The 227,390-nt window shown below is 69.7% G+C and carries 200 protein-coding genes, 7 tRNA genes, 1 other RNA gene, 1 pseudogene and 1 riboswitch (1 of these 210 running past the window's edge); of the genes and pseudogenes, 77 read left to right on the top strand and 132 right to left on the bottom strand.

Going from position 1 to position 227,390, the window contains the following annotated elements; all coding sequences use genetic code 11:
* Positions 1 to 26 precede the first annotated feature (26 nt).
* Positions 27 to 956, bottom strand: a complete 930-nt coding sequence (locus J2847_RS01620; protein ID WP_209776515.1) for a cation diffusion facilitator family transporter — start codon at positions 954 to 956, stop codon at positions 27 to 29.
* Positions 957 to 987: 31 nt separating this feature from the next.
* Complete coding sequence (pdxH, locus tag J2847_RS01615; RefSeq protein ID WP_209776514.1) at positions 988 to 1,599, bottom strand: pyridoxamine 5'-phosphate oxidase; 612 nt, start codon at positions 1,597 to 1,599, stop codon at positions 988 to 990.
* Positions 1,600 to 1,781: 182 nt separating this feature from the next.
* Here pdxH and J2847_RS01610 point away from each other — a divergent pair, with 182 nt between their 5' ends.
* Both J2847_RS01610 and J2847_RS01605 read left to right on the top strand, forming a co-directional pair.
* Positions 1,782 to 2,255, top strand: a complete 474-nt coding sequence (locus J2847_RS01610; protein ID WP_209776512.1) for an RT0821/Lpp0805 family surface protein — start codon at positions 1,782 to 1,784, stop codon at positions 2,253 to 2,255.
* Between the two features lie 41 nt (positions 2,256 to 2,296).
* A complete protein-coding gene (locus tag J2847_RS01605; RefSeq protein ID WP_209776510.1) occupies positions 2,297 to 3,241 on the top strand; it encodes a DnaJ C-terminal domain-containing protein in 945 nt (314 codons plus the stop codon).
* Positions 3,242 to 3,299: 58 nt separating this feature from the next.
* Here the strand turns inward: J2847_RS01605 and J2847_RS01600 are convergent, their stop codons facing one another.
* Positions 3,300 to 4,640, bottom strand: coding sequence for a YihY family inner membrane protein (locus J2847_RS01600; protein ID WP_209776509.1), 1,341 nt, complete (start codon positions 4,638 to 4,640; stop codon positions 3,300 to 3,302).
* 106 nt (positions 4,641 to 4,746) lie between these two features.
* Here J2847_RS01600 and fabI point away from each other — a divergent pair, with 106 nt between their 5' ends.
* Both fabI and J2847_RS01590 read left to right on the top strand, forming a co-directional pair.
* Positions 4,747 to 5,595, top strand: coding sequence for an enoyl-ACP reductase FabI (fabI, locus tag J2847_RS01595; RefSeq protein ID WP_325169300.1), 849 nt, complete (start codon positions 4,747 to 4,749; stop codon positions 5,593 to 5,595).
* Between the two features lie 114 nt (positions 5,596 to 5,709).
* Entirely contained in the window at positions 5,710 to 6,876 is a 1,167-nt protein-coding gene (locus J2847_RS01590; RefSeq protein WP_209776507.1) for a hypothetical protein, read from the top strand.
* Positions 6,877 to 7,156: 280 nt separating this feature from the next.
* Here J2847_RS01590 and ftsH read toward each other — a convergent pair whose 3' ends face one another.
* The 20 genes and pseudogenes from ftsH to J2847_RS01495 all read right to left on the bottom strand — a co-directional run bounded on the left by ftsH (position 7,157) and on the right by J2847_RS01495 (position 22,992).
* Complete coding sequence (gene ftsH / locus J2847_RS01585) at positions 7,157 to 9,091, bottom strand: ATP-dependent zinc metalloprotease FtsH (RefSeq protein WP_085556351.1); 1,935 nt, start codon at positions 9,089 to 9,091, stop codon at positions 7,157 to 7,159.
* Between the two features lie 81 nt (positions 9,092 to 9,172).
* Positions 9,173 to 10,531 carry a tRNA lysidine(34) synthetase TilS gene (gene tilS, locus J2847_RS01580; RefSeq protein WP_233474214.1) on the bottom strand — a complete coding sequence of 453 codons (1,359 nt, stop codon included), beginning with the start codon at positions 10,529 to 10,531 and terminating at the stop codon, positions 9,173 to 9,175.
* Positions 10,519 to 11,379 (bottom strand): tol-pal system protein YbgF, encoded by an 861-nt coding sequence (gene ybgF, locus J2847_RS01575; protein ID WP_209776506.1) that lies wholly within the window; start codon positions 11,377 to 11,379, stop codon positions 10,519 to 10,521. Before ybgF ends, tilS begins: the two co-directional genes overlap by 13 nt.
* 218 nt (positions 11,380 to 11,597) lie before the next feature.
* Positions 11,598 to 12,065 (bottom strand): peptidoglycan-associated lipoprotein Pal, encoded by a 468-nt coding sequence (gene pal, locus J2847_RS01570; RefSeq protein WP_085556349.1) that lies wholly within the window; start codon positions 12,063 to 12,065, stop codon positions 11,598 to 11,600.
* A gap of 171 nt (positions 12,066 to 12,236) precedes the next feature.
* Complete coding sequence (gene tolB / locus J2847_RS01565; RefSeq protein ID WP_209776504.1) at positions 12,237 to 13,589, bottom strand: Tol-Pal system beta propeller repeat protein TolB; 1,353 nt, start codon at positions 13,587 to 13,589, stop codon at positions 12,237 to 12,239.
* Position 13,590: 1 nt separating this feature from the next.
* Positions 13,591 to 14,811, bottom strand: a complete 1,221-nt coding sequence (locus J2847_RS01560; RefSeq protein ID WP_209776503.1) for a hypothetical protein — start codon at positions 14,809 to 14,811, stop codon at positions 13,591 to 13,593.
* A 15-nt stretch (positions 14,812 to 14,826) separates the two neighbouring features.
* Entirely contained in the window at positions 14,827 to 15,306 is a 480-nt protein-coding gene (tolR, locus tag J2847_RS01555; protein ID WP_209776501.1) for a protein TolR, read from the bottom strand.
* A gap of 3 nt (positions 15,307 to 15,309) precedes the next feature.
* Positions 15,310 to 16,041 carry a protein TolQ gene (gene tolQ / locus J2847_RS01550; protein WP_085556345.1) on the bottom strand — a complete coding sequence of 244 codons (732 nt, stop codon included), beginning with the start codon at positions 16,039 to 16,041 and terminating at the stop codon, positions 15,310 to 15,312.
* Between the two features lie 5 nt (positions 16,042 to 16,046).
* Entirely contained in the window at positions 16,047 to 16,559 is a 513-nt protein-coding gene (locus J2847_RS01545) for a YbgC/FadM family acyl-CoA thioesterase (RefSeq protein ID WP_209776500.1), read from the bottom strand.
* Positions 16,552 to 17,628 carry a Holliday junction branch migration DNA helicase RuvB gene (gene ruvB, locus J2847_RS01540; RefSeq protein ID WP_209776498.1) on the bottom strand — a complete coding sequence of 359 codons (1,077 nt, stop codon included), beginning with the start codon at positions 17,626 to 17,628 and terminating at the stop codon, positions 16,552 to 16,554. The genes J2847_RS01545 and ruvB overlap by 8 nt, the downstream gene beginning before the upstream one ends.
* The gene (ruvA, locus tag J2847_RS01535; protein WP_209776496.1) at positions 17,625 to 18,248 is read right to left on the bottom strand and encodes a Holliday junction branch migration protein RuvA; all 624 of its coding nucleotides are present in this window, start codon (positions 18,246 to 18,248) and stop codon (positions 17,625 to 17,627) included. Before ruvA ends, ruvB begins: the two co-directional genes overlap by 4 nt.
* A complete protein-coding gene (locus J2847_RS33965; RefSeq protein WP_411800556.1) occupies positions 18,245 to 18,709 on the bottom strand; it encodes an endonuclease domain-containing protein in 465 nt (154 codons plus the stop codon). Before J2847_RS33965 ends, ruvA begins: the two co-directional genes overlap by 4 nt.
* A 48-nt stretch (positions 18,710 to 18,757) precedes the next feature.
* A pseudogene (gene ruvC / locus J2847_RS33960) lies at positions 18,758 to 19,300 on the bottom strand (crossover junction endodeoxyribonuclease RuvC); the annotation flags it as partial.
* Between the two features lie 64 nt (positions 19,301 to 19,364).
* On the bottom strand, positions 19,365 to 20,117 hold the full coding sequence (locus tag J2847_RS01525) for a YebC/PmpR family DNA-binding transcriptional regulator (protein WP_085556341.1): 753 nt from the start codon (positions 20,115 to 20,117) through the stop codon (positions 19,365 to 19,367).
* 197 nt (positions 20,118 to 20,314) lie between these two features.
* On the bottom strand, positions 20,315 to 20,797 hold the full coding sequence (locus J2847_RS01520) for a DUF29 domain-containing protein (RefSeq protein ID WP_209776493.1): 483 nt from the start codon (positions 20,795 to 20,797) through the stop codon (positions 20,315 to 20,317).
* Between the two features lie 19 nt (positions 20,798 to 20,816).
* Positions 20,817 to 21,641 (bottom strand): TIGR00282 family metallophosphoesterase, encoded by an 825-nt coding sequence (locus J2847_RS01515; RefSeq protein ID WP_209776491.1) that lies wholly within the window; start codon positions 21,639 to 21,641, stop codon positions 20,817 to 20,819.
* 13 nt (positions 21,642 to 21,654) lie between these two features.
* Positions 21,655 to 22,233, bottom strand: coding sequence for a 5-formyltetrahydrofolate cyclo-ligase (locus tag J2847_RS01510; protein WP_209776489.1), 579 nt, complete (start codon positions 22,231 to 22,233; stop codon positions 21,655 to 21,657).
* A 38-nt stretch (positions 22,234 to 22,271) separates the two neighbouring features.
* A non-coding RNA gene (ssrS, locus tag J2847_RS01505) (6S RNA) lies at positions 22,272 to 22,435 on the bottom strand.
* 13 nt (positions 22,436 to 22,448) lie between these two features.
* Positions 22,449 to 22,763 carry a cell division protein ZapA gene (locus tag J2847_RS01500; protein ID WP_209776487.1) on the bottom strand — a complete coding sequence of 105 codons (315 nt, stop codon included), beginning with the start codon at positions 22,761 to 22,763 and terminating at the stop codon, positions 22,449 to 22,451.
* Between the two features lie 4 nt (positions 22,764 to 22,767).
* The gene (locus J2847_RS01495) at positions 22,768 to 22,992 is read right to left on the bottom strand and encodes a hypothetical protein (RefSeq protein ID WP_085556338.1); all 225 of its coding nucleotides are present in this window, start codon (positions 22,990 to 22,992) and stop codon (positions 22,768 to 22,770) included.
* Positions 22,993 to 23,325: 333 nt separating this feature from the next.
* Between J2847_RS01495 and tkt the strand changes: the two genes are divergently transcribed.
* Entirely contained in the window at positions 23,326 to 25,323 is a 1,998-nt protein-coding gene (gene tkt, locus J2847_RS01490) for a transketolase (RefSeq protein ID WP_209776486.1), read from the top strand.
* Positions 25,324 to 25,380: 57 nt separating this feature from the next.
* A complete protein-coding gene (gene gap, locus J2847_RS01485; RefSeq protein WP_209776484.1) occupies positions 25,381 to 26,388 on the top strand; it encodes a type I glyceraldehyde-3-phosphate dehydrogenase in 1,008 nt (335 codons plus the stop codon).
* A gap of 86 nt (positions 26,389 to 26,474) precedes the next feature.
* On the opposite strand, the gene J2847_RS01480 is transcribed toward gap, so the two are convergent.
* Complete coding sequence (locus J2847_RS01480) at positions 26,475 to 28,142, bottom strand: methyl-accepting chemotaxis protein (RefSeq protein WP_325169298.1); 1,668 nt, start codon at positions 28,140 to 28,142, stop codon at positions 26,475 to 26,477.
* 420 nt (positions 28,143 to 28,562) lie between these two features.
* Between J2847_RS01480 and J2847_RS01475 the strand changes: the two genes are divergently transcribed.
* Both J2847_RS01475 and J2847_RS01470 read left to right on the top strand, forming a co-directional pair.
* Positions 28,563 to 30,821 (top strand): tetratricopeptide repeat protein, encoded by a 2,259-nt coding sequence (locus tag J2847_RS01475; protein WP_209776481.1) that lies wholly within the window; start codon positions 28,563 to 28,565, stop codon positions 30,819 to 30,821.
* 31 nt (positions 30,822 to 30,852) lie between these two features.
* The gene (locus tag J2847_RS01470) at positions 30,853 to 33,213 is read left to right on the top strand and encodes a tetratricopeptide repeat protein (RefSeq protein ID WP_209776479.1); all 2,361 of its coding nucleotides are present in this window, start codon (positions 30,853 to 30,855) and stop codon (positions 33,211 to 33,213) included.
* 33 nt (positions 33,214 to 33,246) lie between these two features.
* Here the strand turns inward: J2847_RS01470 and J2847_RS01465 are convergent, their stop codons facing one another.
* The gene (locus tag J2847_RS01465; protein WP_085556332.1) at positions 33,247 to 33,594 is read right to left on the bottom strand and encodes a type II toxin-antitoxin system HicB family antitoxin; all 348 of its coding nucleotides are present in this window, start codon (positions 33,592 to 33,594) and stop codon (positions 33,247 to 33,249) included.
* Positions 33,595 to 33,837: 243 nt separating this feature from the next.
* Between J2847_RS01465 and J2847_RS01460 the strand changes: the two genes are divergently transcribed.
* The 6 genes from J2847_RS01460 (at position 33,838) to J2847_RS01435 (ending at position 38,865) form a co-directional block, all read left to right on the top strand.
* On the top strand, positions 33,838 to 34,245 hold the full coding sequence (locus tag J2847_RS01460; RefSeq protein ID WP_209776478.1) for a hypothetical protein: 408 nt from the start codon (positions 33,838 to 33,840) through the stop codon (positions 34,243 to 34,245).
* Between the two features lie 119 nt (positions 34,246 to 34,364).
* Complete coding sequence (locus J2847_RS01455; RefSeq protein ID WP_209776476.1) at positions 34,365 to 34,610, top strand: hypothetical protein; 246 nt, start codon at positions 34,365 to 34,367, stop codon at positions 34,608 to 34,610.
* Between the two features lie 177 nt (positions 34,611 to 34,787).
* Positions 34,788 to 35,717 (top strand): class I fructose-bisphosphate aldolase, encoded by a 930-nt coding sequence (locus tag J2847_RS01450; RefSeq protein ID WP_085556329.1) that lies wholly within the window; start codon positions 34,788 to 34,790, stop codon positions 35,715 to 35,717.
* Positions 35,718 to 35,720: 3 nt separating this feature from the next.
* Positions 35,721 to 36,473, top strand: coding sequence for a thiamine phosphate synthase (thiE, locus tag J2847_RS01445; protein ID WP_209776475.1), 753 nt, complete (start codon positions 35,721 to 35,723; stop codon positions 36,471 to 36,473).
* 27 nt (positions 36,474 to 36,500) lie between these two features.
* Complete coding sequence (locus J2847_RS01440; RefSeq protein ID WP_209776473.1) at positions 36,501 to 37,307, top strand: TSUP family transporter; 807 nt, start codon at positions 36,501 to 36,503, stop codon at positions 37,305 to 37,307.
* 223 nt (positions 37,308 to 37,530) lie between these two features.
* Positions 37,531 to 38,865, top strand: a complete 1,335-nt coding sequence (locus J2847_RS01435; RefSeq protein WP_209776472.1) for an OmpP1/FadL family transporter — start codon at positions 37,531 to 37,533, stop codon at positions 38,863 to 38,865.
* Between the two features lie 69 nt (positions 38,866 to 38,934).
* On the opposite strand, the gene epmA is transcribed toward J2847_RS01435, so the two are convergent.
* The gene (gene epmA, locus J2847_RS01430; protein ID WP_209776470.1) at positions 38,935 to 39,999 is read right to left on the bottom strand and encodes an EF-P lysine aminoacylase EpmA; all 1,065 of its coding nucleotides are present in this window, start codon (positions 39,997 to 39,999) and stop codon (positions 38,935 to 38,937) included.
* A gap of 250 nt (positions 40,000 to 40,249) precedes the next feature.
* Between epmA and J2847_RS01425 the strand changes: the two genes are divergently transcribed.
* The 7 genes from J2847_RS01425 to J2847_RS01395 all read left to right on the top strand — a co-directional run bounded on the left by J2847_RS01425 (position 40,250) and on the right by J2847_RS01395 (position 46,477).
* Positions 40,250 to 41,032: a calcium-binding protein gene (locus J2847_RS01425; RefSeq protein WP_209776468.1), complete on the top strand. Its 783-nt coding sequence runs from the start codon at positions 40,250 to 40,252 to the stop codon at positions 41,030 to 41,032.
* Between the two features lie 123 nt (positions 41,033 to 41,155).
* Positions 41,156 to 41,722: an elongation factor P gene (gene efp / locus J2847_RS01420; RefSeq protein WP_209776467.1), complete on the top strand. Its 567-nt coding sequence runs from the start codon at positions 41,156 to 41,158 to the stop codon at positions 41,720 to 41,722.
* Between the two features lie 96 nt (positions 41,723 to 41,818).
* Positions 41,819 to 42,640, top strand: coding sequence for an inositol monophosphatase family protein (locus tag J2847_RS01415; RefSeq protein ID WP_209776465.1), 822 nt, complete (start codon positions 41,819 to 41,821; stop codon positions 42,638 to 42,640).
* A gap of 111 nt (positions 42,641 to 42,751) precedes the next feature.
* Positions 42,752 to 43,510, top strand: a complete 759-nt coding sequence (locus tag J2847_RS01410) for an OmpA family protein (RefSeq protein WP_209776464.1) — start codon at positions 42,752 to 42,754, stop codon at positions 43,508 to 43,510.
* A 22-nt stretch (positions 43,511 to 43,532) separates the two neighbouring features.
* The gene (locus J2847_RS01405; protein WP_233474212.1) at positions 43,533 to 44,726 is read left to right on the top strand and encodes a DNA repair protein RecN; all 1,194 of its coding nucleotides are present in this window, start codon (positions 43,533 to 43,535) and stop codon (positions 44,724 to 44,726) included.
* Positions 44,727 to 44,747: 21 nt separating this feature from the next.
* Positions 44,748 to 46,067 (top strand): peptidoglycan -binding protein, encoded by a 1,320-nt coding sequence (locus J2847_RS01400; protein WP_209776462.1) that lies wholly within the window; start codon positions 44,748 to 44,750, stop codon positions 46,065 to 46,067.
* A 134-nt stretch (positions 46,068 to 46,201) separates the two neighbouring features.
* A complete protein-coding gene (locus J2847_RS01395; protein WP_233474211.1) occupies positions 46,202 to 46,477 on the top strand; it encodes a hypothetical protein in 276 nt (91 codons plus the stop codon).
* Positions 46,478 to 46,556: 79 nt separating this feature from the next.
* On the opposite strand, the gene J2847_RS01390 is transcribed toward J2847_RS01395, so the two are convergent.
* From J2847_RS01390 to J2847_RS01320, 15 genes are all read right to left on the bottom strand, one after another.
* The gene (locus J2847_RS01390; RefSeq protein WP_209776461.1) at positions 46,557 to 46,760 is read right to left on the bottom strand and encodes a hypothetical protein; all 204 of its coding nucleotides are present in this window, start codon (positions 46,758 to 46,760) and stop codon (positions 46,557 to 46,559) included.
* A gap of 124 nt (positions 46,761 to 46,884) precedes the next feature.
* Positions 46,885 to 47,475 (bottom strand): GNAT family N-acetyltransferase, encoded by a 591-nt coding sequence (locus J2847_RS01385; RefSeq protein WP_209776724.1) that lies wholly within the window; start codon positions 47,473 to 47,475, stop codon positions 46,885 to 46,887.
* A gap of 121 nt (positions 47,476 to 47,596) precedes the next feature.
* Positions 47,597 to 48,853 carry a M16 family metallopeptidase gene (locus J2847_RS01380; RefSeq protein ID WP_209776459.1) on the bottom strand — a complete coding sequence of 419 codons (1,257 nt, stop codon included), beginning with the start codon at positions 48,851 to 48,853 and terminating at the stop codon, positions 47,597 to 47,599.
* The gene (gene thrC / locus J2847_RS01375) at positions 48,850 to 50,259 is read right to left on the bottom strand and encodes a threonine synthase (protein WP_209776457.1); all 1,410 of its coding nucleotides are present in this window, start codon (positions 50,257 to 50,259) and stop codon (positions 48,850 to 48,852) included. The genes J2847_RS01380 and thrC overlap by 4 nt, the downstream gene beginning before the upstream one ends.
* A 180-nt stretch (positions 50,260 to 50,439) precedes the next feature.
* The gene (locus J2847_RS01370) at positions 50,440 to 51,768 is read right to left on the bottom strand and encodes a glycoside hydrolase family 5 protein (protein ID WP_209776456.1); all 1,329 of its coding nucleotides are present in this window, start codon (positions 51,766 to 51,768) and stop codon (positions 50,440 to 50,442) included.
* A gap of 527 nt (positions 51,769 to 52,295) precedes the next feature.
* Positions 52,296 to 53,786 carry a carboxypeptidase M32 gene (locus tag J2847_RS01365; protein WP_209776454.1) on the bottom strand — a complete coding sequence of 497 codons (1,491 nt, stop codon included), beginning with the start codon at positions 53,784 to 53,786 and terminating at the stop codon, positions 52,296 to 52,298.
* On the bottom strand, positions 53,764 to 54,534 hold the full coding sequence (locus tag J2847_RS01360; RefSeq protein WP_209776452.1) for an SURF1 family protein: 771 nt from the start codon (positions 54,532 to 54,534) through the stop codon (positions 53,764 to 53,766). The genes J2847_RS01365 and J2847_RS01360 overlap by 23 nt, the downstream gene beginning before the upstream one ends.
* A 4-nt stretch (positions 54,535 to 54,538) precedes the next feature.
* Positions 54,539 to 54,859, bottom strand: coding sequence for a DUF983 domain-containing protein (locus tag J2847_RS01355; RefSeq protein ID WP_209776451.1), 321 nt, complete (start codon positions 54,857 to 54,859; stop codon positions 54,539 to 54,541).
* A gap of 53 nt (positions 54,860 to 54,912) precedes the next feature.
* Positions 54,913 to 55,788 (bottom strand): cytochrome c oxidase subunit 3, encoded by an 876-nt coding sequence (locus J2847_RS01350; RefSeq protein WP_209776449.1) that lies wholly within the window; start codon positions 55,786 to 55,788, stop codon positions 54,913 to 54,915.
* Positions 55,789 to 55,808: 20 nt separating this feature from the next.
* Complete coding sequence (locus J2847_RS01345; RefSeq protein ID WP_209776447.1) at positions 55,809 to 56,420, bottom strand: cytochrome c oxidase assembly protein; 612 nt, start codon at positions 56,418 to 56,420, stop codon at positions 55,809 to 55,811.
* Positions 56,421 to 56,483: 63 nt separating this feature from the next.
* Positions 56,484 to 56,648, bottom strand: coding sequence for a hypothetical protein (locus J2847_RS01340; RefSeq protein WP_209776745.1), 165 nt, complete (start codon positions 56,646 to 56,648; stop codon positions 56,484 to 56,486).
* Complete coding sequence (gene cyoE, locus J2847_RS01335; RefSeq protein ID WP_209776446.1) at positions 56,645 to 57,544, bottom strand: heme o synthase; 900 nt, start codon at positions 57,542 to 57,544, stop codon at positions 56,645 to 56,647. Before cyoE ends, J2847_RS01340 begins: the two co-directional genes overlap by 4 nt.
* An 80-nt stretch (positions 57,545 to 57,624) precedes the next feature.
* The gene (gene ctaD / locus J2847_RS01330; protein WP_209776444.1) at positions 57,625 to 59,235 is read right to left on the bottom strand and encodes a cytochrome c oxidase subunit I; all 1,611 of its coding nucleotides are present in this window, start codon (positions 59,233 to 59,235) and stop codon (positions 57,625 to 57,627) included.
* 132 nt (positions 59,236 to 59,367) lie between these two features.
* Positions 59,368 to 60,231, bottom strand: coding sequence for a cytochrome c oxidase subunit II (coxB, locus tag J2847_RS01325; protein ID WP_209776443.1), 864 nt, complete (start codon positions 60,229 to 60,231; stop codon positions 59,368 to 59,370).
* A gap of 530 nt (positions 60,232 to 60,761) precedes the next feature.
* Complete coding sequence (locus J2847_RS01320) at positions 60,762 to 62,111, bottom strand: DUF3422 family protein (protein WP_209776441.1); 1,350 nt, start codon at positions 62,109 to 62,111, stop codon at positions 60,762 to 60,764.
* Between the two features lie 199 nt (positions 62,112 to 62,310).
* Here J2847_RS01320 and tldD point away from each other — a divergent pair, with 199 nt between their 5' ends.
* From tldD to J2847_RS01305, 3 genes are all read left to right on the top strand, one after another.
* Complete coding sequence (tldD, locus tag J2847_RS01315; RefSeq protein WP_209776439.1) at positions 62,311 to 63,744, top strand: metalloprotease TldD; 1,434 nt, start codon at positions 62,311 to 62,313, stop codon at positions 63,742 to 63,744.
* A gap of 185 nt (positions 63,745 to 63,929) precedes the next feature.
* Entirely contained in the window at positions 63,930 to 64,454 is a 525-nt protein-coding gene (locus tag J2847_RS01310; protein WP_325169295.1) for a glycine cleavage system transcriptional repressor, read from the top strand.
* 74 nt (positions 64,455 to 64,528) lie between these two features.
* Positions 64,529 to 66,601 carry a YjbH domain-containing protein gene (locus J2847_RS01305; RefSeq protein ID WP_325169294.1) on the top strand — a complete coding sequence of 691 codons (2,073 nt, stop codon included), beginning with the start codon at positions 64,529 to 64,531 and terminating at the stop codon, positions 66,599 to 66,601.
* On the opposite strand, the gene J2847_RS01300 is transcribed toward J2847_RS01305, so the two are convergent.
* Complete coding sequence (locus J2847_RS01300; RefSeq protein WP_209776436.1) at positions 66,598 to 67,218, bottom strand: hypothetical protein; 621 nt, start codon at positions 67,216 to 67,218, stop codon at positions 66,598 to 66,600. The two genes, J2847_RS01305 and J2847_RS01300, sit on opposite strands and share 4 nt — an antisense overlap.
* Positions 67,219 to 67,514: 296 nt before the next feature.
* On the opposite strand from J2847_RS01300, the gene J2847_RS01295 reads away from it, so the two are divergent.
* Complete coding sequence (locus tag J2847_RS01295; protein ID WP_085556300.1) at positions 67,515 to 67,679, top strand: DUF1328 domain-containing protein; 165 nt, start codon at positions 67,515 to 67,517, stop codon at positions 67,677 to 67,679.
* A gap of 73 nt (positions 67,680 to 67,752) precedes the next feature.
* Here J2847_RS01295 and J2847_RS33955 read toward each other — a convergent pair whose 3' ends face one another.
* Positions 67,753 to 68,319, bottom strand: a complete 567-nt coding sequence (locus J2847_RS33955) for an RNA polymerase sigma factor (RefSeq protein WP_267912482.1) — start codon at positions 68,317 to 68,319, stop codon at positions 67,753 to 67,755.
* Positions 68,320 to 69,063: 744 nt separating this feature from the next.
* On the opposite strand from J2847_RS33955, the gene J2847_RS01285 reads away from it, so the two are divergent.
* The 4 genes from J2847_RS01285 to J2847_RS01270 all read left to right on the top strand — a co-directional run bounded on the left by J2847_RS01285 (position 69,064) and on the right by J2847_RS01270 (position 71,791).
* On the top strand, positions 69,064 to 70,023 hold the full coding sequence (locus J2847_RS01285) for a transglycosylase SLT domain-containing protein (RefSeq protein WP_325169293.1): 960 nt from the start codon (positions 69,064 to 69,066) through the stop codon (positions 70,021 to 70,023).
* Between the two features lie 137 nt (positions 70,024 to 70,160).
* Positions 70,161 to 70,496 carry a hypothetical protein gene (locus J2847_RS01280; protein WP_085556297.1) on the top strand — a complete coding sequence of 112 codons (336 nt, stop codon included), beginning with the start codon at positions 70,161 to 70,163 and terminating at the stop codon, positions 70,494 to 70,496.
* A gap of 138 nt (positions 70,497 to 70,634) precedes the next feature.
* Positions 70,635 to 70,946: a hypothetical protein gene (locus tag J2847_RS01275; protein ID WP_209776434.1), complete on the top strand. Its 312-nt coding sequence runs from the start codon at positions 70,635 to 70,637 to the stop codon at positions 70,944 to 70,946.
* Positions 70,946 to 71,791 carry a class I SAM-dependent methyltransferase gene (locus J2847_RS01270; RefSeq protein ID WP_233474209.1) on the top strand — a complete coding sequence of 282 codons (846 nt, stop codon included), beginning with the start codon at positions 70,946 to 70,948 and terminating at the stop codon, positions 71,789 to 71,791. Before J2847_RS01275 ends, J2847_RS01270 begins: the two co-directional genes overlap by 1 nt.
* A 6-nt stretch (positions 71,792 to 71,797) precedes the next feature.
* On the opposite strand, the gene J2847_RS01265 is transcribed toward J2847_RS01270, so the two are convergent.
* Both J2847_RS01265 and J2847_RS01260 read right to left on the bottom strand, forming a co-directional pair.
* On the bottom strand, positions 71,798 to 76,126 hold the full coding sequence (locus J2847_RS01265) for a translocation/assembly module TamB domain-containing protein (RefSeq protein ID WP_325169308.1): 4,329 nt from the start codon (positions 76,124 to 76,126) through the stop codon (positions 71,798 to 71,800).
* 97 nt (positions 76,127 to 76,223) lie between these two features.
* Positions 76,224 to 78,122 carry an autotransporter assembly complex protein TamA gene (locus tag J2847_RS01260; protein WP_209776431.1) on the bottom strand — a complete coding sequence of 633 codons (1,899 nt, stop codon included), beginning with the start codon at positions 78,120 to 78,122 and terminating at the stop codon, positions 76,224 to 76,226.
* 211 nt (positions 78,123 to 78,333) lie between these two features.
* On the opposite strand from J2847_RS01260, the gene typA reads away from it, so the two are divergent.
* From typA to J2847_RS01240, 4 genes are all read left to right on the top strand, one after another.
* Positions 78,334 to 80,160, top strand: a complete 1,827-nt coding sequence (gene typA / locus J2847_RS01255; RefSeq protein WP_209776430.1) for a translational GTPase TypA — start codon at positions 78,334 to 78,336, stop codon at positions 80,158 to 80,160.
* A gap of 264 nt (positions 80,161 to 80,424) precedes the next feature.
* Positions 80,425 to 82,098, top strand: coding sequence for an ABC transporter permease (locus J2847_RS01250; RefSeq protein ID WP_209776428.1), 1,674 nt, complete (start codon positions 80,425 to 80,427; stop codon positions 82,096 to 82,098).
* Positions 82,099 to 82,361: 263 nt separating this feature from the next.
* Positions 82,362 to 83,384 (top strand): Fe(3+) ABC transporter substrate-binding protein, encoded by a 1,023-nt coding sequence (locus J2847_RS01245; protein ID WP_209776423.1) that lies wholly within the window; start codon positions 82,362 to 82,364, stop codon positions 83,382 to 83,384.
* A 75-nt stretch (positions 83,385 to 83,459) separates the two neighbouring features.
* Positions 83,460 to 84,527 carry an ABC transporter ATP-binding protein gene (locus J2847_RS01240; RefSeq protein WP_209776422.1) on the top strand — a complete coding sequence of 356 codons (1,068 nt, stop codon included), beginning with the start codon at positions 83,460 to 83,462 and terminating at the stop codon, positions 84,525 to 84,527.
* A gap of 12 nt (positions 84,528 to 84,539) precedes the next feature.
* Here J2847_RS01240 and J2847_RS01235 read toward each other — a convergent pair whose 3' ends face one another.
* Positions 84,540 to 84,719: a hypothetical protein gene (locus tag J2847_RS01235; RefSeq protein ID WP_209776420.1), complete on the bottom strand. Its 180-nt coding sequence runs from the start codon at positions 84,717 to 84,719 to the stop codon at positions 84,540 to 84,542.
* Between the two features lie 56 nt (positions 84,720 to 84,775).
* Positions 84,776 to 85,189, bottom strand: a complete 414-nt coding sequence (locus J2847_RS01230; RefSeq protein ID WP_209776419.1) for an HIT domain-containing protein — start codon at positions 85,187 to 85,189, stop codon at positions 84,776 to 84,778.
* Positions 85,190 to 85,541: 352 nt separating this feature from the next.
* Between J2847_RS01230 and J2847_RS01225 the strand changes: the two genes are divergently transcribed.
* Positions 85,542 to 88,157 carry a glycosyltransferase gene (locus J2847_RS01225; RefSeq protein WP_209776418.1) on the top strand — a complete coding sequence of 872 codons (2,616 nt, stop codon included), beginning with the start codon at positions 85,542 to 85,544 and terminating at the stop codon, positions 88,155 to 88,157.
* 141 nt (positions 88,158 to 88,298) lie between these two features.
* Positions 88,299 to 88,859, top strand: a complete 561-nt coding sequence (locus J2847_RS01220; RefSeq protein ID WP_209776416.1) for a hypothetical protein — start codon at positions 88,299 to 88,301, stop codon at positions 88,857 to 88,859.
* Between the two features lie 30 nt (positions 88,860 to 88,889).
* Here J2847_RS01220 and uvrB read toward each other — a convergent pair whose 3' ends face one another.
* The 5 genes from uvrB to J2847_RS01195 form a co-directional block, all read right to left on the bottom strand.
* On the bottom strand, positions 88,890 to 91,037 hold the full coding sequence (uvrB, locus tag J2847_RS01215; protein WP_209776414.1) for an excinuclease ABC subunit UvrB: 2,148 nt from the start codon (positions 91,035 to 91,037) through the stop codon (positions 88,890 to 88,892).
* 138 nt (positions 91,038 to 91,175) lie between these two features.
* Positions 91,176 to 91,559 carry a DUF6285 domain-containing protein gene (locus J2847_RS01210; RefSeq protein ID WP_209776413.1) on the bottom strand — a complete coding sequence of 128 codons (384 nt, stop codon included), beginning with the start codon at positions 91,557 to 91,559 and terminating at the stop codon, positions 91,176 to 91,178.
* Positions 91,559 to 92,698: a phosphotransferase family protein gene (locus J2847_RS01205; RefSeq protein ID WP_325169292.1), complete on the bottom strand. Its 1,140-nt coding sequence runs from the start codon at positions 92,696 to 92,698 to the stop codon at positions 91,559 to 91,561. Before J2847_RS01205 ends, J2847_RS01210 begins: the two co-directional genes overlap by 1 nt.
* Positions 92,699 to 92,849: 151 nt before the next feature.
* Positions 92,850 to 94,577 carry a solute carrier family 23 protein gene (locus J2847_RS01200; RefSeq protein ID WP_209776412.1) on the bottom strand — a complete coding sequence of 576 codons (1,728 nt, stop codon included), beginning with the start codon at positions 94,575 to 94,577 and terminating at the stop codon, positions 92,850 to 92,852.
* Between the two features lie 228 nt (positions 94,578 to 94,805).
* Positions 94,806 to 97,451, bottom strand: a complete 2,646-nt coding sequence (locus J2847_RS01195) for a glycosyltransferase (RefSeq protein WP_209776411.1) — start codon at positions 97,449 to 97,451, stop codon at positions 94,806 to 94,808.
* 188 nt (positions 97,452 to 97,639) lie between these two features.
* Between J2847_RS01195 and J2847_RS01190 the strand changes: the two genes are divergently transcribed.
* Together J2847_RS01190 and J2847_RS01185 are read left to right on the top strand one after the other, a co-directional pair.
* Positions 97,640 to 97,933, top strand: coding sequence for a hypothetical protein (locus tag J2847_RS01190; RefSeq protein ID WP_209776410.1), 294 nt, complete (start codon positions 97,640 to 97,642; stop codon positions 97,931 to 97,933).
* A 41-nt stretch (positions 97,934 to 97,974) separates the two neighbouring features.
* A complete protein-coding gene (locus J2847_RS01185; RefSeq protein WP_209776409.1) occupies positions 97,975 to 98,196 on the top strand; it encodes a hypothetical protein in 222 nt (73 codons plus the stop codon).
* A gap of 31 nt (positions 98,197 to 98,227) precedes the next feature.
* Here J2847_RS01185 and J2847_RS01180 read toward each other — a convergent pair whose 3' ends face one another.
* The 3 genes from J2847_RS01180 to J2847_RS01170 are packed head-to-tail and all read right to left on the bottom strand — an operon-like array spanning position 98,228 to position 100,153.
* Entirely contained in the window at positions 98,228 to 98,530 is a 303-nt protein-coding gene (locus J2847_RS01180; protein ID WP_085556279.1) for an AzlD domain-containing protein, read from the bottom strand.
* Positions 98,530 to 99,234: an AzlC family ABC transporter permease gene (locus J2847_RS01175; RefSeq protein ID WP_211114562.1), complete on the bottom strand. Its 705-nt coding sequence runs from the start codon at positions 99,232 to 99,234 to the stop codon at positions 98,530 to 98,532. Before J2847_RS01175 ends, J2847_RS01180 begins: the two co-directional genes overlap by 1 nt.
* Positions 99,235 to 99,244: 10 nt before the next feature.
* The gene (locus J2847_RS01170; RefSeq protein ID WP_209776407.1) at positions 99,245 to 100,153 is read right to left on the bottom strand and encodes an AraC family transcriptional regulator; all 909 of its coding nucleotides are present in this window, start codon (positions 100,151 to 100,153) and stop codon (positions 99,245 to 99,247) included.
* Between the two features lie 101 nt (positions 100,154 to 100,254).
* Here J2847_RS01170 and J2847_RS01165 point away from each other — a divergent pair, with 101 nt between their 5' ends.
* Positions 100,255 to 100,941, top strand: coding sequence for a phosphatase PAP2 family protein (locus J2847_RS01165; RefSeq protein ID WP_209776406.1), 687 nt, complete (start codon positions 100,255 to 100,257; stop codon positions 100,939 to 100,941).
* A 155-nt stretch (positions 100,942 to 101,096) separates the two neighbouring features.
* Positions 101,097 to 104,660, top strand: a complete 3,564-nt coding sequence (locus J2847_RS01160; RefSeq protein WP_209776405.1) for an SNF2-related protein — start codon at positions 101,097 to 101,099, stop codon at positions 104,658 to 104,660.
* 33 nt (positions 104,661 to 104,693) lie between these two features.
* Here the strand turns inward: J2847_RS01160 and J2847_RS01155 are convergent, their stop codons facing one another.
* The 4 genes from J2847_RS01155 to J2847_RS01140 form a co-directional block, all read right to left on the bottom strand.
* Positions 104,694 to 106,088: a PleD family two-component system response regulator gene (locus J2847_RS01155; RefSeq protein ID WP_209776404.1), complete on the bottom strand. Its 1,395-nt coding sequence runs from the start codon at positions 106,086 to 106,088 to the stop codon at positions 104,694 to 104,696.
* A gap of 39 nt (positions 106,089 to 106,127) precedes the next feature.
* The gene (locus tag J2847_RS01150; RefSeq protein WP_085556273.1) at positions 106,128 to 106,535 is read right to left on the bottom strand and encodes a response regulator; all 408 of its coding nucleotides are present in this window, start codon (positions 106,533 to 106,535) and stop codon (positions 106,128 to 106,130) included.
* Between the two features lie 293 nt (positions 106,536 to 106,828).
* The gene (locus tag J2847_RS01145) at positions 106,829 to 107,545 is read right to left on the bottom strand and encodes a GGDEF domain-containing protein (protein ID WP_209776402.1); all 717 of its coding nucleotides are present in this window, start codon (positions 107,543 to 107,545) and stop codon (positions 106,829 to 106,831) included.
* 369 nt (positions 107,546 to 107,914) lie between these two features.
* Entirely contained in the window at positions 107,915 to 108,913 is a 999-nt protein-coding gene (locus J2847_RS01140) for a 2-hydroxyacid dehydrogenase (protein ID WP_209776401.1), read from the bottom strand.
* Positions 108,914 to 109,021: 108 nt separating this feature from the next.
* Between J2847_RS01140 and J2847_RS01135 the strand changes: the two genes are divergently transcribed.
* From J2847_RS01135 to J2847_RS01120, 4 genes are all read left to right on the top strand, one after another.
* Entirely contained in the window at positions 109,022 to 109,930 is a 909-nt protein-coding gene (locus J2847_RS01135; protein WP_233474207.1) for a cell envelope integrity EipB family protein, read from the top strand.
* A gap of 150 nt (positions 109,931 to 110,080) precedes the next feature.
* Positions 110,081 to 110,308 carry a hypothetical protein gene (locus tag J2847_RS01130; RefSeq protein ID WP_209776393.1) on the top strand — a complete coding sequence of 76 codons (228 nt, stop codon included), beginning with the start codon at positions 110,081 to 110,083 and terminating at the stop codon, positions 110,306 to 110,308.
* Positions 110,309 to 110,393: 85 nt separating this feature from the next.
* The gene (locus J2847_RS01125; RefSeq protein WP_209776391.1) at positions 110,394 to 111,698 is read left to right on the top strand and encodes a replication-associated recombination protein A; all 1,305 of its coding nucleotides are present in this window, start codon (positions 110,394 to 110,396) and stop codon (positions 111,696 to 111,698) included.
* 359 nt (positions 111,699 to 112,057) lie between these two features.
* Positions 112,058 to 112,273 (top strand): hypothetical protein, encoded by a 216-nt coding sequence (locus J2847_RS01120; protein WP_085556267.1) that lies wholly within the window; start codon positions 112,058 to 112,060, stop codon positions 112,271 to 112,273.
* Positions 112,274 to 112,412: 139 nt separating this feature from the next.
* Here J2847_RS01120 and J2847_RS01115 read toward each other — a convergent pair whose 3' ends face one another.
* Positions 112,413 to 112,898, bottom strand: coding sequence for a GNAT family N-acetyltransferase (locus J2847_RS01115; protein ID WP_209776389.1), 486 nt, complete (start codon positions 112,896 to 112,898; stop codon positions 112,413 to 112,415).
* Between the two features lie 118 nt (positions 112,899 to 113,016).
* Positions 113,017 to 114,087: a glycosyltransferase family protein gene (locus tag J2847_RS01110; RefSeq protein WP_209776387.1), complete on the bottom strand. Its 1,071-nt coding sequence runs from the start codon at positions 114,085 to 114,087 to the stop codon at positions 113,017 to 113,019.
* A 401-nt stretch (positions 114,088 to 114,488) separates the two neighbouring features.
* On the opposite strand from J2847_RS01110, the gene J2847_RS01105 reads away from it, so the two are divergent.
* Positions 114,489 to 115,784, top strand: coding sequence for a lytic murein transglycosylase (locus J2847_RS01105; RefSeq protein ID WP_209776385.1), 1,296 nt, complete (start codon positions 114,489 to 114,491; stop codon positions 115,782 to 115,784).
* 108 nt (positions 115,785 to 115,892) lie between these two features.
* Here the strand turns inward: J2847_RS01105 and phoU are convergent, their stop codons facing one another.
* The gene (phoU, locus tag J2847_RS01100; RefSeq protein ID WP_209776383.1) at positions 115,893 to 116,615 is read right to left on the bottom strand and encodes a phosphate signaling complex protein PhoU; all 723 of its coding nucleotides are present in this window, start codon (positions 116,613 to 116,615) and stop codon (positions 115,893 to 115,895) included.
* Between the two features lie 207 nt (positions 116,616 to 116,822).
* Between phoU and J2847_RS01095 the strand changes: the two genes are divergently transcribed.
* Positions 116,823 to 118,139 carry a pentapeptide repeat-containing protein gene (locus J2847_RS01095; RefSeq protein ID WP_209776381.1) on the top strand — a complete coding sequence of 439 codons (1,317 nt, stop codon included), beginning with the start codon at positions 116,823 to 116,825 and terminating at the stop codon, positions 118,137 to 118,139.
* Positions 118,140 to 118,198: 59 nt separating this feature from the next.
* On the opposite strand, the gene J2847_RS01090 is transcribed toward J2847_RS01095, so the two are convergent.
* Positions 118,199 to 118,762 (bottom strand): MarR family winged helix-turn-helix transcriptional regulator, encoded by a 564-nt coding sequence (locus J2847_RS01090; protein ID WP_085556262.1) that lies wholly within the window; start codon positions 118,760 to 118,762, stop codon positions 118,199 to 118,201.
* A 514-nt stretch (positions 118,763 to 119,276) separates the two neighbouring features.
* On the opposite strand from J2847_RS01090, the gene aguB reads away from it, so the two are divergent.
* Positions 119,277 to 120,176 (top strand): N-carbamoylputrescine amidase, encoded by a 900-nt coding sequence (gene aguB, locus J2847_RS01085; RefSeq protein ID WP_209776380.1) that lies wholly within the window; start codon positions 119,277 to 119,279, stop codon positions 120,174 to 120,176.
* Between the two features lie 49 nt (positions 120,177 to 120,225).
* Here aguB and J2847_RS01080 read toward each other — a convergent pair whose 3' ends face one another.
* Both J2847_RS01080 and J2847_RS01075 read right to left on the bottom strand, forming a co-directional pair.
* Positions 120,226 to 120,855, bottom strand: coding sequence for a putative metalloprotease CJM1_0395 family protein (locus J2847_RS01080; RefSeq protein WP_209776378.1), 630 nt, complete (start codon positions 120,853 to 120,855; stop codon positions 120,226 to 120,228).
* 116 nt (positions 120,856 to 120,971) lie between these two features.
* The gene (locus J2847_RS01075; RefSeq protein WP_209776376.1) at positions 120,972 to 122,003 is read right to left on the bottom strand and encodes a histone deacetylase family protein; all 1,032 of its coding nucleotides are present in this window, start codon (positions 122,001 to 122,003) and stop codon (positions 120,972 to 120,974) included.
* 197 nt (positions 122,004 to 122,200) lie between these two features.
* Between J2847_RS01075 and J2847_RS01070 the strand changes: the two genes are divergently transcribed.
* From J2847_RS01070 to J2847_RS01060, 3 genes are all read left to right on the top strand, one after another.
* Positions 122,201 to 125,212 (top strand): SLBB domain-containing protein, encoded by a 3,012-nt coding sequence (locus tag J2847_RS01070; RefSeq protein WP_233474206.1) that lies wholly within the window; start codon positions 122,201 to 122,203, stop codon positions 125,210 to 125,212.
* Positions 125,209 to 126,024, top strand: a complete 816-nt coding sequence (locus J2847_RS01065; protein ID WP_209776374.1) for a glycosyltransferase family protein — start codon at positions 125,209 to 125,211, stop codon at positions 126,022 to 126,024. Before J2847_RS01070 ends, J2847_RS01065 begins: the two co-directional genes overlap by 4 nt.
* Before the next feature lie 125 nt (positions 126,025 to 126,149).
* Complete coding sequence (locus J2847_RS01060; protein WP_209776373.1) at positions 126,150 to 126,617, top strand: helix-turn-helix domain-containing protein; 468 nt, start codon at positions 126,150 to 126,152, stop codon at positions 126,615 to 126,617.
* Between the two features lie 22 nt (positions 126,618 to 126,639).
* Here J2847_RS01060 and J2847_RS01055 read toward each other — a convergent pair whose 3' ends face one another.
* The 4 genes from J2847_RS01055 to J2847_RS01040 are packed head-to-tail and all read right to left on the bottom strand — an operon-like array spanning position 126,640 to position 130,960.
* Complete coding sequence (locus tag J2847_RS01055; RefSeq protein ID WP_209776371.1) at positions 126,640 to 127,473, bottom strand: glycosyltransferase family 2 protein; 834 nt, start codon at positions 127,471 to 127,473, stop codon at positions 126,640 to 126,642.
* Positions 127,470 to 128,414, bottom strand: a complete 945-nt coding sequence (locus J2847_RS01050; protein WP_233474205.1) for a hypothetical protein — start codon at positions 128,412 to 128,414, stop codon at positions 127,470 to 127,472. Before J2847_RS01050 ends, J2847_RS01055 begins: the two co-directional genes overlap by 4 nt.
* Before the next feature lie 22 nt (positions 128,415 to 128,436).
* Complete coding sequence (locus J2847_RS01045; protein WP_209776368.1) at positions 128,437 to 129,660, bottom strand: glycosyltransferase family 4 protein; 1,224 nt, start codon at positions 129,658 to 129,660, stop codon at positions 128,437 to 128,439.
* 55 nt (positions 129,661 to 129,715) lie between these two features.
* Positions 129,716 to 130,960, bottom strand: coding sequence for a hypothetical protein (locus tag J2847_RS01040; RefSeq protein WP_325169291.1), 1,245 nt, complete (start codon positions 130,958 to 130,960; stop codon positions 129,716 to 129,718).
* Positions 130,961 to 131,112: 152 nt separating this feature from the next.
* Between J2847_RS01040 and J2847_RS01035 the strand changes: the two genes are divergently transcribed.
* Positions 131,113 to 132,273: a succinylglutamate desuccinylase/aspartoacylase family protein gene (locus tag J2847_RS01035; RefSeq protein ID WP_209776367.1), complete on the top strand. Its 1,161-nt coding sequence runs from the start codon at positions 131,113 to 131,115 to the stop codon at positions 132,271 to 132,273.
* 25 nt (positions 132,274 to 132,298) lie between these two features.
* On the opposite strand, the gene J2847_RS01030 is transcribed toward J2847_RS01035, so the two are convergent.
* The gene (locus tag J2847_RS01030; RefSeq protein ID WP_209776365.1) at positions 132,299 to 132,772 is read right to left on the bottom strand and encodes a hypothetical protein; all 474 of its coding nucleotides are present in this window, start codon (positions 132,770 to 132,772) and stop codon (positions 132,299 to 132,301) included.
* Positions 132,773 to 133,092: 320 nt separating this feature from the next.
* On the opposite strand from J2847_RS01030, the gene hutG reads away from it, so the two are divergent.
* Positions 133,093 to 133,917 (top strand): N-formylglutamate deformylase, encoded by an 825-nt coding sequence (gene hutG / locus J2847_RS01025; protein ID WP_209776363.1) that lies wholly within the window; start codon positions 133,093 to 133,095, stop codon positions 133,915 to 133,917.
* Positions 133,918 to 133,953: 36 nt separating this feature from the next.
* Here hutG and J2847_RS01020 read toward each other — a convergent pair whose 3' ends face one another.
* From J2847_RS01020 to J2847_RS01005, 4 genes are all read right to left on the bottom strand, one after another.
* Positions 133,954 to 134,289, bottom strand: coding sequence for a hypothetical protein (locus J2847_RS01020; RefSeq protein WP_209776362.1), 336 nt, complete (start codon positions 134,287 to 134,289; stop codon positions 133,954 to 133,956).
* Between the two features lie 206 nt (positions 134,290 to 134,495).
* A tRNA-Arg gene (locus J2847_RS01015) sits at positions 134,496 to 134,572 on the bottom strand.
* Between the two features lie 39 nt (positions 134,573 to 134,611).
* Positions 134,612 to 134,908 (bottom strand): ETC complex I subunit, encoded by a 297-nt coding sequence (locus J2847_RS01010; RefSeq protein ID WP_085556248.1) that lies wholly within the window; start codon positions 134,906 to 134,908, stop codon positions 134,612 to 134,614.
* 70 nt (positions 134,909 to 134,978) lie between these two features.
* Positions 134,979 to 135,055 (bottom strand) — tRNA-Pro (locus J2847_RS01005).
* 120 nt (positions 135,056 to 135,175) lie between these two features.
* Between J2847_RS01005 and J2847_RS01000 the strand changes: the two genes are divergently transcribed.
* Positions 135,176 to 135,583, top strand: a complete 408-nt coding sequence (locus J2847_RS01000; protein WP_209776360.1) for a hypothetical protein — start codon at positions 135,176 to 135,178, stop codon at positions 135,581 to 135,583.
* On the opposite strand, the gene J2847_RS00995 is transcribed toward J2847_RS01000, so the two are convergent.
* From J2847_RS00995 to glgX, 15 genes are all read right to left on the bottom strand, one after another.
* Positions 135,552 to 136,784: an ABC transporter permease gene (locus J2847_RS00995; RefSeq protein ID WP_209776359.1), complete on the bottom strand. Its 1,233-nt coding sequence runs from the start codon at positions 136,782 to 136,784 to the stop codon at positions 135,552 to 135,554. The genes J2847_RS01000 and J2847_RS00995 overlap by 32 nt on opposite strands.
* On the bottom strand, positions 136,781 to 137,443 hold the full coding sequence (locus tag J2847_RS00990; protein ID WP_325169290.1) for an ABC transporter ATP-binding protein: 663 nt from the start codon (positions 137,441 to 137,443) through the stop codon (positions 136,781 to 136,783). Before J2847_RS00990 ends, J2847_RS00995 begins: the two co-directional genes overlap by 4 nt.
* 133 nt (positions 137,444 to 137,576) lie before the next feature.
* The gene (locus tag J2847_RS00985; protein WP_209776355.1) at positions 137,577 to 139,220 is read right to left on the bottom strand and encodes an efflux RND transporter periplasmic adaptor subunit; all 1,644 of its coding nucleotides are present in this window, start codon (positions 139,218 to 139,220) and stop codon (positions 137,577 to 137,579) included.
* Between the two features lie 84 nt (positions 139,221 to 139,304).
* The gene (locus tag J2847_RS00980) at positions 139,305 to 139,772 is read right to left on the bottom strand and encodes a DUF192 domain-containing protein (protein WP_209776354.1); all 468 of its coding nucleotides are present in this window, start codon (positions 139,770 to 139,772) and stop codon (positions 139,305 to 139,307) included.
* Positions 139,773 to 139,833: 61 nt separating this feature from the next.
* Positions 139,834 to 140,661, bottom strand: a complete 828-nt coding sequence (gene kdsA / locus J2847_RS00975) for a 3-deoxy-8-phosphooctulonate synthase (RefSeq protein WP_209776352.1) — start codon at positions 140,659 to 140,661, stop codon at positions 139,834 to 139,836.
* Between the two features lie 103 nt (positions 140,662 to 140,764).
* The gene (locus tag J2847_RS00970; RefSeq protein WP_209776350.1) at positions 140,765 to 141,460 is read right to left on the bottom strand and encodes a dienelactone hydrolase family protein; all 696 of its coding nucleotides are present in this window, start codon (positions 141,458 to 141,460) and stop codon (positions 140,765 to 140,767) included.
* 102 nt (positions 141,461 to 141,562) lie between these two features.
* Positions 141,563 to 143,383, bottom strand: coding sequence for an autotransporter domain-containing protein (locus J2847_RS00965; RefSeq protein ID WP_209776348.1), 1,821 nt, complete (start codon positions 143,381 to 143,383; stop codon positions 141,563 to 141,565).
* Between the two features lie 194 nt (positions 143,384 to 143,577).
* Positions 143,578 to 145,209 carry a CTP synthase gene (locus tag J2847_RS00960; RefSeq protein WP_209776347.1) on the bottom strand — a complete coding sequence of 544 codons (1,632 nt, stop codon included), beginning with the start codon at positions 145,207 to 145,209 and terminating at the stop codon, positions 143,578 to 143,580.
* Positions 145,210 to 145,363: 154 nt separating this feature from the next.
* On the bottom strand, positions 145,364 to 145,699 hold the full coding sequence (gene secG / locus J2847_RS00955) for a preprotein translocase subunit SecG (RefSeq protein ID WP_085556240.1): 336 nt from the start codon (positions 145,697 to 145,699) through the stop codon (positions 145,364 to 145,366).
* A 142-nt stretch (positions 145,700 to 145,841) separates the two neighbouring features.
* Entirely contained in the window at positions 145,842 to 146,597 is a 756-nt protein-coding gene (tpiA, locus tag J2847_RS00950; RefSeq protein WP_209776345.1) for a triose-phosphate isomerase, read from the bottom strand.
* Between the two features lie 115 nt (positions 146,598 to 146,712).
* Positions 146,713 to 147,807: a hypothetical protein gene (locus J2847_RS00945; protein ID WP_209776344.1), complete on the bottom strand. Its 1,095-nt coding sequence runs from the start codon at positions 147,805 to 147,807 to the stop codon at positions 146,713 to 146,715.
* 341 nt (positions 147,808 to 148,148) lie between these two features.
* Positions 148,149 to 148,222 (bottom strand) — tRNA-Gln (locus J2847_RS00940).
* A gap of 127 nt (positions 148,223 to 148,349) precedes the next feature.
* The gene (gene malQ, locus J2847_RS00935) at positions 148,350 to 150,587 is read right to left on the bottom strand and encodes a 4-alpha-glucanotransferase (protein WP_209776342.1); all 2,238 of its coding nucleotides are present in this window, start codon (positions 150,585 to 150,587) and stop codon (positions 148,350 to 148,352) included.
* Between the two features lie 103 nt (positions 150,588 to 150,690).
* Positions 150,691 to 151,746 (bottom strand): response regulator, encoded by a 1,056-nt coding sequence (locus J2847_RS00930; RefSeq protein WP_209776340.1) that lies wholly within the window; start codon positions 151,744 to 151,746, stop codon positions 150,691 to 150,693.
* Between the two features lie 140 nt (positions 151,747 to 151,886).
* Entirely contained in the window at positions 151,887 to 154,025 is a 2,139-nt protein-coding gene (gene glgX / locus J2847_RS00925; RefSeq protein ID WP_209776339.1) for a glycogen debranching protein GlgX, read from the bottom strand.
* A 195-nt stretch (positions 154,026 to 154,220) separates the two neighbouring features.
* Between glgX and J2847_RS00920 the strand changes: the two genes are divergently transcribed.
* Positions 154,221 to 155,168, top strand: a complete 948-nt coding sequence (locus J2847_RS00920) for a hypothetical protein (protein ID WP_209776337.1) — start codon at positions 154,221 to 154,223, stop codon at positions 155,166 to 155,168.
* A gap of 77 nt (positions 155,169 to 155,245) precedes the next feature.
* A complete protein-coding gene (locus J2847_RS00915) occupies positions 155,246 to 157,555 on the top strand; it encodes a tetratricopeptide repeat protein (RefSeq protein WP_209776335.1) in 2,310 nt (769 codons plus the stop codon).
* A 14-nt stretch (positions 157,556 to 157,569) separates the two neighbouring features.
* Here J2847_RS00915 and glgB read toward each other — a convergent pair whose 3' ends face one another.
* From glgB to J2847_RS00900, 3 genes are all read right to left on the bottom strand, one after another.
* Positions 157,570 to 159,795, bottom strand: a complete 2,226-nt coding sequence (gene glgB / locus J2847_RS00910) for a 1,4-alpha-glucan branching protein GlgB (protein ID WP_233474230.1) — start codon at positions 159,793 to 159,795, stop codon at positions 157,570 to 157,572.
* Between the two features lie 273 nt (positions 159,796 to 160,068).
* The gene (gene treS / locus J2847_RS00905; RefSeq protein WP_209776331.1) at positions 160,069 to 163,386 is read right to left on the bottom strand and encodes a maltose alpha-D-glucosyltransferase; all 3,318 of its coding nucleotides are present in this window, start codon (positions 163,384 to 163,386) and stop codon (positions 160,069 to 160,071) included.
* Positions 163,387 to 163,526: 140 nt separating this feature from the next.
* Positions 163,527 to 163,820: a hypothetical protein gene (locus tag J2847_RS00900; RefSeq protein WP_209776330.1), complete on the bottom strand. Its 294-nt coding sequence runs from the start codon at positions 163,818 to 163,820 to the stop codon at positions 163,527 to 163,529.
* A 177-nt stretch (positions 163,821 to 163,997) separates the two neighbouring features.
* On the opposite strand from J2847_RS00900, the gene J2847_RS00895 reads away from it, so the two are divergent.
* Positions 163,998 to 164,945: a glycosyltransferase gene (locus J2847_RS00895; RefSeq protein WP_209776328.1), complete on the top strand. Its 948-nt coding sequence runs from the start codon at positions 163,998 to 164,000 to the stop codon at positions 164,943 to 164,945.
* On the opposite strand, the gene pdxR is transcribed toward J2847_RS00895, so the two are convergent.
* A complete protein-coding gene (gene pdxR, locus J2847_RS00890; protein ID WP_233474204.1) occupies positions 164,872 to 166,440 on the bottom strand; it encodes a MocR-like pyridoxine biosynthesis transcription factor PdxR in 1,569 nt (522 codons plus the stop codon). The two genes, J2847_RS00895 and pdxR, sit on opposite strands and share 74 nt — an antisense overlap.
* A 110-nt stretch (positions 166,441 to 166,550) precedes the next feature.
* Here pdxR and J2847_RS00885 point away from each other — a divergent pair, with 110 nt between their 5' ends.
* Entirely contained in the window at positions 166,551 to 167,201 is a 651-nt protein-coding gene (locus tag J2847_RS00885; RefSeq protein WP_209776327.1) for a pyridoxamine 5'-phosphate oxidase family protein, read from the top strand.
* Between the two features lie 124 nt (positions 167,202 to 167,325).
* Here J2847_RS00885 and J2847_RS00880 read toward each other — a convergent pair whose 3' ends face one another.
* The 20 genes from J2847_RS00880 to J2847_RS00785 form a co-directional block, all read right to left on the bottom strand.
* Complete coding sequence (locus tag J2847_RS00880) at positions 167,326 to 167,937, bottom strand: OmpA family protein (protein ID WP_085556226.1); 612 nt, start codon at positions 167,935 to 167,937, stop codon at positions 167,326 to 167,328.
* Positions 167,938 to 168,124: 187 nt separating this feature from the next.
* Positions 168,125 to 168,643, bottom strand: a complete 519-nt coding sequence (locus tag J2847_RS00875; RefSeq protein ID WP_085556225.1) for a gamma carbonic anhydrase family protein — start codon at positions 168,641 to 168,643, stop codon at positions 168,125 to 168,127.
* 206 nt (positions 168,644 to 168,849) lie between these two features.
* Complete coding sequence (argC, locus tag J2847_RS00870) at positions 168,850 to 169,926, bottom strand: N-acetyl-gamma-glutamyl-phosphate reductase (RefSeq protein ID WP_209776325.1); 1,077 nt, start codon at positions 169,924 to 169,926, stop codon at positions 168,850 to 168,852.
* Between the two features lie 109 nt (positions 169,927 to 170,035).
* Positions 170,036 to 170,524, bottom strand: a complete 489-nt coding sequence (gene rpsI, locus J2847_RS00865; protein ID WP_085556223.1) for a 30S ribosomal protein S9 — start codon at positions 170,522 to 170,524, stop codon at positions 170,036 to 170,038.
* A 5-nt stretch (positions 170,525 to 170,529) separates the two neighbouring features.
* Positions 170,530 to 170,994, bottom strand: a complete 465-nt coding sequence (gene rplM / locus J2847_RS00860; RefSeq protein WP_085556222.1) for a 50S ribosomal protein L13 — start codon at positions 170,992 to 170,994, stop codon at positions 170,530 to 170,532.
* Between the two features lie 180 nt (positions 170,995 to 171,174).
* The gene (locus J2847_RS00855; protein WP_085556221.1) at positions 171,175 to 171,663 is read right to left on the bottom strand and encodes a PaaI family thioesterase; all 489 of its coding nucleotides are present in this window, start codon (positions 171,661 to 171,663) and stop codon (positions 171,175 to 171,177) included.
* Positions 171,664 to 171,762: 99 nt separating this feature from the next.
* Complete coding sequence (locus J2847_RS00850; RefSeq protein ID WP_325169289.1) at positions 171,763 to 172,509, bottom strand: outer membrane lipoprotein; 747 nt, start codon at positions 172,507 to 172,509, stop codon at positions 171,763 to 171,765.
* A 100-nt stretch (positions 172,510 to 172,609) separates the two neighbouring features.
* Positions 172,610 to 173,266, bottom strand: a complete 657-nt coding sequence (locus tag J2847_RS00845; protein ID WP_209776321.1) for a TerC family protein — start codon at positions 173,264 to 173,266, stop codon at positions 172,610 to 172,612.
* A gap of 299 nt (positions 173,267 to 173,565) precedes the next feature.
* The gene (locus tag J2847_RS00840) at positions 173,566 to 173,862 is read right to left on the bottom strand and encodes a RebB family R body protein (protein WP_209776319.1); all 297 of its coding nucleotides are present in this window, start codon (positions 173,860 to 173,862) and stop codon (positions 173,566 to 173,568) included.
* A gap of 242 nt (positions 173,863 to 174,104) precedes the next feature.
* Positions 174,105 to 174,179 (bottom strand) — tRNA-Val (locus tag J2847_RS00835).
* Between the two features lie 98 nt (positions 174,180 to 174,277).
* Complete coding sequence (locus tag J2847_RS00830) at positions 174,278 to 174,550, bottom strand: HU family DNA-binding protein (RefSeq protein ID WP_085556217.1); 273 nt, start codon at positions 174,548 to 174,550, stop codon at positions 174,278 to 174,280.
* Positions 174,551 to 174,711: 161 nt separating this feature from the next.
* Positions 174,712 to 177,138, bottom strand: coding sequence for an endopeptidase La (gene lon, locus J2847_RS00825; protein WP_085556216.1), 2,427 nt, complete (start codon positions 177,136 to 177,138; stop codon positions 174,712 to 174,714).
* Between the two features lie 220 nt (positions 177,139 to 177,358).
* Positions 177,359 to 179,353, bottom strand: a complete 1,995-nt coding sequence (locus J2847_RS34750; RefSeq protein WP_209776317.1) for a methyl-accepting chemotaxis protein — start codon at positions 179,351 to 179,353, stop codon at positions 177,359 to 177,361.
* A 322-nt stretch (positions 179,354 to 179,675) separates the two neighbouring features.
* Positions 179,676 to 180,938, bottom strand: coding sequence for an ATP-dependent Clp protease ATP-binding subunit ClpX (gene clpX / locus J2847_RS00815; RefSeq protein ID WP_085556214.1), 1,263 nt, complete (start codon positions 180,936 to 180,938; stop codon positions 179,676 to 179,678).
* A 208-nt stretch (positions 180,939 to 181,146) separates the two neighbouring features.
* Entirely contained in the window at positions 181,147 to 181,776 is a 630-nt protein-coding gene (clpP, locus tag J2847_RS00810; RefSeq protein ID WP_085556213.1) for an ATP-dependent Clp endopeptidase proteolytic subunit ClpP, read from the bottom strand.
* A gap of 115 nt (positions 181,777 to 181,891) precedes the next feature.
* Positions 181,892 to 183,226: a trigger factor gene (gene tig, locus J2847_RS00805; RefSeq protein WP_209776315.1), complete on the bottom strand. Its 1,335-nt coding sequence runs from the start codon at positions 183,224 to 183,226 to the stop codon at positions 181,892 to 181,894.
* 92 nt (positions 183,227 to 183,318) lie between these two features.
* Positions 183,319 to 183,403 (bottom strand) — tRNA-Leu (locus J2847_RS00800).
* 159 nt (positions 183,404 to 183,562) lie between these two features.
* Positions 183,563 to 185,104: a malonyl-CoA decarboxylase gene (locus J2847_RS00795; RefSeq protein WP_209776313.1), complete on the bottom strand. Its 1,542-nt coding sequence runs from the start codon at positions 185,102 to 185,104 to the stop codon at positions 183,563 to 183,565.
* Between the two features lie 259 nt (positions 185,105 to 185,363).
* Complete coding sequence (locus J2847_RS00790; protein WP_209776311.1) at positions 185,364 to 186,821, bottom strand: NAD(P)H-hydrate dehydratase; 1,458 nt, start codon at positions 186,819 to 186,821, stop codon at positions 185,364 to 185,366.
* A 175-nt stretch (positions 186,822 to 186,996) separates the two neighbouring features.
* Positions 186,997 to 187,072, bottom strand: a tRNA-His gene (locus J2847_RS00785).
* Positions 187,073 to 187,401: 329 nt separating this feature from the next.
* Here J2847_RS00785 and J2847_RS00780 point away from each other — a divergent pair.
* Positions 187,402 to 187,740: a P-II family nitrogen regulator gene (locus J2847_RS00780; protein WP_085556209.1), complete on the top strand. Its 339-nt coding sequence runs from the start codon at positions 187,402 to 187,404 to the stop codon at positions 187,738 to 187,740.
* Between the two features lie 261 nt (positions 187,741 to 188,001).
* The gene (gene glnA / locus J2847_RS00775) at positions 188,002 to 189,411 is read left to right on the top strand and encodes a type I glutamate--ammonia ligase (RefSeq protein ID WP_209776310.1); all 1,410 of its coding nucleotides are present in this window, start codon (positions 188,002 to 188,004) and stop codon (positions 189,409 to 189,411) included.
* A 114-nt stretch (positions 189,412 to 189,525) separates the two neighbouring features.
* Here the strand turns inward: glnA and J2847_RS00770 are convergent, their stop codons facing one another.
* On the bottom strand, positions 189,526 to 189,768 hold the full coding sequence (locus tag J2847_RS00770) for a hypothetical protein (protein ID WP_209776308.1): 243 nt from the start codon (positions 189,766 to 189,768) through the stop codon (positions 189,526 to 189,528).
* 177 nt (positions 189,769 to 189,945) lie between these two features.
* Here J2847_RS00770 and J2847_RS00765 point away from each other — a divergent pair, with 177 nt between their 5' ends.
* Positions 189,946 to 190,149 carry a hypothetical protein gene (locus J2847_RS00765; RefSeq protein ID WP_209776306.1) on the top strand — a complete coding sequence of 68 codons (204 nt, stop codon included), beginning with the start codon at positions 189,946 to 189,948 and terminating at the stop codon, positions 190,147 to 190,149.
* Positions 190,150 to 190,189: 40 nt separating this feature from the next.
* Here J2847_RS00765 and J2847_RS00760 read toward each other — a convergent pair whose 3' ends face one another.
* Positions 190,190 to 190,663: a hypothetical protein gene (locus J2847_RS00760; RefSeq protein WP_209776304.1), complete on the bottom strand. Its 474-nt coding sequence runs from the start codon at positions 190,661 to 190,663 to the stop codon at positions 190,190 to 190,192.
* Between the two features lie 181 nt (positions 190,664 to 190,844).
* Between J2847_RS00760 and J2847_RS00755 the strand changes: the two genes are divergently transcribed.
* Entirely contained in the window at positions 190,845 to 191,999 is a 1,155-nt protein-coding gene (locus J2847_RS00755) for an alpha/beta hydrolase (protein WP_209776303.1), read from the top strand.
* A 72-nt stretch (positions 192,000 to 192,071) separates the two neighbouring features.
* Here J2847_RS00755 and gcvPB read toward each other — a convergent pair whose 3' ends face one another.
* The 4 genes from gcvPB to gcvT are packed head-to-tail and all read right to left on the bottom strand — an operon-like array spanning position 192,072 to position 196,535.
* Entirely contained in the window at positions 192,072 to 193,640 is a 1,569-nt protein-coding gene (gcvPB, locus tag J2847_RS00750; protein ID WP_209776301.1) for an aminomethyl-transferring glycine dehydrogenase subunit GcvPB, read from the bottom strand.
* On the bottom strand, positions 193,637 to 194,992 hold the full coding sequence (gcvPA, locus tag J2847_RS00745; RefSeq protein WP_209776299.1) for an aminomethyl-transferring glycine dehydrogenase subunit GcvPA: 1,356 nt from the start codon (positions 194,990 to 194,992) through the stop codon (positions 193,637 to 193,639). The genes gcvPB and gcvPA overlap by 4 nt, the downstream gene beginning before the upstream one ends.
* 1 nt (position 194,993) lies before the next feature.
* Positions 194,994 to 195,368: a glycine cleavage system protein GcvH gene (gene gcvH / locus J2847_RS00740; RefSeq protein WP_211114561.1), complete on the bottom strand. Its 375-nt coding sequence runs from the start codon at positions 195,366 to 195,368 to the stop codon at positions 194,994 to 194,996.
* A 54-nt stretch (positions 195,369 to 195,422) separates the two neighbouring features.
* Positions 195,423 to 196,535, bottom strand: a complete 1,113-nt coding sequence (gene gcvT, locus J2847_RS00735) for a glycine cleavage system aminomethyltransferase GcvT (RefSeq protein WP_209776298.1) — start codon at positions 196,533 to 196,535, stop codon at positions 195,423 to 195,425.
* A gap of 172 nt (positions 196,536 to 196,707) precedes the next feature.
* A riboswitch (glycine riboswitch) is annotated at positions 196,708 to 196,824 on the bottom strand.
* A 228-nt stretch (positions 196,825 to 197,052) separates the two neighbouring features.
* On the opposite strand from gcvT, the gene J2847_RS00730 reads away from it, so the two are divergent.
* Positions 197,053 to 197,886: a hypothetical protein gene (locus J2847_RS00730; protein ID WP_209776296.1), complete on the top strand. Its 834-nt coding sequence runs from the start codon at positions 197,053 to 197,055 to the stop codon at positions 197,884 to 197,886.
* Positions 197,887 to 197,956: 70 nt separating this feature from the next.
* Here J2847_RS00730 and J2847_RS00725 read toward each other — a convergent pair whose 3' ends face one another.
* Positions 197,957 to 198,535, bottom strand: coding sequence for a hypothetical protein (locus tag J2847_RS00725; RefSeq protein WP_209776295.1), 579 nt, complete (start codon positions 198,533 to 198,535; stop codon positions 197,957 to 197,959).
* Between the two features lie 126 nt (positions 198,536 to 198,661).
* Between J2847_RS00725 and ispH the strand changes: the two genes are divergently transcribed.
* From ispH to J2847_RS00710, 3 genes are all read left to right on the top strand, one after another.
* Positions 198,662 to 199,642, top strand: coding sequence for a 4-hydroxy-3-methylbut-2-enyl diphosphate reductase (gene ispH / locus J2847_RS00720; protein ID WP_209776293.1), 981 nt, complete (start codon positions 198,662 to 198,664; stop codon positions 199,640 to 199,642).
* 149 nt (positions 199,643 to 199,791) lie between these two features.
* A complete protein-coding gene (egtB, locus tag J2847_RS00715) occupies positions 199,792 to 201,108 on the top strand; it encodes an ergothioneine biosynthesis protein EgtB (protein WP_209776292.1) in 1,317 nt (438 codons plus the stop codon).
* 99 nt (positions 201,109 to 201,207) lie between these two features.
* Positions 201,208 to 201,540: a (2Fe-2S) ferredoxin domain-containing protein gene (locus tag J2847_RS00710; RefSeq protein WP_209776290.1), complete on the top strand. Its 333-nt coding sequence runs from the start codon at positions 201,208 to 201,210 to the stop codon at positions 201,538 to 201,540.
* A gap of 36 nt (positions 201,541 to 201,576) precedes the next feature.
* Here J2847_RS00710 and J2847_RS00705 read toward each other — a convergent pair whose 3' ends face one another.
* Positions 201,577 to 202,725: a nicotinate phosphoribosyltransferase gene (locus J2847_RS00705; protein WP_209776289.1), complete on the bottom strand. Its 1,149-nt coding sequence runs from the start codon at positions 202,723 to 202,725 to the stop codon at positions 201,577 to 201,579.
* 311 nt (positions 202,726 to 203,036) lie between these two features.
* Between J2847_RS00705 and J2847_RS00700 the strand changes: the two genes are divergently transcribed.
* The 3 genes from J2847_RS00700 (at position 203,037) to J2847_RS00690 (ending at position 206,152) form a co-directional block, all read left to right on the top strand.
* Complete coding sequence (locus J2847_RS00700; protein ID WP_209776287.1) at positions 203,037 to 203,531, top strand: flagellar basal body-associated FliL family protein; 495 nt, start codon at positions 203,037 to 203,039, stop codon at positions 203,529 to 203,531.
* A gap of 143 nt (positions 203,532 to 203,674) precedes the next feature.
* Complete coding sequence (gene gor, locus J2847_RS00695; RefSeq protein WP_209776285.1) at positions 203,675 to 205,042, top strand: glutathione-disulfide reductase; 1,368 nt, start codon at positions 203,675 to 203,677, stop codon at positions 205,040 to 205,042.
* A 201-nt stretch (positions 205,043 to 205,243) separates the two neighbouring features.
* Positions 205,244 to 206,152, top strand: coding sequence for a manganese catalase family protein (locus tag J2847_RS00690; RefSeq protein WP_085556188.1), 909 nt, complete (start codon positions 205,244 to 205,246; stop codon positions 206,150 to 206,152).
* 22 nt (positions 206,153 to 206,174) lie between these two features.
* On the opposite strand, the gene J2847_RS00685 is transcribed toward J2847_RS00690, so the two are convergent.
* From J2847_RS00685 to J2847_RS00675, 3 genes are all read right to left on the bottom strand, one after another.
* Positions 206,175 to 207,518, bottom strand: a complete 1,344-nt coding sequence (locus tag J2847_RS00685; RefSeq protein ID WP_209776283.1) for an AmpG family muropeptide MFS transporter — start codon at positions 207,516 to 207,518, stop codon at positions 206,175 to 206,177.
* A 91-nt stretch (positions 207,519 to 207,609) separates the two neighbouring features.
* Positions 207,610 to 208,578 (bottom strand): tetratricopeptide repeat protein, encoded by a 969-nt coding sequence (locus J2847_RS00680; protein WP_209776282.1) that lies wholly within the window; start codon positions 208,576 to 208,578, stop codon positions 207,610 to 207,612.
* Positions 208,579 to 208,689: 111 nt separating this feature from the next.
* Positions 208,690 to 209,493, bottom strand: coding sequence for a hypothetical protein (locus tag J2847_RS00675; RefSeq protein ID WP_209776280.1), 804 nt, complete (start codon positions 209,491 to 209,493; stop codon positions 208,690 to 208,692).
* 293 nt (positions 209,494 to 209,786) lie between these two features.
* Between J2847_RS00675 and J2847_RS00670 the strand changes: the two genes are divergently transcribed.
* Positions 209,787 to 211,178, top strand: coding sequence for a class II 3-deoxy-7-phosphoheptulonate synthase (locus J2847_RS00670; RefSeq protein ID WP_209776278.1), 1,392 nt, complete (start codon positions 209,787 to 209,789; stop codon positions 211,176 to 211,178).
* 149 nt (positions 211,179 to 211,327) lie between these two features.
* Here J2847_RS00670 and J2847_RS00665 read toward each other — a convergent pair whose 3' ends face one another.
* The 4 genes from J2847_RS00665 to J2847_RS00650 all read right to left on the bottom strand — a co-directional run bounded on the left by J2847_RS00665 (position 211,328) and on the right by J2847_RS00650 (position 213,481).
* Positions 211,328 to 211,789, bottom strand: a complete 462-nt coding sequence (locus tag J2847_RS00665; RefSeq protein ID WP_233474203.1) for a flagellar basal body-associated FliL family protein — start codon at positions 211,787 to 211,789, stop codon at positions 211,328 to 211,330.
* Between the two features lie 112 nt (positions 211,790 to 211,901).
* A complete protein-coding gene (gene panC / locus J2847_RS00660) occupies positions 211,902 to 212,804 on the bottom strand; it encodes a pantoate--beta-alanine ligase (RefSeq protein ID WP_209776276.1) in 903 nt (300 codons plus the stop codon).
* Positions 212,805 to 212,988: 184 nt separating this feature from the next.
* Entirely contained in the window at positions 212,989 to 213,153 is a 165-nt protein-coding gene (locus J2847_RS00655) for a sugar tyrosine-protein kinase (protein ID WP_209776275.1), read from the bottom strand.
* Between the two features lie 253 nt (positions 213,154 to 213,406).
* Positions 213,407 to 213,481, bottom strand: a tRNA-Val gene (locus tag J2847_RS00650).
* 180 nt (positions 213,482 to 213,661) lie between these two features.
* Here J2847_RS00650 and J2847_RS00645 point away from each other — a divergent pair.
* Positions 213,662 to 214,597, top strand: a complete 936-nt coding sequence (locus tag J2847_RS00645; protein WP_209776273.1) for a DUF3108 domain-containing protein — start codon at positions 213,662 to 213,664, stop codon at positions 214,595 to 214,597.
* Here the strand turns inward: J2847_RS00645 and J2847_RS00640 are convergent.
* Both J2847_RS00640 and gph read right to left on the bottom strand, forming a co-directional pair.
* Positions 214,494 to 214,778, bottom strand: a complete 285-nt coding sequence (locus J2847_RS00640) for a hypothetical protein (protein WP_209776271.1) — start codon at positions 214,776 to 214,778, stop codon at positions 214,494 to 214,496. The two genes, J2847_RS00645 and J2847_RS00640, sit on opposite strands and share 104 nt — an antisense overlap.
* 344 nt (positions 214,779 to 215,122) lie before the next feature.
* On the bottom strand, positions 215,123 to 215,818 hold the full coding sequence (gph, locus tag J2847_RS00635; protein WP_209776270.1) for a phosphoglycolate phosphatase: 696 nt from the start codon (positions 215,816 to 215,818) through the stop codon (positions 215,123 to 215,125).
* 307 nt (positions 215,819 to 216,125) lie between these two features.
* On the opposite strand from gph, the gene glmU reads away from it, so the two are divergent.
* The 5 genes from glmU (at position 216,126) to J2847_RS00610 (ending at position 223,291) form a co-directional block, all read left to right on the top strand.
* Positions 216,126 to 217,478: a bifunctional UDP-N-acetylglucosamine diphosphorylase/glucosamine-1-phosphate N-acetyltransferase GlmU gene (glmU, locus tag J2847_RS00630; protein WP_209776268.1), complete on the top strand. Its 1,353-nt coding sequence runs from the start codon at positions 216,126 to 216,128 to the stop codon at positions 217,476 to 217,478.
* A gap of 93 nt (positions 217,479 to 217,571) precedes the next feature.
* Positions 217,572 to 219,395: a glutamine--fructose-6-phosphate transaminase (isomerizing) gene (gene glmS, locus J2847_RS00625; RefSeq protein WP_209776266.1), complete on the top strand. Its 1,824-nt coding sequence runs from the start codon at positions 217,572 to 217,574 to the stop codon at positions 219,393 to 219,395.
* Positions 219,396 to 219,825: 430 nt separating this feature from the next.
* Positions 219,826 to 222,312, top strand: coding sequence for a methyl-accepting chemotaxis protein (locus J2847_RS00620; RefSeq protein WP_209776264.1), 2,487 nt, complete (start codon positions 219,826 to 219,828; stop codon positions 222,310 to 222,312).
* 212 nt (positions 222,313 to 222,524) lie between these two features.
* A complete protein-coding gene (locus J2847_RS00615) occupies positions 222,525 to 222,929 on the top strand; it encodes a response regulator (protein WP_209776263.1) in 405 nt (134 codons plus the stop codon).
* A 5-nt stretch (positions 222,930 to 222,934) separates the two neighbouring features.
* Positions 222,935 to 223,291 (top strand): hypothetical protein, encoded by a 357-nt coding sequence (locus tag J2847_RS00610; RefSeq protein WP_325169288.1) that lies wholly within the window; start codon positions 222,935 to 222,937, stop codon positions 223,289 to 223,291.
* A gap of 28 nt (positions 223,292 to 223,319) precedes the next feature.
* Here the strand turns inward: J2847_RS00610 and J2847_RS00605 are convergent, their stop codons facing one another.
* Both J2847_RS00605 and J2847_RS00600 read right to left on the bottom strand, forming a co-directional pair.
* Positions 223,320 to 223,925 (bottom strand): nitrogen fixation protein NifQ, encoded by a 606-nt coding sequence (locus J2847_RS00605; protein WP_209776261.1) that lies wholly within the window; start codon positions 223,923 to 223,925, stop codon positions 223,320 to 223,322.
* A gap of 76 nt (positions 223,926 to 224,001) precedes the next feature.
* A complete protein-coding gene (locus J2847_RS00600; RefSeq protein ID WP_209776260.1) occupies positions 224,002 to 224,469 on the bottom strand; it encodes a CoxG family protein in 468 nt (155 codons plus the stop codon).
* An 82-nt stretch (positions 224,470 to 224,551) separates the two neighbouring features.
* Between J2847_RS00600 and J2847_RS00595 the strand changes: the two genes are divergently transcribed.
* From J2847_RS00595 to J2847_RS00585, 3 genes are all read left to right on the top strand, one after another.
* Complete coding sequence (locus tag J2847_RS00595) at positions 224,552 to 224,971, top strand: secondary thiamine-phosphate synthase enzyme YjbQ (RefSeq protein ID WP_209776258.1); 420 nt, start codon at positions 224,552 to 224,554, stop codon at positions 224,969 to 224,971.
* 169 nt (positions 224,972 to 225,140) lie between these two features.
* Entirely contained in the window at positions 225,141 to 226,724 is a 1,584-nt protein-coding gene (locus J2847_RS00590; protein WP_209776257.1) for a DegQ family serine endoprotease, read from the top strand.
* Positions 226,725 to 226,798: 74 nt separating this feature from the next.
* Positions 226,799 to 227,390: the 5' portion of a winged helix-turn-helix domain-containing protein gene (locus J2847_RS00585; RefSeq protein ID WP_085557314.1), read on the top strand. 86 nt of this gene lie beyond the right edge of the window; only the first 592 of its 678 coding nucleotides appear in the window; the start codon lies at positions 226,799 to 226,801; its stop codon lies beyond the right edge, outside the window.

Here is a 227,390-nt window from a genome sequence, read left to right as displayed (position 1 = left end):
GCCGAAATGACACAGGCTGGGGTTTTTCAACCGGAAGCGACGCCGCCGGCACCCTTGATCCGATGGTCGAGCCGCTCGTCGACCAGCCCGGCCGGCTCCTGGTGGACGAGCACCTCGGCGTTGTCGAAGGCGGCGCTGAGGCGCCGCTCCACCCGATCGGTGATGTCGTGCGCCGCGGTCAAGGTCAGGTCGCCGTCCAGTTCCAGATGCAGCTCGATGAAGCTGCCGGTCCCGGAGCTGCGGGTGCGCAGGTCGTGCAGCCCCCGCGCGCCGGGTTCCTCCATCACCAGCGCCGCGATGCGGGCGCGGTCCTCGTCGGGAAACTCGCGGTCCATCAGGACGCTCAGGGCGTCCCGCGCCACTCCCCTGGCCCCGTTCAGCAGGAAGGCGGCGATCCCCAGGCCGAACAGCGGGTCGAAGGCGGCGACGCCGGTCCAGCCCGTCAGCAGGATGGCGACGATGACCGCGACGTTCATCAGCAGGTCGCCGGAGTAATGCAGCCGGTCGGCGCCGATGGCGACCGAGCCGGTGGCCGCCTGGACATGGCGCTGGAAGGTGATCAGCCCGGCGGTCAGGGCGATGGACAGAAGCATCACCGCGATGCCGATTCCGCCCTCGGCGACCGGCTCCGGATGGATCAGCCGCCGCACCGCCTCGACGGTCAGCAGCACGGCCGATCCGCCGATGAAGGCGGCCTGGGCCAGGGCGGCCAGCGCCTCCGCCTTGCCGTGGCCGAAGCGGTGGTCGGCGTCGGGCGGCCGCAGCGCCCGCCGCACCCCCAGCAGGGTGACGATCGAGGCCAGCAGGTCGGTGCTGGAATCGATCAGCGAGGACAGGATGCTGACCGACTCCGTCGCCATGTAGGCGGCGAGCTTCGCCGCGATCAGGGTGGAGGACACCGTCACGCTGGCGTAGGTCGCGTAGCGGCGCAGCCGGTCGGGGGGGATGCGGGGCATGGTCATCGCGGTCGTGCGGAGGCGACCTCGTTCAGGGATACAGCCGCTCGGTCGTCCAGGACGCCGAGTCGCCCTGGGAGGCCGGATCGGCCGGCCGGTAGACCACCCGCTCGTGCAGGCGGAAGGGGCGGTCCTGCCAGAACTCGATGCGCGCCGGCAGCACGCGGAAGCCGGTCCAGTGCGGCGGGCGCGGCACCGTGCCGATGGCGAATTTGGCGGCGTACTGGGCGACCCGCTTCTCCAGCTCCCAACGGCCCTCCAGCGGGCGCGACTGCTGGGACGCCCAGGCGCCGATGCGGCTCTCGCGCGGGCGGCTCTCGAAATAGGCGTCGGCCTCGGCGTCGGTGACCTGCTCGATCCGCCCCTCGACCCGCACCGAGCGGCGCAGCGTCTTCCAGTGGAAGCAGAGGGCGGCGTGGCGGTTCGCCAGAAGCTGTTCGCCCTTGCGGCTTTCCGTGTTGGTGTAGAAGACGAAGCCGCGCGCATCGACCCCCTTGAGCAGCACCATCCGCACCGAGGGCACGCCGGCGGCGTCGGCGGTGGCGAGCGCCATGGCGTTCGGGTCGTTCGGCTCGCTCCGGCCGGCCTCCTCCAGCCAGTCGGCGAACAGCGCGTAGGGGTCGCGGTCGTTGGCGTCGGTCATGAATCCTGGTCCTGTTCCGTCGATCCTATGGGCAGCCCCGCTGTGGCGGGGCATCCCCGGTGAAAAGGATGCCGCGGCAGCGTCATCGCAATTCACAGCAAGGATAGGCTCGCTTATATCACTGTCCACCGCGACGCCACCGGTTTAGGCATCGCGGCACACAAACCTATTCGAGGCACACGATGGTCGTGAAGAAACTCGTCCCGTTCGCGCTGGCGGCGTCCCTGCTGGCCGGCTGCACCACCGGCGGCACCAAGGAGACGGTCGGCACCGTCGGCGGCGCCGTGGCCGGTGGCCTGATCGGGTCGCAGATCGGCGGCGGCACCGGCAAGCTGGTCGCCACCGGCGTCGGCACCCTGCTGGGCGCCTTCGTCGGCAGGGAGATCGGCTCCTCGCTCGACAGGGCGGATTCCGAATACGCCGCCGGCGCCGCGCGCCGCGCCTACGCCGCCCCGGTCGGCGAGCGGATCGCCTGGAACAACCCGCAGTCGGGCAATTCCGGCACCATCACGACGACCCGCGACGGCTACAGCAACGCCGGCACCTATTGCCGCGAGTACCAGCAGACGGTCGTGGTCGGCGGCAAGACGGAGATGGCCTACGGAACCGCTTGCAAACAACCCGACGGAACGTGGAAGATCGTCGCCAATCAGTAACCTTTTGATCCCCGTTCTTCGGGGTTGGGAATGCCAGCACCGTGGCCACGCGTGACCCCTACAGCGTTCTCGGCGTCAGCCGTTCCTCCAGCGCCGAGGATATCAAGAAGGCGTACCGCAAGCTCGCGAAGCAGCATCACCCCGACCTGAAGCCGGGGGACGCCGCGAACGAGGAACGCTTCAAGGAAATCTCGGCGGCCTACACGCTGCTGTCGGATCCGGACAAGCGCGCCAAGTTCGACCGTGGCGAGATCGATTCGTCGGGCCAGGAGCGGCACGCCGGCTTCGGGTCGCGCACCCACGCCGGGCGCGGCCGCGCCTACAGCGGCGCCGACGACTCCTTCTTCAGCAGCGGCGGCGACGACTGGTTCTCCGACCTGTTCGGCGGCGGCCGGCGGCGTGGCGCCGCCGGTGCCGGCGGGGGGGCGTCCTCCGGCCCCAAGGTGCGCGGCAGCGACATCTCCTACTCCATCACCGTCCCCTTCCTGGAGGCGGCGCAGGGCACCAAGCGGCGCGTCAACCTGTCGAGCGGCAAGAGCATCGACGTCACCGTCCCGCCCGGCACCGAGAACGAGCAGAAGCTGCGCCTCAAGGGCCAGGGCCTGCCGGGCATGGGCGGGATGCCCAACGGCGACGCCATCATCGAGGTGCATGTCGAGCCGCACCCCTACTTCACCCGGCAGGACGGCGACATCCACGTCGAGGTGCCGATCACGCTGAACGAGGCGGTGCTCGGCGCCACCATCCATGTGCCGACGATCAGCGGCAAGGTCGCCCTGAAGATCCCGGCCGGCGCCAACACCGGCTCGACGCTGCGCCTGCGCGGCAAGGGCGTGGTCAACCAGTCGACCAAGCAGGCCGGCGACCAGTATGTGAAGCTGAAGGTGGTCCTGCCCGACCCGCCCGACGCCGAGCTGGTGAAGTTCATGGAGCAGTGGGCCAAGACCCGCAGCTACGACGTCCGCAAGAAGGCGGGGCTGGAGTAAGCGCTCCGCCCGCCCGTCATGCCCGTGCTGGGCACGGGCATGACGAAAAAGGCGGGCCTCATTTCTTGATCGCCCGGATGGGCACCGCCGGATTGCCGGCCGGGTTGCCCTCCCCCGTCGGGCTGTCGTCCGACAGCAGCGCCTTGATCGGCACGTTCAGCAGGTCGCCCTGCCGCGCCTCGGCCTGCTCCAGCAGATGCGCGGTGCGCTCCTGCCAGGGCAGCTCCAGACCGCCCAGCCCATGCACCGAGCCGCGCAGGCCGATGCCCAGCGCCTTCATCAGGTCGAGCAGCGTCGCCTCGCCCAGGTCGCGCGTCACCACCCAGGCGTCGCGCGTGGTGTGGGCGACCCAATGGGCGTCGCGGAGCTGCTCCAGGATGCCGTCGATCAGCAGCGTCCCCACCGGCACCCGCGCCACCATGGTCCGCCTCCGCATGCCGACGCCGAGCCGGCTGGCGTCCATCAGCTCGTGCAGCACGGCGAGCGCCAGGGCCAGCCGCTGCGCCGGCAGCAACCCTTCCGGCCCGCCGCGGGTGATCTTGCCGGCCCGCCATTCCGGCAGCGAGGCGGCGACGACCGCGCCGAACAGCACGGTGGACCAGGCGATGTAGAGCCAGAACAGGAAGATCGGCACCGTCGACAGGGCGCCGTAGATGGTCTGGTAGGCCGGGTATTCGCGCATGTACCAGGCGAACACCGCCTTCGACCCCTCCAGCAGGATCGAGCCCACCGCCCCGCCGCACAGCGCGTCCATCCACAGAACGTCGCGGTTGGGGATGATCAGGTAGAGGAGCGTGCAGCCGATCAGTTGCAGCACGAAGGGCAGGATCATGCCGAAGCCGACCAGCGGGTGGACGACGCCCTCCAGATGGGCGAACTCCAGGGCGCTCCACAGGGTGCTGGACAGCGACAGGCTGGCTCCGGCGAACAGCGGGGTCAGCGACACCACCGCCCAGAAGGACAGGATGCGGGTGACGTAGGAGCGTGGCTCCCGCACCCGCCAGACGGTGGCGAAGGATCCCTCGATCGTCCAGATCAGCAGCACCGCCGACACCGCCAGCCCGACCACCCCGAAGATCGGCATCTGGCCGGCGTTGGCCATGAAGGTGCCGAGATACTCCAGGATGGCGTCGCCGATCTCAGGCACCAGATTCTTGATGACCGCCGTCTGGATGCGCATCTGCAACGCGCTGAAAGCCGGAAAGGCGGAGAAGATGGCGAAGCCGATGGTCATCATCGGCACGATGGCGAGCAGCGACGTGTAGGTCAGCGCCGCCGCCGTCTGGAAGCAGTTGTCGTTGTAGAAGCGCAGCATCGAATGGCCGACGAAGCCCGCCAGCTCGCGCCCGTGGGCCAAGGCGCGCGCCGGTTTCCGTTCCCCTTCCTCAATGCCCGGCATGCCGATTCTCCTGTCCGGCGTCCGCCTGCGCCGGTTTGACCACGCACCGCTTTCGTGTAGGATGCGCCCCACTTTTCGCGGCAACAGCCCAGTTTACGAGGTTCAGATGTCCAATCCGATGCCGCTGATGCACGGCAAGCGTGGCCTTATCATGGGCGTGGCGAACGACCGTTCGATCGCCTGGGGTATCGCGTCCACCCTGGCCCAGCATGGGGCGGAACTGGCCTTCACCTACCAGGGCGACGCGCTGCTCAAGCGCGTCAAGCCTTTGGCCGAACAGGTCGGGGCGACGCTCGTCCTGCCCTGCGACGTGACCGACGAGGCCAGCATCGACGCGACCTTCGCCGCCATCGAGGCCGAGTGGGGCAAGCTGGATTTCGTGGTTCATGCGATCGCGTTTTCCGACAAGAACGAGTTGGACGGCCTGTATCTCGACACCACGCGGAGCAACTTCCTCCGCACCATGGACATCTCCTGCTACTCCTTCACCGCGGTGGCGCAGCGCGCCGTGCCGCTGATGACCGAGGGCGGCAGCCTGCTCACCCTATCCTATTATGGGGCCGAGCGCGTCATGCCGCATTACAACGTCATGGGCGTCGCCAAGGCCGCGCTGGAGGCGAGCGTGCGCTACCTCGCCGTCGATCTGGGTGGGCGGAACATCCGTGTCAACGCCATCTCGGCCGGCCCGATCAAGACGCTGGCCGCCAGCGGCATCGGCGACTTCCGCTACATCCTGAAATGGAACGAGCTGAACGCGCCGCTGAAGCGCAACGTCACCATCCAGGAGGTCGGCGGCGCCGGCCTGTTCCTGCTGTCCGGCCTCGGCACCGGCGTGACCGGCGAGGTCATGCACGTCGACAGCGGCTACCACACGGTCGGCATGGTCGCGGTGGACGAGGCGGCCGAGGTGGCGCAGCTCCTGGGATCGCTGGGCGGCGCGCCGAAGGCGGGCTGAACCACGCTGGTGCCAGGGCAGATTGCAAAGAGGGATCGGTCGTCCGATCCCTCTTTGCGTTTGCGAAGGCGCCGTCTATCCTCTTCGCAATATTCCTAAGGCCGGGTAATTTTGATGCGCGCTCGCAAGAAGATGGATTCGGTTTCTCCGATCCTTGAGCAGATTCTGTACGGCGGCTCCAGCGTCTCGATGAACCTCATCGCGATCACGCGCGACATCCCCGAAGAGCAGCGCATGTTCAAGGCCCAGGGCCTGAACAACGCCATCCTGTTCAAGTACCCGAGCTTCAACGGTCTCGACGAGGGCGGCGAGCCGATGGAGGAGGGCGACGAGGACACGGAGGGCGGCGGCCGTCCGGTCGAAACCGGCATCTATGTGCCGCACAACGTGAAGTCGCCGGAGGCCGGCGGCATCGCCGTCTATCTGCGCGGCCACAACAGCGACACGCTGCTGGAGGAACAGTTCGGCATCAAGAACGGCCCGGCCGAGAATGGCATCATCGGCGACATGAAGATGCTGTCGATGATCGACGAGGTGCCGTCGCTCGACGCCTTCCTTCTGAAGACCTGCTTCGAGGCCGAGAAGGTCAACGTCGATCCGCGCCACTGGCTGATCAGCGCCGACGAGGACCACCAGCTCCGCCGCCTGATTCGCGCCCGCATCGAGCCGATCGTCCGCAAGGCGCTGTCCGGCGGCGCCGGCGGCAGCGCCCAGAGCATCGAGCGCTTCCTGGAAGCCATCTGGAATCCGAACCTGGAGGAAGCCGGCCTGTTCGTGTCGGCCTTCGGCATCGAACGCTCGGAAGCCGACACCATCTTCAGCGCCTGGAAGGGCACGACCTTCTACGAATACCAGCTGCGCCGCATCGCGCCCCGCGCCCGCGTCATCCTGACCTGGCTGAAGTCGAAGGACTGCGTGCCGGTCGACATCCGCATGCACAAGCCCTACGAGACCCAGCTGCTGATGCACATCGAGAAGGTCGGCAAGCTGCTGGAGACCACGCTGATGGACATCCGCGGCATCCTGTCGGACTACGAGACCGCCTTCAGCTCCTTCATGGCCGGCAAGCCCGAGCCCTTCCGCGACTATCTGCGGACCATCCGCTCGCGCTACTGGCTGCTCGGCTACTGCGTCTCGGCGCTGACCAGCGTGGCGCATCTCGACGCCCGCTGCATGAAGAACACGCCGTCGCGCAAACTCTATTTCGAGGGCACCCAGAAGCTGCTGCGCCAGTTCGACATCGCGCTGGATCGCCGCCGCGAGCAGAAGGGGTCTTTCTGAAGCATTCCGGCGCCCCCACCGCCCGAACGATCAAGGCCCGCCGCTCCTGCCCACAGGATGGCGGGCTTTTCCTTGCGCGTCGTTCTCGGGTTGCGAACCTCTCACACCATCGAGCGAAAATCCCGACACAGTCGTGCCCGTCATGCGTGGCCTTGAGCCGGGCATCCACGGCTGCAAACGATTGGAGGTCACGGTTGGCGGTGTCACGGAAAGACCCGCGCAAAGAAAAGGCCGGCGCCCCTCGGGACGCCGGCCTTTTCCCATTCACCGGAAAGGTGGATCAGGTGCCCTGCGGTTCCGGCCCGATCCCGCCGCTCTCCTTGCCGGTCGGCGGCACCGAGGAGCGGCGGCCCGAGCTCGGCTGACGCGGCGGCGTCGCCGAATAGCTCTCGCGGTCGTCGTCGCGGATGATCGGATCGCCGCGCAGCAGGCGGTTGATGTCCTCGCCGCTCAGCGTCTCGTACTCCAGCAGGCCCTTGGCCAGCGCGTGCAGCTGATCGATGTTCTCGGTCAGGATGCGGCGTGCCTTCTCATAGCTTTCGTCGACGATGCGGCGGATTTCCTCGTCCACCGTCTGCGCCGTGCGGTCGGACATGTTCTTGTGCTGGGTCACCGAATGGCCCAGGAACACCTCCTGCGTCGGCTCGCCGTAGAGCAGCGGGCCGAGCTTGTCGCTCATGCCCCATTCAGTGACCATGCGGCGCGCCATTTCGGTCGCCATCTTGATGTCGCCCGAGGCGCCGGTGGTGACGCGCTCCTTGCCGAAGATCAGCTCTTCCGCGATGCGGCCGCCCATGGCGACGCAGAGGTCGGCCAGCAGCTTGGCCTGCGACAGAGAGATGCGGTCGCCTTCCGGCAGGCGCATCACCATGCCCAGCGCGCGGCCGCGCGGGATGATGGTGGCCTTGTGGACCGGGTCGCTGTCGGGGCTGTGGACGGCGCAGATCGCGTGACCGGCCTCGTGGTAGGCGGTCAGCTTCTTCTCGTCCTCGGACATGACCATCGACCGGCGCTCGGCGCCCATCATGACCTTGTCCTTGGCGGCCTCGAACTCGCCCATGCCGACCACGCGCTTGCCGATGCGGGCCGCCAGCAGCGCCGCCTCGTTGACGAGGTTGGCGAGGTCGGCGCCCGAGAAGCCCGGGGTGCCGCGCGCGATGATCTTGGCGTCGACGTCCGGCGACAGCGGGACCTTGCGCATGTGGACCTTGAGGATCTTCTCGCGGCCCAGCACGTCGGGGTTCGGCACCACGACCTGACGGTCGAAGCGACCGGGACGCAGCAGCGCCGGGTCGAGCACGTCGGGGCGGTTGGTCGCGGCGATGAGGATGACGCCCTCGTTCGCCTCGAAGCCGTCCATCTCGACCAGCAGCTGGTTGAGGGTCTGCTCGCGCTCGTCGTTGCCGCCGCCCAGGCCGGCGCCGCGATGGCGGCCGACCGCGTCGATCTCGTCGATGAAGATGATGCAGGGGGCGTTCTTCTTGCCCTGCTCGAACATGTCGCGGACACGGCTGGCGCCGACGCCGACGAACATCTCGACGAAGTCCGAACCGGAGATGGTGAAGAAGGGCACGTTGGCCTCGCCGGCGACGGCGCGCGCGGTCAGCGTCTTGCCGGTGCCGGGGGGGCCGACGAGCAGGCAGCCCTTCGGGATCTTGCCGCCCAGCCGCTGGAACTTCTGCGGGTCCTTCAGGAACTCGACGATCTCCGTCAGCTCCTGCTTGGCCTCGTCGATGCCGGCGACGTCGTCGAAGGTGACGCGCCCGACCTTCTCGGTCAGCAGCCGCGCCCGCGACTTGCCGAAGCCCATCGCCTTGCCGCCCCCCGACTGCATCTGGCGCATGAAGAAGATCCAGACGCCGATCAGCAGCAGCATCGGGAACCAGGACAGCAGCACCGAGAACAGCGACGGGACGTTGCTGTCGTCGGGCACCGCGCTGATCCGCACGTTCTTGTTGGTCAGCCGCTCCACCAGCCCGGCCTCGGGCGGGATGAAGGTGCTGAACGAGCGGCCGTCGGTGAAATGGCCGGAGACCTGGTTGCCCTTGATGGTCACATCGGCAACCTGACCCCGATCCACTTCGGCGAGAAGCTCGCTGAACGGAACGGTCGTTTGCGGGCTGCGGGTCGAAGAGCTCTGGAACAGGTTGAACAGGGCCACAAGCAGCAGCCCTATGATGATCCAGAGCGCGAGATTCTTGCCGAAATTGTTCACGTCACACGCCTTTCTGCGAACCCATCGCCATGCGGTGCGCCGACAAGGCCGCACCCCGGTCTCCACGGGCACGTTCCCAGATTAAATAATGCTGTCCCCGCGCGAAACAACCGGAAAAGCTGGTCTGCCCAACGGCGAAACCGGGGAGAATGTGGCGGCATCCGTCGGGGGTTGTCCACCCGCGCCGAACCCACATGGGAATCCCAGGTGCGGAACGGCGACCAAACACCCGCCGGACCAAAGGCTTGGAAGCGATTCGCGCACCGCCGGATGCAGGTCCAGGCCACGCGCGGCGGGCATGGCGGCGACCACCTCCCGCCATCCGCCCTCCCCCAGCCTCGCAACGGTCACGGGCGAGTCGCGCCCGGCGGCGGGAACGACGGCGAAACGGCGGTCCCACAGCACGCGCCGCCCGGGCGCCGCGACCAGCCGGTCGGCCGCCGCCTCCGGCTCGCGCGCGATCATAACTTGGCCGCGACGGCACAGCACCCGGCACCCCGCCAGGGTCCGCCCCCGGAGCCGTCCGGCGGCGACCTCGGCGTGAAGCCGCTCGACCGCCTCGTCGCGCACCGGATGGGCGCCGCCTCCGACCACGGCAAGGCAGCGGCCCAGGGCGCGCAGGGCGATCTCTTCCGGCGCGGAGCACAGCGCGGCCGGGTCAAGCGCGATCCAGCCCTCTGGATAGACAGCGGCGGCCTCGGCCAGCAGCGACGCGGTGACCGCCTCCAGGGCCGCCCGCGCCCGCCCGGCGCGGCGCGCGGTCTCGCCCAGCCGCCCGGCGTCCAGCCCTTCCGCCGCCAGCAGGCCACGCGCCGCCCGCAGGCGGGCACGGGCGTAGCGCGGGTTCTCGTTCGACGGATCCTCGATCCAGGCCGCGCCGGCAGCCCGGCAGGTCGCCAGCAGCCGTCCATGCGGCACTTCCAACAGAGGGCGCAGCACGCGGACGTATCCCTCGGCGCGGATCGCCGTCATTCCGGCCAAACCATCCACCCCGGAGCCGCGCGCCAGCCTCAGCAGCACGGTTTCCGCCTGATCGTCGCGGTGATGGGCGAGCGCCAGATGCAGGATGCCCTCGGCCGCGCAGGCGTCCGCCAGCAGGCGGTGCCGCGCCGCCCGCGCCGCCGCCTGGATGCCGCCGGCCGGCTTGCCGCCGTCCCAGCGCAGGATCCGGTGGGCGATGCCGAGCGCGGCCATGCTCCGCCCGACGGCCTCCGCCTCCGCCGCCGACTCGGGACGCAGCCCATGATCGACGGTCAGCGCCAGCAGTTCACCACCCTGCCCGGCAACCCAGCGGTTCAGGAGCAGGGCCAGCGCCACGCTGTCGCCGCCCCCCGACAGCCCGACCACGACGCGCGGAGCCGGTTCGAAACCGCCCAGCCGATCCATCAGCCGGGCGAACTCCGAACCGGTCAGCGGCGCCTCGGCCGTTACGCCGGGCAATTGATGCGCTTGCGCTCCGTGTCGGCGCGGCGCTTCACGCTGGCCGAGGCTTCGGGGAACTTGGTCATCAACTGGTTGAAAGCGGTGCAGGCGTCCGATTTCTTATTGAGCTGTTGCAGGGTCATGCCGAGCTTGAGCAGCGCGTCGGGAGCCTTCGGGTTCTTCGGGTACTTCTGCAAGGTCTCGGCGAAGGCCTGGGCCGCGTCGGGGAACCTGTTGCGGACGTAATAGCTCTCGCCCAGCCAGTATTGCGCGTTGCCGGCGTAGGCGTGGCTCTTGTTCTTGACGATGAACTCCTGCAACGCCTTCTCCGCCTTGTCGTAGTCCGACTGGCGCAGCAGTTCGAAGGCGCGCTCATACTGCTTTTCCGGCGTCGCGTTGGCCGGCAACGGCGGCACGGCGGCGGCCGTCTGCGCCGGCTTCTCGGGGGCCTTGTCCGCCGTCTTCTCCGGCTGCCTGGCCGGGGTCTTCGCCGGCCCCAAGGCGCTGTCGGCCATCGCCCCGCCGCCCATGGCGCCGCCACTCTTGGACTCCAGCTCCTTGAAGCGGAAATCGAAGTCGGCGTTCATCTTCTCCAGCCGGTCGCGCATCTGCGAGACCTGATAGGTCGATTCCTCGTACTTGCCGGTCAGCTCGGAGATCGCCCGCTCCAGCGCCTGGAGCCGGATTTCGAAATCGGCGGCGAGCGAGGGATTCACCTGCGCCACCTCGACCGTGCCGCCCAGCGCCGCGACCTGGGTCTCCAGCCGCTGCGCGCGGTCGATCTGGGACGCCGTCTGGGCGAGAGCGGAGGTTCCGCACAACAGACCGCCCAGCAGCAGAGCGGTGAAGGAAGACGCTTTGGTCATGCGCTGAATATCCTGTCCGGGCCCTGTCCGGGCGGGGTGACCCAAAGTGACGGTACCGGGTCATTGGGGCGACGCGATGGCGCGTGTGTAGCAGAAGATCGCACGGCACGCATCGGGTGGATGCTGCGCCGAAGGTCTTAAAACCGCGCAAAGAAAAGGGCGCCGCCCCGGTGTCCCGGATGCGGCGCCCTTTTCACGGACCCGGACGGGTGCCGTCGTCAGTCGACGACGGTCACGCCGCGGCGGTTCTGCGACCAGGCGGCCTCGGTCGAACCGACGACGGCCGGCTTCTCCTTGCCGTAGGACACGACCTTGACGCGGTTCGGGCTGATGCCCTTGGCGGCCAGGTAGTTCTTCACCGAGTTGGCGCGGCGCTCACCCAGGGCGAGGTTGTACTCGCGGGTGCCGCGCTCGTCGGCGTGGCCTTCGATGGTGACGGTGACCGAGCCGTAGGTCTGGAGCCAGGTGGCCTGACGGTCCAGCGTGGCGCGGGCTTCCGGCGACAGGTCGATGCGGTCGAGGCCGAAGAAGACGCGGTCGCCGACGTTGACGGCCAGATCTTCCTGCGAGCCCGGACGGATCGAGGACTGGGTGCCCGTGGCGGCGCCGGTGTTGGCGTCCTTCGGAGCGGTTTCGCAGGCGGCGAGCAGCGCCACGGCGGCGAGAGCGAGGAACTTCATGCGCATGTTCAGGGACCCCTTAAACGACACTCGTTGATTTGGCCGGTTCTGGAACACGAGAGCCGCCGACTTCCGCCAGACCCCGACGGAAATCCCGACTTCCGACCCTTGTCTTGAGCATTGCTCCCGCGCCGCCGCAAAATAGGGCTACTCCCCTAGGGAATCAAGGGGCGACCTTTATGGAATCAGGGGCGACCAGGCCGGGTCCGAGGCGTCGAGCGGCGTGCTCACGCGGCGCTCGTTGGCGCCCGTGATGTCGATCGAATACAGCTTGGCGTTGCGGCCGCGCCCGTCACCCGACGGCAAGTCCTTGAAAAACATGATGACGCGGCCGTTGGGCGCCCAGGTCGGGCCTTCGACGTGGTACCCCTCGCTGAGGATACGCTCACCGGTCCCATCCGGACGGATTACGCCGATTGCAAAGCTGCTCCCCCGCTGGCGCGTGAAGGCGATCAGGTCGCCGCGCGGCGACCACACCGGCGTGCCGTAGCGGCCCTCGCCGAAGCTCAGCCGCTTCACGCCCGAACCGTCGGCGCCCATGATGTAGAGCTGCTGAGTGCCGCCACGGTCCGACTCGAAGACGATCTTCTGGCCGTCCGGCGAGTAGCTGGGGCCGGTGTCGATGCCGGGGGAGTCGGTCAGCTGGGTCTGGCGGCGGGTGCGCAGGTCCAGCGTGTAGATGTCGGTGTTGCCGTTCCGCGCCATGCTCATGACGACGCGGTTGCCGTCCGGCGAGAAGCGCGGCGCGAAGGTCATGCCGGGGAAGTCGCCCAGCACCTCCTGGCGGCCGGTGTCGATGTTGAACAGGTACACGCGCGGCTTCTTGTTGAAGTACGACATGTACGTGATTTCCTGGGTCGTCGGCGAGAAGCGCGGCGTCAGGACCAGGGTCTGCCCGTCGGTCAGGAACTGGTGGTTCTCACTGTCCTGATCCATGATGGCGAGCTGCTTCTTGCGCACGTTGGCCGGGCCGGATTCGGCCACATAGACGACGCGCGTGTCGAAATAGCCGTCCTCGCCGGTCAGCCGCTTGTAGATGGCGTCGGCGACGATGTGGGCGATGCGGCGCCATTCCTGCGGCGAGGCGGTGTAGCTCAGCCCGTGCATGTACTGGCCGGCGGCGACGTCCCACAGGCGGAAATCGACCTTCATGCGGCCGTCGCCGCCGGTCGTCGTGTTGCCGGCGACCAGCGCCTGGGCGCCCAGCGCCTTCCAGTCCTGGTAGCGCGGGTCGCCGCTGCGCAGCTGGTCGGGGGTCTGGAGGAAGCCGCGCGGGTCGAGCGGCCGGAACAGGCCCGAACGCTCCAGGTCGGCCGAGATCACCTTGGAGATGTCCGCGCCGAGCTGGGCGTCGCGGCCGCCGGAGCCGGCGAAGCTGGTGATGGCGATGGGCAGCGGTTCGACCACGCCCCGCGTGATGTCGATGCGCAACTCGGCGCGCGCCTCCTGCGGAGCGGCAACGCCGAGGGAGAGGAAAAGCGCGCCGGTCAGACCGGCGAACTTCAGCAGAAGCCTCGTCTTCGTCGTCATGTCAGAACATGTCCCTCGGGTCGAAATTGAACACGATGTAGCGCCAGCTTTCATAGGTCTCGGGCGTGAACTCGCTGGTCAGCAGCTCCAGCGGGCTGGAACGCTTGACCGCGCGCACCGCGGCGTCGGCCGACGCGCGGAAGGCGGCGTCGGTCATGTAGCGCGAGCGGTACTTCTCGTCGATGTAGGCCTGGATCACCGAGCGGTCGCGGCCGACCTCGACATGGATCTCGATCTGCATCGAGCCTGCGTCCTTGCGGCCGCTGTCGAAGTTCCAGTTCTTGCTGAGCTGTCCGCGGATGGCGTCCAGCGCCCGGCCCGACGGCTTGAACGGCTTGTCGGGACCGTTCACCGCCTTGGCAGCACCCGCCGGAGCCGCCGAGGCGGTCTTCTGGCTGGTCGGCTTGGCCGTGCTGTCCGATCTGGCCGAGGCCTTGCCGTCCGCCTTCGGGTCGTCCGAGGGCTTGATCTTGCCCACGTTGGCCAGAAGGTCGGACAGCGGATCGGTCTTGGCCGGCGCCTTTTCGGGCGGCTTGGCCGGCGCGTCCTTCTTCGGCTCGGCCTTCGCCACCTCCGGCTTGGCCGGTTCGGGCTTGGCCGGCTGCTTCGGCGGCTCCGGCTTGGCGGGCTCCGGTTTCGGCGGCTCGGGCTTCTTCGGTTCCGGCTTCGGGGGTTCGGGCTTGGGCGGCTCGGGCTTGGGCGGTTCCGGTTTGGGCGGCTCGGGCTTCGGGGGCTCGGGCGGCTTGGGCGGTTCCGGCTTCGGCTCCGGCTTGGGTTCCGGCGGCTTGGGCGTGGGGACGGGCGACGGCTCCGGCGTGGGAGGCGGCGGCGGTGGGGGCGGAGGTGGTGGCGGCGGAGGAGTCGGCGCCGGCTTGGGCGGCGTCGGCTCGCGCGGCGGCGGCGGCACCTGGGCGACCTTCGGCGGCTCCGGCGCCCGGGTGGGCGGCGGGGGCGGCGGCGGCGGTTCGTCCTCGTCGTCGGGCGGCGTCGGGGCGGGCGGCGCCGGCTTGGCCTCCGGCACCGGCGGGCGCGGCGCGGCGTTGGCCGGCTTCGGCTCGCCCTTCTCGACGCGGGCGGCCTGGGTGACCTCCCCCATCTCGACGATCTCGATGGGGATCGACGCGGCGATTTCGAGCTTGCGATCGCTGGGCGGCATGCCGAGCACCATCAGCGCGACAAGCGCGACGTGCAGCACGGCCGAGGCGATCAGGGGCTTGCGCATGGGTGGTCCGCCGCCTCAACGCACCGGCTTGGCGCCGACGCGCGCCGTGGACGCGGTCGGGCCGTTCGGCATCTCGGCGACCAGACCGACCTTCTTGAAGCCGGCGGCGCTCATCGTGCCCATGACCTCCAGCATCTTGCCGTAGGCGATGGTCCGGTCGCCGCGCACCAGGATGCGGGCCTCCGGGTTGTTCTCGGTCACGGCGATCAGCAGCGGCACCATGTTGGCCAGCTCGACCGGGGTCTCCTGGACGAAGACGCGCCCGTCGGTCTGCACCGTGACGAAAAGCGGATCCTTCTGCTGCTCCAGCGGCGCCGCGTTGGTCTTGGGCAGGTCGACCGGCACGCCGACGGTCAGCATCGGGGCGGCGACCATGAAGACGATCAGCAGAACCAGCATGACGTCGATGAAGGGCGTCATGTTGATCTCGGCCATCGCCCGGTAGCCGCGACGCTTGCCGCGGCCGTGGGATTTGCCTGCGAGTTGTCCGGCCATGGTTCAGGCGGCTCCCCGCTCCTCGAGGTGGCGGGACAGGATCGCCGAGAACTCGCCCGAGAAGGTGTCGAGCCGGTCGGCGTAGCGCCCCAGGTCGGTCGAGAACTTGTTGTAGGACAGCACCGCGGGAATGGCGGCCAGCAGGCCCATGGCGGTGGCGAACAGCGCCTCGGCGATGCCCGGCGCCACCACGGCGAGGCTGGTGTTGCCCGAGCCGGCGATCGAGGTGAAGCTGTTCATGATGCCCCAGACCGTGCCGAACAGCCCGATGAAGGGCGCCGTCGAGCCGACCGAGGCGAGAAAGGTCATGTAGCGCTCGGCCCGCGCCATCTCGCGGCCGATGGTGACGGCCATCACCCGCTCGACGCGCTGCTGGAGCGAGCCCTTCATGGTGCCGGCGATGCCGCGGTCGGCGGCGTGGCGCCATTCGCGCATGCCGGCGGCGAAGGTCGCCGCCATCGGGTCGGCCGGGTTCTGGCCAATGCGGTCGTACAGCGCGTCCAGCGAGCCGCCCGACCAGAAGCTCTCCTCGAAGGCGTCCGCCTGGGCGTTCAGCCGGCGGATGCGCATCAGCTTCTCGATGATGATCGCCCAGCACCAGACCGAGGCGACGACAAGCATCATCATCACGATCTTGACGACCGCGTCCGCCTGCCAGAACAGGCCAAGGATCGTGATCTCGTGCGCCGTCGCGGCGGCGTTGCCGGCCAGCTGGGCGGTTTGCAGGGCATCCATCGCAGTCAGTCTCGCGTTTGCGCTGTGGTTGTCGTATCGGGATGGGAAAGCTGGCGCCGGTGCAGGGCATCCATCGCCGCGCGCACCGCCTCCGGCAGGCGAACCGCCCGGCCGGCCGGGTTGATCGTCACCAGCTGGAGGTCGGCGCGCACGAGCGTCCGCCCGTCGCGCCGGATGGTTTGTGCAACTGCGAAGGAGGCACCGCGGATATCGGCGATTCGGGTGTCCACTTCAAGCGTGTCCTCAAGCTTGGCCGGGGCGGTAAAATCGATCGTCGCGCGCCGTACCGCAAATGACACACCTGTGACAACGCCCGACTCCGTTGTCACGCTTTTCGCCATCTCGGTCTGGCGGAAGCCGAGCAGGGTCAGCATCTCCGACCGCGCCCGCTCGGCGAAGCGCAGGTAGTTGGCGTGGTAGACGATGCCGCCGGCGTCGGTGTCCTCGTAATAGACCCGCAGCGGGAAGCGGTGCGACCCGTCCGCCGCGAACCAGCCGGAAAGCATGGGCTCATTCATCGCCGCCCTCCTCCGGCTCGGGCAGGCGGTCGAGCATGTCGAGCTGGCGCGCCGGGACGCTCGGCGGGTTGAGGCCGAGGTAGCGGAAGCCCTGGTCGGTCAGCATGCGGCCGCGCGGCGTCCGTTGCAGGAAGCCCTGCTGGATCAGGTAGGGCTCGACCACCTCCTCCAGCACGTCGCGCTGCTCGCCGAGCGCGGCCCCCAGCGTCTCGACGCCGACCGGGCCGCCGCCGTAGTTGGTGGCGACGAGGCCGAGATAGCGGCGGTCCATGCTGTCGAGGCCGAGCCGGTCGACCTCCAGCCGGGTGAGCGCCGCGTCGGCGACGCGCTTGTCGACCTCCGGCACGCCGGCGACGGCGGCGAAGTCGCGCACCCGGCGCAGCAGCCGTCCCGACACGCGCGGCGTCCCGCGCGCCCGGTTGGCGATCTCGCGCGCGCCCTCCGGCGTGATGCCCATGCCGAGCACCCCGGCGGCGCGCCGCACGATCAGCTCCAGCTCGTCCGGCTCGTAGAATTGCAGCCGCACCGGGATGCCGAAGCGCTCGCGCAAGGGGCGCGTGATCAGGCCGCTGCGGGTGGTGGCGCCGACCAGGGTGAAGGGCGGCAGGTCGATGCGGATCGACCGCGCCGACGGGCCTTCGCCAATGATGAGGTCGAGCTGGAAATCTTCCATGGCGGGATACAGCACCTCTTCCACGGCGGGATTAAGGCGGTGAATCTCGTCGATGAACAAAACGTCGTGGGGTTGCAGATTGGTCAGCAGGGCGGCGAGGTCGCCGGCCCGCGCGATCACCGGGCCGGAGGTGGCGCGGAAGCCGACCCCAAGCTCGCGGGCGACGATCTGCGCCAGCGTCGTCTTGCCCAGCCCCGGCGGACCGAACAGCAGCACATGATCGAGCGCCTCGTTGCGGGAGCGCGCGGCCTGGATGAAGATCGACAGGTTCTCGCGCGCCTGCCGCTGGCCGATGAACTCGGCGAGCGTCAACGGGCGGATCGAGGATTCGCCGCCGTCGCCGCTGCCTTGTCCCGGCTGGACCAGCCGGTCTGGGCCACCGGTGGGACCGGTCATTGGCTAAGCTCCTTCAAGCCTTGGCGGATCAGGTCGGACACCCCGGCATCGTCGCCCAGCACGCGCCCGGCGGCGACCACCGCGCCGAAGGCTTCCGAGCGGCCGTAGCCGAGATTGACCAGCGCCGACACCGCGTCGGCCAGCGCCGGGCTGGCGCCGGGAACCCCGGCGGGCGCGCCCTTGCCGGCGGGGGCCGACGTCGCGGCGGGGCCGAGCGCCAGATTGCCGACCTTGTCCTTGAGTTCGTTGAGGATACGGGCCGCCACCTTCGGCCCGACGCCGTCGGCGCGGATCAGCGCGGTCTTGTCCTGCGACGCGATGGCGCGGGTGAGCTGGTCGGGATCGAGGATGCCGAGGATCGACAGCGCCAGCCGGGCGCCGACGCCCTGGATGGTGGTCAGCAGCTTGAACCACTCGCGCTCGCCCTGGTCGGCGAAGCCGTGCAGGACGATGCGCTCCTCGCGGATGAAGGTCTCGACGACCAGCGAGGCGCGCTCGCCGACCGCGAGGCGCGACAAGGTGCGGTTGGAGCAGGACAGCAGGTAGCCGACCCCGTTCACGTCGAGGATGAGCCAGTCGGTCCCGGTGGAATCGACGATGCCGGTCAGTTTGGCGATCATGCGCGCTCGTCCTCCAAATCCCTCTCCCGCCCCGGGAGAGGGTGGCCCGCAGGGCCGGGTGAGGGGCTATCGGTGGCGACCGGCCGCCGCAGAACCGAGGTTTCGTCGAGCCGCGCCTTGATGGCGGTGAGCACGCCTTCGAGATTGTCAGCCACGTCGTTGTTCCAGAAGCGGAGAATGCGGAAGCCCGCCTGTTCCAGAAGCTTGGCGCGTCGCGCGTCGTGCGCGGCGGTCTGCTCGGCGTGCTGGCCGCCGTCGAGTTCGACGATCAGCCGGTGATCGTGCGACACGAAATCGACGGTGAAACCAAAGATCGGCTCTTGGCGGCGGAATTTGGCGCCGAGCTGGGTGTTGCGCAGCCGTTGCCACAGGAGCTTTTCCACATCGGTGGAGTCGCGGCGCAGGACTCGGGCGCGTTCAGTTTCCCACGGGGTGGGGTAGCGCTTGGCCTGGGTGGGCAGGCGTGCAGCGGCCGATAGCCCCTCACCCTCCCCGCCTTCGGCGGGTCCCCTCCCTCTCCCGGGACGGGAGAGGGCATCGTTCCGCCGCCACATCGCCCAGCTCGACCTATGGTGGGCGTGGCAGATCGCCACGGCCAGGGCGTCGGCGGCGTCGGGGGTGGTGATCTCGCAGCCGGGAAGCAGCAGGCGGACCATCGTCTGCACCTGCGCCTTCTCGGCCCGGCCCTGCCCGACCACCGCCTTCTTCACCATGTTGTTGGCGTATTCCGCCACCGCCAGACCGGCCAGCGCCGGCACCAGCAGAGCCACCGCGCGGGCCTGCCCCAGCTTGAGCGTCGAGACGGCGTTGGCGTTGACGAAGGTCTCCTCGACCGCCGCCTCGTCGGGGCCGTAGCGCTCCAGCACCGCCGTCAGGGCGTCGTGAAGCTGCACCAGCCGCTCGGCGAGCGAACAATTGGCGTCGGAATGAACGGCGCCGTCGGCGACATGGCTCAGGCGGTTGCCCGCCACGTCGATGATTCCCCAGCCGGTGTGTCGCAGGCCGGGATCGAGCCCCAGCAGGCGGACCCGCGATGAAGTGGGCGAAGGCATCGCCATTCCGTCCCGTCCGGCCTGCGCAAACACAGCCCCGATCTCCCGCCGCTCGGCCCGGTCGTCAGGCCGTCAGCTTCTGCATCAGCTCGTCGGAGATGTCGAAGTTGCCCTCGACCACCTGGACGTCGTCGTTGTCCTCCAGCACGTCGATCAGCTTCAGCAGGCTGGCGGCGGCGTCCTCGGACGGGGCCACCGTGTTGAGCGGACGCCAGGTCAGCCGCGCGCTCTCCGGCGCGCCGAACTTGGCCTCCAGCGCGTCGCGGACCGTGCCGAAGCTCTCCACCGCGGTGGTCACCTCATGGCCGTTCTCGTCGGATTCGACGTTGTCGGCGCCGGCCTCAAGCGCGACCTCGAACATCGCGTCGGCGTCCGCCGACGCGGCCGGGTAGTAGATGGCGCCGATGCGGTTGAACATGAAGTTGACCGAACCGGTCTCGCCCAGGCTGCCACCATGCTTGGTGAAGGCGGAGCGCACTTCGGACGCGGTGCGGTTGCGGTTGTCGGTCAGCGCCTCGACGATCAGCGCGGTGCCGCCGGGACCGTAGCCCTCGTACCGCACCTCCTCGTAGTTGGTGTCGTCGCCGCCGCCGGGCGTGCCCTGCTTGATGGCGCGGTCGATGCGGTCACGCGGCATGTTCTGCTGGCGACCGGCCAGGATGGCGGCGCGCAGGCGCGGGTTGGCCGCCGGGTCGGGAAGCCCCGACTTGGCCGCCACGGTGATCTCGCGGGCGAGCTTGTTGAAGATCTTGGACCGCTTGGCGTCCTGCGCGCCCTTGCGGTGCATGATGTTCTTGAACTGGGAATGACCGGCCATGGGTCGAACGAGCCTCGGACAAAGAGCGGGTTAAATCGGCGGGTGGCCGCACGACACATGTAACAGGTCCGCAACGCCACCGCACGCGTTCGGCGCGGAGACGACACCCACCGGATTAGAAAGTCAATATGGCGAGATTGCGGCGTGACCCGGGCCGTTCGGCGCAACAGGCGGCGGACGTTGCCCCGGCGCCACGACTACCGGGGCAGCCCGTGCTGGTTGGCGGGCCAGAAACCGTCGTCCAGGAGTTCGGCGAGCGCGTAGGGGCACTCGCGCGGCAATTCCCTCTCGAAGATGCCGTCGGCCTCCAGCCCATCGGCCGCGTCCCGCCGACCATCCGCCCAGGCATCGGCAAGGAAGCCGTCGCCCCCGGCCTTCAGGCTCGGGCTCTCCCGAAACACACGCGCCAAACCCTTTCGCTGCTGGATCACGGACCGCCGGCATCCCGCACGCGGCGCCTCGGCCGGGGACAGCTCCAGCTTCAGCAGATGCTCGATGATGCGAGCCAGCCGGCTGACGACCTCGCGCTTGTCGCTGCGCCCCATGCTCTCGATTTCCTCGGCGAGGTTCTCCCAATCCAGCGGCAGGTTGGTTCCCGACGCGGCGGCCTCGCGCAGACGAGCGGCCTGCTCCATGGCCCAGGCGTGGAAATCATCGTCGTACTTGGCTTGGAAACCCATTGGATGGCCCTCCTCCCCGTTACTGATTCCGCTCCGGCACCGTCTGGCTCAGGCGACCGCCCAACCGCAGCGGCTCGATGCGCAGCGCCAGCCCGGTGCGGTCGTCGGTCTCCACGTAGCAGCCGCAGACGGTGCCCTCGCCCTCGGCCGGCGACAGGCGCTCGGTCGGCAGCTTGCGCACCATCTTGGCCATGGCGATCTCCTTCTTCATGCCGATGGCGCTGTCGTAGTCGCCGCACATGCCGGCGTCGGTCTGGTAGGCGGTGCCCTTGGGCAGGACGACATGGTCGGCGGTCGGCACATGGCTGTGCGTGCCGACCACCAGCGAGGCGCGGCCGTCGCAGAAATGGCCCATGATCATCTTCTCGCTGGTCGCCTCGCCATGGACGTCGATCAGGATCGCGTCCACGCCGCCAGCCCCCAGCCGGTGCGCCTTCAGCACGCGGTCGACCGCCGCGAAGGGGTCGTCCATCGGCTCCATGAACAGGCGCAGCAGCACGTTGACCACCAGCACCTTGCGCCCGCCGCGCGCCTGGAGCAGCACGAAGCCGCGCCCCGGCGTGCCCTCCGGGTAGTTGACCGGCCGGACGATGCGCGGCTGCTGCTCGATGGTGCCGACCAGCTCCTTCTGGTCCCAGGTGTGGTTTCCCAGCGTCACCACGTCGATGCCGGCGGCGAAGAACTCCTCGGCGATCTTGACGGTGACGCCGTAGCCGCCGGCGGCGTTCTCGCCGTTGACCACGGTCAGGTCGGGGTCGAGCCGCTCGCGCAGCGCCGGCATGTGCGCGATCACCGCGTCGCGCCCGGCCCGCCCAACCACATCGCCGAAAAAGAGAATACGCATCGTCCCGTCCGCCTCATCCACCAATGCGGAGCGTCTCGCGCTCCGTCACGATCCAATCCAGCCGCTCGTCGTGATCGGCGCTCGGCACCGTCGCGACCTCCTGCGCGGCGAAGGCGACCCCCACCGCCAGCACCGGCCCCGCCGCCCGCAGCACGTCCAGCGTCCGGTCGTAATAACCGGCGCCGTAGCCCAGCCGATGCCCGCCGCGGTCGAAGGCCAGCAGCGGCACCAGCAGCACCGACGGGTGCGGCACGACCGCCCGCCCCTCCCCCGGCTCCAGGATGCCGTAGCGACCGGCCACCGCCGGCTCGTCCGGGTCCCAGTCGCGGAACAGAAGCGCCGTGCCGCGCGGTCCGGAGACCGGCAGCGCCACGCCGTGCCCAAGGGTCCTAAGATGGATCAAAGCCGGCCGCGCGTCGAGTTCCGAACCGAGCGGCCAGTAGCCCCCGACCACGCCCGGCGGCAGGCCGAGCCCGGCCACGCGGTCGCGCACCGCCAGCGCGGCCCGCTCGCGGAAAGACCCGTCGGCGATGGCGTCGCGCACGGCGCGCGCCTGTCTGCGGGCGGCGTCCTTGCCTTGCGGATCGGTCATCGTCGGATGATGCGGGGATGATCGGGAAAAGGAGGGCGGAAGGCGCCGCCTCGGCCGGTGGCCATGTGCCTATCCTCCATGGCCTGCATGAGCAGGTGGGCGCCGTGTACCCGGACCAAGGGTTCGGACAGGGACAGCTCCCTAGAGATCAAGGTTATCGGCCCTGGGGATTATTGCAGCCTGTCGAACCAGGCAGCGACCTTCCGTTTACCAATCTAGGCGCGTTCGAGCCGCGCGGCAACCTCTTCGATGCGTTTCGCGACGTGATCGATGCCGGAGGCGACCTCCGCCTCGTCGATCGCCGATTTGGCGGTGATGCCGCGCCCGGCCATCACGTCCTGCAACTCGTCGGCCAGCACGAGGCAGGTCATCAGCATCATCTGCGCCTCCGACCCGCTCTTGCCGCCGCCGGTCAGCTGCTTCAGCCGGCCGTCCACATAGTCGGCGAGCTCCCTCAGGCGGCGCTCCTGCCCGTCCTCGCACAGCATGCGGTAGGCGCGTCCGTTCACCTCGATGTCGACCTGGGCCATGGGGTCAGCTCTCCAGCACCTGTTCCAGACGACCGATGGCGACCTCCAGCCGCTGCGACACGGTTTCGGCGGTGGCCTGGGCGGTCGCCCGATCGGCGCGCGCCGTCTCCAGCGCGCGGGTCAGCTCCTGGTCGCGCCGGGCGACGCGCTCCTCGCGGGCCGCCGCCGCGTGTTCCAGCCGATCGACGGCCTTGCCCAAGCGCTCCAGCGCCGCTTTCAGCGTATCCATACAGCGAAGACCTTCGAACCGGATTGGGCGTCCCGCACGCGCCGTTCTGGCGCGGAAGTGGTAAAGGTGGGGTGGGCGGACGGACCCGTCAACGGCAAATCCGGTGCGGCCGATCGGCCCACCCCCGCCCCCTGCCCCACCCCTGCCCCCACCCCTCCCCCCGGCCCCGCTCCTGCTGACGCCCCTGTCCGAGCCGAAACCCTCCCATTCGCATGTTGACCTTGGGCCTAGGCTTCTGCATGGTGCGCGCGTTTCACGGAGCCTTGACAGGCGCCCGTGCATCTGCCGTTGCCCTTCCCTGCTTCGCGCGCCCGACTCCAGGAAAACGCCCCGATGTCCGCTGAGACCTCCGCCCAGCCCTCCCTCCACACGATGGCCAGCGCAATCCGCGCCCTCGCCATGGACGCGGTCGAGGCCGCGAAGTCCGGCCATCCGGGCATGCCGATGGGCATGGCCGACGTCGCGACGGTGCTGTTCACCAAGTTCCTGAAGTTCGACCCGAAGAACCCGACCTGGGCCGACCGCGACCGCTTCGTGCTGTCGGCCGGCCATGGCTCGATGCTGATCTACGCGCTGGCCTACCTGACCGGCTATGAGCGGATGACCATCGACCAGCTGAGGAACTTCCGCCAGCTCGGCAGCCTGACCCCCGGCCACCCGGAGGTCGATCCGACCCTGGGCATCGAGATGACCACCGGCCCGCTCGGCCAGGGCGTCTCGACCGCCGTCGGCATGGCGCTGGCCGAGCGGATCACCAACGCCCGCTTCGGCGACGCCCTGGTCGACCACTTCACCTACGTCATCGCGTCCGACGGCGACCTGATGGAGGGCGTCAGCCACGAGGCCTGCTCGCTGGCCGGCCATCTCGGGCTGAACCGCCTGATCGTGCTGTGGGACGACAACCACATCTCGATCGACGGCTCGACCGACCTCAGCTTCACCGACGACACCCCGGCGCGCTTCCGCTCCTACGGCTGGAACACGATTTCGGTCGACGGCCACGACACCGACGCCGTCGCCAAGGCGATCGCCGCCGCGCAGACCTCGACCGACAAGCCGACGCTGATCGCCTGCCGCACCATCATCGGCAAGGGCGCGCCGAACAAGGCCAACACCCACGGCTGCCACGGCTCGCCGCTGGGCGCCGACGAGGTCGCCGCGACCCGCGAGGCGATCGGCTGGACCCACGAGCCCTTCGTGATCCCCGACGACGTGCTGTCCGCCTGGCGCGCCGCCGGCACCCGCAGCGCCGGCGCCTTCCAGGGCTGGAGCGAGCGCTTCGCCGCCCTCGACGCGGCCGTCGCCAAGCAGTTCACGCAGGCCGTCGACCGCGGCGTTCCCGCCGGCCTCGCCGACACCATCGTCGCGCTGAAGGAGAAGATCAGCGCCGACAAGCCGAGCTGGGCGACCCGCGTCGCCTCGGGCAACGTGCTCGACGCGCTGGTCCCAGCCATCCCCGAGATGATCGGTGGCTCGGCCGACCTGACGCCGTCGAACAACACCAAGGCGAAGAACACCGCCGACGTGACGGGCCGTGGGGAGTTCAACGGCCGCTACGTCCGCTACGGCGTGCGCGAGCACGGCATGGCGACCGTCATGAACGGCATGGCGCTGCACGGCGGCGTCATCCCCTACGGCGGCACCTTCATGCAGTTCGCCGACTACTGCCGCCCGGCGATCCGCCTCGCCGCGCTGATGAAGCAGCGCACGGTCTTCGTGATGACCCACGACTCGATCGGTCTCGGCGAGGACGGCCCGACCCACCAGCCGGTCGAGCATCTGGCGGCCCTGCGCGCCATCCCCAACCTGCTGGTGCTGCGCCCCGGCGACGCGGTCGAGACCGCCGAGTGCTGGCAGATCGCCCTTGAGGCGACCGGCACCCCGTCGGTGCTGGCGCTGACCCGCCAGAACGTGCCGACGCTGCGCACCGAGCACACCGCCGAGAACCGCAGCGCCCGCGGCGCCTATGTCCTGGCCGAGGCCGAGGGCGAGCGCAAGGCGACCATCCTCGCCACCGGCTCCGAGGTCTCGCTCGCCATGGAGGCCCGCAAGGCGCTTCAGGCCGAAGGCGTAGGCACCGCCGTCGTGTCTATGCCGAGTTGGGAGCTGTTCGCCGCCCAGGACGACGCGTACAAGGCCTCCGTGCTCGGCACCGGCGTCCGCGTCGGCGTCGAGGCGGCGATCCGTCTGGGCTGGGACCGCTGGCTGGGCGACAAGGGCGCCTTCGTCGGCATGACCGGCTTCGGCGAATCGGCGCCCTACCAGGAACTCTACAAGCATTTCGGCATCACCGCCGAAGCCGTCGTCGCCGCCGTCAAGGCGCGTCTCTGAGAGAAGCGGGGCGTACTGCCTGACTTGGGCGCCCCACAGTTCAAACTGGAGGAAGAAATGGCTGTTCGGGTAGCGATCAACGGTTTTGGCCGCATCGGCCGTCTGGTTCTGCGCGCCATCTACGAGAGCGGCCGCAAGGACGTGGAGGTCGTGGCGATCAACGACCTCGCCGACCTCAAGGCCAACGCGCATCTGCTGAAGTACGACAGCGTCCACGGCCGCTTCCCCGGCACCATCGAGACCCGCGACGGCGTCCTGGTCGTCAACGGCCACGAGATCAAGGTCGTGCAGGAGCGTGATCCGGCCAAGCTGCCCTGGAAGGATCTGAACGTCCAGATCGCCCTGGAATGCTCGGGCATCTTCACCAAGCGCGCCGACGCCGCCAAGCACCTGGAAGCGGGCGCCGAGAAGGTCCTGATCTCCGCCCCGGCGACCGACGAGGACATCACGGTCGTCTACGGCGTGAACCACGACCAGCTCAAGGCCGAGCACCGCATCGTCTCGAACGCGTCGTGCACCACCAACTGCCTGGCGCCGGTGGCGCACGTGCTCCACAACCTCGTGGGCATCGAGAAGGGCTTCATGACGACGATCCACTCCTACACGGGTGACCAGCGCATCGTCGACACCAACCACAAGGACCTGCACCGCGCCCGCGCGGCGGCCCTGAACATGATCCCGACCTCGACCGGCGCGGCCAAGGCCGTCGGCAAGGTCCTGCCGGAACTGAAGGGCAAGCTGGACGGCACCGCCATGCGCGTCCCGACCCCGAACGTCTCGGTCGTCGACTTCAAGTTCACCGCCAAGCGCGCCACCTCGGTGGAGGAGATCAATAAGGCGATCTCCGAGGCGTCGAACGGCGCGCTGAAGAATGTGCTGGGCGCCTACACGGAAGAGCTGGTCTCGACCGACTTCAACCACGACCCGCACAGCTCGATCTTCGCGCTGAACGAGACCAAGGTCATCGACGGCAACTTCGTCCGCATCATGACCTGGTACGACAACGAGTGGGGCTTCTCGAACCGCATGAGCGACACCGCCGTCGCCATGGCGAACGCGAAGTAAGCGTCTCCGGTCCGCCGGAAACGAAAAGGGCGCCCTCCTCGCGGGGGGCGCCCTTTCCGTTTGTCCGTCCGGAGGAACCGGCGCGCCTACGCCGCGCGGACGGTGTCGAGGAAGCTGGCCACCTGGGTCTTCAGGCTGTCCGCCTGCCCCGACAGCGTGCCGAGCGCGTCCACCAGTTCGCGCGCGGTGCGGCCGCTCTGGTCCGACGCCACGGTGACGCCGGCGATGCTCGACGACACCTCGCCGGTGCCGGCGGCGGCCTGCTGGACACTGCGCGAGATCTCGGCGGTCGCCGCGTTCTGCTCCTCGACGGCGGCGGAAATCGCGGTGGCGATGCCGCTCAACCGGTCGATGACCGACGCGACGCTCTGGATCTCCGCCACCGCCTGGCCGGTCACCGCCTGGATGCCGCTCATCTGGCCGCCGATCTCGTCGGTGGCCTTCGCCGTCTGGTTGGCCAGCGCCTTCACCTCGCTCGCCACGACGGCGAAGCCCTTGCCGGCCTCCCCGGCACGGGCCGCTTCGATCGTCGCGTTCAGCGCCAGCAGGTTGGTCTGGCCGGCGATCGAGTTGATCAGACCGACCACGGTGCCGATCCGGCCCACCGCGTCGGCGAGGCTGCCGATGCGGCTGTTGGCCTGCTGCGCCAGCCCGACCGCCTCGGCCGCCACGCGGCTGGCCTCGGACACCTGCTGGCCGATCTCGACGATGGAGCTTGAGAGCTGCTGCGAGGCCGAGGCGACGGTCTGCACGTTGGCCGCCGTGGTGTCGCTGGCCGAGGCGACCACGGTCGCCAGACGGTTCGTCTGGTCGGCCGCCTGCGACATGGCGCGGACCTTGCGGTCCAGTTCCTCGGTGGTCGCGGCGACCGTCCGGATCATGCCGCCGACGGATCCCTCGAAACCGTTCGCCAGCCGGTCCATCGCCTGGCGCTTGTCCTGCTCGGCGCGGCGGGCGTGCTCGGCCTGAGCGGCCTCCAGCCGCTGGCGGGCCGCGGCGTTCTCCTTGAACACCTGGACGGCGCGCCCCATGTCGCCCAGCTCGTCGGGGCGGTCGGCTTCCGGAACGGCGACCGACAGGTCGCCCTGCGACAGCGCGTTCATCGCGCCGGACAGGCGGCGGATGCGGACGCTGATACCGTGGCCGACCAGCGCGATCAACCCGACCACCGGCAGCGCCAGACCGCCGACGATGCCGAGCACCGTCCACAGCGTCCCCCGGAAGCGGGTGTCGAGATCGTCGATGTAGACGCCGGTGCCGATCAGCAGTTGCCAGGGTTCGAACATCCTGACGTAGCTCAGCTTCGGCAGGGGAAGGTCGCTGTTCGCCTTCGGGTACATATACTCGACGAAGCCCTCGCCCTTCGTCCGCGCGGTGTCGACCAGTTCGCGGATGAAGTGGACCCCGTTGGAATCCTTGTTCTCGCGCTGGTCCTTGCCGACCATGTCCGGGCGGATCGGATGGACGACGGCCTGGTAATCCAGGTTGTAGACGAAGATGTAGTCCTTGCCGTTGTAGAACATGCTGTCGAGGTTGGCCTTGAAGCGTTGAAGCGCCTCCGCACGCGTCAGCTTTCCGGCCTTGATCTCGGCCTCGTAGCTGCCGGCAAGCCCATGGGCGGTCTGCACGACGAAACGCAGCGCCTCCTTCCGGTCCTCTTGGAGGCTTTGCTTGTTCATCCACAGCGCCGCTCCGGCGATGCCGATCGACGCGATGGCGGCCAGAACGACGAGCGCCCAGAGCTTCGCCCGCAATGTAAGTCTCAATCCGCCCACGGCGCACCCCAACGGTCACGATTTCGCAGGTGCCGCACGCAAGGGCGATGCCAGCGCCCCATGCGGTGCGGCATGAAAGCGGCGGTCGCGGAAAACCGTCAAAGCCCCGGCCAGGCAACCGATCAAAGGCAATAGGACTTTCGCACGATGCGAAAGTCCCGATTCCGCACTGCAAACAGCGTCGCAAAATGCAAAGGGGCAGCCGGCCCGAATTGCCGACCGGCGGTGCGGTCGCGGCATGGGCGACCTTACTGCCGAGCACGGGCTTCCCATGGCTGGCGAAACGCCGCATCGGTCCACATCCCCCTGCAAGGAGAACTCTCGGCATTTCCCAATACCCGGAGGTTTTCATTCGTTTATATTATTGAAATCATCCGACCGGAGCGTCCGTCCATCACCATGGCCACCATCAGCGAAGCCCTTAGGACCGCCCTGGAGTTCCATGGCGCTGGACGGCAGGACGAGGCGATGGCGCTGTGCGACCGCATCCTGGCCGTCGATCCGAACCACGGGCCCACGCTCTACTTCGCCGGCACGCTGCTGTGCCAGCTTGCCCGCTTCGACGAAGCCCGGAGCCTGCTGGTGCGGGCGGTGGCGCAGGACCCCGGCCTGATCCCGGCGCACGACAATCTGGCGAAGATCGACGCCGGCGCCGGCGACTGGGCCAATGCCCTGGCATCCTCGCGCCGTGTCATCGCGCTCGCTCCCGCCGACGCCGCAGCCTGGGACCTGCTGGGGACGGCGGCGCATCGTGGTGGACGGAGCGACGCCGCCATCGCCGCCCTGCAACGCGCCCATCGTCTGGCCCCCGGCACGAACCACCAGAAGCTCGGCGTTCTTCTCTTCGAACGTGGCCGTTCTCACCTTGAGGCCCGGAGAAACGAGCGGGCGTTGTCCGACCTGACAGCGGCGGCCTCCCTGCTCCCGTTCGACGCCGATTTGGGCTTCGCGCGGGCCGTGGCGCTGACTGAGCTTGGCCGAACCGCCGACGGAATCGCCCTATGCCGACGCCTGACGGCCTGGAATCCGGCAACCGCCCCTCTCCTGCACGTCCTCGGTCTCGCCCTGACGAAGACCGGGCGCGTCGACGACGGCAAGAGCATCCTACGGCGCGCCAGCGTTCTCGACCCCGACAACCCGGACCCGTGCGAGGCGCTGGCGATGGCGTTCGACGGCGATGATCCGGAAGAGGCGCTCTCCTGGTCGACCCGCGCCCTGTCGCTCAAGCTGCGCGCCATTCCGCCAGCGCCCTCCGAACCTTTGCCGGAATCGGCGGCCGGCCGCACGCTCGACGTGGTCAGCTTCAGCCTGTGGGGATCGCTGGAAATCTACTGCGGCGGCGCGATCGACAACGCGCGGCGCATCGCGCGCGACCTGCCGGACTGGCGCTGCCGCTTCTACCACGACGATTCGGTGCCCGCCCACATCCTGGCCGAACTGGCGTCCCTGGGCGCCGAACTCGTCGGGATGCCGCGCAACGCCGTCTCCGGGCAAGGGTTGTTCTGGCGCTTCCTCGCCGCCGACGATCCGAAGGTGCGGCGCTTCCTGTGCCGGGACTGCGATTCACGGATCACCGCGCGCGAACGCGCGGCCTTGCGGGAATGGCTGGAATCCGGGCTGCCCTTCCACGCCATGCGCGACCACGTCATGCACATGGAGCCGATCCAGGGAGGGCTGTGGGGCGGCACCGCCGGGCTGCTGCCACCGGTCGGCTCCACCATCGACGCCTTCACGGCCAACCGTTCGAGCCGGTGGAACGATCAGCATTTTCTGGCGGAGTGGCTGTGGCCGCGCGTCGTCGACCGGATCCTGGTGCATGACGGCGTGCATGGAGCCCTGGGCCGCCCTTTCCCGGAACCGGTGGCGCCCGGCGAGTCCCACGTCGGCGCCAAGCTGGTCCATGTGGTCCGCCTGCCGGAAATGGACGCCGCCGGAACCGATTCCTGGATGGAGGCCACCGGGCGGCACGGTCGTCTCGCCTTCCCGGAACACGCCCCGCACATCGGCCTTTCCCTCGACACGCTGGGTGAATGGCTGGAGATCGAGGCCGCGCTGTGCGCCCGCTACCTGAAGCCGGGCGGCGTGGCGCTGGACACCGGCGCGGGGACCGGTGCCCACGCCCTGGCCTTCGCGCGCGCCGCCGGGCCGCAGGGCCATGTCGTGGCGATCGAGCCATCCCCTTCCCTGTTCGCCGGACTGGAGCGCAGCCTCGCGCTGAATCCGGACGTTTCCGTCACGGCTCGCCGGACCCTGCCCGATGGGCTGGGCGACGACGGGTTGGCCGGACGTCCGGCCGGCCGACGCATCGCTCTGGTGCGGGCCACGCTGACCGGCCCGCCGCTGGATCCGCTCGTCCTGGAGGGCCTCGCCTCCCATCGGCCGGTCTTCTATTTCCGGGTCGCCGCCGACGCCGCGCTGCCCAACGCCATGGCCCGGCTCAAGCCGCTGGGGTATCGTCTGTGGTGGCACATCGCGCCGGTCTTCAATCCGGCCAACCGGAACGGGCGGACGGGCAACCCGTTCCCGGGGCTGGTGACCGTCAACGCGCTGGCCCTGCCGGACGGACACGGCGACGTTCCGTCGCGTCTCGTGCCGATCGGCACGGACGGCGCGTCCTGGCGGGATGCGGTCTGGCGGCTTGCCTGCGACGGAGGGTGACGATGGCGGGGATGATGGCGGAGACGACCGCGTGGCCAGCATAAGGGAAGCGCTGCTGGCGGCGCTGGACCATCTGGAGGCCGGCCGGCTGGCCGAGGCCGAAACCCTGTGCGACCGCATCCTGGGCGCCGATCCCACGCAGGCCGACGCCTGGCGCCTCGCCGGGCTGGCCGCCGCCAGGGCCGGGCGGATGGGGGACGCGCGCCACCGCCTCGCGGTCGCGATCCGCCACGCGCCCAACCGCAACGACCTGCGCCTCAACCATGCGGCGACGCTCGCCGCGTCCGGGCTGCCGCAGGCCGGCGCGCTGCGCCTGACCCTGGCGCTGGAGCCGGCGCGCGACGATCTGTGGAAGAGCTTGGCCGATGCCGCCGCGCGCGAGGAATCAGCCCCGGCGACCATCGGTCCGTGGCGGGCGCTGGCCGGGTTGCGGCCGGACGAGGCCGCGCTGCGCTACAATCTGGGCGTCGCCCTCCAGGACAGCGGGCGCCCGCGCGAGGCCGCCGCCGCCTACGCCGGGGCGACACGGCTGGCCCCGCTTCTGGAGGAGGCGCATTTCAACCGAGCCAACGCCCTGCGCGACATCGGCGACCGGCCGGCCGCCGCCCGCTGCTACCGCGCCGCGCTGGCGGCGGCTCCCGCCATGCTGGGCGCGGCCCGCAACCTCGGCCTGCTGCTGATGCCGGCCGATCCTCCGGCCGCCGCCGCCGCCTTCCGCATCGCCGCCCGAGCCGAACCGGAACAGCCGGAGGGCACGCTCGACCTCGCGGCGGCCCTGCTGGCGGCGGGCCGTCCGGCCGAGGCGCTGGCGGCGTTCGACGAGGCGCTGGAGCGCGATCCCGGACGGGCGGCCGGGCATGACGGCCGCGCCCTCGCGCTCCGCGAACTGGGGCGGGCGGGCGACGGACACCGGGCACGGACGCGCGCGCTGGCCCTCGACCCCGGCCTGGCCGAAGCCTGGGTCAACCAGGCGCAGGGCTGGATCGACCGTGGACGGCCGAGCGCCGCCGTCATCGACAGCCGCCGGGCCTTGCGCCTGCGGCCCGGCTATCCGGCGGCGCTGGACGCCCTGGCCCGGTCGCTCCACGCCGCCGGCCGTCCCGAACGGGCGATGACCGTCCTGCGCCGCCTGATCGCCCTGACTCCGGCCCCGGCCCGCGCCCTCCACAGCAACCTGCTGCTGATCCGCCAGAGCGACCCGTCCGCCGGGCCGGCCGCCCTGCTGGCGGAGCACCGGCGCTGGGCGCGGCTGCACGCCCCCCCGCCCGGCGCGTCGCCTCCGCCGGTCCCGCGCGGGGAAACCGCCGGGCCGCTGCGCATCGGCTACCTGTCCGCCGATTTCCGCACCCATTCGGTGGGGACCTTCTTCGCGCCGCTTCTCGCCGCCCATGACCGGGGAACGGTCCGCACCGTCTGCTACGACGCCGCGCTCAGCCGGCCCGACGCGACGACCGCCCGGCTGCGCGAACGGGCGGACGACTGGCGCGAGGTGGCGGGACTCGGCGACGCGGCGCTGGCCGACCGCATCCGCGCCGACCGGATCGACGCGCTGATCGATCTGGGCGGGCACACCGCCGACAGCCGGCTCGGCGTGCTGGCCCTGGCGCCGGCTCCGGTGCGGCTAACGGCGCTTGGCTACCCCGGCACGACCGGGCTCGCGCTCGAAGGGCGGCTGACCGACCCGATCATCGAGCCGCCGGACCATGCCCCCTGGAGCTCGGAGCCGCCGATTCCCCTGCCCGACGGCTTCCTGCGCTACCAGCCGCCGGACGACGCGCCCGAGCCACGCCCACGGGATGGACGGGAGCCGGTCACCTTCGGATCCTTCAACACACTGGGCAAGCTGACCCCGGCCGTGATCGCCGCCTGGACGGACATCCTGTCGACGCTGCCGGAGTCCCGGCTGCTGCTGAAGGCGCCGGGGCTGACCGACCCGGCGGTGCGCGATGACCTGCGCGCGCGCTTCGTCGATGGCGGAATCGCCGCCGACCGTCTCGAACTGATCGGCTGGGTCGCCAGCCGGGCGGGGCATCTGGCGCTGTACCAGCGGATCGACGTCGGGCTCGACCCGTTCCCCTACAACGGCACCACCACCACCTGCGAGGCGCTGTGGATGGGCGTTCCCGTGGTGACGCTGGCCGGCGACCGGCACGCCGCGCGGGTGGGGGCGGCCCTGCTCACACGGGTCGGCCTGCCGGACCTGATCGCCGCGACCCTGGAGGATTATGGACGGATCGCCGCGACGCTCGCCGCCGATTCGACCCGGCTGGCCCGGCTGCGGCTGGAGTTGCGCGACCGCATGCGCGACGGTCCGCTGGGCGATGCCGCCGGGCTCGCCCGTGCGGTGGAGGCCGCCTGTCGTGACCTGCTGGCGGCGGCGCGGCGCCGGTGACGCGATCCGCCCGCCGGCCGCGCGCCTTTCCCGTCACCCTCCCGTCTTGACGCTGCTCACCCCCGCCGCGCGGCCGAGGCAGTCGGCGATCCAGGCGGCGACGCTCTTGCCTTCGCGCTCCGCGCAGTCGGCGATGGCGCGGTGCAGGATCGGGTTGAGGCGGATCGCCAGCCGCCCGGAGAAGGGCTGCTCGCCATCCCCGCCGAGATCGCACGACAGTTCGAGATACTCGTCGACGGCGCGGCGAAAGGAATCGCGCAACTCGTCCACCGACCGGCCCGAGAAGGTGATGCCATCATGCGTGTTGATGACCTCACCGACGAACAGCCCCTCGTCGTTGTCGAAGTCGATCTGGGCCTTGTAGCCCTTGTATTCCATCATCGCGGTGTTCCCGAGGGAGGATATCCCGAAAATCGGCCGGGCCGGCGTTCTCGCCACCCGATGCGGTCGACCATACCTCCGGACCGATCCGGTGCGGTTTGACCTGCCTCAATTTTCTCAACCGGCCCCGTTGAACCCTGTCGGGGATCCGGGGCGAAGGAGGAAGCCGGCGGGGGCGGCGGGCTGGCGCCCCCGCCCCCGCCGCGGCTATACCCGACGGGTGTTCCCATCGAAAGCCGCGCCGTGACGCCACCTTCCCGCCCCATCCGCATCCACGGGCTTGACGACGCGCTGGCCGCCGCCGCCGCCGCCAGGGCGCTGGGCCTGCCGCTGACGCTGGTCGCCGGCGGCTACGGCGGCGCGCTCTGGCTGCTTGGCATCGCCGCCGCCGTGGAGCGCCGATGCCCCGGCGTCGCCGTCACCGCCGTGCTGGACTGCGGCGACCGCGCCGGCGAGGCGCAAGGCGCGCTGGCCGCCGGAATCCGCCACGCGCTGTTCACCGGCCCGCCCGAGACCGCGGTCCGGCTGGCGGCGATCGCCGCCGGCCACGGCGCCACGCTGCTCACCGCCCTGCCCCCGGCCCTCGACCCACGGGGTATCCGGAACCGGGAAGCCGCCTGCCGGGCATGGCTTTCGTCGCAGGATGCCTGAGCGGAGGCGATACCGCTTTTTCGCCCCATGACGCCGCGCAAAGGTGGTGTAGGATTTGGCAACACGAGCATGCGGTACCCACGCCCGGCCCGTCTCACCCCCTTCGATGGCCAAGCCCGATGCCCAGCACGATCGCCCTGCCGCCGGAGCCCGACACCGGCGAGACCGCCGCGCTTTCCGCCGAATCCCGCCTGCTGCACGGACGGCAGGGCGGGCGCGGCACGCCCTTCCCCGATCCGAAGGTGGAGAAGCTGCGCGGGCTGCGGCTGATCGCCCTATGGACGCTGCTGACCGCCGGCGCCTGGGCGGTGCTGGGCGGGGCCGGCTACGGCCTTTATGTCCTCGTGCATTCGATGCTTCTGTAATCTTTCCGTGATGCGCCCGCCATCCGGCCGATCCATCTCTTCGGCAGCCCCTTCGGCCGGGTGAACTAGGCTCTTCGGCGAGGCGAAAGGCCGCTTTACGACCCTCCCGCCGTTGCAAAGCGGGCCGCTCTGGGCTAAGACGGCGCCATTCCAGAAAAGCCCAGGGGAAGAGCCACAATGAAGCTCACTCGCCGCGTCAAAGACATTCTCGCCAACTACGAGAGCGACAATCCCGGCACCAAGGCGAACCTCGCCCGCATCCTGATGGAAGGCAAGCTGGGCGGCACCGGCAAGCTGGTGATCCTGCCCGTCGACCAGGGCTTCGAGCATGGCCCGGCCCGCAGCTTCGGCCCCAACGACGCCGGCTACGACCCGCACTATCACTACCAGCTCGCCATCGACGCCGGCTGCAACGCCTACGCCGCCCCCCTGGGCTCGCTGGAAGCCGGCGCCGGCACCTTCGCCGGCTCGATCCCGCTGATCCTGAAGATGAACAGCGCCAACAGCCTGTCCACCCAGAAGGAAGCCGCCGACCAGGCCGTCACCGCCTCGGTGCAGGACGCGCTGCGCATCGGCGCCTCGGCCATCGGCTTCACCATCTACCCCGGCTCCGACGCCATGTACTCCCAGTACGAGGAGTTCCGCGAGCTGTCGAAGGAGGCGAAGTCCTACGGCCTCGCCACCGTGCTGTGGTCCTACCCGCGCGGCGGCGCCGTCACCAAGGACGGCGAGCTGGCGATCGACGTGATCGGCTACGCCGCCCACATGGCGGCCCTGCTCGGCGCCCACATCATCAAGGTGAAGCTGCCCTCGGCCCACCTTGAGCAGGCCGAGGCCAAGAAGGTCTACGAGTCCAAGCAGATCGCCATCGGCACCCAGGCCGAGCGCGTGAAGCACATCATGCAGTGCGCCTTCAACGGCCGCCGCATCGTGGTCTTCTCCGGCGGCGCCACCAAGGGCGAGGACGCGGTGTTCGAGGACGCCCGCGCCATCCGCGACGGCGGCGGCAACGGCTCGATCATCGGCCGCAACGCCTTCCAGCGCCCGCGCGAGGACGCCCTCAAGCTGCTCGACCGGATCATGAAGATCTACCAGGGCCGGGAGTAAGACTTGGCCAAGGGAAAGACGACGCGGGCGGAACCCTCCGCCTGCCGCCTGTACCTCGTGACGCCGCCGGCCCTGGAGCCGGCGGCGTTCGCGCCGCTTCTGGCCGAGGCTCTCGACGCCGGCGACGTCGCCTGCGTCCAGCTTCGCCTGAAGGACTGTTCCGACGACGCGATCCGCCGCGCCTGCGACGCGCTGCGCCCGATCGCCCAGGAACGCGAGGTCGCCTTCATCCTGAACGACCATCCGCGGCTGGCCCGCGAGATGGGCTGCGACGGCGTGCATGTCGGGCAGAGCGACACGCCCTACCGCGACGCGCGCAAGATCATGGGCAGCGACGCCATCGTCGGCGTGACCTGCCACGACAGCCGCCACCTCGCCATGGTCGCGGCGGAGGATGGGGCCGACTACGTCGCCTTCGGGGCCTTCTTCCCGACGGACACCAAGGCCACGGAACACCACGCCGTGCCCGACCTGCTGCACTGGTGGGCCGAGCTGATGGAGGTTCCCTGCGTGGCCATCGGCGGCATCACCGCCGCCAACTGCGCGCCGCTGGTGTCGGCCGGCGCCGACTTCCTGGCGGTGGTCAACGCCGTCTGGGGTCATCCGGACGGGCCGGGCGCCGGGGTCAAGGCGCTGAACGCGGCCATCGCCGCCGCCCCCAGCGGCTGGACCGTCACGACCGACTTCTCGACCGACCTCTCGGCCGGAATCTCCCCCGACCCCTCCGGCGACGACGGGGAGACGAGCGCCGGCTGACGAGGCCGCGCCGATACGGACTCGATCATGGATCTGCTGACGCCCGAGATTCTGGGCACGCTGTTTGCCGTCGGCCTGCTCGCCGGCTTCGTCGACGCCATCGCGGGCGGCGGTGGGCTGCTGACCATCCCGGCGCTGCTCGCCGCCGGCATCACGCCGGCCGAGGCGCTGGCGACGAACAAGCTGCAATCGAGCTTCGGGTCGCTGTCGGCCACCATCAAGTTCGTCCGCCGGGGCGAGGTGCATCCCGGCGCCATGCGCACGATGATCGCCTGCACCTTCGTCGGGTCGGCGTTCGGCGCCATCCTGGTGCAGCTTCTCGATTCGAGCTTCCTGCGCGACGTCATCCCGATCCTGCTGATCGGCATCGCGCTCTATCTGCTGCTGTCGCCCAAGGCCGGCGACATGGACGCCCACCAGCGCATCGGCGAGCACGCCTTCGCCTTCTCGGTCGGCACCGGCATCGGCTTCTACGACGGCTTCTTCGGGCCGGGGACCGGGACCTTCTTCACCATCGCCTTCGTCTCGCTGCTCGGCCACAACCTGCGCAAGGCCACGGCGCACACCAAGGTGCTGAACCTGACCAGCAACATCGCGGCGCTGATCTTCTTCATCGTCGGCGGCCATGTGCTGTGGACGGTCGGGCTGCTGATGGGCGCCGGCCAGTCCATCGGCGCCCAGCTCGGCGCGCATATGGTCATCCGCAACGGGGCGCGAATCGTGCGCCCGATGCTGATCGTCGCCTCCGTCGCCATCACCGCCAAGCTGGTGTGGAGCGACGAGCACAACATCCTGCGCGAGGCCTTCGCCGCCCTGGCCGCCCTGTTCGCCTGAATCTCCACCGCGCTCGCGCCTTCCGCGACCTCGTGACGCACGGACGTTGCGCGGAAGCATCAGTTTCTCGCCAAAACGAACCCCTTCAAACACAGCGGCTTGGCAAGCGCATCCTCGCGATTGCATTGTTTGTTGAGCGAACTGATCGATAATCCGCGGCTCTTTACGTAAGCGTCAGTTTGTGTATCATAGCGTCAACAACACAATCTGGGGAAGGAACCAAATGCCCTTCGTGACGCTGAGAAACCGTCTGCTGACCGCGGCCGCCGCCATCGCCGTGGCGGCGCCGCTCGCCGCGCCGAACACCGCCGAGGCGGCCGGCTTCGCGCTGCGCGAGCAGAGCGTGTCGGGACAGGGCACCGCCTTCGCCGGCGTGACCGCGGGCGGCAACGGCGACGCCAGTTCGATGTTCTTCAATCCGGCGACCATGGGGCTGGTTTCGGGAACGCAGATCGTGCAGACCGCCACCGGCGTGATCATCGGCACCAAGGTGGACAGCGCCCGCGCAACCCGCGCGGCGCGGCTCGGCGGCACCGCGATCAGCGGCAACTCCAGCCCGGGCGACATCGGCCAGGACGCGCTGGTTCCCGCCGGCTACTTCGTCTATTCGGTCAACGACGACCTGAAGCTCGGCCTGTCGGCCAACGGCCCCTTCGGCCTCGTCACCGACTATGGCGACAACTGGGTTGGCCGCTACCACGGCACCCGTTCCGACCTGCGCACCTACAACTTCACGCCCACCGTCTCCTACCGCGTTACCCCGGAGCTGACGCTGGGTGCCGGCGTGCAGATCCAGTACGCCAAGGCCAAGCTGTCGCAATCCTCGGACTTCGCGGTGCGTCTCGGCCGCACGCCGGGCTCGCTGGACGTCAACAGCGACGTGGTCGGCGACGACTGGGGCTGGGGCATGACCGCCGGCCTGCTCTACGAGCCGGTCAAGGGCACGCGCATCGGCCTCGGCTACCGTTCGGCCATCAAGCACCAGATCACCGGCGACATCAGCTTCACCGGCCTGCCGGCCGGCCTCGCCGGGCTGCTTCCGAAGCAGGGCGGCAGCGCCAAGCTGGTGACTCCGGACAGCGCCTCGCTCGGCCTCTACCACGAGGTGAACAGCAAATGGTCGGTGATGGGCGACGTCCAGTGGACCAACTGGTCGCGCTTCCATGAACTGCGCGTCGTCGTCGACAACCCGGCGCTGACCCAGCTGACCGAGGAGAAGTGGCGCGACACCTGGTTCTTCTCGCTCGGCACCGCCTACAAGGTGACGGACGACCTCACCCTGCGCGGCGGTGTCGCCTTCGACAAGGCGGCGGTCGACGTCGAGTACCGCACCTCCCGCATTCCCGAGCAGAACCGCTACTGGCTCTCGGTCGGCGCCGGCTACCGCGTCACCGAGAACATCCAGATCGATGCGGCCTACACCCACCTGTTCGTGCCGAAGACCTCGGTCCATCTGACCGACGATCTGACCGGGCCGGAGTCGGGGCGCGGCAACCTCGACGTCCGCTACTCGGGCGGCATCGACCTGATCGGCCTCCAGGCCAAGATCTCCTTCTGATCCGCCGCACAGACGCCTGATGAGAGCCGCCGGATGCCCGTCCGGCGGCTTTTCCTTTCCTTGCCCCCGTCACCCAGCTGGGTCGGCCACCGGCAGCCAGAGCACCTGCCCGATGTCCTCCGCCCCGCTGCACAGCATCGCCAGCCGGTCGAAGCCCATGGCGATGCCGCTGCTCTCCGGCATGCCGTGCTCCAGCGCGGCGAGGAACTCCTCGTCCACCGGGAAGCGCTCGCCGTAGAGGCGCTGCTTCAGCTCCATGTCCGCCTCGAAGCGGGCGCGCTGGGTCGCCGCGTCGGTCAGCTCGCCGAAGGCGTTGGCCAGTTCCAGCCCGCAGGCGTACAGCTCGAACCGCTCGGCCAGCCGGGGATTGTCCGGCTTCGGCCGCGACAGCGCCGCCATGCACAGCGGGTAGTCGGTCAGCACGCAGGGCACGCCGGCCCCAAGATGCGGCTCGATGCGGTCGAACATGATCCGGAAGACGATGTCCTCCCAGCGGTCGCCGTCGTGCGGCGCGATGCCGATCCGCGCCGATTCCGCGGCCAGCGCCGCCGGATCGGGCTCGTGGCCGCCGTCGCAGGTCGCCATCAGGTCGATCCCGGCATATTCGAGGAAGGCGTCGGGCACCGTCAGGATGCGCCACTCCTTGAAGGGATCGCACTCCATGCCGCGGAAGGCGAAGCGGCGGTGCCCGCCGGCTTCCGCCCCGCCGCGCAGCAGCTCCTGGCAATCCCCGATCAGGCTGCGGTAGCCCTCCCCCGCCCGGTACCATTCCAGCATCGAGAATTCCGGCGCGTGGGTGCCCGAGCGCTCGCCGTTGCGATAGACGTGCGCCAGTTGCCAGAGGCGCGGCACCCCGGCGACCAGCAGCTTCTTCATGGCGAATTCCGGGCTGGTGTGCAGGTACAGCCGGCGGCGGTCGTCGGGGTGCGGCCCCTGGAGGTCGGTCGCGAAGGCCTGGAGATGCGGCTCCATCCCCGGCGAGACCTGGAGCGCCGGGGTGTCGACCTCGACGAAGGCGTGCTCCTCGAAGAAGCGGCGGACCGCCCCCAGCACCCGCCCGCGCGCGGACAGGAAGGGGCGGCGGCGGGCGAACTCGCGGGGATGCCAGGGGGGAAGCATGGAGGAAGACGGCATCGGACGAACGACCTCGAAGGGGCGGCGGGGCGGAACGCGAAAGCGCCGGCATCAGACCATCGGCGCTCCCGAACCGCAAGGGCCGGGCGCGGACGCGCGTCCGCCCCGCGAACAGGGTATCGCCGCCGGACGCGCCCTCCCTTCCCGGCCATCACCCGTCCGCGCGAAAGACAGGTATTTGTCCGAAATTTAGGGTGGAAGCCGTTCAACGACCCTTCCATTCCACCCCCATCGGACGGAGAGCGGACAGATGGCCCTGCTGATCGGCAAGACCCTGGTAAACTGGCTTCAAGGCACCGCCGGCATCGACCTGATGATCGGCAACTCCGGGTTCGACTACATGGACGGCAAGGAAGGTGCCGACATCCAGATCGGGCTTGGCGGCGACGACGAACTGCGCGGCGGCTACGGCAACGACTGGCTGTTCGGCAACAGCGGCGACGACCTGCTGGACGGCAGCGCCGGGGCAGACGTGATGGTCGGCGGCAGCGGCAACGACATCTATTATTACGACAACCCGAGGGACCGCATCGTCGAGACGCTGTGGGGCGGCACCGACGAGGTCCGCGCCTGGATCGACGCCAGCCTGCCCGACCAGGTGGAGAATCTGACCCTGCTGAACAGCGCCACCAACGGCACCGGCAACGGCCTGAACAACGTCCTGACCGGCAACGGCTCGAACAACAGCCTGTCCGGTCTGGGCGGCGCGGACCGGCTGTTCGGCGGCGCCGGCAACGACACGCTGGACGGCGGCACCGGAGCCGACACGCTGATCGGCGGCACCGGCGACGACCTGCTGATCGGCGGCGCCGGAGCCGACCGCTTCGTGGCGACCCCCGGCGGCGGCGCCGACATCGTGCAGGATTTCAGCTTCGCCCAGGGCGACCGCATCATGCTGACCGGCGGGCTGTCCTGGAGCGTGTCGGCGGACATCCAGGGCAACGCGCGGCTGTCCTTCGGCGACGGCGGCTCGATGACGCTGGCCGGCGTTTCGGCGAACCAGGTGAAGACCTCCTGGTTCCAGATCGCCTGAAAGCGGAGAAAACAACCGGGAATCATCCGAACGGAGCGGCGGGAACCCTTGCGCGGCGTTGCCTATGGCGGGTCAAGCTGCTAGGGTCGCCGCCGCCCGTATCTTGGAAATCATGAGTAAGCCATGAAGGTCAACGCCAACACGATGCGCCCCGGCCATGTGCTGGAGCACAACGGAAAGCTCTGGGTCATCACGAAGACCGCCATCGTCCAGCCCGGCAAGGGCGGCGCCTTCATCCAGCTCGAAATGAAGGACGTGCGCACCGGCACCAAGTCGATCGAACGGTTCCGAACCCAGGAGACGGTTGAGCGGGCCCGCCTGGACGAGCATGAGATGACCTTCCTGTACGCCGAGGGTGACAGCTTCACCTTCATGGACAAGGAAAGCTTCGAGCAGGTCGCCATTCCGCGCGACATCATCGGCGACCCGGCCGTCTTCCTCCAGGACGGCATGGAAGTCACCGTGCAGAGCCACGAGGGCAGCCCGCTCGGCGTCGAGATTCCCGGCAAGGTCACCCTGACCATCACCGAGTCCGACCCGGTGGTGAAGGGCCAGACGGCCTCCTCCTCCTACAAGCCGGCCAAGCTGGAGAACGGCGTCTCGATCCTGGTTCCGCCGCACATCGAGGCCGGCACCCGCGTCGTCGTCGACACCGCCACCGGCGAGTATGTCGAGCGCGCCAAGGACTGACCTTTTTCGGTTTGTCGCGATGCCACCGGCCCTCGCTTTCCGCGGGGGCCGGTGTATTCTTTTCCGGTTTCCGCACAGAACGGTACATTCACGGTCATGGCCACCCGCTCCGCTCTCATCAACGTGATGGTCCGCGCCGCCGAAAAGGCGGCCAAGGGTCTCGTCCGCGACTTCGGCGAGGTCGAACACCTCCAGGTGTCGCGCAAGGGCCCGTCGGACTTCGTGTCCAACGCCGACCTCAAGGCCGAGAAGATCCTGCGCGAGGAATTGCAGAAGGCGCGGCCCGACTTCGGCTTCCTGATGGAGGAGAGCGGCAGCAGCAAGGGCAGCGACGCCTCGTCGCGCTGGATCGTCGACCCGCTCGACGGCACGACCAACTTCCTGCACGGCCTGCCGCACTGGGCCATCTCCATCGCCATGGAGAAGAACGGCGAAATCCTCGCCGGCGTCGTCTATGAGCCGATCGGCGACCAGATGTTCTGGGCCGAGAAGGGCCAGGGCAGCTTCATGAACCACCAGCGCCTGCGCGTCTCCGAGCGCCGCCGGCTGGAAGACTGCCTGCTGGCCACCGGCATTCCCTTCAAGGGGCGCGGCGACCATGCCGGCTTCCTCGGCGAGGCCGAGGCGGTGATGAAGGAGGTGGCGGGCATCCGCCGCTTCGGCGCGGCGTCGCTCGACCTCGCCTATGTCGCGGCCGGCCGCTTCGACGGCTATTGGGAGCGCGGGCTGGCCCCCTGGGACTCGGCGGCCGGCGCGCTGCTGGTGACCGAGGCCGGCGGCTTCGTCGGCGAGATCGGCGGCGGCCGCAACCCGGTGTTCGGCAGCTCGATCCTGGCGACCAACTCCCACCTCCAGGTGCCGGTCACCCGGCTGCTGAAGGGTGCCGCCGACAAGCGCGCCGAGCCCGCCAAGGCGTAATATGCCCCGGCCCCAAGCCCATTGTCGCTGACGCGATCGATGGGCTATGGTTCCGGGGCCTCGGGTGTAAGTGGAATCATCGCCTTGGATCGTTGGGAATTTGCCGACCGCATGCGCCGCGCTGCGCCGATCCTGTTCGGACGCGCGGTCGCCCTGTGCACCCTGTGCGCCGGTACGGCCGTCGCGGCGGTTCCCCCGGTCAAGGCCGCCCCGGAACGGCTGACGCTGGAGAACGCGGCCCCCCTGCCCGTCCCGCCGCGCCCCAACCTCGGCTCCCAGAAACCCGTCAAGGCGCCACCCCGCTTCGTGACCCCGGTCCCGATGACCGCCCCGCCGCTGCCCGATCTGATCGAGGGGGCGGCCCAACGCACGGCCCCGGCCCCCGGCAAGGCGCCGGCTCCGGCCGCGACACCCGCCCCGCCCCCGGCCGTGGCGGCGGCTCCGCCGGTTCCGGCAACTCCACCCTCCCCCGTTTCCCCCGCTCCGTCGCGAACGGAGACGGCCGCTCTTCCCCCTCCTCCCGACGCGGCACCCCCGGCGGCGAGTGCCACCCCCTCTGCTGTTTTGAGCCTTGTGTTCGATGGCGCCGCCACCAATCTGCCGGATGCGGCCGATGAGACGGTCGACCGGATCGTGCAGCGCCTGCGCGCCAGCGACACCGCACGCTTGCAGTTGCGCTCCTACGCCACCGGCACGAGCGAAACCGCCCGCGAGGCGCGTCAACTGTCGTTGGCCCGTGCCCTGTCGCTGCGCGAGCGGCTGACCGCCTTCGGGGTCCGCAGCAGCCGGATCGATGTCCGTGCGCTTGGCATCGACACCGGGAGCGGCGGCACCCCGGACCGCATCGATGTCGAGTTCCTCAACGAGTAGCATCGCCCAACGCAGAGGCCCGATGAGCGCAGCAATCGCCCCGATCCGACCGCTGGAGGTCTCCGCCCCGATGACACGCCCGGAACGCTTCCTGACCCGGATGATCCTGTTCCTGGTCGTGGTGGTGGCGGTGAGCGGGCTTCTGTTCCCGGCGCTGCGCTCCGCCTTCATGAACAACGCGCCGCTGAACGGCGTCATCCTCGCCACGCTGGTGGCCGGCATCGCCTTCATCTTCCGGCAGGTGCTGATGCTCCGCCCGGAGGTCGAGTGGCTGGCCAAGTACCAGACCGGCGTCCCCGCCGCCAACATGCAGGAACCGGTGCTGCTGGCGCCGATGGCCCGCATGCTGGGCGAGCGGCGCGGCCGGCTGATGCTGTCGGCGCTGTCGATGCGCTCGCTGCTCGACGGCATCGCCTCGCGCCTCGACGAATCGCGGGAGCTGTCGCGCTACCTGATCGGGCTGCTGATCTTCCTCGGCCTGCTCGGCACCTTCTGGGGGCTGCTGCACACGGTGCAGTCGGTCGGCGGCGTGATCGGCAGCCTGTCGGTGCATGGCGGCGACGTCGGCGCCATGTTCTCCAACCTCCAGCAGGGCCTCGAAGCGCCGCTGGTCGGCATGGGCACCGCCTTCAGCTCCTCGCTGTTCGGCCTCGCCGGTTCGCTGGTGCTGGGCTTCCTGGAGCTTCAGGCCAGCCAGGCCCACAACCGCTTCTTCCAGGATCTGGAGGACTGGCTGTCCACCGCCACCCGGCTGTCGAGCGGTGCGGCCGGCGGGCTGGAGACCGGCGACCACGGCGTCCCGGCCTACCTGCATGCCCTGCTGGAGCAGACCGCCGAGAACATGGAGGCGTTGCAGCGCACCGTCGCCAACGCCGAGGAAGGGCGCCGCGCCGCCAACGCCAACCTGATGGCGCTGACCGAGCGTCTGTCGACCCTGACCGACCACATGCGGGCCGAACAGCAGCTCCTGCTGCGGCTGGGCGAGAGCCAGATCGAGATGAAGGCTCTGCTCGACCGTCTGTCGGAGGCGGCGATCGGCGGCTTCGACGACGCATCGCGCCAGCATCTGCGCAACATGGACATCTATCTGGCCCGCATCGTCGAGGAATCCTCCAGCGGCCGGGTCCAGGCGGTGCAGGAAATCCGCAGCGAGATCAAGCTGCTGGCCCGCACCATCGCGGCGCTCGCCGAAGAGGCCGACCAGCCGCAGCGCTGACGTCCAGCAAGGAACACCCTCATGGCCAGCCTCAGCCGCCGCAACGGTCACCGCGACGCCAGCGCCTGGCCCGGCTGGGTGGACGCCCTGTCGTCGCTGGTGATGGTCGTCATCTTCCTGCTGATGGTCTTCGTGGTGGCCCAGTTCTATCTGGCCTCCGCGCTGACCGGGCGCGACGAGCAGCTTGTGGCGCTCAACCGCAAGGTCGCGGAGATGAACGACCTGCTGGCGCTGGAGCGCGAGGCCAACGCCGATCTGCGGGTCAACATCACCCAGCTCTCGACCGAGCTGCAAAGCTCCGTCGCCACGCGCGACGACATGACGGTCAGCCTGGGACAGCTCCAGGAGGACCGCGACCGCACCGCCCGCGCCCTGGAGGAGCTTCAGCGCAACGTCCGCGTCGACCGCGAGAGTTTCGAGCTGAAGCTGAGGGAGGTCCTCAGCCTCCAGAACGACATCAAGGCGCTGCGCGAGGCCCGGCGGACGCTGGAGGGCGAACTGGCCGCCGCGGTCGCGGCGACCCGCCTGACCGAGGAGCAGCGGCAGGCGCTTCTCGCCGAACTCGGCACCACGCGCGACCGCGCCAAGGCGCTGGAGACGCAGCTCGCCGAATCGGGCGAGAAGACGATGCTGGCGCAGAAGGAGATCGAGCAGCGCGACATCCGCATCAAGGAGCTTCTGGCGTCGCTGGCCGGCGAGCAGGCGGAGGGCGGCAGGAGCCGCCAGCAGGTCGACATCCTCAACCAGCAGCTTCTGGCCTTGCGCGAACAGCTCGCCCGCATCGCCGTGGTGCTGGAGGCGTCGGAGAAGGCCTCGGCCGAGCAGAAGGTGCAGATCGCCGAGCTGGGCGCGCGGCTGAACCAAGCGCTGGCCGCCAAGGTGCAGGATCTGGCCCGCTACCGCTCGGAATTCTTCGGCCGGGTGCGCGAGGCGCTGGGCAGCCGCCCCGACGTGCGGGTCGTCGGCGACCGCTTCGTCTTCCAGTCGGAGCTGTTGTTCCCCTCGGGTTCGGCCACGCTGGAGGAGGCGGGCAAGCAGCGGCTCGCCGATCTGGCGCGCACGCTGATCGAGGTCGGCAAGGCGATCCCGCCGGACATCAGCTGGGTGCTGCGGGTGGACGGCCACACCGACATCCGTCCGGTGCGCCTGCAATTCCCGTCGAACTGGGAGTTGTCCTCGGCCCGCGCCATCTCAGTGGTCAAGTACCTGATCGACCAGGGCATTCCGGCCGAGCGTCTGGCCGCCGCCGGCTTCGGCGAGTTCCAGCCCCTCGACCCCGGCACCTCGGAGGAGGCGCTGTCCCGCAACCGCCGCATCGAGATCAAGCTCGACCAGAGGTAATTGGGCAGAGGTGATTGGGCGGCGGTGATCCGCTGTCGATCCGGCGTCCACAGGGGAGCAGGGTTGTCAGGGCCGCGAGGAACAGCGCGACCTCCCTGGAGGTTTCCTTCTCACCAAACGAGAAGGAGGCCGTCATGAAAGCGATTGCCGCGACATTGGCCGTTGCCGCCCTGGCCATGGGCTTGGCGGGCGTTCCGCAGGGGGCGGAGGCCAAGGGGTGTCTGAAGGGTGCGGCCGTCGGTGGCGCCGCCGGCCATATGGTCGGGTCCGGCCATGGTGTCGCCGGAGCGGCCGCGGGCTGCGTTATTGGACGCCACGAGGCGAACAAGAAGGACGAGGCCAAGCAGCAGGCGGAGAGCCAGCAGCACCAGACGCCTCAAAACCAGACCGGCACGCCGCCGAAGAAGTAGGCGACGCTTCCCTGGCCATCACCCCGCCGCGCATCGTTGGGCGAACCGTCGCGTTCACCCAACCCGCGCGACGAGGGCATCAGGCGGCGCCCGTGGCGACCGCCACCGCGACACCACGCGCCTGCATCAGTTCGGCGCAGCGGCGAATCAGGGTTTCACCGGCATAGACCGCCCAACCGCTTTGGAAACCGGCTTCCTCATATTGCAGCTCGACGCGGCGACCGGAATGCTCCACGGCGTAACGGTGGGGGCTTTCTTTCGTCCAGATCGGCTTGATCGACATTTTGTCACCATATGTGGCGTTCAAACATGCCGAATTGTGCGGGATGCCGGGTTAATGGCTGGTTAAGCCAATCGTCCTAAAACGGTACGAAATGGTGGTAGACCGCCCCTTCCGGCCGATCCCCCTACCCCTTCCACTCCTCGCGCAGCACCGCGTAGAGCACATGGTCGCGCCACGCCCCGTCGATGCGCAGATAGCCGCGCGCGTAGCCCTCGTGCGTGAATCCGACCTTTTCGAGAAGGCCACGGCTGGCGAGGTTGGTCGGCAGGCAGGCCGCCTCGATGCGGTGCAGCCCCAACTGCCCGAAGGCGAAATCGAGCATCAGCCGGGTGCCACCGGAGACATAGCCGCGCCGGGCATGGCGCTGCCCGGCCCAATAGCCGAGCGTTCCCATCTGGGCGACACCGCGCCGGATGTTGGTGAGGCCGAGCCCACCGACCAGCGCGTCGCTGTCGCGGTCGAAGATCAGGAAGCTGTAGCCCTCGTCGTCGCGCCATTCCTGGGCCTGCCGCCGCAGCCGCCGCCCGAAGGCGGTGCGGGTCAGCGCGTCCGCCGGCCAGGTCGGCTCCCACGGGGTGAGGAAGGCACGGGAGTCGGCCCGCAGATCGGCCCATTCGCGCCAGTCGCGCGGCAGCGGGGGCCGGATGTAGCAGGATGGCCCGTCCAGCCGCATGGCCGGCGGGCTGATCAGGCCGCCGCCGAGCAGGCGGATCATGCCGACCATCCCGGAGTCCATTCACGACGCCAATCCCGCATCCGCCTCCCTGCCCCCCACCAGGGGGGAGAGGGAGAGGAGAGCGGGACGGGTGGAAAGGGAATGGACGGCGTTCCCATCGTCAGGCGAGACGCTCCGCGATGCGGTCGTAGTCTTCCAGCCGGTCGATCGGGCCGAGCGCCGCGACGGTCGGACGGCTGCGGCGCAGGCGCTGGGCGGCGTTCACCACCGAGGCGCGGTCCACCGCGTCGATCTTCGTGACGATCTCCTCGACCGGGATCGGGCGGTCGTAGATCAGCAACTGCTGGCCGAGCTGCTCGCAGCGCGACATGGTGCTTTCCAGCGCCATCAGCGTGCCGGCCTTCAGCTGAGCGCGGGCGCGGGCGACCTCGTCCTCGGTGACGTCCTCGCCGACCTTGGCCAGTTCCTCGCAGACGACCGGGACCAGCTCCGCCACCTCGTCCTCGCCGGTGCCGGCGTAGACGCCGAACAGGCCGCCATCGTGGTAGCCGCCGGTGAAGGTGTAGATGGAATAGACCAGCCCGCGCTTCTCCCGCACCTCCTGGAACAGGCGGGACGACATGCCGCCGCCCAGCAGGGTCGACAGCACCGAATGGGCGTAGAAGTCGGGATCATGCACCCCGACGCCGTCGAAGCCGAGCACCAGATGCATCTGCTCCAGGTCGCGGGCCTCGCGGTAGTCGCCGCCGGCGTAGCGCGCCGCCTCCGGCTTGGGCGGGGCGTGGCCCGGCAGGTCGCCGAACGCCTTGAAGGCGAGATCGACCATCCGGTCATGCTCGATGCGGCCGGCGGCCGACAGCACCATGCCCGGCGCGCCGTAATGGCCGCCGATGTAATCGACCAGCGCCTCGCGCGGCAGGCTGCCGACGATCTCCGACGAGCCCAGCACCGGACGGCCGAGCGCCTGCCCCGGATAGGCGGTCGCCTGGAAATGGTCGAAGATGATGTCGTCGGGGGTGTCCGCGCTCTGGCCGATCTCCTGCAACACCACCGTGCGCTCGCGCACCAGCTCCTCGGCGTCGAGCGCCGAGTGCTGGATCATGTCGGCGAGGATGTCGAGCGCCAGCGGAGCGTCCTCGTGCAGGACCTTGGCGTAGTAGGCGGTCTGCTCGCGGGTCGTGTAGGCGTTGAGCTGCCCGCCGACATTCTCGATCTCCTCGGAGATGCGGAAGGCCGAGCGGCGCTTGGTGCCCTTGAACAGCATGTGCTCGACGAGGTGGGCCACGCCGTTGACGCTGGCCGCCTCGTTGCGGGTTCCCACCCCGACCCAGCAGCCGAGCGAGACGGACTGCACATCGGGCATGGTGTCGGTCGCGACGCGCAGCCCGTTGGGCAGTGTCGTCACACGGATGGTCATGCGGCCTCCTGGGCGGCGCGGGCGCGGGCGGCGACGAACTCCTGAACGGCCGCAACGTCATTGGGCAGTTCGGACAGTCGCTCCTCGCGCTCGTAAAGGTCGGAAAGGCGGGGCGGCAGCGGCGGCCGGCGGCCGGTCGCCTTCTCCACCGCGTCGGGGAACTTGGCGGGGTGCGCGGTGGCGAGCACCACCATCGGGACGGACGGGTCGAGCGTGTCGGCCTTGGCGGCGGCGACGCCGACCGCCGTGTGGGGGTCGAGCAGATAGCCGCTCTCCTCCCATGTGGCGGCGACGGTCGCCATGGTGGCGTCCTCGTCGACACGGTGGCCGGAGAAGATCGCCAGCGCGTCGGCAAGCTGCGCCTCGGTGACGGCGAACTGGCCCTCGCTCCGGAAACGGTTCAGCGCGTCGGTCACGGCGGCGCCGTCGCGGCCCAGCAGGTCGAACAGCAGCCGCTCGAAGTTGGAGGAGATCTGGATGTCCATGCTGGGACTCAAAGTAGGCACGACCGGCGCCGCGGACATGGTCCCGCTCGCAAAAAAGCGCGCCAGGATGTCGTTGGAATTCGAGCCCACCACCAGCTTCTCGATCGGCAGCCCCATCGCCCGCGCGCCGTAGGCGGCGTAGACGTTGCCGAAATTGCCGGTCGGCACGGTGAAGGCGATCTTGCGGTCGGGCGCGCCCAGCGCCACGGCGGCGGTGAAGTAATAGACGATCTGGGCCATGATGCGCGCCCAGTTGATCGAGTTCACCGCCGACAGCCCCATCCGGTCACGGAAATCCGTGTCGTTGAACAGCGCCTTCACGATGTCCTGGCAATCGTCGAAGGTGCCGTGCAGCGCGACGTTGTGGACGTTGGACGACAGAACGCTGGTCATCTGCCGGCGCTGCACCTCGGACGTGCGGCCCTTTGGGTGCAGGATGAAGATGTCGACGTTCTGGCGGTCGCGGCAGGCCTCGATGGCGGCCGAGCCGGTGTCGCCGGAGGTGGCGCCGACGATGGTCACCCGCTGGCCGCGCTTGGCCAGCACATGGTCGAACAGGCGGCCGAGCAGTTGCAGCGCCACATCCTTGAAGGCCAGCGTCGGCCCGTGGAACAACTCCAGCACCCAGGTGCGCTGGTCGAGCTGGACCAGCGGGGTGACGGCGCCATGGTCGAAGGAGGCGTAGGCGTCCTTGACGATGGCGCGGAACTCGTCCTCGGCGATCGCGCCGCCCAGGAAGGGCAGCATCACGCGGACGGCGATCTCGCTGTAGGGCAGCCCGCGCAGGCTCCGGATCTCGTCGGCCGAGAATTGCGGCCAGCTCGCCGGCACATAGAGGCCGCCGTCACGGGCCAGCCCGGCCAGGAGAACGTCCTCGAAACCCAGAACCGGGGCTGCGCCCCGCGTGCTGACGTACTGCACTTGTCCACTCCGTCCGATGAGGAAGGCATAGTTAGCGAGGCGGCCCCGCGCGCGCAAGCGGCGCGGGCACCAAGCATAAGTCAAAGACGGGACCGGGCAAGAAAAAGCCCCCCGCCCTTGCGGACGGGGGGCCATGCGTTCACCGCGCGACGCCTTCCGTGGCCTGTCGGACCCCGGTCATCAGACCAGGGCCGGATCGCCGTCGTGATGGAGGGTGTGGAGCTGCGCCGCCTCGAAGGCCGCCAGATCGCCCGCCGTCGTCGTGCCGTGGGTGTCCGCCGCGACCGAGGCCGCCGAGGCGTCGGCCGCGTTGGCCTGCGCCACCGTGTGCGCCCAGACGTCCGTCTGGCCGGCGCCATGGTCCGCCGTGGCGTCGAGGGAGGCCGAGGCCGCCTTCGGTGCGCCGCCGCCGCCGGCGAACAGACCCGGCTTCACGGCGTTCATCTTGGTCCAGTCGACGCTGGTCCAGTCGTCCTTCAGGATGCCGCCGGTGTCGCCCGAGTTCGGGTTCCACGACCAGTAGGTCCAGCTCGCCCCCTGCTTGCCGGCGCCGAGGTCGTTGGTGCCGTTGCCGTCGAAGTCGCCGTTCATGTACTGGATCAGCTTGGCGATGTACTGCTGGTCCTGCTGGGTGTCGAGCTTGCCGCCGAACTCGCCGACCAGCACCGGATGCTTGTTCTCCTTCAGCATCCAGCCCCAGTTGTCGTTGTAGACCTCCGGCAGGTTGTTCGGATAATCCTCGTCGTTGAACCAGCTCATCTGGTGGATCGACGGGCCGTAGGAGTGGACCGAGTAGACCAGCTTGTCCGGCGTGTTGAATTCGATGCCGTGCTCCTTGGCGCCACGCAGGTTGCCGCCCCACCATTCCCAGCTGTCGCCCTGGATCTCGACGCCCTCCACCATCAGCAGCCAGTCCTTGTTGACGGTCTGGATGGCGTTGCCGATGCGCTCGGCGGCGGCGGCCCAGTCGGTCGCCATGTTGCCGTCGCCCCAGGTGGCCTGCCCGTGCGGCTCGTTGTGCAGGTCGGCACCGACCACCGTGTCGTTGCCGGCGTAGCGGGTCGCCAGCATCTTCCAATTCTCGATCATCTTCGACTCCGGGTACTTGTCCGTGTACCAGAGCCCGTTCTCGTTGGCCGAGGCGCCATCGTCCGAACGGTGGTGGTCGAGGATGACCTTCAGGCCGATGCGGCCGGCGTAGTCGATGATCTTGTCGAAGACCTCCAGCGTGCTCTTGCCTTCGAGGTCCGGATTCTTGGAATAGTCGATGCCCGTCGGCTTGCGGTCGCCGTCGAGCATCGCATCGCTCCACGGCAGACGGATGGTGTTGAACCCCAGGGTCTTCATCTGGTCCATCATGTGCCAGTAACCCTTGGTGTCCATCCCGTTCGGGTTGAAGGCGTAGCCCTCCGCCCCAAACCAGTTGACACCCGTGAGCTTCACATTCTGACCCGAGGAATCAACGATCTGGTTGCCATCCGTGTGCAGGAAGCCCTTGGCGATGCTCATGGTGCGAAATCTCGTTGCCGTTTGCGTTGGGCAGAGATTGGCCGGTTATGGTTAACGAGACATTACCAGTATTCGCCTCGATGTTGGCGAGCATCTCCGTGCTGTGACCAAATCCGGTTCGAAGTCGTGAAAGAATTAATTAGGATATGGAGTGAAAGCGGGGCGTTCTCTTGGATGCGGGTGTTTCGGTAAAATTTTAAGTTAATCGAATGTACTGTCTATGATGGAGTATCGCTCACCCATTTTTGCAAAGAAGATTCTTCGAATTCTCGGAAATCGGAGAGTGGGAAGCGGATCCGACAGGCTCCAAGGCCAGGGATGAGGAGTGCTTCGAGGATAAGAAAAGCCCCTCTTCCTTGGAAGAGGGGCCTTCGGAGCCGTGGGATATCAGCGAACGGGACACCCGCCGCCGCGCTTAGAGCGCCCAACAGAAGCTTGAGTCGTCTCTCGACTCGTCATCCCCGCGAAGGCGGGGATGACGGTTCCATTGGGCACCGATGGCGAAAACGGAATTCTGTTCGGCGCTCTTACCCCAGATAGCGCGTCTCCAGATGCCGCTTGAACACCGACGCGTCGAGCGGCCGGCCGGTCGCCGCCGTCAGCAGATCGTCGCCGGAGGCGTGCAGGCAGCCCGTCTCGTGGACGTTCACCCGCAGCCACGCGGCCAGCGGCGCGAACTCGCCGCGCGCCAGGGCGGGGACGATCCCGGGGTCGGAGCGGCGCGCGGCGTCGAACAGTTGCGCCGCCGTCATGGCGCCCAGCGTGTAGCTCGGGAAATAGCCCCAGCCGCCGCCCGGCCAGTGGATGTCCTGAAGGCAGCCGCGCCGGTCGTCGGGCGGCACCACGCCCACCAGCTCGGCCATGCCATCGTTCCAGGCGCCCGGCAGGTCGGCCAGCGCCAGATCGCCCGCGATCATCGCCTTCTCCAGCCGGTAACGCAGGATGACGTGCGCCGGGTAGGTCACTTCATCAGCCTCGACGCGGATCAGGCCGCGCTCGACCCGGCTGTAGAGGCGCCGCAGGTTGGCGGCCTCCCAGGCCGGCCCCTCGCCGCCGAACGCCTCGCGCGCCACCGGGGCCAGCCAGGTCAGGAACTCGGCGGAGCGGCTGGCCTGCATCTCCATGATGAGCGATTGGCTTTCATGCACCGCCATGCCGCGCGCCTGCCCCACCGGCTGCGTCAGCCAGGCGCGAGGCCGGTTCTGTTCGTAGAGCGCGTGGCCGGTCTCGTGCAGCACGCCCATCAGCGCGTTGGCGAAGTCAGCCTCGTCGTAGCGGGTGGTGATGCGCACATCGTCGGTGGCGCCGCCGCAGAAGGGATGCAGCGACACATCCAGCCGGCCGCGCCGGAAGTCGAAGCCCATCCGCTCCATCATCCGCACGCCGAGCGCCCGCTGGGTCTCGACCGGGAACGGACCGGTGGGCCGGATCGGCGCCGGATCGGCGGCCTGCCTGTCGAGAAGGCGGCCGATCAGATCGGGCAGGAAGGCCGCCAGATCGGCGAACACCACGTCGATGCGCCCGGCCCGCGCGCCGGGATCGTGGGCGTCGAGCAGCGCGTCGTAGGGCGACACGCCAAGCACGCCGCCCAGCGCCTCGGCCCCCTCGCGCACGCGCGCCAGCACCTCGGTCAGCGAGGGCAGCAGGGCCGCGAAGTCGTTGTCGGCCCGCGCGCCGCGCCACGTCATCTCGCAGACCGACACGGCCTTGCTGGTCGCCTCCACCAGATCGGCGGGCACGGCGGTGGCGTGGACGTAATTGCGGCGCATCTCGCGCAGGTTGGCGCGCTGCCACGCGTCGAGATCGCCGTCGGTCTCCGCCTCGCCCAGCAGGTCGCCGATGCGGGGATCGGTCGCCATCTCGTGCGCCAGCACCGACAGGGTCGCGGTCTGCTCGGCGCGGCCGTCGTTGGCGCCCTCCGGCATGATCGTCTGCGTGTCCCAGCCGAGAATGCCCAGCGCGTCGCCGATGGCGGCGATGCGGGCGTAGCGGCGTTCAAGCTCCCGGTAAGCGGTCATGCGTCGGCCCATCCGTTCTCGTGTCGGCGCGTCTGCGCTGCGACAGCACGTAGACCGCCACGAGCGTGGCCGCAAGCCCGTACCACGTCAAAGCGTATTGCAGATGGTTGTTGGGAAGCTCGACGCGCGGCTCGATCCCGGCCGGCAGGCCGCCGGGGACCTGGCCCGGCAGCGCCTCGACAATCACGGGGGCCAGCATGGGGGGGGCGGCTGGCAGCCCCAGCGCCGCCGCCATCGCCAGCGGATCGGCGCGCAGCCAGACCTCGGCGCCGGGGCTGTTGCCGGGTTGGAACAGGCCGGCCGGCTGCGGCAGGCGGACGATCCCCCGCAGCGAGGTCTCACCCTCGACACGGCCGGCAGCGCGGGACTCCGGATCGCGCCTGTCCATCGGAACGAAGCCGCGGTTGACCAGCACCACCCCGCCGCCGTCGGAGCGCTGGAGCGGGGTCATCACCTCGTAGCCCGCCTGCCCCTGGCGGGGACGGGCGATCAGCAACAGGCTCTTGTCGTTCAGGAAGCGCCCGGTCAGCGTGACGGGGCGGAACTCCCAGGCGGTGGGGTCCTCCAGCACCGCGGGAAGCGGCACGGGAGCGGCGGACACACGCTCCCCCACCCGCTCCATCAACTCGGCCTTCCAGCCCATCCGCTGGAGCTGCCACGTCCCCAGCCCCAGCATCAGCGCGACAGCGGGAACGGTCATCAGCGTCGCCGGCAGCGACGGGCGGAAACGGCGGGTCGCGGTGGTCATCAGGCTATTCGAGTTCGCTGCGGCGGTAACGGTACTGCAAGGCAATAACATAGGCCTTGGCCGGCCGCAGCATGCCGAGCGTCAGACCGATCACCACGACGCTCCAGACGACGGCGTGCAGCCACAGCGGCCACTCCACCGTCATCGACACCCAGAGGGCGACGGGCACCACCAGGAAACCGAGGATGAAGATCAGGAAGACCGCGGGACCGTCGCCGCTGTCGACCTTCGCCAGATCGAGGCCGCAGACGTCGCAGCGTTCCGCGACGTCCAGATAGCCCCTGAACAGCCTGCCCCGGCCGCAGCGCGGGCACGCGCACCGCATGCCCGCCGCGAACGGGGAGACGTTCGGATGGAAGCCGGCCACCCGACCGGGCCTCAGTGGGCGACGGTGCCGCCGTGGCTGCCCCACCAGTAGACCGACACGAACAGGAACAGCCAGACCACGTCCACGAAGTGCCAGTACCAGGCCGCCGCCTCGAAGCCGAAATGGCTCTGCGGGGTGAAATGGCCCTTGATGGTGCGGATCCAGCAGACGATCAGGAAGACGGTGCCGACGAACACATGGAAGCCGTGGAAGCCGGTCGCCATGTAGAAGGTCGAGGGGAAGATGCCGTCGGTGAACTTGAAGGTCGCGTGGACGTATTCGTAGATCTGGAAGAAGGTGAACAGCACGCCGAGCAGGACGGTCAGCCCCAGCGCCTTGGCCGCCTCGCGGTTCTTGCCCTCGATGATGGCGTGGTGCGCCCAGGTGACGGTGACGCCCGACAGCAGCAGGGTCAGCGTCATCATCAGAGGCATGTGGAAGGCCGAGATGACCTCGATGGTCGGCGGCGGCCAGTGGGCGTCGGGGTTCAGCGGTGACGCCTTGGGGAACAGGGCGGCGTCGAAGAAGGCCCAGAAGAAGGCGGCGAAGAACATCACCTCCGAGGCGATGAACAGCGCCATGCCATAGCGCAGGCCGATCTTCACCACCGGGGTGTGGGCCTTCTCCGTCACCGCCTCGTGGATGACCGCGCGCCACCAGCCGAACATCACGCCGAGGATGGCCAGCACGCCCAGGATCATCAGCAGCTTGCCGCCGCCGTGCATGTACACGACCAGACCGGTCGCCAGCAGGCCGCCGGCGAAGGCGCCGAGCAGGGGCCAGGGGCTGGGCTTCAGCAGGTGGTAGGGATGCGGGATGCCGCCGCCGGCAGGCGGCTGGGCTGGCGGTTCAACGTGCGGCACTTGCCCGTGGGTGATGTCGGCCATCGTCTCTCTACCCCAATGGTTCAGTTTGTGGCGGTCGCGCCGGGCGCCGCCTTTTGATTGCTTCCCTGGTTCGCCCGTTGCGCCAGGACGGCGTCGCTGTCCTTGGCGCGGAAGAAGGTGTAGGACAGCGTGATGGTGGTGACGTCCGCCATGTTGGGATCGTCGTTCATCGCCGGATCGACGAAGAAGGCGACCGGCATGTCCACCGCCTGTCCGGGCTGGAGCACCTGCTCGGTGAAGCAGAAGCATTCCAGCTTGTTGAAATAGCGCCCGGCCTTGTCCGGGGTGACGTTGTAGACCGCCGTGCCGACGGTCGGCTTGTCCCCACGGCTCTCCGCCCGGTAGGCGGCCAGCCCGGTCTCGCCCAGCTTCAGCACCATGTCCTTCTGCTCCGGCCGGAAGGACCAGGGCAGCGCCGTGTTGGTGTCGGCGTTGAAGCGGACCGTGATCTTGCGGTCGAGGGTCGTCGCCGCTGCGGCGTCCGCCCGCATGGTCGTACCGCCGAAGCCGGTGACCGCGCAGAACAGCGAATAGAGCGGCACCGACGCGTAGGCCAGCCCGACCATGCCGAACACCAGCCCGAACAGCGACGACAGGATGACGAGGTTGCGGCGGCGGAGCTTGTCGTTCATCGCGGTCCTCATCCCTCTGGTTTCGACGGCGGCGGCTGGACGGAAGCAGCTGGACGGGGGCGGCTAGTGCCCCGCGCCCATGCGCACGACGGTGATGGCATAGAACAGCACGGCCAGCGCCAGCAGCGCCGCCAGCACGGCGTAATTGCGCCCGCGCAGCCGCCGGGCGCGCTCATCAGCCTGCCGCTTGACGGCCTGTTCGGGAATATCGCGCTCCATGACGGTCATGCCCCACCTCCGAGGACGAGCCGCTCGCCGATCATCAGGGCGAACAGCAGGAACAGGTACAGGATCGAAAAGCCGAACATCTTCTTGGCCGGACCGTCGTCGGTGGCGCGCAGCACGCGCACGGCGCAGCCGACGAACATCAGGCCCAGCACGCTCGACGCGGCCAGATAGACCGGCCCGGCGATCCCGACGAAGTAGGGTGCGGCGGCCACCGGCAGCAGCACCAGCGTGTAGAGCAGCATCTGCCGCTTGGTGGAGTCCGGCCCGGCGACCACCGGCATCATCGGCACGCCGGCCCGCGTGTAGTCGCCGTTGCGGAACAGGGCCAGCGCCCAGAAATGCGGCGGCGTCCACAGGAAGATCAGCGTGAACAGCAGGATGGAGGGCAGCTCCACCCCGCCCGTCACCGCCGCCCAGCCGATCATCGGCGGGAAGGCGCCGGCGGCGCCGCCGATGACGATGTTCTGCGGCGTGCGGCGCTTCAGCCCCATGGTGTAGACGAAGACGTAATAGCCGATGGTCATCGCCAGCAGCGCCGCCGCCGTCCAGTTCACCGCGATGCCCATCACCAGCGTCGACAGCGCCGACAGGGTGACGCCGAAACCCAGCGCCTCGTCGGCGCCAACGCGGCCCGAGGGAATCGGGCGCTTGGCGGTGCGCGTCATCACCGCGTCGATGTCGCGGTCGTACCACATGTTGATGGCGCCGGAGGCACCCGCCCCCACCGCGATGCACAGCACGGCGACCGCGCCGATCAACGGGTGAATGTGGCCGGGCGCCAGCACCAGTCCGGCCAGCCCCGTGAACACCACCAGCGACATGACCCGCGGCTTCAGCAGCTCGATGTAGTCGCCGGCGGAGGCGCCGGGAACCCGTTCAAGCGTCACATCGGTCATCGTCGTCCACCTCCGCTTCCTATCCTTGGCTGGGACCGGGCCGCCGACTGGGGACCGCCCGGTCCTGGCGTCTCATGCACTCACTTGACCTGCGGCAGGGTCTCGAAGGCGTGGAACGGGGGCGGCGAACTGACCGTCCATTCCAGCGTGCTGGCCTGCGGCCCCCAATAGGCGCCCGGCACCCGCTCGCCGCTGCGCAGCGTCTTGATGGCGATCCAGACGAACAGCAGGGTCGAGGCGAAGGAGATGTAGGCGCCCAGCGAGGAGATCATGTTCCACCCCCAGAAGGCGTCCGGATAGTCCGGGATGCGGCGCGGCATGCCGGCCAGGCCCAGGAAGTGCTGCGGGAAGAAGACCAGGTTCACGCCGACGAAGGTCGTGTAGAAATGGACCTTGCCCCAGAATTCCGGATACTGGCGGCCCGACATCTTGCCGATCCAGTAGTACCAGCCGGCGAAGATCGAGAACACCGCGCCCAGCGACAGCACATAGTGGAAGTGGGCGACGACGTAGTAGGTGTCGTGCATGACGTTGTCGAGGCCGCCGTTGGCCAGCACCACGCCGGTCACGCCGCCGACGGTGAACAGGAAGATGAAGCCGATCGCCCACAGCATCGGCACCTTGAAGTCGATCGACCCGCCCCACATGGTGGCGACCCAGGAGAAGATCTTCACGCCCGTGGGCACCGCGATGATCATCGTCGCGGCGGTGAAGTAGGCCTTGGTGTTGACGTCGAGGCCGACCGTGTACATGTGGTGGGCCCACACGACGAAGCCGACGACGCCGATCGCCACCATGGCGTAGGCCATGCCCAGGTAGCCGAAGATCGGCTTCTTGGCGAAGGTCGAGATGATGTGGCTGATGATGCCGAAGGCCGGCAGGATCATGATGTAGACTTCGGGGTGGCCGAAGAACCAGAACAGGTGCTGGAACAGGATCGGGTCGCCGCCGCCTTCCGGGTTGAAGAAGGTGGTGCCGAAGTTGCGGTCGGTCAGCAGCATGGTGATGGCGCCGCCCAGCACCGGCACGGCGAGCAGCAGCAGGAAGGCCGTCACCAGCATCGCCCAGACGAACAGCGGCATCTTGTGCAGCGTCATGCCCGGCGCGCGCATGTTGAAGATGGTGGTGATGAAGTTCACGGCACCCAGGATCGAGCTGGCGCCCGCCAGATGCAGCGCGAAGATCGCCATGTCGACCGACGGCCCGCCATGGCCGAGCGGCGAGGACAGCGGCGGGTAGATCGTCCAGCCGGTGCCGGCGCCGGTGCCGACGAAGGCGGATCCCAGCAGCAGCAGGAAGGCCGGCACGATCAGCCAGAAGCTGATGTTGTTCATGCGCGGGAAGGCCATGTCGGGCGAACCGATCATGAGCGGCACGAACCAGTTGCCGAAGCCGCCGATCAGCGCCGGCATGACGACGAAGAAGACCATGATGAGGCCGTGCGCGGTGATCAGCACGTTCCACATCTGGCCGTCGCCGACGATCTGCAAGCCGGGATGCTGCAACTCCATGCGCATGATGACGGAGAACAGGCCGCCGATCAGCCCGGCGATCACCGAGAAGATCAAATAGAGCGTGCCGATGTCCTTGTGGTTGGTCGAATAGAACCAGCGCTGCACGAACCCCGGCATGTGGTGGTCGTCGTGCCCGTGGTCATGCCCGTGGGCCTGTCCCGGATTGGCGTTTGCCATGTCTTCAACCCTTCGTCGCTGCCCCCCGACCCATCCCGGTTGCTCCGCCCTGGGAAATCCTGATCGGGATCCCGGCTGACACCCTGGCTCTGGCTGGGGTTGGTTCTTCTTGGTGTTTCTCGTGCGGGCCGGTCACTCGACCGAGGCGGCCGCCGGCGAGGTCGCCGTGGAAGCCGCCGGCAACTGGGCCACGTCGCGGCTGCCGGTTCCCATCGCGGTCTTGGTCTTGGCGACCCAGGCGTCGAAATTCTCCTTCGACACCACCTCGACCGCGATCGGCATGTAGCCGTGGTTCGTGCCGCAGATCTCCGAGCACTGGCCGTAATAGACGCCCTCGCGCTCGGCCTTGAACCAGGTCTCGTTGATGCGGCCGGGCACGCCGTCCTTCTTCACGCCGAAGGAGGGGATGGCCCAGGAATGGATGACGTCGCCGGCGGTGACCAGCAGGCGGACGGTGGAATTGACCGGAACCACGACGCGGTTGTCGACCTCCAGCAGGCGGCGCTGGCCGGGCTTCAGGTCGGCGTCCTGGATCATGTAGCTGGAGAAGGCGATGTTGCCGTGGTCGGGGTATTCGTAATCCCAATACCATTGGCGGCCGGTGACCTTGATGGTCATGTCGGCCTCGGGCACGCGCTCCGCCACATAGAGCAGCTTGAAGGACGGCACGGCGACCACGATCAGGATGATCACCGGCAGCACGGTCCAGGCCACCTCGAGCAGCGTGTGGTGCGAGGTCTTGGACGGGACCGGGTTGGCCTTGGCGTTGAAGCGCACGACGCAATAGGCCAGCAACGCCGCGACGAAGATCACGATCAGCGTGATGATGACGGTCAGCAGGCTGTGGAACGAATCCATCAGGTGCTTGACGGGCGACGCCGGCTCCTGGAGGCCGAACTGCCATGGGTGCGGCTCGTTCGCGAGCGCCGACCCGCCGGCGCCCAGCATTGTCACGACCGCCGTCAGCCCGGCGGCCCACAGGCTCTGCCTTTTCATCCCCACCCCTCTCTTTGCCGCGACGTTCGTCATAGGCCGCGGTCGTCTCTTCCCGCCGGTGCCGCCGCCTCCCATATTTGTCCGAAGCTCCGCATCGTTGGCGAACTCAACGGTTGGGCTTGTCAGCAAAAACCGGACTATGCAGGGTTCGCGCCATTATAGCCGCGACATATCCCCGCGGCCGGAGCTTATCCCCTCATCACACTGGGTTACAAGCGATTCCTCTGACCGGCTGCGAGCATGGATCACCCTCGGTTTTCGGTTGCGCATGGGAACAAAGGTTGAGCTTGAGAAGGGGTTAAACCATGCGGCATTCCGCCGCAGTCCGTTGGCGCAGCGAATTTTTTCCATTCCGTGGGATGGCGCGGGAGTTTTCGGAAGGACCCCGGCGGGGAATCGTTTGTTGCGGACGGCAAGCCGGATGATTCGAGGCGAGACTCGCCTTCGGGAAAATGCCCTCTCCCGCTCCGGGAGAGGGCCTTCAGGCACCGGAAGTCGGACCTGGAACTCGGAACGGAGCGGAACGCCCCTCAATGCTCGCCGGTGATGACCTTGCGGATTCGCCGCACGCCGGACCAGACGAAGAGGATGACCACCGGAATCATCAACCCGACCAGCATGTCGGGATCGACCTTCAGCCCAAATCCTTTCAACCCCTTCGCCGCGTAACCGACGATGCCGACCAGATAATAGCTGATCGCCACCACCGACAGCCCCTCGACCGTCTCCTGCAACCGGAGCTGCAACTGCGCCCGCCGGTCCATCGACTGGAGCAGCTCGGCGTTCTGCCCCTCCACCGCGATCTCGACGCGGGTGCGCAGCAGGTTGCTGGTGCGCGCCACCCGCTGCGACAGCGAGGTCAGCCGCTGCTCGACCGCCTCGCAGGTGCGGATCGCCGGGGTCAGGCGGCGGTCCATGAACTCGCGCACCGTCTGGATGCCCTCGATGCGGATCTCGCGCAGCTCCTCGATTCGCTTCTCGACCAGCTCGTGGTAGGCCCGCGCGGCGCCGAATCGGTAGCTGGTCTCGGCGGCGATCTGCTCGGTCTGCGCCGCCAGCAGGGTCAGCCGGTCGAGCAGGTCGCGCTCGTCCTGCAAACCGCGCAGCGTGGCGACCCGCGTGGTCAGCTCGGCCAGATCCGATTCGATCGGGTTGATGCGCGGCAGCACCCCGCGCGCCACCGGCAGGGCCAGCAGCGCCATCACCCGGTAGGTCTCGATCTCCAGCAGGCGCTGGACGACGCGGCCGGTCTGGCGCGGCGTCATCGAATGGTCGGCCACCAGCATGCGCGAGAAGCCGTCGCCATGGATGCGGAAGTCGGTCCAGGCGGTGGCGGACCGCCCGGCGATCCGCGAGCCGACATAGCTCTCCGATCCGAACATCGCCGCCATCATGTTGGCCGAGGGCTCCGGCGTGTCGGCGTCGAGCACGGCGACGTGGATGCCGACCATCAGCTCGCCCGGCAGCCCGTGCAGCCACTCGCGCGGCACCGCGTTGACCGCCGGCTCGACGAAGGGATCGACCAACATGCCGGCCAGCGCGCCGCCCGGCCTGGCGCTCGGCCGGAAGACGGTCCAGGTCGAGAATTCGGTGTGGCGCTCCCACTTCAGCCGGAAGCTGCCGAAGGAGGCGCTGTGGTGGGTGGCGCCCTGCGGCGGGCGGGCGACTCCGGCCCAGTCGCACAGCGCCTCCAGATGGCGGCGGTCGGTCTCTCCCGCCCCCTCTCCCGACAGCATGGCCAGCATGGTGGCGCGGACCGGCGCGCTCAGCGACTCCGGCGGGCGGGCGTGGACCTCGTTGGTCAGCGTCAGGCGCAGCGCGTGGTCCCTCAGCGGCCGACCGCCGGCGGCGGCGGGCTCGCGGGGCGGTGTCGCGGTCATTATGGTTGTCTCACGCTCGGCCATGGTCCCCCTGCCCTTTCTTTTTCCGCCCCGCCCGCCCCGCATGGTCGCCAAGCCTTGCCGGACGGCGCCCGCGACGCCACACTATGACTCTCTTCTTAGAGCACATCGCCCGCAGCGGCGCGAGAGCGCCGGCGGCCGTCCGCCTTATACGATCGATCGAGCCCCCGGAGTGTCCATGAGCGCGCTTGCCATCACCGACGATCTCTTCTTCAACCGGGCCGGCATGGACCGCGCCCGCGTCGAAGGCGTGGTGCAAGAGGCCCTGCACAACGCCGACGACGGCGAACTCTATCTGGAGTACGCCCAGAGCGAATCGCTGGGCTGGGACGACGGCAAGCTGAAGTCGGCGAGCTTCGACACCACCCAGGGCTTCGGCCTGCGCTCCATCGCCGGCGAGGCGACCGGCTTCGCCCATGCCTCCAACCTGTCGGAAGATGCGATCCGCCGCGCCGCGGCCACCGTGCGCGCCGTGCAGAGCGGCCACAGCGGCACGCTGGCCGAGCCGCCGGGCGGCACCAACCGGGCGCTCTACATGCCCGACAACCCGCTGCACCTCGTCCCCTTCGAGGAGAAGGTGAAGCTGCTGGCCGACATCGACGCCTATGCCCGCGGCAAGGACGAGCGCGTCCGCCAGGTGAGCTGCTCGATCAGCGGCGAATGGCAGGCGGTGCAGATCGTCCGCGCCGACGGCGTGCGCGTCGCCGACCTGCGGCCGCTGGTGCGGCTCAACGTCTCGGTGGTGGTCGCCGAGGGCGACCGCATGGAGACCGGCGGCTACGGCGGCGGCGGGCGCGTCACCTACGAGCACTACATCCAGCCGGAGACGTGGCGCGGCTTCGTCGACGAGGCGCTGCGCCAGGCGCTGGTCAACCTCGCCTCGGTGCCGGCCCCGGCGGGCGAGATGACCGTCGTGCTCGGCAGCGGCTGGCCCGGCATCCTGCTGCACGAGGCCATCGGCCACGGGCTGGAGGGCGACTTCAACCGCAAGAAGACCTCGGCCTTCGCCGGGCTGATGGGCCAGCGCATCGCCGCCCCCGGCGTCACCATCGTCGACGACGGCACCATCGAGAACTCGCGCGGCTCGATCTCGGTCGACGACGAGGGCACGCCCGGCCAGTGCACGACGCTGATCGAGGACGGCATCCTCGTCGGCTTCATGCAGGACCGCATGAACGCCCGGCTGATGGGCATGCGCCCGACCGGCAACGGCCGGCGCCAGAGCTTCGCCTACCACCCGATGCCGCGCATGACCAACACGGTGATGCGCAACGGCAACCATTCGCCGGACGAGATCATCGCCTCGGTCAAGAAGGGCATCTACGCCAAGAACTTCGGCGGCGGTCAGGTGGACATCACCAACGGCAAGTTCGTCTTCTCGGCCAGCGAGGCCTATCTGATCGAGGACGGCAAGCTCGGCCCCGCCGTGAAGGGCGCCACCCTGATCGGCAACGGGCCGGACAGCCTGACCCGCGTGTCGATGATCGGCAACGACAGCCGCCTCGACCCCGGCGTCGGCACCTGCGGCAAGGACGGCCAGGGCGTTCCGGTCGGCGTCGGACAGCCGACCCTGCGGCTCGACGGCCTGACGGTGGGCGGCACGGCGGCCTGACCGCCGGCTGGATCCGAAAGGGCTTTTGGACACGGATGAACAAGATGCGGGCCCCGCCCGCGCACGGATGACGGCGAAATCCGTGTTCATCCGTGGATATCCGTGTTCATCCGTGTCATTCCACACGCAAGCCGCCCACAACAACGATGGCGGCACAGGACCCAAGACGAAGAGGGAGACGTGACGTGGCCGCTTTGGCGCTGGTATCGACCTTCTGTCCCGACCGGGTCGGGCTGGTCTCCGGGATCACCGGGCATCTGTTCGAACTGGGGATCAACCTGCGCGACGCGACCTTCGCCTCGCTCGGCACCGGGGCCGAGTTCTCCGCCGTCTGCGAGTTGCCCGACACGGTGACGGTCGAGGAGGTCGAGGCCAGCCTGAGCGCACAGCCCGAACTGGCCGGCGCCCAGGTGAAGGTGACGCCCTTCGACTTCGACCCGGTTCCCGGCCCGCAGGCGTTCGTCACCCACCGGGTCGAGGTGTCGGGCGGCGATCAGCCCGGTCTGGTCGCCCGCCTGTCGGAGATCTTCACCCAATTCGAAGCGAACATCGTCCGGCTCGACGCCCAGACCCTGCCCGACCGGGCCGGCGAGCGCTACAGCCTGCGCTTTTCCGTCTCCATACCTCCGGAGCGCGTCGACACCTGCCTCGCCGCCGTCGCCAACACCGCCGAGGCGCTTTCCTTGAATTGCAGAACCGAAGCGCTCTGACCCTTTTTAAATTGCATTCATTCGCATGATGCGCGAAGGATCGGCGATTTTCCCGATCCTCTGCGTACCATTGCGTGAACGCCATCCTCGCCGCCGCTATTCTCCTGCTGTCCGTTACGGCCGCCCACGCGGATGAACCGGCCACAAGCCTGTCGGATTGGGGCGGCGTCGGTCTGTTGCAGACGCCGACCGCCCGCATGGCCCCCGACGGAACGATGAGCGGCGGGCTGACCGGGTTGGGAGACCTGCACCGCCATGCCGCCATCACCGTCCAGGCGCTGCCCTGGCTGGAGATCACCGCGCGCAACAGCGTCTATCCCGGTTACTTCGGCCTCACCGAACCCGGCCTCGACCTCAAGCTGCGGCTGCGCGCCGAGGACGGGAACGGACCGGCGCTGGTCGTCGGCGGGCGCGACGTCACCGGATCGGGATTCGACCTGCCGGGCAAGGGCCGCTTTGCCGGCGAGTACATCGCGCTGTCGCGGCGCTGGTGGGATCTGGACCTGTCTCTCGGGCTCGGCTGGGGAACGCTGGGCGAGGCCGGACATTTCCGCAACCCGCTGCGCTTTCTGGGCGGGCGTTTCCGGCGCGACCGCGATCCCTCCTGGTGGCCGTCCGTGCGGGGGCCGCGCGCGTGGTTCACCGGGGAGCGCGTCGCCCTGTTCGGCGGCGTCGAATGGCACACGCCGATTCCCGACCTCAGCCTGAAGATCGAGACGACCGGCGACACGCTGCGCGGGCAACGCCAGGACCAGCCGGGTTTCACGGCCGGCAGCCGCTACAATGTCGGGCTCGCCTACCGCCCCTTCTCCTGGATCGATCTCGGCGCCGGCTTCGAACAGGGGCGGCGCGCCATGCTGCGGCTCTCCCTGCGTTTCGATCCCGCAGAGCAGGTCGACCGCGACGGGCGGCCTCCCCCGCCGGTCGGCCCGCGCCCGTCGCCCGAGACGGCATTGCCGGCCGACGGGATCGTCACCGTCGCCCGCGCCCACGGCCTGCCCGCCCGCGCCGCCCAAATCGGCGACGGGACGGCGACGCTGTGGCTCGACCCGGCCGGGCGCTCCACGCTGCCGCTGGCGCGTGAGGCCGGGCAGGCCGCACGCCTGCTGGCCGATCTGGCGCCGCCAAACGCCGAGCGGCTGCGGGTCGTCACCGGCGCCGCCGGACTGGACGGCGCGTCGCTCACTCTGCTGCGCCGCGACCTGGAGCGCGCCGCCAGCCACCGGGGCAGCGTCGACGAGCTGTGGCGGACGGCCAGCCTGGCCCCCACCGGCGGGCCGCCCCCCTCCTGGCGCCCCCGACTGGATTTCGGCACGCGGGTCGCGGCGGAGTTCGACCTCGCCGAACTGGGCACGCCGCTCGCCGTCCGCACCCACACCGACCTGCTGCTGAGCGGCGAGCCGGCGCGCGGCTGGGTGCTGGGTGGCGCTCTGCGGATCAACACCGGCGACCAGTTGGCCCTGCTCGACACCAACGCCCTGCCCGTCGCCGAGCCGGTGCGCAGCGACCTGCCGCGCTACACCCTGCACCCGGTGTCGGTCGGGCATCTGCACGCCTCCTGGCTGGCGCGCCCGGCGGACGGGCTGACCACCCGTGTCACGGCCGGCTATCCGGAGGAGATGTTCGCCGGTGTCGGGGCCGAGGCGTTGTACCAGCCGCTCACCGCCCGCTGGGCCGCCGGCCTCGACCTCAACCGCGTGTGGAAGCGGCGGCCCTCCGCGCTGTTCGCCGTGCTGCCGGACAGCGACCGGCTGACCGGCCACGCCAGCCTCTACTGGGAGAGCCCCGGTGCCGTCACCACGACCGCGCTGCGGCTCGGCCGCTATCTGGGCGGCGATTGGGGCGGCACGGTCGAGGTGATGCGGCGCTTCGCCGGCGGCGTCGCCCTGTCCGCCCAGGCGACCTGGACCGAGGGGCCGGACGGCGGGCAGAGCCGTTTCGGCGGCCGCATGGATTGGGGCATGGCGCTGTCGGTGCCGCTCAACGCCTCGGGCTGGCTGCCGGTCGGCGGCACGGCCGAGACGGCGGTGCGCACGCTCGGACGCGACGCGGGGCAGAGGTTGCGCCACCCCCTGCCCCTCTACGACACGCGGGTGCCGGGAGGCTTCGGCCGTCTCGCCGGCACATGGTCGACGCTGCTGGATTAGCGCGGCGTCACGGTGCCGGCGCGCGGATCCAGCTCGACGCTGCTCCAGCGGCCGTCGCGGTCCTGCGCCTGGGCGACGTAGCGGTCGCCGTCCTTGCGGAAATCGCGCACCACGGTGTAGCCGGCCGCGCTGAACTGGTTCAACAGGGTGGTCTGACTCAGCTCCAGGTCGTTCTGGCCGCGCCCGCGACGCGACGAGATCTCGCTGTTCATCGTGGTGCCGCGCATCGACGTCCGGTTGGACGAGCCGGTGGCGTCACGGTTCATCGCCTCGTTGCCGGTGCTGCCCGACATGGCCCGCTGATGCATCCGGTCCTGGTGCTGCACCGTGTCCCGGCGATGCATGGTGTCCTGGTCCATCGCCTGACGGTTCATGCCCCGGTTGGGACGGGAGCTGGCTTGGCCCTGCCACTGGTCGTTCTCCGACAGGCTCCGCACGGCGGGCGCGTCGGTGCGGCCCGACGCGCCGGTGCTGTCCGGCGTCGGCGCGCGCAGGGCGCCGTTGCTGTCGTAGGTCGGGGTGATTCCCGTCGTGCTGGGCATTCCGCTCTGGGCCATCGCCGCCGGGGCGGCGGCCAGCGTGGCGGCGATCACCGCCAGACACAGCTTGCTGTTCATGAGTTTCCTCTCCCGTTCGTGCGGAACCGCGCCCGGCCGGCATGGCGCGGACCCGATTCTCGAGACAGTCCCAACAGGCGAAGCCCCCGCTTTGTTGCCATCGGGCGGCGCGGGACCGAAAAGACCCGCCGTCCGCCGTCCGGGTGGAACCTCCCCTTCCGCACAGTGTTCTGATCCTTGACAACCGCTTGCCGACCCGCTCCGCCCCCACCGGGGACGGGCCGGAGCCGGCGGCGGTCCCAGCAACATCCATGAGCGCGCCGGCCGTCATCCGAGGCCGGGCGAGGGAGGGTACGATGCTCTATTGGGCACTGGTTTTCTTCGTGGTCGCGCTGGTCGCCGGCGCGCTCGGTTTCGGCGGGATCGCGTCGGCCTCGTCCGGCATCGCGCAGATCCTGTTCTTCCTGTTCCTGGTCCTCTTCGCGGCCAGCCTGATCATGGGTCTGGTCCGACGCCGCTAGCCCGGCCCGGCCACAGCGTCCGCATGAGCGCGAAGGGGGGCGTCCGGATGTCCGGACGCCCCCCTTTTTACGTTCAGGCGTCGGTGTCGTCGGACGGGCTGCGCCCCTCCATCAGGGCGCGCAGGGCGCGACGGCCGCGCGACAGGCGCGACTTCACCGTGCCGATGGAAATCCCCAGTATGTCGGCGGCCTCGCCGTAGGAGATCCCCTCCAGCCCGATCAGCAGCACGACCTCGCGCTGCTCGTTGGGCAGCAGGCCCAAGGCACGGCGCAGGTCGCGCAATTCCAGCCGGACGAACTGCGATCCGGGAGCGGCGCCGATGGCCGCCTGGGCCTCAGCGTCGATGTCCACCACCGGCTGGCGGCGGCGCACCCCGTTGATGTGCAGGTTGCGCAGGATGGTGAACAGCCAGGCGCGCAGGTTGCTGCCCGGACGCCACAGATGCAGGCGCGACAGGGCGCGCTCCAGGCACTCCTGCACCAGGTCGTCGGCCAGCGTCGCGTCGCGCACCATCGCGCGGGCGAAGCGGCGCAGGCGCGGGATCTCGGCCTCGATCTGCGCGATCACCTCCGGGTCGGGCGGCGCGTTGGGATCGGGAATGAACTCGCCATCGCCGGTTTCCGGATCGGCGTCGAGCATATGGTCGCCTTCGGCATCCCCGTGATCCAGAGCGTGGTCCAGGGGCCCCCCGCCGGCCGGTTCGGGTCCGAACGCCGCCGGCTCCAGCGGCGCCGGAACGGACATCCGGTGGCTCAGGGTGGTTGCGACGTGATTAGCCATCGGTGAAACGATGCCTCCTTGGCTGCTGTCGGCGGCCGGCCGCGCGGGGTGCGTGCCCGGGGTCTCCAGCCCGGCGGTCCGGCGATGCCATGCGCAACGCTTCGGGACCGCCATTTCAAAAGCGGATTGTTTGGCCCGACCTGTACGTAATGACCGCCCTCTCCGCCTGCCAGTTGGGCAAAAGGCTAGTCGCAACCTCCAAGTGGCGAGAGTACCCCTTGTATCCCGGCCGCATCGCCGTTCGGGTGTTGGCGCGGGACTTGGTGCTTCGTGTATCCATCCAACAAGATTGGAGGATGCATGACCAGCTCAAAAAGGAAAAGACCGACCGACACGCGTCGATCGGTCTCTGAATTTTTCTGCGGAAGCTCCGAATTCAGCCATTCCGGCGATTTTCGACGCTCTCCCCTCCCTTCAACCGCGGCAGACAAAGGATTTCTGACCGTCTGCAAGCGTCTCCTTCGGTTGGACTACGACGCTTCCCATAAGGGTGCCTTCTTTCTTCTGGGAGGAACTATACCAATACCCGCCGCCGTCGGCCAGAACGTCAAAGGCGGTACGCCTTCCGCCCGGCGCCGATTGGCAACCTATGCGCGAATCGCCGTGCTGGCCGTCCTGTCGCTGCTTGCCGTGGGGGCGCCGCCGGCGCTGGCCGCCGATGGGAAGAAGCGGGCGACCCCGGTCGCGGCACCGGCGATGCCGATGGACAAGACCGTCCGGGTTCTGGAGGCGCTCGCCAGCAAGGGCAGCGCCCGCGCCCAGTACGAACTGGCCGAACGCTACGAGACCGCCAACGGCGTGAACCGCGACGAGCGGCTCGCCCTGTCCCTCTATTGCCGGGCGGCCCGGCAGGACCACGCCGATGCGGCGCTGCGCGCCGGACGGATGCATCTGGCCGGACGCGGCGGCGTGTCGAAGGACGAGGATCTGGGCCGCGCCTGGCTGCGCAAGGCCGCCTCATTGGGCAGCGCCGACGCCGAGCGGATGACCAGGGTGTCCACCGGCGCCAAGGTCCGCGGCCCCGACCGCTGCGAGCCGCCCAGCGTCCGCTGGGGCATCATCCGCAAGCCGCCGGCCGAGGTGCGCGCGATGGTCACGAAAATGGCGCCGACCTACGGGCTGGACCCCGAGCTGGTCCTGGCGGTCATCGCCGTGGAATCCGGCTACCGTGTCGATGTGGTGTCGAACAAGAACGCCATGGGGCTGATGCAGCTCATCCCGGAGACGGCGGAGCGCTTCGGCGTCACCAAGCCCTTCGACCCGGAACAGAACCTGCGCGGCGGCATGAAGTATCTGCGCTGGCTGCTGGCCCATTTCGACGGCAACGTCACCTTCGCGCTGGCCGGCTACAACGCCGGGGAAGGAGCGGTCCGCCAGTACAAGGGCATCCCGCCCTACCGGGAAACCCAGGATTACGTGGTGAAGGTGCGCAGCGTCTACCCCCGCACCCGCCATCCCTTCGACCGGAGCGTGGTGCAGTCCGCCGGCCTGCCGTCGGCCACGCACGAGGAGGTCGCCGAGCTGTCGACATCGACCAGGACGCGCGTCGCCGCGAAGCGGTGAGGACGGGAGGTTGCGAATCGAAAGAAGCGACTCGGGCTTACGGCCAAGCCGATGGTTAACAGTTTGGTTACAAAGGAGCGATTACCCTTCGGAAGCAAACGCTTTTCCCCAGCGTCTCTTCCCGAGGACCTCGCCCGATGACCATGGCCGCCGACGTCGACACCATCGAACGCACCTCCATCGTCGCCTACACGCTGTTGAACGAGCTGCACGAGGTCCTGGCCTTGCCGAAGGCTCCGGACGACGTGACGCTGGGCATCCTGATGGGCCTGTCCATGTTCCTCGACGACAAGGTGGGTCCGATCCGCGCCAAGCGGCTGATGACGGAGGCTCCGACCATCGTGCTGAAGACCGACGCGCATGTGACCTCCGACCAGACGCAGCGCATCCTGCCGGTGCTGCGGGCCTTCGGCGACCATCTGAAGGAGCTGCGCGTGAAGGCCGAACGGCCGGTCGACGGCAAGGTCGCCTGATCTCCCGTTGATTCCGGCCTGTCATTTCCGGATGGCTGTTGGAAGCCCGGTGCCGGCGGCGCCGGGTTTTGCCGTCTCGCGGCCATCGCCGCCCTGGAACCTTGACCGGCGATGGGAATCGGCGGAAGCTCCCGGGTCATGGACTGGTTCACGGGGTTCAGCATCGTCGCCATGGCGGCCGGCGTGACCATCAGCGTCGTCGTGCTGGTGGCCGTCGGATCGATCCGGCGCAGCCTGAACGAAGGCGCCACGCGCCAATCCCAGCAGGTCAAGAAGCTGACCGAGATGGTCGCGAGCCTGTCCGCGCAACAGCAGGCGGCGCAGACCCGCATCCAGCAACTGACCGACGCCAACCGCAAGCTGACCGAGGAGTTCAACGCCCTCGGCGAACGGTTGAGCGACGCCGACACGGTCCAGCGCGTGTCGGGCAGCGTGAAGCTCCTGCACTGATGCACACCGCACCGATCCACACGCCCGACGCCGACAGCGAGCGCGCCCGCTGGGCCGCCAGCGCCGACGCCTGGGACCGCTGGGCCGACCCGATGGCCGATCTCGCCGACAAGCTGAACCGCCCGCTGCTCGACGCCGCCGGGGTGGCGGCGGGCGACCGCGTGCTCGATCTCGCCTCGGGCGCCGGGGAGCCGGCGCTGAGCGCGGCGCGGCGGACCGGCCCGCGGGGGCTGGTGGTGGGCAGCGACCTCGTCCCCGGCATGCTGGCCGGCGCGGTGCGCCGCGCCACGGCGGAGGGAGCACAGGCCCCGGTCTTCACGGCGGCCGACATGACGGCCCTGCCTTTCGCCGACGGCGCCTTCGACCGGGTGACCTGCCGCTTCGGCATCATGTTCGTGCCGGACGTCGCCGGCGCCCTGGCTGCCGTGCGCCGGGCGCTGCGGCCCGGCGGCAAGGCGGCCTTCATGGTGTGGGGACCGCTTTCCGGCAACGCCCTGTTCGCGGAGATCGCCGCCGCCGTCGCCGGGCATCTCGGCGAGGACGGCAGCCTCGACCCGCTGTTCCGCTTCGCCGAACCGGGGTTGCTGGCCAACGCGATGATCGGGGCCGGCTTCGCGCGGGCCGACGAGGCCGATCTGACGCCGGTGCGCAAGGCGCCGGCCGACCAGCCCTTCTGGCGGGCGGCGCTGGAGATGAGCTTCGGCCACCGGCTGGGCGGCCTCGCCCCCGACCGCCGCGCGGCGCTGGAGGCCGACATCGCCGCCCGTTTCGCCACGCAGGCCACCGGCGGCGTGGTGCCGGTGCCCGCCCATGTGCGGATCGTGACCGGCACGGCGGCCGCGTAAACCCGCTCAGTAATCCCGCTCGAAGGTCAGGCCGAAGCGCGTCTCCGAATTGGCGCCGACGTCGGCCTGCGCCTTCAGGCTCTTGGTGATGTCGAACTCGACCTTGGCGCGGGTCTGGTTGGCGCCGATGCCCTGCTCGACACCGACATAGACGCGGTCGCTGACGTAGCGGCCGGCCTGCACCGCCCCGCCCTTGCCGTCGGACCCTTGCGAGAAGTCCAGCCGGTCGACGCCCAACCCGCGCCGCACGCGGTCGAGCAAGCCGCCGCCGCTGCCGCCGACCCCGCTCAGCGCCGCCGCCGACTGCGCCAGCTGCACCGCCTCCGCCGCGCCGAGATTGGCGACCGACTTGCCGAACAGCACCGCCGAGAGAACCTCGTCCTGCGGCAGCCCTTGCGGGGAGGTCAGCTCGATCCTCGGCTGGCGCGCGGTGCCCGACACCACCACCTGGGCGGTGACGCCGTTGGCCGTCGCCTCCGCCAGCAGATCGAGCCGGGGATCGATCGGCTGGGTGCCGTCGAAATCGAAGTTGCCGCGCTTGAAGGTGAAGTTCCGCGCCAGCAGGTCGAGCTGCCCCTTCTGCATGCCGAACCGTCCGGTGACCTCGGGCGCCGCCGCCGTTCCGCCGACCTTCAACTGGCCGCCCAGCTCGGCGTCGAGACCGCGCCCGCGCACGAAGACCTGGTTCTGCGCCTCCACCGTCAGGTCGAGCGCCAGCACGAAGGGGGTGGCGGCGGCCTCGGCCGGCGTCGGGGCCGGAGCCGCGGCCGCGCCCGGCTTGCGGGGAGGCGGACGGCCGTTGGTGGTGCCGGCGGCCTGCCGCTTGCCGCGACCGACCTCCTTGACCTTCAGGTCGACGACGGTGGCCGGCAGCCGGTCGGGGATCTGGATCTCGACGCGGCGCACGCGGATCGGTCCGGCCAGCCGCGCGTTGGCGAAGCCGCCGGTGACGGTCAGGTTGGCGTTGGCCTCCGCCGTCGCCAGGTCGTTCTCGACCAGCCGGGCGTTGTCGGCCTGGATCACCAGATCGAGCTGCCGGTCGGCCGGGGCAGCCGGGCGGATGACGCCGCGCGCGCCGATCGCGCCGCCGTTGCGCGTGCGCGCCTGGAAGGACTGGATGGTGAAGACGTCGCCGTCGCCGACCAGCCGCGCCTCGATGTCGCTGATGACGGCGCCCGACGCCCGGTTCTCGTAGCGCCCGCCGGACAGCACCACCGAGCCGCCGAGACGCGGCGCCTCGACCGTGCCGCTGGCCCGCACGTCAAGCCTCACGCTGCCGCGCGCCCGGTCGCCCGAGGCGGCCAGCAGGTCGTTGAGCAGCGAGGCGTCGAGCGTGCCGTTGACCGCCGCCTCCAGCGCCCCCTTGGGCGGCAGGCTGACGGCGTAGCTGTCGGGATTCATCACCAGCGGCACGGCGGCGCTGGCGGTCAGCCGGCCCGCGTTGTTCTTCGTGCCGGCGTCGGCGTTGACCGACAGGCGGCGGTCGCGCCATTGGGCGGTGACGGTGGCGTCGATGCCCGGCACCCCCGCCTGGGTGGTCTGCTGGGCACGCGCGCCGGCAACCCGCAGGGTGGCGTCGGCGCGCGGGTTGCGCAGCGTGCCGCCCAGCGTGGCCTGCGCATTGGCGGTGCCGTCGAGCCTCAGACCGGGATCGGCGAGGCGGGCCAGCGCCAGCGGCAGCTGCTCCAGACGGATCTCGCCGTTCAGCCGCTCGCCGTTCAGCCCGAGATCGGCGGCCAGCCGGGCGCCGCCCGCCACGAGGTTCAGCCCGGCCACCTCGTAGCGCTGCTCGGCCAGCGTGATGGTCGCCGGGCCGGTCATGCGGACGCTCTCCCCGGCGTAGCGGCCCTGCAAACGCTCCAGCCGGATGCGGGTCGTCGCGCCCTCGCGCGTCAGGTTGCCCCCGAGATCGAGGCCGATGGGATCCGCTCCGGCACCGGTCGCCGCCGCCTGGAACGCCGCCTTGGCCAGCGAACCGTCGACGCTAGCGGTGACGCTGGCGAGATCGTTGCCGGCCGCCGCGCCGTCGTTCAGCTCCAGCCTCGCCTTGCCCGACGGCGTGCCGAGCGCGTCGGCTACCTCCGCCGTGGCGGTCAGGCGCCGGGCGGCCAGCAGCGGACCGCCCTCCCCCTCCACCCGCAGGTTGCTGGCGTTGGCGTTCAGCGTCGCCGCCTGCTTGCCGCCCTTGGCGTCGAGCGCCAGGGTGAAGCCGGCGCCGCCGTCCAGCGGCACGCCGGCCAGTTCGGAGAAGCCCTTCAGGTTGGGGAGATTGCCCTCCAGCCGTCCGGTCGCCAGCAGGGTTTCGAGCGCAACGGCCACCTCGCCGCCGATGCGGTTGCCGCCGGTGGCGACGGTCAGGTTGGACAGCCGCAGCGTCCGGTCCTGCATCGCGTAGGCGCCGTCGAGCGTCAGCGGCGTGCCGTCGGGATGGGTGCGGACGGCCAGCGTCCCGTTCGGGTTGGCCGGCAGGCCGGCGGCGCGCGCCTCGATTTCGGTGGCGCCGAGCCGGCGCTCCTGGACGACGAGATCGCGGGCGCGCAGGGTCGCCTGCGCCTCCAGCCTGTCCAGGGGACCGCGCGCCGTCGCGTCGAGCGCCAGCGAACCGGCCATCGGCGTGCCGACCGCCTCGCCGACCGGCGCCAGCGCGTTGAGCTCCAGCCTGGTCCTGGCGTCGACCACGCCCGCCACCAGCGCGGCGGTGCCGGTCAGCCGCCCGTTGCGGCCGTCCAGCGTCAGCTCGTTCAGCCGCATCGCGCCGTCCGGCTCCATCGCCAAAGCCGCCTTCAGCGTCGCCGCGTCGCCCAGCACCGCGTCGGCGGGCGTGCCGGTCGTCAGGCGGTCCAGGCGGCCGGACAGCTCCGCCGACAGCGAGCCGTCGGCCTTGCGGCGCAACGGTCCGGCGAGGTTCACGGCGCCGCCGAGCGGACGGCCGGCGAGCGCGGACAGCGGCTCCAGATCGTCGGCGGCGAGCGACACGGTGAGGTCCGCCACCTGTCCCCAGCCATCCACGCTGCCCTGGACGGCGGCCTTCGCGGCGGCGGCGGTCAGGGTCAGCGCCTCCAGCCCGACGCTGCCCCGGCCGGTGTCGATGCGCGCCCGGCCGGCGAGGACGATCTCCGGCCCGGCGAGGCGGGTCACGGTGGGGTCGCCGGTGGTCACCTCGCGCAGCCGCGCGGTCAGCGCCACCACCAGCGCGTCGAGCGGCCCCTCGGCCGAGCCGGTCACCATGCCGTCGCGCCAGGACACCGCCGGCACCAGCGCGTGCAGCGCCGAATCCGGTCCCGCCGTCACCGACCAGCGCAGCCCCAGCCGCTTGCGGTCGGCCGACACCGTGCCCTCCAGGCTGGCTTGACCGGCGGCGGCGGTGACGGCGAGCGGCCTGACGGTCAGCGCCCCGTCCGGCGCCACCAGCACCGACGCGTTCAACGAAGGGCGCGGCCCGACCAGCGGGGCCGCCGCCGGACCGGCCAGAACCGCGACGTCCCCCCCGGCGGCCAGCGTGACGGCGTGTCCCTCCGGTGTCGCCTGGATGGCGGCGTCGGCGGTCAGGTCGACGGCGTTATCGGCGCGGGCGGTCAGCTTGCCCTTCCAATCGTCGAGCGATCCGTCGCCGTCCAGCGACAGGGCGACCGGCGGCAGGCCGGGAATCGCCAGCGTGCGGGCGATCACCCCGCCCTGCGGCTCGGACGCCTTGGCGGCGAGGGTCAGAATCTTGCGCGAGGGGGCGAAGGCGACGGTGACGTCGGCCTGCCCCGGCTTGTCGTCGATGCGCGCGACCGACAGGCGGCTGTCCAGGGCCGAACCGCCGGCCTCCAGGGCGGCGGAACCGTCCAGCCGCAGGGTCGCGGCCTCGCCGAGCAGCGCCTCGCCGAGCCGCAGCTCGCTCACCGCCAAGCGGTCGAGTTGGATGCCGACCGGCAACTCGGGCAGCAGCGAGGCGGTGGGCTGGTCGGTCGGGGGTGGCGGCGGGGCCGGCTGGGTGGTGACGGGCGCGCGCTCGACCGCGACGCGGGCGGCCTCCAGCGTCTCGATCCGGACGGTCCGCGACAGCAGGGCCGAGGGCGACAGCGCGACATGCACGCGTTCCAGCGTCAGCCATGTTCCCTGCGTGTCGGCCATCGCGACGCTGGCGATGGTGAAGTCGAAGGGCAGGCTGCCCTCGATGGCGCCGAGCGTCAGACGCTGGTCGGGCGAGGCGACGGCGTTCTCCACCGTGGCGGTCAGCCAGCGCCGTCCCGATTCGCTTTGGAGCCACAGGGCCCCGGCGCCCACCGCGACGACCACCAGAAGGACAAGCACGGCCAGACCGACCAAAAGAACCCGCAACGCCTTCACCACCCACACCCCTTCGCGATTCCGGCGCGCGCGGCGCCGCACCCTCCTCAACCGGCATACGGTCCGACCCTCTCAAGGAAATCGGGCGAAACTGCGGTCAGAAGGCCTGCCCCAGGCTGAGGTAGAGCTGCCAGCGCGCGTCACCCTTGGGCGGGTTCAGCGGAACGCCGACATCCACCCGCAGGGGACCGAAGTCGGTGTAATAGCGCAGCCCAAGCCCGGCGCCGACGCGCAAAGGCTGTGAGAAATCGGGGTAGGCGCTGTCATAGACGGTGCCGGCGTCGACGAAGGGCACGACACCGATGGTTTCCGTCACCTTGACGCGGACCTCGGCGCCCAGTTCCAGCAGCGAGCGCCCGCCCGACGGATCGTCGAACCGGTCGCGCGGCCCCGCCTTCTGGAAACCGTAGCCGCGCACCGACCCGCCGCCGCCGGCGTAGAAGCGATGGTCAGGCGGAATCTCCGTCAGGGACGCGCCGAGGATGCTGCCCAGCCCGATCCGGCCGGCCGCCACATAGCGCCCGTCCTTGGCGAGGTCGTAATAATAGGACCCGTTGAACTGGATCGCCGTGAAAGGCGAACGGCCGTCGCCGCCGGTTGCGAACCAGGGCGTCACCTGCAACGAGGCGCGCTCCCCCTTGGTCGGGTTCAGCAGATCGTCGGCGCCGTTCCACGCCACCCCCAGCGGCACCCCGACATAGGCGGTCTGGTAGGTCCGCTCCTCCGTCTTGACCCGGCCGCGCTCGCCCGACACGCCGTAGGAGACGGTCAGCCGGTCGTTGATCTGGCGCTCCAGCTTGGCCGACAGTTCGGTGGCGACGCGGCTGTAGGCCGGCGGCTGGTCGTTGGCGACCTGGAAGTCGATGACCAGCGACTGCTTCACCGCGAGGAAGTCGGGCTTGCGGAAATTCACGCTGAAGCGCAGGTCGGGCAGGTCGTTGCTGGTGCTCGACGATCCGCCGGAACCGCCGGCGACCCGACCGACCTCGACGCCGAGCCGCAACCGCTCCGCCCCGCCGAACAGGTTGCGGTGCCCCCAGTAGGCCGAGGCGCCGACGCCGTCCTGGGTCGAGTAGTTGACGCCCGCCCCGATGAAGCGGCGCTTGCGCTCGGCCACCGTGACGATGACCGGGGTCACGCCGTCCGGCCCCGGCTCATCGGCCAGCCGGACGCGAACGGTGTCGAAGACCTCCAGCTTGGCGAGATCCTGGCGCGCCCTGTCGAGCGTCGCCGGGTCGTGGACGCCGCCCTCGGCCCAGCCGAGCCGGCCGCGCACCAGCGATTCGTCGACGTCCTCCAGCCCCTCGATCCGCGTGGCGCCGTAGCGCACGCGCGGGCCCGGCTCGATGGCGTAGGTCACGTCCATGGTCCGGTCGGAATGGTCGACCACCACCTGCCGGTCGGCGACCTTGGCGAAGGCGTAGCCGTCGCGTCCCAGCCGCCCGAGCAGCGTGCCCTCGGCGTCCAGCACCTTGTGCGCAAGCGCTGGCTCGCCCGCGACCAGCCCAAGCCCGTCGGCGCTGGCCTCAACCGGCAGGGCGGCTCCGCCGGCCCCCTCGATGCGGATCGTCTTGAAGCCGTAGCGCGGACCCGGCGAGATCGCGACGGCGACCCTGGCCGGCTGCGCGGTGCCGTCGATCCGGATGTCGATCCGCCCGTCGTAGTAGCCGGCCGAGCGCAGCGCCGCCTGCAACCGGTCGCGGTCGGAATCGGCCCGCCGCTCCAGCCCGAGGATCGAGGGCGGCGGATCGCCCTTCAGCTCGACCAGCGATGAGGCGTCGTTCAGCGCGCTGCGCAGATCCTCGTCCTCGACGCCGGTGATCTCCACCTCGTAGGGGATGCGAGCCTCCGGCGGCTCCTCCCCGGCGACGGGGGGGGCGACGGGAGGGGCGGCGGGGGCGGCGTCCTGGGCACGGCCATCCTCCGCCGGCCCGAGCAGGAGCGCGGCGGCGAGCATCAGCGGTGGCAGGGAGGAAGCGAAAGCGAGGCGGTTCATCGCAGGCAATGTAAGAGCGAACGACGCATGGCTCCATCCCGGAAATTCGCGCTAGGCCGAAGGGCACGGCGCTTGCCTTTTTGACGCAGTCGACTATATTGCGCCGCAACAGTTTCCCCGACAGCGCCCACCGAAGACTTTCGGCGGGCCTTTTTGTTTGTTGGCGGTGTCGTGCCGCGTGTCGGGGGTGCCATTGCGAGACCAAGGCTCCATGAATCTCCGAAACGTCGCCATCATCGCCCACGTCGACCACGGCAAGACCACGCTGGTCGATCAGCTCCTCAAGCAGGCCGGTTCCTTCCGCGAGAACCAGCAGGTCGCGGAACGCGCCATGGACTCCAACGATCTGGAGCGCGAGCGCGGCATCACCATCCTCGCCAAGTGCACGTCGGTCCTGTGGAACGACCTGCGCATCAACATCGTCGACACCCCCGGCCACGCCGACTTCGGCGGCGAGGTCGAGCGCATCCTGTCGATGGTGGACGGCGTCGTCCTGCTCTGCGACGCGGCCGAAGGCCCGCTGCCGCAGACCAAGTTCGTGCTCGGCAAGGCCCTGAAGCTCGGCCTGCGCCCGATCGTCGTCATCAACAAGGTGGACCGTCCCGACGGCCGTCCGCACGAGGTTCATGACGAGGTGTTCGACCTCTTCGCCTCGCTCGACGCCTCGAACGAGCAGCTCGACTTCCCGACCCTGTTCGCCTCGGGCCGCAACGGCTGGGCGACCACGGACCTGGAGAACGGCGCCCGCGAGACGCTGACGCCGCTGTTCGAGCTGATCCGCGACCACGTCCCGGCCCCGAAGGTCGAGGAGGACGCGCCCTTCGCGATGCTGGCGACCACGCTGGAAGCCAACCCGTACCTGGGCCGCATCCTGACCGGCCGCATCCAGACCGGCACCGTCAAGGTCAACATGGCGATCAAGTCGCTGAGCCGCGACGGCAAGCTGATCGAGAACGCCCGCGTCAGCAAGGTGCTGGCCTTCCGCGGCCTGGAGCGCGTTCCGGTCGACGAGGCGCACGCCGGCGACATCGTCGCGCTGGCCGGCCTGACCAACACCACGGTCGCCGACACCATCTGCGCGCCGGAGCTGACCGAGCCGCTGAACGCCCAGCCGATCGACCCGCCGACCCTGGCGATGACCTTCTCGGTCAACGACAGCCCGCTGGCCGGCCGCGAGGGCGACAAGGTCACCAGCCGCATGATCCGCGACCGCCTGTTCCGCGAGGCGGAAGGCAACGTGGCGCTGCGCATCTCCGACACCGAGGGCGGCGATGCCTTCGAGGTGGCGGGCCGCGGCGAACTCCAGCTCGGCATCCTGATCGAGACGATGCGCCGCGAGGGCTACGAGCTGGCCATCAGCCGCCCGCGCGTGCTGTTCAAGACCGACCCGCTGAACGGCCAGCGCCTGGAGCCGATCGAGGAGGTCGTCGTCGACGTCGACGAGGAGTTCTCCGGCACCGTCGTGCAGAAGATGGCCGAGCGCAAGGCCGACCTCATCGAGATGCGCCCGTCGGGCGGCGGCAAGACCCGCATCGTCTTCCACGCGCCCTCGCGCGGCCTGATCGGCTACCAGGGCGAGTTCCTGACCGACACGCGGGGCACCGGCATCATGAACCGGCTGTTCCACAGCTACGCCCCCTACAAGGGCACCATCGCCGGCCGCCGCACCGGCGTGCTGATCTCCAACAGCGACGGCACCGCGGTGGCCTACGCGCTGTGGAACCTGGAGGATCGCGGCCCGATGCTGATCGATCCGGGCGTTCCGGTCTATCAGGGCATGATCATCGGCGAGCACACCCGTGGCAACGACCTCGAGGTCAACGTCATCAAGGGCAAGCAGCTCACCAACATCCGCACCACCAGCAAGGACGAGGCGGTCCGCCTGACGCCGCCGATCCAGATGACGCTGGAGCGCGCCCTGTCCTACATCGGCGACGACGAGCTGGTGGAGGTGACGCCCAAGTCGATCCGCCTGCGCAAGCGCTACCTCGACCCGAACGAGCGCAAGCGCCACTCCCGCGCCGCCGAGGCGAGCTGAAGGTAAAGCAGCAAGGCTCCACGCGGAAGCCAGCCGCCCTTTCCGGCACCTGTCGTCATGACCGGGCTTGTCCCGGTCATCCATGCGGAAGCCTACGTTCGCCCGTGGATGCCCGTGTCAAGCACGGGCATGACGCGCCGGAATGCTCTGGACGGTTGGTGGTGCGCGTGTTCTAAGACGCTTGGCCCATCCCGGCTTTTCCCTGCGAAAACACGGTCGGGAACAGGGTTTTCTGTCGAAAGCACCACGAAGGACCCCCGACGCATGGCGATGGCGACCGACGCGAAGTCCCCCGGCTCCCCGTCCCTATCCCCCCGCCGCCTTCTCTCGCGCATCGGTCCGACCGGCTTTCTCGCCTTCCTTCTCGCGATCCTGATCGCCGTTCCCATTTTGGCGGTCTTCGCGCAGTCCTTCACGTCCACCGGCGACCTGTGGAGCCACATGGCCCGCACCGTGCTGCCGGACTACATCGCCAACACGCTGATCCTGCTGGGCATCGTCGGCTCGGCCACGCTGGTCACCGGCACCGCCTGCGCCTGGACCGTGACGATGCACGATTTCCGCGGCCGCACCCTGCTGCAATGGCTGCTGCTGCTGCCGCTCGCCATGCCGGCCTACGTCATGGCCTACACCTACACCGACTTCCTCCAGTTCGCCGGCCCGGTGCAGAGCTGGCTGCGCGCCACCTTCGGTTGGCGGCGCGGCGACTACTGGTTCCCGGAGATCCGCAGCGCCTGGGGCGCCGGGCTGGTGCTGGCCTCGGTGCTCTACCCCTACGTCTATGTCCTGGCCCGCGCCGCCTTCCTCGAACAGTCGGTCTGCGTGCTGGAGGCCGGGCGCACGCTCGGCTGCTCCGCCTTCGGCGCCTTCCGCCGCGTCGCCCTGCCGCTCGCCCGCCCGGCGCTGGTCGCCGGGGTCGGCTACGCGCTGATGGAGACGCTGGCCGATTTCGGCGCCGTCAGCTATTTCGGAATCGACACCTTCACGGTCGGCATCTACCGCACCTGGTTCGCCGTCCACAGCCCGACGATGGCGGCGCAACTCGCCGCCGTGCTGCTGCTGTTCGTGCTGGCGCTGGTCGGGCTGGAACGGCTGTCGCGCGGCAGGATGCGCTTCCACCAGACCACCAGCCGCTACCGCGCCCTGCCCGCCCCGCGCCTGTCGCGGCGCGGCACCGCCGCCGCCTGGGCCGTCTGCCTGACGCCGGTCTTCTTCGGCTTCCTGCTGCCCGGCGCGGTGCTGATCCGCATGGTGCTGCGCGGCGAGACCGAACTGACGATGGCGCGCTTCACCGATCTGGTCGCCAACACCGTCATCCTCGGGGCCAGCGGTGCCGCCCTGGTGGTCGGTACGGCGCTGCTGGTGATCCACGGCGTGCGCCACGACCGCAGCCGGCTGGCCCTTGGGGCGGTGCGCCTCGCCTCGCTCGGCTACGCGACGCCGGGCACGGTGATCGCCGTCGGCATCCTGCTGGCGGTCGGGCTGCTGCACGACTGGGCCGGCTGGTCGGTCGGCACGCTGCTCGGCAGCACCATCGTCGGTATCCTTTACGGCTATCTGATCCGCTTCTTCGTCGTCGCCTACGGCCCGCTGGAATCCGGCTTCGCCAAGATCGGCCCCAACCTGGAGGGGGCGGCCCGCTCGCTCGGCCACAGCCCGTTCCAGGTGCTGCGCCGGGTGCATCTGCCGCTGCTGCGCCCCAGCCTGCTGAGCGCCGCCATGCTGGTCTTCGTCGACATCTGCAAGGAATTGCCGGCGACGATGATCCTGCGCCCCTTCAACTTCGACACGCTGGCCATCGAAGCCTTCCGCATGGCCTCGACCGAGCGGCTGGACGACGCCGCCCTGCCGGCTCTGGTCATCGTGCTGGTCGGCTTGGCTCCGGTCATTTATCTGAGCCGCACCATCGCCGCCTCCCGCCCCGGCCACGGCGGCTGAAATCGACAGGGCTTTCCGGTGCCTTGCCGTCATGACCGGGCTTGCCCCGGTCATCCACGCGGAAACATGGGATTCGCCCGTGGATGCCCATGCCAAGCACGGGCATGACGTGCCGAAAAGCGGTTGGATCGGCCGCTCCCGCCCACGCTCCGAAACCTGCCCCGGCCCGCGAAATTGGAGTGATTCCAAGCTCGACGCGACCTCTTGCAAATGATATCCATTTGCACCAGATGTGAGGCCGCTTCGCAGTCCGGGAGTAAATCATGTTCGCCAGGAAGATCGCCGGTTTGACCTTCGCGTTCGGCGCCTTTGCCGCCGCTTCGGTCCAGGCGCAGGAAGTCAACGTCTACAATTCGCGCCATTACAACACCGACCGCGCGATCTATGAGACCTTCACCAAGGCGACCGGCATCAAGGTCAACATCATCGAGGGCAACCACGACGAGCTGATCCAGCGCATCAAGTCGGAAGGCGCCGGCAGCCCGGCCGATCTCTTCATCACGGTGGACGCCGGCCGCCTCGCCGCCGCCGCCAAGGAAGGGCTGCTCGCCCCGGTGACCTCGCCGGCGCTGGACGCCATCAAGGTGCCGGCCAACCTGCGCGATCCCAACGGCGCCTGGTGGGGCCTGTCGACCCGCGCCCGCATCATCGTCTACGCCAAGGACCGGGTGAAGCCGGAGCAGATCAAGGACTACGAGGATCTCGCCAAGCCCGAGTGGAAGGGCCAGGTCCTGACCCGCAGCGGCACCCACCCCTACAGCCTTGCGCTGACCGCCTCGATCATCGACGCGGACGGCGAGGAGAAGGCGGAAGCCTGGGTCAAGGGCCTCGTCGCCAACCTCGCCCGCCAACCGCAGGGCGGCGACACCGACCAGATCAAGGCGGTGGCCGTCGGCGAGGGCGATCTGGCGCTCGCCAACACCTACTATGTCGGCAAGCTGATCACGTCGGCCAAGCAGGAGGACCGCGCGGTCGCCGAGAAGATCGGCGTGATCTTCCCGAACCAGGGCAACCGCGGCACCCACGTGAACCTGTCGGGCGCCGGCGTGGTGAAAACCTCCCCGAACGCAGAGAACGCCCGCAAGCTGCTGGAGCATCTGCTGAGCCCCGAGGCCCAGCGCATGTTCGCCGACGGCAACATGGAATTCCCGGTCAACCCGGCGGTGAAGCCGCACCCCGAGTTGATCAAGCTCGGCGACTTCAAGGCGGCCGACGTCAACGCGGCGTCCTTCGCCGACCACACCCCGCAGGCGCTCCGCATCATGGACCGCGCCGGCTGGAAGTGACATGGTGGCGGCCCCGCGTTGCACGACGCGGGGCCGCTTCGTTTTCGCAGCGATTCCCAGGCCCGACCGCAACCGATGACCGAATTCTCCGCCCCCACCGTCGTCCTGACCGGCATCACCCACCATTACGGCCGCCACCGCGCGGTCGACGACGTCTCGCTCAGCGTCTCCCCGCGCGAGGTGGTCTGCATCGTCGGCCCGTCGGGCTGCGGCAAATCGACCCTGCTGCGTCTGATCAGCGGGCTTGAGACGGTGCAGGCCGGCACGATCGCCGTGGGCGGAACGACGCTCGCCACGGCGGAGCGCTCGCTGCCGCCGGAAAAGCGCCCGGTCGGCATGATGTTCCAGGATTTCGCCCTGTTCCCGCATTTGACGGTGGCCGGCAACATCGCCTTCGGCCAGACCGACAGGCCGCGCGCCGAGCGCAGCCGGCGCGTCGCCGAACTGCTGGAGCTGATGGGGCTGGCGCGCTACGCCGACGCCTACCCGCACACCCTGTCGGGCGGCCAGCAGCAGCGCGTGGCGCTGGCCCGCGCCATGGCCCGCGACCCGCAGGTGCTGTTGCTCGACGAGCCCTTCTCGGCGCTCGACGAACAGCTCCGCCGCTCGGTGCGCGGGGAGGTCGTCCGGCTGATCCGCGCGTCGGGCATCGCCACCATCGTCGTCACCCACGACCCGGAAGAGGCGATGGAGATCGGCAGCCGCGTCGTGGTGATGGAGGCCGGCCGCATCGTCCAGACCGCCACCCCGCTGGATCTCTACCGCAACCCGGCCAACAGCTTCGTCGCCCGCCTGTTCGGCGAGGTCAACCGCTTCGAGGCGACGGTCGAGGACGGACATCTGACGACCCCCCTCGGCCGCTTCGCCACGCCCGCGCTGGAGAGCGGCACCCGCGTCGAGGTCGCCTGCCGCATCGAGGACATGGCGCTGGCCCCGCTCGGCGAGCGGCCCGACGCCGTGCCGGTGCGGGTCCGGCATTCGAGCTTCCTCGGCGCCTCGACCCGCATCTGCCTCGACCTGCCCGGCAAGGACGACGGCGGGGAAGTCCACGCCCGCCTGCCCGGCCATGTCGACGTCAAGCCCGGCGAGGAACTGGCCGCCGTGGTGGACGCCAAGCGGGTGATGCTGTTTCCGGCGGTGTGAGCGAAAACCGGGTCAGGCCCGCCCGCTCTCCCGCCCACTCTCCCGCTTGATCTCCGGCTTCTCGCCCATCTCGTCCCACTTCCTCTCGACCGGCTTGTCGGGATCGCCCGACGCCTTGCCGGTCTCCTCGACGAGCTTGTCCTCGATCCGCTGCGCGGCGTCGGACGGGGCATCCTGCTTGCGGTCGGCCATGGCGCGTCCTCCTTCTGGTCGTTGACGGAGGCTTCAACAGCGCCGGCCGGCTTCCCTCACGCAGCCGGAGCACGGAACGCCGCCGCCAGCCGACCGACCAGCGCCTCGCGCTCCCCCGCCTCGTAGGGCTCGGCGTGGCCCGATCCCCAGACCGGCCCCGGCCAGGCCGGATCGCCGCGCGTCCGGCCGATGACGTGGATGTGCAACTGCGGCACCATGTTGCCCAGCGCCCCGACGTTCAGCTTGTCGGGCGCGAACAGATTCTCGACGACCCGCGAGGCCAGCGCCAGCTCCTCCGTCAACGTCGCGCGGTCCTCCACGGCCAAGCGATGCATCTCCACCGCCCCCTCGCGCAGCGGCACCAGGATCAGCCAGGGCCAGACCCGGTTGTTCATCAGCAGCACCCGGCACAGCGCCAGATCGAGGACCGGAACCGTGTCGGCCTGAAGCCGTTCGTGCAGCGACACCATGGATTGTCTCTTTCGCGTGACGGACAAAGACGGAATAAAGCGGATGGCTGCCTGTTCAAGCCGGCAGTGGCAGCGCGACCGCGAAGCCTGTATAGATGCGGCGTGATCTTCAGCCCAACCGCCCCCGGCAGCAAGCGCCGAAACGGGCCGGCGGCCGGGGACGCACGAGAGAGAGCATTCCGCAGACGTGGTTGGTTGCTGGTGAAACGGGTTCGGTCCGAGGCGATGGTCGGGGCGGCGTGGCTGCCCCTGCGCCATTTCCAGCGGGCCTTTTCGGTTTTGTGACGGTGGGCGCGGCGGACCGGCCGCCGCGTCCGGATGAAACTTGGTGCGGCGAGCGAGAACGATTCACATGCGCAAATCGGCGTTTGCGGTCCTGATCCTGGTGATTCTCGGCAATGTCGGGGCCTGGGCCTTGTGGAACCGCCCGGTCTCCGAACGCTCCTGGGCGGGCGCCATCAACGGCGTCGGCTACACCCCGTTCCATCCGGACAAGAGCCCGTCCAAGGGCGACAAGGCGACCGCCGACGACATCGAGAAGGACATGGTGGCGCTCGACGGCGCCGTGAAGGGGGTGCGCACCTACTCCGCCACCGACGGGTCGGAGCAGGTCGCCCCCATCGCCCGCAAGCACGGCCTGCCGGTGACGGCCGGAGCCTGGATCGCCGGCAAGCCCGAGATCGACGAGCCGGAGATCGCCGGCCTGATCAAGCTGGCGCGCGCCAACAGCAACGTTCGCCGCGTCCTGGTCGGCAACGAGGCGATCCTGCGCGCCGACATCACCGTCCCGCAGGCCATCGACTACATCAAGCGGGTGAAGAAGAAGGTCAACGTCCCGGTCTCCACCGCCGAACCATGGCACGTCTGGCTCAAGCACCCCGAACTGGTCGAGGCGGTCGACTTCCTCGCCGTCCACCTGCTGCCCTATTGGGAAGGCGTGCCGGTCGACCAGTCGGTCGATTACGCCATGTTCCGCTACAACGAGCTGAAGGCCAAATACCCGAACAAGCACATCCTGATCGGCGAGATCGGCTGGCCGGCCGACGGCCCGTGGCGCCGAGGCGCGGAAGCCAGCCAGGTCAACCAGGCGAAGTTCATCCGCAACTTCCTGAACGTCGCCGCCCAGAACAAGCTCGACTACTTCATCATGGAGGCCTTCGATCAGCCCTGGAAGCGGGAGATCGAGGGCACCGCCGGCACCAGCTGGGGCCTGTGGGACTTCCAGCGCAATCCCAAGTTCCCGATGATCGGCGGGGTGCAGGAGGTCCGCAACTGGCAGGTCAAGTGCGCCACCGCCGTCGCTCTCGGCTTCCTGCCGCTGGTGTTCTTCCTGTGGCGCCGCGGCGGCGACCTGAAGATCGGCGGGCAGATCTTCTACGGCGCGCTGATCCAGGCCGTCGCCTCCGTCCTCGTCTTCACGGTCAGCGCCGCCTCGGCCGCCGGCCTCGCGCTCACCACCGAGATCGCCTGGGGCCTGCTGATCTTCTGCCAGCTCGTGCTGTTCGCGGTCATGCTGATCGACGGCATGGAGCTGACCGAGGTCGTCTGGCAGTCGAAGTTCAAGCGCAAGTTCGTCCCCTGCTCGGCCGCCCCGCTGCCGAACGCGCCGAAGGTGTCGATCCATGTGCCCTGCTACAACGAGCCGCCGCACATGGTCATCCAGACTCTCGACGCGCTGGCCCGGCTCGACTACCCGAACTTCGAGGTGCTGCTGCTCGACAACAACACCAAGGATCCGGCGGTCTGGCGCCCGGTCGAGGAGTATTGCCGGCAACTCGGCCCGCGCTTCCGCTTCTTCCACCTCGACAACTGGCCGGGCTTCAAGGCCGGCGCGCTGAATTTCGGCCTCGCCCAGACCGCGACGGACGCCGAGCACATCGCCGTCATCGACAGCGACTATCAGGTTCATCCCGACTGGCTGAAGGCGACCATCCCGCATTTCAGCCGGCCGGAGGTCGGCTTCGTGCAGTCGCCGCAGGACTACCGCGAGTGGGAAGGCGACCTGTTCCAGCGCATGATCAACTGGGAATACGCCGGCTTCTTCCACATCGGCATGATCCAGCGCAACGAGCGCAACGCGATCATCCAGCACGGCACCATGACCATCATCCGCAAGTCGGCGCTGGAAGGCGTCGGCCGCTGGGGCGAGTGGTGCATCACCGAGGACGCCGACCTCGGCCTGCGCCTGTTCGAGCACAAATACGAGGCCGTCTACATGCCGGAGAGCTACGGCAAGGGCCTCGTCCCCGACAGCTTCTCCGCCTACAAGACTCAGCGCTTCCGCTGGGCCTACGGTGCGGTGCAGATCCTGAAGCACCATTGGAAGCAGCTCTCGCCGGGCGCCAAGGAACTGACCGCCGGGCAGAAGTACCATTTCATCACCGGCTGGCTGCCCTGGTTCGCCGACGCCGCCCACATGATCTTCGGCATCGCCGGCATCCTGTGGTCCATCGGGCTGATGGCCTTCCCGAAATATTTCGAGTTCCCGCCCAACGTCTTCATGATCCCGACACTGAGCGTCTTCGCCTTCAAGGTCGGCGCCTCGCTGTGGCTGTACGAGGCGCGGGTGAAGTGCGGCTTCTGGGACAAGGTGGGGGCGGCGGTCGCCGGCATGGCGCTGACCCACACGGTCGGCCGCGCCATGTGGCTCGGCATCTTCACCTCCGGCCGCCCCTTCGTCCGCACGCCCAAGTGCGAGGACCAGCCGGCGCTGATGCAGGCCTTCCTGATGGCGCGCGAGGAGCTGGTGCTGCTGGTGTCGCTGTGGGGTGCCGCGCTGGCGATCGTGATGGTGTTCGGGCACGAGAACCGCGACGCCTTCATGTGGTCGGGCCTGCTGGTGGTGCAGTCCCTGCCCTACCTCGCGGCCTTCATCACCGCGCTGATCAACGTCTTCCCCAACCTGAAGTTCGGCAAGCGCCGCCCGGAGCCGGTCAAGGACGCGCTCGGCACCGGCGCCGCCGACTGATCGATGCCATGCCACGACCAACGGCCGCCACGACCAACGGCGAAGGTGCCGCCGTTGGTCGTGGCGGCCGTTGGTTCGGCTTGACCGGACCCTGAACTCTGCCAGACTGGATCCCAGGGCCCACAACCCCGGAGGTCCGCCATGGCGAGCAATCTTTTCGGCCAACCGGACTTCACCGTCCGCCGGACCACGGTGTCCCCGACCTCCGCCGTCCAGCGGACCGGCAGCGCCACCGAGCGCGAGCAGCAACGCAACCCCCGGCAGGAGCGGCGCGACCGCAACCCGCCCAACCCACAGCGGCGGCGTCTCTACGATCTGCTGTTCGACGAGGTCGACCGTTTCGACGGGCTGGACGAACCCCAGCGGGCGCGGCTGAAATCGAACCTGCGCGCCCATCTGACGGCCCGTCCGCCGCCAGCCACGCCACCCCCTGCGCGCGAAGCCGACGGGGAGACACTGGCGAAGCGGCTTCTGGAATCCCCAGCCTCCGGCGTTGCGGTCGATCACGACCACATCGTCCAGGCGGCCACCAGCCTAGCCGCCGTCACGCCGGAAGATGCCACCGACAACGCCATACTGGCGCGCCAACTGCGGGAGTGTCTGGCCCGCAACACCGAGCAGGCGCGCAAGGTCGCGGTCTATCTGCATCTGCTGCTGACGATCGACGGGGCGCTCAGGCCGCACACGATCGTGGATGTGTGAGGCGGCGGCTACGGCCCCCACGCCGAATCCTCACGGCCCCCGGCGCCGACGGCCCTGCCCCTGCTTCTTCGGGGCGCCTTCCGGAATACCCCGCCCCTGCCGCGCGCTGCTGATGCCGATGCTGCCCGGCGTCTCCAGCCCGAGATCCATCGCCTCCAGCCGGCGCAGCTCGTCACGCAGGCGGGCGGCCTCCTCGAACTCCAGGTCGGCGGCGGCGGCGCGCATCCGCTTCTCCAGATCGGCGATCACCGTCTTCAGATTGTGGCCGACCAGCTCGCCGGCGTTGAGGCCGGTCTTCACCGTCACATGGTCGCCGCGCTCGTAGACGCTCTCCATGATGTCGCCGATGGCCTTCTTGACCGACTCCGGCGTGATGCCGTGCTCCAGATTGTAGGCCTGCTGCTTCTCGCGACGCCGCGCCGTCTCGTCGATGGCGTACTTCATGCTGTCGGTGATCTTGTCGGCGTAGAGGATCGCGCGGCCCTCGACGTTGCGCGCGGCGCGGCCGATCGTCTGGATCAGCGAGGTCCGGGAGCGCAGATAGCCTTCCTTGTCCGCGTCCAGGATCGCCACCAGCGCGCATTCCGGGATGTCCAGGCCCTCGCGCAGCAGGTTGATGCCGACCAGCACGTCGTAGGCGCCGAGCCGCAGGTCGCGGATGATCTCGATGCGCTCCAGCGTCTCGACGTCGGAGTGGATGTAGCGGACCCGCAGACCCGCCTCGTGCATGTATTCGGTCAGCGCCTCGGCCATCTTCTTGGTCAAGGTCGTCACCAGCACGCGGTAGCCCTTGGCGACGACCTCCTTGCACTCGCCGATCAGATCGTCGACCTGGGTCTCGGTCGGGCGGACGATCACCGGCGGGTCGATCAGGCCGGTCGGGCGGACGAGCTGCTCGGTGAAGACGCCGCCGGTGCGTTCCATCTCCCACGGGCCGGGGGTGGCGGAGACGAAGACCGTCTGCGGCCGCATCCCTTCCCATTCCTCGAACTTCAACGGACGGTTGTCCTTGGCGCTGGGCAGGCGGAAGCCATAGTCGGACAGGGTCGACTTCCGCATCAGATCGCCCCGGTACATGCCGCCGATCTGCGGCACCATGACGTGGCTTTCGTCGACGATCAGCAGGGCGTCCTTGGGCAGATACTCGAACAGGGTCGGCGGAGGCTCGCCGGGCGCCCGGCCCGTGAGGTAGCGCGAGTAGTTCTCGATGCCGGCGCAAGCCCCCGTGGCCGCCATCATCTCGATGTCGAAGGTCGTGCGCTGCTCCAGCCGCTGGGCCTCCAGCAGCTTGCCCTCGGCGGCGAACTCCTCCAGCCGGTCCTTCAGGTCCTTCTTGATCTGGGCGATCGCCTGGTTGAGCGTCGGCTTCGGGGTGACGTAGTGGCTGTTGGGGTAGACGCGCACCGCCTCCAGCGCCGCCAGCTTTTCGCCGGTCAGCGGATCGATCTCGTGGATGCCCTCGATCTCGTCGCCGAACAGGGAGATGCGCCAGGCGCGGTCCTCCATGTGGGCGGGGAACAGTTCCACCGTGTCGCCGCGCACGCGGAACAGGCCGCGCCCGAAGGCGGCGTCGTTGCGCTTGTATTGCAGCTCGGTCAGCTTGCGCAGCAGGTCGGGCTGGGCGATCACCTCGCCCTTGCGGATGTCGACCGTCATCTCCGAATAGGTCTCGACCGAGCCGATGCCGTAGATGCAGGACACCGAGGCGACGATGATGACGTCGTCGCGCTCCAGCAGCGAGCGCGTCGCCGCGTGGCGCATGCGGTCGATCTGCTCGTTGATCGAGGATTCCTTCTCGATGTAGGTGTCGGTGCGCGGGACGTAGGCTTCCGGCTGATAATAGTCGTAGTAGGAGACGAAGTATTCCACCGCGTTGTTCGGAAAGAAGGACTTCATCTCGCCATAGAGCTGGGCCGCCAGCGTCTTGTTCGGCGCCAGCACCAGGGTCGGCCGCTGAACCTTCTGGATGACGTGCGCCATGGTGAAGGTCTTGCCCGAGCCGGTGACGCCGAGCAGCACCTGATCGCGCTCCCCGTTGCCGAGCCCGGCCGTCAGTTCGGCGATGGCGTTCGGCTGGTCGCCGGCCGGAACATACTCCGACACGATGGCGAAGGGCTTTCCGGGCTCCAGCTTCGCGAGCGGCTTGGCGGGAATGGCGGACAGGACGGGGCTGGCCATGGGTCGGATCGGTCCGGATCGGTGTGTGCGGGAGGTACGGAACAGGAACCGATTATATGGCGGCGACCAGGGCGTCTGTCGAGCGCTGGCTTGTCCGGAATCCCCGCGCTGCCGCCATCTCCCGCCAGCCTCCGGCCGTTACGCCGCCTTCGGGTTGGCGATGACCAGCCGTGCCCGGACGAGGGCCTCCAGCGTGTCCATCAGCGTGTCCTGGCCGTCATGGTCGAAGTCGCCGGCGGCGATCTCGATGCACAGGCGGTGCTGCAACGCCTCGACGCGGGTGCGCAGCTCGTCGCCGGCCAGCGTGTCGTCGGCGTCCTCGCCATAGAGCGGGGCGAGCGCCGCCAGCATCGCGTGGCCGGAGGCGTCGATGCCGCGCAGCTCCCGACCGGCGATGTCCAGCGCGTCGGCGACCATCAGCGCGGCGTAGCGGCCTTCCGGCGCGACGTTGGGCAGCACCTCGCCGCGCAGGGTGGCCAGAGCGATGTCGAGCAGGGCGAAGGCATCGGGCCCGGTCCGCATCAGGCCACCCTCTCGACAGGAGCGTCCGACGCCGCCTCGGGCGGGTCGGCGGGAGTGGCGGCGGGCTCCGGGGTGGCGGCGGCTTTGTCCGCCCATCCCTGGGCGCGCAGGTGGCGCAGCAGTTCCATCTCGATCTCCGGCAGCCTGCGTCCGGTCAGGGCCAGCTCCAGCGACGGCTCGGCCCCGGAACAGTGGCGCTCCCCCTGCTGGAGGGCGACGGCGGCCCAGCGCAGATAGGCGGCGGTCTCCCAATAGGCGACGCGTCGCGGGTCGACCCGGCGTCCCGAGGTTTCCTCGTAGCCGGCGTAGAGGTCGTCGCGATCGCCACCGCCGCCGGAGTCGCGATGGAGGCGGCGGAAACGCCAGGAGCGGGCGCAGAACCAGGCGAGATCCTCCATCGGGTCGCCGAAGCCTGCGAACTCCCAATCGAGGATCGCGCTGAGGCGGCCGTCCTTGACCAGACAGTTTCCGCCGTGGAAGTCGCGGTGGCACAGCACCACCGCGTCGGGCGGCGGCGCGTTCACCTCCAGCCAGCGCAGGCCCCAGGCCAGCACCGGATCGCGCCGCGCCAGATCGCCGATCCAGTCGCGGAGCTGGGCGATGGCCTCCTGCGCCGGACAGGCCGGCGGCTCGGGCAGCCGCTCCAACCCGGGCGCGCCGGGCATCACCCGGTGCAGCAGCCCGAGCTGGCGGCCCAGTTCCCGCGCCAGCTCCGGCTCCGGCGCGTCGGCCTTGACGACGTTGAAGCCGCCGCCGGCGCCTTCGGCCCGCCGCATGATGAGGAAATCCGGCCCGAGAACGCCGGGGTCGTCGCAGAAGAACAGCGGCTCCGGCGCCAGCACGCCGCCGGCGACGGCCGCCGACAGCACGGCGAACTCGCGCCGCCGGCCGATGCTGGCGGCGAGCCGCCCGGCGGATTCCGCCCGCAGCACGCAGGCGTGGCGCCCGGCACGGGGACCGCCGTCGACGTCCAGGGTGAGGGCGAGGTTGAACGCGACCGCCCCGCCGAGCCGCCCCTCATCGGTCACCGTGACGCGGGAGGCTCCGGTCTGCACGGCCAGCCAGTCCGAAAGACGGCCGAGGCTTTCATCGGTCAGCACGATGTTCGGCAACGCAAGAGACGGGTTCGCGACATGCACGGCCTGCTCCCCTGTTCAAACCTTCCATCGGCGATGGTAGGCACGAAGCGCGAAACCCGGCAAGTTTGACCTTGGTGGGAGTGGGGGCAAGACGGCCCACCTCTCCGTTTTTTCCGAAGCTGCCCCGCCGGAGTCTTCGATGCGCGGGCGATCAGTGGGCGAAATGCAGCAGAAGCTGGCTGTTCTCCCCCCTGGCGGAGGCGACGACCCGGTCGGCGGCCCGCTTGATCAGACGCCCGGCGATGCCGCGCATGTGGCGGTCGAGCGCCTCGTCGTCGGCGTCCAGCAGGTCGGCGACGTCGACGGCCTCGTCGGTCACAGACAGCGCCCCGCCACGGTAGCGCAGCAGCACGTCGAGGTTCAGCTCGTCGAAGCTGGCGTCGATCTGCACCGTCTCGCGGGCCAGCCCCTCGCGCGTCAGCACGTCGATGGCCTCCAGCGTCGCCAGCACGGCGCGGGCGACCACCTCGCGCCGGGCGCCCCAGACGCCGCCCTGCCGCTCGAAGAAGTCGTGGACCTCCGACGAGCGCATGGTCCGCGGGTCGTAGTCGAAGACCGCCCGCTGGCGGACGCCGATGCGGAACAGCATGTTGAGCAGCAGGGCCGCCAGCGCCGCCACCGTCACCTCGGAATGGAAGATCGGCGCGATCCAGCCCGGCACCCCGTGGTAGAGGCCGGGCAGAGCCGTGACGCTGACGCCGAGGATCACCGACAGGCCGACCACCATCACCCGGCGGTCGTTCATCATGCGCGACATGATCAGGTCCATGCCGGCCGTGATCAGGCAGGCGGCGGTGTAGATCAGCACGGCGCCGATGACCGGGCCGGGCATCAGGATCAGCGCGGCGGTGATCTTCGGCACGAAGGCGGCGGCCATCAGCGCCGCCCCCGCCGCCAGCCCGACCACCCGCGCGGTGACGCCGCTGGCGAACTCCAACCCGATGTTGGCGGAGGAGAAGCCGACGCTGCTGCCGCCCGACAGCCCGCTGGCGAGGCTGGCCAAGCCCTCGGCGAAGACGCCGCGGCTGACCTTGGGCATGTCGGTGCGCGACCAGTGCGCCCGGTTCATCTTGTCCAGCGTGATGATGCAGCCGACCCCGTCCATCACCGAGATCAGCATGATCATGACCATCGGCAGCAGCGCTTCCAGGCTGACCGACAGGCGCGGGAAGGCGGGAACCGGCAGCGCCAGCAGCGGCGCGTCGGCGACCCGCGCCAGCGCCGCCGCGTCGATCAGCCCGAACCACAGGGCCAGCCCGTAGCCGGCGGCGCAGCCGGCCAGCATGGCGTAGAGCCGCACCCGCCCCTTGCCCCAGATCGACAGGCCGATGATGACCGCCAGCGTCGTGCCAGCCACCGCCATCGCCCGCGCGTCCACCAGATCGCCGCCCGGCCCGACACCCGGCTGGTAGCCGACGGCGCGCTCCCCCGCGCCCTTCACCATCGAGACGCCCAGCATCAGCACCGACACGCCGCACACCTCCGGCGGCAGGTAGGAGCGCAGGCGCGGCAGCAGCTTGGCGAGGCCGAGTTGCAGGACGGCGCTGGCCGCCAGCGTGCCGGCCGCCGCCCCCAGCCCGCCGGAGCGCGCGGTGGCGATGAAGACCGGCATGATGACCGGGTTGGGCAGCGCCACCGCCAGGAAACCGCTGCCGATGGGCGTCGCCTGGAGGATCGTCGCCAGACCGACCGCGAGGATGGCGGTGGTGACGAAGGCGCTGGTGGCGTCGCCGTCCAGCCCGATCTCGGCGGCCATGATGACCGGATACATGATCATCATCAGCCCCAGCACCATGTGCTGCGTCGCCAGAACGGCGGTGACGCGGGCCGGGGGACGCTCGTCCAGGGCGTACAGAAGATTCTGCGGGCGGTCGCTCATCGGTGGGATCGTTCCGTTGAAGACCCGGCCGAAGGGGCGGACGGGTGCGGCGGCGGGGCGGGAGCAACCAAAGCGTTGGAATTTTTGGCGCAACCACTCTGTAAAATCGCACTCCGAGGAATGCAAAGGCAATCCTTGAGCGTCACAATTGGAACGACTCCACGCACAAAAAAACCCCGCCCTTGCGGGCGGGGGTGAGAGGTACAAAGGTGGGATCGGCCGGAACTGTCAGGCGGCGATCGCCTGCGAGGCGGTGGAGGGCTGCTCCGTGGCCGGAACCGGCGCCGGACGGGCCTCGCGGACCGGCAGCATGTCGGCGACGGCGAAGCCGACCGCCATCAGGTTGGGCACCGCCATGGCGGCGAGCAGGATCGACCACAGCTCCAGCGCCAGGGTGCCCAGCGGGTTGACCAGGGCGGCGGTGGCCGAGGCGGCGATCAGCGCGACCGACAGGATGGCCTCCGGCCGGGCGCAGAAGGCCCCCTTCGACCGCTTGCCGCCCTTGGCCGTCACCCGGAAGGCGTCCTTGCTGCGGACCAGACCGCGCAGCGCGGCCAGAGCCACCGTGGTGGACAGCGCCATGCCGACGGCGCAGGCGCCCAGGCTGTGGCTCCACGAGTTGCCCGAGGCGTAGCGCGCGGCCAGCAGGCTCGACCCGGCGCGCAGAACCAGCGCGCCCAGCACGGCGGCGGTGGCGGCGACCGGCGGCAGGTGCAGCGGCAGGACCAGCGAGGCGAAGGTCCAGACCACGGCGGCGACCGCGGCGAACACGCCGACCGCGTCGGACCACCAGCGGATCCAGTTGGTGACGTAGCCCAGCTTCTGGCCGGCGGTCAGGCCCTTGGCGCCCGGCAGGAACTTCGTCCAGTGCGCCCGGACGATCTGCGTCGAGCCGAACACCCAGCGGTCGCGCTGCTTGCGGAACTGCATGAAGTTGTCGGGGGCCAGCCCCTCGCCCAGCCGCTCGTCGGTGTAGGCGGCGCGGTAGCCGGCCGACAGGATGCGCAGGCCGAGTTCGGTGTCCTCGCAGATGCCGGCCTCCGACCAGCCACCGACCTGGTCCATGGCGGAGCGGCGCAGCATGATCATGGTGCCGTGGCAGATGAAGGCCTGGTTCGACAGCCCTTCCTGCATGCCGACGTCGAAGAAGGGGCGGTACTCGGCGGTCATCGCCGCCTTCAGCGCCGTCTCGTGGCCGTCGCGGTGCTCCTGCGGGGCCTGGACGATGCCGACCGACGGATCGGCGAAGACCGGGGCCAGCTTCGACAGCCAGTCGCGCGACACGGTGTAGTCGGCGTCGAGCACGGCGACGATCTCGGCGGCCGGGTCAGTGTGGCGCAGCGCGGCGTTCAGGGCGCCGGCCTTGAAGCCGGAAATCGTCTTGTACCAGTGGAACTTGAACTTGGGCCCGAGCGCCTGGCAAAGCTCCTCCACCGGGCGGACGAGATGCTCCTCCTCGGTGTTGTTGACCAGCACGACGACCTCGTAGTTCGGGTAGTCGAGCCGCGACAGCGAGGTCAGGGTGGCGCCCAGCACGTCGGGCTGCTCGCGGCAGGCGGCGACGTGGATCGAGACCATGGGGGTGTGGGCCGGCTGGTGATCCGCGGCGGCGGCCGGGACGGCGCGGGGCAGCAGGGCCGGGGCGCGGCCGGTCAGCAGCCGGCGGGCGACGTCGACCAGATCGGCGAAGGCGACGCTCATCATCAGGGCGCCCAGCGCGAAGGCCGAGCCCCAGGTGGTCAGCGCGCCGAAGGTCAGGTATTCGGCGTAGGCCCCGGCCACCGCCGAGCCGACGGCGAAGCCGATGACGTTGGCGCCGAGCGAGGCGGCCAGCGCGAAGCCGGTGTTGGTCCGGCGGCGGAAGGCGACGAACAGCGACAGCGCGAGGCCGACGGCGATCGCCACCCCGGCGCCGACCTTCTCGCCATGGGACGCGGCGACCGGCCCCGTCATCGACCATTTCGGCGCGCGGTCGGCGTCGAGCACGCCCCAGCTCGGGCCGGGCGAGCCCTCGATGGTCGACTTCCAGATGCCGTCGAACGCCTCGACCACGTTGTAATGGATGCCGAGCGCGTTGGCCTCCGCCGCGAAGCCGCGCACGACGGCGGCCTGGGCCTCCGGCGTCGGGAAGGCGTCGTGGAAATTCTCGCCGCCCGACGGCCAGCCGACCTCGCCGACATAGAGCGGCTTGCCGGGGTGCGACTTGCGCACGGTGTCCAGCCGGTCGCGGATCCAGGTCAGCGCGTCGGCGGCCGGCACGCCTTCCCAGTAGGGCAGGACGTGGACGCCCATGAAGTCCGACGCCTTCACCGTGGCGTTGGCCTTGACCATCTCCGACCAGACGTCGGCAGTGCCGACCTTGATCGAGGCGGGAACGGCGGCCCGCACCCGCTGGATGTAGCGGGCCAGCTCGGCGTCGGTCAGCTCGGCGCGCAGCAGGGTCTCGTTGCCGACGACGATCCGCTTGATGCCGCGCACGGTCTTGGCCAGCGCGATGGCGCGGATGACCTCCTGCTCGTTGCGGGCCATGTCCTTGCTCAGCCAGACGCCGATGGTGACGTCGAGGCCCTTGGACACCGCGATCTCGGGAACCTGCCCCTGCGAACCCAGCGTGGAGTAGGTGCGCACCCCGTCGGCGAAGCCGGCGATGGCGGTCATGTCCTTTTCCAGCTCGGCGCGCGGCACGACGGGCGAATGGTTGGGATCGTAATCCCGGCCGGACGGCGAGTAGGACACCGATTCGATGCGTCCGGGCTCGGCCTCCACCGGCGTCGGCGCGTTGCGCCAGGACCAGAAGGACGCGTGGCCGGCGGTCACGGCCAGCAGCGCGGCGGCGATGGCAGCGGACCGCATCGGGTTCTTCGGGTTGCTCATGGGGAGTTCGCGATGCCCTAATTGAGGTGGCCGTGCGCCACCGGACACCCGCATCAACGAGGGGGGCCGGCGATCTATTCCCGGCCATTCCAAAATTTTTGTGCAGCGCCAAAACGGGAACCCGCGCTGCCCCTTCCTGTTGGCTGAAGGCATCCGCAAACCACACGGAAGCAGGATGGGAGCCCCCAATGACCGACCCGAAAAGCGATGAGCAGATCGACGTCGAGGCGTTGGAGGACACGATGGACGAGGTTCTCGAAACCCTGGCGGTGACGGAGCAGGCGGCCGCCTTCATCGAGGCCAACTGCCACGAGGCCGACTGCCGCGACCGCGCCAACGCGATCCGCCGGCAGGCCGAGGCCATGCAGGACGCCGCCGACACGACCATCGACGAGAGGATGCCCGGGGAGGACGGCGACGATGCCGGCGCCTCCCGCCCCTCTCCGCCCTCGACCGCCCGGCGCAACGGACTGCTGCATTGAGCGAGTGCGCCGCAACCGAACAAACGCAAGGAGACGCCACGATGACGACCAGGCATGAACAGACGCCCGAGCACAAGAAGGCCCACGAGATCGCCGAGGAGGCGCTGGACCGCGCGGCCGAGGGCGACCCCCGCAAGGCCCGCGAGCTGATCGAGGAGGCCAAGCGCATCGACCCGCGCATCGGCGAGGAGATGTCCCGCGAAGCCGCCGAGGACCAGCGCAAGGCCGACAAGGCCCTGCGCGACAGCGGCGCCGAGAGGTAACGGCGCCCTCTTCCGGAACGGAAGAAGGCGCTCACATCACCCGCCGCAGCACCACGACGGCGACCACGCCCGCCACCACGGCAACGGCCATCGGCACGCGCCGGGCGATCAGGCACACGAAGGCCGCCGCCAGCGCGTCGGACGGCCGCGACAGCGCCGCCGGCGCCACCAGCGCCACCAGCACCGCGCCGGGCGTCGCCTCTAGGGCGGCGCTCGCCGCCGGCCCCAGCCGGATGCGCGCGATCAGCCAGGGGCCGCCGACTCGCGTCAGCCAGGTCGCCAGCGCCCCGGCCAGGATCACCGCCAGAAGCGCGCCGTCGATCGGTCCATCCATCACGACGCCCTCCCCCGCCACGCGGCCACGGCGCCGCCGGCCAGCGCGCCGGCCACGATGTGCCAGGGCCCGCCCGGCATCAGCGCGTGCGCGCCCAGCGCCGCGCCGGCGCTGGCCAGCCAGGGCGGCAGCGACCCCGCCCCCTTCCAGAATCCCGCCAGCAGGCACAGGAAGACCGCGATGAAGGTGAAGTCCAGCCCCCAGGCGGCGGGATCGGCGATCAGCGCGCCGGCCAAGGTTCCGGCCACCGTGCTCGCCAGCCACGCCACATAGAGCGTCAGCCCGACCCCGAACCAGTAGGCGAAGGTCAGCGCCTCGCCCCGGCGCAGCGCCAGCGCCCACACCTCGTCGGCCATCAGGAACAGCGCCGCCCCGACCCGCAGCGGCGGCCGGCCGGCCAGACGCGGCGCCAGCGTCGCCCCCATCAGGAGATGCCGCAGATTGACCAGCAGGATGCTTCCGGCGACGGCCGCCCCGGCGGCGCCCTTGCTCCACAGCTCGACCGCGACGAACTGCGAGCTGCCGGCGAAGACGAGGCCGCTCATCAGCCCCATCTCCAGCGGCGAGATGCCGGCCTTGGCGGCGAGGCTGCCGAGCAGCAGCCCGAAGGGAACGGCCCCCACCACGATGGGCAGGGCATGGACGGCGCCGAGCGCGAACTCGCGCCGGGCGGGCACCGGAGGGGATGGGATTGGAGCGTTCATGCCCCGCAAGCTAGGCGGCGGCGCTCCGCCCGTCTTGGACAGGATTGCTGCCGCGCCGGTATTGGCCGGGCGCCACCCCGACCCGCGCCTTGAACACCCGGTTCAGATGCGCCTGGTCGCAGAAGCCGCAGGCGGCGGCGATCTCGGCCAGCGGCAGCGGGCCGCCCAGCATCTCCTTGGCGCGATGGACCCGGCGGTCGGTCAGGTAGCCGTGCGGCGTCGTCCCCACCGCCGCGCGGAACACCCGCAGGAGATGGAAGCGGCTCAGCCCCACCGCCTCGGCGAGGTCGGCCAGCTCGACCACCGCGTCGAGATGGCTGTCGAGATAGTCGCGGGCACGCCGCACCGCCAGCGGCTCGGAGCCGGCGGGGCGCGGCCGGGCCGTCAGGTCGCCATGGCGCAGCGCCGTGGCGGCGAAGGCGCGCAGCGCGTCGGTTTCCAGCCGCAGGGCGTCGCCCCCCGGTTCCTCCAGGCCGCGATGCAGCGCCTGGATGACGCGGAACAGCTCCGGGTCCTTCAGGATGGTGTCGGTGAAGGAGGGCCGGGCCGGGCGGCCGAGCGCGTCGGCCAGCGTCTGCTCGAGCAGCGCGACCGGCGGGTAGAAGATGCGGTAGGCGAAGCCCTCGCCGGCCGGTCGGCCGTCGTGCAGCTCGTCCGGGTTGAGGACGACGACGTCCCCGGCGACGGCGCTGTGGAGAACGCCCCGGTAACGGTACAGCTCGGTCCCGGCGGTGATCACGCCGATGACATAGGTCTCGTGGGTGTGCGGCGCGTATGCATGCTGCTCGAACCGCGCGTTCAGGCACTCCATGCGGTCGAAGCGCGATTCACGCCACAGCCGCGCGTACTCCCCCCGCGCCGTCGGGGCCGAGCCCAGGGGGTGGGCCAGGGATTCGGTGAGGGCGGCGTGCTGATCCATCGCTATACTCTAACAGCCCGGCAACACCGTCGTCTTGGACAGGATTGCGGCCGGCCGGGCGAGCCCGCCGACCGGACAGCGGACAGGAACCGGGACCGCCGATGATCGCCACCATGACCCACGCCGTCACCCATCTGGGCAGCAGCACCCTGCTGATGCCGCTGTCCGCCCTCTACGCCACCCTGCTGTGGCGCCGGCATTCGGCGCCGCTGGCGCTGCGCTGGCTGGCCGCGGCCGGGTTGGGGCTGGGCGTGATGGCGGGCCTGAAGCTGTTCGGCCATGGCTGCGGCCTGCCGCCCTTCCCCTTCCTGCCCGAGGACCGCTTCGTCAGCCCGAGCGGGCACGCCGCCTTCGCGACGATCTTCTACGGCTCGGTCGGGGCGCTGGCGGCGCGCGGCGCCGGGTCGCCCGGCTGGCGCGGCCTGATCCTGCTGGCGACCGTCGGGCTGGTTGCGGCGATCTCGGTCTCGCGCGTGCTGGTCTCCGCCCACTCCGCCGCCGAGGTCGTCGCCGGGCTGCTGGTCGGCGGGCTGACGGTCGGGCTGTTCCTGTGGAGCGGCCGGACGTTGCCGGCGCCGGCGCGGCCCCGGATGCCGCCGCTGCTGCTGGCGGCGGTGGCGCTCGGGCTGGCCGGCATGGTCCGGGCCGGCGATCCCTCGATCATCGAGTCCGGCATCCGGACGCTCGCCGCCGAGCTGCGCACCGAAACCGGACTGTGCGGGGTTCCCCGCCTCGCCGCCTTCGGGCACGGCACCAATGGGCAGGACATCTATTTCCAAGCGCGGTGATGCCGGACCGGCCATCCTGTGTTATCACCTCCCTTCCGCGTTTCCGGCGGCCGGTCCGCCGGCCCTGTCCGGCGCCGCGCTTGCGATGACGGTCGGAAGGGCCTATACCAGCCGCCCGTTTTTGTTTCGTTCCGGTTTTTCGGCGTTTACCGCGTATGTCCCTGTTCGATGCCCTGCCACGCGGCCCTTCGGCCGGCGCCGTCGTCCCCTTCGCCCAGGAGGACCTGACGCGTGTCTTCGAGGCGAAGACCGTGCAGCGCGGGCGCACCCTGATCATGACCGGCGCCGTGCTGCTCGGCGATCCGGGAACCGGCCAGATCAAGGCCGAGGTGAACGACCTCGGCCGCCGGCTGGCGGTGACGATCACGCCGGCCCAGGGCAAGCGCGGCGTCGTGCTGGAGCGGACCTGCACCTGTGGCCGCAACGCCTGCGCCCATATGGCGGCGGCGGCGATGATGGCGTTGGAGACCCGGCCGGAATGGCGCAAGGCGTCGCTGTTCGATCTGGTCGACCGTCCCGCCTCCCCTCCCCCGCCGCCTCCGGCCGCCGCCACGGCTCCGGTTCAGGCCCGGCCGCAGCCCGCGGCTCCGGTTCCGACCGACGCCGCCCCGTCCCGGACGGCCGCTCCGTTCGCCGCGAAACCGCCCTCGCCGCCCCTGTCGCTGATCCGTCCCGCATCGGCGGCACCACGGCCGACGGCAGCGCCCCCGCCAGCACCGGCCCCTGCACCGGCCCCTGCACAGGCGCGCAGCCTGCGCTGGACGCTGGAGCCCGGACAGGGCGAGGTCGCCTGCCACATCTCCGCCGATTTCGTGACCGAGGGGCGGAGCGAACTCGATCCGGCCACCCCGCGCGACGTGCTCGCCAAGGCCCCGCGCGACATGGAGGGCGACGCCGACCGCGCCATCGCCCGGCTGCTGGGCGGCGGCGGCTCGACGCGCACCCCGGTCGCCAAGAGCCGGGGCGAGGCGGTGGATCGTCTTCTGCGCCGCCTGCTGGCCACCGGCCGGCTGCACTGGCGCGACGGCACCCCGCTGACCGAGGCGCCCGGCCGCGTCGTCCGCGCCTTCCGCGACCCGGCGACCCGCAAGCTGCGCCCGACCGGCCTTCCCGAGCGCAGCGTGCTGGTGAAGGGCCAGTCCTATTGGTGCGTCGATTCGGCGACCGGCAGCGTCTTCCCGGTCGACCTCCAGGTGGTCGAGGTGCCCAAGGCCAAGCCGGGCGCACCGGCCGCCGCCCCCGACCCCAAGCCCGCCGGCCAGCCGGTGTCGCGGCTGTTCGCCCCGTCGCGCCACGCCCCGGCCCCGCCGCCCCGTCTCGCGCCGGCCCTTCCCTCCTTCCGCGAGAGCGGCATCCCCGGCGTGCGCAGCGGCGCCGCCGAGGCGGCCGACATCGTCGAGCGCTCGCCCCGGATCATCGCCCGGCTCGGCCGGGTGGTGACGCCGTCGGACGGGCTGGTGGACGTGCTGCGCCTGTCCTTCGATTACGGCGACCCGGACGACCAGCCCGGCAATCCATCGGACGAGGCGCCCGGCGAGACGACCGAGATCGAGCCCGACGACCAGCGCCAGTTCGCCCGCTTCGAGGACGCGCGCGGCAACGTCACCTTCGTCCGCCGCGCCAAGGCGGAGGAGCAGGCGGCGCTCGACCGGCTGTCCGGCCTCGGCTTCGCCCAGGCGCGCATCGAGCCGCCGAAGGGCTCGCTGAACGCGCGCGGCACCCGTGTCCACTGGCTGACCGGCCGCGACGTCGAGGAGCGCTGGCGCGCCTTCCTCGCCACCGAGGTCCCCGCCCTGACCAGGGACGGCTGGGCGGTGGAGATCGGCGCCGATTTCGGCACCAAGGTCATCGAGCCGGGCGCCGACGTCGAGGTCGCGGTGCGTGACGCCGGAGACGGCTGGTTCGACCTCGACGTCGGGGTCGAGATCGAGGGCGAGCGCCGGCCGCTGCTGCCCATCCTGGCCCGGCTCGTGGAGCGCGGCGGCCTGTCGGCCACCCGGATCATCGACGGGCGCGCCCACATCGTGCTGGACGACGGCAACGTGCTGGCGCTGCCGGCCGAGCGGGTCGAGCGGCTGATGAGCGTGCTCGACGCCATGCTGAGCAGCGGCCGCCCCGCCGGCGACAAGCTGAAGGTGCCGCTGGCCGACGCCGATTCGCTGCTCGACATCGACGACCTGATCGCCCGCCGCACCGGCGAGACGGCGCAGATCGACGGCTACCTGAAGCGGCTGCGCGACAGCGAGTTGGCGGGCGACATGGAGCCGCCCCCCGGCTTCCGCGGCGAGTTGCGCGACTACCAGCGCGCCGGGCTGGCCTGGATGCAGAGCCTGCGGGCCAACGACGTCGCCGGCATCCTCGCCGACGACATGGGGTTGGGCAAGACCGCCCAGACCCTCGCCCACATCGCCACCGAGGAGCATGAGGGGCGGCTGACCGACCCCTGCCTGGTGGTGGTGCCGACCAGCCTCGTGCCGAACTGGGTCGCCGAGGCCGAACGCTTCACCCCGCATCTGCGGGTGGTGGTGCTGCACGGGCTCGACCGGCACGAGAAGCTGTCCGAACTCGACCGCGCCCACATCGTGGTGACGACCTACGGCGTCGTCGCCCGCGACGTCGACCTGCTGAAGCGGCTGGCGTGGCACATGCTGGTGCTGGACGAGGCCCAGGCGATCAAGAACCCGGACGGCAAGGCGACCCGCGCGGTGGCGGCGCTGCAATCGCGGCACCGGCTCTGCCTGTCCGGCACGCCGGTGGAGAACAACCTCGGCGAGCTGTGGAGCCAGTTCGCCTTCCTGATGCCCGGCCTGCTCGGCGACCGCAAGGAGTTCGGCAAGCGCTACCGCGTGCCGATCGAGAAGCGCGGCGACAACACGCGGGCCAACCTGCTGATGCGCCGCATCCGCCCCTTCCTGCTGCGCCGCACCAAGGAGGCGGTCGCCAAGGAGCTGCCGCCGAAGACCGAGGTGGTGGTCCGCATCGACCTCGACCGCGACCAGCGCGACCTCTACGAGACGATCCGCCTGTCGGTGAACGAGACGGTGCGCGCGGCGCTCGCCGTCGGCGGTCAGGGGAACGGGTCGGGCGGCGGGCTGGGCCGCAACGCCATCACGGTGATCGACGCGCTGCTGAAGCTGCGTCAGGTCTGCTGCGACCCGCGTTTGCTGAAGATCGGCACCGGCAACCCGGCCGGGACGAAAACCCGCGAGAGCGCCAAGCTGGAGGCGCTGACCGAGATGGTGCGGGAAATGGTGCCCGAAGGCCGCCGCATCCTGATCTTCTCGCAGTTCACCACCATGCTCGACCTGATCAAGATCGAGCTGGAGAAGGCGGCCATCCCCTATGTCGAGTTGACCGGCCGCACGCTCGACCGGGCGGAGCCGGTGAACCGCTTCCAGAACCGCGAGGTCCCGGTCTTCCTGATCAGCCTGAAGGCGGGCGGGCGCGGCCTGAACCTGACCGCCGCCGACACGGTGATCCATTACGACCCGTGGTGGAACCCGGCGGCCGAGGACCAGGCGACCGACCGCGCCTACCGCATCGGCCAGGACAAGCCGGTGTTCGTCTACAAGCTGATCGCCGCCAACACGGTGGAGGAACGCATCATCGACCTCCAGCGCCGCAAGGGCAGCCTGTCCGCCGCGACCATCGAGGGCGCCGGTCTGGTCAGCGCGCTCGACGGCGGCGACATCGACTATTTGCTGGGAACCGAGCCGTAAACCGGCCCTCTTGCGGAGCGGGAGACCGGGGAATCACCCCGCGAGATCGACCCGCGCGTCGGCGATGACGCAGTTGCGGCCCGAGCGCTTGGCCTCGTAGAGCGCCTCGTCGGCGCGGCGGATCAGCCCTTCCGCCGTATCGCCCAGCAGCCCGCCGACCGAGATGCCGATCGAGACCGTCACCGAGATCTCGGCCGCGTCGGCGGCGGAGACGACGAAGGGCGTGTCGGCGATGCGCTGGCGCAGCCGCTCGGCGACGATCAGCGCCGCCTCCCCGTCGGTGTCGGGCAGGATGACGACGAACTCCTCGCCGCCCAGCCGGGCGACCAGATCGAAGGTGCGCAGGTTGCGGCTGGACCGCGCCGACACCTCGCGCAGCACCTCGTCGCCGATGGCGTGGCCGTGGGTGTCGTTCACCACCTTGAAATGGTCGATGTCGAACATCAGCACCGACACCGGCTTGTGGCTGTCGATGGCGCGCTCCAGCAGGCGCGGCAGATGAGCGTTGACGTAGCGGCGGTTGAACACGCCGGTCAGGCTGTCGGTCAGCGCCATCGACAGGCTCTGCTCGTAGTTCGAGCGCAGCCGCTCCTGGTAGCGCTTGCGGCGGATCTGGGTGCGGGCGCGGGCCAGCAGCTCGTTGCGGTCGATCGGCTTGATGACGTAGTCGTTGGCGCCGAGCTCCAGCCCCTTGGCGACGTGGTTCAAGTCGCCCTCGTCCACCATCAGCAGGATCGGCACCTGCCGCGTCCGCTCGTGCGAGCGGAGCTGCGAGCACAGCCGCAGGCCGTCCTCGTTCAGCAGGGTCAGGCTGATGACCACGAGGTCGAACTCGCCGGACAGCGCCCGCTCCAGCGCCTTGGCGCAACTGTCGGCGGCCATGACGCTGTTGTGGTCGCGCAGCAGCGTCTCCGTCACCTTGTCGAGGTCGAGCGCCGAATCCTCCAGCACCAGGACGCGCGCCCGCTCGAAGGATTCGTTCAGCAGCGTGCCGCTGCGCTCGATCACCCCGAACTGGCCGGACGTGGTCTCGCGCAGGCGCCATTCGTCCATCATCATCTTCAGGCGGACGAGCGAGCGGACCCGCGCGAACAGCGCGATGTCGTTGACCGGCTTGGTCAGGAAATCGTCGGCGCCGGCCTCCAGCCCGCGCACGCGGTCGGCGACGTCGGACAGCGCCGTCACCATCACCACCGGGATGTGCATCGTCGCCGGGTCGGAGCGGATCTTCTCGCACACCTCGAACCCGTCCATGCCCGGCATCATGACGTCGAGCAGGACGATGTCCGGCGACTCCCGACGCACCGCCTCCAGCGCCTCCGGCCCGTTGAAGGCCGTGATGACGTTGAAGTACTCGCGCGTCAGCTTCGCCGCGAGCAGCTTCACGTTGGGCAGAACATCATCGACGACAAGGACACGCGCGGACATGGAGCGATCAGATCCCGTGAGGATTCCGTCAAAGAAAGGTCAGTTCAAGAACTTCTTAACCGTCTCAAGAAACTTCACGACCGAGATCGGCTTCGCGATGTAGTCCTCGCAGCCGCCCTGGCGGATTTTCTCTTCGTCCCCCTTCATGGCGAAGGCGGTGACGGCGACGACCGGAATGGCCTTCAGCTCCGCGTCGTCCTTGATCCAGCGCGTGACCTCCAGGCCCGACACCTCAGGAAGCTGGATGTCCATCAGGATCAGGTCGGGACGGTGCTGGCGGGCCATCCGCATCGCCTCCATCCCGTCGCGCGTCTGCAAGGTGCGATAACCATGCGCCTCGAGCAGGTCGTGGAAGAGCTTCATGTTCAGCTCGTTGTCCTCGACGATCAGCACGGTCTTCACCGCCGTGTCGCCGACCACCCCTGGGCCGCCCGGTTCCGCTGGCATGCATCCTCCCCTGGGCTTGGCACCTGCACCGTCCACGCGCCGGATCTCCCGGCACGCACGGACCCAAGACTGTTCCCGAGTCCGGTATACCCCTTTTTAAAATGGGTCGCGACGGTTAAATTGTCGTTACCGAGGAACGGGATCCCCACCTATCCCGGCGGCCGTTGCGCAACCGGCACGACAGCGCGGGGCCGGGCATGCGGCGTTCCCGCCACGCGCGAAGCCCGCCCCGCGCAAGCATGGGCGAGCCGTTCGCCTCTCCGTCAACCGGCGGGACGGCGCCGGCCCGCCGTTCAGGCGGCGGCCTTGACCCTGCGCTTGGCGTCCCGCCGGCGGGCGCTCTTGGCGCCGTACATCATGGTGTCGGCACGGCGCATCACCTCGTCCTCGTGATCGTCGGCGCCGTAGGGCTGGGTGCCGACCGAGAAGCGGACCGGCAGGGTCCTGCCGCCCCATTCGGCGTGGTGCGCGTCGGCGATGGCGGCGAGCTGCCGGGCGCGGGCCAGGCCGCTGGCGGTGTCGGTGTTGGTCAGCAGCACCGCGAACTCGTCGCCGCCGAGCCGGGCGACCACATCCTCCTGCCGGACGCTGGCGGCGATCATCCGGGCGACCTGCCGCAGATAGCTGTCCCCGGCGACATGGCCATGGGTGTCGTTGATCGCCTTGAAACCGTCGAGGTCGATCATCACCAGCACCCCACCGGCCGCGTCGGACCGGCGGGCCGAGGCCAGCTCGCGGCGGAAATGGCTGTAGAAGCCGCGCCGGTTCAGCAGGCCGGTCAGCTCGTCGGTCATCGCCTGGCTTTCCAGGAAGGCGATCCGTTCCTGGAGCTGGCTGATGGTGTCCTTCGCCTCGGACAGCAGGGCGAGGGTCTCGTCCAGGACATGGCGTTCGGTTCCCCGCAGGATCCCGACGCGCGAGGCCAGCGCGACCGGGTTCCAGGCCACCGATCCGTCGAAACGATCGGTAACGTGGCTCTGAAGATCCAATGCGGCGACAACGGCGTTCATGAGTCGGCTCCTCGATGAAGGTCGAAACACTTCGCCGATCACAAAAGCAACAAGCGTGCCACCCCCGCGTCGAAGCTTGACCGATGCAGGAATGTCACAGCGGCGTGAGCGGCGGGATTTTCGTCACGGCAAGGAAACCAAGCATTTACCATGTCCCCGCCCCTCCGGTGCGGGTCTGGTCCCCGCATGGCCGGCGCATGAAGGGACATCCTGTTTCGCCGGAACGAAAGATCCGAACGGAATCGGGCGCTCCCGGCCCTGCGCCGGCCGGCGATATTTGCCGCTCCGGCCCCGCCACCGGCATCTTCTGCCGGGGTGGGTAATCCCTGCCGATAAGGGAATCCCCCGGGAAGCGCCCGGACGACGCCCTTACACCACCCGGTCGGGCGCCTCGCGGCCCGCCAGCACCGCGTCGATGTTGTCCAGCGCCCGGAAGCCCATGGCGCAGCGGGTCTCCACCGTGGCGCTGCCCAGATGCGGCAGCAGGAAGCTGTTGGGCAGGTCGCGGTAGCCGGGGTGCAGCCTCGGCTCGTTCTCGAACACGTCCAGCCCGGCGGCGGCGAGCTGGCCGGAGCGCAGGGCGGCGATCACCGCCTCGTCCTCCACCACCGAGCCGCGCGCCGTGTTGACCAGGATGGCGCCCCGCGGCAGCCGGGCGATCCGCTCGGCGTTCAGCCAGTGGCGGGTCTCGGCCGTCGCCGGGAAATGCAGGGACAGCACGTCGCAGACCGCCAGCATCGCGTCGGGATCGGCGTGGTAGGTGGCCCCCTGCTCCAGCTCGGCGGGCAGGCGCTTGCGGTTGCTGTAGTGGATGGTCATGCCGAAGGCGCGCGCCCGCTGGGCCACCGCCTGCCCGATCCGGCCCATGCCGATAATGCCCAGCCGCTTGCCGCCGAGGTGGGTGCCCATGAGCTGGGTCGGCGTCCAGCCGGTCCAGGCGTCGGCACGGATCATCCGCTCGCCTTCCGAGGCGCGGCGGGCGGCGCCGAGGATCAGCAGCAGGGCGATGTCGGCGGTGGCGTCGGTCAGCACGTCCGGCGTGTTGGTGACGGTCAGGCCGCGCGCCCTGGCGGCCTCCAGGTCGATGTGGTCGGTGCCGACCGAGAAGGTCGCCAGCACCCTCACCCCGGCGGGCAGCGCGGCGATGGCGGCGGCGTCCAGCCGGTCGCCGGCGCAGCACAGCACGGCGTCGGCCCCGGCACCGGCGGCGCGCTCGGCGATGGCGGCACCGCTCAGCGTCTCGTCGGCCGGGTTGAGGATCGCCGCATAGTCGCGCGACGCCCGCGCCTCGACCGCGTCCGGCAGGCGGCGGGTCAGCAGCACAACCGGGCGGGCGGTGTCAACGGGACGTTGGGCGGGGCTGGTCATTCCGGGATTTCCCTTCGGATGGTAGGAATTGCGGGTGGCGGCTCTTCCGGTCCGCCTCGAAAACACCCATAATCCAACCAGCGCCGACAATCACCTGTGGATCCCGCCTTGTCCGACCGCCACACCGCCACCCCCTCCGCCCGTCATACGACCATGGGCATGACCGTGGGCGCGGCCTTCAGCGTGACCCTGGGCGCCCTGGCGCTCCTCGCCAGCCTGCCGGCGGCGGCCCAGGCCGCGCCGGTCGCGGCTCCCCAGCCCGGCGCCGCCGCGGTTTCCGCGGTGGCGGCCGACATCCAGCCGCACCGCGCCATCTACAGGATGTCCCTGCTGTCGGCCCGCAACAGCTCCAAGGTCAGCGACGTGCGCGGCCGCATGATGTTCGAATGGGCCGACGCCTGCGACGGCTGGACGACGGAGCAGCGCTTCCAGCTCCGCTTCGCCTACAGCGAGGGCGACGAGATGGCGATGAACACCAACTACACGACCTGGGAGGCGAAGGACGGGCGGCGCTACCGCTTCAACGTCCGCAAGCTGATCAACGGCGAGGTCGACGACGACGTGCGCGGCGAGGCCAACCTGGGCGCCGGCGAGGGCGCCGGCAGCGCCCAGTTCACCAAGCCGGAACCGCAGGAGATGCCCCTGCCGGCCGCCACCATGTTCCCCACCGCCCACACGCTGGCGATTCTCGACCATGCGCTGCGCGGCGAGCATTTCTTCAGCCGCACCGTCTTCGACGGCGCCGACGCGGAAGGAGCGACCGAGGTGTCGACGGTCATCGGCCAGGCCGGCGCACCCAAGGAGAGCGGCAAGAACGCGCTGCTGCGCGACATCAAGGCGTGGCCGGTCCGCATGGCCTTCTTCCCCACCCACAGCGACTCCGCCCAGCCCGAGTATGAAATGAGCCTGCGGCTGTTGCAGAACGGCATCGCCGAATCCATGCAGATCGACTACGGCGACTTCACGGTCAACGCGATCCTCGACACGATCGAGGCGTTGCCCAAATCCGGATGCTGAGCGGTATTTGCAGAAAATACTTAATGGTTGATCGCGACTCGTTGCTGCGCTTAACTGTCAGGGTTATCGGAGGCGCAACAGGCTGGTGCGCTCCGTGGCGCCGGACCATCCGGCGGCGCGGATGCGGGCCGGCCCCAAAGGGGTTCCAGCATGAGCAAGAAGCATGTCCAGATCGGGCAGGTCTTTCAGCCGGTCGGCGCAGGCAAGGGCCGCGCGTGGCGGGTGATGGGGACCGTCAATCTGCTCGGAATCCCGCACGCCCGCATCGTCAGCACCGAGGACGAGGGCGTGTCCAAGACGTTGAGCTGCTCGGTGCTGGTCGACACCGACCATTACCGCCTGATCGCCACGGCGCCGATGGACGGCATGGCGGCCTGACCGCCACCGTCCCGCCACGGGACCGGGCCAGCAACGAAGGAGCCGGCAAGGGGGCGATCCGCCGCCCGATGTTCCGGAGCTTGTGATGTCCACGCCGAGCCTGCTCGCCGCCCAGGCCCCGCGGCCGCTGGCCGACCGCCTGCGCCCCGCCCGATTGTCCGACGTCGCCGGGCAGGACCATCTTCTCGGACCCGACGGCCCGATCGGCCGGATGGTCGCGGCCCGGGCCCTGTCCTCGATGGTTCTGTGGGGGCCGCCCGGCTGCGGCAAGACCACCATCGCCCGCCTGCTGGCACAGGCCACCGACCTGCGATTCGAATCGATCTCCGCCTTGCAGACCGGCGTCGCCGACCTGCGCAAGCTGTTCGAGACGGCGCGCCAGCGCCGCGACGGCGGCCAGGGAACGCTGCTGTTCTGCGACGAGATCCACCACTTCAACCGCAACGTCCAGGACAGCTTCCTCCCGTATCTGGAGGACGGCACCATCACGCTGGTGGGCGCCACCACCGAAAACCCCTCCTTCGAACTGAACGCCGCCATCCTGTCGCGCGTGCAGGTCTTCGTGCTGCGCCGGCTCGACGCGGCGGCGCTCGACAGCCTGCTGGCCCGTGCGGAGGAGCATGTCGGCCGCCCCCTGCCCCTTCGGCCCGACGCGCGCGCGGCGCTGCTGGCGATGGCCGATGGCGACGGGCGCTTCGTGCTGAACATGGCCGAGCAGATCTATGCGGTGGGCGGCGCCTCGGCCGACGCCGGGCCGCTCGACAACGCGGCGCTCGGGCGGATCCTGCAACGGCGCATGCCGTCCTACGACAAGTCGGGCGACGGCCACTACAATCTGCTGTCGGCCTTCCACAAGAGCCTGCGCGCGTCGGACGCCAACGCGGCGCTCTATTGGATGTGCCGCATGCTCGACGCCGGCGAGGATCCGCGCACCATTGCGCGGCGCATGGTCTGCGTCGCCAACGAGGATGTCGGGCTGGCGGACCCCAACGCCATCCTCCAGGCCACCGCCGCCTGGGACGCCTACGAACGGCTGGGGGCGGCGGAGGGCGAGCGGGCGCTGGCCCAGGCCTGCCTGTATCTGGCGACCGCGCCGAAGTCGAACGCGGTGGAGGTGGCGCTGGGCGAGGCGCGCCGGCTGGCGAAGGCGACCGGCAGCGTCATGCCGCCCATGCACGCGGTGAACGCGCCGACCAGGATGATGGCCGACCTCGGCTACAAGCAGGGCTACGTCTACGACCACGACACGCCGGAAGGCTTCTCCGGCCTCGACTATTTCCCGGAATCGGTGGGGCGCCACGAGTTTTACCGCCCCGTCGAACGCGGTTTCGAGCGCGATATCCGAAAGCGTCTGGACTATTGGGCCGGATTGCGCCGCCGCCGCCGTTAAGGTTCGGTCGCGCTTCGCCAAGAGTGTTGACCAGAATTGCGCGGAAGGCGCAACTTTCGATCGCCGCTGCCACCAAATCCCCCGCCGTCGGCGCGCAACCCGTGCGATGATGCCGGTGTTGTTCTTCAGAGCGGCGGAAGACAAGCACGCCGCAATGACGCAAAATCACGCATCGCGAGCCAACATCGACCGCAAACCCACGAAACGAGGTACCTCTAAGGAGAAGTCATAGAGACTATCTACGAGTCCTAGAAGTACCTCTCAAGATACGACCTGCCTCATAGCTCCGTTAGCGAGTCATTAACCGGCGGCGTGGCTCAATGGCGTCATCACGAACGCACAGGCGAAGGGAGATTTACATGATCGTCACCACGAAGTCCGAGAAGATCACCGCCTCTTCCCTGACCCATCTGACGCTCCTGGATGAATTCATCCGCCTGACCCAGGACCGGATCGGCGCGCAGGATGACGCCTTCGTGCGCGACAGCCTGGCCGACCTGCTGACCAGCCTGCGCGACGAGCGCGCCGGCTATGTGGAGATCCTGGGCGCCGCCACCTTCAACCGCGCGGCCTGACCAGCGATCCACCCACGCGATCCACCCACGGCCCCGCGTTCGCGAAAGCCATGCGTTCGGAAGGGAACGGCGCCGTCCTGCCGCGCCGCTCCCGTCCCTCCGCCGCCCGGAATCAACACGCCGCGATCCGGAGTTCCCCTCAGGGATTCTCCTCGGCCAGCGCCGTCAGGCCGTCGCCGGTCAGCCGGTAGGGCAGCCATTCCTTCATCTGGCGGAAGCCGACACGGTCGTAGAAGCCGCGCGCCGGATTCCAGTCCAGCACATTCAGATCGACGCGCCGATAGCCACGCTCCACCGCCCGTCGGGCGACGGCGGACAACAGTTTCCGACCGACCCCGTGGGTGCGCGCCTCCGGCGTCACGTAGAGATCCTCGACGAACAGGCCGGGCCGCCCTTCCCAGGTCGAATAGGTGAGGAAGGTCAGCGCGAAGCCGGCCGGCACGCCGTCCAGCTCGGCGATCAGCGCCTCGAACACCGGATGTTCGCCCCAGCCGTCGCGGCGGAAATCCTCTTCCGACGCCTTGACCGAATGGGCTTCGCGCTCGAATTCGGCAAGCTCGCGGACGAAGCGCAGGATGACGGCGCAATCGGACTCGACGGCCGGTCGGATGGTCACGGTCGGCATGGGCGTGCAACTTTCTCGCAAAACGCAGCCCGGAACGGGCCAAGGCGCCGACGATAGCCGCCCTCCCTCTCGTCCGCACGTCCAAAGCACGGGACCGGCCACCACGGAACGGCGACCGTCAGTCGTCGCCGCCCCCCTTCAGATCCAGGATGCCGCGCAGCTCCTGCACCCGGCGCTCGGCGCTGTGCTCGGCCAGCGCCCGTTTGCGCGCCCGTTGCCCCAGATCGGCCAGATGGTTGCGCGGCAGCATCATCGCCGTGGTGACGTCGTCGGTCTGCGCGGCGACCAGGATTTCCCGGCCCGGTTCGAAGAAGGTTTCCACCCCGTCCCAACGGTCCGACACGATGGCTGCCCCGCGCGCCGCCGCCTCCAGCAGCCGGTCGGTCGGGCACCAGCCGACACGACGCTCGTCGTCGCGCGCCAGGGCCAGCGTCAGGGTCGCCGAGGCCAGCAGATCGCCGGTGTGCGACAGGTCGAAGTCCGGCAGCGCCGCGATGTTGCCGGACAGCGCCGCCACGTCGGGCAGGTGGCCGCCGGCCAGCACGAAGCGGCGGCGGGCCAGCCGCTGCGCCGGCTCGATGAAGAAGCGGTCGAGCCCCTCGCGCATCGCCCGCGCGTCGGGCGCGACGCAGCACAGGTCGCCGTGGTAGGCGCGGCGGTGATGGCCGTGCTTGTGCGCCTCCGGCACGATCCACGGGTAGAGCGGCGTCACGCCGTCGGCCCCCGTCTTCTCGCGGTAGGCGTCCAGGGCCGGGCCGCCGCTCGACGTCAGCACCAGATCGAAACCGCCCAACCCGCCGGCCGGCAGATGCGCCGGCCCCTCCCCTGCCTCCAGCGCGGCAAGCGAGGCCGGCGCGTCGGGGTCGTAGAGGACCCGGCGGGCGCTCCGGGACTCCCGCACCAGCCCGGCCGCCGCCAGCGCGTCCGGCCCATGGGCGACGGCGAGCGCCACCCCGGAATCGTCGGCCTGCCGCGCCGCCTCGGGGGCGATGGCGTCCCAGTCGTCGTAGGTCAGCCATTCGCCACCCGGAATGGTCCAGGGCGCGGCCGCGCCGCCGGGACCGGCCCGCTCGACGGCGATCACGCGATGCCCGCGAATCGCCAGCGCCTGCACCAGCGCGCGCCAGCGCAGGCTGTGGGCGGCGTCGTGCCCGGTACCGGTGGTGAGGCCGAAAATCACGATTTTCATGGCGTCGGCACCTTCATGCGATCGGTGGCGTGCGATCCGCCGGGACGGGTCTGTCGGAACCGGTCTGTTGGAACTGGTCTGCCGGGACTGCGGCCCCTGCTCACTCAACGCGGTCGGACACGGCGAAGTTCCAGCCATGGCGGAGGATGCGAACGGCTCGGTCCGGATGCCCGCCGGATGGATGGGCACCGCCAGTGCCGGGACTTCGGCCGCGCGGTCGGCGGCGCGTTGCGGGATGACAGGGATATGGTCCATGGACGCGGCTGTTCAAGCTTCGTTCCAGCTGCCCCGCGCCGGTGACAGCGCCGTTCGCCGCCCCCGCCACGGATTTCGCGGTTGAGCGGAGCGGCCGGGCATCCTAGGGTCAGCCTCCGGCATTCCCAGCGACCATGATCGAGCGCATGCGAACCCTGCCCCGCACCCTGCCCCGCCATTCGGCCCGCCTCCTTCTCGTCACGCTCCTGCTGGCCGGCTGCCAGAGCACCGGCGCCAGCGCCCCCGTGCCGGCCGGCGGCGCGTCGCCGGCCGCGGCCGCGGCTCCCGCCCCCGCTCCCCGCCCGGCGGCCCAGCCCAGCCAGAGCTTCCCCGACTGGCTGCGCGCGCTGCGCGCCGAGGCGCTCGCCCAGGGCATCCGCGCCCAGACCTTCGACCGCGCCTTCCAGCGGGTGAAGCTGTCCGACCGCGTGGTGGAGCTGGATTCCAGCCAGCCCGAGTTCACCCGCCAAGTGTGGCAGTATCTGGACAGCGCCGTGAACGAAAAGCGCGTCCAGGCCGGCCGCCAGAAGATGCAGGAGAACGCGGCGTTGCTGAATCGCATCAGTCAGCGGTCCGGCGTGCCGGCGGAGATCCTCGTCGCCTTCTGGGGCGTGGAGACGGATTTCGGCAATTCCACCGGCGGCTTCTCGGTCGTCGACGCGCTGACCACGCTGGCCTACGAGGGCCGGCGGGCGGCCTATTTCCGCACCGAGTTGCTGGCGGCGCTGCGCATCCTCGATTCGGGCGACATCGCGCCGGAGCGCATGTCCGGCTCCTGGGCCGGGGCGATGGGGCAGACGCAGTTCATGCCGACCATCTTCCTGAAACACGCGGTGGACGAGGACGGCGACGGCCACCGCGACATCTGGGGCAGCCTGCCCGACGTGCTGGCCTCGACCGCCAAGTTCGTGCTGGCCAACGGCTGGCGCAGCGGCGAGCGCTGGGGGGAGGAGGTGCGGCTTCCCGACGGCTTCCCCTACGACCAGGCGGAGCTGAGCGTCGTCAAGCCGGTGTCGGAATGGCGCCGGATGGGCGTGCTTCCGGCCGGCGGCGGCGAGCTGGCCGGCGAGGGCCCGGCGTCGATCATCGTGCTGGCCGGCCATCAGGGGCCGGCCTTCCTGGCGCGCGACAACTTCCGCGCGATCATGCGCTACAACCCGTCGACCAGCTACGCGCTGGCGGTGGCGCTGCTGTCCGACCGCATGGCCGGACGCGCGGGCGTGCTGGGAAGCTGGCCCCGGCAGGAGACGGCGCTGAGCAAGGACGAACGGACGGAGTTGCAGGAGCGGCTCGCCTCGCTGGGGATGGAGCCGGGAACCCCCGACGGCATCATCGGCGCCAACACCCGCAACGCGCTGCGCCGCTTCCAGACCTCCATCGGCGTCGTTCCCGACGGTTTCGCCACCAAGGGAATGCTGGAGCGGCTGCGCCGGGCCTCCTGACGCCGCCCGGCGCGTCTTCCAGGACAATGTCCCGAAGAAGCGCAAAACCCTTCTCCCCGAGGGAGAAGGGTTTTGACGAGGGGGCTTCCTTGAAGGAGGGGCGTTCCCTCACGCCTCCGGCTTCGGCGCAGACGCAACGGCGAAGCTGCTGAGATCCTCCTTGGGCCGCTCATCGGACGGCAGGCGGCCCTGCACCAGGAAGCAGATGTTCTCCGCCACGTTGGTGGCGTGGTCGCCGATCCGCTCGATGGATTTGGCGGCGAACAGCAGATGCGTGCAGCCGGTGATCTGCGCCGGGGTTTCCATCATGTAGGTCAGGAATTCCCGGAACAGGCTGGTGTAGGCGGCGTCGACCTCGCCGTCGCGGTTGCGGACGGCGGTGGCCAGATTCGCGTCCTGCCCGGCGTAGGCGCGGCGCATGTCGCCGATCATCTCCAGCACCGTCCGCCCCATCCAGGTCAGCGACCCCACCGGCGGCACGGCGGGAAGCCCGGCCAGCGTCACCGCCCGCTTGGCGACCGAACCGGCGAAATCGCCCATCCGCTCCAGGTTGGAGGCGATCTTCAGCGCGGCGACGATGTCGCGCAGATCCTTGGCCATCGGCTGGCGCAGGGCCAGCAGGCGGATGGTCATCGCCTCGACCTCCAGCTCCAGCCGGTCGATGGCGGCGTCGCCCTCGACCACGGCGGCGGCCTTAGCCGCGTCGGCCTCGGCGAGCGCCTCCAGCGCCAGCGCGAACTGTGTCTCGACCAGCGCCGCCATGCGGTCGATGGCGGAATGCAGCGCCGTCAACTCGGCGTCGAACGCCGCAACCGTGTGTCCCCCGGCCATGCCCCATCCCCTTGCTGAAGAACGCTTCGCGTGCCCGTGCAGATAATACGGCGCCGCCCGCGTGCCAAGCGCGGTGCGGCCGCCCGTCCGTCTTAACCTTTGGCATAGATTATTCTGGGACACTGGTCTATCGATGGAACACAGCATGCCTTCGCCCCGCGGCCCCCGGTTTCGCGGGCCGGACGCCACAGACACCGGACCCGGTCGATGACGCCTCACGAGTTGGTCGCCGTGCTGGAGAAGCACGAGCGCTGGCTGAAGAACAAGTCGGGCGGCGCGCGCGCCAACCTGACCATGGCGAACATGGAAGGGGCCAACCTGTCCGGCGTGGATCTGACGCAGGGCAAGCTGTCGGGCGCCAACCTGTCCCATTGCGACCTGACCAACGCCAACCTCAGCAACGCCGACCTGTTCGCCGCCCATCTGACCAAGGCCGACCTGTCGGGCTGCAACCTGTACCGCGCCGACCTGCGCGGCGCCCGGATGCGCGGCGCCAAGATGAAGCGCGCCATCCTGAAGGAGGCCGACCTGCGCGGCGGCGCCCTGCTCTATGGCGGCGGTTCGCCGAACGGCGGCGGCAAGGGACTCGATTTCGTGCGCTCCGACCTCTCGGGCAGCGATTTCGACGACGCCTCGCTGAGCAACGCCAACCTGTCGGGCGCCGACCTGACCGACGTGTCGATGAACGGCGCCGACTGCGAGGGCGCGCTGCTGACCGGCGCCACGCTGATGCGCGCCAGCATGAAGAGCTGCAACCTCGCCCGCGCCGACCTGCGCGGCAGCAACCTGTCGGGCGTGAACCTCCAGGGCGCCGTCCTGCGCGACGCCAACCTGACCGGCGCCCTGCTGGCCGGGGCGAACCTGCGCAACGCCGACCTCCAGGGCGCCAAGCTGGAGGGGGCCGACCTCACCGGGGCCGACACGACCGGCGCCAACCTCGCCCGCTCGGCGGAGAATTTCTCGGTGCAGATCCAGCAGGCGCTGCACAACCACTACACCTGGATCAACACCAACGGCAGCATGGGCGCGCGCGCCGACCTCGCCGGGGCCGACATGAGCCACATCGATCTGTCGGGCGTGAACCTGTCGGGCGCCAACCTGAAGCGCGCCAACCTCAACGGCGCCAAGATGCGCGAGTCGCTGCTGATCATGTGCGACATCTCGGAGGCCGACCTGTCCGGCGCCGACTTCACCGGGGCGATCCTCGACGGCGCCAACCTGCGCGGCGCCAACCTGGAGGGCGCGCGGCTGGACGGGGCCGGCATCGGCTGGGTCGACATCAAGGGGCCGGACGGACGGCCGACCGGACGGCTGTGGGCCGCGAACCTGACCGGCAGCCGGCTGACCGGAGCGTCCTGCGTGCGCACCAACCTGCGTGGCGCCACCCTGGCGGACTGCGACTTCTCCAACGCCAACCTGACCGGCGCCATCCTGAGCGACGCCAACATTCGCGACGCCCGCTTCACCGGCGCCAACCTGGCCGGCGCCAGCCTGCCGCCGCCACCCGATCCGGACGACGACTGAGCACGGCGGCCGGCCCCTTTCCGTCCGGTCCGGGCCGTCTCACGCCGTCTCACGCCGTCTCACGCCTCCAGGGCGTCGTCCCGGCCGATCCCCTCACGCGCAACTCCCTCCCGGTCGTCGCCCTCACGGCTGCCGAGCGTCGCGGCGTTCAGATTGGCGCCGACCCGGCGCAGCACGTCGATGGCGTGGGCGACCTCCTCCGGCGCGATGCCGGCCACGGCCAGGGCCGCGATGTCCGACGCGCTGGGCATCATCGCGTCGCGCAGCGCCCGCCCCTTCTCGGTCAGGAAGATGTTCATCTTGCGCCGGTCGTGGGCGTTGCGCACCCGCTGCACCAGCCCCTGGGCCACCATCACGTTGACGGCGGTGACCGTCGTCGGCTCCATCATGCCGACGCGATGGCTCAGCTCGCGCTGGGTCAGCCCGTCCTCGTCCCACAGGGCGCGCAGGAAGAACCACTGCCCCATGCTGACGCCCGACCGGGTGATGCGCGCCTGCAACGCGCGGGCGAAGGCACGGTTCACGTCGCGCACCACGAAGGACAGGACGCCGTCGGACGCCTGCACCGCGTCCTCAGCCTCGTTGACCGTCACCGGCTCCCACCCCTTGAAACACGCCACCATCCCGACAATCTCTCTGCCCGTCGTTCGCGCGCATCGCGTCGCTCCGCCCGTCCTTCAGACGTCCGGGGACACCACGTTCCCCATCGCCACCAGTAAATGAGTGGACAATGCGGATCCTGCCAATCATAGCCTGCCGCCGTCAAAGCGCCAATCAAATACGCGAGCCTTCCGCGCCGGCATGCAATGATATGCCTGGACAGCGCGACGGATTCGCACGCAAACGAAACAATTCCATCGCCGGGAATCCTTCTCCCAATTGAGCCGAACCAAATATTTTCTGACGCACAGGACAGGAAGCCTCATATCCGAGTATGAGTCCCTGGATTGAATTGCCAGCATCACGCTTTTTACTTCGCGCCGGAGCGGCAGAAGAAGCGTCAAATATGAAGAATTTGCTAATACGCACGCCACCGGCCTGGAACGCTTGCGCCGGACGCCGCTCCGGGCACACACAGCGTCCGCCGGGCTTCCGCAACCGCCCCCACCGACGACCCGACAGGAACCAGGATCCGCCATGAACACCACGCCCCCGTCCCGCACCGTCACCGTCGCGGCCACGCAGCTGGCCTGCGGCTGGGACCGCGCCGCCAACATCGCCGGAGTCGAGTCCCTGATCCGCGAGGCGGCGGGACGCGGCGCCCAGATCATCCTGCCGCAGGAACTCTTCGAGACCCCCTATTTCTGCAAGGACCAGAAGCAGAGCCTGTTCGAACTGGCCGCCCCCGCCGAGGGCCACCCGGTCATCGCGCGGATGAGCGCGCTGGCGGCCGAGCTGTCGGTGGTGATTCCCGTCAGCTTCTTCGAGAAGGCGCGCAACGCGTATTACAACTCGGTCGCCATGGTCGACGCCGACGGGGCGGTGCTGGGCGTCTACCGCAAGTCGCACATTCCCGACGGCCCCGGCTATCAGGAGAAATTCTATTTCAGCCCCGGCGACACCGGGATTCCGGTGTTCAGGACCCGCTACGCCACGGTCGGCTGCGCCATCTGCTGGGACCAGTGGTTTCCGGAAACCGCCCGCATCATGGCACTGAAGGGGGCGGAGATCCTGCTCTACCCCACCGCCATCGGGTCGGAGCCGCAGGATTCCGGCATCGACAGCCAGGGCCACTGGACCCGCGTGATGCAGGGCCACGCCGGCGCCAACCTGATGCCGCTGGTCGCCTCCAACCGGATCGGCCGCGAGGAGGGGGAAAGCTGCGGCATCACCTTCTACGGATCGTCCTTCATCGCCGGCCCGCAGGGGGAGATCGTCGCCCAGGCCGACCGCGAGAGCCGCGGCGTGCTGACCGCGACCTTCGACCTCGACCGCATCGCCGCGCAGCGGGCCTCCTGGGGCGTCTTCCGCGACCGCCGGCCGGAGCTGTACGGCGCCCTGCTGACGCTCGACGGCGAGACGACGCCGCGCCGCTGACGATCCGCCAGACGGTGATCCGCCGGGTCGCCGGTCGGGCTGGGCGGGCTCACACCACCAGTCCGGCGGCTTGGCGGGACGAGGCCCCCAGCGCCTGCACCGCCCCGTAGGCGGCCGTCCCGCGCGCGGCCAGCGCGGGGGACGCTCCGGATGCGGCCATGCCGTTCCCGCCCGCTTCGCCGCCCGCGCTCCGCAGCTCCGACTGCGCCTTCAGCTTCTGCGCGTCGGCCTGGGCGGCGACCCGCAGATCCTGCGGCGACGGATCGCTGGGAGCCAGCGCCGCCGCCTTGACCTGCTCCATCTTGGCAACGGTCGCCGACGGCTCGGCTTCGGCGCTGATGTCGATCGGCACCTCGCCGGCGACGGCGTAGCTCTTGCCGTCCGGCCCGCGCGCGTGGGTGAAGGACGCCGCCCCGGCATGCCCGCCCCCCGCCGCCTGATGCGCCGCCTCGTGCTGGCGGACATTGGCGTCGGTCTGCTTGAGCTTCTGGACCTGCTGCTGGGCTTCGGCCGACAGAGTGACGACCGACGCGGCGGCCTGGGAGCCGCGCGGAGCCGTGCCCTCCGCCCCGCCGTCGTCGGACGCGGTTCTCCCGCCGCCGTCGCGGCCCGGCGTGGCCGCGAACGGCGCGCGGTACGTCCCGATGGACGATCCTATGGACGAGACGTCGCCAGCCACGGCCCGCGCCCTTCATCCGCCTCCGCGAACACAGGGAAAATCTAGGCCACTTCGCCGCGGCCGGCAACGGCGGCGCCGGCAGGATTCTCGCCGGACCGTCCGCCGCCGCAGCGCCGTCAGGCGTTCTCGAAGCCGGTCAGCACGTTGGCAACGTTGACGCCCAGGTCGGCCACCGCGTAACCGCCCTCCATCACGAACAGGGTCGGCAGCCCGATTCCCGCCAGCGCCGCGCCCATCCGCAGGAAATCCTCCGACAGCAGGCGGAATCGCGAAATCGGGTCGCCGCCGTAGGTGTCCGCCCCCAGCGAGACGACCAGCGCGTCGGGCGCGAAGGCGCGGATGCGCGCGGCCGCGACCGCCAGAGCCTCGGCGTAGGCCGCCCAATCGGTGCCCCAGGGCAGCGGCAGGTTCAGGTTGAACCCCTCGCCGGCCCCCGCCCCGGTCTCGTCGGCGTGGCCGCTGAAATAGGGGAACTCGTCGGCGGGATCGGCGTGCAGCGAGACGAACAGGACGTCGCCGCGCTCCCACAGGATTTCCTGCGTGCCGTTGCCGTGGTGGTAGTCGACGTCGAGCACCGCGACCCGCGCCGCGCCGTTGTCGCGCAGCGACTGCGCGGCGATGGCCGCGTTGTTGAGGAAGCAGTAGCCGCCGTAGAAGGCCCGGCCGGCGTGATGCCCCGGCGGCCGGCACAGCGCGAAGGCGCTGCGGTCACCGGCGCGCAGCCGGTCGGCTCCGGTCAGCGCGCTGTCGGCCGCCGCGGTCGCCGCGCGCCAGGTGCCGGCGGTGATCGGCGTCCCGGCGTCGAAGGAGTAGTAGCCGAGCCGCCCGTCGATCGAACGCGGCACCACCCGGCGGTGCATCCCCGGCGCCACCCAGTTCAGCGGCAGCGCGTCCCAGTCGCCATGCTCCGCCACCCATTCGGTCCAGGCGGTCTGGAGGAAGCCCAGATAGCCGGCGTCGTGCACCCGCTCCAGCGGGGCCGGCCCATGCGCCTCGGGCGCCAGGATCGGGCCGATGCCGACCGCTTCCAGCCGGCTGCGCACGATGTCGGCCCGCTCCGGCTTCTCGTAGCAGGGGACGAGCTGCCCGTCGTTGAGTTCGGACCGGCCGGACTGGAGCCGATGCTCCTCGCTGTAGATGACGATCACGCCGCGCTCTTCCTCGCAGGGGACATGGGGGGCTCCATGATAACGGCGGGCGCCGCCGGCCGACCCATGACCTTTTGCATAGCGCACCCCGATAGAATCGTTGCCTTTCGATCAAATGCACGCAATAGTCTTCATGCGTGGCGTCCGCGCCGTGCTAGGTGGTGGATTCTTCCGTACGGCTCCCAATGATTTCCGTCATGCGCAGGATGTTCGCCCTTTTGGTGCTGGGACTGACGCTGGCGCCGTGGGTCTGCGCCGTGGGAACCGCCGGCCCGTTGCGGGAGCCGGTGTCGGCGGCGACCGGAGCGGCCCTGGTCGAAAACGCCTCCGCCCTCGAAGCCGCCTTCTCCGCCCGCGCCGGCGAGCCGTTGCGCCAGTTCGGCTACGATCTGTTCGCGCAGGCGGCGGACAGCCGGCCCCTGCCGGGCGCCGTCCAGGGCGATTACGTGCTGAACACCGGCGACGAGTTGCTGGTCACCCTGCGCGGCCAGAAATCCTTCAGCAAGCGCTTCGCCATCGACAGCGGCGGCCTGCTGCTGGTCGACGAGATCCGGCCGGTGACCGCCGCCGGCCTGACCCTGGCGGCGCTGCGCGCGGAGCTGTCGGCCGCCGTCACCGCCGCCCTGCCCAACACCGACACCTTCGTCTCGCTGGCCGACGTGCGGCGGATCGGGATCGTCGTCACCGGTTCGGTCGGCCGCCCCGGCCGGCAGGAGGTCAGCGCCTTCGCCACCGTGCTCGACGCCCTGTCCACGGCCGGCGGCGTCACCCGCGCCGGGTCGCTGCGCCGCATCCGCCTGATCCGCGCCGGCGACGCGGAGGGCGGGCGGACCATCGATCTCTACGACCTGCATCTGACCGGCGGCGAGTCGGCCGGCGGCGCCGGGCAGCGGCTGCGCGACGGCGATCGGCTGTTCGTGCCGCCGCTCGGCCCCACCGCCGCCGTCGCCGGCCCGGTCAAGCGCCCCGGCATCTACGAGCTGGCTCCCGGACAGCCGCGCCTGTCGGCCACCGAGCTGCGGGAGCTGGCCGGCGGCGTGCTGCGCCCCGGTCCGCAGCGGGTCCTGCGGTTCGGCATCGCCCCCTCCGGCGAGGAGGCGGCCGAGGAGGTCGGCGATCCCCAGGCCCCCCTGTTCGGCGACGGCGACCTGCTGCTGCTGACCCCGCAGCGCGAGGACCGCCGCAACGAGGTGCGGCTGGAGGGACACGTCCACCGCCCCGGCCCGCGCGCCCTGGCGCGGTCGGGCCGCCTGTCCGCCCTGGTCGCCCGGTCCGACCTGCGCCCCGATCCCTACCTGCCCTTCGCCGCCCTCGCCACCACCGACCCGGCGACCCGCGCGCGGGTCCTGCGCGCGGTCGATCTCGCCGCGGTGCTGAAGGGCCGCGACGACCGTCGCCTCGCCGAAGGCGACACGCTCTATGTGCTGGGTGCCGGGGACGTCGATTTCCTGACATCGGAGCCGGTGCTCGACCTCCTGCGGGGCGACCGCGCCCTGCCGTCCGACGCCTGCCAGGGGCTGGTGGTGCTGGGCCGGGCGCTGGCCGCCTCCCCCGACGGGCCGCTCGCCACCGGCCGGCAGGCCCGCGCCGCCGCCGGGCTGACCGGTTCGCGCGGGCCCTGCCCGCCGCTGTTCGAGGCGGTGCCCGACCTGCTGGCCTTCGCGCTGGAGCGTTCGGTCCTGCTGCTCGGCGGCGTCCCGCGCCCCGGCTTCTACCCGCGCGCCGGCCGCGCGGCCGCCGGGGGTGCCTCGGCGCTGGCCCGCGCCGCCGGCGACGAGCCGGAGGGGCTGGAGTGGGTCGATCCGGCGGAGGATGGCGAGGCGGACGGGCGCGGCGCCATCCTGGAATCGACGGTTCCCCACTATGAGCTGGTCGGCCATGTCCGCCGTCCCGGCACCCGGCCGCTGACCGGCCGGACGACCCTGCGCACGGCGCTGGGCGGCGGCGAGGCGATGAAGCGCGGCGTCTATCCGCTGCTCGGCGTGATCGAGCGCTTCGACCGCCGGACGCTGACCCGCTCCCTGATTCCCTTCTCCCCCCAGGAGGTCGGCGCCCGCCGGGCCGACCGGGCGCTGGCCGACGGCGACCGCATCCATCTGTTCCCGGCCGCCCGCCTGCACAGCCCGCCCCGCTCCGCCCAGGAGGCGGGCACCGCCCCAAGCGTCCCGAAGCGGGACGATCCCCCGGATTCCGAGCCGCTCGATCCCGCCATCGCCGCCCTGATCGCCGAGCGCACCGTGCAGGTGCGCGGCGCCGTGCGGCAGCCCGGCGGTTATCCGGTCGCCGACCAGACGCCGCTTTCCGCGCTGATCGCCGTGGCCGGCGGCCTGTCGAGCGACGCCGATCCGACCTCGGTGGAGCTGACCGCCGCCAGCGGGGCGCGGACCGCCATCGATCTCGGCCGGACCGGGAACTCCGTCCAGTCCGCCGGACCGGGCGACGCCATCCGGGTCAACCCGCGCGCCCAGGCGCTGGAGGCGCGCGCCGTCACCATCCAGGGCGCCGTGCGGCGGCCCGGCAGCTACGACGTCGGGCGCGGCGAGACGCTGTCGTCGCTGATCGCGCGGGCCGGCGGCCTGACCGAGGACGCCTATCCGGCCGGCGCCGTCTTCACCCGCGAAAGCGAGCGCCGCCGGGAGAAGGAACAGTTCACCCAGCAGGCCCGCGAGCTGGAGCGCGCCCTGACCCTGGAGATCGAAAAGGGCGATCCGGTCAAGGCGGAGAATGTGGCGCTCGCCCGCCAGCTCGCCGCGCAGTTGCGCGGGGCGGAGCCGCTCGGCCGCATCGTGGTCGAGGCCGACCCCGCCGTGCTGCGCGCCCGGCCGGAGCTGGACCCGCTGCTCGAATCCGACGACCGCATCCACATCCCCAAACGGCCGCTGTCGGTCGCGGTGGCCGGCGAGGTCATGCACCCGACCGCCGCCCAGTTCGTCAGCGGCAAGAGCGCCGAGGCGTATCTGGAGGAGGCCGGCGGCCCGACCCGCAACGCCGATCCGGGCCGCAGCTTCCTGATCCTGCCGGACGGCCGGGCCCAGCCGTTGGCGCTGTCGTCGTGGAACCATCGGGTCAGCACCGTCCCGCCCGGCGCCATCCTGGTGGTGCCGCGCGACCCGAAGCCCTTCGACTCCCTGGAGTTCACCAAATCCGTCGGCGGCATCCTCGGCCAGCTGGCGATCACCGCCGCCTCCATCGCCGTGATCTCGCGATGACGCCGCCCGCTGGCTCCTTCGCCGTCCTGACCGTGGCGCGCGACGATCTCGCCGGCCTGACGGCGACCCGCGACAGCCTGCGCGCCCAATCCTGGCAAGGCTTCGCCTGGATCGTCGCCGACGGCGGGTCGGCCGACGGCACGGCCGACTGGCTGCGCGCCCATGCCGGAGAGATGGCGTGGTGGCGCTCGGCGCCCGACAGCGGCCCTCACGGCGGTCCCTACGGCGGCATGAACCGGGCGCTCGACGCCGCGCGGGCGCTGGGCTGCCGCCACGCCCTGTTCCTCAACGCCGGCGACCGCCTCGCCGGGGCGGACACGGCGGCGCTCCTGCGCGACGCCATCGGCCGGCACGGGGACGCCGCCCTGCTCTACGGCGATGCGCTGGAAAGGCTGGGGGACGGCTGTATCCTGTCGAAGCCCGCGCGCTCCCATCGCCGGGCGGCGCTCGGCATGTTCACCCATCACCAAGCCATGATCTACCGACTCGACACCCCCGGCAGTCCGCGCTTCGACGAACGTTTCGCCATCGCCGCCGACTACGCCTTCACCCTGGCGGCGCTGGAGCGCGGGGCGGCGGTCCGCCTGTCCGTTCCGGTCTGCGTCTTCGCGCCGGGCGGGCTGTCGCAGCGCAACGCGGCGCAGGGACGGCGGGAACAATCCCTCATCCGGCGCGACATGTTGGGGCATGGCCGCGCTCACGAATCGCTGCTGCGCGGCGCCCAATGGGCGATCATGACCCTGCGCAGGCTTTTCCCAAAGGCCTATGCGACATGGCGTTTCCGACAGCCAGCAACTTTATTTCTTTCATAGAGCGCCAACCATTTTCATCGAATCAAACGGTTGATGCGCACAAAAGGTTGCATAGAATTTACTTCCTGAACTAAGCATTCCTCCGCGGCGCCTTCCCTGAGACTTCACCCTTCGAGGTACCACCTATGAGCGCGACCAAGACGAAGCTTGCCCCTGCCCACACCCTGTCGCGCCGCGGCGAAGGCCCCAATCCGATCGACATCCATGTCGGCGCCCGCCTGCGCCTGCGCCGGACCCTGCTGGGACTGAGCCAGGAAAAGCTGGGGGAGGCCGTCGGCATCACCTTCCAGCAGCTTCAGAAGTACGAGCGCGGGTCGAACCGCATCAGCGCCAGCCGGCTCTACAACCTGTCCCAGGTGCTCGGCGTGCCGGTCAGCTACTTCTTCGACGACATGCCTTCGCCGGAGAGCGCCATCCCCGAAGCCTTCGCGGCGTTGCCGTCGGAAACCGACGAGTTCGAATCGATGGCCCGCCGCGAGACGCTGGAACTGGTCCGCGCCTATTACCGGATCGAGGATCCGGGCGTGCGCAAGCGGACCTTCGACCTGCTGAAGGCGCTGGGCGGCGACAAGATCGCGCTGATCGAGGAGTGACCGACCTTCCGGCGTGCAACCGTCACGGCGTCTCCCGGCCGGCGGCCGCGCGTGTCTTGACGGCGACCTGCCAGTAGTAGAAGGCGCGGGCCAGCGCATGGTCGAACCCGGCCCGCCCGTCGAGCAGGCCGAGCCTTGCGACGTAGGCGTGCAGAAAGACCAGAAGGGGGCGGCACGGCACCCTGTGGAGGAGCCGCTTCATCAGGCGCCGCCGTCCGGCCTCGTTGTCGATCAGCCGCTCCATCCGCCCGTCCGCCCGCAACGCCGCCTCCCAGTCGGAGTAGCGGTTGTGCCGGTCGAACCAAGCCGAAAGCGGCTTTTCGTCGGCATGGTCCATCGGGTGGCGCAACCGCCCGGTCGGGCCGGCGACGACGGGTTGGTAATGCCCCTCGACCTCCCACATGGCGGCAACGTCGAGATCGGAAACCTCCGGAAAGCGCGCCCGGCGGCGGTCGAGCAGAGCCAGCTTGCGGTTCCAGCAGCCGAAGCGCAACGGCCGCCCGTGCAGCACCGGGCGCCCGTCGATCCAATAGCCGGCGCGGTCCGGCCCTTCCGCCATCAGCACCGCGATCTCCCCGACCAGGGCCGGGGTGGGGCGCTCGTCGGCATCGACGAACAGGACCCAATCGCCGGCGAAGGGCAGATGATCGAGGCACCATTGCTTCTTCTTCGGATAGCGCCCGTCCCAGAGGAAGGGCACCACCTTCGCCCCCCGGGCGGCGGCGATGGCCGGGGTGCCGTCCGTGCTGCCGCTGTCGACGACGAAACGTTCGGCGAAGCGGTCGAGACGGGGCAGGCACAGCGGCAGGTTGGCCGCCTCGTTCCGGGTCATCACCACGACGGACACCGGGATCATGCCGCCTCCCGCCACGCCGCGCGAACCGACAGGGCGAACGCCGCGGCCAGAAGCCCGACCAGCCCGGCCAGCGGCACCACCGCCGCCGGATTCGGCCAGTCGGGCAGGGCCGGAACGGTCGGCGCCTGCACCGGGTCGGCGGCGAAGGGCAGATCGACCTCGATCATCATCGCCACCCGCTCCTGATCGGCCAGCAGGTCGCTGAGGGCGCGGCGGTGCTCGGTCACCGTCACTCCGGCCAGACGCGCCTTCACATGGGCGATCTGGGCGGCGCTGCGCCGGGCCGCCTCGGCCCGCAGATGCGCGTCGGTCGCCGCCGCGACACGGCCCAGCAGCTCCAGCCCGGCGGCGCGGTCGCGATGGCGCAGGGCGATCCGCCGCATCGGCCCGCTGCGCACCATGTCGATCACCAGACGGTCGCGCAGGGCCCGCGCCACCCGTTCGGCGTCGGGCTCCACCCAATCCTCCCGCCCGGCGAGCGCCAGCAGCAGGCGCTTGAGTCCCGGCAACAGGCCGGGCGGCGACCGCCATCGCCCCTCCGCCGCGTCCCAGCGTTCGGGAAAGAGGAGACGCAGTAGGGAGGCATCCGTCGCCAGCCGCTCCGCAACCGGGCCGGTGCCGAACAGTTCGAGATAGCGGGCGTAGTCGGACAGCGCCTCGTCCCCCGGTCCCGGCTCGGCGGCGCCCAGGGCGATCTCACGGCCGGCCATCACCGGAACGCGGGCGCCCATCGCCGCCGACCCGACCCGCGCGGTCGGCCCGACGATCATCACCACCGTGTGCTCGGGCGGCACGACCCACAGGCCGGCCAGCGCCAGGAGAATCCCGCTCAACGCGCCGGCGGCCAGGACCCGCCAGCCCGCCAGGGCGGTGAGCAGCAGCGTGCGGAAATCCGCCCCCGACGCCGCCCGCGACCTCAGCGTCACCCCAGCGCCGGGCATGGTTCCCTCGGGCACGGCGCCATCAGGCATAGGGAAGCCGCTGCCACGCCGGCGCCCCCATCCTGCCCCTCCGGCGCTCCAGCAGCGCCTCGGCCAAGGCGGAAAAGCGCAGGGCGGCATGGTCGGCGGTCCAGGAGGCCGCGACGGCCGCCGCCTTCGCCCCCTCCGCCGCGCAGCGGGCGGGATCGGCGGCGTAGGCCCGGATCGCCTCCGCCAGACCGGCCCCGTCACCGGCGGCGAGAACCCCGCCGCACCCGTCGAGCCGCCGGGCGGCCTCGCTTCCCTCCGGTCCCAGGAACAGGCAAGGCCGCCCGGCCGCCATCGCGCTGGCGAGCTTGCTCGGCACCATCAGCCCCTCCGCCGGCCCGGCCATGACCGCCAGATGCAGGTCGGCGGCGGACAGGCTCTCCGCGAGACGGTCGGCCGGCTGCCAGGGCAGGACGGCGACGTTGGCGAGCCCCCGGCTCCGCACCGCCTCGGTGAAGGCGGCGTGCCCGCGTCCCTCGCCGACCACCAGGAAGCGCACCGACGGATCGTCGCGCAGCAGCGCCGCCGCCTTCAGCACCCCGCCCATCGGATGCGCGAGGCCGAGATTGCCCGAATAGGCGACCACGAAGCGCCCCTCCAGCCCCAGACCGGCGCGGACGCGGTTCGGCTCCTTCGCGAGCGGCCGCACCAGCGGATCCGGCCAGTTGGGCAGCACGGTCACCCGCTCCCCGGCGACGCCGGCCCCGGCGAGGCGCCGGGCCATGCAGCGCCCGATCGCCACCACGGCGTCGTGCCGCCGCAGTGCCGTCGCCATCACGCCATCGAGCAGGGCGAACAGCGGCGGCGGAAGCCGCACCCCGACCTGCGGCAGGAGGGCCGGATAGACGTCCTGGCTCCAATGAATGGCGGCGGCGCGGTGCCGGGCGGCGAGCAGCGGGCCGAGGCAGGCCGACAGCGGCGGGTCGGTCATGGTGACCACCACATCGTGGCGGGGCAGCCGCAAGGCACGCCACGCCAGCCGGCGCAGGGCGCCGAGGTAGGAGAGCGCATCCGGCCCGCTCCCCTCCGGCACCCCGCGGCCGGCGCGATGGAGCGTCACGCCGGGCGGCGTTTCCACGTCCGCCCCGGCCGCCCCGTCCGCGACCACGGTGACGCGCCAGCCCAGAGCCGCCAGCCGTCCGGCCAGATCGGCGAGGCAGCGGCCGGTCGCGCCGCGGTCCGGCGGGAACACGCGGTTGACGAGCAGGATCGAGGGCATCGCTTTTCCCACGGCACACCATCGCATGCGTTGCACGCGGAAGTATGCACAACCCTCACGATTTCACCAACCTTTTCCTGCGCTCCAGCCCGAGCACCATGAGCGTCAGAAGAAGCCCCGTGTCGAGATACTTGAAGCTCGTGTGCAACCCAAGGGCCATCAACAGCGGCGGCAGCAGCGACCAGCCCAGCGGCGGATTTTGGCGCAGCAGCCGCAGCGCCAGGGGCGCCAGCCCGCCGAGATAGGCGGCGAGCGCCAGGGCTCCCAGCACCCCTCCCTTGACCAGGACATAGGTCGCCAGCGTGTGGGTGTAGGCCACCCGCCAACCGCCGACCGCCGGATTCGCCAGCTTGGCGCCCCAGCCGTCGCCGAACAGCAGCGACCAGGGCGACCGCGCGACATGCTCCAGCACGGCCCCCGCTTCCTCCCAGCGGGTGTTGGCGCCGGTCAGGCGGGTCTTTTCCGCCACCTGCTCCCAGGCGCCGGACAGGGGATCGCCGAAAGCCAGAAGGGCGCACAACCCGGCGGCCGCCACCGGAAGCAGCGTCCGGGGCGCCCGCCGCCCCCACCACAGCGCCAGGACCAGACCCGACAGCGCCGCCAGCCCCAAAGCGGTGCGATGCACGGCACCGGCCAGCGCCGCCAGACACAAAGCTCCCGCGACGGCGCAGGCCACGGCCGCCGACCAGCGCCCGGCCGTCCCGCCCCGTCCCGTCACGCCACCGGCGACAAGGCCCAAGGCCAGGGCCGGCAAGGCGACCGCGGCGAACAGCACCACCGGGGCGTTCAGGAAATAGGCCCCGCCATCCGGCATCGCCCGCACCCCGACGGCGCCGAATCCCCATTGCGCCTGCTTCCACCAGCGCAGGGCCAGCAGCAGCCCGGCCAGGATCAGCCCGCCGCCCAGCAGAACAACCGCCCGGCCGCCGGCCCCGCGCAGCACCGGAACCAGCAGAACCGGCAGGAAGAGGTAGAGCAGCGGAACCATGTCCCGCAGCATGTCGGCGGTCTCCCAACCCAGCGCCGCGCCGCGCAGCAAGGGCACCCACAGCAGCCAGCCGAGCGCCGGCACCGCAAGCGCCTCCCAGGACGGAAGGGAGGGGCCGCGCAGGGCGTGGCCGGTGACGACGAACAGGGGCCGCCGCCAGCCGACCGCGATCAGCAGCAGCGCGCCGATGGCGGCCTCCGCCGCGCGCACCGACGGCGGAGCTGGCGCGCTGAAGGCGCCGTACAGCGCCAGCGCCCCGGCGAGCGCCAGCGCCGCGACGCCGCCCCGCACCCTGTCCGCCCCGTCCCGCACGGCACCCCTGCCCTCCGACGCACGCTGACCTCGACGCCTCCGCTTGTGGCACAATCACGGCCCCGGCGTCTCGCCGGACCGTCGCACCGGCGTCCCGCCGGATCATCACCCCGGCGTCCCGCCGGGCCAGGCATCGAAGAGGAATCCGCATCGTGAGCCGTCCCGCATCGCCGCATCGCGTGGAGGAACTGCCGTTGCCGACCGACCGGCTGGGCACGCGCCGGTCGCTGACCGTGCACCGGTTCGGAACGCCGGGCGCGCGGCCGAAGGTCTATGTGCAGGCGGCGCTGCACGCCGACGAGACGCCCGGCCTGCTGGTGGCGCACCATCTGATCCGCCGCCTGCGCGGGCTGGACATCCCCGGCGAGATCATCGTCGTGCCGATGGCCAACCCGACCGGCATCGCCCAGATCGTCGAGGGTGTCCATATCGGCCGCTATGCACTGGACGGGGCCGGCAACTTCAACCGCGACTTCCCCGACCTGATCGACGGCGCCGCCGAACGGCTGAAGGGCCGCATCGGCGCCGACGGGAAGGCCAACGTGGCGGCCGTGCGCGAGGCGCTGCGCGCCACGCTCGACGCCCTTCCGCCGCCCAAAGGCGAGGTGCCGGCACTGCGCCGCGCCCTGCTCGGCATGGCCTTCGACGCCGACATCGTGCTCGACCTGCATTGCGACCTTGAGGCGGTGCCGCACCTCTACGCCGGCGACGCGCTGTGGCCGGATCTGGCCGACCTGACCGCGCTGCTCGGCGTCAAGGCGGTGCTGCTCTCCGCCGATTCCGGCGGCAAGCCGTTCGACGAGGCCTGCTCGGTGCCCTGGTGGACGCTCGCCGAACGCTTCGCGGCCGACGGCCCGATCCCGCCGGCCTGCGTCGCCACCACGGTCGAGCTGCGCGGCAAGGCCGACGTCGACGACGACCGGGCGGCGGCCGACGCCGAGGCGCTGATCGGCATGCTGATCCGCCGTGGCGCCGTCACCGGTTCCGTGCCGGGTCCTTTGCCGGATCTGCCGCCGCTGCTGTGCGAGGCGACCCCGCTGTCCGGGCTGGCGCGGGTCGTTGCCCCCGTCTCGGGGGTGATCGCCTTCCACCGCGCGGTCGGCGACCGGGTCGAGGCCGGCGACCCCATCGCCGACATCGTCGATCCCACCGCCGCCGATCCCGACAACGCCCGCACCACGCTGGTCGCGCCGGGGGGCGGCATCGTCATGGCCCGCAACAATCTGCGCTTCGCCAGCCGCGGCGAGCTGGTGGCCTCCATCGCCGGGCCGGCGCCGCTGGCGACCGGCGAGCACGGCCTGCTGTTCGATTGATCGCGGGAGCTGGGGCCGGACCGGCTCAGGCCCAGCGCGGCTCGGCCCGGTCCAGCCGGTAGAACAGCCCCTCCTGCGGGCTCAGGCGCAAAGTGCCGGTCAGCAGGAGAGGCTCCCGCGTCTCGGCCAGCGCGGACCGGCTGTGGACATACAGCATGCTGGAGGGGCTGGGACTCTCGCAGGCCGGGCAGTTCAGCGGGTTGGCCGACAGGATGAAGCGGTTGTGCGCCGCCCCGCCGGCCAGCGGCACCATGAAGCCGCGCACGGCAACCGGGCGTCCGTCGAGCGCCGAGACGCGGATGGGAAATTGCGGGTCGCCCGCCGGCCCGCCCAGACGGACCTGGGCCAGATCGCGCCACAGCGCGGTGCTTTCATCCAGCGGCAGATGGAACGGCCCCGCGGCGTGGGCCGGCGCATCGGCGGCACCGGCGGCCCAGATCGCCCAACCGGCGACGGGAGCCAAGGCGAGCGGCACGAGCACCTGACGGCGTGTGGTCATCACGGTTTTCTCCCCTGCTGCGCCCGCCGCCCGCCGGATCCTTGAACCATTATCCGGACGGACAACGCGGCTCTCCGGCCGGCGCTGATTGGCGACGAGTGTCCGGCAAGGCCGGGCGGCGGTCAATGCGCAAAGCGACGCGCCGCCACCCTATCATGAAGGGATTGATCGGAAAGGAGTTTCCAAATCGGCCTGCAAAACTTGCGCAAAACCGCAATCTGTTTGACGTGGCGGCATCGGGCATACCATAGTCCTCACCTGATGCTGCGCCGCACCCATTTCCACCCGTGGCGCACTCCGTTCCGGTCACGAGACGAGCCATGGAAACCTTCCGCTTCCAGCCTGGCGAAACCCCGGTCCTGCTCAGCATTCCGCATGTCGGAACGATGATCCCGCCGGACATCGCGTCGGGCATGACCGAGGTTGGGCTGGCCCAGCCGGACGTCGATCGCCATCTCGACCGGCTCTACCATTTCGCCCCGGCGCTCGGAATCGGCTTCCTGACGCCGCTGTTTTCGCGTTATGTGATCGATCTGAACCGCGATCCATCCGGGAAACCGCTCCATCCCGGCGCCAGCGACACCGAAATCTGTCCGCTGACCAGCTTCGACCGGGCTCCCCTCTACCAGCCCGGACAGGAGCCTGACGCCGCCGAGATCGAACGGCGACTCGGCACCTACTGGCGCCCCTACCACGCGCAGCTCCAGGCCGAACTGCGCGCCCTGAAGGAGCGCTTCGGGGTGGCCGTGCTGTTCGACGCCCATTCGGTACGCCGGCAGGTTCCCCGCTTCTTCGAGGGCACGCTGCCCGATTTCAGCCTGGGCACCGCCGAGGGGCAGAGCACCGCCCAGCCGCTGGTCGGCCGGCTGATGAACGTGCTGACCGCGTCGGAGCGCTATTCGGCGGTCCTGAACGGCCGTTTCAAGGGCGGCTACATCACCCGCACCTACGGCTGCCCGGACGAGAACATCCACGCCATCCAGCTCGAACTGACGCAGTCCACCTACATGGACGAGGACGCCCCCTACCCGTTCCGGCCCGATCTGGCCGGGCAGGTGCGCCCGTCGCTGGAACGGTTGATGAGCGTCATCGTGGAATGGGCGTGGGAAAAGGCGTCGGGCCGGCGGCGGGCCGCCTATCTGTGAACGCCTGATCGGGCGGCGGGAACCGGCAGGCACCCATTACCATTGCCTCGCCATGACGGCCAGGGCAGGCCCGCTCAGCATGGTCATGGCGACCAGAGCCATTCCCTGGAAGGGCCGCCGTCTGATCGCGCTCATGATCGAGGCGGCAATCAAGCCCAGCAGCCACAGGACGAGCACCCACATGGGCATTGCCCATGCCGCCGGGACCAGAGGGGCAAGCAGAGCCCGTCCGACATAGGTGGCGGCCGCGAACACCAGCAGCAGCAGGCCGCCGGATCGGACGAACCAGTGATGGTGCACTCCGTACCCGAACGGATCACCGACCGATCGGTCGAACCGCCATCCAGGCCGGCGCGGATCAGGATTGCCCATCGTTCACACGTCCCCCACGACCGCGCCAAGCTGTCGAATCTTCATCCCCGGCCGCTTCCTGACAAGCCCGTCGCCCGCGCCATTGTGTCGCGGGCTTTCGCGTGCCGGAAACGCACCCTGGTTGCGGGCGGGTCCACCGCAACATGCCGGCATCAAAAAGCCCCACCGAAGCGGGGCTGAAGAGTTGATTTCGTCGGCATCTCAAGTGGCGACCCCAGCTGGATTCGAACCAGCGACCTATCGCTTAGAAGGCGATTGCTCTATCCAACTGAGCTATGGGGCCTTGTCCGGAGGCGCAAAAGCCGGAATCAGGAAACCGGAATCAGAAGCGCGGGCGGTCGGTGCGGAAATTGTCGGCGTAATTGCGCGGACGCACACGGCGGATCGGCGCGTCGGCAACGGAATAGCTCCAGCCCTTGCGCTCGGCGAAGGCGATCGCCTCCTCTTTGCTGTCGAAGCTCAGGCGCACCTGGTTCAGCGTGTCGCCCGAGCTGACCCAGCCCATCAACGGTTCCGGACGGCGCGGCGTCTCGATCTCGTAATCGAGCTGCCAACGCTGGGTCTTGGCCCGGCCGGACTGCATGGCCGTCTTGGTCGGCTGATAGATCCGGACGTTCATGCTGGCCTCGTCTCCCTCGATTCCTGGCTGGCCGCGCCGGTCGCGCGGCGGCGATGGTCCCGTTCGGCGATGGTCGGGGAGCCCGGATTCGAACCGGAGACCTCCAGTACCCAAAACTGGCGCGCTACCAGACTGCGCTACACCCCGTCGCCGCGTTGTGAGATACACGAACGCCGCGCGAACGGCAAGGAGTCGGCTGACGCATCCGTGTCGGATTCTTGACCGCGCGGGGCGCAGGCCCCCTCCCCTTTCTCGCAAGACGCATCCGTGCCCGACACTCCCGCCACCCCGCCCCGCGTCGCCGTCTTCGTGCCGGACCTGAGCGATGCGCCGGACCGCCGCGCCGCCGTCGCCATCGCCCACGCGCTGCACCGCGACGGCCATCCGGTCGATCTCGTGGCCCCGATGGGCGGCGGCGCTCTGCGGGCGACGCTCGATCCGGCCATCGGCCAGATCGACCTCGCGAAGCGTCACGCCGCGACGTCGCCGCTCGCCCTGGCCCGCTGTCTGGCGGAGCGGCGTCCCGCCGTGCTGGCCGTGCCGGCCTCCGTCGCCTGGATCGCCCGGCTGGCGGTCCGGCTGGCGCGCAGCCGCACGCCGGTGGTGACGGTGGGTGGGACGGACGTGGAGGCCGCCCTCGCGGCTATTCGTGCCGCAACGCCTCGATCGGGTTGAGCCGTGAGGCGCGGCGCGCCGGGTAGAGGCCGAAGAACACCCCGACCAGCCCGCTGACCGCCACCGCCAGCACCACGGAATCGAGCCGGATCAGCGTCGGCCAGCCGGCCAGCCCGGCCACCACCATGGCGGTCCCGACCCCGGCCAGCACGCCGACAGCCGCCCCGATCAGCGACAGCGTCGTCGATTCGATGAGGAACTGCATCAGGATGTCGCGCCGCCGCGCGCCGATCGCCAGCCGCAGCCCGATTTCGCGCGTCCGCTCGGTCACCGAGACCAGCATGATGTTCATGATGCCGATGCCGCCAACCAGCAGCGACACCGCCGCCACCGCGGCCAGCAGGAAGGACAGCGCGCGGGAGGAGGCGTCGCGCGTCGCCGCGACCTCCGACAGGTTGCGCATCCAGAAATCGTCGTCCTGCCCCTCGATCAGCCGGTGGCGCTGGCGCAGCAGGTCGCGGATCTGCGCCTGGGCCTCCTCCTGGTCGGTGCCGTCGGCGAGCTTCACCACCATGGTGTGGACGAAGCGCGGGTTGGACTTCGCCATGCCGGGGATGTTGCGCTTGGCGGTGGAGAGCGGCACGAGGATCACGTCGTCCTGGTCCTGCCCCTGCGTGTTCTGCCCCTTCTCGCCCAGCACGCCGACGACGGTCAGCGGGGTGGAGAAAACGCGGACCTGCTCCCCCACCGGGTCGCCGCCGCCGAACAGGTTGCGCACCACGGTCTGGCCCAGCACCACCACCTTGTTGGCCTGGGCGACGTCCTCGTCGGACAGGCCGCGCCCCTGGACGACGCTCCAGTCGCGCGCGTCCATGTAATCGGGGGTGACGCCGAACAGGACGCTGCCCCAGTTCTGGTTGCCGGCGACGACCTGAAGGCCCCAGCGCACCGAGGGCGCCGTCACCGTCACGCCGGGGATCTCGGCCAGCACGGCGATGCCGTCGTCCTCGGTCAGCGAGGAGGCGGTGCCGGCGCCCAGCTTAACGCCGGAGCGCACGACGCTGCCCTGGCCGACCATCACCAGGTTGGTGCCGAGGCTGGCGATCTGCCGCAGCACCTGATCGCGCGCTCCGGCCCCGACGGCGACCATGGCGATCACCGCCGCCACGCCGATGACGATGCCGAGCATGGTCAGGGCGCTGCGCAGCGGGCTGGCCCGCAGCGAATCCAGCGCCGAGCGCACGGCGTCCAGCGCGTTCACGGCACGGCCTCCCGGAGGCCGGGCGCCTCTTCCGGAACCTGATGGCGGTCGTCGACCAGACGCCCGTCGCGGAAGCTCAGGACCCGACCGGCGAAGCGCGCCACGTCCGGCTCGTGGGTGACCAGCACGATGGTCAGGCCGGCGCGGTTCAGACGCTGGAACAGCGCCAAGATCTCCAGGCTGGTGGCGCTGTCGAGCGCCCCGGTCGGCTCGTCGGCCAGCAGCAGGACCGGGTCGTTGACCAGAGCGCGGGCGATGGCGACGCGCTGCTGCTGCCCGCCGGAAAGCTGCGTCGGCCGGTGGTGCGCCCGGCTGTCCAGCCCGACCGCGGCCAGCGCCTTCAGCGCCGTGGCGGCCCGCGCGGCGCGGGGGATGCCGGCATAGACCATCGGCAGCTCGACGTTGGCCTGGGCGGTCTGGCGTGGCAGCAGGTTGAAGGATTGGAAGACGAAGCCGATCCGGCGGTTCCGCACGGCGGCCAGCGCGTCCGACGACAGGCGGCCGACCTCCTGCCCGTCGAGGCGATAATGGCCGGCGTCGGGGCGGTCCAGGCAGCCCAGCAGGTTCATGAAGGTCGATTTGCCGGAGCCGGACGGCCCCATCACGGCGACGAATTCGCCGCGCCGGACCTCCACCGACACGTTGTCCAGCGCTTGCACCCGGTGCGGCCCCATTTGGTAGGAACGGGTCAGGTTCTCGACAGAGATAAGGACGGGAGTCGCCGCCTCGCCCCCATGGCCAACCTCCCTCTCCCCCCGGGGAGAAGGGGAAACTGGCGGTGCCGTTGGCGGATCAGAAGCCAAGGCGCGGCCCCCGGCGGCCGTCGCGGTCGGGCGGCGCGATGCCGGTGATGACGTCCTGCCCCGGCCGCAGGTCGCCGGCCACCACCTCGGTGAAGCTGCCGTCGCCGATGCCGAGCCGCACCGGCACCCCGACCGGCGCTCCGTTGGACGGGCCCGGTACCCAGACGGTGCGCGTGACCTCGGCCGAGCGGCGCGGCTCGACCAGAGCGTCGAAACGCTCGCGCTGCACCGGGTCGAGCAACGCGGCGATGCGCTCCAGCGCGCCGCCGCGGATGGCGGCGGCCTCGACCCGGCGGCGTTCGGGATCGCCCCCCTCGGCGTCCAGCGCGGCGAAGCGGTCGCGCGCCTCGGCCACCAGGGCGGCGATGTCGCGGCGCCTGCCCTCGTCCAGCCTCAGCCCGTCGGCAACGCGCCGGGCGGCGGCCTCCAGCGCCTGGGCGCCGCGACCGCCGTCGGGACCGCCGACCGTGGGCACCGCCGCGGCGGTTCCCGCCGGGGAAAGCTCTGCCCCCAGCGGTCGGAAGCGCAGGGCGGCGTTGGGAATCTTCAGCGCGGCCGGCCGCTCGTCCACGGTGATGCGCAGGTTGGCGGTCATGCCGGGCAGCAGCCGCATCTCCGGATTCCCGACGGTGATGACGACGATGTAGGTGACGACGGTCTGGTCCTCCCTGGGGGCCAGCCGCACCTGCGCCACCGTGCCGGTGAAGTGGTCGCCGGGGAAGGCGTTGACGGTGAAGCGCACCGGCATGCCCTCGCGCACGCGGCCGATGTCGGCCTCGTCGATGTTGGCCAGCACCTCCATCTGGCGCAGATCCTGGGCGATGGTGAAGAGGGTCGGCGCCGACAGGCTGGCGGCGACGGTCTGGCCGGTGCTGACCGCCCGGTTCACCACCACCCCGTCGATCGGCGAGCGGATGACCGAGCGGTTGGCGTCGACCCGCACCAGTTGCAGCGCCGCCTCGCGCTGGGCGACCTGGGCGCGGGCGACCTCGACCTGGGCGGCGGCGACCTCCGCCGAAGCGGCGGCCGAGGCGACCCCGGCCTCCGCCTGCCGGAACTGCGCCTGCACGGCGACGGTCTGGGCGCGGGCGCTGCGGGCGGCGGTCTCGGTCTTTTCCAGGTCGGCGAGGGCGACGACGCCACGGCCGCGCAGATCCTGCCGGCGGGCGAGGTCGCGGTCGGCGTCGCGCTGCGCCAGATCGGCCCGCACCATCTGGGCCTGGGCGTTGGCGACGTTCGCCCTGGCGTTGGCGACGTCGGCCCGCGCCTTGTCGAGCAGCGCCTGCTGCTGGACGAGCGAGGCGCGGGCCGACTCCACGTCGGCGCTCGCCTGCGCCAGCCGGGCCGCGAGCTGGTCGCCGTTCAGGCGGGCGAGCACCTGATCCTTGGAGACGCGGCTGTTGAAGTCGGCGAACAGCTCGGCGATCTGGCCGGACAGCTGGGAGCTGACCTCGACCGTCACCAGCGCGCTCATGGTGCCGGTGGCGGTGATGGCGCTGACCAGCGGTCCCTGCTCGACCCGGCCCAGCCGGTAGGCCGGCCCCGGTTCCGCCCGCGCCAGCATGACGTAGGCCGACAGCCCCGCCGCCACGGCCAGGGCGCCGCCCAGAAAGATCGCCGTCCGCCCGCTCATCCGCCGCTCCCCACACCCTTGCCCATCAATGTGGGCGGAACGGGGCGGGAAGTCACCGGGAAGTCGGGGACGGAACGGCGGCGATCACTTGTTCGCGAAGGTGGAATGCCGGACCAGATCGCCGGGGCGGATGCCGAGCCGGGCGCTCATCCCGCCGTTCAACTCCAGGATGGCCTTGACCGGCCCGGCCGAGTTGATCGAGTCGAGCGACTGCGGCACCGCGCGCTCGTGGATGTTCACGATGCGCCCGTCGGCGCCGATGAACAGCATGTCGAGCGGAATCAGCGTGTTCTTCATCCAGAAGCTGGCCGGCCGCACGCTGTCGTAGATGAACAGCATGCCGGCGTCGTCCGCCATCCGCTCGCGGAACATCAGCCCCTGCGCCTGCTGCGCCATGGTTTCCGCCAGCTCCACGTCGAAGCGGAACTTGCCGCCCGAGGCGGTCTCGACGGTCAGCGAGGATTTCTGGAACCCCTCCAGCGCCGCCGCCGGCAGCGCCATCATCACCAGCAGGACCAGCGCCATCGCGCCTTGCACCATCCGACCGACCATCGCGCCCGTTTCCTTCTTTTCGTGGGGCTTCAGGACTTCACCGGGCAGGACTCGGGCCGGTTCAGGACTTCGCCAGACGGTCGAACGCCTGCAAGCGCGCCAGCAGGGCCGGCATCTCCGTCAGCGGGACCATGTTGGGGCCGTCGCTGGGGGCGCTGTCCGGAGTCTCGTGCGTCTCCATGAACACCGCCGCAACGCCGACCGCGATCGCCGCCCGCGCCAGCACCGGCACGAACTCCCGCTGACCGCCCGAGGTGGTGCCCTGCCCGCCCGGCTGCTGCACCGAATGGGTGGCGTCGAACACCACCGGGAAGCCGGTCTCCGCCATGATCGGCAGCGAGCGCATGTCCGACACCAGCGTGTTGTAGCCGAAGCTGGCGCCGCGCTCGCACAGCATCACCCGGTCGTTGCCCGAGGCGGTCAGCTTCGCGGCGACGTTCCTCATGTCCCAGGGCGCCAGGAACTGGCCCTTCTTCACGTTCACCGCCCGGCCGGTCTCGGCGGCGGCGACCAGCAGGTCGGTCTGCCGGCACAGGAAGGCCGGGATTTGCAGCACGTCCACCGCCTCGGCGACCGGCGCGCACTGGGCGGCGTCGTGGACGTCGGTGATCACCGGGCAGCCGAACCGCTCCCGGATCTCGGCGAAGATCGGCAGCGCCTTGTCCATGCCCAGCCCGCGCGCCGTGGTGATCGAGGTGCGGTTCGCCTTGTCGAAGCTCGACTTGTAGATCAGCCCGAGGCCCAGGGTGTTCGTCATTTCCACCAGCGCCGACGCGGTCTCCAGCGCGTGGTCGCGGCTCTCCATCTGGCAGGGGCCGGCGATCAGGACGAAGGGGCGGTCATTGGCGATCGACAGGTTGCCGATCTGGACGGTGCGCGGGGTGGTCATTGCAGGAAAACTCCGGACTAAGCAAACGTGAGAGGGCGCTGCCCTCTCACACTCTCCCGGCAAGGGCCGGACGGCCCTTGCATCCCATTAATGCGGGGGCGGGTCAACTCAGATGCGTGCGGAAGAACTCGACCGTCAGACGGTTGGCCTCGGCCGCCGCCGCCGCGTCGTAATGCTCGCCGCCGGGACGGGCGAAGGCGTGGTCCACGCCGGGATAGACCTTCGCCGTCACCCAGCTGTTGCCGGCGACGCCGGCCACCACCGCGTCGCGCTTCTCCGGGCTGGAGAACTTGTCCTTCTCGGCGATGTGCAGCAGCAGCGGCTTGCCGATTCCGGGAAGTTCGCCCAGCAGCCCTTCCAGCCCGACACCGTAGAAGCCGACATTGGCGTCGGCGTCCGACCGTGCCGCCATCAGGAAGGCCAGCCGGCCGCCCAGGCAATAGCCGACGCTGCCGGCCTTGCCGGTGCAGTCGCCCTGCTGGCGCAGCCAGCCGAGCGCCGCGATCAGATCGTCCACCGCCTTGTCCTGGTCCATCCCGTTCATCAGGGCGAAAGCCTGGTTCCATTCCTCCTGCGTCTTGTCGGTGAGCTGCACCCCCGGCTTCTGGCGCCAGAACAGGTCCGGGCAAACCGCCAGGAAACCCTGCGCGGCGTACGCGTCGCACAGCTCGCGCATCACCGCGTTGACGCCGAAGATCTCCTGGATCACCACGAGACCGCCGGCCGGCGTCACCGTCGGCTTGGCGACGTAGGCGGAAAACTGGCCGCCGTCGGCGGCGTCGATCTTAACCTCGGGCATGACAGATCATCCTCCCCTGATTTTGCGGATCCGCGCCAAGATATGGTGCCGATCGGCCGATCGGCACCTGTCCGGCGGACAAACTTCAAAATCGGCCAAGCTTCAGAATCCGACGCTCACGCCCGCGAAGGCTCCGAAATCGCGCGTGCGCTCCTCGCCCAGCCGGGCGTTGAGGCCGAGCGTCCCCGTCACCGACGAGGCCAGCGCGACCGAGGCCCCCGCCGTCAGATCGACGAAGGTCCGGTCGCCCCTGCCCACCGGCGTGTCGTAGGACAGCGTCGAGACGCTGCGGCTGGCGGCCGTGACGCTGCGGTCGTCGTCGTTGAAGTCGCGGTTCAGCGTGACCTTGGCGTAGGGGCGGACGTTCCCGAAATCATAGGCCGCCCGGTAGCCGACGCTGCCGATCAGCGAATCGCGGGTCTGCTGCCGGTAGGAGAAGCCGAACAGCGCGCTGTCCTCGCCGAACCCCTCGACCGCGACATGCTGGTAGCGCAGCCCGACGACCGGCCCGTGGCTCAGCCCGCCGCTGGTGAAGTCGTAGCCGCCCTCCGCCGCCAGCGAGGCGTTGGTGCCCTCGGTGCTGCCGCCGGTCGAATGGTCGGTGCCGTTGATGGTGACGCCGCGCCGCAGGTCGTAGCCGATGAAGCCGAAGGTCCCGACGCCGGTGACGTGGAGGCCGCCGGTCCGGTAGGTGCCGTAGCCGCTCAGCGCGTATTCCCGCTGCCTGTAGTCGCCGCCGGTCGAGAAGGCGCCCTTGTAATGCGCGATCGTCCCCGCCACGCCGAGCAGAAGGGTGTCGCCGAAGCGCTTGTCGACGCCGACGCTGACGTTGAGCGGCGTGCCGCGCGTCCCGGCCCGGTCGCCGTCGCGCTCCAGGGTCAGGCGGCCGACGCCGCCGACGATCCAGGCGCCCGCCTCGCCGGCCCTGCGGGTCCACAGGTTGGTCGCCGCCTGGGCCTGGATGGTGGAGATCAGCCGGTCGCGGGTGTGGACCGGCGATTCGGCGAGCCGCGCGATGTTGCCCGGCGCCGTCAGCGCGTTCAGCACGAAATCGGAGATTGCCCGGTGTCCCGCCGTGGTCGGGTGCACCCCATCGGCGAACAGATGGGTCTGCGAAGCGGTGGGCGACACCAGGGTCGCCGGGGTGCAGAGCAGCGAGCTGCTGGTCGTGCAGGCCGGGCTCACCACGTTGGCGAAGCCGTAGGCGGCCGGGTTCGCCGCCGCGTCGCGCAGCAGCGCGAAGGTGTCGATCGGCACGACCGACACCCCCGCCCCCGCCAGCCCCAGCGTGACGAGCTGGTTGTAGCCGCTGACGAGTTGCGTGATCTGCGCCGCCGCGGCCGCCCCCTGCGAGCGGCCCAGCGGCGTGAGTCCGATGTCCGGGACCGTGGGGACCAGGATGGTGCGGGCGCCGGCCGCGCGCAGCCGCGCCACCTCCCCCACCAGATCGGCCGCCGCCTGGGTGATCGCCGCCTGCGCCGTCGCCGGACTGTTCAGCGCCGCCAGGATGTCGTTGGCCCCGCCCCACACCGTGTAGAGCGCGCCCGGGTCGGCCCGCCCGCCGGTCGAGGCGAGATAGGCGGTGATCTGGTTGCGCACCGGGGTGGCGCTTCCCGTCGGCGGCGAGGCCGGCACGCCGGGAAACCGGGCCACCCGCGCCCCGCCGACCGCGTAGTCGGTGCCGCCGTCGATCGCCGGGGTCGCCGACCGGCCATACGCCGCCGCGAGAGTCTCCGACCAGACCAGCCCCGGATTGGTGGTGAATTTTCCCCCGGCGGGCAGCAGCGTGCGGAAGCTGCCGGCATCGGTCAGGCTGTCGCCGAAGAAGACCGTGCCGGAATAATCGGCGCCCAAGGCCGGCTGACCGGCGCACAGCGCGGCGGCGGCCACCCCGGCTGCCGCGATGTCACGAAAGCGACGCATGGTTTCCCCCACCCGATCCGTAATCGTCCGTTTCGCCAACGGTGGATCGGATGGTTGCACAGGCTGCGCTCGCCCTCAAGGCGTATGACCTATAGGTCAGGAAGCGGGCTGGTAGCAGACCGACGCCACGGACGCAAAAAACCCCGCTTCGTTCGAAGCGGGGTTTTCCTGCCATCGGTGCGCGCCGCGCTGGATCAGACCAGACGGCTCTGGTCCATCGCAGCCTTGATGAAGGCGGTGAACAGCGGGTGCGGCTCGAAGGGCTTCGACTTCAGCTCCGGATGGAACTGCACGCCGATGAACCAGGGATGGCCCGGCAGTTCGACGATCTCCGGCAACTCGCCGTCCGGCGACAGGCCGGAGAACATCATGCCGCAGCGCTCCAGCCGCTCCTTGTAATAGACGTTCACCTCGTAGCGGTGGCGGTGCCGCTCGGAGATGTCGGTCGTGCCGTAGACCTCGGCGACCTTGCTGCCGTCCTTCAGCTTGGCCGGATAGGCGCCGAGCCGCATGGTGCCGCCCAGGTCGCTCGCCTCGGCGCGGCGCTCCAGCGTGTTGCCGCGCATCCACTCGGTCATCAGGCCGACCACCGGGTTGCCCGGCTTGCCGAGTTCGGTCGAGCCGGCGTCCTCGATCTTCGCCAGATTGCGCGCCGCCTCGATCACCGCCATCTGCATGCCGAAGCAGATGCCGAAATAGGGCACCTTGCGCTCGCGGGCGAACTGCGCCGCGCGGATCTTGCCTTCCGTCCCGCGCGAGCCGAAGCCGCCCGGCACCAGGATGCCGTGGACGTTCTCCAGCCGCTTCACCGCCGCGTCGTCGTCCTCGAAGATCTCCGAATCGATCCAGTCGAGGTTGACCTTGACGTTGTTGGCGATGCCGCCATGGGTCAGCGCCTCGGCCAGCGACTTGTAGCTGTCGAGCAGGCTGATGTACTTGCCGACCACCGCGATGGTGACCTCGCCCTGCGGCTTGCGCACGCGTTCGACGATGCTGGTCCAGCGCGACAGGTCCGGCGCCTTGTCGGTCGGCATGCCGAAATAGGACAGGACCTGGGTGTCGAAGCCTTCCTCGTGGTAGCTGACCGGCACCTGATAGATCGAATCGACGTCGAGCGCCGCGATCACCCGCTCCGGACGGATGTTGCAGAACAGCGCGATCTTCTTGCGCTCGTTCTCCGGAATGGCGCGGTCGGCGCGGCACAGCAGGATGTCGGCCTGGATGCCGACGCCCAGCAGCTCCTTGACCGAATGCTGGGTCGGCTTGGTCTTCAGCTCGCCCGCCGTCGGGATGTAGGGCAGCAGCGTCAGGTGGATGTAGAGCGCGTTCTCCTGGCCGACCTCGTTGCCGAACTGGCGGATGGCCTCCAGGAAGGGCAGCGATTCGATGTCGCCCACCGTGCCGCCGATCTCGACCAGGATGAAGTCCTCATCGGTCGCGTCGGCGCGGATGAACTCCTTGATCTCGTCGGTGATGTGCGGGATGACCTGGACGGTGCCGCCCAGATAGTCGCCGCGCCGCTCCTTGGCGATCACCGTCGAATAGATGCGGCCGGTGGTGATGTTGTCGCCGCGCCGGGCCGAGACGCCGGTGAAGCGCTCGTAATGGCCGAGGTCGAGGTCCGTCTCCGCGCCGTCGTCGGTCACGAAGACCTCGCCGTGCTGGTAGGGGCTCATCGTGCCGGGATCGACGTTCAGGTAGGGATCCAGCTTGCGGAGCCGCACCTTGTAGCCGCGCGCCTGGAGAAGCGCCCCGAGCGCCGCCGAAGCCAGGCCCTTGCCCAGCGAAGAAACGACGCCACCGGTGATGAAGATGTAGCGAGTCATGTCCGTCCGAAGAGCTTGAGAGCTGTTCCATGTCCCCAGAAGGATCGCGCGGGGAAGAATGCTTCGCGACGCGCGGCCCTCAAAAGAAAGAGGCGGCTTCTGGGAGGCCGCCTCTGCTGTCTCTCACCCTTGCCTTGTAGAGAACCGGCCCCCGTTACTGGGAGACCGGCGGCGCGGGCTGTGCGGGCGGAGCCGGCTGGGCCGGAGCCGTCGGCTGGGCCGGGATGCCGGCCGGCATCGAATCGATGATCGAGGCCGGGCGCGAATGGCCGCCGGCCAGGATCGCCAGCACGATGCTGGTGGCGAAGAAGCAGCCGGCGAGGATGCCGGTGGTGCGGGTCAGCAGGTTGGCCGTGCCGCGGGTGCTCATCATGCCGCCCATGGTGCCGCCGCCGATGCCGAGGCCGCCGCCTTCCGACCGCTGGACCAGGATCACGCCGACCAGGGCCACCGCGATCAACAGGTGAATAACGAGAAGCACCGATTCCATAAGAAACCTATCTCCACACCTGGAACGAGATCGACGTGGCGAACGCGATCAACTGGGCCCGAAAATCGAACAGCGCGCCACAGGCCGTCTCAAGGGCCCGTGGCGCGCGCCCACTGTTTGTACCGCGCCGTCGCGCGATATGCTAGCGGCAACTGGTCGCGATGGCCCAGAAATCGTCGGCCTTCAGCGCGGCCCCGCCGACCAGCGCGCCGTCGACATTCTCCACCGCCATCAACTCCGCCGCGTTGCCCGGCTTGACCGAGCCGCCGTAGAGGATCTGCGTCTTGGCCGGCTCGGCGATCTTCCCGTCCAGCTCGGCGCGGATGTGGGCGTGCATCGCCTTGACGTCGCCCGCGGTCGCGGTCTTGCCGGTGCCGATGGCCCAGACCGGCTCGTAGGCGATGACGGTGTTGGCGGCGGTCGCCCCCTCGGGAATCGAGCCGGCGAGCTGGCCGGACACCACGGCGTCGGCCTGCCCGGCGTCGCGTTGCGCCTCGGTCTCGCCGACGCAGACGATGGCGATCAGGCCCGCCTTGTGGGCGGCGGCGGCCTTGGCGGCGATCAGCGCGTCGCCCTCGCCATGGTCGGCGCGGCGCTCCGAATGGCCGAGGATGACATAGCGGCAGCCGGCGTCGGTCAGCATGGTCGGCGCCACGTCGCCGGTGTGGGCGCCGGAGGTCTTGGCCGCGCAATCCTGGCCGCCGAGCGCCAGCGCGCTGTCGGCGATCGCCTCGCCGACCGGGAACAGCAGCGGAAAGGGCGGGCAGACCAGCAGGTCGAACGGCACCGCGCCGGCGCCCTTCAGCCGCCCGGCAAGGTCCGACGCCAGGGCCAGCCCGTCGGCCTTCAGCCCGTTCATCTTCCAGTTTCCAGCGATCAGCTTCCGGCGCTCGGTCATGGTGTTTCCTTTTTTATGGTGCGTTTCGGGGCGCGGCCTTTGTCTAGCAAGACCATGCGTGGATTTCCACCCGGCCAACCGGGGTGCCTGTTGGCCTCCCCTCCTGGGAATGGGTTCAACAGGCGGCCCAGTTCGCCGGTTTGTCCCAGATCAGTTGATCCGGCTCCAAGGGCGCGTTCTCGAAGATGAGGGGACCTGGGACGTATGGGTCCGTTCCGCGCATGCGGATCTGCACCCGTCCGTCGACGACGCGCTCGGTGTAGCCGATGATCGTCGTCCGGATGCTGCGTCCGCCGCCGGTGAACACGGAGGGCTGGCAGACCTTTTGGCCGACGCGGCTGACGTTCCGGATCCGCGCCTCCTGTGCGCTCGCCTGTTCCTGCAGCCTTCGCCGGGCAGCCTCCGCGTACGCCTGCTCGCGCTTCAGGTCCGCCGCTTCGCGCTCCCGGTTGCCGGCGGCCAGTTGCTCGCGAGCGGCGCGTGGTGTGGCGGCGAGAACGATCCTGCGGGCTTTCGGAAGATACGTGTCATTGAGCTCATGAATCGGGCTCCAGGCGCGCTGCCCCAGATCCTCCACGGTCTCCAGGTCGGAGGCATCGACCGTGTAGCCGGCGTTGAGAACAGCCTCCAGAATCCTCAGCCCCTCCTCCTTTCTTTTCCGGTTCAGATCCTTGTCGGGCATGACCGTCGCCATCTGAAAGACGATGTTCGCCACCAGCAATGACGGTCGAGGCGGTTCCTGCTTAACGTTGGGATCGGCTCCGGACCTCAGCAGCAGCTGAACCATATCGATGTCCAGATTCTTCGCGGCCTGATCGATCGGGAGCGCGGGGTCCGTGAGCCCGATGCCGTTGCCGGGGTGGACGCGATTCACATCGGCGCCATCCTTGATGGCGGTTTCGGCCTTTTCGTACTCCTCGGCGATGACCGCCCGGATCAGGCGCTTGTTGGGATCCGGATCCTTGAAAAAGCTCTCGTACTTCTCGCGTCCGGCCTGCACGGCCGCCTTGGATGCGAAGCGTGAGTTCGGACCGCAACTCTGTTGCGTCGCGTAGAAACTGGACGCCTTGAGGCAGGCCTCGACATCCTGGCCCTGTCCAGGCATGCCAGAACGGTCGCTCGGCGTGACACAGGCCGCAACCAGGGTGAGAGCGAGGATCAGGGCCGGGATGGCCTTGAATCGAGGTTGCCAAAGGGTCGGGTGCACCATGTTCCGTCCGAAGCTGCTGAGCCCCCGGCGAAAGCCGGGGAGGTTCCGGTTGGTGTAGCATTCCGCCCGACCCGGAGTAAAAATTGTGTTTGCCGCGATTGGACGTTGATGCAAGCGTCGACCAGGGCACGCCAGGGGAAAGGCCGTCTTCCGCCGGTGAAGCCGCGCAAATGCGCGCAGGTGCCGCAACATGCCGTGCGCGTGTCGCCCGAAAAATTCGGAGATGGTCGAGGACCGCTGAAATCGGCGGATTTCCGCAAAGGACCGACACAGCGCACCAGAAAACGAAAAGGCCCGCTCACTGGCGGGCCTTTCGTCCTTGATATCCAAGGGAATTGGATTGGTTGGGGGACTAGGATTCGAACCTAGGCTGGCGGAGTCAGAGTCCGCTGTCCTACCGCTAGACGATCCCCCAGACCGTCACCGGGGCGGTGCGTTTCCGCTGTGCCCCGTGGTGTGGGCGGGCTTATAGCAGTGCCTCACAGGCTTGCCTAGACCTTTTTTCATCGCCCTCGCACTTTTCTGAAAAACACTCTCCCGGATCAGGCGGCTCCCCCATCGGAGCCAGCCAAGGCGTCGCGTAACGGCGCGACGATCCGCTCCACCTCGGCGTTGCCGGCCAGTTCCTCGACCGGTCTGGTCAGGCGGCGGCGCCAGTTCGGGTGCTGGTCCACGGTTCCCGGCAGGTTCGGCTGCTCGGTCTCGCCCAGCGCGTCCTCGATCTGCGCCATGACGATCCGCGATGGCGTGCGCGCCATGTAGGCGTGGACGGCGGCGGCCAGTTCCGGGCGGAAGGGTTGGTCGCCCTCGTCGTTGGGGTAGCTGGCCGGGCGCAGCCCTTCCCGCGCCAGCGCCTGGAGCAGGCGCCAGCGGTCGACGCCGCGGTCCCAGATGTCCTTGTCGCGGCTCGCCGCGTCGGGATAGAGGTCGAGGTCGCGGCGCCATTCCAGATCGCGCCCGGTCCAGAAGCCCTTGAAGGTCGCGAGGTCGTGGGTACTGACCGTCGCCATCGCCTCCACCGGGTAATCGCCCGGCGCCTTGAAGCCGCCCTCGGCGCTCCGCTCGAAATAGAGCACGCGGTAGCTGAGGATGCCCGCCCGCTCCAGGGCCGGACGAAAGCCCTCGGGCACCGTGCCCAGATCCTCGCCGATCACGAGGCAGCGGTTGCGGCGGCTCTCCAGCGCCACGATGCGCAGGAGGTCGTGGAAGGGATAGGCGACGTAGGCCCCGTCGCTCCCGTCCTCCGGAATCCAGAACAGGTGCTGCAAGGCCATCACATGGTCGATGCGCAGAGCGCCCGCGTGACGCATGTTGGCGCGCAGCAGGGATACGAAGGGGGCGTAGGCGGCCTCGCGCAAGCCCAGCGGCGACAGCGGCGACAACCCCCAGTTCTGGCCCTTCAGGTTGAACTGGTCGGGCGGCGCGCCGACGTTGGCGCCCTGCACCAGGATGGCGAAATCCCCCCAGGCGGCGGCCCCGCCGGGATGGGCCGCGACGGCAAGGTCGCGGTAGAAGCCGATGCCCAGGCCGGCACGGCGCCCCCGTTCGGCGGCCTCGCCCAGTTGGCGGTCGGCCTCCCATTGCAGATAGGCGAAGAAGCCGACGCGTTCCGCCCGCTCGGCGGCGAAGGCCTGGACTTCGGGGCTGTCGGGGGTCTGGAAGGCCGCCGGCCAGTGGCGCCACATCCACAGCGACGGGTCCCGGCGGTAGAAATGCTCGTGCAGCGCCTCGAACAGGGCGTGGCGCTCAAGCCCCTCGCCCATCGCACGGCGGAACGCCTCGAAGGCGGCCTTGCGGGGATGGGCGGGGTCGAGCGCCCGGAAGGTGCCGTACAGCGCCTCCAGCACCGGCAGCTTGAGGCCGGAGACCGCCGGGTAATCGACCAGCTCGGCGGCGCGCGCGCGGGCCAGCGCCTCCTGGAACGGGCCGGAGGCGATGCGGGCCTGGGCATCGGGCGTCGCGGCCAGTTCCGGCACGGCGTCCACGGCGATGTAGAGGATGTTCAGGAAGGTCCGGCTCGACGGCGAATAGGGGCCGATGTGGTTCGGGTCGGCGGGGAACAGCGCGTGCAGCGGGTTGAGGCCGACCAGCCCCGCGCCCAGGCCGGCGGCCGTCTCGGCGAAGGCCCCGAGGTCGCCGAAATCGCCCAGCCCCCAGTCACGGGCGCTCTTCAGCGCGTAGAGTTGCAGGCCGATGCCCCAGGTCCGCCCGGCGGGCACCACCTCCTCCACCGTCAGGCAGCGGTCGGGGGTGACGATGATGGTCGTCGCCCCCTCCACGAGGCCGCTTCCGATCTCGCCGGTGCCAGCGTCCCCAAAACCCTGGGGCTGGACGGAAACGCTAAGCCGATGGTAGCCGAGCGGCAGGTCGGCCGGCAGCCACCGGCCAAGCTCGCGCCGCTCGAACCCCCGGCCGTCGATGAAGATGCCGTCGAACAGCGGCGCCTCGCGGACGGCCAGCGTCCCGCCGCGCGTCGCACCGTCCTCCAGCGCCAGCGACCAGGACAGGGTCGCGTCGTCGAGTCCGGCCGGCAGGGACAGGCCCAGCTCGATCCCCTGCCCTTCCCCGACCACCAGCACCGGCGGCAGCGGGCGACGCCACGACCGCCCCTCGAACGCACGCAGGCTGGCCTCGGCCTCGTCGCCGGTGGCGGCCGGAAGTCCCATGGCCGCGACCAGCGCCCGCTTGGTCGCCTCGCCGGTCTCGCGCCGGTTGCCCCAGATGTCATGGTAGAAGGGCTCGAGCCCAACCAGATCGGCCAGCCGGTCGAGAGCGCTCATGCAGGGTCCTCGCTGAGTGTTCGTATGGGGCGATGCCGCCGGGCGGAGGCGTCGCCGAGAGACGGAAAAACAGGCGCGCCGGCGAATCGGCGCGCCGCGGCGCTCACCCGGCGGAGGCGGCCACCGGGGCGCCGGACGGCGACGGCGTGCCCGCGGCGGCGGAAGCCGCCAACGCCGCCGAGGCCGCCGCCGCGGCCTTGGCCTGGGCCATCTGCTCCAGCCGGGTGCGGTAGCCGGTGACGGCGGCGGTGACCTCGCGGGTCATCGCCTCCAGCGGGCGCTCCGGATCGGTCGCCTGCATCAGCGCGCGCACCATGGTCTGCAACTGCGCCGCATCGTCGGGCGACACCGCGCCCTTGTCGGCCTGACGGTGGATATCCTCGGCCAGCGACTTCACGGCGCGGGCCACCGCCTCGACATGGGCGTGGTCGCCCTCGTCGGTCAGGCGGCGCAGCAGGTCGTCGAGGAATCCGCCGATGCGGCCGACATGCTCCACCGCCAGCCGGTCCGGAACCGGACGGGACAGGCCGGGCATGGCGAACTCGGCGAGGAAAGCGATCTGGATGCTGGCGCGGATCCGCTTCTGCGCGGTGACGAAACCGTTGGCCTCGTTCAGCAGCATGCGGACCCCGGCCTGGCTCCACTGGCCGGTCGCCTTCAGGCGCAACGTGTTCGGCGCCTCCAGCACCGGCACCTGGGCGCCCTCGCGCGGCGACTTGCGGCGGTCGGGCCCCGTGTAGTCGGCGGTGACGACGAAGCCCTTGCGCCCCTCGATCAGCGTGGCGATGCGGTCCTGCACCTGCTTGGGCGAGACCGGCTTCAGCAGCAGGTCGTCGCCCCCGCTGTTGGTGACGCGGGTCAGTAGGGCCGGGGTCGGCGCCCAGGTCGTCACGATCAGGCAGGCGAAGGGGTTGGGAACGTTCGGCTCGTTGCGCAGAGCGCGGATGAAGCGGAACGCCTCGGTATCCTCGCCGTCGGCGTCGACCAGGATGATGTCCGGCGTCCCGGCGCTGAGCAGCCCGGCGGCGGCCTTGACCGAATCGAACAGCTCGATCCGGCGGAAGCTCATCCGCACCAGCACGTCGCGGAACACGCGGGCGGTGTTGAGCTGGCTGTCGATGATCGCGGCGTCGACCTGGGAGAAATCGTAGTCCGGCATCATCCTATCCGAAGCTTCGCGGCGGTCCTGTCGTCCGGCCCGAGGTTATCACGACCGATCCCGTCCGTCGCGCTACCATCGCACGTCCTGCGCGCACCGGCGGGCGAAGCGGCGTGGAACCGATTCCCCCGCCCCGGCCCTCACATCCCGGCCTGCTCGACCAGGGTGAAGACCAGGACCGTGCGCCCATCCACCAGCAACGCACGCCCGGCCAGCGCGATGCGCTCGTCCCCCGCCCCGTCCTCGACGCGGGTGTCGAGCACGCAGCGCCAGCCGCGCCCGCCCGGCACGTCCGGCAGGGTGACCGCCAGCGTGTCGGCGTGGGCGTTCAGCACGATCAGCAGCACCCCGTCGTCGAGCGGCTGGCCGTCGGGGGCGACATGGTTGCCGGCGCGGCCGTTGAGCAGCAGGACGATGCAGCGCGCCTGGGTGTTGCGCCAGTTCTCGGCGGTCTTCTCCACGCCTTGCGCGTTGTACCAGACGATGTCCTTCAGCCCGTTGGACGCCGCCTCGCGCCCGTGCAGGAAGACCGGCCGGCGCAGCACCGGGTGCGCCCGGCGCAGCGCGATGACGCGGCGGGTGAAGGACAGCAGGGCCGGGTCCTGGCGCGACCAGTCCAGCCAGGTCAGCTCGTTGTCCTGGCAATAGGCGTTGTTGTTGCCCTTTTGGCTGTGGTTCATCTCGTCGCCGGCCAGCATCATCGGCGTGCCCTGAGACAGGAACAGGGTGGCCAGCAGGTTGCGGGTCTGGCGGGCGCGCAGCGCGTTGACCGCGCGGTCGGCGGTCTCGCCCTCCACCCCGTGGTTCCACGAGCAGTTGGAGGAGTGGCCGTCACGGTTCTCCTCCCCGTTCGCCCAATTGTGCTTCTCGTTGTAGGAGACGAGGTCGTGCAGGGTGAAGCCGTCGTGCGCGGTGATGAAGTTCACGCTGGCCCAGCTCCGCCGCCCGCGCTTCTCGAACAGGTCGGACGAGCCGGCGATGCGCCCGGCCAGTTCCGGCAGCATGCCGTCGTCGCCGCGCCAGTAGCGCCGCACGGTGTCGCGGTAGCGGTCGTTCCACTCGGCCCAGCCCGGCGGGAAGTTGCCGACCTGGTAGCCGCCGGGGCCGACGTCCCACGGCTCGGCGATCAGCTTGACGTCGGCCAGCACCGGGTCCTGGCGCACCGCGTCGAGGAAGCCGGAGCCCGGATCGTAGCCATAGGGCTCGCGCGCCAGCACGGTGGCGAGGTCGAAGCGGAAGCCGTCGACGTGCATCTCCGTCACCCAGTAGCGCAAGGAATCCATCACCATCTGCACCACGCGCGGATGGGCGAAGTTCAGGGTGTTCCCGGTGCCGGTGTCGTTGATGTAGAAGCGTGGGCTGTCCGGCATCAGCCGGTAGTAGCTGAGGTTGTCGATGCCCTTGAAGGACAGGGTCGGCCCCAGATGGTTGCCCTCCGCCGTGTGGTTGTAGACGACGTCGAGGATGACCTCGATCCCCGCCTCGTGCAGGCGGGCGACCATCGTCTTGAACTCCGACAGGACGTTGGTGTTCATGTAGCGCGGTTCGGGCGCGAAGAAGCCGATGGAGTTGTAGCCCCAGTAGTTGGTCAGGCCGCGCGACACCAGATGCTGCTCGTCGGCGATGGCCTGGACCGGCAGGAACTCGACCGAGGTGATGCCGAGCGCCCGCAGATACTCGATGACGCTGTGGGCCGACATGCCGGCGAAGGTGCCGCGCAGATGGGCCGGCACGTCGGGATGGCGCATGGTGAAGCCGCGGACATGCGTCTCGTAGATCACCGTGTCGGTCCAGGGGACGGAACGGTGGCGGTCGTGCCCCCAGGTGAAGGCGCCGTCGACCACCCGGCATTTCGGCATCCCGCGCGCGTTGTCGCGCCGGTCGAAGGACAGATCCTCGCGCGTCGAGCCAACGCGGTAGCCGTAATGGGCGTCGGACCATTTGAAGCCGCCGAACAGCGCGCGGGCGTAGGGGTCGAGCAGCAGCTTGTTCGGGTTGAAGCGGTGGCCCTCCTCCGGCTCGTAGGGGCCGTGGACCCGGTAGCCGTAGAGCTGGCCGGGCCGCGCCTCGGGCAGGTAGCCGTGCCAGACCTCGTCGGTGTGCTCCGGCAGGGTGACGCGCTCAACCTCGCGCTGGCCGGTCTTGTCGAACAGGCACAGCTCGACCCGCTCGGCATGGGCGGAGAAGAGCGCGAAGTTGACGCCGAAGCCGTCCCAGGTGGCCCCCAGCGGGTGCGGCTTGCCGGGCCAGACGGTGGAGCGGGTGGAGGTCTGGGGCATCGGCGGTGTCCGGGTCGGCGGCTGGGAACGGGTGGCAATCCCTTGATCCCCATTAGAAAGGCTCGGATCGGCACGTCAAGAAAGATCCGCCGCCGAGGATCGGCCGACTAACGCCCGCAGCGGTTGATCGTCTCTTGAAATCTTCCCCTCCTCCATGGTCATCTGCGTGCGCGAAATGGTGGCTGGGGTTGGTTGATGAGATTCGCGCGCGCCGGCATGGACAACGTTGTGGACACGATGCGCCGGGGGGATGACGAGACGGTTGCCAAGGGCGAAAATTACCGTTGGGAAGAGCGGGTATCCGCCGAGCGTTTGATCTCCTTCCAAAAGGGAAGCGACGGCGTCGAGTCTCCGGAGGATCTGGACAGGCATCACGGCAGCTATCTGACCAACGCCGTGAACGTCTTTTCCAAGCGCGACGAGCCGGCCTCCTTCACCGCATCCAACGTCAACGCCCTGCTTCCACCGCTCGACGAAACTGGAATCCTCGTGCGCGTCGAGGATTTGACGTGGTGCGCGTCCAAGCTTCTCGCCCTTCCCAACGACAAGCGTGCCGAACGTTGGCCCAAGGAAATCGCGTCATTGAAGGCGTCCTTCGATGCGGGAACCAGCGCTTTCGATCTGTTTTTCAGGAATTACCTCTCCAACCTCATCGAGCGCCGCCCGATGTTCGCCGCGCTGAAGGAGGAATTGGACAAGCGCCCCGGCTGGCGTGAGGATTGGACAACCGTCCTGCCCGACCTTCTGGGATTGGCGCATCTGACCGCAACCCCCGAGAACCCCCGCCTGGTCGCGCTGATGAGCTATCCGGTCAAGCGCGTGCTCGATGCGCCGGGCCGCGTGGCGAAGGAACACCGCTTCGCCGCGCCGACCGTGCTCGACCATCGTCCGAACGGCTGGTTTCTTCCGTCACCGTTGCCGAGTCCGGAAAATCCGATACATTATGGACGAGCCGTCCACCTGCGGAGCCAGGGCACCATGATGTGCGAGATCATCCATCGCAGCATCACCTACGAGCTTGGCGACGTGCAGGATGTGGCGGTGCTGACAACCCCCATCACGCCACCGCTCGCGACCGTCCGCAAGGATCACCTCGAACCGCTGCGGCGCTTGAGCGGCTGCGCCGCCTTCGCGGCGGATTGAGTCTCATGGCAACCTACGCAACCTGCGCCGCCTGGATCGAGGCGCTGCGCGCCGACCCCGCCAACCGGCTGAACCGGATGCTGCGGCAGTGGGACGGCATCAGCCCATACCAGCGGGGCGAGGTCTTCGATACCATCCGGATCGCCCTGTCGGAATCGGGAAGCGATGATGATCGCCGGCTGATCGATCGTGAATTGGCAGGATGGCTGACCGACCGCTTGGCCGAACCACCGGAGACAGTGGACGAGGTTGGCTGGAACAGCTACGTCGCCGCCTTGGTGGAAGCGTTCGGCTTGGCCTCCTCCGTGTCCCTGCCCATGACCGGCTCTCTGTTGCGTGACCGCCACACGGAGTTCAAGGATTGGACGCGGGGGCTGTCGGAGGAGGGGCCGGGCAACATCCGCGCCCGCTATCTCCTCGCACTGGCGCACAATCAGGGGGAGACACGGCGTTTCCTGTCCTTATGGCTGCGGCTGTGCCGCGACGCCGGGGCTGACCAGCCAACGCCGGCGGAGGCTGATTTCCACCTGACCATCGGCCTGCTCGGCCTGCGGCTGCTGCCCTCCCCCGATGGCGGCGCCACGGTCGTGGAGGAAGCGGAAGGCATAATTCGCTGGGCGGCACGTCTGCCCAACACCCAGGAGGCGCACACTCGGTTCCTGCGCCGCTGGCGCGTGTTCGCGGAGGTTTTCCCCCGCGGGTCCAGCGATTGGGCGGCAATGCTGGAAAACAACCTCGCCGACCATGCCACCCGCCCCTTCGCCGCATGGTTGCGGGAGGAGTTGGGCATCCATACGCCCACCAAGGTCGGACCGGCACGGGAACCGGCACGGAACGACACCTTTGCGGTTATCGACGAGATCCGCAAGCTTCCCTGGGGCAAGGCAAAGGCGAAAATCGACCAGTTCATGGCGAAGCAGGAGCGCTACGCCCAATCCAGCGGCTCGGCCTACACCCTATCCCGTGCCTTCAATGTCCTGGGCAACGCCCTGCTCGGGATGGAGGACCGTCCAGAGACACCACCACTGGCCGAGCGGTTGGCGGTGAAGGTGCTGGAGCATGACGCCAACGACGAACCGAGCTGGGTGCTGTGGTCGAAGGCGATGCGGCGGATGGGCCGGGTAAAGGCCGCCGAAGCCGTGCTGTGGCGCGCCTGCCGGTTCATGCTGGACAAGGTCCATGTCCGCAACGTTCTGGCCGAGAGCATGGAAAATGAAGGGAGAGTCGCGGAAGCCGAAGCCCTCTACCGCGACACCATCAAGCGCTTTCCGGCAGACGAGGTGGCCCCGAATGCCCTCGCCAAGCTGCTCGCCGACAACGGACGCGCCAAGGAGGCCGAAGCCCTTTACCGCGATACCATCAAGCGCTTCCCCACAGACGAGGTCGCCCCCAGCGCCCTCGCCAAGCTGCTCGCCGACAACGGACGCGCCAAGGAGGCCGAAGCCCTCTACCGCGACGCCATCAAGCGCTTTCCAGACGATCCCGTTTGCCGCCTCGATCTCGGCCTGTTGCTGCTCGACCTGAAACGCCCGCTGAAGGAGGTCCAACCTTTCCTGGAGGATCTGCTTCGGATGCGCGCACCCGTAGCCGGCATCCTGCGCCGGCACATGGACGCGGAACAACGCGGCCAGCGCGTTCCCAGACAACAGAACAACCAACCCAAGCTCACCCAATCCGCTTCGCCGTCATCCCCTATGGCGGAACCCGATCCCGACTGGTCCACGTTCATCGCCTCGGGTGACGCGCTGCATGCGGAGTTCCTGCTGTCTCCTGCGCTGAACGATCCAAAGCTTCTTCTCGTAACGGCGGAGAAGCGGGCTGATCTGCGAGAGACCGCCAAGACGATGCTGCGCGAGGCGATCGCGCGGGCGCCCAACAACCCGGTGGTGCGGTTGATCGCCGCCCGCTATCCCGATGTGATCGCCAGGACCATCGACGCCGACACGGCGCGGCGGGTTGCCGGTGGGGATTTCGGGCTGCGGCTGGAACTGGCCCTGCGCGACAAGGACGAAGAGGCGTTGGACTATCTGTTCGAGGATTTCCACGATCCCGGTCAAAAGGCGGTCGCCGCTTGCGGCTGGCTCTGGCTGAACTCCGACTCGCAAGCCCATGGTGCTGAGGAAGCCGCCGAACATCTGCGCCACTGGCTGGCCGACGATGCTCCGAAGACCGCCCTGCCCGCTCTGGTCCACATCCATGACGAGTTGCGCGAGCGGTTGCCTTTCTGGTCGCGCAACGCCGACCGCAACGGCTTCCTGGAAAGCTGGGACAGCCTGCACGGCGACAGGCAGCGCCGGGCGCAGATCCGCGCCCTGATCGACATCGCCCTGCTCGGCCTTGCCCTCGCGGAGATGTCGATGCTGGCCGATCTGCCGGTCGCAGCCTGAGGGCCGGCGGGGCGTCAGCCGCCCCGCCGCTCCAGGATCAGCGTCGCCAGCGGCGGGATGGTCAGGTTGAGCGAGTGGGTGCGGCCATGCCACGGCACTTCCTCCGCCTCGATCGCCCCGCCGTTGCCGACGCCGCTGCCGCCATACTCCGGCGCGTCGGTGTTCAGCCGCTCCACATAGCGGCCGGGCAGCGGCACGCCGACGCGGTAGCCCTCGCGCGGGACCGGCGTGAAGTTCGACACCGCGATCACCAGATGGTCCGGATCGCCGGCCTTGCGCAGGAAGGTGAAGACCGAGTTCTCGTTGTCGTTCGACTCGATCCACTCGAACCCGGACGCGTCGCAATCGGTCCTGTGCAGCGGCTCCAGTTCCCGGTACAGGCCGTTCAGGTCGCGGATCAGGTCGCGGACGCCGCGATGCTGCGGCTCCTCCAGCAGGTGCCAGTCGAGGCTGCGCGCCTCGCTCCATTCCCGCCACTGGGCGAACTCGCCGCCCATGAACAGCAGCTTCTTGCCGGGATGGGCGAACATGAAGCCGTAATAGGCGCGCAGGTTGGCGAATTTCTGCCAGCTGTCGCCCGGCATCTTCTCGATCATCGAGCCCTTGCCGTGCACCACCTCGTCGTGGCTGAGCGGCAGGACGAAATTCTCCGAGAACTGATAGATCAGCCCGAAGGTCATCTTGTGGTGATGGTAGCGCCGGTGGATCGGGTCGTTCTGCATGTAGGACAGGGTGTCGTGCATCCAGCCCATGTTCCACTTGTAGCCGAAGCCGAGGCCGCCGAGATAGGTCGGCTTCGACACCATCGGCCAGGAGGTCGATTCCTCCGCCACCGTCATGGCGCCGGCGTGGTGGCCGTAGACCAGCTCGTTCATCCGCTTCAGGAAGGCGATGGATTCCAGGTTCTCGCGCCCGCCGAACTGGTTGGGGATCCACTCCCCCTCCTTGCGGCTGTAGTCGAGGTAGAGCATGGAGGCCACCGCGTCGACCCGCAGCCCGTCGAGCCGGTACTGGTCGAGCCAGAACAGCGCGTTGCCGAGCAGGAAATTCTGCACCTCGGTCCGGCCGAAATTGTAGATCAGGGTGTTCCAGTCCTGGTGGAAGCCCTGGCGCGGGTCGGCGTGCTCGTAGAGATGCGTGCCGTCGAACAGCCCCAGCCCGTGCGGGTCGGTCGGGAAATGGCCGGGCACCCAGTCGAGCAGCACGCCCAGCCCCGCCCGATGGCAGGCGTCGACGAAGGCCTTGAAGTCCTCCGGCGAGCCGTGGCGGCTGGTCGGCGCGTACATCCCGATCGGCTGGTAGCCCCAGGAGCCGTCGAAGGGATGCTCGGTGATCGGCAGCAGCTCGATGTGGGTGAAGCCCAGGTTCTTGACGTAGGGGATCAGCCGTTCCGCCAGCTCCTGGTAGGTCAGGAAGCGGTCGCCCTCCTCCGGCACCCGCGCCCAGGATCCCAGATGCACCTCGTAGATCGACACCGGGGCGTCGCGGTCGGAAGCGGCGGCGCGGCGGCCCTGCCACTCGGCGTCGCGCCATTCGTAGGCCGGCAGGCCGTGCACGACCGACGCGGTGGCCGGCCGCATCTCGGCGCGGAAGGCGTAGGGGTCGGCCTTCTGCGGCAGCAGGTTGCCGTCGGGCCCGCGCACCTCGAACTTGTAGCGCTGGCCGGCGGTGGCGTGGGGCACGAAGATCTCCCACACCCCGGCCTCGACGCGCCGCCGCATCAGCAGCCGGCGGCCGTCCCAGTTGTTGAAGTCGCCGATGACGCTGACGCTCTTGGCGCTCGGCGCCCAGACCGCGAAGGCGACGCCCTCGACCCCATCGAGCGTGCGCGGGTGGGCGCCCAGCCGCTCGAAGGCGCGCAGGTGGGTGCCCTCGGCCAGCAGATGGACGTCCAGCTCGCCCAGCACGTTGCCGAAGCGGTAGGCGTCCTCGAATTCCTGGGTCGCCAGCGGGTACTGGGCGCGCAGCCGGTAGCGGAAGCGCTGCGTCCGCTCGGCCAGCACCGCGACGAAGAAGCCGTCGTTGTGGACGCGCTCCGCCTCCCCGGCCGGCTGGCCGGTGGCGCTGTCGATCACCCACAGGCGGTCGGCGCCGGGAACGAAGGCGCGGACCTCGACCGGCCGGCCGGGCGCCGGCTGCTGCATGCCCAGCACCGCGAAGGGATCGCCATGGTCGGCCCGCGCGATGGCGTCGGCCGCCGCCAGCAGGGCCGGATCGGGAGAAACGGTGGCGCGGGTCATGCGCGTGTCCGTGCTGATATCGCTCGCCATCGGGAGAACTCCTGCCCGTCTTCGTGATCCGTGGTGAACATACAGAGGCCGGCTTCGTCACACCATGCCCGGCGCATCGGCCAATCGGCCAGGGGGGAGGCTCTGCCAAACCTCGTGCCCCCACCCCGCCCCTCCCCCGCTGGGCGGAGGAGGGGGCTTGTGCAGAAGCTTTGTGAAAGTGCGGCGCTCATCCCCTCCCCCGCCCAGCGGGGGAGGGTTAGGGTGGGGGCACATGATGCCCACTCACTCCGCGTCGAGCAGCCCCAGCACGCCCTTTACCGGGATGCCGATCCAGCCCGGGCGGTGAGCGGCCTCGTAGGCGATCTCGTAGAAGGCCTTCTCCAGCAGGAACAGCGTCAGCAGGCCACGCGCCTCCGCATCGTCCGCCGGCCAACTCGGGCAGCCCTCGATCGCCGTGCGGTAGCCGGCGAGGAAGGAGTCGGTGCTGCGCCGCTCCCAGTCGCGCGCGGCGTCGAGCACCGGGGTGGCGGTTTCGGCGCCGCCGTCGAGCCGGAACAGCGCCGCCCAGGCGGCGTAGTTGAAGGACCGCATCATGCCGGCAACGTCGCGCAGCGGGCTGTGCTTGGCCCGGCGCTCCTCCAGCGTCTTCACCGGCTCTCCCTCGAAATCGAGGATGTACCAGTCGTTCTGGGCGCGCACCACCTGCCCCAGGTGATAATCGCCGTGGATGCGGGTCTTGGCGCTGCGGACCGGCTGGTCGGCCAACGCCGACAGGCGCCGCGTCACCTCGTCCCGGCGGGCGAGCAGCCGCTCGACGTCCTCGCGGACCGCGTTCGGCACGCGGTCGAGCGTGCCGGGCAGCGCCGCGAAGGCGGCGTCGGCCTGCCGGCGGGCGGCGTCGGCCCATCCCCGCATGTCCTCGGCCGTCACCGGCTCCGGATCGAAGCCCCGGTCGCCGGTGGTCTGCGCCAGTGCGCGGTGCAGCTCGGCGGTGCGCTGGCCCAGCGTGGTCATCATCGTCAGATGCATGCTGAAGGGCTCGCCGGACTCCGCCGCGTCGGGCGTGGTGGTGGCGACGCCGAGCCGGATGTCCTCCAGCTCGCGCTCCAGCGTCTCCACCGTGCTGGCCCAGCCGTCGCCCTGGTTGCGGACGAAGCTCTGCACCACCGCCAGCGCGGTGGGCGTGCCGTCGGGGGCGATGTGCTCGACGGCGCCCAGCGTCGCCGGGGTGTTGGCGAAGCCGGCGACCTCCGTCAGGAAGCGGCCCATCTCGATTTCCGGATGCTGGCCGGCGACGAGGCGGCGCAGCACCTTGACGACGATCTGGCTGTCGACCAGCACCGAGTTGTTGCTCTGCTCGACGCCGAGGCGACGCACCTCCGGCTCGGCCGCCAGCTCGATCGCCTCGAGCTGGCGGGTCGGCGTGAAGCGGATGGTTCCGGCGCTGCCGTTGGCGGGAAGCGCCCTGCCCTGGCGGAGCGCGTCGAGCAGCGACAGGACGAAGCCGTCGGTCTGCACGGCGTCGTACAGCGCGCCGGTCTTCGGCCCCCGCCGCGCCTTGGCCAGCGTGAAGGGCAGCAGCGGCCAGCCGGCGTTGCCGGCGGCGCCGTCCCAGCTCATCGCCAGCGGCAGGAAATAGGTCTGCGGCGGGGTGCCGCCGTCCAGCTCGACCTGGACCTTCAGCAGCATGAAGCCGTCGCCGCTGGCGCCCAGCGTGTCCTTCAGCTCGGCGGCCAGCGTGACGTGGGAGGCGACGATGCGCTGGTCCTTGGCGGCGAACCAGCGCTGCTTGGGCAGGTAGGCCTGGAGGATGTCGCGGGCGAGGTCCTCGCCGGCCTTGCCGGTGGTCAGGCTCTTCCACCCCTCGCGCATCACCACGGTCAGCAGGTCGGGCACCGGCTCCGGCAGCGTCTCGTGCCAGCTCGGCAGCTCGGCCTCGGCGGCCAGCGTGAACCAGTAGAAGCCATAGGCCGGCAGCGTCAGCAGATAGGGCAGATCGCCGACCGGCGGGAAGACGGTGCGGCCGAGCAGTTCGACCGGGATGCGGCCCTTGAACGCCTTCAGGTCCAGCTCGACCGCCTGGGCCGAGCGCGACAGGTTGGCGACGCACAGCACGATCTCGGTGCCGTTCTCCGTCTCCAGGCAGCGCAGATAGGCGAGCACCTTGCGGTTGCCGGGGTAGAGCAGGCTGAAGCTGCCGCGCCCGAAGCCCGGACGCTGCTTGCGCACCGCGACCAGCCGCTTCATCCAGTGCAGCAGCGAGGAGGGGTTGCGGGTCTGCGCCTCGACGTTGACCGCCATGAAGCCGTAGATCGGGTCGAGCACGGCGGGCAGGTAGAGCCGCGCCGGGTCGGCGCGCGAGAAGCCGCCGTTGCGGTCGATCGACCATTGCATCGGCGTGCGCACGCCGTCGCGGTCGCCGAGATAGATGTTGTCGCCCATGCCGATCTCGTCGCCGTAATAGAGCACCGGCGTGCCCGGCATCGACAGCAGCAGGCTGTTCAGCAGCTCGATCTTGCGGCGGTCGTTCTCCAGCAGCGCGGCCAGCCGGCGCCGGATGCCGAGGTTGATGCGCATCCGGCGGTCGGACGCGTAGAAGTTCCAGAGATAGTCCCGCTCGGTGTCGGTCACCATCTCCAGCGTCAGCTCGTCATGGTTGCGCAGGAAGATGGCCCACTGGCATTCCTCCGGGATGTCCGGGGTCTGGCGCATGATGTCGGCGATCGGGTGCCGGTCCTCCATCGCCACCGCCATGTAGATGCGCGGCATCAGCGGGAAGTGGAAGGACATGTGGCACTCGTCGCCGCCCTTCTCCAGGTCGCCGAAATAGGGCAGCACATCCTCCGGCCACTGGTTGGCCTCGGCCAGCAGCATGCGGTCGTCGTAATGCTTGTCCAGCTCGGCGCGGATCGCCTTGAGGACGTCGTGGGTCTCCGGCAGGTTCTCGTTGTTGGTGCCCTCGCGCTCCTTCAGGTAGGGGATGGCGTCGAGCCGCAGCCCGTCGACCCCCATGTCGAGCCAGAAGCGCATCACCGTCAGCACCTCGGCCAGCACCTCGGGGTTGTCGAAGTTCAGGTCGGGCTGGTGCGAGTAGAAGCGGTGCCAGTAATAGGCGTTGGCGACCGGATCCCAGGTCCAGTTGGACTTCTCCGTGTCGCAGAAGATGATGCGCGTGCCCTGGTACTTCTGGTCGGTGTCGGACCAGACGTAATAGTCGCGGTGGTTCGAACCGGGAGGCGCCTGGCGGGCGCGCTGGAACCACGGATGCTGGTCGGAGGTGTGGTTGATGACCAGCTCGGTGATCACGCGCAGGCCGCGCTCGTGGCACTCGTCCAGGAAGCGCTTGAAGTCGTCGAGGTTGCCGTAGGTCGGGTTGACCGACGTGTAGTCGGCGATGTCGTACCCGTCGTCGCGCAGCGGCGAGGGGTAGAAGGGCAGGAGCCAGACCGCCGTGACCCCGAGGTCCTGGATGTAGTCGAGCTTCTGGGTCAAACCGGCGAAATCGCCGATGCCGTCGTTGTCGGCGTCGAAGAACGCCTTGACGTGCAGCTGGTAGATGACGGCGTCCTTGTACCAAAGCCGGTCCTGGCGGTCGATCATGGGTCCAGCACTTTCGCGAATCGTGTTGCGGAGACACGTGTTGCGGGAACACCGTAGGCAAACAAGCCAGACGGGTGAAGGTTTCACCCGGCCGGCCGGAAGAATCGTGACAGGAACCGGCCCGAAGGTCGAGTCCGTCGCTAGCCCAGACGCGCGCCCCGCACCATCCGTTCGCGCGGGGCGTAGCGCCCCTTCTGGCGGGCGGCCAGGGAAAGGGCCTCGTGCGCGATGAGGCGGCGGTAATCGGGATCGACCCGGCCGAACATGGCGAAGGCGGTCTTCACCGCCTCCGTCGTCCGGCTCGCCACCGCCGCGCGCAGCGCGTTGCGCAGCATGCGCAGCTCCAGGACGCCGGGAACGCAGGTGCGCTCCACCGCCTCGGACAGGATTTCGATCGAGCAGAGCGCCGCCTCGTCGTCGAGCCGATACGTCATGTCCCTCGGACGCTCCCCAAGCCTGTCCTTGACCGTTCAAAGCCTTGCTTTTCTTATCCTTCGGCTGGGACAAAGGCCAGACCTTCCGGCGGCGCGGGCGCGCGCGGCTTGACTTGCGCCGCCCCCCCCATCAGGCTGCCCGCCTATCCGAAAGAATGGACGGCGACAGCGCGGATCATGGCCCCCCTCGGCTCCTTCATCATCGTCACCGGCGGCGATTCCCGCTATTGCCCGCTGATCCTCGAACTGGTCGCCTCGCTGCGCGCGCTGAAGCCGGCCGCCGAATGCCCCATCGGCATCGTCGACGCCGGGCTGACCGACGAGCAGCGCGCCGCGATGTCGGCCGACGGGCTGACGGTGGTGACGCCGCCCTGGCCGGTGGAGATCCCGGCGCACCGGCTGCGCAACCGCATCCACCTGAAGGCCAACCTCGCCAAGCTGCATCTGCCGACCTACTTCCCCGGCTACGACACGGTCATCTGGATCGACGCCGACGCCTGGGTGCAGGATTGGGAGGCGGTGGAGATGCTGCGCCGGGGCGCCGCGCTGAACCGCTTCGCCATCGTCGCCCAGTTCGGCCGCTTCTCGGAAACGGAACTGCGGCTCGACTGGCTGTTCGGCCGCTTCGCGCGGGTGCGTTCGATCCTGCTGAAGAACGCGCTGCGCGCCGGCCTGAGCGCCGCCGAGAGCCGCGCGCTGGCGACCCGCCCGACGCTCAACGCCGGGGCCTACGCCCTGAAGGCCGACGCCCCGCACTGGGCGGCGTTCCAGCGCTGGCAGAAGCGGGTTCTGGTCAAGGGCCGGCTGTTCACCTCCGACCAGCTCGCCATGGCCGGCGCCATCTACCTCGACGGGCTGCCGGTGGAGCTGCTGCCGGAATGGTGCAACTACATCGGCCCCTGGCGCTTCGACGCGGACAGGCGTGAGCTGGTCGAATACTACCTGCCCAACCGCCGGCTCGGCATCGTCCACATGGCCGGCGAGGACGCGATGCGCGCCGACCCGTCGGTGCGCCGCGCCGTGCTCGACATGCAGGACCGCGAGCACCAGCTCAGCCTGCGCCAACCGGCCTGGCCGGCGGTCGGCGCGGTGACGGACGCGACGGCGACGGTGCCGGCCCTCTGATCGGATCCGGGCGGCCACCCGCCACCCCCGCCAGTTCCCGCACCGCGCGCTCCAGCGCCTCCACCCCATGGGCGGCGAAGCCCAGCACCAGCCCGTTGCCGCCCGCCCCGTCCACGCCATAGCCGGAGAGCGGCGGCGCCGTCAGCCCGACGCGCGCCGCCCGCTCCGCCAGCGCGCGGTCGGAACAGCCGTCCGGCAGGCGCAGCAGGACGTGCATCCCGGCCTCCCCCGCCTCGGCCTTGCCGAAACCCGCGAACTCCCGGCCGAGCGCGTCGAGCAGCGCCGCCCGCTTCCCCGCGTAGAGCGCCCGCATCGCCCGCAGATGCGACGCCAGATGCCCCTCGGCCACGAAGCGGTGCAGCGCCGCCTGCGGCACCACGCTGGTGCCGCCGTCGAAATGACGCCGCGCCGCCCGCACCGACTCCACCAGATCGGGGGGCACCACGACATAGCCGAGCCGCAGCGCCGGGAACATCACCTTGCTGAAGCTGCCGACATAGACCACCCGCCCGGCCCCGTCCAACCCCTGCAAGGCGGCCAGCGGCGGGCCGGCGTAACGGAACTCGCTGTCGTAATCGTCCTCGACGATCCAGGCGTCGCGCGCCGCCGCCCAGTCCAGAAGCTGGAGCCGACGCCCCAGGCTCATGGTGACGCCGAGCGGGAACTGGTGCGACGGCGTCACCAGCGCCAGCCGCGCACCGTCGCCGCGCCGCACCCCCTCGGCCACGTCGATGCCCTCCGCATCGACCGGCACCGGAACCAGCCGCGCCCCCGCGCCCAGCAGCGCGGCGCGGTTTCCCGGCCAGCCGGGATTCTCCACCCAGGCCGCGTCGCCGGGGTCGAGCAGCAGTTGCGCCACCAGCGCCAACCCCTGTTGCGCCCCCGACACGATGACCACCTGTTCGGCGTCGCAGCGAACCGCGCGGACCGCCCGCAGATAGCCGGCGATCGCCTCGCGCAGCGGCGGATGGCCGAGCGGATCGGGATCGGCCGCCAAGCCGCGTCCGCCGACCCGCCAGCTCCGCCCCAGCAATTGCCCCCACAACGCGAAGGGGAACGCGTTCAGGTCGGGCGTGCCCAGCGAGAAGGGCCGGTCGAGCGGATCGCGCGCCACCGACGGCGCCTCGGCCAGCGCCGCGCCGCGCCGCGACAGCCCGACGCCGCGCCGCGTGTCGAAACGGCGCGGCGCCCCCTCCGGCGGAACGTCCGGCAGGGCGGTCGCCACGAAGGTGCCGGCCCCGACCCTGCCGGTGACGTACCCCTCCGCCAGCAGCGTGTCGTAGGCGGTCACCACCGTGTTGCGCGACAACCCCCACTCGGCCGCCAGCGCGCGGCTCGGCGGCAGCCGCTCCCCCGGCCGCAACCGCCCATCGACCACCGCCTGTCGCAAGGCGCGGTAGAGCTGGCGGTGCAGCGGCTCGGGTCCGGCACGGTCGAGCGCCACCGGCCCCAGGCTGGCGAGAACCGGACGGGCGCGGCGTCCCATGCGTCCCATCAGCACGGCCTTTCGAATTGGACCCAACGGAAAGAGCCAACCGGACCTTTCAACCGGACCATTTTCGCCGCAAAGCTCCGGCATCGCAACCCAGCCGGACCCGCCAGGCCATGAGCAGCGCCCATTCCGCCGACACCGCCCAGCCCCTGCCCCAGACCCCGCGCACCCGCGCGGTGCGGCGGGGCGATCGCGGCTCCCACGACGTCGCCACCATCCACGCCATCATCGACGAGGCCGCGGTCTGCCATGTCGGCTTCATCGACGGCGGCGAGTCTCCGGACTCCAGGCCGGTTCCCGTGGTCATCCCGACCGTGCCCTGGCGGGTCGGCGGCGAGCTGATGATCCACGGCTCCTCGGCAAGCCGGATGATCCGCCGCCTGCAATCGGGCGACGAGGCCTGCGTCACCGTCTCGCTGATCGACGCCTGGGTGCTGGCCCGCTCGGCCTTCAACCATTCGGTCAACTACCGCTCGGTGGTCCTGTTCGGCCGCCCGCGGCTGGTCGAGGAGGAAACGGAAAAGCGCGCGGTGCTCGACGCGCTGGTCGAGAAGATCGAGCCCGGCCGCGCCGCCAAGGTTCGCGCGCCCAACGCGCAGGAGCTGAAGGCCACCGCCGTGCTGGCCTTCCCCATCGCCGAAGCCTCGGCCAAGGTCCGTTCCGGCCCGCCGGGCGACGATCCGGAGGACATGGATCGTCCGGTCTGGGCCGGCCTCGTGCCGTTGTCGCTGGTCGCCGGCACGCCGGTCCGCGACGGGGAGTGAGGCGCCCGCCAACCTCAGAAAAGAAAAGGGCCGCGACCGGAGGATCCGATCGCGGCCCTTTTCTTTTTCACGCAAGCCGAAGCCGCCCCGATACCCCCGGAGCGGCCCCGGCCCGTTCGTCCGATTAGGACGACGGGGCGTTGACACCGCGCGGCAGGATCTGCGCGCGACGGTTCGACGGCTCGCGGACGTTCGGGCCGGTCTGGACCAGCAGCTGGCCCTCGCCCTTGCCTTCGGTGGTGACGTTGGCGGCCGGGATGCCCTTGGCGACCAGAGCCTTCTTCACCGCGTCGGCGCGACGGATCGACAGGCGCTGGTTGTAGGCCGGCGAACCCGAGCTGTCGGTGTGGCCGACAACATGGATGCGCGCGCCGCCCGACTTGCTGATCGCGGCCACGGCGTCGCCGATCACGCGGTCGGCGGCCGGGGTGACGACCGACTTGTCCCAGTCGAAGAACACCAGGTATTCGTTCTGAACCTGAGCCACCGGAGCGACGGCCGGAGCAGCGGCTTCCGGCGGGCACGGGTAGCTGCCCTGGTGGATCACATAACCGCCATTGGCGGTGCGGGCATCGACGCCGCCCGGAACCTGACCGGTCCAGCCGATCACCGGGTTGCACCACTTGGTGCCGATGCCGACCAGGCTCGCGTCCTGGGCGTTGGCGGCGCCAGCCAGACCGATGGCAACGATAGCGGCCGGCACGACCGCCAGACCAGCGCGAACAAGAGTCTTCATGTCTTCACTCCCTTCCAGAACCCTTCCCCATCAGAGTGCCTGCGGGGGATGAACCTTTCAATCGAAGCATCCGCCCACGTGCAAGCGCGGCAGCCAGCGGTCCAACATGTGGTGTCCGGCGTTGTTCCGAAACCTCTGCCGAACGGCCTGTTTGCCCCGTTACTTGGACCTATGCTCCTCTTCCATATCAGCTTTTCCGGTAGGTTTCCGCCAAATCCGCATAGCGGCGGGCGGACACCGGAAAAAAGCCGAGATCACGCTCGGAAAGCTCGCGAACCGGCCTTGCGGGACTTCCGGCCCACAAGAATCCCCGTGTCACCCGCTTGCCGGGCGTCACGAGGGCACCGGCGGCGACCATCGCCCCCGACTCGACATGCGCCCCGTCCATGACGCAGGCCTTCATGCCGATGAAGCAGCCGTCCTCAAGCGTGCAGGCGTGCAGCAGCGCCATGTGGCCGACCGTGATGTCGTCGCCGATGTAGGTGCCCTGCCCCTCGGAGGCCACGTGGATCACGGTGCCGTCCTGGATGTTGGTGCGGGCACCGATCCGGATTTCGTTCACGTCTCCGCGCACGGTGCAGCCATACCAGATGCCGCTGTCCGGCCCGATGACGACATCGCCGATCACCACCGCCGTTTCCGCGATGAAGGCGGTCGGGTCGATGGTGGGAAGGATGCCGTTGAAGGCGCGGACGAGACCGGACATGACGTCTACCTGAACCATGCGTGACGCGCGGGATTGAAACACCCCGCGCCCAAGGGCACCACCCGAATTCGTGGTGCACGGTCAAAGCGGGTCGGTATTGCTGCGTCTTTGCAACACTGGGCGTCCGGCGTCACACTGCCATGCGCCGGACGCCGGTCCCGACCCTCATCTGTGTCGTGATCTTGCCGGACCGCTCCGGAACAAGGTCACGGGAACAGCGGCGCCTGATCGATGCCGGTGGTCTCGCCCAGGCCGAGCATGACGTTCATGTTCTGGATCGCCTGCCCCGAGGCGCCCTTCACCAGATTGTCGATGACCGAGACGATGATGGCGCCGCGCGGGGTGCGGTCGGCGACCACGCCCATCAGCGCGTGATTCGACGCGCGGACATGGCGGGTGGCCGGCACGACCCCGGCGGGGGTCACCCCGACGAAGGGTTCGTCGGCGTAGCGCGCGGCGAGAGTCGCCCGCAGGTCGTCGGCGGTGACGCCCTCGGCCATGCGGACATAGATCGTCGCCAGCATGCCGCGGTTCATCGGCACCAGATGCGGCGTGAAGGAGACGGTCACCGGCCGGCCGGCGGCCAGCCGCAGCTCCTGCTCGATCTCCGGCATGTGGCGGTGATGGCCGACGCCGTAGGCGTTGAAGCCCTCCGACACCTCGCAGAACAGGTTGGCCTGCTTGGCGTCGCGGCCGGCACCCGACACGCCGGACTTGGCGTCGATGACGATCCCGCCCGGCTCGATCTGGTTCTCCAGCAGCAGCGGCAGCAGCGGCAGCAGCGAGCAGGTCGGGTAGCAGCCGGGGTTGGCCACCACGCGCGCCTTGCGCACGCCCTGGCGGTTGAACTCGGTCAGGCCGTAGGCGACCTCCTTCTGGAGATCGGTGGCGCGGTGCTCGTGCCCGTACCAGGTCGCGTATTCGGCCGGGTCGGTCAGCCGGAAATCGGCGGACAGGTCGACCACCTTCAGCCCGCTCGGCAGGCCGGCGATGACCTCCTGCGTGGTGCCGTGCGGCAGGGCGCAGAAAACGAAGTCCAGCCCGTCCCACCTGACCTGATCGATCTTCACCAGATCGGGCAGGCCGAAGCCGCCCAGATGCGGGAACACCTCGGCCAACGGCTTTCCGGCCTGTCGCTCGGCGGTCAGCGCCGCGATCTCGACGTTCGGGTGACGCAGCAGCATGCGCACCAGTTCGGCGCCGGTGTAACCGGACGCGCCCAGGATGCCGACGCGGATCTTCGTGCCGCCGGGTGTGCTGCCAGACGTGCTGATCAGGGCCATGAAACCGGTGTCCTTCGCTGGAAAAGTCATGGAAGAGACAAAAAGAAAGGGGCGTCCCTTTCGGGACGCCCCTCGCTTGTACCGTAGCGACGCGGGTCCGGGTAGGGCCTTAGCGCTTCGAGAACTGGAAGCTGCGGCGGGCCTTGGCGCGGCCGTACTTCTTACGCTCGACCGTACGGGCGTCGCGGGTCAGGAAGCCGGCGGCCTTCAACGGCGGGCGCAGGGCCGGCTCGAAGTAGGTCAGGGCCTTCGAGATGCCGTGACGGACCGCACCGGCCTGACCCGACAGACCGCCGCCGGCGACCGTGGCGACCACGTCGAACTGCTCGACGCGCTCGGTCAGGCCGAAGGGCTGGGCGATCATCATGCGCAGCACCGGGCGGGCGAAATAGACGCTCTGGTCGCGGCCGTTGACGGTGACCTTGCCGGAGCCCGGCTTGATCCACACGCGGGCGACGGCGTCCTTGCGCTTGCCGGTGGCGTAGGCGCGGCCCTGCGCGTCGAGCTTCGGAGCGGCCAGCTCTTCGGTGACGGTCGCGGTGGTGGCGGCGCCCGTCAGATCCTTCAGGCCGGAAAGGGTGGTGGTAACCTGAGCCATTTGGATTACGCGCTCCGCTTGTTCTTCGGGTTCAGGGCGGCGACGTCGATGGCGACGGGCTGCTGGGCCTCATGCGGGTGGGCGGCGCCCTTGTAGACCTTGAGGTGGGTCATCTGCTTGCGGCCGAGCGGACCGCGCGGAACCATGCGCTCCACGGCCTTCTCGATGACACGCTCCGGGTACTTGCCGTCCAGGATCTGGCCCTTCGAACGGCCCTTGATGCCGCCCGGATAGCCGGTGTGCCAGTAGAAGATGTCGGCGTCGCGCTTGTTGCCGGTCAGCTTCACCTTCTCCGCGTTGATGACGACGATGTGATCGCCGCAATCCATGTGGGGGGTGTAGGTCGGCTTGTTCTTGCCGCGCAGGATGTTCGCCAGGATGCTGGCAAGCCGTCCGAGAACGAGGCCGTCGGCATCGACGACGTACCACTTCTTCTCGATGTCGGTCGGCTTCAGATTGAAGGTCTTCATCGCCACACTCTTAATTCTGCCACAGATCGGCGGGCCGCCGAATCCGGGGCGCCGAAGCGGACGGTTTATGACGGTTCATGGATCGGGCTGTCAATGGAAAAATTTCACTTTAAAATCAATGAATTGCATTCGCGGTATCTCAATACCGCTCATTGAATGGCATTGATTCCAAAGGATTTTTCAGTCAGACGCCGATCCCTGGTATCCAGATACCGCAAGCTTCACCGGATCATGGGGCGGAATCGAATAGGTGCCGGTGGCGTGGGCGACGGGCTCCGGGTCGCCCTCGGAGAAGATCAGGATCTCGCCATAGGCCAGCCGCTTGCCCATCTTGAGGATGCGGGCCTCGGCGACGATGGCGACCGGCGGCGGGCGGCGCAGGAAATTGATGGTCATGCTGGTGGTGACCGCCAGTTCGACCCGCCCGATCAGGCTGAGCACCGCGCCGTAGAGCGCCACGTCGGCCAGCCCGAACATCGCCGGCCCGGTCACCGTGCCGCCCGGCCGCACGAAATCGTCCTTGTAGGGCAGCCGCAGCCGGATCGTCCCGGCGCCCAGGCTGTCGATCGCCACGCCGAAGCTGCCGACCAGCGGAACCCCTTCGCGGATCAGGGTGTCCAACTCGTCCTTGGCGATGGCGGGAGCGGTGGGAGTGGCGGCTTCGGTCATGGGTCCTCGGATCTTGCGCGGTCTGTTGGCGGCCCGAACAGTGTGCGAAACCGCCGATCCAGGCAAGCCCGGCGAGGACGGACCGGAACAGCGCCCGCGCTACTCGGCCATCCGCACCGCGTCGCCCGACAGGGGCAGCGGAGCGACCGGGGGCGGCACGGCCGCCGGAGGCTCCGCTGCCGGAGCAAGGCGCACCGGCCCCGAAGCGGACGGCCCCGAAGCCGGCGGCGCCGCTTCGGGCGCGCCGCCTTCCGGCTGGGCGGAGGGGGGCGGCAACGGTTCGGCGCGGATGTCCGGCTTGGGGTCCGTCCGGGCTTCCGGCTCGGGAGCGGGCTTGGCCTCGGCCCTGGGCTTCTCCGGTTCGGGCGGTGTCGCCTCGGCCGGGGTCGAGTAGTCGGGGACGATGCGGGCCTGGCTGCCGGTGATGACCAGCACCTTCTGCCCGATGGGCAGCGGCTTCGGCTCGCGCTGGGTCAGGGACAGCAGCTCGTTGTTCGGCTTGCGGACGATGTACTCCCAGCCGGTCGTGTCGCCGCTGATGTGCTCCAGCGTGTTGCCGAGGATCGTGCCGATGGCGGTGCCGCCGACCGTGCCCAGCGCGGCGCTCATGCCGCCGGACCCGACCTGCGCGCCGAGGATGCCGCCGGCCGCGCCGCCGCTGACCGCGCCGACCGTGCCGTTGGCGCTGATCGCGACCTGACGGAAGCCGACGACGATCGCCGGCTCGACCTTGTTGGCCTGCTGGACGGCGTTGCTGGCGTAGGTGTTGGGGGAATAATCGGAAGAACAGCCGGCAAGGCCGCCGGTCACGGCGGCGAGCAGGCAGACCACGGCGAATCGCGACACGGGAACAACCATCCGCTTGAAAGCCCAGGCCCGTTGATAAGCGATCCCGTGCCGCGCGTCACCCCGGATTTTCCGGGACGCAGACCGGACGCGAAGCGCGTCAGTGGCCGTTCACCAGGGGCCAGACCTCCATCGCGCCACGATAGATCATGTCGAGCGACACGTAGAGGATGACCAGCAGGCCGACATAGGCGACCCAGCGGTGCTTCTGGAGAACCCGCGCGATGAGGCTGGCGGCAAGACCCATCAGGGCGATGGACAAGGTCAGGCCGATCACCAGCACGGTCATGTGCTCGCGCGCGGCACCGGCCACCGCCAGCACGTTGTCGAGGGACATGGAGACGTCGGCGACGATGATCTGCCAGATCGCCTGGGGCAGCGTCTTGCGCGGCGCCGAGCCGGCGACGGCGCCATCCCCGTCGAGGTCGCTGTCCGACAGCGCCTCCACCGCCTCGTCCTCGCTCGCGTGGGAGGCGCGCAGCTCGCGCCACATCTTCCAGCAGACCCACAGGAGCAGCACGCCGCCCGCCAGCAGCAGGCCGATGATCTGAAGAAGCTGGGTGGTGACCGCCGCGAAGGCGATGCGCAGAACCGTGGCGGCCAGGATGCCGACCAGAATGGCCTTGCCGCGCTGGTCGCGCGGCAGCCCGGCGGCGGCGAGGCCGATGACGATGGCGTTGTCGCCGGCCAGAACCAGATCGATCATGATGACTTGCAGAAGCGCCGTCAGGGCGTCCGCGGTGAAAAGCTCGCTCATGCGGGAAGCGTCCTCGCGTAGGGGCACGGGAGGAGTGACGGCACGCTTCGTCGCAGGAACACCGCACGCGCGCGAGGAAACGCACGAACCGGGGCCACTCCATCGGAAATCCAGTCCGACATCGCAACCCCTGAGGGGGGTTGCCAGAGGGGCCCGGCCTGGTTGCCGTGGCTTTACGCCAAGGCCAAGCGTCCTTCAACCCCCAAGCGGTGGACCCAGCCCCCCGCAAACCGATGCCCCCAACCACCATGGGAATAGGAAGGTCCGGGTGGCTGAGGGCGCCGGAACAGCCGCCGACGTTATTTGGAAGCGAGAATTCTGGCGGTGGCGACGGCGTCGGAAACCGTGTCGAGCGAATAGAGGGTCGCCACGCCGATGCCGGTGGCCAACGTCGCCTGGGCGCCCAGGGCGCGCTGCCACTCCACCATGGTTGCAAAGCTCTGCGCCGCGTTGTTGGCGGCGTCGGCCAATGCCTGCCGGGACGCGGCAGCGAGCAGGTTGCCCATCGCCATGGCGGGGGAATCGCCCAGCACCTTGACGTTCGCCTGGGTAACCGAATCGGTGATCTGGCTGTTGACGGCGGTGGGAAAAGCCATGGAGCCTCCGGAAGGATCGAGGCGGCCGACGGGCCGCCGCATGATTGCAGGAACCCGACCTCGCGCCCGACGCGAACCCCAACGGTCCGCGATCCGCGCGCTGTGGCCGACACCCTCACCTTTATCGTTTTCCGGTTGCGCTTCCAATAGGGAGAGACACGCAGTGCAACATCGGGCATGCCACGGAAATGCGAAACGGCCCCTCTCAGGGCCGTTCTTTCGCGCAACAGCATGGAAAGGATTGGTGGGCGATGAGGGGATCGAACCCCCGGCCACCTCGGTGTAAACGAGGCGCTCTACCGCTGAGCTAATCGCCCGAAAAGGAAACCGACCCGAAACGAAACCGGCCGGACAGGGGTCCGGCCGGCCGCACTATGCCCCGAAGGCGCCGATCAGTTCAAGATCGGTTCACCAATCAGTTCAGGGCGTCCTTCAGCGTCTTGCCGGCCTTGAACTTCGGCTGCTTGGACGCCGGAATGTCGATCTTCTCGCCCGTGCGCGGATTGCGGCCCTCGCTGGCGGCGCGCTCGGCCACCGCGAAGGTGCCGAAACCGACCAAGCGGACCTCGTCGCCCTTCTTCAGCGAGTCGGCAATGCCCTCGAACACCGCATCGACCGCCTTGGTCGCGTCAGTTTTAGACAAACCCGACGCATCGGCCACATGCGCCACGAGATCGTTCTTGTTCACGCAATCCCCCTTCCGAATTCAGCAAATACTCAATTCCAAAAAGCCGCCCCACGACTTTTCGGGGGCGAAGCATAATCACAGCCTCACCCGCCCGTCAATTGGCGACAAGCGGGTGAGGCCATGCACACTTTGGCATTCCATCCAAACAATGGTGGACCGAATCAATGCCGCAGGCTGTCGCCCGCCTTGTCGCCGGCCGCCTTCTCGCTCTGGGCCTTGGCGGCGGCCGCATCGACCTCCGCCTCGTTCCATTCGATCGGCTCGACCGGACGGGTCAGGGCGTTGCGCAGCACCTCGTCCACCGTGCCGACCGGGATGATCTCCAGCCCGCGCTTCACGTTGTCCGGGATGTCCGCCAAATCCTTCTCGTTGTCCTTCGGGATCAGCACATGCTTGATGCCGCCGCGCAGGGCCGCCAGCAGCTTCTCCTTCAGGCCGCCGATCGGCAGCACCCGGCCGCGCAACGTGATCTCGCCGGTCATCGCGACGTCCTTGCGCACCGGAATGCCGGTCAGCACCGAGACGATGGAGGTGGCCATGGCGACGCCGGCCGACGGGCCGTCCTTCGGCGTGGCGCCCTCGGGAACGTGGACGTGGATGTCCTTCTTCTCGAACAGCGTCGGCTTGATGCCGAAGGCGACGGCGCGCGACTTGACGTAGCTCTCGGCCGCCTGGACCGATTCCTTCATCACGTCGCCCAGCTTGCCGGTGGTGGTGACGCGGCCCTTGCCGGGCAGCCCGACCGCCTCGATCGACAGCAGCTCGCCGCCGACCTCGGTCCAGGCCAGACCGGTGGTCACGCCGACCAGATCCTCCAGCTCCGCCTCGCCGTAATGGAAGCGGCGGACGCCGGCGTATTTGTCGAGGTTGCGGCGCGTCACGGCGACCTTGCCCGCCCCGGACGCCTTCATCAGGATTTCCTTGACCGCCTTGCGGCAGAGATTGGCGATCTCGCGCTCCAGGCTGCGGACGCCGGCCTCCCGCGTGTAGTAGCGGATGAGGTCGCGCATCGCGTCGTCGGAGATCGTGAACTCGCCCTTCTTCAGGCCGTTCGCCTCGATCTGCTTCTCGATCAGGTGGCGCTTGGAGATCTCGACCTTCTCGTCCTCGGTGTAGCCGGCGACGCGGATGATCTCCATGCGGTCCAGCAGCGGCTGCGGCATGCGCATGGTGTTGGCGGTGCAGACGAACATCACGTCGGACAGGTCGTAGTCGACCTCCAGGTAATGGTCGTTGAAGGTGCCGTTCTGTTCCGGATCCAGCACCTCCAGCAGCGCCGACGACGGGTCGCCGCGCCAGTCGGCGCCCAGCTTGTCGATCTCGTCGAGAAGGAACAGCGGGTTCGACGACTTGGCCTTCTTCATGCCCTGGATGACCTTGCCGGGCATCGAGCCGATGTAGGTCCGGCGGTGGCCGCGCACCTCGGCCTCGTCGCGCACGCCGCCCAGCGACATGCGGACGAAGTTGCGCCCCGTGGACTTGGCGATCGACTTGCCGAGCGAGGTCTTGCCGACGCCGGGCGGGCCGACGAGGCAGAGGATCGGGCCCTTCACCTTGTTCATGCGGTTCTGGACGGCGAGGTATTCAAGGATGCGCTCCTTGACCTTCTCCAGACCGTAATGGTCGGCGTCGAGCACCTTCTGCGCCAGCTTCAGGTCGCGCTTCACCTTGGTGCGCTTCTTCCAGGGAATGGACAGCATCCAGTCCAGGTAGTTGCGCACCACGGTGGCCTCGGCGGACATCGGGCTCATCGAGCGCAGCTTCTTCAGCTCCGCCAGCGCCTTTTCGCGGGCCTCCTTGGGGAAGCGGGTCTTGTTGATCTTCTCTTCCAGCTCGGCCGACTCGTCGCGGCCGTCCTCGGTCTCGCCGAGTTCCTTCTGGATCGCCTTGAGCTGCTCGTTCAGGTAATACTCGCGCTGGGTCTTCTCCATCTGCCGCTTGACGCGGTTGCGGATGCGCTTCTCGACCTGAAGGACGCCGATCTCGCCTTCCATGAAGGCGTAGACCCGCTCCAGCCGCTCGGACACGGTGGCGCATTCCAGGAGCTGCTGCTTCTCCGGAATCTTCAGCGCCAGATGCGAGGCGACGGTGTCGGCCAGCTTGCCGGATTCCTCGATCTGGTTGATCGAGACCAGCACCTCCGGCGGGATCTTCTTGTTGAGCTTGATGTACTGCTCGAACTGCGACACGACGGCGCGGCTCAGAGCCTCGAGCTCCTGGTTCTCGCCGGTCTTCTCCTCGACCAGCTCGGCCTGGGCCTGGAAGAACTCCTCATTGTCGGCGAACTTGGTGATGGCGGCGCGCTGGCCGCCCTCGACCAGCACCTTGACGGTCCCGTCCGGCAGCTTCAGCAGCTGCAACACGGTGCCGACGGTCCCGACGCTGTAGATGTCGGCCGGAGTCGGATCGTCCTGCGCGGCGTTCTTCTGGGTGACGAGCAGGATCTGCTTGTCATCCTTCATCACGTCTTCCAGCGCGCGCACGGACTTCTCGCGCCCGACGAACAGCGGCACGATCATGTGGGGGAACACCACGATGTCGCGCAGCGGCAGGACGGGGTAGAGGGCACCACGGGAGAGTTCGATCATCGGCAGAGCCTCAGTGATAGGATCGCCGCCAGCCCGGAATGGGCCTGACGCGGTTCCCGCCTCAGGGATCAAGCGCGGGGACCGGAAACGGCACGCTGACTAACGTGGCACACGCCTTGGTGGCCTTCAAGGGGCTGGCGGCGGTGGCGGGCCGTTTCCTTGCCGCGACGCGGCGGAAAACGGCCCTTCCCTCCCCTTTCATCCCCCGAACGTCGGTGTTTCAGGCCGCGGCAAGCCGTCGGACGTAGCCATCGACGGTCGTGCGCAGCGTTCCGGCCTCCTCGGTGAGCCCGCGCGACGCCGCCAGCAGCTCACCCGACGCGATCCGCGTGCTTTCCGCGGTGGCGGCGACCTGCCCGATGGTGCCGGACACCTCGCCGGTGCCCTGAGCGGCCGCCTGGATGTTGCGGGCGATCTCCCGCGTCGCGGCGTTCTGCTCCTCCACCGCGGCGGCCACGGCGGCGGCGGCCTCGCTGATCGCGGCGACGGTGCGGCTGATCGCGCCGATGGCCTCCACCGCGCTGCCGCTGACGTCGCGGATCTCGCCGACGCGGAGCTGGATGTCCTCGGTCGCCTTGGCCGTCTGGCCGGCAAGGCTCTTCACCTCGCTGGCGACCACCGCAAACCCTTTTCCGGCCTCGCCCGCCCGCGCCGCCTCGATGGTGGCGTTCAAGGCCAGCAGGTTGGTCTGCGAGGCGATGGAGTTGATCATGTCGACGACCGACCCGATCCCCGCCGCGCGTTCGGCCAGGGTCGCCACGATGCCGGCGGTGGTGCCGGCCTCGCGCACCGCGTCCTGGGCGATGCGCGCCGCGTCGTCGATGCGCCGGCCGATCTCACCGCTCGAGGCCTGGAGCTGTTCGGAGGCGGCGGCCACGGTCTGGATGTTGCCGGTGGCGTCGGCCGAGGCGGAGGCCACCGCGTTGGAGCGCGACGACACGCTTTCCGCGGCGTCGGACAGGCGTTCGGAGCTGCCGCGCACGCTCTCCGCCGTCGTCGACAGATGACGGACGACCGATTCGAGCTGGGTCACGAACTCCCGCGTCGCCCGCTCGGTTTCTCCCCGCCGCGCCTCGCGCTGCTCGCGCTCGGCGGCGCGCTGGGCCTCGGCGAGGTCGGCGGCGCGGGCGCGCTCCTGCAACACGCCGATGGCCCCAGCCATTTCACCGATCTCGTCCTGGCGGCCGCCATGCGGGACGTCGAGGTCGCGCCGCCCGCCGGCGATGGCGCCGACCACGCCGGCCAACTCGACGATCGGCCGGGTGGCGCGGCGGGTGATGGCGACGCCGACCGCCGCCAGGGCGGCCACCGCGAGCCCCAGCACGGCAAGCGCCAGCATCAGATGACGGACCGCCGACGCCTGGTGGGCGTCCGTCAGGTCGCGGGCGCCCTGAAAGCCGGCGTCGCGGATCGCCAGCAGATCCTGGAGCAGCGGCGAGGCGGAGCGCCGCCAGTCGGCGCTGTCCAGATCATAGGGCACGCCCTTGCGCGAGGCGTCGAGAACCCGCGCCTTGTAGGCGCCGAAGCCCTCGACGTAGCCCTTCCGTCCGGTTTCCAGCGCGGCCCGCAGGCCGGGCCCCATGTCGCCGGCAACGATGTCGTCCTCGATCGTCGCCCAGCGTTCCTGGATGCGCCCTTCCAGTTGCAGCGCCTCGCGCTCCGCCTCGAGCGTGAAGGGCTTGCCGGAGCCCAGCGTCCGCAGGAAGAGAACCGACTGCTGCCCGGCCACTTCACGGAGGGCCGCCGCCCGCCCGGCGACGTCGGCGCGGTCCCCCGCCGTCGAATCGAGATCGGTCAGCCGGTGCTCGAGCCCGTTCATCATCGCGCTCACCACGGAGGTCACCCCGACCATCGCCCCGAAGAAGCGGGCGGGCGCGTCGGCCGGACGGACGGCCCGGTCCTGCGGCAGCCAGCCGTCGACCGTGCGGCGCACCTCCGCCAGCTTCCCCGCCAGCCCGGACAGTTCGGTCAGCGTCTTCGCGTCGCCGAAGGCTGCGGCGCTGGCCATCAGCCGGTCGCGCGCGCCGTCCGCCTGGGCGCGCGCCTTGGTCAGCGACTCCCGCGTCGCCGCGTCGGCCGCCACGCCGGCCGCAAGCGGCAGGTTGATGACGCCGCGCTCCAGCGCCAGCGTCTCGTTCAGCGCCGCCGCGCTGGCCAGCACGTCGACGATGGCCCGCGCGTCCGACGCCCGGCTGGCCGAGCGGGCTTCCTGCACCGCCAGCCAGCAGGCCGGAACCGCCGCAACAATTCCAGCGCTCGCCAAACATATGTAAAGAAAATTGCGAATTTTCATGTCTCGCTCGCCGATTTATTGTTATTCAGCGCCGATGGACAATGAAACGAAGGATTTGTTTCGAACCCCACCGATCATTTTCCAATCAGTTCTTGCCAGGAAGCATATCATGCACGAACAATCCGCAGGAACGGCACACATCAAGCGGTAGGGGTTTTCATCTGGAATGAAAAAGAGGCGGAAATGAAAAAGGGGCGCCGAAGCGCCCCTTTCCAAACACACGAGACCGGAAGGCCGGGAAGCGTCAGGCTCCCGGCGCCTCGCTGCGGCGCTCCGCATGGACGTAGAGCGGCTTGGCCCGCCCCTCGACGACCTCCTTGTTGACCAGGATGCTCTCGATTCCCGACAGGCCGGGAAGGTCGAACATCGGGTCGAGCAGGATCGCCTCCATGATGGAGCGCAGGCCGCGCGCGCCGGTCTTGCGCTGGATCGCCTTGTGCGAGATGGCCTTCAGCGCGTCCTCGGAGAATTCGAGGTGCACGTCCTCCATTTCGAACAGGCGCTGGTACTGCTTGACCAGCGCGTTCTTCGGCTTGCTCAGGATCTCGACCAGCGCCGCCTCGTCCAGGTCGGACAGGGTGGCCAGCACCGGCAGGCGGCCGATGAACTCGGGGATCAAGCCGAACTTCAGCAGATCCTCGGGCTCGACCTCGTGCAGGATGTCGCCGGTCGTCCGCTCGTCCGGGGCGCGCACGTCGGCGCCGAAGCCGATCGAGGTGCCCTTGCCGCGCTGGGCGATGATCTTGTCCAGCCCGGCGAAAGCGCCGCCGCAGATGAACAGGATGTTGCTGGTGTCGACCTGCAAGAACTCCTGCTGCGGATGCTTGCGCCCGCCCTGCGGCGGCACGGAGGCGACGGTGCCCTCCATGATCTTCAGCAGGGCCTGCTGGACGCCCTCGCCCGACACGTCGCGGGTGATCGACGGGTTGTCGGACTTGCGGCTGATCTTGTCGACCTCGTCGATGTAGACGATGCCGCGCTGCGCCCGCTCGACGTTGTAGTCGGCGGCCTGGAGCAGCTTGAGGATGATGTTCTCGACGTCCTCGCCGACGTAACCGGCCTCGGTCAGCGTCGTGGCGTCGGCCATCGTGAAGGGCACGTCGATGATCCGCGCCAGCGTCTGGGCGAGCAGCGTCTTGCCGCAACCCGTCGGGCCGATCAGCAGGATGTTCGACTTGGCGAGTTCGACGTCGTTGTGCTTCGTTCCGTGCGCCAGCCGCTTGTAATGATTGTGGACCGCGACCGAGAGCACGCGCTTGGCGTAGACTTGGCCGATCACGTAATCATCGAGCACCGCATGGATGTCGCGCGGAGTCGGGACCCCGTCGCGGGACTTCACGAGGGTCGTCTTGTTCTCCTCGCGAATGATGTCCATGCACAGTTCGACGCATTCATCGCAGATGAACACCGTCGGACCGGCAATCAGCTTGCGGACCTCGTGCTGGCTCTTGCCGCAGAAGGAGCAGTAGAGCGTATTCTTCGAATCGCCGCTGCTGGACTTGCTCATCGGTACTCCGTCATCTCGCGGGGGACGAGGCCCTCAAGGGCCTTGCCCGTTCGCGGCGCCCCCCGACGCCGGTCCATTCAGAGGTTGTCTCGGGCATGGCCCTTGACAAGGTCGCATCTCGATTCAGTCCGGGATCGGACCGCTTCATGACCATTCAACATCAGCGAAACGGCCCGATCAACCCTTTGTTGGACTGCCCCTCAAGCGCTCAGGACGCGCGGGCGTCCCCGCCGGGGCGCTTCTCGACGACTTCGTCGATCAGCCCGAAGGCCTTGGCCTCCTCCGGCGACATGAACTTGTCGCGTTCCATCGCGGCTTCAATGGTGTCGAGCGTCTGGCCGGTGTGCTTGACGTAGATGTCGTTCAGGCGCGAGCGCAGCTTCAGGATCTCCTGCGCCTGGATCTCGATGTCCGAGGCCTGGCCCTGGGCGCCGCCCGAGGGCTGGTGGATCATGATGCGGCTGTTGGGCAGCGAGAAGCGCTTGCCCGGCGCGCCGGCGGTCAGCAGCAGCGAGCCCATCGAGGCGGCCTGGCCCATGCACACCGTCGACACCTGCGGGCGGATGTACTGCATGGTGTCGTAGATGGCGAGGCCGGCCGAGACGTAGCCGCCCGGAGAATTGATGTAGAGCGCGATGTCCTTCGTCGGGTTTTCCGATTCGAGGAACAGCAGCTGCGAGCAGATCAGGCTGGCGACGGCGTCGTTGACTCCGCCGATCAGGAAGATGATCCGCTCCTTCAGCAGGCGCGAATAGATGTCGTACGCGCGTTCGCCCCGGTTGGTCTGTTCGATGACCATCGGGACCAGAGCATTCATCTTCGGCTCGAAGTCGTACATGTGTTCTTCCCTGCCCCCGCAGTTGGCTGGACCGGTGTTCGTTCCCGGCACGAAATCACATATAGGCGCCGCCGGGGGCGGGCGGTAGCCCACCCCCACTCCTTTTGGGAGTTTGTTACGCCTCGGCGGCGTCCTCGTCCTCGTCCTTGGTCAGCTCGTCGACGGTGACGGTCTTCTCGGTGACCTTGGCCAGCTCCAGGATGTGGTCGACGACCTTGTCCTCGAAGATGGGCGCGCGCAGGTTTTCCAGCGCCTGCTGGTTCTGCTTGAAGAACTCGAACACCTGACGCTCCTGGCCGGGGAAGCGGCGGGCCTCGTTGATCAGGGCGCGGTTCACCTCGTCCTGGGTGACCTGGATGTTGTTGCGGCGGCCCACCTCGGACAGCAGCAGGCCCAGGCGGACGCGGCGCTCGGCGATGGCGCGGTACTCGGACTTCAGCTCGTCCTCGGGCTTGTCGGCGTCCTCACCGGCGTTGCCGTTCTTCAGCTCCTCCTGGAGGCGGGCCCAGATGCCCTCGAACTCGATGTCGACCATGCCGGCCGGCACCTCGAAGGAGTGGCTCTCGGCCAGCTTGTCGAGCAGCTGGCGCTTCACGCGCAGGCGCGACAGGTTAGCGTACTCGCCCTTGATGCGGTCGCGGACGGCCTCGCGCATCTTCTCCAGGCTCTCCATGCCGAACTCCTTGGCGAGGTCGTCGTTGACCTCGGCCGGGACGTTCTTGCGGAGTTCCTTGACGTCGACCTCGAACACCGTGGCGGCGCCCTTCAGGCGCTCGTGCGGGTAGTCCTCGGGGAAGGTGACGTTGATGGAGCGGTGCTCGCCGGCCTTGGCGCCGATCAGCTGCTCCTCGAAACCCGGAACGAAGCGGCCGGCGCCCAGCTCCAGCGGATAATCCTTGCCGTCCATGCCCGGCAGGGCCTCGCCGTCGACCGAACCGGCGAAGTCGATGAGCGCGATGTCGCCGTTCTCGGCGCCGCGGTCCTCGGTGATCGGGGCCTGGGTCGAATGGGCCGACGCCAGCTTGCCCAGCGCCTCCTCGACCGACTCGTCGCTCACCTCGGCGACCGGCTTCTCCAGCTCGATGGCGCCGAACTCGCCCGGCTCGACGTCGGGCAGCAGCTCGACGGCCATCTTGTAGGTGAGGTCGCCGTTCTCCTCGTACTTCTCCACCTCGATCTTGGGCTGGAGGGCGACGCGCAGGCCGCGCTCGCTCAGCGCCTGGCGCGAGCTGTCGGAGATGGCGTCCTCCAGCACCTCGGACAGCACGCCGCCGTGGTAGCGCTGCTTGATCACGCTCACCGGAACCTTGCCGGGGCGGAAGCCCGGCAGCTGGACGGTGCGGCGCAGCTCTTCCAGCTTGCCGTTCACCTTCCCTTCGATGTCCGTGGCGGAGATGACGACCTGAAATTCGCGCTTGAGGCCGTCGGTGCTGGTCTCGGTGATGTTCATCGGAACGAAAGCCTATCTCGTTGTTCCGGCCCGGCGGCGCCCGTCCGGGGCGGCCCGAAACCGTGTTATCCATAGCGGTGCGCGTGTTGCCATGGTGCGGGCGAAGGGACTTGAACCCATACGACCGAAGTCACTGGAACCTAAATCCAGCGCGTCTACCAATTCCGCCACGCCCGCTTTTCCATGGCAAAAGGCAGCCGCAGCGGGTGCCGCACACCCGCCGGACCGCCGGCGAAGTCCGGTCTATAGCACAGCGTGCCCAATGCAAACAGGCAAAATGGGACGGGATTCGTCGCGATTGCGCGGGGCTGCGCACGGATGGGTGGCGCGGGCGCCCTACCCGCCCGCCTTGCCCAGCGACCGGATCGCCGACGAGGTGATGATCCTGCCGTCGCCGCTGTAGGCCTCGTGGTTGGCGTCGATCTCGCCCAGCCGGTAGCGGTAGTTGATCATCATCCCGCAGGACTGCTTCAACCCCTTGCGCGACCGGTCGGCCAGCCAGTTCAACCGCTCCATCCGGGCGCCGTTGGTCAGGTGGAAATGCGCCACCGGATCGAGCGCTCGGGCCTGCGCGCCCTCGGCCCGCTCGACCCGCCGCTCGGAGGTCTGGGCGGTCGTCAGGTAATGCACGGCCAGCCGCATCAGCGGCCCGCGAAGCTGCTTCTGCAACTCCTCGTCCTCGTGCCAGCCGGGAACGGTGAGCGCGCGGGCGAGAATCGGCGCCTCGTCACCCGAATCGGGGTCCGAATCGGGGACGGCGCCGGCCTCCGAGTCGCGCTGGGCCAGCCGTTCGGCGATGCGCTCGGCCTCGGCGTTGGTCAGCAGGGCGTCGCCGTCGCGGTCAAGCGTGCGGTCGAACCAGCGGCGGAAGCCGGGGATCGGCGACAGGGTGGCGAAGCACTTGATGCTGGGGAACTCGCCGGTCAGCCCGTCGACCACCCGCTTGATCAGGAAGTTGCCGAAGCTGATGCCGGCCAGCCCGACCTGCGCGTTGGAGATCGAGTAGAAGATGGCGCTGTCGGCGCTCTTCGGGTCGCAGACAGGGGCCGAGGGGTCGAGCAGCGCCTGGACGTTGTCCGACATGCCCTGCACCAGCGCCACCTCGACGAAGATCAGCGGCTCGTGCGGCATGCGCGGGTGGAAGAAGGCGAAGCAGCGGCGGTCCGAATCGAGCCGGTCCTTCAGATCCTGCCAGCCGCTGATCTCATGCACCGCCTCGTACTTGATCAGCTTCTCCAGCAGCGAGGCCGGGCTGTCCCAGGTGATGCGGCGCATCTCCAGGAAGCCGACGTCGAACCAGGAGCGCAGCAGATTCTTGAGGTCGTCCTCCAGCGCCTGGAGCAGCGGCTCGCCGCGCGCCATCTCCATCAGCTCGGCGCGCAGGTCGACGAGGAACTTCACCCCTTCCGGCAAGGCGTTGAACTGGGTCAGCAGCCGCACGCGCGGCGGCTCCAGGGCGCGGCGCAGGGCGCGCTCGGCATGGCCGCGGGCGACCGGGTCGGCGGCGGCCTGGAAGGTCGCCATCGCCTCGTCCACGGCGGCCCGCTCGACGTCGAAGTCGCGCGCGAGCATCAGGAGAAAATTGCGCCGCCCCTGCGGATCGAGCGCCAGATAGGTACGGCCGAGCTGCGCCGCCCGTGCCCGCGCCGACACCTCGCCGCCGCGCGCCTCCAGGCAGGCCTCGATCTGTTCCTTCAGACGCTCGGCGTCCTCCTTGGGCAGATGGGTGCGCGGCGGGGCGCCGACGGCGCCGCGCGCCGAGGCGGCGATCTCGCGCCAACGGGTGCGCAGGTTGTCCAGCGCGCGGTCGAGAAGACCCGGCGGGCCGGCAGGCGGCTGGACCGGATCCAGAGTGGCGGTGTTCGGTGCGTCGCTCATGCTTGGAGTCTGGCCCCTGCCGCCGGATTCGGCAAGGGGATGCGGCGGGCGTCACCCGTGTGAGTACCGCCGACGCGACGCGCGCCGGGGTTTTCGGCCCTCCATGAAATTTCAATGACGACGGCTTGGGGTCCGTGTCCGACAGACGGCACGGCTCCCCTTTTCAGGAGCGTCATGCCCGGCCATGACGAAAGGATGAGGAGAAGAAGGCCGCCAAAAGCGCAAGCCGCTTTCCCGGCTGCGTCGGCCAAACAGGCCCTCAGCCCTTCAGCGCCCGCAGCACGCCCGGCAGCGCCCCGGACAGATCCTCCGAGATCAGCCCCGGCCCGACGGCGTGCCCAGCCTCGCCGTGCAGCCAGACCGCCGCGCAGGCCGCCTCGAAGGCGTCCATGCCCTGGGCCATCAGCCCCAGCACGATGCCGGCCAGCACGTCGCCCGACCCGGCGGTGGCCAGCTCGGGCGGCGCGTTGACGTTGATGACCGCCCGGCCGTCGGGCGACGCGATCACCGTGTCGGCCCCCTTCAGCAGCACGACCGCCCCCGAGCGCGACGCCGCCGCGCGGGTCCGCGACAGTTTGTCGCTGTCCATGCCGACCGAGGCACCGAACAGCCGCGCGAACTCGCCCTCGTGCGGGGTCAGCACGCAGCGCTTGTTCAGCCGGTCGAACAGATCCTCCGGCGCCTCGGCGAAGCTGGTCAGCGCGTCGGCGTCCAGCACGCAGGCCTTGCGCGCCTCCAGCGCCGCCAGGACGCGGGCGCGGATCTGGGCGCCCCGCCCACCCCCCGGCCCGAGCAGCACCGCGTTCCGCCGCGAATCGCTCAGCAATTGGGCAAATTCGGCATCATCGGCCACCGGCTCGACGATCACGCTGGGCGAACCGGCGGCGTAGACGGTGAAGACCTCCGGCGGGCAGGCGAGGGTCACCAGCCCGGCTCCGGCCCGCAGCGCCGCGACGGAGGCGAGCCGCGCCGCGCCGGTCATCCGCCCGCCGCCCAGCACCACGGCGTGGCCGCGCGCGTATTTGTGCCCGTCCAGCGCCGGCCAGGGGAACAGGTGACGCCACAGCTCCGGCCCGTTGACGGCGGTCTGCGGCACGATGCCGTCGAGCACCCGCTCGGGGATGCCGATGTCGCCGACCACCACCTCGCCGCACAGTTCGCGGCCCGGCAGCAGCACATGGCCCGGCTTGCAGCGGAAGAAGGTCACGGTCAGCGCCGCCTGCGGCGCCACGCCGAGCACGCGCCCGCTGTCGCCATGCAGGCCGCTCGGCACGTCGATGGCGACGACGGTGCGCCCGGCCATCGCCTCGACGATGGATTTGGCGACGCCCTCCAGCGGCCGCGACAGGCCGGCGCCGAACAGCGCGTCGATGACCAGGGGGTTGCCCTTGAGGATGTAGGGGTCGGCCGCCTCGATGGGGCCGGGCCAGCGCTCCGCCGCCACCGCCGCGTCGCCGGTCAGGGCCGAACGGGTGCCGAGCAACGCGAGACGCACCGGCCAGCCGGCCTCCAGCAGCAGCCGGGCGACGACGAAGCCGTCGCCGCCGTTGTTGCCCGGCCCGCAGAGCACCGCCGTCGGGTGCGGCGCCCAGCGCTCGCACACCGCGCGCACCACGGCGGCGCCCGCGGCCTCCATCAACGCTGCACCCGGCACGCCGGCCGCGATGGTCATCTCGTCGGCACGATGCATTTCCGCGACGGACAGCAGTTCGTCCATCACCCCTTCCCTTCTCGATCCGGCCTTTCCCGATCCGGCAAACGCCATGGCCGACGCGGACGCCATGGATAGCGCGATTTTTCAACCGGGCAAGCATAAACGCCCGCTGGGCGGCCAGCCAGCCGCGCGGACGTCAAAAAGATCGAGTTGTCTGGGAAACCCCCATGAGGGGGGATGGGGCGATGGATGGGACTCGAACCCACGACCACTCGGACCACAACCGAGGGCTCTACCAACTGAGCTACCACCGCCGCCGTTGGGAGCGCTTATTTGCCCCAGCCGAGCCGTCCGGTCAAGGGCTTTTTCACGAGGGGCCGAAAAAAAGCGACGCCCCCGCTTTCACCCCCTGTTTGCCGCCGCCTGCGCGGATCTCTTGCAGGCTTTGCACAAATAATGTTCACTTCGCCGCATTCGTTGGCAGAGCGATGCCCCAACCAACGGCAGCCCGCTGCCTTTCGTCGTGGTTTCATGCTGCCGGATCGGAGTACCCGTTTCTGGCACGCTCCATGCTTAATGTCGTCGTGTCGGCAGAGCCGTGGACGGTGCCTGCCGGCGTTGGCACCTCGTACACGAGAGACCCATGAAGAAGATCGAAGCCATCATCAAGCCGTTCAAACTCGACGAGGTGAAGGAGGCTCTTCACGAAGTCGGGATCAAGGGGATCACCGTCACCGAGGCCAAGGGCTTCGGCCGCCAGAAGGGCCACACCGAGCTGTACCGGGGCGCGGAGTACGTCGTCGACTTCCTGCCGAAGGTGAAGATCGAGGTGGTGATGGAGGACTCCCTGGTCGAACGGGCGATCGAGGCGATCCAGCAGGCCGCCCACACCGGCCGCATCGGCGACGGCAAGATCTTCGTCACGCCCGTGGAAGAAGTGGTCCGCATCCGGACCGGCGAAAAGGGTCCGGACGCGATCTGACCGGCGTCCCCACCCGTCCCCGTCACCCAAGCCGTTGCCAACATGCGCCTGACTTGCCAGCCCGCCCGGACGACCTACGCCGCACCCCCTGCCGAACGGCCGATGGCCCTAGGCCGGACGTGCGCGTTTTTCGGCTCGCGCGTTGTGCGGGCGGGTCAGGCGTGACATAACGTCCGCCGCGAGCGCCGTCTCCCGCCCTCGTGATCCGAAGGTTGGTTTGACGCTGCGGGATCCAAACCTCTCAAGCGTGGAAAAAGAGATATGTCCGACATCAGCAAGGTCTTCGACCTGATCAAGGAACACGACGTCAAGTATGTGGACCTGCGCTTCACCGACCCGCGCGGCAAGCTGCACCACACCGCCCAGCACGTCTCGACGATCGACGAGGACGTGTTCGAGGACGGCATCATGTTCGACGGTTCGTCGATCGCCGGCTGGAAGGGCATCGAAGAGTCGGACATGATCCTTCAGCTCGATCCGACCACCGCCGTTATGGATCCGTTCGCCGCCCAGCCGACGCTGAACATCCTCTGCGACGTGTTCGATCCGGGCACCGGCCAGGCCTACGAGCGCTGCCCGCGCGGCATCGCCAAGGCCGCCGAGCGCTACACCGCCTCGGCCGGCATCGGCGACACCGTCTATTTCGGTCCGGAAGCCGAATTCTTCATCTTCGACGACGTCAAGTACAGCGTCGAAATGAACAAGGTGTCCTACCAGTTCGCGTCGGACGAGGGTTCCTACTCGTCGGACAAGGAGTATGAGGACGGCAACCTGGGCCACCGTCCGGGCACCAAGGGCGGCTACTTCCCGACCGCCCCGATCGACAGCGCCAACGACCTGCGCGCCGAGATGCTGAGCGTCCTGGCCGAGATGGGCGTCCCGGTCGAGAAGCACCACCACGAGGTGGCCGCCGCCCAGCACGAACTGGGCATCAAGTTCGACACGCTGGTCCGCACCGGCGACAACATGCAGTACTACAAGTACGTGGTGCACAACGTCGCCCACGCCTACGGCAAGTCGGCGACCTTCATGCCGAAGCCGGTGTTCGGCGACAACGGCTCGGGCATGCACTGCCACCAGTCGATCTGGAAGGACGGCCAGCCGCTGTTCGCCGGCAACCAGTACGCCGACCTGTCGGAGCTGGCGCTGTACTACATCGGCGGCATCATCAAGCACGCCAAGGCGCTGAACGCCTTCACCAACCCGTCGACCAACAGCTACAAGCGCCTGGTCCCGGGCTATGAGGCTCCCGTGCTGCTGGCCTACTCGGCCCGCAACCGTTCGGCCTCCTGCCGCATCCCGTACGTCGCCTCGCCGAAGGGCAAGCGCGTCGAGGTCCGCTTCCCGGATCCGTCGGCCAACCCGTACCTCGCCTTCGCGGCGATGCTGATGGCCGGCCTGGACGGCATCAAGAACAAGATCCACCCCGGCGACGCGATGGACAAGAACCTGTACGACCTGCCGCCGGAAGAGCTGGCCAAGGTTCCGACGGTTTGCGGCTCGCTGCGCGAGGCGCTCAACGCGCTGCGCGAGGACAACGCCTTCCTGCGCCAGGGCGACGTCTTCTCGGCCGACATGATCGACGGCTACATCGACCTCCGCACGGAAGAGATGATGGCCTTCGAGACCATGCCGCACCCGATCGAGTACAAGATGTACTACTCGGTCTGATGCGGTGTCGCGGCGTCCGGTTCCGGGCGCCGCGCCTCGTCGAAGATTATGGAAAAGCCGCCCCGGAGCAATCCGGGGCGGCTTTTCCGTTTCAGTTTCAGGAGCGGCGGGGCTTCATTTGATCCACGCCCCGGTGTCGGGCGGCGCGCAGGAGGCGCGGCCGGCGCAATCCGCCTTGACGCAGCCGCAGGCCGGAAACAGGCAGCCGTCGCCGTTCAGGTCGGTCGCCCGCACCGCGAGGTCGTAGCGCACGCCGCGCATGATCGCGACGCCGGCCGTGCTGTTGCGTTCGTAATGCTCGACGACGAGGCGGACGCGGGCCAGAAGCTCCCGGCGTTGGTCATGTCCCGGATCCATGCGCTCATCTCCCTGCCCGGCGGTCGCGGCACATCCGCGCTCTCGCAAACCAGGACGCACGGGAACCCGGTTCGTTCCCCCACCCTCCCGCCTTACCGCGCTTGGTCCGCGGGGTGGAAGGAGAGGATCGGCGGGCGCGCCTGTTCCCGTTCCGAACAGGACAACCGGGAGAGCGTGATGGATCAGGAACCCGATCGGGAACGGTTGAAGCGCGTCGCCAGGGCGCTGGGCGACGTGCGGCTCTACGACAAGCACCACACCGGCGAACTCATCGCCATGCGGTTGCGCGACAGCCTCGCGGACCACCCCGGCTACGACGCCGAGGCGGTCGAGGCGAAGCTTCTGGAGCTTGCGAAAGCCGCGCTGGAGGCGGCCAGTTGACGCAGCCGGCGAGCCGGGCACCCGCCCGGCTCGAGGGGAGTCACTCGGCGGCCATCGCCATCATCAGGCGGGCCGGGCGGCGGCGCGGCAGATAGATGCGGGCGGTGTCGAGAATGCCGGCCAGCTCGCGCATCGCGTCGGTCGCCATGCACAGCGCCACCAACGGCAGCCAGCGGTCGAAGAGCTGGGCGGCCACCTCGGCCTCGCCGCCCTGGATCGCCGCCAGCGCGTCGAGCAGGGCGGCCTCGTCGACGCTGATGCGCGAGCAGGCCGGGCAGCGTATCTCCGGCTTGCGGGCATTGGCGACCGCGAAGGTGCCGAGCAGCGCGAACAGCGGCAGCAGCGCGGTGTTCGGCACCCCGGCGACGTTCAGCCCGATGCGCATGGAGGCCATCGCCCCCGCCGTGCCGGCGCGAAACCACTGACGCACGCCGGTCAGCAGCGCCCGCTCGGCCGCCGTCAGGTCCGACACCGTCCAGGGCGACGAACGCCCTTCTTCCACCGTTCCGCACATGCCGCGACGCTCCTCCGCTTGGGCTGTTGGCCGCATCGTATCGCGCTTTGCTGATGGATGCGAGTCATTCTTAGTTGCATGACTGACCCTGTGACAAACGCCGGGGGCAAGGGCTTGGAAAGGTCACGTTAACCCTCCCGGCCGGATTCTGGCCCCGCACGCAGCACAGGGGCCGGAACGAATGATGCGGACGCTTCGACACGCCATCCTCGGACTGATCGCGACGGTCGGATTGATGGGAGCCGCCCAGCCCGCGTCCGCGCAGATCGTCCTGAAACCCGCCTACGGCGAAGCGTCGCTGCTGGGAGCCGGCAAGGCGCGCGGCGCGGTGGTGTGGAGCCACGGCCGTTCGGTGGAATCCGAGGATTCGGAATCGCCGACCCCGCTCTACATGAAGGCCTTCCGCGACGCCGGCTGGGATGTCTACCGGCTCGACCGCATGCGGGTCAGCGACACGCTGTCCAACAGCTCGCGCGCGCTGGCCGGCTACGCCGACAGCCTGAAGAGCAAGGGCTACCGCCGGGTCACGCTGACCGGCCAATCCTTCGGCGCCTTCATCTCGCTGATGGCGGCGGGCCAGACCGAGCGGATCGACGCGGTGGTCGGCACCGCCCCGGCGGCCTTCGGCAACTTCACCGAGGCCTATGACAGCTACCGCGAGAACGCATCCCAACTCTGGCCGATCCTGCGCAACGTGCGCCAGTCGCGCGTGATGCTGTTCTTCTTCCACGGCGACGATTTCGATCCGGGCGGACGCGGCGAGCCGGCACGCAGCGCGCTCGCCCAGCGCGGCCTTCCCAATCTGGTGATCGACCAGCCGGCGCTGCTGACCGGCCATGGCGCCGCCGGCACCGGCCTGTTCGTCCGCCGCTTCGCCGGCTGCATCGTCCGCTTCGCCGAGGCGCCCCCCTCCCCCAACGACCCGCCCTGCGACGACAGCTGGGGCCGCAACCCGAGCGCCGAGCTGTTGCAGGCGGCGACCTCCACCTCGGCATCGGGGTCGGCCAGCGGCGCCGACGCGGCGGCCCCGCTGCGTCCCTATCTCGGCATGTGGTACGGCAGCTACATCAACGGCCGCGAGGTGGCGCTGGCCGTCGAGCGGGCCGAGGGCGACGCCGTCTACGCCGACTACGTGCTGGGCACCGGCATGGAGCCCGACCAGCCCTTCGAGCGCGTCCGCCGCAAGGGCCGCATCGAGGATGGCGAGTTGATCTTCGACGAGAAGGGCCGCAACATCCTGCGCTACCGCCTGCGCCCCGACGGCCGCATCGCCGCGACCTGGCTCGACAAGGCCGGCAAGGGACGGCTGGAGACGGTGCTGCGCAAGGTCAATTGAGCCACCGCACGACCACCCCAGAGAAAAGGCCCGCCTCCGAAAAGAGGCGGGCCTTTTTTTGCCGGAGCGGGGTCAGTCCGCCGCCAGCGCCTCGGCGGGAGCCGGCGGGACCCAGCGCAGCACCGGCTTGCGGGCGGCGGCGGTCTCGTCCAGGCGGCGGCGCGGGGTCAGGCGCGGCGCACCCTGGAAATAGGCGGCGTCGCCCGACTTGGCGCGCTCGGCCAGCGCCCGCAGGGCGTCGATGAACTGGTCGAGCCCGGCCTTGCTCTCCGTCTCGGTCGGCTCGATCAGCAGGGCGCCGTGGACGACCAGCGGGAAATACATGGTCATCGGGTGGAAGCCCTCGTCGATCAGCGCCTTGGCGATGTCGAGCGTGGTGACGCCCGTCCCCTTCAGGAAACGGTCGTCGAACAGGCACTCGTGCATGCAGGGCCCCTCGAAGGACGCCGTCATCACGTCCTCCAGCCGCGCCATCACGTAGTTGGCGTTGAGCACCGCGTCGCCCGACGCCTGCCGCAGCCCGTCGGCGCCGTGGCTCAGCATGTAGGAGAGCGCGCGGGTGAACATGCCCATCTGGCCGTGGAACGCCTTCATCCGGCCGAAGGCCGGGCCGTCGCCGGCCTCCTCGACCAGAGCGAAGCCGTCGGGGCCGTGCGTCACGTAGGGAACCGGCACGTAGGGCGCCAGCGCCTCCGAGAACACCACCGGCCCCGAGCCCGGACCGCCGCCGCCGTGCGGCGTCGAGAAGGTCTTGTGCAGGTTGATGTGCATGACGTCGATGCCGAGGTCGGCCGGCCGCACCCGCCCGACGATGGCGTTGAAGTTGGCGCCGTCGCAGTAGAAATAGGCGCCCGCCCCGTGCACCGCCTCGGCGATGGCGATGATGTCGCGCTCGAACAGGCCGCAGGTGTTCGGGTTGGTCAGCATCAGCCCGGCCACGTCGGGGCCGAGCTTGGCCTTCAGCGCGTCGAGGTCGACGCGGCCGTCGGCCGTCGCCGGGATCGACTCCACGGCGTAGCCACAGGCGGCGGCGGTCGCCGGGTTGGTGCCGTGGGCGCTCTCCGGCACCAGGATCTTGGTGCGGGCCTTGTCCCCCCTGGCGTCGTGGGCGGCGCGGATCGCCATGATGCCGCACATCTCGCCATGGGCACCGGCCGCCGGGGCCAGCGTCACGGCGGCCATGCCGGTCAGCGTCTTCAGCCAATGGGCGAGTTGGTCCATCAGTTCCAGCGCCCCCTGCACGGTGCTGACCGGCTGGAGCGGGTGGACGTCGGCGAAGCCCGGCAGCCGCGCCATCTTCTCGTTCAGGCGCGGGTTGTGCTTCATCGTGCAGGAGCCGAGCGGGTACAGGCCGCTGTCGATGGCGTAGTTCTTCTGCGACAGGCGGGTGTAGTGGCGGACGACCTGCGGCTCGGCCAGACCGGGCAGGCCGATGCGGGCGCGCGGCGTGATTCCACCGAGACGCGACGCGACCTTGGGCGCTTCCGGCAGGTCGACGCCGCAGCGGCCGGCGCTGTCCTGTTCGAAGATCAGCGGCTCCTCGATCTGGAGGCCGCGGTTGCCGGTGACGGTGCCGGTCACGGAGTCCGTGCCGCCGGCCGCCGGGATGGCCGAGGGACGGCCCTGGGAATTCATGCTCATGACAGAACCTCGGCGAGGGCCGTGACGAAGGCGTCCATGTCGGACTCGGTGTTGGTCTCGGTGACGGCGACCAGCAGAAGATTCTCAAGCCCCTTGCCGAGTTCACCCGGATAGAGGCGCGACACCGGAACGCCGCCGAGGATGCGGCGTTCGGCCAGCGCCTCGACCACCTCAGCCGCCGGCTTGGGCAGCCGGACGGTGAACTCGTTGAAGAAGCCGTCGTTGATCACCGACACGCCGGGCGCCGCCGCCAGCTTGTCGGCGAGTTGCACCGCCTTGGCGTGGTTGAGGCGGGCGAGCTGCGTCAGCCCTTCCTCGCCGAGCAGGCTGACATGGATCGAGAAGGCCAGCGCGCACAGGCCGGCGTTGGTGCAGATGTTGGAGGTCGCCTTCTCGCGGCGGATGTGCTGCTCGCGGGTCGAGAGCGTCAGCACGAAGCCGCGCCGCCCGTCGGCGTCCACCGTCTCGCCGCACAGGCGGCCCGGCATCTGGCGGACATACTTGTCCTTCACCGCGAACAGCCCGACATAGGGACCGCCGAAGTTCAGGGCGCCACCGAAGGACTGGCCTTCCGCCGCGACGATGTCGGCGCCCATCCCGCCGGGCGTCGGCAGCAGGCCGAGCGACAGCGCCTCCGTCACCACGACGATCAGCAGCGCGCCCTTCGCCTGGCAGGCCTTGGCGAGGTCGGAGTAATCGCGCACCTGCCCGAAGACGCTGGGATTCTGCACGACGACGCAGGAGGTCTGGTCGTCGATGCGCGCCGCCAGATCCTCCGTGCCCTCCGGGTCGGCCGGCAGCGCCACGGCGTCGAAGCCGATGAAGCGGGCGTCGGTCGTCGTCGTGTCGCGGTAATGCGGGTGCAGGCCGCCCGACAGGATCGCCTTCTTCCGACGGGTGACACGGTTGGCCATCATCACGGCCTCGGCGCAGGCGGTGGCGCCGTCGTACATCGAGGCGTTCGCCACATCCATGCCGGTCAGCAGGGCGACCTGGGTCTGGAACTCGAACAGGACCTGGAGCGTGCCCTGGCTCACCTCCGGCTGGTAGGGGGTGTAGGCGGTCAGGAACTCGCCGCGCTGGACCAGATGGTCCACCGTCGCCGGGATGTGATGGCGGTAGGCGCCGGCGCCGAGGAAGCTGGGCACCGAACCGGCGGGAAGGCTCTTCGCCGCCATGGCGCCCAGCAGCCGCTCGACCTCGAGCTCGCCCATGTGATCGGGCAGGCCCCCGATCGGGCCGGACAGGCGGGCCGCCTCGGGAACGTCGCGGAACAACTCGTCCACCGACGCCGCGCGGGTGGCCGCCAGCATGGACTGCCGGTCGGCCTCGGTCAGGGGCAGATAGCGCATCTCAGTTCGATTCCTCGACGAAGGCCTTGTAGGCCGCCTCGTCCATCAGCCCGTCCAGCTCGGACGGGTTGGACAGGCGCAGCTTGAAGAACCAGCCCTCGGTCTGGGCGCCGGTGTTGACGCGGGCGGGCTCGTTCTCCAGGTCGTGGTTGACCTCGATGACCTCGCCGGAGACGGGGGCGAAGACGTCGCTGGCGGCCTTGACCGACTCGACGACGGCGGCTTCCTTGCCCTTCTCCAGCGTCCGGCCGACGTCGGGCAGCTCGACGAACACCACGTCGCCGAGCTGGTGCTGCGCGAAATCGGACACGCCGACGGTGCCGACGTCGCCCTCGACGCGCACCCATTCATGGTCCTTGGTGTATTTGACGGTCATGATCGTCCCCTGTTCGATGATGGTGGAGTTTCTTGTGAAGGCGGGAGCGGAGCGTCAGCCCCGGTAGTAACGCTGCGGCACGAAGGGAGTCGCGGCGACGCGGGCCGGCACCGGCTTGCCACGCACCAGCAGGGTCAGCGGCGTGCCGACCGCCGCGTGGGCGCCGTCGACGTAGCCCATGGCGACCGGCGCCCCGGCGGTCGGGCCGAAGCCGCCGCTGGTGATCTCGCCGATCCTGTTGCCGTCGGCATCCTGGATCTCGGTGTGCTCGCGGGCCGGCTGGCGGCCGTCGGGCTGGACGCCGACGCGGCGACGCGACGCCCCCTCGGCCAGTTGCCTGGAAATGATGTCGAAGCCGGGGAAACCGCCCTCGGCGCGGCGGCGCTTCGGCAGGGTCCATTCCAGGGCGCCCTCGACCGGAGTCGTCGTCGTGTCGATGTCGTGCCCGTAGAGGCACAGCCCCGCCTCCAGCCGCAGCGAGTCGCGGGCGCCGAGCCCGATCGCCTCGACCTCCGGCTCGGCCAGCAGGGCGCGGACGATGGTCTCCGCGTCGGCGTTGGCGCAGGAGATCTCGTAGCCGTCCTCGCCGGTGTAGCCGGAGCGGGTCAGCACCACCGGCACGCCGTTGAAGGTGGCCGGCAGGTAGCTCATGAACTTCATGGTGGCGGCCTCGGGCACGAAGCGGGCCAGCACCCCGGCGGCGGCCGGACCTTGCAGGGCCAGCAGCGCCAGATCGTCGAGCAGCTCCACCTCGGCCTTACCGGCCAGCTTTTCGCGCAGATGGGCGACGTCCTGCTCCTTGCAGGCGGCGTTGACCACCAGGAACAGATGGTCGCCGGCGTTCGTCACCATCAGGTCGTCGAGGATGCCGCCCTGCTCGTTCAGGAACAGCGTGTAGCGCATGCGACCGCGCGCCAGCCCCTTGATGTCGCCGGGAACCAGCGTTTCCAGCGCCGCCGCCGGATCCCCGCCGGTCAGCCGCACCTGCCCCATGTGGGAGACGTCGAACAGCCCGGCCTTCTCGCGGGTGTGCTGGTGCTCCTTCAGGATGCCCAGCGGGTACTGCACCGGCATGTCATAGCCGGCGAAGGGCACCATGCGGGCGCCGAGTTCGACGTGCAGGGCGTGCAGCGGGGTGGTCTTGAGCGGTGCGTTGGCCTCGGTCACGCGGGTCCTCCGACATGGGTTGCAGCGCCCGCACCGGATTCGGTGCGGGAGTCTGCCCCCTTCTGTCTTGGACCTGAGAGATTCACCGCGCGCCGGCCGAGCCGTCCGCGTCGGTTTACTCCTTCGGTGAGTCGCGACGCAGGCGCGCCGAGGCTGCTTTCCAGAGGTGCCTTATCCCCTTGCGGTCCTTTTGCCTGAGAGTTTCCGGGGGCGGTTGCTCCTTCGGCGCCGCCATCGGGCGCGTGCCTTTCCAGGCCCGGTCCGTGGCGATCTCTCCCGCGAGGGATCATCGGCGTGATGGCCCACACTGTCGCGGGAGCCGGCGATTGTCAATCCGGGGATCGGCGGGCGGTCACGGGAAGACCGACATGCCTAAGTGCTTGAAAGTCCTATTTTTAGGATTTTTTTCTTTTCATCGGCCAGCAACCGGCCAATCATCCCCTCACGCGTTTCGTGGAGCCGGCCGGCCTTCGTCCCTCGCGTGCTGTCTCATTCTCGCAGAAGCGGAGAGTCGTTCATGGCCGTCCAGACCTTCAACCCGACCGACCTGTCGCAGTCCACCGCCAACTGGGCGGTGGCCCAGCGCATCGTCGGCCCCTTCGCCCCCCACGCGCAGGTGACGCCCAACCTGACGCTGGCGCTGGATCCGGGCCATCTGCTGAGCGGCACGACCCTGACCGAGGTCAACGCGCAGAACGTCGGCCCCTTCGCTCCGCCGGCTTCGGGCTTCCGCATCGACCGCGTGGTGATTGATCGCGCGACCGGCGTTGCCTCCATCGTCACGGGCATCGCCGACAGCCTTACACCGCCGGCGATCCCGGTCGGCACCCTTCCGGTCGCGCAGGTGTTCCTTCAAAACACCACGACCGCGATCTCCAATCACAACCTTGTCGACGAACGTTCTTTTTACGACCAGACGACGGCAGCAAGGCCCATCATCGCCACACGCGCCCATCGGAATGGCGTTGGCCAGTCGGGCATCACCAGCAACGTGTGGGCGAAGGTCGAGCTGTCCGCAACGGATTTCAACGTTGGCGATGCGTTCGACACCTCGACATCGCGCTTCCAGCCGGCCAAAGCCGGGTATTACCTGCTGCACGGGCAAGTGATGATGAATTGCAACATCGGCGGGTCGCTCTATGCAGGATTGTTCATTAATGGAGGCATTATTGTCCAATGCCGCGCCTTGACGCCAATCTCGACACTGACCTATGCAGCGGCAACCACCATCGCCCACTTCAACGGCAGCACGGATTACGCCGAGTTGCATGTGTTGAACACCATTGTCACCAACGGCGTCTTGGACGGAACGTCGGTGGCGACGTTCTTCACAGCCTCGCTGTTGTCCTGACAAGACGGTGGTGCCGGGGTCGTTGCACACCCGGCACCACTCCACACGTCCTATGGCAACCAGCGCCAGATCACTTCTTCATCTGGGTGCGGTTGAAGTTCAACTGCTCCGGCGTCAGCTGGAATCCCAGATAGACCTTCCAATCCTTGGCGTTGGCGTCCTTGGGCAGCGGGATCTTCGGGGCCAGCTCCTCCTTGGTGCCGGCGCGCGGCTGGCCGCTGGGGAAGGTCACGTCGGTGTCGAAATAGGCCTTCGACACCAGCGTGTCGTCCGGCTTGGCCAGCGCGACGAAATACGTGTACTTGGCGGTGTCGCCCTTCAGCGCCGGGCCGCGCTCGGCCACCAGATAGACGTTGACGTTCACCGTCACGCCGTCGCTGGCGTATTCGCAGTTGCCGGCGAAATCGACCAACGCCGCGCGCGATTCCAGGTCGGTCAGGTCGCGCCCGCCGGGCCGGAAGGCGGTCACCTCCGACAGGTCGCGGATGATCGACACCTTCGGGCAGGCGAGCGCCGACTCCGCCGGATCCTTCGGTCCCAGCCCCATGCCGCCGCAGCCGGCCAGCGTCAGCCCGGCCAGCGCCAGGGCGCCAACGGACAGCGGGCCTTTCCAGGCGGGGGTTCCTATATTACGGTCGCGGCGGTCCATCGGTTCGGCCTGATCGGTTATCGGATCGTTGGCCCGCGACTTTAGAGATCCAGCTTAACCGGCACAAGGCCATGCGACCGCTTTGTTTCCTGTGACCGATTTTCGCAACCGCGGATTTGAACCGGCATGACGAACCCAGCACCCCTGACGATCCTCCTCGCCGCCCCGCGCGGCTTCTGCGCCGGCGTCGACCGCGCGATCCAGATCGTCGAGACGGCGCTCGACCGCTACGGCCCGCCCGTCTACGTGCGGCACGAGATCGTCCACAACCGCTTCGTCGTGCAGAGCCTGGAGGCCAAGGGCGCCGTCTTCGTCGACGAGCTGACCCAGGTGCCCGACGGCGTGCCGGTGGTCTTCTCGGCCCACGGCGTGCCGAAGTCGGTGCCGCAGGCGGCCGAGGCGCGCGGGCTGTTCTACCTCGACGCCACCTGTCCGCTGGTCAGCAAGGTCCACCGCGAGGCCGAGCGCCATTTCGATGAGGGCAAGCAGATCGTGCTGATCGGCCACGCCGGCCATCCGGAGGTCATCGGCACCATGGGGCAGCTGCCCGAGGGCGCCGTCGTGCTGGTCGAGACGGTCGCCGACGTCGCCACGCTGGAGGTCGCCGACCCCGGCAATCTCGCCTTCGCCACCCAGACCACCCTGTCGGTCGACGAGACGTCGGAAATCCTGGCGGCGCTCCAGGCCCGCTTCCCGGCCATCGCCGGGCCGAAGAAGGAGGACATCTGCTACGCCACCACCAACCGGCAGGCGGCGGTCAAGGCGATCGCCCCCAAGGTGGAGGCGCTGCTGGTGCTGGGCGCGCCGAACTCGTCGAACTCCAAGCGGCTGGTCGAGGTGGCGAAGACCCACGGCTGCCCGCGGGCGCAGCTCGTCCAGCGCGCCGCTGACATCGACTGGACGGCGCTGGAGGGCGTCCAACGGCTGGGCATCACCGCCGGCGCCTCCGCCCCCGAGGTGCTGGTCGAGGAGGTCCTCGACGCCGCCCGCGCCCGTTTCGCGGTGACGGTGGAGGAGCTGCGCACGGCGACCGAGAGCATCACCTTCAAGCTGCCCCGCGCCCTGACCGAGGAGGGCGCCGGACCGGTGTTGCGCGAACGGGCCTGACCGGAAGGCAAAGGGCCCGGCGGAGGGAAGGACACCGCGCAATTGCGGCGTAGCGGCCTCCCCCAAAGCGTGCATTCCCCCTGTGCGCGGTTGCGGCGCACTGTTGCGTCACACTGGGGAAAACGCCTTGATCCTGGAGGGATCCGCCCGTGCCCGACACCCATCTCGCCGATTCGCTCGACGCCGGAAGCGACCGCCGGCGGTCCTTGACCAGCCGGTTCCAGAAGGCGCGCGGCCGCACCGCCGAGCTCGTCGCCCCGCTGTCGCCCGAGGATCTGATGATCCAGTCGGTGGCCGACGGCGCTCCGGCCAAATGGCATCTCGCCCACACCACCTGGCTGTTCGAGACGACCGTCCTGATCCCGTTCAGCCCCGGCTACCGGCCCTACGATCCCCACTTCCTCGACCTGTTCCAGGCCCGCGACGAGCGCATCGAGGGCCACAGCGGCGGGCCGGGCGGCAAGCCTGTCCGCGCGCCCGCCCTGCGGCTGCTGTCGCGGCCGTCGGCCGCCGACATCATGCGGTACCGCGACCATGTGAACGGCGCCGTGCTCCATCTGATCGACGCCGCCGAGGACGGGCTGTTCGACAGCGTCGCCGAGCACATCAACATCGCCATCGCCCATGAGCGGCGCCACCAGGAGCGGCTGCTGACCCACATCAAGCACGCCTTCTGGTGCAACCCGCTGCACCCGGCCTACGAGAGCGCGCCGGACCATGTCGGCGGCGGCACCCCGCCCGACGCCTGGGTCGAGCATTCCGGCGGGCTGGTCGAGGTCGGCCGGGCCGAGCCGCAGCCCGGCTTCGACCATGAAAGCCCCCGCCACCAGGTCTTCCTCAAGCCTTTCCGGCTGGCCGCCCGCCCGGTGTCCTGCGGCGAGTTCCGCGCCTTCGTCGAGGCCGGAGGCTACGGCGAACGGTCGCTGTGGATGGCCGACGGCTGGGAGACCCTGCGCGCCGAAGGCTGGAGCGCCCCGCTCTATTGGGAGCGGCGCGAGGGCGCGTGGCAGATCTTCACCCTGCACGGCCAGCGGCCGCTCGACCCCAACGAGCCGGTCTGCCATGTGAGCTGGTACGAGGCCGACGCCTTCGCCCGCTGGGCCGGCAAGCGCCTGCCGGTCGAGGCGGAATGGGAAACCGTCGCCGCCCGCTGCGAGGGCATGGGCAATCTGCTCGGCACCGGCTACCGCCACCCGCGCGCCGGCTCCTACCACGGCAAGGGGCCGTGGCAGATGTGCGGCGACGTGTGGGAATGGACGCGCAGCGCCTTCGCGCCCTACCCCGGCTACCGCCAGCCCGAGGGGCTGGACGAAGCCGTCCATGGCCGCTTCATGAGCAACCGCATGGTGCTGCGCGGCGGAAGCTGCGTCACGCCCTTCGACCATGCCGGGCCATGGACGCGCCACTACCTGCGGCCGGACATGCGCCTGTCCTTCACCGGATTCCGGCTCGCCGAGGACGCCTGAGAGACGCTCCCGTCGGATTTGGAACGATTACAAAAGGCTTGCCGCAACGCACAAATCGGGCATTATCCATAAAAATATTATGGCCATGGAGCATGCCCGATGCCGCTCGACCTGCCGCCGACCTTCCGGCACCACGTCTTCTGCTGCGCCCAGCAGCGCCCGCCCGGCCATCCACGCGGAAGCTGCGGGGCGAAGAACGCCCACCCGCTGTGGCAGCGGCTCGACCAGAAGATCCAGGCCCGTGGGCTGATCGACGTCGGCATGGCGATGACCGGCTGCCTCGGCTTCTGCTCGGCCGGGCCGCTGATGGTGGTCTATCCGGAAGGCATCTGGTACCGCCCGGAAACGCCCGAGGACATCGACGAGATCGTCGACCAGCACCTGACCAGCAACGTTCCGGTGGAACGGCTGGTCATGGTGCTGAGCCGGTGATGGAAGGCCCTCTCCCAAGGCGGGAGAGGGAGCGCGTCAGCGCCGGAACAGGAACTCGCGGCCGACCTTCACGCGCTTCTCGCCGTCATACTCGATGATGTCGGCGGTGGCGTAGGTCTCGGTCCAGCGTTCGGGCAGGTAGCTGCCGGTGCCGATGATGTCCACGGGGGCGTTGGCCTCCGCCATCAGGCGGCACTTCGCCGGGCCGAAACCGCTGCTCGCGACGATCTTCACCGCCGGGAAGCCGGCCTCGTCCAGCCGCTCGCGCACGTAATGGATCGCCGCCGCCGAGACGCCGGTGCCGATCAGGTAGCGGAGCTGCGTCTCGTCGCGGTAGCCGCGGATCGAATGCGGCGCGTGGCGTTCCAGCACCGCGTAGGAGCCCGGCGGGTCGAGCCCCTCCACGAAGCGGCCGCCCGGCGTGTCCAGCCGCAGGGTCAGCTTGCCCTGGGCGGCCAGTTCGGGGAAGCGGCGGCAGACCTCCAGACCGTCGGTGATCTCGCGCCCGAAATAATCGACCAGCACGGTCAGCGGCAGGTCGGGGAAGGTCTCGTGGAACATCTCCGCCGCGCGCACGGTGGAGCCGGCGTAGCCGATCAGCGCGTGCGGCATGGTGCCCATGCCCTTGGCCTGTCCGAAGAAATGCGCGGTGGCGTCGGTGGCGTTGCCGACGAAGCCCTTGGCGCCGACCTTGCGCTTGGCGCGGTCGGAGCCGACCGAGGCGGCGTAGGCCATCGTCTCGGCCATCTCGGTGCCGGCGCAATGGCGGGCGTCCATGGCGAGGAAGGCGACCTTGGGCAGGTCGGCGCACATGGTGAAGGCGTTGTAGGCGGCGACGCAGGCCGGCCCCAGCTTCTGAAGCAGGATCGTCTCGGTATCGACCAGATGGTAGAAGGAGCCGGTGACGTAGAGGATCGGTTCGCCGGCGCCGACCCACTTGCCCTCCGGGAAATTGAGCTGGATGTCGACCGTGAAGCCGCGCTCGCGCGCCACCGCCTCCAGCCATTCCAGCGCCAGCCGGGGGGCGCAGACCACCGGGCGGCGCATGAAGATGGCGTAGGTCACCTGCTTGTCGCCGAACTTGCCGACGGCCTCCTTGGTGCGGCGGAAATAGGTGTCGGTCCAGTCGCCGATCGCCGCCGTCGAGGGGTGGACGGCCGCCGGCCGCTTGCTGCTGTCGCTCATACCGATGCCCTCGCCTTCCGCCCCTGCCCGTCACCGCGTGAACGCCGGCGCCGCCCGCACCCGATCAGGTACGGAGAATGCCGAACTGAATGGACAGCCAGCATTATACGGCCGGGCTCCGCTGTGGAAGAGGCTTCCACCCGGAACGACCGTGGGCGGATGGCAGGGTTGCGCCGGCGGCGTGGGTCGCCGCCGGGCTCCCGGCGCATCGAAACAGCGTAAAATACCGATATTTGACGCCCCACTTTCGGCCCTCTACCCTCATCCGAAAGAGGGTGGTGGGCGTCATGGCGAAGGCGGCGACGAGTGACATGGCCAGCGGTGCGACAGCCGACCCCGCGTCGGAACCCGACCGGATCGGCAACAAGATCGTCGTTGTCCTGCTCGGCCTGCTGGTGACGCTGGCCGCCGCCGGGGCCGGCGGCGCCCTGATGCTGAAGCCGGCCACCGCCCACACGGGCACCGGCTCCGCCGCGCGGCCCCCGGCCGGAGCGGAGGCGGCGGTCGCCACCTACGCCACCCTGCCGACGATGAACTTCACCCTGAGCGACGGCAGGCGCCTGCGCGAGCTGCGCGTCCGCGCCGTGCTGGAACTGGATCCCTCCATCCCGCTCGACAGCGTCAAGCCCCACCTGCCGCGCATCGCCGACGCCATGAATCTGCGGATGCTCGACGTCGCGCCCGACGAGCTGCGCGGTCCGGACGGCACGCACTACATCAAGGACGCCCTGCGCTTCGCCGCCGACAAGGCGATGCGGCCGCTGAAGGTGCGTCAAGTGCTCGTCCAGGACATGCTGCTGCGCTGATCCGCCGCTTCGCATCCACGGCACCGCACCCCATATCCCTCCCCGCCCCCTCGACAGGCCCGGCGGAATGCGGAACACTCCGCCCGCCCCGCCAGAGAGCCCAAGCCGGGGCGCCAGACTTTGCGGAGCGGAAGGAGACGGCAGTGGCCGAGTTCGATTTCGACCTCTTCACCATCGGAGCGGGGTCCGGCGGCGTCGCCGCCAGCCGGCGCGCGGCGTCCTACGGCGCCAAGGTGGCGATCTGCGAGGGCAGCCGGGTCGGCGGCACCTGCGTGATCCGCGGCTGCGTGCCGAAGAAGCTGCTGGTCTACGCCGCCCAGTTCCGCGACGGCTTCGAGGATTCGCGCGGCTACGGCTGGGACGCGCACGCGCCGGCCTTCGACTGGGAAACCCTGATCGCCCGCAAGGACGCCGAGATCGACCGGCTGAACGGCATCTACATCAGCATGCTGAAGAATTCCGGCGTCACCCTGATCGAGGGCAACGGCCGGATCGTCGACCGCCACACGGTCGAGGTGGCCGGCCGACGCTACACCGCCCGCAACATCCTGATCGCCACCGGCGGCTGGCCGTCGCTGCCGCCGATCGAGGGAATCGAGCACGCCGCGACCTCGAACGAGGCGCTGCATCTGCCCACGCTGCCGCATTCCGTGCTGATCCTCGGCGGCGGCTACATCGCGGTCGAGTTCGCCGGCATCTTCCGCGGGCTGGGCGCCGAGGTGACGCTGATGATCCGCGGCGACGAGCTGCTGAACGGCTTCGACGACGACATCCGCATCGCGCTGGCCCAGGAGATGCGCAAGCGCGGCATCACCATCATCTCCCGCTGCAAGCCGGTGAAGCTCGAACAGGGACCGGGCGGCTACACCCTGACCGACCATATGGGGCGCCAGCATTCCGCCGGCCTCGTCATGGCCGCCACCGGCCGCAAGCCGAACACCAAGGACCTCGGCCTCGAATCGGTCGGCATCGCGCTCGACGACAAGGGGGCCATCCCGGTCGACGCCCAGTCGCGCACGTCGGTGGACAACATCTACGCCATCGGCGACGTCACCGACCGCATGGCGCTGACCCCGATCGCCATCGCCGAGGGCCGCGCGCTGGCCGAGACGCTCTACAACGACAACCCGACCAGCGTCAGCTACGACAACGTGCCGACGGCCGTCTTCTCCATCCCGCCGCTCGGCACCGTCGGCCTGACCGAGGCGCAGGCCCGCGCCAAATTCCCGAAGATCGACATCTACAAGGCCGGCTTCCGCCCGATGAAGCACACCATGTCGGGCCGCGACGAGCGCGTGCTGATGAAGCTGGTGGTCGACGGCGAGAGCGACCGCGTGCTCGGCTGCCACATGATGGGCATGGACGCGCCGGAGATGATGCAGGCGCTGGGCATCGCGCTGAACGTCGGCGCCACCAAGCGCGATTTCGACCGCACCATCGCGCTGCACCCCTCCACCGCCGAGGAGTTCGTGCTGATGCGCGAGAAGGCGCCGGAGACCAAAAGCCTCTGACTGCCCTATCGTGTAAGACCCCTATGGTATAAGGCGACGGGACGGGCCGCTTTTCTGGAACGCTTCTAAAGCGGCCGTGTTGATGGCCCCGGAAGCGCATCCGGGAACGGTCCGCCCAATGGCCCGCCCCATTGGCCCGCCGGCCCGTCCGGTCCCGGATCCTCCGCATCCTCGATGCCCACGAGAGGGGGGATTTTCCGTATGTTCATGCACAACAAGAATTTGATGTACACGGTCCGCGTGTCGGAGCCCAACCCGCAGCTGGCCAGCCTGATGCTGGAGCAGTTCGGCGGACCGCAGGGCGAGCTGGCCGCCGCCATGCGCTACTTCACGCAGGGGCTGGCCGACGAGGATCCGGGCCGCAAGGACATGCTGATCGACATCGCGACGGAGGAGCTGAGCCATCTGGAGATCATCGGCTCGATCGTCGCCATGCTGACCAAGGGCGTGAAGGGCAAGCTGGCCGAGGCGTCGGAGGAGACCGCCGACCTCTACGCCACCATCACGCAGGGGTCGGGCAGCCACACCCTGTCGCTGCTCTACGGCGGCGGCCCGGCCCTGGTGAACTCGGCCGGGCAGCTGTGGACGGCCGGCTACATCGACAGCATCGGCGACCCGACCTGCGACCTGCGCTCCAACATCGCCGCCGAATCGCGCGCCAAGATCGTCTATGAGCGGCTCATCAACCTGACCACCGATCCCGGCGTCAAGGACGCGCTGGGCTTCCTGATGACCCGCGAGATCGCGCACCAGAAGAGCTTCGAGAAGGCGCTCTATTCCATCGAGAACAACTTCCCGCCGGGCAAGCTGCCGGGCATGCCGGAATACACCGACAAGTACTACAACACGAGCCAGGGCGAGGGCGACACGCGCGGCCCCTGGAACCAGGGCGCCCAGTGGGAGTATGTCGACGTCAAGCCGACCGACGCCCCGGTCAACGGCGGCGACGGCACCCCGTCGGTGAAGCTGGCCGCCAAGGAGATGGCCGCCGTCAACGCGGTCGCCGCCCGCACCATGTCCAACCCCGCCGCCGATCCGGTCACCGGCGCCGACCTCGGCGCCGGACCGGGTGCCGGCAAGACGACGACCAAGACCAAGAGCAAGGCGTAATCCCTGCTCCGGGCCGCCGTCCCTACTCGGCCGGGACGGCGGCCCCACCCCGCCGCTCCCGGCCCATCAGACGGGTCAGCAGGTAGAGCGCCGGCAGCGCCCCGGCCATCGACAGCAGGAAGAAGCTGACCCAGTCCATCCGGTCGGCCAGCCAGCCCGACGAGGCGCCGAACAGGTCGCCGCCCAGCTTGTAGAAGCTCGACAGCAGCGCGTACTGCGTCGCCGTGTAGGCGGCGTTGCACAGGCCCGACAGGTAGGCGACGAAGGCCGCCGTGGCGATGCCGCCGCAGACGTTGTCCACCGCCACCGTCACCGCCAGCATGGTCACGTCGTGCCCGGTCCAGGCCAGCGCGACGTAGCCGAGATTCGACACCATCTGTAGGACCCCGCCGATCATCAGCCCGCGCAGGGTGCCGACCCGCCCGACCAGCAGCCCGCCGAGCAACCCCCCGGCGATGGTCGCCCACAGCCCGAACAGCTTGGTCACCGTGGCGATCTCGCTCTTGGTGAAGCCGAGATCGACGTAGAAGGGCGCCGACATCACGCCGGCCAGCACCTCGCCCAGCTTGTAGCTGGCGATGAATCCGAGGATGACGATCCAGCCCTGCCGCCCCATGAACTGGGCGAAGGGCGCCACCACCGCGCCGTAGAGCCAGGACAGCAGCTCCGCCATGCGGCCCGACAGGTGCGGGCGCGCCGCCAGCCAGTCGGCGACATGCCGCTCGCGCGCAACGGATTCCGCGGACTCCGCGATTTTCGGCTCGCGGTTCAGCAGGATCGTCACCATGCCGACCAGCACCAGCGCCGCCATCGCCTCGTAGGCGGCGCGCCAGCCGTGGAAGTCGGCGATGTAGAGCGCTCCCGCCCCCGCCGCCATCATCCCGAAACGGTAGCCGAGCACCAGCACCGCCGCCCCGGCCGCCTGCTGCTTCTCCTCCAGCACCTCGACGCGGAAGGCGTCGACGACGATGTCCTGGCTGGCCGAGCAGAAGGCGACGATCACCGCGAACAGCGCCGTCCACCACAGGTCGGTCCCCGGATCGGTGGTCCCCAGACCGAGCAGCGCCGCCGCCAGCGCCGCCTGCGCCGTCAGCGCCCAGCCGCGCCGCCGGCCGAACAGCCGGGTCATCACCGGCAGGCGCAGGCGGTCGATCAGCGGCGCCCATAGGAACTTCAGCGCGTAGGGCATGGTGACCAGCGCGAACAGGCCGATGCTGGTCTTGCTGACGTCCGCCTCGCGCAGCCAGACATTCAGCGTGGCGCCGGTCAGCGCCAGCGGCAGCCCTTCGGAGAAGCCGAGAAACAGGATCGCCAGCACCCGGCGATCGAGATAGACGGACGCAGCGTCGCGCCAGGAGGATGCCATCACCGGAAACGCCTTCCATGGGACTCGACCGCATGCCTTATAAAAGGCGCCTCCGGTCCCCGCCAGCGATCAAATCGCCCGGCCCGACGCCCTACCAGACAACGACATAGTCGATTCGGGGGGCGGTCAGCCAGCTGGCCAGCACCGCGCTGGCCCAGGCCCGTTCGGTTTCGGCCTGGAGCAGCATCAGCTTGCGGCGGAAATCCTCGTCCTTCTCGCGTTGCTTGCGCAGTTGCGCCAGCAGCGACTTGGCGGCCGCGTCGCCCCGTCCGGCCGCGATGCCCAGCCAGGTCTCGGCCTCCGCCACATCCTGCCCCATGGTGTCGAGGCCGGTCAGGTAGAGCCGCCCCACCGCCGTCTGCGCCTGGAGGTTCCCGTTCTCCGCCGCCCGCCGCATCCATTGCAGGCCCTGGTACAGATCGCGTTCGACGCCCTGTCCGCGATGCAGCAGCAGGCCGAGGTTGTATTGCGCGTCGGCGACCCCGCCCTCGGCGGCCACGGCGAACCAGCGCGCGGCGGTCGCCGCATCGGCGGGAACGCCCTTCCCTCCCTGCGCGAGCAGGCCGAGATGATGGGCCGCCAGCGGGTGCCCCTGGGCGGCGGCGGCCTCCATGAGCTCCAGGGAACGCCGGCGGTCCGCCGTCACCCCCCTGCCGTCGGCGAGCATCTGGCCCAGCCGGTACTGGGCCCAGGGATGGCCGGCGTCGGCGGCGCTCCGGAACCAGCCGGCCGCCCGCGCCGCAGACTTGGGCGTGCCGCCCAGGCCGTAGAGATGCATCTGGCCCAGCTTGTCGGCCGCGGCCGCCGATCCGTTCTCCGCCGCCGCCCGCAAGTCCTGAGCGCTCTCCCCGGCGTAGCGGTCGGGATCCTGAAGCAGGGGACTTTTGCCGGAGTCGTCCGGCACGAAGCTGGCGGTCGCCCGATCCCGTTCGGAGCAACCGCTGGTGTCGCATATCCGGATGGTCGGCGAAACCTCGCCGGTCCGGGTGGCGTTGCAGCCGGCGGCGCTGGCGAGCATGGCCAGCAACGCCAGTGCGCGGGTGATGCGATGCGTGCGCATGGAGGCTCCCGGTCTATGGGGGTGCGGGCACCGGGACGGGCGCGCCGGTCGCGAAGGGGGACGGGCGGGCGGCTTCCGGCAAGGGCTCATTCCGGAAGCCGCCCGGGCCCGTTACTGGACCTTCAGCGTGCCGCCGGTGCCGAGGCCGCCCTTGACGGTCTGCGCCTTGTAGTTCTTCAGCGCGGCGACCATTTCGCTGTAGGCGTCGACGAAGGCAACCACCGTCGCCTCGCCTTCCGGCGTCTTCTTGTAGCCGCCGAGCACGCCGCCGGCGCTGCCGCCCAGCGCGCCGAGCGCCGCGCCGAAATCGGTGGCCGTCGCGTTGCCGGTGGAGATGCCGATCTGCACCGACGAGCGGATGTCGAACAGCGACAGCGTCACCGCCGTGCTCTTCTGGTTCATCATGCCGCCGAGGGCGCCGCCGACCGGCCCCAGCAGGGCCCCGCCGACCGCGGCGCCGAGGCCGCCGGTGTTGGCCGAGGCGAACAGGATCGCCGGCTCCATGAAGTAGTCGGCGGCGACGCGCTGCCCCTTCTGCTGCTTCGAGCCCGCCCGGTACTCGCCGTTGCGCTGCTGGTCGGTGATGCCCTGCATGCGCGAATCAAGGCGGCTGTTGCCGACCGAGGTGATGACGAAGCAGTTCGACTGGGCGACGATCAGGCGGATCATCGGCTCGACGGTGGTGATCTGCGTCGCGCGGGAGAAGGGGCCCCACCAATCCGCCGAGCGGCCGTCGTCCACGGCCAGCGTGCCGAGCGGCTGGTCGCAGCGCGGCAGGTTGGCGGCCGCGTTCACGCTGGTCGAACCGCCCGCAGACCCGCTCATCCCGCCCGTGCCACCGCCGGCGGACACGCAGCCCGCCAGAGTCATCACCGCGCCGCACACCATCGCGCCCTTGAACATACGACCGAGCATCGGTCCTCCGGAATTGAATGGTTTCGTTCACACTCTAAAAAGGTCAGAACCGCTGACGGTCTACACCCCCGCAAGATGACCAAGTCGTACGTTTGCAACCTATCCCCGTCAATGCATCCCTACGTCGCAGGCCGGGCCGCCGGGGCGAAACGAACGTTTCCGGCACGGTCGGCGCGCTCCATGCCGGACTCGGGCGGTACAGCGTTGCGGAAGCGCCCCCCGAAACTGTGGAAAAGTTGCGGCGAATCGGGCATAGAGGGGATCCCGTACGTCTAAGGAAGAGCAGGCGCGTCATGGTCGAGTGTTGGACACCCGCCAGTTGGAGGTCGAAACCGGTCAAGCAGATGCCGGTCTATCCCGACCAGACCAAGGTCGAGTCGGTCGAACAGCGCCTCGCCGCCTATCCGCCGCTGGTCTTCGCCGGCGAGGCCCGCCGGCTGAAGGCCAAGCTGGCCGATGCCGCCGCCGGCAACGCCTTCCTGTTGCAGGGCGGCGACTGCGCCGAGAGCTTCGCCGAGTTCCACCCGAACAACATCCGCGACACCTTCCGCGTGCTGTTGCAGATGGCGGTCGTGCTGACCTTCGGCGCCGCCATCCCGGTGGTCAAGGTCGGCCGCATGGCCGGCCAGTTCGCCAAGCCGCGTTCGGCCGACATGGAGACGCTGGAGGGGGTCGAGCTGCCCTCCTACCGGGGCGACATCATCAACGGCTTCGACTTCACCGCCGATGCCCGCGTTCCCGACCCGGAACGCATGATGCAGGCCTACACCCAGGCGGCGGCGACGCTGAACCTGCTGCGCGCCTTCGCCCAGGGCGGCTACGCCGACCTGCACAAGGTCCACCAGTGGACGCTCGGCTTCGTCGAGCGTTCGCCGGCCGGCGAGCATTTCCAGGAGCTGGCCAACCGTCTGGACGAGACGCTGGCCTTCATGGCCGCCTGCGGCATCACGGCGGAGACCACCCCGCAGATCCGCGAGACCGACTTCTTCACCAGCCACGAGGCGCTGCTGCTGCCCTTCGAGCAGGCGCTGACCCGCGTCGACAGCACCAGCGGCGACTGGTACGACGTGTCGGCCCACATGCTGTGGATCGGCGACCGCACCCGCCAGCCCGACGGCGCCCATGTCGAGTTCCTGCGCGGCGTGAAGAACCCGATCGGCCTGAAATGCGGTCCGACCACCGATCCGGACGAGCTGATCCGCCTGATCGACATCCTGAACCCGGCCAACGAGGCCGGCCGGCTGACCCTGATCGTCCGCATGGGCGCGGAGAAGGTGGCGGAGAAGTTCCCGCCCCTGCTGCGCCGCGTCCAGCGCGAGGGCCGCACGGTGGTGTGGTCCTGCGACCCGATGCACGGCAACACCATCAAGTCGACCACCGGCTACAAGACCCGCCCGGTCGAGAAGGTGCTGGCCGAGGCGCGCGGCTTCTTCGACGTGCACCAGGCCGAGGGCACCCACGCCGGCGGCGTGCATTTCGAGCTGACCGGCCAGGACGTGACCGAGTGCACCGGCGGCGCCCAGGCGATCACCGACCACAAGCTGGCGCAGCGCTACCACACCGCCTGCGACCCGCGCCTCAACGCCAGCCAGTCGCTGGAGCTGGCCTTCCTGCTGGCCGGCGAGCTGAAGCGCGGCCGCGGCGAGCGTGACGCGCGCCGTCGCGCCGCGGTCGCGGCGGAATAAGGGATCGCGCGGGCAGCCACCTTCGTTCGGCCTTCCGTCATGCCCGGCCTTGAGCCGGGCATCCACGCGCAAATCTCAAGCGCGCCCGTGGATGACCGGGACAAGCCCGGTCATGGCGTGGGGGACGAAATCGGCACAGCCCAGTTTTTTCAGCGCACCACCATCCGGTCCAGCAGAACCTCGCGGATGCGCACCCCGCGCAGTTCACGGTCGAGCACGCTGCCGATGGTGCTTTTCATCAGCCTGGCGCCCTCGGCCCCGGACAGCTGCTGCGGATCGATCTGGCGCAGCCTGTCCGAAAGCTGGTCGGCGATGCGCGGCACATAGGGGTCGGCGACCTTGCCGTCGACCGTCGGGTCGATCTCCAGCAGCACCTTCACGTCGATCAGCCGGGCGTCGCCGCCACCGAGCGTGAAGGTCATCTGCGGCAGGGCGGCGTAGTGCTTCGCCGGTTTCGCCTTTTCGGAGGCCGCCGGCGCCGGCGACCGGTTCTTGGAGGCGAGGACGGCACCGGCCGCGCCGAGCCCGCCCAGCGCCAGGATCAGGCCGGTGAGGACGAACGGCATCAGCGACACCGTCTCGCCGTTGCGGTTTCGATGGACCAGTCGCAAGACCGCCTTTCCGACCCCGGTGCCGGGAGCTGAAACCGTTCAACCTGCCAACATTTTAGACAAGCGCGACAAATTGGTCAAACGCACCTTTTCGTGTCCCATCCGGGGGCCGTCAGGCGGGCAGGACCGGAACATTGTCGATCAGACGGGCCTTGCCCAGCCACGCGGCGGCCAGCAGGCGTGCCGGGCGCTCGACGCGGGCGATGGGGGCCAGGGTCTCGGCATCGCGCAGTTCGACATAGTCGATGTCACCGAAACCGGCCTCGGCGATCCGGCCGCGCACCGCCGCCAGGGTCGCGTCGGGGTCGGCGCCGCCCGCCAGCGCGGCGGCGGCGGCCATCAGGGCGCGGTTCAACTCCGGCGCCCGCGCCCGCTCGTCGGCGCCGAGATAGGCGTTGCGCGAGGACAGCGCCAGCCCGTCGGCCTCGCGCACCGTCGGCAGCCCCTCGACCCGCACCGGGATGTCGAGGTCGCGGGTGAAGCGGCGGATGACCATGAGCTGCTGGTAATCCTTCTCACCGAACACCGCCACGTCGGGCAAGGCCTGGAGGAACAGCTTGGTCACCACCAGGGCGACGCCGCCGAACATCTGCGGACGGAAGGTGCCGCACAGCCCCTCGGACGGGCCGCCGACGGAGATGGCGGTGGCGAAGCCCTCCGGGTACATCCCCCGCGCCGTGGGGGCGTAGAGGGCGTCGCAGCCCGCCGACAGCAGCTTGGCGGAATCGCCGGCCTCGTCGCGCGGGTAGCGGTCGAAATCCTCGTGGGGGGCGAACTGGGTCGGGTTGACGAAGACGCTGGCGACCACGCGGTCGGCCAGTTCGCGGGCGCGGCGGACCAGCGCCAGATGCCCGTCATGCAGGGCGCCCATGGTCGGCACCAGGGCCACCGTCCGGCCCTCGGCGCGCCACGCGGCGACCTGGGCCCGCAGATCGGCGACCGTGCGCAGCACCGGCAGGGCGTCGTCCTGCCCGGCGCTGGAATGGTCGGTCGGAGCAACCGTCGGCGTCGTCATGGCGTCGTCCCTCGCGCGCGTCGAAAACCGCGCGCTGGATAAACCGCCAGACCGTTCCTGTCCAGAGATGCTTTCCAGACGACAGAGTGTTTCCCGTCGCGACTCCGGTCATCCCGGAAGCGGGCCGCAGGGCGGGCGCGCGACGGAGAGGGCCGCCCCCTTCTCCGCCGGGCGGGGCTGGCGGTCAGCGCAGCAGCGTGACGGCGACCAGATAGGTCAGGTTCGCCCAGGCACCCAGGGTGGCGAGCACCACCAGGAACGACGGCGCCAGAACGGCCGAGCCGATGATGATGGTCAGCGCGACGAGCAGGGCGCCGACGGCCATCAGGGAAATGCGGGTGTCTTCCATGGAATGTCATCCGGGTCGATGGAGAAGGATGCCCCTTCCTAGACCATCGCAACCCGGTTTGGGGCTGATCTGCGTCAATCAACCACACGGAAACACCACATTAGCAACCGCTGATTCCTGGAGGCGAGCAATAGCCATCGCAATGCCCGCCAAAGATGTGGTTTCTCCTGAAATATTCTTCGCGGCCGGCAAAGACACCGGGGCGGTCCGGAAAAGCAAAAGGCTCCGAGGAGGACCTCGGAGCCTTTCGTGATGGTGGGCGCGACAGGGATTGAACCTGTGACCCTTCGCGTGTGAAGCGAATGCTCTACCGCTGAGCTACGCGCCCGATCCTTGAAAATCGGTCCGGGCTCTCCCCCGGTGGATGCGTCGTCGCCGTCTTTCGTCGGCCCCGCCGCTGCGGTGGGCGGGTTTCTAAGCCCTCGGCGGATGGGTGTCAAGCATGAGTTTCATCCCAATATGAAAGAAAATCGCCCGACCGCCGCCAACCGACGGAGCACACCCCGCCGTGACCAGTCCGCTCCCCGTCCGACGGCCCCGCGCCGCGGCCTTCGCCGTCGCGCTGCTCGCCCTGCCCTCCGCCGGGCTGCTCGGCGTGTCCGCTCCGGCCCGCGCCGCCGAGCCGCTGGCCGCCACCTACCGCCTCCACATCGGCGGCCTCGCCGTGCTGGACATCGTCGCAACGCTGGAGATGGGCGACCAGAGCTACCGGATGGAGGTGAAGGCGCAGACCGAGGGGTTCCTGAACCGGCTGTTCCCCTGGCAGACCGTCTCGCGCAGCGACGGCGCGGTGCGCGGCGGCCGGCTCGTCCCCGCCCACCACAGCCAGAGCAGCGTCTTCCGCGAGAAGCCGCGCAGCGTGACGCTGGAGTATGACGGCCAGGGAAACGTCGCGGCCACCGTCCTGCCGACACCGCAGGAGGACGGGCGTGAGCCGGTTCCGGATGCCGAGCGGCGGGCCACCTACGATCCGCTCAGCGCCTTCCTGACCGTGCTGGCGGCGTCGGCGCGGGGGGAGGCCTGCACCCGCAGCCTTCCCGTCTTCGATGGCCGGCGGCGCTACGACATGGAGTTCCAGGACGTCGGGCCAAGGCTGGTGGGGGCGTCCCGCTACTCGATCTTTTCCGGGACGGCGCGGCAGTGCCGGGTGTCCTACCGGCCGGTCGCCGGCTACGCCCGCACCGCACCCGGCAACGGCTTCTGGCAGCGCAACGGCGCTGCCGCCGAACGCCCGCCGGCCGACCTGTGGCTGGCGCCGGTCGTCCCCGGCCAGCCGCCGCTGCCGGTGCGACTGGAAACCGACAGCGACCTCGGCGCCGTCGTCATCCACCTGACCGGCGTCACGCCGCCCGCTGGTACTCCGCCCACTGGGACTCCGCCCACTGGGACTCCGCCCGCGGGGTCCCCATCGGCTGGAAATCCGGCCGCGCCTCGTCCCCGGTGATCGAACTGGTGTCGATGACGTGGGTGGACACCTCCACGCCGATCCGGCGCGCGTCCATGATCAGGGCAGCCGACGACGGCCACAGCATGCGGCCATCCACCTCCAGCAGCGCGCCATCAATCCGCGCGGCGTAGCCGCCCACTTTCCCCATGTGAATGATTCGAGCGATGCGAACGGCCATGGCGTGTTTCCTTCCGGCTGGCCGCCGTCGCGCGGATCGCCGGGCGACGGCGGGCGCCGCCGCCGGGTCCGCACCCGACAGGCTTTTCGTTGGTGGGTCATACCGTCGGATGCGGCCCGCGCCAGAAGCAGGGCGAGAACGGTGACCACCGACAGTTCCACCGCCGTCTCGCCGCTCTGCATCATCGCGTTCCCCCTCAGCCGGGCGTCGCGACGGTGAAGCGCCGCATCGACCCAAGCATAGTAGGGTCAATGCGGCGCGCCGTCCTCCGTCCGGACGGATAAGGGGGCTCGTCAAAGGGATATCGGGGGATAGTCCGTCCCGTCCGAAAGACGGATGGTCCGCTATGCCACCGGGCAGGCCCGCGCCAGCCGCTCCAGCGCTTCGGGAAGCTCGGCGAAATGATCCAGCACCAGATCGGCGCCCAGTTCCGCCACCGGCATGCGGGGGTAGCCGTAGCTCATCGCCACCACCGGCACCCCGGCGGCGCGCGCCGCCTTCACGTCGTTGCCGTTGTCGCCGATCATCGCGGCGCGGGCGCCCGACGCCGGCTCGCCCAGCCGCTCCAGCACCCAGGTCAGGTGGCGGCCGTCCGGCTTCTTCACCGGCAGCGTGTCGCCGCCGGCCACCGCCGCGAAGAAGGGCGCCAGCCCCAGCCGGTCGAGCAGCTTGCGGCTGATGCGCTCCGGCTTGTTGGTGCAGAGGCCGAGCCGGACCCCGCGCTCCGCCAGCCCCGCCAGCGTCCCGACCACACCGGGGTAGAGGGCCGAGGGCTCCTCGTCGTCGAAATAGCGGTCGAGATAGTCGCGCAGGACCGGCTGCACCGCCGCCTCGTCCGCCAGCGGCTCCCCGGTCGCGGCGAAGGCCTGCCGCACCAGCATGGCCGAACCGTCGCCGACCATCGTCCGCACCTGCTCCTCGGTCAGGGATGGGCGGCCGAAGCGCGAGAGCGTGCGGTTCAGCACGCGGGTCATGTCGGGCGCGCTGTCGATCAGCGTGCCGTCGAGGTCGAACACGAGCGCGGCGAAGGGAAAGGTCATCGGAAGCCCCATATCCTGGATCGAAGGCGAAGGGAGACGGCGGCCTCGATAGCACGGGACTGCCCCACCCACCACGCCCACCCCATCATGCCAGCCCCTCCCCACCTTTCGGCACCCTGCCCCGGCCGGCGGTTTTAGGCCGTGGCATCTATGACACCGTGACACAAAAGTTGACTTGGGCTTCCCCCTCCGCCTGTGGCACATCAGCGTTGGCAGGCGCCACCGTCACGTGCGGCGGCCCTCCGGTTCCCATCGTCATCACGCCGTATCCCGCCGACCCGCCACAGGCACGACCAGGAAGACCCCCATGGCCCATCGTCCACTCGCCTGCGTGATCCTCGCCGCCGGCAAGGGCACCCGCATGAAGTCCGATCTGCCGAAGGTCCTGCACCGCGTCGCCGGCCGGCCGATGGTCGGCCATGTGCTGGCCGCCGTGAAGGCGCTCGACCCGGACCATGTCGTCGTCGTCGTCGGCCCCGGCATGGAGAGCGTGGCCGCCGCCGTCGCCCCCTATCCCACCGCCGTCCAGCACGAGCAGCGCGGCACCGCCGACGCCGTGCGCGCCGCCTTCGGCCTGCTGGAGGGCTTCACCGGCGACGTGGTGGTGCTGTACGGCGACACGCCGCTGGTCACGCCCGACACGCTGCGCGCCATGGTGGCGGCCCGGCGCCAGGCCGCCGACCCGGCGGTGGTCGTGCTCGGCATGCGGCCCGACGACCCCGGCGCCTACGGCCGGCTGATCCTGAACGCGCGCGGCGGCCTGGAGAAGATCGTCGAGTATCTCGACGCCAGCGGGGAGGAGCGCGCGGTCGGCCTGTGCAACGCCGGGCTGATGGCCTTCGACGGCGCCCGCATGTTCGACCTGATCGGCCGCGTCGGCAACGACAACGCCAAGAACGAGTTCTACCTGACCGACGTCGTGCAGATCGCCCGGCGCGCCGGCATGGCCTGCGCCGTGGTCGAGGCCGCCCCGGCCGAGGTGGTCGGCGTCAATTCCCGCGCCGAGCTGTCGGAGGTCGAGCGGCTGATGCAGCGCCGCCTGCGCAAGGCGGCGATGGACAACGGCGCCACGCTCAGCGATCCCGACAGCACGATCTTCAGCGTCGACACCCGGCTCGGCCGCGACGTGATCGTCGGCGCCCATGTGGTGTTCGGCCCCGGCGTCACCGTCGGCGACAACGTCGAGATCAAGCCCTTCTGCCACCTGGAGCAGACCCGCGTCGAGTCCGGCGCCAGCATCGGCCCCTACGCCCGCCTGCGTCCGGGCGCGGAGATCGGCCCCGACGCCCACATCGGCAACTTCGTCGAGATCAAGAACGCGGTGATCGAGGCCGGCGCCAAGGTCAACCACCTGACCTACATCGGCGACGCGCGGGTCGGCGCCAAGGCCAACGTCGGGGCCGGCACCATCACCTGCAACTACGACGGCTTCGGCAAGCACCGCACCGACATCGGGGCCGGGGCCTTCATCGGCTCCAACAGCGCGCTGGTCGCCCCGGTCCGCATCGGCGACGGCGCCATCGTCGGGGCCGGCAGCGTGGTGACCACCAACGTCGAGGCCGACGCGCTGGTCGTCGCGCGGGGTCCCCAGAAGGCGTACGCCGGCTGGGCCGCCCGCTTCCGCGAGCGGAAGCGGAACGAGAAGGCGAAAAAGGCTTAAGATAGCCCTTATTCCCGGCTCCCCTTTTCCGGCCTTGCGTCTTCTTCCGCCCTTCTCTACCGGTCGGCGGGATTTTTTCAGGAGTATCGGCCCATGTGCGGCATCATCGGCATCATCGGCATCCATGACGCGGCCCCCCGGCTGGTGGAGGGCCTGCGCCGGCTCGAGTACCGCGGCTATGACAGCGCCGGCGTGGCGACCCTGGTGAACGGCGGCATCGAGCGCCGCCGCGCCGAGGGCAAGCTGCTGAACCTGGACATGAAGCTGCGCGACGCCCCGCTGTCGGGCACCGTCGGCATCGGCCACACCCGCTGGGCGACCCATGGCGGCCCGACCGAGGCCAACGCCCACCCGCACGCCACGCCGCGCGTCGCCGTCGTCCACAACGGCATCATCGAGAACTACCAGGAGCTGAAGGACGAGCTGATCGGCCACGGCCACGCCTTCGAAAGCGCGACCGACACCGAGGTGATCGTCCATCTCGTCACCCACTACATGGAACAGGGCATGACGCCGGTCGAGGCGTCGGCCGCATCCTTCAAGCGCTTCACCGGCGCCTTCGCCCTGGTCCTGATCTTCTCGGGCGAGCATGAGCTGATGATCGGCGCCCGCCACGGCACGCCGCTGGCGCTCGGCTACGGCGACGGCGAGATGTATCTGGCGTCGGACGCCTTCGCGCTGGCTCCGCTGACCAACCGCATCTGCTATCTGGAGGACGGCGACTGGGTCGAGGTCAGCCGCTCGGCCGCCGTCGTCCACGACGCCACCGACGCGGTGGTCGAGCGCGCGGTGCGGACGACCGCCGTGTCCGGCGCCCTGATCGGCAAGGACGGCTACCGCCACTACATGCTCAAGGAGATCTACGAGCAGCCGCAGGTCATCGGCGACACGTTGAACGCCTACATCAACCCCGAGACCAACTTCATCGCGCTGCCCGACTTCCCCTTCGACGTGGCGAAGGCGACCAAGGTGACGATCGTCGCCTGCGGCACCGCCTACTACGCCGGCTTCGTCGCCAAATACTGGTTCGAGACGCTGGCCCGCATCCCGGTCGAGGTCGACATCGCCTCGGAGTTCCGCTACCGCGAGGCCCCGCTGCCGGAAGGCGGCGTCGCCATCTTCATCTCGCAATCGGGCGAGACCCTGGACACGCTGGAGGCCCTGCGCTACTGCAAGCGCCAGGGCCAGAAGATCCTGTCCATCGTCAACGCGCCGGAAAGCACCATCGCCCGCGAATCCGACGCCGTGCTCTACACGATGGCCGGGCCGGAGATCGGCGTCGCCTCGACCAAGGCCTTCACGACGCAGCTCACCACACTGGCCTGCCTGGCGGTGACGGTCGCCCGTGCCCGCGGCGCCATCGGGCCGGAGCGCATGCAGCAGATCGCCCACGCGCTGCGCGAGGTTCCGGCCCGCGCCGCCGACGTGCTGGCCCACGACGAGCGCCTGAAGGAGCTGGCCCAGGAGGTGGCGGAGGCGCGCGACGTGCTGTATCTCGGCCGCGGCGCCATGTACCCGCTGGCCCTGGAGGGCGCGCTGAAGCTGAAGGAGATCAGCTACATCCACGCCGAGGGCTACGCCGCCGGCGAGTTGAAGCACGGGCCCATCGCGCTGATCGACGACAACGTGCCGGTGATCGTGCTGGTGCCGTCCGACGGCCTGTTCGAGAAGGTCGTGTCGAACGTGCAGGAGGTCTGCGCGCGGTCCGGCAAGGTGCTGCTGCTCGCCGACAAGAAGGGCATCGACAAGCTGGGCGACAAGGTCCGCTGGTCGGTGGAGCTGCCGAGCTGCGACCCGCTGGTCGCCCCGTTGCTCTACGCCATCCCGGTGCAGCTCCTCGCCTACCACACGGCGGTGCTGAAGGGCACCGACGTCGACCAGCCGCGCAACCTGGCGAAATCCGTCACCGTCGAGTAACCGCGTCGGCCGATCCTGTTGCGCCAAGCGCTCGGGCGTCCGCGCCCGAGCGTTGTGGCGGGCATCCGGCGTTCTTGGCGCGCCGGAGCGCTTGAGAACTTCAATGGTTCGAGAACCAGCCTGGTCGCGTGTGGATTCCGGCTCGGGTTCGGCATGGTCGCCATTGTCCGGAGCAGGAGCCGCCAAGGAAATCGGCATCACCGACGGCAGGCGCATCATCGGCGCCCGCTGCCGGCCGGTTTCTGTTCAATCCCTCGGAGGGAATCCGGGCAACCAGTCCTTCGGATTGAGTCCGAACGATTTTTGCTAAAATTTGATTTGCATCAGTGCATGACGATCTCGTGCACCCTAGGCATGGCTCCAGTCCTGACGAAGGCCCGCTTCCGCCCGGCTCGCGCCGTTCGTCCTCCATCGATCTGCGAGACTCGCCATGCGCCTCAACGAACCGATCACCAACCGTGAAATCGAGATGGAGGACGGAGTCCTGCTGGTGTCGCGCACCGACACCGGCGGCCGCATCACCTTCGTGAACAAGGCCTTCGTCGACATCAGCGGCTTCGCGGAGTCCGAACTGATCGGCTCCCCCCACAACCTGATCCGCCACCCCCACATGCCGAAGGCGGCCTTCGCCGATCTGTGGGCGACGGTGAAGGACGGGCGGCCCTGGGAAGGGCTGGTGAAGAACCGCACCAAGACGGGCGACTTCTACTGGGTCCGCGCCAACGTCACGCCGGTGATCGAGGACGGCAAGGTCACCGGCTACATCTCCATCCGCACCAAGCCGTGCCGCGACCAGATCGCCGCGGCCGAGCGGCTCTACGCCGACATCCGCGAGGGCCGCGCCCCGCATCTCAGCGTCCGCGACGGACAGGCGGTGCGCAAGGGCATGCCGGCCCGGCTGGGGCGCTGGTCGGTCAGCGTGGCCGGACGCCTGACCGGCGTCTTCGCCGTGATGATCGTGGCGATGGCGGCGGTCGGCGGCGTGACCTTGAAGGGCATGGCCGATTCCAACGCCTCGCTGAAGACGGTCTACGAGAACCGCACGGTTCCGGCGGTGCAGGTCGGCGACATCCTCGACCACATGCGCGATCAGGTGCAGACCCTCCAGCGGCTGGTGATCGACGCCCGCGACGGTACCGACCGCAAGGCGATGGAGGCGCGCGAGGCCCGCATCGCCGCCAACAGCGCGACCATGGACAGCCAGTGGACGCAGTATCTCGCCTCCGCCATGACGCCGGAGGAGACGGCGCTCGCCGACCGCTTCGCCGCCCAGCGCACGGCCTTCCAGCGCGACGCCCTCGCCCCGGCCCTGGAACTGGCGAAGGCCGGCGATTCGCTGCGGCTGGAAACGCTGATCCGCGACAAGGCGACGCCGCTGTTCGACGCCGCCCACGCCACCAACCGGGAACTCCTGACGCTCCAGGTCACGGTCGCCCGCACGGAGTATGAGGGCGCGGCGGCCGATTTCCGCTGGCATCTCGGCTTTGCGCTGGCCGCCGGACTCGCCGTGCTGCTGATGGCGGCGGCCTTCGGAGTCCTGCTTCTGCGGACGGTGCGCAAGCCGCTCGACCGCTTCACCCTCGATTTCGACGCCATCGCCCGCAACGACCAGAGCCACATCATCGCGCTGCCCGTGGCCACCGAGTTCCATGCGCTGACGGCGCAACTCCGTGGCCTCAAGGCCCGGCTCGGCTACGCGGTGCAGGAGCGCGTCGAGCGCGCCCGCCAGGCCGACGAGGACCGCCGCCGCGCGCTGGAAGCCATGGCCTCCACCGTGGAGCGCGAGGCCGGCCGCGCCGTCGAGGAGGTCGCCACCCGGACCGGCGGCATGGCGAGCGACGCCGAGGGCATGGCGGGGGCGGCCGAGCGCGTCAGCGCCAACGCCCAGACCGTGTCCTCGGCGGCGGAGATCGCGCTGGCCAACGCCCAGACCGTGGCGGCGGCGAGCGAGGAGCTGGCGGCCTCGATCCGCGAGATCTCGTCGCAGGTCGCCCATTCCAGCGCCGTCACCCGCCGCGCGGTGGAAAGCGGCGCCCACACCCAGGTCACCATCCGCTCGCTGTCGGAAACCGTCGCCAAGGTCGGCGAAGTGGTCAACCTGATCCAGAGCATCGCCGGCCAGACCAACCTGCTGGCGCTCAACGCCACCATCGAGGCGGCGCGCGCCGGCGAGGCCGGCAAGGGCTTTGCCGTGGTGGCCAGCGAGGTGAAGAACCTCGCCAACCAGACCGCAGCCTCGACCGAGGAGATCACCCGCCAGATCGCCGCCATCCAGGAGGTGACGGGCCAGGCCGTCGCGGCGGTCGAGGAGATCGGGCGCACCATCGCCGAGATCGACCACATCTCCGGCTCCATCGCCGCCGCGATGGAGGAGCAGACCGCCGCCACCCAGGAGATCAGCCGCAACGTCGTCGAAACCTCGACCGCCGCGCTGGAGGTGTCGCGCCGCATCGCCGCCGTGTCCGAGGAGGCCGACCACACCGGCGAGCAGGCCGTCCACGTCAAGCAGGGCTCCGGCGACGTCGCCCGCGCCATCGAGAATCTGCGGCAGGTGCTGGTGCGGGTCGTCCGCACCTCGACCAGCGACGCCGACCGCCGCCGCAAGCCGCGCTTCCAGGTCGATGAGGCCGGGACCCTGCTGGTCGGCGGCGGCCGTTATCCGGTGACCGTGCGCAACCTGTCGCTCGGCGGCGCGCTGATCGACCCGGTGCCGGCGCTGAAGGACGGCCTGCCGGCGAGTTCGCCCGGCGTGCTGCGGCTCGACCGGCTCGGCGTCGAGGCCGCCGTCGTCATCAAGGCGATGGAGCACAACCGCCTCCACCTCGCCTTCGACCAGGATGGCGGGCTGTCGGCGGACTTCGCGCACGCCGTCCAGTCCATCACCAAGGGCCTGCCGCCGCTGGACGTCGCCGCCTGAGACCGCGCTCCCCAAGACCGCTCCCTGAGACCGCTCCGTTGCCTCGCTGACGCGCGGCTTACAGCCGGCAAACCACATTCCCGCCGGCTGTAACCCGGTTGCGGTTGCCGCTGGCACCGCCAGACGGTATCTGTGGTCGCGGGGAACGGTCGCGGGAATCTTGCGGCCGGCGTGGGCGGGATGGCAAGGCTTCGGCCGGGCGGGGAACGGGGATGGACAAGCAGCCGGTCGATTACGCGCGGTACCACATCCTCGTGATCGAGGACCAGCCCTTCGTCCGCCGCACCATCGTCCAGATCATGGCGCAGATCGGGTTCCAGGGCGTCGCCGAGGCCGACAACGGCGAGAGCGGCATGCAGGAATGCATCCGCACCAACCCCGACCTGATCGTCTGCGACATCGACATGAAGCCGGTGTCCGGCCTGCAATTCCTGGAGCGGCTGCGCACCAGCGCCGAGGCGGCCAACCCGCGGGCACCGGTGGTCTTCCTGACCAACCACACCGAGTCGGAAATCGTGAAGCAGGCGATGGCGCTGGGCGTGAACGGCTTCGTCGTCAAGCCGCCCTCCTTCGCCGCGCTGAAGGAGCGGGTCGACCGCCTGCTCGGCGGCCGGTGACGCCGGTGGCGAACAGGCCCGTCCTGGCGTTGGCGGCGCTGCTGCCGCTTCTCGCCGGCTGCTCCGGCGAGCCGTCGGAGGCCGACATGCGCCGTCTGGTCGAGGCGCACACCCGCCGCGCTCTTGAACGCCAGGGACAGGGCGGTTTCCGCGCCTTCGACGTCTTCCGCAAGCAGGGCTGCGTCGCCGCGAAGAGCAAGTCCGGCGGCAAGCCCGGCCAGTACGACTGCTACTACGCCGCGACCTTCGTGCCGCAGCCCGGCCAGCCGCCGCTGACGGTCAACGGCAAGGGCCGCTTCGGCAAGAGCGAGACGGGCGACAAGGGGCTCGTCTTCGAGGATCTCGGGGCTCAGCCGCGTTGACGCGGCCCCGCCTTCACGCGCCCCCCGCCTACGCCGCCTCGCTGCGCGCCATCCGGGACAGCCGGCTCAGCGGGTCGCCGTCCTCCGCCTCGAAGCAGGTCGCCACGTCGTCGCACACCTCGCAGTTGGGGGACTTGCACAGCATCATCCCCTCGCGCTCGCAGAGCTGGCGGTAGAAGAACTTCTTCCATTTCATGTCGTTGGCGTTCAACGCCACCAGCGCCGGGAAATGCCGGCGGAACATGACGTTCAGCTCGCGGCGGTCGTGAAAGCCCATGTCCTGCCAGAGATGGTTGGGCTCCAGCGAGCGCCGCGCCAGGATGGCGGCCAGCCAGCGCTCTTCCTCGGTCCGCCGGGCGCCGTGCTCGACCAGGAAATCGCGCAGGTCCGGCTCCTCGATGGCCTCCTCGCCGGTGCCCTCCCCGGTCAGGGCGGACACGGCGGGGGCGTGGGCGGGGGCGTGGCGGGCGGTCAGGGCACCGAGATCCGCTTTCGCCAGGGCCAGGACCTGCGGCAGGGCGCGCTGCGGGTCGGAGGCGGCGCAATCCAGGATGCGGTCGAAAATGATCCGGTCGATGGCCGCGCCGACCCGGTCGAGCAGCACCGGACGGGAGGGCGTGGGAGGCTCGGTCATGGCGCGCTCCGACGGGAGGGGATCGGTGTGACCGTATGGTGACTCACGATGCTGCGTCTGCGAAGGGACGCGACCCTCACCCGGACTGCGGCATGTCGCCGCAGGCCTCGCCGATCTCGACGGCGAAGCGCTCGAAGAAGGCGGCGAGCACCCGGTCGGTCTTGCCCTGCACCAGCGGCGCCGCCAGCCGCCCGACCGCGCCGCCCAGCGCCACCGACAGGCGGTAGGTCAGCTCGGTGCGCCCGTCCGCCTCGTCCAGCGTGACCAGGGCGACGCCCTTGACGGCGCCGGCCAACCCGCCGTTGCCCTGGGCGTGCAGCCGGTATCGGCGGGGGGCGTCGTCCGGCTCCAGCGTCAGCCGGCCGGAGAAGCGCGCCTTGAGCGGGCCGACCGTGGCCCGCACCCGCGCCACATAGTCGGTGGGCGAGACCCGGTCGATCTCCTCCAGCACCGGGATGCAGCGCAGCAGGATCTCCGGATCGCACAGGGCGGCGAACACGCGGTCGCGCGGTCCGGGAACGCTGTGGGTGCCGGTCAGCTCCATGGATTGTCCTCCCTCTCCGCTCCACATCTGGTATGCCGGACCGGCGCCGCCAAGCAACCACGATGCCCGGAGGGAGACGCCGATGAGACAGGCCGCGACGACGCTGAGCGTGACGACGCAAGGAACCGGGCTGGTCGAGGTGACGGCGCCGGTCCGCCGCTGGGTCGCGGAACAGGGCATGGAGACCGGGCTGCTGACCGTCTTCTGCCGCCACACCTCGGCCTCCCTGACCATCCAGGAGAACGCCGATCCCGACGTGCAAGCCGATCTGCTCCGATTCTTCCGCCGACTGGTCGCCGAGGATCCCGCGCTCTACGACCACAGCGCCGAGGGACCGGACGACATGCCTGCGCACATCCGCTCGGCCCTGACCGGCGTCAGCCTGTCGATCCCGGTGATGGAGGGGGAGCCGGCGCTCGGCACCTGGCAGGGCATCTATCTGTTCGAGCACCGCGCCCGGCCGCACCGCCGCGCGCTGGCCCTGCATCTGCTGGGGGAATGACGGCGCCCCCGCCCCTCCCGCCGGCGCCCCTATCCCTACAAACTTTTCATCCATCCGCAAGGCGCCGGTGAGCGGCCGTTCCCTAGAGTGAGCAGCGTCGCCGGGAGGCATCCACACAACGCCTCCCGGCCCGTCCTTTCCGGAACGTCCGCTATTGGAGTGCCTTCGCATGACCACCGCTCTCTCCACCGTCCGCCCGTCCCGCGGGCGCCGTCTGCGCCGGACGATCGCCGCCGTGCTGCTCGGCACGACGGTGCTGACGGGACCGGCTCTGACGGGGCTCGCCGCGTCCAACGCGCAGGGCACCGCCGCCTCGCCGGCCGTCACCATGGTGCAGGACACGCCCTCGACCTTCGCCGACCTCGCCGCCAGGGTCAGCCCGGCCGTCGTCAACATCGCCGCGACCCAGGAGGCCAAGCCCGAGCGCGTCCAGCGCATGCCCGGCCTGCCGGCCTTCCCGCCCGGCTCGCCCTTCGAGGAGTTCTTCCGCCGCTTCCAGGACCAGGGGCAGCCGGGGGGGCAGCAGGGGGGCCAGAACGCGCCGGACGACGACGAGGACGGCGCGCCGCGCGGCGGTCCGCGCGGCAAGAGCGGGGCGCTCGGCTCCGGCTTCATCATCGACCCGGCCGGCTTCGTGGTGACCAACAACCACGTCATCGACGGCGCCAGCGAGATCACCGTCACCTTGCAGGACGGCACCGCCCTGCCGGCGACCCTGGTCGGCCGCGACGCCAAGACCGACATCGCGCTGCTGAAGGTCAAATCGGAAAAGCCGCTGCCGGCGGTCGACTGGGCCGACAGCGCCAAGACCCGCGTCGGCGACTGGGTGATGGCGGTCGGCAACCCGTTCGGCCTCGGCGGCACCGTCACCAAGGGCATCGTCTCGGCGCGCGGGCGCGACATCCACAGCGGCCCCTACGACGACTATTTCCAGCTCGACGCCGCCATCAACCGCGGCAATTCCGGCGGTCCGACCTTCGACCTGTCCGGCCGGGTGATCGGCATCAACACCGCGATCTATTCGCCCAACGGCGGCTCGGTCGGCATCGGCTTCGCCATCCCGTCCAATCTCGCCAAGGACGTGGTGGCCCAGCTCAAGGAGAACGGCAAGGTCGAGCGCGGCTGGCTCGGCGTGAAGATCCAGGAGGTGACGCCGGAGATCGCCGACAGCGTCGGCCTGCCCACCGCCAAGGGCGCGCTGGTCGCCGAGGTGACGCCCGACAGCCCGGCCGCCCGCGCCGGCCTGCGCCAGGGCGACGTCGTGCTCTCCTACGGCGGCCAGCCGGTGGAGACGCTGCGCGACCTGACCCGCCGCGTCGCCGAGACCAAGGCCGGCGACACCATCGACCTGAAGGTTCTGCACCAGGGCCGCGAGAAGACGGTGGCGGTCCACATCGACCGCCTCGCCGACACCACCCAGGTCGCCGCTGCCGACACCGGCAAGGACGGGGCCGCGACGGGCGAGGCGGTGAAGGGGCTGAAGCTGGCGCCGCTCGACCAGGCCGCGCGCAAGCGGCTGGGGGTCGACGAGTCGGTCAAGGGCGTGGTCGTCACCGGCCTGTCGCCCAAGGCGGAAACCCCGATCCGTCCCGGCGACGTCATCCTGCGCGTCGGCGACGAAACGGTGAAGACCCCCGCCGACGTCTCCCGCAAGGTGGCGGAGGCCGAGAAGGCGGGGCAGAAAGCCGTTCTGGTGCTGATCAGCCGCCAGGGCAACGAGACCTTCGTCGCCCTGAAGCTGGGTCACGCCTGAACGGACGGGCGGGCCCGGCCAGGCATGAGCCCCCGCGCTTGGCCGGGCCGTTCCGGGAGGCTACACTCATGGACATGAAAGTTCTTGTCATCGAAGACGATCGCCAGGCCGCCAGCTACCTCGCCAAGGGGCTGAAGGAGGCCGGCCACGTCGTGGACGTCGCCAACGACGGGAAGGAAGGCCTCTACCTCGCCGGTGGGGAGCATTACGACGTCATGGTGGTCGACCGCATGCTGCCGGGGCGCGACGGGCTGTCGCTGGTCCAGGTGCTGCGCGCCGCCGGCAACGACACGCCGGTGCTGTTCCTCTCGGCGCTCGGCAGCGTCGACGACCGGGTGAAGGGGCTGAAGGCCGGTGGCGACGACTACCTGACCAAGCCCTTCGCCTTCTCCGAACTGCTGGCGCGCATCGAGGTGCTGGTCCGCCGCCGGGGTGCCGCGCAGCCGCAGACCAAGCTGGCCGTCGCCGACCTGGAACTGGACCTGCTGACGCGCGGGGTGAAGCGGGCGGGCAAGCCGATCGAGCTGCTGCCCCGCGAGTTCGCCCTGCTGGAATACCTGATGCGCAACGCCGGCAGCGTGGTGACCCGCACCATGATGCTGGAAAATGTCTGGGACTATCATTTCGACCCGCAGACCAACGTCATCGACGTCCACATCGCGCGGC

The sequence above is a fragment of the Azospirillum agricola genome, assembly GCF_017876095.1.
GTDB lineage: Bacteria > Pseudomonadota > Alphaproteobacteria > Azospirillales > Azospirillaceae > Azospirillum > Azospirillum agricola.
Note: the sequence above shows the minus strand (reverse complement) of the source record. Positions and strands in the feature narration are given on the sequence as shown.

Bases quoted from the DNA above. Each gene is read 5' to 3' on its own strand.
- J2847_RS01120 (WP_085556267.1), top strand. From the start codon at position 112,058: ATGATCGTCACCACGAAGTCCGAGAAGATCACCGCCTCTTCCCTGACC.
- glmS (WP_209776266.1), top strand. From the start codon at position 217,572: ATGTGCGGCATCATCGGCATCATCGGCATCCATGACGCGGCCCCCCGG.
- clpX (WP_085556214.1), bottom strand. From the start codon at position 180,938: ATGAGCAAGTCCAGCAGCGGCGATTCGAAGAATACGCTCTACTGCTCC.
- J2847_RS00755 (WP_209776303.1), top strand. From the start codon at position 190,845: ATGATGCGGACGCTTCGACACGCCATCCTCGGACTGATCGCGACGGTC.
- J2847_RS01230 (WP_209776419.1), bottom strand. From the start codon at position 85,189: ATGGTGTCGCTGCACGAACGGCTTCAGGCCGACACGGTTCCGGTCCTC.
- J2847_RS01410 (WP_209776464.1), top strand. From the start codon at position 42,752: ATGCGCCGCGCTGCGCCGATCCTGTTCGGACGCGCGGTCGCCCTGTGC.
- J2847_RS01260 (WP_209776431.1), bottom strand. From the start codon at position 78,122: ATGAACCGCCTCGCTTTCGCTTCCTCCCTGCCACCGCTGATGCTCGCC.
- glgX (WP_209776339.1), bottom strand. From the start codon at position 154,025: ATGCCCCAGACCTCCACCCGCTCCACCGTCTGGCCCGGCAAGCCGCAC.
- J2847_RS01380 (WP_209776459.1), bottom strand. From the start codon at position 48,853: ATGACCATCCGTGTGACGACACTGCCCAACGGGCTGCGCGTCGCGACC.
- J2847_RS01395 (WP_233474211.1), top strand. From the start codon at position 46,202: ATGAAAGCGATTGCCGCGACATTGGCCGTTGCCGCCCTGGCCATGGGC.
- J2847_RS00845 (WP_209776321.1), bottom strand. From the start codon at position 173,266: ATGAGCGAGCTTTTCACCGCGGACGCCCTGACGGCGCTTCTGCAAGTC.
- J2847_RS00590 (WP_209776257.1), top strand. From the start codon at position 225,141: ATGACCACCGCTCTCTCCACCGTCCGCCCGTCCCGCGGGCGCCGTCTG.
- ctaD (WP_209776444.1), bottom strand. From the start codon at position 59,235: ATGGCAAACGCCAATCCGGGACAGGCCCACGGGCATGACCACGGGCAC.
- treS (WP_209776331.1), bottom strand. From the start codon at position 163,386: ATGATCGACCGCCAGGACCGGCTTTGGTACAAGGACGCCGTCATCTAC.
- J2847_RS00920 (WP_209776337.1), top strand. From the start codon at position 154,221: ATGAGATTCGCGCGCGCCGGCATGGACAACGTTGTGGACACGATGCGC.
- clpP (WP_085556213.1), bottom strand. From the start codon at position 181,776: ATGTACGACTTCGAGCCGAAGATGAATGCTCTGGTCCCGATGGTCATC.
- J2847_RS00880 (WP_085556226.1), bottom strand. From the start codon at position 167,937: ATGAAGACTCTTGTTCGCGCTGGTCTGGCGGTCGTGCCGGCCGCTATC.
- ybgF (WP_209776506.1), bottom strand. From the start codon at position 11,379: ATGACCAAAGCGTCTTCCTTCACCGCTCTGCTGCTGGGCGGTCTGTTG.
- J2847_RS01455 (WP_209776476.1), top strand. From the start codon at position 34,365: ATGCCCAGCACGATCGCCCTGCCGCCGGAGCCCGACACCGGCGAGACC.
- J2847_RS01405 (WP_233474212.1), top strand. From the start codon at position 43,533: ATGAGCGCAGCAATCGCCCCGATCCGACCGCTGGAGGTCTCCGCCCCG.
- J2847_RS01225 (WP_209776418.1), top strand. From the start codon at position 85,542: ATGCGCAAATCGGCGTTTGCGGTCCTGATCCTGGTGATTCTCGGCAAT.
- J2847_RS00655 (WP_209776275.1), bottom strand. From the start codon at position 213,153: ATGGAAGACACCCGCATTTCCCTGATGGCCGTCGGCGCCCTGCTCGTC.
- tldD (WP_209776439.1), top strand. From the start codon at position 62,311: ATGAGCGCGCTTGCCATCACCGACGATCTCTTCTTCAACCGGGCCGGC.
- efp (WP_209776467.1), top strand. From the start codon at position 41,156: ATGAAGGTCAACGCCAACACGATGCGCCCCGGCCATGTGCTGGAGCAC.
- J2847_RS01195 (WP_209776411.1), bottom strand. From the start codon at position 97,451: ATGAGCAACCCGAAGAACCCGATGCGGTCCGCTGCCATCGCCGCCGCG.
- J2847_RS01045 (WP_209776368.1), bottom strand. From the start codon at position 129,660: ATGCCCTCGATCCTGCTCGTCAACCGCGTGTTCCCGCCGGACCGCGGC.
- J2847_RS01415 (WP_209776465.1), top strand. From the start codon at position 41,819: ATGGCCACCCGCTCCGCTCTCATCAACGTGATGGTCCGCGCCGCCGAA.
- J2847_RS01180 (WP_085556279.1), bottom strand. From the start codon at position 98,530: ATGGATGGACCGATCGACGGCGCGCTTCTGGCGGTGATCCTGGCCGGG.
- J2847_RS00915 (WP_209776335.1), top strand. From the start codon at position 155,246: ATGCTGCGGCAGTGGGACGGCATCAGCCCATACCAGCGGGGCGAGGTC.
- J2847_RS01525 (WP_085556341.1), bottom strand. From the start codon at position 20,117: ATGGCCGGTCATTCCCAGTTCAAGAACATCATGCACCGCAAGGGCGCG.
- J2847_RS01155 (WP_209776404.1), bottom strand. From the start codon at position 106,088: ATGTCCGCGCGTGTCCTTGTCGTCGATGATGTTCTGCCCAACGTGAAG.
- J2847_RS01115 (WP_209776389.1), bottom strand. From the start codon at position 112,898: ATGCCGACCGTGACCATCCGACCGGCCGTCGAGTCCGATTGCGCCGTC.
- ruvA (WP_209776496.1), bottom strand. From the start codon at position 18,248: ATGATCGCCAAACTGACCGGCATCGTCGATTCCACCGGGACCGACTGG.
- J2847_RS00605 (WP_209776261.1), bottom strand. From the start codon at position 223,925: ATGACCGAGCCTCCCACGCCCTCCCGTCCGGTGCTGCTCGACCGGGTC.
- J2847_RS01425 (WP_209776468.1), top strand. From the start codon at position 40,250: ATGGCCCTGCTGATCGGCAAGACCCTGGTAAACTGGCTTCAAGGCACC.
- J2847_RS01360 (WP_209776452.1), bottom strand. From the start codon at position 54,534: ATGACCACCGCGACCCGCCGTTTCCGCCCGTCGCTGCCGGCGACGCTG.
- J2847_RS01065 (WP_209776374.1), top strand. From the start codon at position 125,209: ATGACGCCGCCCGCTGGCTCCTTCGCCGTCCTGACCGTGGCGCGCGAC.
- J2847_RS01495 (WP_085556338.1), bottom strand. From the start codon at position 22,992: ATGGATACGCTGAAAGCGGCGCTGGAGCGCTTGGGCAAGGCCGTCGAT.
- pdxH (WP_209776514.1), bottom strand. From the start codon at position 1,599: ATGACCGACGCCAACGACCGCGACCCCTACGCGCTGTTCGCCGACTGG.
- J2847_RS01465 (WP_085556332.1), bottom strand. From the start codon at position 33,594: ATGATGGAATACAAGGGCTACAAGGCCCAGATCGACTTCGACAACGAC.
- J2847_RS00855 (WP_085556221.1), bottom strand. From the start codon at position 171,663: ATGACCGAAGCCGCCACTCCCACCGCTCCCGCCATCGCCAAGGACGAG.
- J2847_RS00840 (WP_209776319.1), bottom strand. From the start codon at position 173,862: ATGGCTTTTCCCACCGCCGTCAACAGCCAGATCACCGATTCGGTTACC.
- J2847_RS00945 (WP_209776344.1), bottom strand. From the start codon at position 147,807: ATGGTGCACCCGACCCTTTGGCAACCTCGATTCAAGGCCATCCCGGCC.
- J2847_RS01440 (WP_209776473.1), top strand. From the start codon at position 36,501: ATGGATCTGCTGACGCCCGAGATTCTGGGCACGCTGTTTGCCGTCGGC.
- epmA (WP_209776470.1), bottom strand. From the start codon at position 39,999: ATGCCGTCTTCCTCCATGCTTCCCCCCTGGCATCCCCGCGAGTTCGCC.
- J2847_RS00710 (WP_209776290.1), top strand. From the start codon at position 201,208: ATGCCGCTCGACCTGCCGCCGACCTTCCGGCACCACGTCTTCTGCTGC.
- J2847_RS01150 (WP_085556273.1), bottom strand. From the start codon at position 106,535: ATGCCAGCGGAACCGGGCGGCCCAGGGGTGGTCGGCGACACGGCGGTG.
- J2847_RS01245 (WP_209776423.1), top strand. From the start codon at position 82,362: ATGTTCGCCAGGAAGATCGCCGGTTTGACCTTCGCGTTCGGCGCCTTT.
- J2847_RS01515 (WP_209776491.1), bottom strand. From the start codon at position 21,641: ATGCGTATTCTCTTTTTCGGCGATGTGGTTGGGCGGGCCGGGCGCGAC.
- J2847_RS01400 (WP_209776462.1), top strand. From the start codon at position 44,748: ATGGCCAGCCTCAGCCGCCGCAACGGTCACCGCGACGCCAGCGCCTGG.
- J2847_RS01130 (WP_209776393.1), top strand. From the start codon at position 110,081: ATGAGCAAGAAGCATGTCCAGATCGGGCAGGTCTTTCAGCCGGTCGGC.
- J2847_RS01500 (WP_209776487.1), bottom strand. From the start codon at position 22,763: ATGGCCCAGGTCGACATCGAGGTGAACGGACGCGCCTACCGCATGCTG.
- J2847_RS00700 (WP_209776287.1), top strand. From the start codon at position 203,037: ATGGCCAGCGGTGCGACAGCCGACCCCGCGTCGGAACCCGACCGGATC.
- pdxR (WP_233474204.1), bottom strand. From the start codon at position 166,440: ATGGGACGCATGGGACGCCGCGCCCGTCCGGTTCTCGCCAGCCTGGGG.
- J2847_RS01220 (WP_209776416.1), top strand. From the start codon at position 88,299: ATGGCGAGCAATCTTTTCGGCCAACCGGACTTCACCGTCCGCCGGACC.
- J2847_RS01050 (WP_233474205.1), bottom strand. From the start codon at position 128,414: ATGCCCGGCGCTGGGGTGACGCTGAGGTCGCGGGCGGCGTCGGGGGCG.
- J2847_RS00790 (WP_209776311.1), bottom strand. From the start codon at position 186,821: ATGGACGAACTGCTGTCCGTCGCGGAAATGCATCGTGCCGACGAGATG.
- J2847_RS01165 (WP_209776406.1), top strand. From the start codon at position 100,255: ATGATCGCCACCATGACCCACGCCGTCACCCATCTGGGCAGCAGCACC.
- J2847_RS00730 (WP_209776296.1), top strand. From the start codon at position 197,053: ATGGCCGTCCAGACCTTCAACCCGACCGACCTGTCGCAGTCCACCGCC.
- gap (WP_209776484.1), top strand. From the start codon at position 25,381: ATGGCTGTTCGGGTAGCGATCAACGGTTTTGGCCGCATCGGCCGTCTG.
- J2847_RS00640 (WP_209776271.1), bottom strand. From the start codon at position 214,778: ATGGCCGTTCGCATCGCTCGAATCATTCACATGGGGAAAGTGGGCGGC.
- J2847_RS01435 (WP_209776472.1), top strand. From the start codon at position 37,531: ATGCCCTTCGTGACGCTGAGAAACCGTCTGCTGACCGCGGCCGCCGCC.
- J2847_RS01355 (WP_209776451.1), bottom strand. From the start codon at position 54,859: ATGCGGTGCGCGTGCCCGCGCTGCGGCCGGGGCAGGCTGTTCAGGGGC.
- tpiA (WP_209776345.1), bottom strand. From the start codon at position 146,597: ATGACCGAGCGCCGGAAGCTGATCGCTGGAAACTGGAAGATGAACGGG.
- pal (WP_085556349.1), bottom strand. From the start codon at position 12,065: ATGCGCATGAAGTTCCTCGCTCTCGCCGCCGTGGCGCTGCTCGCCGCC.
- coxB (WP_209776443.1), bottom strand. From the start codon at position 60,231: ATGAAAAGGCAGAGCCTGTGGGCCGCCGGGCTGACGGCGGTCGTGACA.
- J2847_RS01070 (WP_233474206.1), top strand. From the start codon at position 122,201: ATGCGCAGGATGTTCGCCCTTTTGGTGCTGGGACTGACGCTGGCGCCG.
- lon (WP_085556216.1), bottom strand. From the start codon at position 177,138: ATGATCGAACTCTCCCGTGGTGCCCTCTACCCCGTCCTGCCGCTGCGC.
- J2847_RS00960 (WP_209776347.1), bottom strand. From the start codon at position 145,209: ATGACTCGCTACATCTTCATCACCGGTGGCGTCGTTTCTTCGCTGGGC.
- panC (WP_209776276.1), bottom strand. From the start codon at position 212,804: ATGACGACGCCGACGGTTGCTCCGACCGACCATTCCAGCGCCGGGCAG.
- J2847_RS01475 (WP_209776481.1), top strand. From the start codon at position 28,563: ATGGCCACCATCAGCGAAGCCCTTAGGACCGCCCTGGAGTTCCATGGC.
- J2847_RS01170 (WP_209776407.1), bottom strand. From the start codon at position 100,153: ATGGATCAGCACGCCGCCCTCACCGAATCCCTGGCCCACCCCCTGGGC.
- J2847_RS00770 (WP_209776308.1), bottom strand. From the start codon at position 189,768: ATGGATCCGGGACATGACCAACGCCGGGAGCTTCTGGCCCGCGTCCGC.
- J2847_RS00875 (WP_085556225.1), bottom strand. From the start codon at position 168,643: ATGTCCGGTCTCGTCCGCGCCTTCAACGGCATCCTTCCCACCATCGAC.
- J2847_RS00895 (WP_209776328.1), top strand. From the start codon at position 163,998: ATGGCCCCCCTCGGCTCCTTCATCATCGTCACCGGCGGCGATTCCCGC.
- gcvH (WP_211114561.1), bottom strand. From the start codon at position 195,368: ATGACCGTCAAATACACCAAGGACCATGAATGGGTGCGCGTCGAGGGC.
- J2847_RS01510 (WP_209776489.1), bottom strand. From the start codon at position 22,233: ATGACCGATCCGCAAGGCAAGGACGCCGCCCGCAGACAGGCGCGCGCC.
- tolR (WP_209776501.1), bottom strand. From the start codon at position 15,306: ATGGCCGGACAACTCGCAGGCAAATCCCACGGCCGCGGCAAGCGTCGC.
- J2847_RS01520 (WP_209776493.1), bottom strand. From the start codon at position 20,797: ATGGGTTTCCAAGCCAAGTACGACGATGATTTCCACGCCTGGGCCATG.
- J2847_RS01185 (WP_209776409.1), top strand. From the start codon at position 97,975: ATGACGACCAGGCATGAACAGACGCCCGAGCACAAGAAGGCCCACGAG.
- tig (WP_209776315.1), bottom strand. From the start codon at position 183,226: ATGAACATCACCGAGACCAGCACCGACGGCCTCAAGCGCGAATTTCAG.
- J2847_RS01600 (WP_209776509.1), bottom strand. From the start codon at position 4,640: ATGCCGGGCATTGAGGAAGGGGAACGGAAACCGGCGCGCGCCTTGGCC.
- glnA (WP_209776310.1), top strand. From the start codon at position 188,002: ATGTCCGACATCAGCAAGGTCTTCGACCTGATCAAGGAACACGACGTC.
- tolQ (WP_085556345.1), bottom strand. From the start codon at position 16,041: ATGGATGCCCTGCAAACCGCCCAGCTGGCCGGCAACGCCGCCGCGACG.
- J2847_RS01160 (WP_209776405.1), top strand. From the start codon at position 101,097: ATGTCCCTGTTCGATGCCCTGCCACGCGGCCCTTCGGCCGGCGCCGTC.
- J2847_RS01365 (WP_209776454.1), bottom strand. From the start codon at position 53,786: ATGACCGCTTACCGGGAGCTTGAACGCCGCTACGCCCGCATCGCCGCC.
- J2847_RS00595 (WP_209776258.1), top strand. From the start codon at position 224,552: ATGAGACAGGCCGCGACGACGCTGAGCGTGACGACGCAAGGAACCGGG.
- rplM (WP_085556222.1), bottom strand. From the start codon at position 170,994: ATGAAGACCTTCAATCTGAAGCCGACCGACATCGAGAAGAAGTGGTAC.
- J2847_RS01295 (WP_085556300.1), top strand. From the start codon at position 67,515: ATGCTCTATTGGGCACTGGTTTTCTTCGTGGTCGCGCTGGTCGCCGGC.
- J2847_RS00900 (WP_209776330.1), bottom strand. From the start codon at position 163,820: ATGACGTATCGGCTCGACGACGAGGCGGCGCTCTGCTCGATCGAAATC.
- J2847_RS01210 (WP_209776413.1), bottom strand. From the start codon at position 91,559: ATGCGGACCGGGCCCGATGCCTTCGCCCTGCTCGACATCGCTCTGGCC.
- J2847_RS00620 (WP_209776264.1), top strand. From the start codon at position 219,826: ATGCGCCTCAACGAACCGATCACCAACCGTGAAATCGAGATGGAGGAC.
- J2847_RS01385 (WP_209776724.1), bottom strand. From the start codon at position 47,475: ATGATCCGCCTGCTCGGCGGCGGCCTGATCAGCCCGCCGGCCATGCGG.
- J2847_RS33955 (WP_267912482.1), bottom strand. From the start codon at position 68,319: ATGCTCGACGCCGATCCGGAAACCGGCGATGGCGAGTTCATTCCCGAT.
- J2847_RS01175 (WP_211114562.1), bottom strand. From the start codon at position 99,234: ATGAACGCTCCAATCCCATCCCCTCCGGTGCCCGCCCGGCGCGAGTTC.
- malQ (WP_209776342.1), bottom strand. From the start codon at position 150,587: ATGAGCGCTCTCGACCGGCTGGCCGATCTGGTTGGGCTCGAGCCCTTC.
- kdsA (WP_209776352.1), bottom strand. From the start codon at position 140,661: ATGACCACCCCGCGCACCGTCCAGATCGGCAACCTGTCGATCGCCAAT.
- J2847_RS01320 (WP_209776441.1), bottom strand. From the start codon at position 62,111: ATGACCGCGACACCGCCCCGCGAGCCCGCCGCCGCCGGCGGTCGGCCG.
- J2847_RS01095 (WP_209776381.1), top strand. From the start codon at position 116,823: ATGACGCCTCACGAGTTGGTCGCCGTGCTGGAGAAGCACGAGCGCTGG.
- J2847_RS01300 (WP_209776436.1), bottom strand. From the start codon at position 67,218: ATGAACAGCAAGCTGTGTCTGGCGGTGATCGCCGCCACGCTGGCCGCC.
- tolB (WP_209776504.1), bottom strand. From the start codon at position 13,589: ATGACGACGAAGACGAGGCTTCTGCTGAAGTTCGCCGGTCTGACCGGC.
- J2847_RS01105 (WP_209776385.1), top strand. From the start codon at position 114,489: ATGCGAACCCTGCCCCGCACCCTGCCCCGCCATTCGGCCCGCCTCCTT.
- J2847_RS00705 (WP_209776289.1), bottom strand. From the start codon at position 202,725: ATGAGCGACAGCAGCAAGCGGCCGGCGGCCGTCCACCCCTCGACGGCG.
- J2847_RS01090 (WP_085556262.1), bottom strand. From the start codon at position 118,762: ATGGTGGCGTGTTTCAAGGGGTGGGAGCCGGTGACGGTCAACGAGGCT.
- uvrB (WP_209776414.1), bottom strand. From the start codon at position 91,037: ATGGCCAGCCCCGTCCTGTCCGCCATTCCCGCCAAGCCGCTCGCGAAG.
- J2847_RS00690 (WP_085556188.1), top strand. From the start codon at position 205,244: ATGTTCATGCACAACAAGAATTTGATGTACACGGTCCGCGTGTCGGAG.
- gcvPA (WP_209776299.1), bottom strand. From the start codon at position 194,992: ATGCGCTATCTGCCCCTGACCGAGGCCGACCGGCAGTCCATGCTGGCG.
- J2847_RS01340 (WP_209776745.1), bottom strand. From the start codon at position 56,648: ATGACCGTCATGGAGCGCGATATTCCCGAACAGGCCGTCAAGCGGCAG.
- J2847_RS00765 (WP_209776306.1), top strand. From the start codon at position 189,946: ATGGATCAGGAACCCGATCGGGAACGGTTGAAGCGCGTCGCCAGGGCG.
- J2847_RS01200 (WP_209776412.1), bottom strand. From the start codon at position 94,577: ATGAGCGACCGCCCGCAGAATCTTCTGTACGCCCTGGACGAGCGTCCC.
- ruvB (WP_209776498.1), bottom strand. From the start codon at position 17,628: ATGACCGGTCCCACCGGTGGCCCAGACCGGCTGGTCCAGCCGGGACAA.
- J2847_RS00970 (WP_209776350.1), bottom strand. From the start codon at position 141,460: ATGCCCGAGGTTAAGATCGACGCCGCCGACGGCGGCCAGTTTTCCGCC.
- J2847_RS01280 (WP_085556297.1), top strand. From the start codon at position 70,161: ATGACCATGGCCGCCGACGTCGACACCATCGAACGCACCTCCATCGTC.
- J2847_RS00760 (WP_209776304.1), bottom strand. From the start codon at position 190,663: ATGTGCGGAACGGTGGAAGAAGGGCGTTCGTCGCCCTGGACGGTGTCG.
- J2847_RS00615 (WP_209776263.1), top strand. From the start codon at position 222,525: ATGGACAAGCAGCCGGTCGATTACGCGCGGTACCACATCCTCGTGATC.
- J2847_RS01345 (WP_209776447.1), bottom strand. From the start codon at position 56,420: ATGAACGACAAGCTCCGCCGCCGCAACCTCGTCATCCTGTCGTCGCTG.
- J2847_RS00980 (WP_209776354.1), bottom strand. From the start codon at position 139,772: ATGGTCGGTCGGATGGTGCAAGGCGCGATGGCGCTGGTCCTGCTGGTG.
- J2847_RS00675 (WP_209776280.1), bottom strand. From the start codon at position 209,493: ATGCTCGGTCGTATGTTCAAGGGCGCGATGGTGTGCGGCGCGGTGATG.
- typA (WP_209776430.1), top strand. From the start codon at position 78,334: ATGAATCTCCGAAACGTCGCCATCATCGCCCACGTCGACCACGGCAAG.
- J2847_RS01270 (WP_233474209.1), top strand. From the start codon at position 70,946: ATGCACACCGCACCGATCCACACGCCCGACGCCGACAGCGAGCGCGCC.
- hutG (WP_209776363.1), top strand. From the start codon at position 133,093: ATGGAAACCTTCCGCTTCCAGCCTGGCGAAACCCCGGTCCTGCTCAGC.
- J2847_RS00930 (WP_209776340.1), bottom strand. From the start codon at position 151,746: ATGCCGGACTACGATTTCTCCCAGGTCGACGCCGCGATCATCGACAGC.
- J2847_RS00985 (WP_209776355.1), bottom strand. From the start codon at position 139,220: ATGAGCGGGCGGACGGCGATCTTTCTGGGCGGCGCCCTGGCCGTGGCG.
- J2847_RS01390 (WP_209776461.1), bottom strand. From the start codon at position 46,760: ATGTCGATCAAGCCGATCTGGACGAAAGAAAGCCCCCACCGTTACGCC.
- argC (WP_209776325.1), bottom strand. From the start codon at position 169,926: ATGGCCCTGATCAGCACGTCTGGCAGCACACCCGGCGGCACGAAGATC.
- J2847_RS01590 (WP_209776507.1), top strand. From the start codon at position 5,710: ATGCGCGCTCGCAAGAAGATGGATTCGGTTTCTCCGATCCTTGAGCAG.
- J2847_RS00795 (WP_209776313.1), bottom strand. From the start codon at position 185,104: ATGAGCGACGCACCGAACACCGCCACTCTGGATCCGGTCCAGCCGCCT.
- rpsI (WP_085556223.1), bottom strand. From the start codon at position 170,524: ATGGCTCAGGTTACCACCACCCTTTCCGGCCTGAAGGATCTGACGGGC.
- secG (WP_085556240.1), bottom strand. From the start codon at position 145,699: ATGGAATCGGTGCTTCTCGTTATTCACCTGTTGATCGCGGTGGCCCTG.
- J2847_RS01610 (WP_209776512.1), top strand. From the start codon at position 1,782: ATGGTCGTGAAGAAACTCGTCCCGTTCGCGCTGGCGGCGTCCCTGCTG.
- J2847_RS01620 (WP_209776515.1), bottom strand. From the start codon at position 956: ATGCCCCGCATCCCCCCCGACCGGCTGCGCCGCTACGCGACCTACGCC.
- J2847_RS01020 (WP_209776362.1), bottom strand. From the start codon at position 134,289: ATGGGCAATCCTGATCCGCGCCGGCCTGGATGGCGGTTCGACCGATCG.
- J2847_RS00600 (WP_209776260.1), bottom strand. From the start codon at position 224,469: ATGGAGCTGACCGGCACCCACAGCGTTCCCGGACCGCGCGACCGCGTG.
- J2847_RS01030 (WP_209776365.1), bottom strand. From the start codon at position 132,772: ATGACCACACGCCGTCAGGTGCTCGTGCCGCTCGCCTTGGCTCCCGTC.
- J2847_RS00670 (WP_209776278.1), top strand. From the start codon at position 209,787: ATGGTCGAGTGTTGGACACCCGCCAGTTGGAGGTCGAAACCGGTCAAG.
- J2847_RS01275 (WP_209776434.1), top strand. From the start codon at position 70,635: ATGGACTGGTTCACGGGGTTCAGCATCGTCGCCATGGCGGCCGGCGTG.
- tkt (WP_209776486.1), top strand. From the start codon at position 23,326: ATGTCCGCTGAGACCTCCGCCCAGCCCTCCCTCCACACGATGGCCAGC.
- J2847_RS01110 (WP_209776387.1), bottom strand. From the start codon at position 114,087: ATGAAAATCGTGATTTTCGGCCTCACCACCGGTACCGGGCACGACGCC.
- J2847_RS01235 (WP_209776420.1), bottom strand. From the start codon at position 84,719: ATGGCCGACCGCAAGCAGGATGCCCCGTCCGACGCCGCGCAGCGGATC.
- J2847_RS01350 (WP_209776449.1), bottom strand. From the start codon at position 55,788: ATGGCCGACATCACCCACGGGCAAGTGCCGCACGTTGAACCGCCAGCC.
- J2847_RS01145 (WP_209776402.1), bottom strand. From the start codon at position 107,545: ATGAACGCCGTTGTCGCCGCATTGGATCTTCAGAGCCACGTTACCGAT.
- glmU (WP_209776268.1), top strand. From the start codon at position 216,126: ATGGCCCATCGTCCACTCGCCTGCGTGATCCTCGCCGCCGGCAAGGGC.
- J2847_RS01560 (WP_209776503.1), bottom strand. From the start codon at position 14,811: ATGCGCAAGCCCCTGATCGCCTCGGCCGTGCTGCACGTCGCGCTTGTC.
- J2847_RS00885 (WP_209776327.1), top strand. From the start codon at position 166,551: ATGAGCAGCGCCCATTCCGCCGACACCGCCCAGCCCCTGCCCCAGACC.
- J2847_RS00965 (WP_209776348.1), bottom strand. From the start codon at position 143,383: ATGCGTCGCTTTCGTGACATCGCGGCAGCCGGGGTGGCCGCCGCCGCG.
- J2847_RS01450 (WP_085556329.1), top strand. From the start codon at position 34,788: ATGAAGCTCACTCGCCGCGTCAAAGACATTCTCGCCAACTACGAGAGC.
- J2847_RS01055 (WP_209776371.1), bottom strand. From the start codon at position 127,473: ATGATCCCGGTGTCCGTCGTGGTGATGACCCGGAACGAGGCGGCCAAC.
- J2847_RS00685 (WP_209776283.1), bottom strand. From the start codon at position 207,518: ATGGCATCCTCCTGGCGCGACGCTGCGTCCGTCTATCTCGATCGCCGG.
- J2847_RS01140 (WP_209776401.1), bottom strand. From the start codon at position 108,913: ATGACCAGCCCCGCCCAACGTCCCGTTGACACCGCCCGCCCGGTTGTG.
- cyoE (WP_209776446.1), bottom strand. From the start codon at position 57,544: ATGACCGATGTGACGCTTGAACGGGTTCCCGGCGCCTCCGCCGGCGAC.
- J2847_RS01190 (WP_209776410.1), top strand. From the start codon at position 97,640: ATGACCGACCCGAAAAGCGATGAGCAGATCGACGTCGAGGCGTTGGAG.
- fabI (WP_325169300.1), top strand. From the start codon at position 4,747: ATGTCCAATCCGATGCCGCTGATGCACGGCAAGCGTGGCCTTATCATG.
- J2847_RS01240 (WP_209776422.1), top strand. From the start codon at position 83,460: ATGACCGAATTCTCCGCCCCCACCGTCGTCCTGACCGGCATCACCCAC.
- J2847_RS00680 (WP_209776282.1), bottom strand. From the start codon at position 208,578: ATGCGCACGCATCGCATCACCCGCGCACTGGCGTTGCTGGCCATGCTC.
- phoU (WP_209776383.1), bottom strand. From the start codon at position 116,615: ATGGCCGGGGGACACACGGTTGCGGCGTTCGACGCCGAGTTGACGGCG.
- gph (WP_209776270.1), bottom strand. From the start codon at position 215,818: ATGACCTTTCCCTTCGCCGCGCTCGTGTTCGACCTCGACGGCACGCTG.
- aguB (WP_209776380.1), top strand. From the start codon at position 119,277: ATGAACACCACGCCCCCGTCCCGCACCGTCACCGTCGCGGCCACGCAG.
- J2847_RS00725 (WP_209776295.1), bottom strand. From the start codon at position 198,535: ATGGACCGCCGCGACCGTAATATAGGAACCCCCGCCTGGAAAGGCCCG.
- J2847_RS01010 (WP_085556248.1), bottom strand. From the start codon at position 134,908: ATGAACGTCCGGATCTATCAGCCGACCAAGACGGCCATGCAGTCCGGC.
- gcvPB (WP_209776301.1), bottom strand. From the start codon at position 193,640: ATGAGCATGAATTCCCAGGGCCGTCCCTCGGCCATCCCGGCGGCCGGC.
- J2847_RS01370 (WP_209776456.1), bottom strand. From the start codon at position 51,768: ATGAGCATCGCCAAGGGCTTCCTGCACACGGATGGCAACCAGATCGTT.
- J2847_RS01250 (WP_209776428.1), top strand. From the start codon at position 80,425: ATGGCGATGGCGACCGACGCGAAGTCCCCCGGCTCCCCGTCCCTATCC.
- J2847_RS01125 (WP_209776391.1), top strand. From the start codon at position 110,394: ATGTCCACGCCGAGCCTGCTCGCCGCCCAGGCCCCGCGGCCGCTGGCC.
- J2847_RS01060 (WP_209776373.1), top strand. From the start codon at position 126,150: ATGAGCGCGACCAAGACGAAGCTTGCCCCTGCCCACACCCTGTCGCGC.
- glgB (WP_233474230.1), bottom strand. From the start codon at position 159,795: ATGACCCGCGCCACCGTTTCTCCCGATCCGGCCCTGCTGGCGGCGGCC.
- J2847_RS00780 (WP_085556209.1), top strand. From the start codon at position 187,402: ATGAAGAAGATCGAAGCCATCATCAAGCCGTTCAAACTCGACGAGGTG.
- J2847_RS01545 (WP_209776500.1), bottom strand. From the start codon at position 16,559: ATGAATGAGCCCATGCTTTCCGGCTGGTTCGCGGCGGACGGGTCGCAC.
- ispH (WP_209776293.1), top strand. From the start codon at position 198,662: ATGACGAACCCAGCACCCCTGACGATCCTCCTCGCCGCCCCGCGCGGC.